Annotated in this window: 211 protein-coding genes, 1 tRNA gene and 10 pseudogenes (2 of these 222 running past the window's edge); 121 read left to right on the forward strand and 101 right to left on the reverse strand. The window is 61.0% G+C overall.

Annotation, left to right across the window (positions count from 1 at the left end; all coding sequences use genetic code 11):
• The 6 genes in view from bamA to lpxB are tightly spaced (at most 50 nt apart) and all read left to right on the forward strand, a layout consistent with a single transcriptional unit that may run on beyond the window.
• Window positions 1-1,563, forward strand: the 3' portion of a protein-coding gene (gene bamA / locus N1937_RS09185) for an outer membrane protein assembly factor BamA (protein WP_162118774.1). Its footprint begins 771 nt before the window's first position; only the last 1,563 of its 2,334 coding nucleotides appear in the window; its start codon lies beyond the left edge, outside the window; it ends in the stop codon at window positions 1,561-1,563.
• A gap of 50 nt (window positions 1,564-1,613) precedes the next feature.
• Window positions 1,614-2,678: a UDP-3-O-(3-hydroxymyristoyl)glucosamine N-acyltransferase gene (lpxD, locus tag N1937_RS09190; RefSeq protein ID WP_162118773.1), complete on the forward strand. Its 1,065-nt coding sequence runs from the start codon at window positions 1,614-1,616 to the stop codon at window positions 2,676-2,678.
• Complete coding sequence (gene fabZ / locus N1937_RS09195) at window positions 2,671-3,138, forward strand: 3-hydroxyacyl-ACP dehydratase FabZ (RefSeq protein ID WP_017964149.1); 468 nt, start codon at window positions 2,671-2,673, stop codon at window positions 3,136-3,138. Before lpxD ends, fabZ begins: the two co-directional genes overlap by 8 nt.
• Window positions 3,135-3,953, forward strand: coding sequence for an acyl-ACP--UDP-N-acetylglucosamine O-acyltransferase (lpxA, locus tag N1937_RS09200; protein ID WP_064250064.1), 819 nt, complete (start codon window positions 3,135-3,137; stop codon window positions 3,951-3,953). The genes fabZ and lpxA overlap by 4 nt, the downstream gene beginning before the upstream one ends.
• A gap of 3 nt (window positions 3,954-3,956) precedes the next feature.
• The gene (locus N1937_RS09205) at window positions 3,957-4,838 is read left to right on the forward strand and encodes an LpxI family protein (RefSeq protein ID WP_222290865.1); all 882 of its coding nucleotides are present in this window, start codon (window positions 3,957-3,959) and stop codon (window positions 4,836-4,838) included.
• Entirely contained in the window at window positions 4,835-6,013 is a 1,179-nt protein-coding gene (gene lpxB, locus N1937_RS09210) for a lipid-A-disaccharide synthase (RefSeq protein WP_222290868.1), read from the forward strand. Before N1937_RS09205 ends, lpxB begins: the two co-directional genes overlap by 4 nt.
• Before the next feature lie 36 nt (window positions 6,014-6,049).
• Here lpxB and gltA read toward each other — a convergent pair whose 3' ends face one another.
• Window positions 6,050-7,339, reverse strand: a complete 1,290-nt coding sequence (gene gltA, locus N1937_RS09215) for a citrate synthase (protein WP_017964153.1) — start codon at window positions 7,337-7,339, stop codon at window positions 6,050-6,052.
• Between the two features lie 290 nt (window positions 7,340-7,629).
• On the opposite strand from gltA, the gene N1937_RS09220 reads away from it, so the two are divergent.
• Window positions 7,630-10,062, forward strand: a complete 2,433-nt coding sequence (locus N1937_RS09220) for a ComEC/Rec2 family competence protein (protein WP_222290872.1) — start codon at window positions 7,630-7,632, stop codon at window positions 10,060-10,062.
• Here the strand turns inward: N1937_RS09220 and lexA are convergent.
• Window positions 10,043-10,762 carry a transcriptional repressor LexA gene (gene lexA / locus N1937_RS09225; protein WP_017964154.1) on the reverse strand — a complete coding sequence of 240 codons (720 nt, stop codon included), beginning with the start codon at window positions 10,760-10,762 and terminating at the stop codon, window positions 10,043-10,045. The genes N1937_RS09220 and lexA overlap by 20 nt on opposite strands.
• Window positions 10,763-10,959: 197 nt before the next feature.
• Between lexA and N1937_RS09230 the strand changes: the two genes are divergently transcribed.
• The 15 genes and pseudogenes from N1937_RS09230 (at window position 10,960) to N1937_RS09300 (ending at window position 24,093) form a co-directional block, all read left to right on the forward strand.
• Window positions 10,960-11,856 (forward strand): VOC family protein, encoded by an 897-nt coding sequence (locus N1937_RS09230; protein ID WP_162118768.1) that lies wholly within the window; start codon window positions 10,960-10,962, stop codon window positions 11,854-11,856.
• Window positions 11,853-12,698: a 3-deoxy-8-phosphooctulonate synthase gene (gene kdsA / locus N1937_RS09235; RefSeq protein ID WP_170258309.1), complete on the forward strand. Its 846-nt coding sequence runs from the start codon at window positions 11,853-11,855 to the stop codon at window positions 12,696-12,698. Before N1937_RS09230 ends, kdsA begins: the two co-directional genes overlap by 4 nt.
• Before the next feature lie 142 nt (window positions 12,699-12,840).
• Complete coding sequence (gene eno, locus N1937_RS09240; RefSeq protein WP_017964157.1) at window positions 12,841-14,115, forward strand: phosphopyruvate hydratase; 1,275 nt, start codon at window positions 12,841-12,843, stop codon at window positions 14,113-14,115.
• A gap of 188 nt (window positions 14,116-14,303) precedes the next feature.
• Window positions 14,304-14,624: an FtsB family cell division protein gene (locus tag N1937_RS09245; RefSeq protein WP_017964158.1), complete on the forward strand. Its 321-nt coding sequence runs from the start codon at window positions 14,304-14,306 to the stop codon at window positions 14,622-14,624.
• Between the two features lie 145 nt (window positions 14,625-14,769).
• Window positions 14,770-15,816, forward strand: coding sequence for a pyruvate dehydrogenase (acetyl-transferring) E1 component subunit alpha (pdhA, locus tag N1937_RS09250; protein ID WP_024320711.1), 1,047 nt, complete (start codon window positions 14,770-14,772; stop codon window positions 15,814-15,816).
• 15 nt (window positions 15,817-15,831) lie between these two features.
• A complete protein-coding gene (locus tag N1937_RS09255; RefSeq protein ID WP_170258311.1) occupies window positions 15,832-17,229 on the forward strand; it encodes a pyruvate dehydrogenase complex E1 component subunit beta in 1,398 nt (465 codons plus the stop codon).
• Between the two features lie 15 nt (window positions 17,230-17,244).
• Complete coding sequence (locus N1937_RS09260; protein ID WP_260058395.1) at window positions 17,245-18,594, forward strand: pyruvate dehydrogenase complex dihydrolipoamide acetyltransferase; 1,350 nt, start codon at window positions 17,245-17,247, stop codon at window positions 18,592-18,594.
• Between the two features lie 19 nt (window positions 18,595-18,613).
• On the forward strand, window positions 18,614-19,255 hold the full coding sequence (locus N1937_RS09265; protein ID WP_162118764.1) for an SGNH/GDSL hydrolase family protein: 642 nt from the start codon (window positions 18,614-18,616) through the stop codon (window positions 19,253-19,255).
• Between the two features lie 14 nt (window positions 19,256-19,269).
• A pseudogene (locus N1937_RS09270) lies at window positions 19,270-19,680 on the forward strand (GNAT family N-acetyltransferase); the annotation flags it as partial.
• Window positions 19,681-19,697: 17 nt separating this feature from the next.
• Window positions 19,698-21,146, forward strand: coding sequence for a dihydrolipoyl dehydrogenase (gene lpdA / locus N1937_RS09275; RefSeq protein ID WP_260058396.1), 1,449 nt, complete (start codon window positions 19,698-19,700; stop codon window positions 21,144-21,146).
• A gap of 74 nt (window positions 21,147-21,220) precedes the next feature.
• Window positions 21,221-21,475: a GlsB/YeaQ/YmgE family stress response membrane protein gene (locus N1937_RS09280; protein WP_003539329.1), complete on the forward strand. Its 255-nt coding sequence runs from the start codon at window positions 21,221-21,223 to the stop codon at window positions 21,473-21,475.
• Between the two features lie 24 nt (window positions 21,476-21,499).
• A complete protein-coding gene (locus tag N1937_RS09285) occupies window positions 21,500-21,748 on the forward strand; it encodes a GlsB/YeaQ/YmgE family stress response membrane protein (RefSeq protein WP_260058398.1) in 249 nt (82 codons plus the stop codon).
• Window positions 21,749-21,796: 48 nt separating this feature from the next.
• On the forward strand, window positions 21,797-22,768 hold the full coding sequence (gene lipA, locus N1937_RS09290; RefSeq protein WP_017964165.1) for a lipoyl synthase: 972 nt from the start codon (window positions 21,797-21,799) through the stop codon (window positions 22,766-22,768).
• 284 nt (window positions 22,769-23,052) lie between these two features.
• Window positions 23,053-23,631 (forward strand): AAA family ATPase, encoded by a 579-nt coding sequence (locus tag N1937_RS09295; protein WP_260058400.1) that lies wholly within the window; start codon window positions 23,053-23,055, stop codon window positions 23,629-23,631.
• 9 nt (window positions 23,632-23,640) lie between these two features.
• Window positions 23,641-24,093, forward strand: coding sequence for a type II toxin-antitoxin system RatA family toxin (locus tag N1937_RS09300; RefSeq protein WP_017964167.1), 453 nt, complete (start codon window positions 23,641-23,643; stop codon window positions 24,091-24,093).
• A 14-nt stretch (window positions 24,094-24,107) separates the two neighbouring features.
• On the opposite strand, the gene N1937_RS09305 is transcribed toward N1937_RS09300, so the two are convergent.
• A complete protein-coding gene (locus tag N1937_RS09305; protein ID WP_170280614.1) occupies window positions 24,108-24,608 on the reverse strand; it encodes a CinA family protein in 501 nt (166 codons plus the stop codon).
• Complete coding sequence (locus N1937_RS09310) at window positions 24,605-25,825, reverse strand: bifunctional 2-C-methyl-D-erythritol 4-phosphate cytidylyltransferase/2-C-methyl-D-erythritol 2,4-cyclodiphosphate synthase (protein ID WP_260058401.1); 1,221 nt, start codon at window positions 25,823-25,825, stop codon at window positions 24,605-24,607. The genes N1937_RS09305 and N1937_RS09310 overlap by 4 nt, the downstream gene beginning before the upstream one ends.
• Before the next feature lie 142 nt (window positions 25,826-25,967).
• On the opposite strand from N1937_RS09310, the gene dusB reads away from it, so the two are divergent.
• The 3 genes from dusB to ntrC are packed head-to-tail and all read left to right on the forward strand — an operon-like array spanning window position 25,968 to window position 29,586.
• Entirely contained in the window at window positions 25,968-26,987 is a 1,020-nt protein-coding gene (gene dusB / locus N1937_RS09315) for a tRNA dihydrouridine synthase DusB (protein WP_260059082.1), read from the forward strand.
• On the forward strand, window positions 26,984-28,138 hold the full coding sequence (locus N1937_RS09320) for a two-component system sensor histidine kinase NtrB (protein ID WP_017964171.1): 1,155 nt from the start codon (window positions 26,984-26,986) through the stop codon (window positions 28,136-28,138). The genes dusB and N1937_RS09320 overlap by 4 nt, the downstream gene beginning before the upstream one ends.
• A complete protein-coding gene (gene ntrC, locus N1937_RS09325) occupies window positions 28,135-29,586 on the forward strand; it encodes a nitrogen regulation protein NR(I) (RefSeq protein WP_017964172.1) in 1,452 nt (483 codons plus the stop codon). Before N1937_RS09320 ends, ntrC begins: the two co-directional genes overlap by 4 nt.
• Window positions 29,587-29,725: 139 nt before the next feature.
• Here ntrC and N1937_RS09330 read toward each other — a convergent pair.
• From N1937_RS09330 to N1937_RS09355, 6 genes and pseudogenes are all read right to left on the reverse strand, one after another.
• Window positions 29,726-29,906 (reverse strand): annotated as a pseudogene (locus N1937_RS09330) (hypothetical protein); the annotation flags it as partial.
• A 52-nt stretch (window positions 29,907-29,958) separates the two neighbouring features.
• A complete protein-coding gene (locus N1937_RS09335; RefSeq protein WP_260058403.1) occupies window positions 29,959-31,797 on the reverse strand; it encodes an adenylate cyclase in 1,839 nt (612 codons plus the stop codon).
• A gap of 263 nt (window positions 31,798-32,060) precedes the next feature.
• Entirely contained in the window at window positions 32,061-32,450 is a 390-nt protein-coding gene (locus N1937_RS09340) for a hypothetical protein (protein ID WP_260058405.1), read from the reverse strand.
• A gap of 84 nt (window positions 32,451-32,534) precedes the next feature.
• On the reverse strand, window positions 32,535-34,961 hold the full coding sequence (locus N1937_RS09345) for an arylsulfatase (RefSeq protein WP_260058406.1): 2,427 nt from the start codon (window positions 34,959-34,961) through the stop codon (window positions 32,535-32,537).
• A gap of 299 nt (window positions 34,962-35,260) precedes the next feature.
• Complete coding sequence (locus N1937_RS09350; protein WP_222383994.1) at window positions 35,261-35,437, reverse strand: hypothetical protein; 177 nt, start codon at window positions 35,435-35,437, stop codon at window positions 35,261-35,263.
• Between the two features lie 240 nt (window positions 35,438-35,677).
• Window positions 35,678-36,631 (reverse strand): formylglycine-generating enzyme family protein, encoded by a 954-nt coding sequence (locus tag N1937_RS09355; protein WP_260058408.1) that lies wholly within the window; start codon window positions 36,629-36,631, stop codon window positions 35,678-35,680.
• 960 nt (window positions 36,632-37,591) lie between these two features.
• Here N1937_RS09355 and N1937_RS09360 point away from each other — a divergent pair.
• The 5 genes from N1937_RS09360 to hflX all read left to right on the forward strand — a co-directional run bounded on the left by N1937_RS09360 (window position 37,592) and on the right by hflX (window position 43,899).
• The gene (locus tag N1937_RS09360; RefSeq protein ID WP_017964178.1) at window positions 37,592-39,859 is read left to right on the forward strand and encodes a sensor histidine kinase NtrY-like; all 2,268 of its coding nucleotides are present in this window, start codon (window positions 37,592-37,594) and stop codon (window positions 39,857-39,859) included.
• Window positions 39,849-41,213, forward strand: coding sequence for a nitrogen assimilation response regulator NtrX (gene ntrX / locus N1937_RS09365; RefSeq protein WP_017964179.1), 1,365 nt, complete (start codon window positions 39,849-39,851; stop codon window positions 41,211-41,213). Before N1937_RS09360 ends, ntrX begins: the two co-directional genes overlap by 11 nt.
• 63 nt (window positions 41,214-41,276) lie before the next feature.
• Entirely contained in the window at window positions 41,277-42,140 is an 864-nt protein-coding gene (locus N1937_RS09370; protein WP_260058410.1) for a D-amino-acid transaminase, read from the forward strand.
• Window positions 42,141-42,253: 113 nt separating this feature from the next.
• Window positions 42,254-42,496: an RNA chaperone Hfq gene (hfq, locus tag N1937_RS09375; protein WP_003539403.1), complete on the forward strand. Its 243-nt coding sequence runs from the start codon at window positions 42,254-42,256 to the stop codon at window positions 42,494-42,496.
• A 77-nt stretch (window positions 42,497-42,573) separates the two neighbouring features.
• Window positions 42,574-43,899: a GTPase HflX gene (gene hflX / locus N1937_RS09380; protein ID WP_260058411.1), complete on the forward strand. Its 1,326-nt coding sequence runs from the start codon at window positions 42,574-42,576 to the stop codon at window positions 43,897-43,899.
• Window positions 43,900-43,970: 71 nt separating this feature from the next.
• Here hflX and N1937_RS09385 read toward each other — a convergent pair whose 3' ends face one another.
• The 3 genes from N1937_RS09385 to N1937_RS09395 form a co-directional block, all read right to left on the reverse strand.
• Window positions 43,971-45,278 (reverse strand): IS4 family transposase, encoded by a 1,308-nt coding sequence (locus N1937_RS09385; RefSeq protein ID WP_017963437.1) that lies wholly within the window; start codon window positions 45,276-45,278, stop codon window positions 43,971-43,973.
• Window positions 45,279-45,610: 332 nt separating this feature from the next.
• Window positions 45,611-46,450 carry a nucleoside triphosphate pyrophosphohydrolase gene (mazG, locus tag N1937_RS09390; protein WP_260058412.1) on the reverse strand — a complete coding sequence of 280 codons (840 nt, stop codon included), beginning with the start codon at window positions 46,448-46,450 and terminating at the stop codon, window positions 45,611-45,613.
• Between the two features lie 51 nt (window positions 46,451-46,501).
• On the reverse strand, window positions 46,502-47,089 hold the full coding sequence (locus N1937_RS09395; protein ID WP_260058413.1) for a deaminase: 588 nt from the start codon (window positions 47,087-47,089) through the stop codon (window positions 46,502-46,504).
• Between the two features lie 269 nt (window positions 47,090-47,358).
• Here N1937_RS09395 and cysG point away from each other — a divergent pair, with 269 nt between their 5' ends.
• Genes cysG through N1937_RS09420 form a run of 5 tightly spaced genes read left to right on the forward strand, consistent with a single transcriptional unit; the run spans window position 47,359 to window position 52,565 of the window.
• Window positions 47,359-48,795 carry a siroheme synthase CysG gene (gene cysG / locus N1937_RS09400; protein ID WP_260058414.1) on the forward strand — a complete coding sequence of 479 codons (1,437 nt, stop codon included), beginning with the start codon at window positions 47,359-47,361 and terminating at the stop codon, window positions 48,793-48,795.
• Window positions 48,796-48,797: 2 nt separating this feature from the next.
• Window positions 48,798-49,112, forward strand: coding sequence for a DUF2849 domain-containing protein (locus N1937_RS09405; RefSeq protein WP_017964185.1), 315 nt, complete (start codon window positions 48,798-48,800; stop codon window positions 49,110-49,112).
• Window positions 49,113-49,120: 8 nt separating this feature from the next.
• Window positions 49,121-50,791 carry a nitrite/sulfite reductase gene (locus tag N1937_RS09410; protein WP_162119654.1) on the forward strand — a complete coding sequence of 557 codons (1,671 nt, stop codon included), beginning with the start codon at window positions 49,121-49,123 and terminating at the stop codon, window positions 50,789-50,791.
• Window positions 50,792-50,801: 10 nt separating this feature from the next.
• Window positions 50,802-51,314 (forward strand): DUF934 domain-containing protein, encoded by a 513-nt coding sequence (locus N1937_RS09415; protein ID WP_260058415.1) that lies wholly within the window; start codon window positions 50,802-50,804, stop codon window positions 51,312-51,314.
• A gap of 39 nt (window positions 51,315-51,353) precedes the next feature.
• Window positions 51,354-52,565: a UbiH/UbiF family hydroxylase gene (locus tag N1937_RS09420; protein WP_260058416.1), complete on the forward strand. Its 1,212-nt coding sequence runs from the start codon at window positions 51,354-51,356 to the stop codon at window positions 52,563-52,565.
• Here the strand turns inward: N1937_RS09420 and N1937_RS09425 are convergent.
• The 8 genes and pseudogenes from N1937_RS09425 to N1937_RS09460 all read right to left on the reverse strand — a co-directional run.
• Window positions 52,533-52,691: pseudogene (locus tag N1937_RS09425) on the reverse strand (AEC family transporter); the annotation flags it as partial. The gene N1937_RS09420 and the pseudogene N1937_RS09425 overlap by 33 nt on opposite strands.
• 239 nt (window positions 52,692-52,930) lie before the next feature.
• Window positions 52,931-53,866, reverse strand: coding sequence for an MBL fold metallo-hydrolase (locus N1937_RS09430; RefSeq protein ID WP_222290920.1), 936 nt, complete (start codon window positions 53,864-53,866; stop codon window positions 52,931-52,933).
• 208 nt (window positions 53,867-54,074) lie between these two features.
• Window positions 54,075-54,563 carry a cupin gene (locus N1937_RS09435; protein ID WP_222290923.1) on the reverse strand — a complete coding sequence of 163 codons (489 nt, stop codon included), beginning with the start codon at window positions 54,561-54,563 and terminating at the stop codon, window positions 54,075-54,077.
• 293 nt (window positions 54,564-54,856) lie between these two features.
• Window positions 54,857-55,648, reverse strand: a complete 792-nt coding sequence (locus N1937_RS09440) for an SDR family NAD(P)-dependent oxidoreductase (RefSeq protein ID WP_222290926.1) — start codon at window positions 55,646-55,648, stop codon at window positions 54,857-54,859.
• Between the two features lie 376 nt (window positions 55,649-56,024).
• Window positions 56,025-57,554, reverse strand: coding sequence for an aldehyde dehydrogenase (NADP(+)) (locus N1937_RS09445; RefSeq protein ID WP_222290929.1), 1,530 nt, complete (start codon window positions 57,552-57,554; stop codon window positions 56,025-56,027).
• Between the two features lie 472 nt (window positions 57,555-58,026).
• Window positions 58,027-59,064 carry an LLM class flavin-dependent oxidoreductase gene (locus tag N1937_RS09450; protein WP_222290932.1) on the reverse strand — a complete coding sequence of 346 codons (1,038 nt, stop codon included), beginning with the start codon at window positions 59,062-59,064 and terminating at the stop codon, window positions 58,027-58,029.
• Window positions 59,065-59,282: 218 nt separating this feature from the next.
• Window positions 59,283-59,463: pseudogene (locus N1937_RS09455) on the reverse strand (alpha/beta fold hydrolase); the annotation flags it as partial.
• A gap of 115 nt (window positions 59,464-59,578) precedes the next feature.
• A complete protein-coding gene (locus N1937_RS09460; protein ID WP_162118667.1) occupies window positions 59,579-60,328 on the reverse strand; it encodes a cytochrome c biogenesis CcdA family protein in 750 nt (249 codons plus the stop codon).
• Between the two features lie 230 nt (window positions 60,329-60,558).
• On the opposite strand from N1937_RS09460, the gene N1937_RS09465 reads away from it, so the two are divergent.
• Both N1937_RS09465 and N1937_RS09470 read left to right on the forward strand, forming a co-directional pair.
• A tRNA-Lys gene (locus N1937_RS09465) sits at window positions 60,559-60,634 on the forward strand.
• A gap of 102 nt (window positions 60,635-60,736) precedes the next feature.
• On the forward strand, window positions 60,737-61,495 hold the full coding sequence (locus N1937_RS09470; RefSeq protein ID WP_260058418.1) for a hypothetical protein: 759 nt from the start codon (window positions 60,737-60,739) through the stop codon (window positions 61,493-61,495).
• A gap of 11 nt (window positions 61,496-61,506) precedes the next feature.
• Here the strand turns inward: N1937_RS09470 and N1937_RS09475 are convergent, their stop codons facing one another.
• From N1937_RS09475 to N1937_RS09535, 13 genes are all read right to left on the reverse strand, one after another.
• Entirely contained in the window at window positions 61,507-61,833 is a 327-nt protein-coding gene (locus N1937_RS09475; RefSeq protein WP_260058420.1) for a hypothetical protein, read from the reverse strand.
• Window positions 61,834-62,040: 207 nt separating this feature from the next.
• Complete coding sequence (locus N1937_RS09480) at window positions 62,041-62,541, reverse strand: hypothetical protein (protein WP_260058421.1); 501 nt, start codon at window positions 62,539-62,541, stop codon at window positions 62,041-62,043.
• A gap of 10 nt (window positions 62,542-62,551) precedes the next feature.
• Window positions 62,552-63,274, reverse strand: coding sequence for a hypothetical protein (locus tag N1937_RS09485; protein ID WP_260058422.1), 723 nt, complete (start codon window positions 63,272-63,274; stop codon window positions 62,552-62,554).
• A gap of 11 nt (window positions 63,275-63,285) precedes the next feature.
• Window positions 63,286-63,948, reverse strand: coding sequence for a hypothetical protein (locus N1937_RS09490; RefSeq protein ID WP_260058423.1), 663 nt, complete (start codon window positions 63,946-63,948; stop codon window positions 63,286-63,288).
• A 59-nt stretch (window positions 63,949-64,007) separates the two neighbouring features.
• Window positions 64,008-64,754, reverse strand: coding sequence for a phage terminase large subunit (locus N1937_RS09495; RefSeq protein ID WP_260058424.1), 747 nt, complete (start codon window positions 64,752-64,754; stop codon window positions 64,008-64,010).
• A 187-nt stretch (window positions 64,755-64,941) separates the two neighbouring features.
• Window positions 64,942-65,541, reverse strand: coding sequence for a hypothetical protein (locus N1937_RS09500; RefSeq protein WP_260058425.1), 600 nt, complete (start codon window positions 65,539-65,541; stop codon window positions 64,942-64,944).
• 714 nt (window positions 65,542-66,255) lie between these two features.
• Entirely contained in the window at window positions 66,256-67,836 is a 1,581-nt protein-coding gene (locus N1937_RS09505) for a TOTE conflict system archaeo-eukaryotic primase domain-containing protein (protein WP_260058426.1), read from the reverse strand.
• Window positions 67,833-68,288 carry a hypothetical protein gene (locus tag N1937_RS09510; protein ID WP_260058428.1) on the reverse strand — a complete coding sequence of 152 codons (456 nt, stop codon included), beginning with the start codon at window positions 68,286-68,288 and terminating at the stop codon, window positions 67,833-67,835. Before N1937_RS09510 ends, N1937_RS09505 begins: the two co-directional genes overlap by 4 nt.
• Entirely contained in the window at window positions 68,278-68,490 is a 213-nt protein-coding gene (locus tag N1937_RS09515) for a helix-turn-helix transcriptional regulator (protein WP_260058429.1), read from the reverse strand. The genes N1937_RS09510 and N1937_RS09515 overlap by 11 nt, the downstream gene beginning before the upstream one ends.
• 123 nt (window positions 68,491-68,613) lie before the next feature.
• Complete coding sequence (locus tag N1937_RS09520; RefSeq protein WP_260058430.1) at window positions 68,614-69,246, reverse strand: hypothetical protein; 633 nt, start codon at window positions 69,244-69,246, stop codon at window positions 68,614-68,616.
• The gene (locus tag N1937_RS09525; protein WP_260058431.1) at window positions 69,243-70,580 is read right to left on the reverse strand and encodes a site-specific integrase; all 1,338 of its coding nucleotides are present in this window, start codon (window positions 70,578-70,580) and stop codon (window positions 69,243-69,245) included. Before N1937_RS09525 ends, N1937_RS09520 begins: the two co-directional genes overlap by 4 nt.
• A gap of 422 nt (window positions 70,581-71,002) precedes the next feature.
• The gene (locus N1937_RS09530) at window positions 71,003-71,818 is read right to left on the reverse strand and encodes an oxidoreductase (RefSeq protein WP_170263353.1); all 816 of its coding nucleotides are present in this window, start codon (window positions 71,816-71,818) and stop codon (window positions 71,003-71,005) included.
• Window positions 71,819-72,048: 230 nt separating this feature from the next.
• Window positions 72,049-72,642: a TetR/AcrR family transcriptional regulator gene (locus N1937_RS09535; protein WP_260058432.1), complete on the reverse strand. Its 594-nt coding sequence runs from the start codon at window positions 72,640-72,642 to the stop codon at window positions 72,049-72,051.
• Between the two features lie 99 nt (window positions 72,643-72,741).
• Between N1937_RS09535 and N1937_RS09540 the strand changes: the two genes are divergently transcribed.
• From N1937_RS09540 to N1937_RS09550, 3 genes are read left to right on the forward strand one after another with little or no spacing between them, the layout of a single operon-like run.
• A complete protein-coding gene (locus tag N1937_RS09540) occupies window positions 72,742-73,857 on the forward strand; it encodes an efflux RND transporter periplasmic adaptor subunit (RefSeq protein WP_222290938.1) in 1,116 nt (371 codons plus the stop codon).
• Window positions 73,857-76,967 carry an efflux RND transporter permease subunit gene (locus N1937_RS09545; RefSeq protein ID WP_260058433.1) on the forward strand — a complete coding sequence of 1,037 codons (3,111 nt, stop codon included), beginning with the start codon at window positions 73,857-73,859 and terminating at the stop codon, window positions 76,965-76,967. The genes N1937_RS09540 and N1937_RS09545 overlap by 1 nt, the downstream gene beginning before the upstream one ends.
• 8 nt (window positions 76,968-76,975) lie before the next feature.
• On the forward strand, window positions 76,976-77,599 hold the full coding sequence (locus N1937_RS09550; protein ID WP_260058434.1) for a TetR/AcrR family transcriptional regulator: 624 nt from the start codon (window positions 76,976-76,978) through the stop codon (window positions 77,597-77,599).
• 393 nt (window positions 77,600-77,992) lie between these two features.
• On the opposite strand, the gene N1937_RS09555 is transcribed toward N1937_RS09550, so the two are convergent.
• Together N1937_RS09555 and N1937_RS31415 are read right to left on the reverse strand one after the other, a co-directional pair.
• Window positions 77,993-78,193 (reverse strand): hypothetical protein, encoded by a 201-nt coding sequence (locus N1937_RS09555; protein WP_164579233.1) that lies wholly within the window; start codon window positions 78,191-78,193, stop codon window positions 77,993-77,995.
• Between the two features lie 91 nt (window positions 78,194-78,284).
• Window positions 78,285-78,520: pseudogene (locus N1937_RS31415) on the reverse strand (hypothetical protein).
• A gap of 103 nt (window positions 78,521-78,623) precedes the next feature.
• Here N1937_RS31415 and N1937_RS09565 point away from each other — a divergent pair.
• Window positions 78,624-78,851 carry a hypothetical protein gene (locus N1937_RS09565; RefSeq protein WP_222290943.1) on the forward strand — a complete coding sequence of 76 codons (228 nt, stop codon included), beginning with the start codon at window positions 78,624-78,626 and terminating at the stop codon, window positions 78,849-78,851.
• A gap of 416 nt (window positions 78,852-79,267) precedes the next feature.
• Here the strand turns inward: N1937_RS09565 and N1937_RS09570 are convergent, their stop codons facing one another.
• Both N1937_RS09570 and N1937_RS09575 read right to left on the reverse strand, forming a co-directional pair.
• A complete protein-coding gene (locus tag N1937_RS09570) occupies window positions 79,268-79,486 on the reverse strand; it encodes a hypothetical protein (RefSeq protein WP_017964206.1) in 219 nt (72 codons plus the stop codon).
• Between the two features lie 24 nt (window positions 79,487-79,510).
• Window positions 79,511-81,442: a hypothetical protein gene (locus N1937_RS09575; RefSeq protein ID WP_260058437.1), complete on the reverse strand. Its 1,932-nt coding sequence runs from the start codon at window positions 81,440-81,442 to the stop codon at window positions 79,511-79,513.
• A 685-nt stretch (window positions 81,443-82,127) separates the two neighbouring features.
• Here N1937_RS09575 and N1937_RS09580 point away from each other — a divergent pair.
• A complete protein-coding gene (locus N1937_RS09580) occupies window positions 82,128-82,331 on the forward strand; it encodes a CsbD family protein (RefSeq protein WP_026154138.1) in 204 nt (67 codons plus the stop codon).
• 74 nt (window positions 82,332-82,405) lie between these two features.
• Here N1937_RS09580 and N1937_RS09585 read toward each other — a convergent pair whose 3' ends face one another.
• Window positions 82,406-82,633, reverse strand: a complete 228-nt coding sequence (locus N1937_RS09585; RefSeq protein ID WP_017964209.1) for a hypothetical protein — start codon at window positions 82,631-82,633, stop codon at window positions 82,406-82,408.
• A gap of 658 nt (window positions 82,634-83,291) precedes the next feature.
• Here N1937_RS09585 and N1937_RS09590 point away from each other — a divergent pair.
• Window positions 83,292-84,785 carry an FAD-dependent monooxygenase gene (locus N1937_RS09590; protein ID WP_170258047.1) on the forward strand — a complete coding sequence of 498 codons (1,494 nt, stop codon included), beginning with the start codon at window positions 83,292-83,294 and terminating at the stop codon, window positions 84,783-84,785.
• 18 nt (window positions 84,786-84,803) lie between these two features.
• On the opposite strand, the gene N1937_RS09595 is transcribed toward N1937_RS09590, so the two are convergent.
• The gene (locus N1937_RS09595) at window positions 84,804-85,541 is read right to left on the reverse strand and encodes a hypothetical protein (protein ID WP_170258048.1); all 738 of its coding nucleotides are present in this window, start codon (window positions 85,539-85,541) and stop codon (window positions 84,804-84,806) included.
• Between the two features lie 275 nt (window positions 85,542-85,816).
• Here N1937_RS09595 and N1937_RS09600 point away from each other — a divergent pair, with 275 nt between their 5' ends.
• On the forward strand, window positions 85,817-86,296 hold the full coding sequence (locus tag N1937_RS09600) for a hypothetical protein (protein WP_222291208.1): 480 nt from the start codon (window positions 85,817-85,819) through the stop codon (window positions 86,294-86,296).
• Between the two features lie 148 nt (window positions 86,297-86,444).
• Here the strand turns inward: N1937_RS09600 and N1937_RS09605 are convergent, their stop codons facing one another.
• A complete protein-coding gene (locus tag N1937_RS09605; protein WP_260058440.1) occupies window positions 86,445-86,879 on the reverse strand; it encodes a hypothetical protein in 435 nt (144 codons plus the stop codon).
• A 276-nt stretch (window positions 86,880-87,155) separates the two neighbouring features.
• Here N1937_RS09605 and N1937_RS09610 point away from each other — a divergent pair, with 276 nt between their 5' ends.
• Window positions 87,156-87,446: a DUF982 domain-containing protein gene (locus N1937_RS09610; protein WP_017964215.1), complete on the forward strand. Its 291-nt coding sequence runs from the start codon at window positions 87,156-87,158 to the stop codon at window positions 87,444-87,446.
• A 282-nt stretch (window positions 87,447-87,728) separates the two neighbouring features.
• Here the strand turns inward: N1937_RS09610 and N1937_RS09615 are convergent, their stop codons facing one another.
• The gene (locus tag N1937_RS09615; RefSeq protein ID WP_162118661.1) at window positions 87,729-88,556 is read right to left on the reverse strand and encodes a nickel-binding protein; all 828 of its coding nucleotides are present in this window, start codon (window positions 88,554-88,556) and stop codon (window positions 87,729-87,731) included.
• A 440-nt stretch (window positions 88,557-88,996) separates the two neighbouring features.
• Here N1937_RS09615 and N1937_RS09620 point away from each other — a divergent pair, with 440 nt between their 5' ends.
• The 3 genes from N1937_RS09620 to N1937_RS09630 all read left to right on the forward strand — a co-directional run bounded on the left by N1937_RS09620 (window position 88,997) and on the right by N1937_RS09630 (window position 89,818).
• Complete coding sequence (locus tag N1937_RS09620) at window positions 88,997-89,254, forward strand: DUF982 domain-containing protein (RefSeq protein WP_017964218.1); 258 nt, start codon at window positions 88,997-88,999, stop codon at window positions 89,252-89,254.
• A 127-nt stretch (window positions 89,255-89,381) separates the two neighbouring features.
• Entirely contained in the window at window positions 89,382-89,552 is a 171-nt protein-coding gene (locus tag N1937_RS09625) for a hypothetical protein (protein WP_162039352.1), read from the forward strand.
• Window positions 89,552-89,818 carry a hypothetical protein gene (locus N1937_RS09630; RefSeq protein WP_260058443.1) on the forward strand — a complete coding sequence of 89 codons (267 nt, stop codon included), beginning with the start codon at window positions 89,552-89,554 and terminating at the stop codon, window positions 89,816-89,818. Before N1937_RS09625 ends, N1937_RS09630 begins: the two co-directional genes overlap by 1 nt.
• A gap of 97 nt (window positions 89,819-89,915) precedes the next feature.
• Here the strand turns inward: N1937_RS09630 and N1937_RS09635 are convergent.
• Window positions 89,916-90,250, reverse strand: a pseudogene (locus N1937_RS09635) (FAD-dependent monooxygenase); the annotation flags it as partial.
• On the opposite strand from N1937_RS09635, the pseudogene N1937_RS09640 reads away from it, so the two are divergent.
• The 3 genes and pseudogenes from N1937_RS09640 to N1937_RS09650 form a co-directional block, all read left to right on the forward strand.
• A pseudogene (locus N1937_RS09640) lies at window positions 90,239-90,328 on the forward strand (MarR family transcriptional regulator); the annotation flags it as partial. The pseudogenes N1937_RS09635 and N1937_RS09640 overlap by 12 nt on opposite strands.
• Before the next feature lie 135 nt (window positions 90,329-90,463).
• A complete protein-coding gene (locus N1937_RS09645) occupies window positions 90,464-90,940 on the forward strand; it encodes a DUF2938 domain-containing protein (RefSeq protein ID WP_260058445.1) in 477 nt (158 codons plus the stop codon).
• A gap of 216 nt (window positions 90,941-91,156) precedes the next feature.
• Window positions 91,157-92,464 (forward strand): IS4 family transposase, encoded by a 1,308-nt coding sequence (locus N1937_RS09650; RefSeq protein ID WP_222351084.1) that lies wholly within the window; start codon window positions 91,157-91,159, stop codon window positions 92,462-92,464.
• Between the two features lie 51 nt (window positions 92,465-92,515).
• On the opposite strand, the gene N1937_RS09655 is transcribed toward N1937_RS09650, so the two are convergent.
• The 6 genes from N1937_RS09655 to N1937_RS09680 form a co-directional block, all read right to left on the reverse strand.
• Window positions 92,516-93,464, reverse strand: a protein-coding gene (locus tag N1937_RS09655) for an IS630 family transposase (RefSeq protein WP_162115351.1) whose coding sequence is annotated in 2 segments (ribosomal slippage) — window positions 92,516-93,127 and window positions 93,129-93,464 — 948 coding nt in all. Because the reading frame shifts where the segments join, the coding sequence is not laid out codon by codon here.
• 409 nt (window positions 93,465-93,873) lie between these two features.
• Window positions 93,874-95,052 (reverse strand): IS91 family transposase, encoded by a 1,179-nt coding sequence (locus N1937_RS09660; RefSeq protein ID WP_260058446.1) that lies wholly within the window; start codon window positions 95,050-95,052, stop codon window positions 93,874-93,876.
• A gap of 13 nt (window positions 95,053-95,065) precedes the next feature.
• Window positions 95,066-95,926 carry a tyrosine-type recombinase/integrase gene (locus N1937_RS09665; protein ID WP_011654197.1) on the reverse strand — a complete coding sequence of 287 codons (861 nt, stop codon included), beginning with the start codon at window positions 95,924-95,926 and terminating at the stop codon, window positions 95,066-95,068.
• A gap of 255 nt (window positions 95,927-96,181) precedes the next feature.
• Window positions 96,182-96,823 (reverse strand): ThuA domain-containing protein, encoded by a 642-nt coding sequence (locus tag N1937_RS09670; protein WP_003539493.1) that lies wholly within the window; start codon window positions 96,821-96,823, stop codon window positions 96,182-96,184.
• An 18-nt stretch (window positions 96,824-96,841) separates the two neighbouring features.
• Window positions 96,842-97,942, reverse strand: a complete 1,101-nt coding sequence (locus N1937_RS09675) for a Gfo/Idh/MocA family protein (RefSeq protein ID WP_260058454.1) — start codon at window positions 97,940-97,942, stop codon at window positions 96,842-96,844.
• A gap of 33 nt (window positions 97,943-97,975) precedes the next feature.
• Window positions 97,976-99,175 (reverse strand): ROK family transcriptional regulator, encoded by a 1,200-nt coding sequence (locus tag N1937_RS09680; protein ID WP_260058456.1) that lies wholly within the window; start codon window positions 99,173-99,175, stop codon window positions 97,976-97,978.
• Between the two features lie 198 nt (window positions 99,176-99,373).
• On the opposite strand from N1937_RS09680, the gene N1937_RS09685 reads away from it, so the two are divergent.
• The 8 genes and pseudogenes from N1937_RS09685 to N1937_RS09720 all read left to right on the forward strand — a co-directional run bounded on the left by N1937_RS09685 (window position 99,374) and on the right by N1937_RS09720 (window position 106,759).
• Window positions 99,374-100,678 carry an ABC transporter substrate-binding protein gene (locus N1937_RS09685; protein WP_162118656.1) on the forward strand — a complete coding sequence of 435 codons (1,305 nt, stop codon included), beginning with the start codon at window positions 99,374-99,376 and terminating at the stop codon, window positions 100,676-100,678.
• 79 nt (window positions 100,679-100,757) lie between these two features.
• Window positions 100,758-101,696 (forward strand): carbohydrate ABC transporter permease, encoded by a 939-nt coding sequence (locus N1937_RS09690; protein WP_170263061.1) that lies wholly within the window; start codon window positions 100,758-100,760, stop codon window positions 101,694-101,696.
• A complete protein-coding gene (locus N1937_RS09695) occupies window positions 101,689-102,537 on the forward strand; it encodes a carbohydrate ABC transporter permease (RefSeq protein WP_003539503.1) in 849 nt (282 codons plus the stop codon). The genes N1937_RS09690 and N1937_RS09695 overlap by 8 nt, the downstream gene beginning before the upstream one ends.
• A 22-nt stretch (window positions 102,538-102,559) precedes the next feature.
• Complete coding sequence (locus N1937_RS09700) at window positions 102,560-103,633, forward strand: ABC transporter ATP-binding protein (protein WP_260058461.1); 1,074 nt, start codon at window positions 102,560-102,562, stop codon at window positions 103,631-103,633.
• 672 nt (window positions 103,634-104,305) lie between these two features.
• Window positions 104,306-104,683 carry a hypothetical protein gene (locus tag N1937_RS09705; protein ID WP_260058462.1) on the forward strand — a complete coding sequence of 126 codons (378 nt, stop codon included), beginning with the start codon at window positions 104,306-104,308 and terminating at the stop codon, window positions 104,681-104,683.
• A 156-nt stretch (window positions 104,684-104,839) separates the two neighbouring features.
• Window positions 104,840-105,435: pseudogene (locus N1937_RS09710) on the forward strand (hypothetical protein).
• Between the two features lie 85 nt (window positions 105,436-105,520).
• Entirely contained in the window at window positions 105,521-106,021 is a 501-nt protein-coding gene (locus tag N1937_RS09715) for a GFA family protein (RefSeq protein WP_260058464.1), read from the forward strand.
• A gap of 234 nt (window positions 106,022-106,255) precedes the next feature.
• On the forward strand, window positions 106,256-106,759 hold the full coding sequence (locus N1937_RS09720) for an AAA family ATPase (RefSeq protein WP_260058466.1): 504 nt from the start codon (window positions 106,256-106,258) through the stop codon (window positions 106,757-106,759).
• Window positions 106,760-106,959: 200 nt separating this feature from the next.
• On the opposite strand, the gene kdgD is transcribed toward N1937_RS09720, so the two are convergent.
• The 3 genes from kdgD to N1937_RS09735 all read right to left on the reverse strand — a co-directional run bounded on the left by kdgD (window position 106,960) and on the right by N1937_RS09735 (window position 109,669).
• Entirely contained in the window at window positions 106,960-107,886 is a 927-nt protein-coding gene (gene kdgD / locus N1937_RS09725; protein ID WP_260058467.1) for a 5-dehydro-4-deoxyglucarate dehydratase, read from the reverse strand.
• A gap of 32 nt (window positions 107,887-107,918) precedes the next feature.
• Entirely contained in the window at window positions 107,919-108,893 is a 975-nt protein-coding gene (locus tag N1937_RS09730) for a mannonate dehydratase (RefSeq protein WP_260058469.1), read from the reverse strand.
• A 65-nt stretch (window positions 108,894-108,958) separates the two neighbouring features.
• A complete protein-coding gene (locus tag N1937_RS09735; RefSeq protein WP_017964231.1) occupies window positions 108,959-109,669 on the reverse strand; it encodes a FadR/GntR family transcriptional regulator in 711 nt (236 codons plus the stop codon).
• Between the two features lie 134 nt (window positions 109,670-109,803).
• Here N1937_RS09735 and N1937_RS09740 point away from each other — a divergent pair, with 134 nt between their 5' ends.
• Genes N1937_RS09740 through N1937_RS09760 form a run of 5 tightly spaced genes read left to right on the forward strand, consistent with a single transcriptional unit; the run spans window position 109,804 to window position 114,919 of the window.
• The gene (locus N1937_RS09740; protein ID WP_260058471.1) at window positions 109,804-111,399 is read left to right on the forward strand and encodes an ABC transporter substrate-binding protein; all 1,596 of its coding nucleotides are present in this window, start codon (window positions 109,804-109,806) and stop codon (window positions 111,397-111,399) included.
• 20 nt (window positions 111,400-111,419) lie between these two features.
• Window positions 111,420-112,448 (forward strand): ABC transporter permease, encoded by a 1,029-nt coding sequence (locus tag N1937_RS09745; RefSeq protein WP_222330031.1) that lies wholly within the window; start codon window positions 111,420-111,422, stop codon window positions 112,446-112,448.
• Window positions 112,445-113,347, forward strand: a complete 903-nt coding sequence (locus tag N1937_RS09750; RefSeq protein ID WP_017964234.1) for an ABC transporter permease — start codon at window positions 112,445-112,447, stop codon at window positions 113,345-113,347. Before N1937_RS09745 ends, N1937_RS09750 begins: the two co-directional genes overlap by 4 nt.
• Entirely contained in the window at window positions 113,334-114,179 is an 846-nt protein-coding gene (locus tag N1937_RS09755) for an ABC transporter ATP-binding protein (RefSeq protein ID WP_260058473.1), read from the forward strand. Before N1937_RS09750 ends, N1937_RS09755 begins: the two co-directional genes overlap by 14 nt.
• Window positions 114,176-114,919 (forward strand): ABC transporter ATP-binding protein, encoded by a 744-nt coding sequence (locus tag N1937_RS09760; RefSeq protein ID WP_170258061.1) that lies wholly within the window; start codon window positions 114,176-114,178, stop codon window positions 114,917-114,919. Before N1937_RS09755 ends, N1937_RS09760 begins: the two co-directional genes overlap by 4 nt.
• Window positions 114,920-115,189: 270 nt before the next feature.
• Here N1937_RS09760 and N1937_RS09765 read toward each other — a convergent pair whose 3' ends face one another.
• A complete protein-coding gene (locus tag N1937_RS09765; RefSeq protein ID WP_170258062.1) occupies window positions 115,190-116,245 on the reverse strand; it encodes a LacI family DNA-binding transcriptional regulator in 1,056 nt (351 codons plus the stop codon).
• Window positions 116,246-116,431: 186 nt separating this feature from the next.
• Here N1937_RS09765 and N1937_RS09770 point away from each other — a divergent pair, with 186 nt between their 5' ends.
• The 5 genes from N1937_RS09770 to N1937_RS09790 all read left to right on the forward strand — a co-directional run bounded on the left by N1937_RS09770 (window position 116,432) and on the right by N1937_RS09790 (window position 123,504).
• Window positions 116,432-118,954 (forward strand): hypothetical protein, encoded by a 2,523-nt coding sequence (locus N1937_RS09770; protein ID WP_260058475.1) that lies wholly within the window; start codon window positions 116,432-116,434, stop codon window positions 118,952-118,954.
• A 65-nt stretch (window positions 118,955-119,019) separates the two neighbouring features.
• Entirely contained in the window at window positions 119,020-120,279 is a 1,260-nt protein-coding gene (locus tag N1937_RS09775) for an ABC transporter substrate-binding protein (protein ID WP_260058477.1), read from the forward strand.
• Between the two features lie 11 nt (window positions 120,280-120,290).
• Window positions 120,291-121,328, forward strand: a complete 1,038-nt coding sequence (locus N1937_RS09780; protein ID WP_170258064.1) for a carbohydrate ABC transporter permease — start codon at window positions 120,291-120,293, stop codon at window positions 121,326-121,328.
• A complete protein-coding gene (locus tag N1937_RS09785) occupies window positions 121,325-122,374 on the forward strand; it encodes a carbohydrate ABC transporter permease (RefSeq protein WP_260058478.1) in 1,050 nt (349 codons plus the stop codon). The genes N1937_RS09780 and N1937_RS09785 overlap by 4 nt, the downstream gene beginning before the upstream one ends.
• A gap of 50 nt (window positions 122,375-122,424) precedes the next feature.
• Entirely contained in the window at window positions 122,425-123,504 is a 1,080-nt protein-coding gene (locus N1937_RS09790; protein ID WP_260058479.1) for an ABC transporter ATP-binding protein, read from the forward strand.
• 115 nt (window positions 123,505-123,619) lie between these two features.
• Here the strand turns inward: N1937_RS09790 and N1937_RS09795 are convergent, their stop codons facing one another.
• A complete protein-coding gene (locus N1937_RS09795) occupies window positions 123,620-123,802 on the reverse strand; it encodes a hypothetical protein (protein WP_017964243.1) in 183 nt (60 codons plus the stop codon).
• A gap of 379 nt (window positions 123,803-124,181) precedes the next feature.
• Here N1937_RS09795 and N1937_RS09800 point away from each other — a divergent pair, with 379 nt between their 5' ends.
• The 5 genes from N1937_RS09800 to N1937_RS09820 all read left to right on the forward strand — a co-directional run bounded on the left by N1937_RS09800 (window position 124,182) and on the right by N1937_RS09820 (window position 128,173).
• Complete coding sequence (locus tag N1937_RS09800) at window positions 124,182-124,391, forward strand: hypothetical protein (RefSeq protein WP_017964244.1); 210 nt, start codon at window positions 124,182-124,184, stop codon at window positions 124,389-124,391.
• Between the two features lie 9 nt (window positions 124,392-124,400).
• On the forward strand, window positions 124,401-124,775 hold the full coding sequence (locus tag N1937_RS09805) for a GFA family protein (protein WP_260058480.1): 375 nt from the start codon (window positions 124,401-124,403) through the stop codon (window positions 124,773-124,775).
• Between the two features lie 184 nt (window positions 124,776-124,959).
• Complete coding sequence (locus N1937_RS09810) at window positions 124,960-126,252, forward strand: efflux RND transporter periplasmic adaptor subunit (protein ID WP_260058482.1); 1,293 nt, start codon at window positions 124,960-124,962, stop codon at window positions 126,250-126,252.
• A gap of 12 nt (window positions 126,253-126,264) precedes the next feature.
• On the forward strand, window positions 126,265-126,981 hold the full coding sequence (locus N1937_RS09815; RefSeq protein WP_260058485.1) for an ABC transporter ATP-binding protein: 717 nt from the start codon (window positions 126,265-126,267) through the stop codon (window positions 126,979-126,981).
• Window positions 126,971-128,173 (forward strand): ABC transporter permease, encoded by a 1,203-nt coding sequence (locus N1937_RS09820; RefSeq protein WP_260058486.1) that lies wholly within the window; start codon window positions 126,971-126,973, stop codon window positions 128,171-128,173. The genes N1937_RS09815 and N1937_RS09820 overlap by 11 nt, the downstream gene beginning before the upstream one ends.
• Window positions 128,174-128,188: 15 nt before the next feature.
• Here the strand turns inward: N1937_RS09820 and N1937_RS09825 are convergent, their stop codons facing one another.
• The 5 genes from N1937_RS09825 to N1937_RS09845 all read right to left on the reverse strand — a co-directional run bounded on the left by N1937_RS09825 (window position 128,189) and on the right by N1937_RS09845 (window position 134,068).
• Window positions 128,189-129,415, reverse strand: a complete 1,227-nt coding sequence (locus N1937_RS09825) for a MalY/PatB family protein (RefSeq protein ID WP_260058487.1) — start codon at window positions 129,413-129,415, stop codon at window positions 128,189-128,191.
• 143 nt (window positions 129,416-129,558) lie between these two features.
• Window positions 129,559-130,698: an amino acid ABC transporter permease gene (locus tag N1937_RS09830; protein ID WP_026154142.1), complete on the reverse strand. Its 1,140-nt coding sequence runs from the start codon at window positions 130,696-130,698 to the stop codon at window positions 129,559-129,561.
• Window position 130,699: 1 nt separating this feature from the next.
• Window positions 130,700-131,887 (reverse strand): amino acid ABC transporter permease, encoded by a 1,188-nt coding sequence (locus N1937_RS09835; protein ID WP_260058488.1) that lies wholly within the window; start codon window positions 131,885-131,887, stop codon window positions 130,700-130,702.
• A 50-nt stretch (window positions 131,888-131,937) separates the two neighbouring features.
• Window positions 131,938-132,951: an amino acid ABC transporter substrate-binding protein gene (locus N1937_RS09840; RefSeq protein ID WP_222383990.1), complete on the reverse strand. Its 1,014-nt coding sequence runs from the start codon at window positions 132,949-132,951 to the stop codon at window positions 131,938-131,940.
• A gap of 163 nt (window positions 132,952-133,114) precedes the next feature.
• Window positions 133,115-134,068, reverse strand: coding sequence for a LysR family transcriptional regulator (locus N1937_RS09845; RefSeq protein ID WP_260058489.1), 954 nt, complete (start codon window positions 134,066-134,068; stop codon window positions 133,115-133,117).
• 252 nt (window positions 134,069-134,320) lie between these two features.
• On the opposite strand from N1937_RS09845, the gene N1937_RS09850 reads away from it, so the two are divergent.
• Entirely contained in the window at window positions 134,321-134,935 is a 615-nt protein-coding gene (locus N1937_RS09850; RefSeq protein ID WP_260058491.1) for a GntR family transcriptional regulator, read from the forward strand.
• A 50-nt stretch (window positions 134,936-134,985) separates the two neighbouring features.
• Here N1937_RS09850 and N1937_RS09855 read toward each other — a convergent pair whose 3' ends face one another.
• Window positions 134,986-135,798, reverse strand: coding sequence for a ferredoxin--NADP reductase (locus tag N1937_RS09855; protein ID WP_017964255.1), 813 nt, complete (start codon window positions 135,796-135,798; stop codon window positions 134,986-134,988).
• A 355-nt stretch (window positions 135,799-136,153) separates the two neighbouring features.
• Here N1937_RS09855 and pcsA point away from each other — a divergent pair, with 355 nt between their 5' ends.
• From pcsA to N1937_RS09925, 14 genes are all read left to right on the forward strand, one after another.
• Complete coding sequence (gene pcsA / locus N1937_RS09860; protein ID WP_026154145.1) at window positions 136,154-136,882, forward strand: phosphatidylcholine synthase; 729 nt, start codon at window positions 136,154-136,156, stop codon at window positions 136,880-136,882.
• Between the two features lie 10 nt (window positions 136,883-136,892).
• On the forward strand, window positions 136,893-137,873 hold the full coding sequence (locus N1937_RS09865; RefSeq protein WP_017964257.1) for a quinone oxidoreductase family protein: 981 nt from the start codon (window positions 136,893-136,895) through the stop codon (window positions 137,871-137,873).
• A 39-nt stretch (window positions 137,874-137,912) separates the two neighbouring features.
• Window positions 137,913-139,481 (forward strand): ABC transporter ATP-binding protein, encoded by a 1,569-nt coding sequence (locus N1937_RS09870; RefSeq protein ID WP_260058493.1) that lies wholly within the window; start codon window positions 137,913-137,915, stop codon window positions 139,479-139,481.
• Window positions 139,471-140,556, forward strand: a complete 1,086-nt coding sequence (locus N1937_RS09875; protein WP_260058494.1) for an ABC transporter permease — start codon at window positions 139,471-139,473, stop codon at window positions 140,554-140,556. Before N1937_RS09870 ends, N1937_RS09875 begins: the two co-directional genes overlap by 11 nt.
• The gene (locus N1937_RS09880; RefSeq protein ID WP_017964260.1) at window positions 140,553-141,473 is read left to right on the forward strand and encodes an ABC transporter permease; all 921 of its coding nucleotides are present in this window, start codon (window positions 140,553-140,555) and stop codon (window positions 141,471-141,473) included. Before N1937_RS09875 ends, N1937_RS09880 begins: the two co-directional genes overlap by 4 nt.
• 52 nt (window positions 141,474-141,525) lie before the next feature.
• Window positions 141,526-142,602: a BMP family ABC transporter substrate-binding protein gene (locus N1937_RS09885; protein ID WP_222291050.1), complete on the forward strand. Its 1,077-nt coding sequence runs from the start codon at window positions 141,526-141,528 to the stop codon at window positions 142,600-142,602.
• Between the two features lie 145 nt (window positions 142,603-142,747).
• A complete protein-coding gene (gene ytfQ / locus N1937_RS09890) occupies window positions 142,748-143,710 on the forward strand; it encodes a galactofuranose ABC transporter, galactofuranose-binding protein YtfQ (protein WP_162118623.1) in 963 nt (320 codons plus the stop codon).
• Between the two features lie 218 nt (window positions 143,711-143,928).
• The gene (gene ytfR, locus N1937_RS09895) at window positions 143,929-145,452 is read left to right on the forward strand and encodes a galactofuranose ABC transporter, ATP-binding protein YtfR (RefSeq protein WP_260058497.1); all 1,524 of its coding nucleotides are present in this window, start codon (window positions 143,929-143,931) and stop codon (window positions 145,450-145,452) included.
• Window positions 145,449-146,453, forward strand: a complete 1,005-nt coding sequence (locus tag N1937_RS09900) for an ABC transporter permease (protein WP_260058499.1) — start codon at window positions 145,449-145,451, stop codon at window positions 146,451-146,453. Before ytfR ends, N1937_RS09900 begins: the two co-directional genes overlap by 4 nt.
• A gap of 5 nt (window positions 146,454-146,458) precedes the next feature.
• Complete coding sequence (gene yjfF / locus N1937_RS09905; protein WP_162118620.1) at window positions 146,459-147,427, forward strand: galactofuranose ABC transporter, permease protein YjfF; 969 nt, start codon at window positions 146,459-146,461, stop codon at window positions 147,425-147,427.
• Between the two features lie 16 nt (window positions 147,428-147,443).
• Window positions 147,444-148,229 carry a FadR/GntR family transcriptional regulator gene (locus N1937_RS09910; RefSeq protein WP_260058500.1) on the forward strand — a complete coding sequence of 262 codons (786 nt, stop codon included), beginning with the start codon at window positions 147,444-147,446 and terminating at the stop codon, window positions 148,227-148,229.
• A gap of 164 nt (window positions 148,230-148,393) precedes the next feature.
• Complete coding sequence (gene glmU, locus N1937_RS09915; protein WP_260058502.1) at window positions 148,394-149,755, forward strand: bifunctional UDP-N-acetylglucosamine diphosphorylase/glucosamine-1-phosphate N-acetyltransferase GlmU; 1,362 nt, start codon at window positions 148,394-148,396, stop codon at window positions 149,753-149,755.
• A gap of 109 nt (window positions 149,756-149,864) precedes the next feature.
• The gene (gene glmS, locus N1937_RS09920) at window positions 149,865-151,691 is read left to right on the forward strand and encodes a glutamine--fructose-6-phosphate transaminase (isomerizing) (protein ID WP_260058504.1); all 1,827 of its coding nucleotides are present in this window, start codon (window positions 149,865-149,867) and stop codon (window positions 151,689-151,691) included.
• A 135-nt stretch (window positions 151,692-151,826) separates the two neighbouring features.
• Window positions 151,827-152,534: a DUF502 domain-containing protein gene (locus N1937_RS09925; RefSeq protein WP_162118616.1), complete on the forward strand. Its 708-nt coding sequence runs from the start codon at window positions 151,827-151,829 to the stop codon at window positions 152,532-152,534.
• Between the two features lie 81 nt (window positions 152,535-152,615).
• Here N1937_RS09925 and recG read toward each other — a convergent pair whose 3' ends face one another.
• Entirely contained in the window at window positions 152,616-154,721 is a 2,106-nt protein-coding gene (gene recG / locus N1937_RS09930) for an ATP-dependent DNA helicase RecG (RefSeq protein ID WP_260058505.1), read from the reverse strand.
• A gap of 92 nt (window positions 154,722-154,813) precedes the next feature.
• Between recG and N1937_RS09935 the strand changes: the two genes are divergently transcribed.
• Genes N1937_RS09935 through N1937_RS09945 form a run of 3 tightly spaced genes read left to right on the forward strand, consistent with a single transcriptional unit; the run spans window position 154,814 to window position 159,134 of the window.
• The gene (locus N1937_RS09935) at window positions 154,814-155,119 is read left to right on the forward strand and encodes an FAD assembly factor SdhE (protein WP_012757428.1); all 306 of its coding nucleotides are present in this window, start codon (window positions 154,814-154,816) and stop codon (window positions 155,117-155,119) included.
• Complete coding sequence (mfd, locus tag N1937_RS09940) at window positions 155,116-158,616, forward strand: transcription-repair coupling factor (protein WP_260058509.1); 3,501 nt, start codon at window positions 155,116-155,118, stop codon at window positions 158,614-158,616. The genes N1937_RS09935 and mfd overlap by 4 nt, the downstream gene beginning before the upstream one ends.
• Window positions 158,617-158,666: 50 nt before the next feature.
• Complete coding sequence (locus N1937_RS09945; RefSeq protein WP_222291066.1) at window positions 158,667-159,134, forward strand: OsmC family protein; 468 nt, start codon at window positions 158,667-158,669, stop codon at window positions 159,132-159,134.
• 37 nt (window positions 159,135-159,171) lie between these two features.
• Here N1937_RS09945 and N1937_RS09950 read toward each other — a convergent pair whose 3' ends face one another.
• The 3 genes from N1937_RS09950 to N1937_RS09960 all read right to left on the reverse strand — a co-directional run bounded on the left by N1937_RS09950 (window position 159,172) and on the right by N1937_RS09960 (window position 162,281).
• On the reverse strand, window positions 159,172-159,729 hold the full coding sequence (locus N1937_RS09950) for a GrpB family protein (RefSeq protein ID WP_260058511.1): 558 nt from the start codon (window positions 159,727-159,729) through the stop codon (window positions 159,172-159,174).
• Between the two features lie 11 nt (window positions 159,730-159,740).
• On the reverse strand, window positions 159,741-160,412 hold the full coding sequence (locus N1937_RS09955) for a DsbA family oxidoreductase (RefSeq protein WP_260058513.1): 672 nt from the start codon (window positions 160,410-160,412) through the stop codon (window positions 159,741-159,743).
• 66 nt (window positions 160,413-160,478) lie between these two features.
• The gene (locus N1937_RS09960; protein WP_170282149.1) at window positions 160,479-162,281 is read right to left on the reverse strand and encodes an extracellular solute-binding protein; all 1,803 of its coding nucleotides are present in this window, start codon (window positions 162,279-162,281) and stop codon (window positions 160,479-160,481) included.
• A gap of 284 nt (window positions 162,282-162,565) precedes the next feature.
• Between N1937_RS09960 and N1937_RS09965 the strand changes: the two genes are divergently transcribed.
• Entirely contained in the window at window positions 162,566-163,228 is a 663-nt protein-coding gene (locus N1937_RS09965; RefSeq protein ID WP_017964275.1) for an invasion associated locus B family protein, read from the forward strand.
• Between the two features lie 377 nt (window positions 163,229-163,605).
• On the opposite strand, the gene hspQ is transcribed toward N1937_RS09965, so the two are convergent.
• The 3 genes from hspQ to N1937_RS09980 form a co-directional block, all read right to left on the reverse strand.
• Window positions 163,606-163,935 carry a heat shock protein HspQ gene (gene hspQ, locus N1937_RS09970; protein WP_003559363.1) on the reverse strand — a complete coding sequence of 110 codons (330 nt, stop codon included), beginning with the start codon at window positions 163,933-163,935 and terminating at the stop codon, window positions 163,606-163,608.
• Between the two features lie 159 nt (window positions 163,936-164,094).
• Complete coding sequence (gene glnA, locus N1937_RS09975) at window positions 164,095-165,504, reverse strand: type I glutamate--ammonia ligase (protein WP_017964276.1); 1,410 nt, start codon at window positions 165,502-165,504, stop codon at window positions 164,095-164,097.
• A gap of 78 nt (window positions 165,505-165,582) precedes the next feature.
• Window positions 165,583-165,921, reverse strand: a complete 339-nt coding sequence (locus tag N1937_RS09980; RefSeq protein ID WP_015339877.1) for a P-II family nitrogen regulator — start codon at window positions 165,919-165,921, stop codon at window positions 165,583-165,585.
• A 343-nt stretch (window positions 165,922-166,264) separates the two neighbouring features.
• Here N1937_RS09980 and N1937_RS09985 point away from each other — a divergent pair, with 343 nt between their 5' ends.
• A complete protein-coding gene (locus N1937_RS09985) occupies window positions 166,265-167,737 on the forward strand; it encodes an NAD(P)H-hydrate dehydratase (RefSeq protein ID WP_260058526.1) in 1,473 nt (490 codons plus the stop codon).
• 255 nt (window positions 167,738-167,992) lie between these two features.
• On the forward strand, window positions 167,993-169,012 hold the full coding sequence (locus tag N1937_RS09990) for a DUF808 domain-containing protein (protein ID WP_260058527.1): 1,020 nt from the start codon (window positions 167,993-167,995) through the stop codon (window positions 169,010-169,012).
• 30 nt (window positions 169,013-169,042) lie between these two features.
• Here N1937_RS09990 and N1937_RS09995 read toward each other — a convergent pair whose 3' ends face one another.
• Genes N1937_RS09995 through uvrA form a run of 3 tightly spaced genes read right to left on the reverse strand, consistent with a single transcriptional unit; the run spans window position 169,043 to window position 173,253 of the window.
• Entirely contained in the window at window positions 169,043-169,849 is an 807-nt protein-coding gene (locus N1937_RS09995) for a DUF72 domain-containing protein (RefSeq protein ID WP_162119250.1), read from the reverse strand.
• Between the two features lie 24 nt (window positions 169,850-169,873).
• Entirely contained in the window at window positions 169,874-170,335 is a 462-nt protein-coding gene (locus N1937_RS10000; RefSeq protein WP_222279545.1) for a GNAT family N-acetyltransferase, read from the reverse strand.
• Window positions 170,332-173,253, reverse strand: a complete 2,922-nt coding sequence (uvrA, locus tag N1937_RS10005; protein WP_162119252.1) for an excinuclease ABC subunit UvrA — start codon at window positions 173,251-173,253, stop codon at window positions 170,332-170,334. Before uvrA ends, N1937_RS10000 begins: the two co-directional genes overlap by 4 nt.
• Window positions 173,254-173,536: 283 nt before the next feature.
• On the opposite strand from uvrA, the gene N1937_RS10010 reads away from it, so the two are divergent.
• Window positions 173,537-174,046 (forward strand): single-stranded DNA-binding protein, encoded by a 510-nt coding sequence (locus N1937_RS10010; RefSeq protein ID WP_162119253.1) that lies wholly within the window; start codon window positions 173,537-173,539, stop codon window positions 174,044-174,046.
• Between the two features lie 121 nt (window positions 174,047-174,167).
• Here the strand turns inward: N1937_RS10010 and N1937_RS10015 are convergent, their stop codons facing one another.
• Window positions 174,168-174,815, reverse strand: coding sequence for a MarC family protein (locus N1937_RS10015; RefSeq protein WP_222335205.1), 648 nt, complete (start codon window positions 174,813-174,815; stop codon window positions 174,168-174,170).
• A 236-nt stretch (window positions 174,816-175,051) separates the two neighbouring features.
• Between N1937_RS10015 and gyrA the strand changes: the two genes are divergently transcribed.
• Entirely contained in the window at window positions 175,052-177,886 is a 2,835-nt protein-coding gene (gene gyrA, locus N1937_RS10020) for a DNA gyrase subunit A (RefSeq protein ID WP_170258090.1), read from the forward strand.
• Between the two features lie 183 nt (window positions 177,887-178,069).
• On the opposite strand, the gene N1937_RS10025 is transcribed toward gyrA, so the two are convergent.
• The 3 genes and pseudogenes from N1937_RS10025 to N1937_RS10035 all read right to left on the reverse strand — a co-directional run bounded on the left by N1937_RS10025 (window position 178,070) and on the right by N1937_RS10035 (window position 178,800).
• The gene (locus N1937_RS10025) at window positions 178,070-178,204 is read right to left on the reverse strand and encodes a hypothetical protein (protein WP_260059105.1); all 135 of its coding nucleotides are present in this window, start codon (window positions 178,202-178,204) and stop codon (window positions 178,070-178,072) included.
• A 36-nt stretch (window positions 178,205-178,240) separates the two neighbouring features.
• The gene (locus tag N1937_RS10030) at window positions 178,241-178,396 is read right to left on the reverse strand and encodes a hypothetical protein (protein WP_003539654.1); all 156 of its coding nucleotides are present in this window, start codon (window positions 178,394-178,396) and stop codon (window positions 178,241-178,243) included.
• Between the two features lie 123 nt (window positions 178,397-178,519).
• Window positions 178,520-178,800: pseudogene (locus N1937_RS10035) on the reverse strand (hypothetical protein).
• 90 nt (window positions 178,801-178,890) lie between these two features.
• On the opposite strand from N1937_RS10035, the gene coaD reads away from it, so the two are divergent.
• From coaD to tgt, 5 genes are all read left to right on the forward strand, one after another.
• Window positions 178,891-179,385: a pantetheine-phosphate adenylyltransferase gene (coaD, locus tag N1937_RS10040; protein WP_260058530.1), complete on the forward strand. Its 495-nt coding sequence runs from the start codon at window positions 178,891-178,893 to the stop codon at window positions 179,383-179,385.
• A gap of 47 nt (window positions 179,386-179,432) precedes the next feature.
• Entirely contained in the window at window positions 179,433-180,005 is a 573-nt protein-coding gene (locus N1937_RS10045) for a peptidylprolyl isomerase (protein WP_260058532.1), read from the forward strand.
• Between the two features lie 29 nt (window positions 180,006-180,034).
• Window positions 180,035-180,544: a peptidylprolyl isomerase gene (locus N1937_RS10050; RefSeq protein WP_003559389.1), complete on the forward strand. Its 510-nt coding sequence runs from the start codon at window positions 180,035-180,037 to the stop codon at window positions 180,542-180,544.
• A 75-nt stretch (window positions 180,545-180,619) separates the two neighbouring features.
• On the forward strand, window positions 180,620-181,702 hold the full coding sequence (gene queA / locus N1937_RS10055) for a tRNA preQ1(34) S-adenosylmethionine ribosyltransferase-isomerase QueA (protein ID WP_260058540.1): 1,083 nt from the start codon (window positions 180,620-180,622) through the stop codon (window positions 181,700-181,702).
• Window positions 181,703-182,833, forward strand: a complete 1,131-nt coding sequence (gene tgt, locus N1937_RS10060; RefSeq protein ID WP_260058542.1) for a tRNA guanosine(34) transglycosylase Tgt — start codon at window positions 181,703-181,705, stop codon at window positions 182,831-182,833.
• 2 nt (window positions 182,834-182,835) lie between these two features.
• Here tgt and N1937_RS10065 read toward each other — a convergent pair whose 3' ends face one another.
• The 6 genes from N1937_RS10065 to N1937_RS10090 form a co-directional block, all read right to left on the reverse strand.
• The gene (locus N1937_RS10065; protein ID WP_260058544.1) at window positions 182,836-183,921 is read right to left on the reverse strand and encodes an acyltransferase family protein; all 1,086 of its coding nucleotides are present in this window, start codon (window positions 183,919-183,921) and stop codon (window positions 182,836-182,838) included.
• A 109-nt stretch (window positions 183,922-184,030) separates the two neighbouring features.
• A complete protein-coding gene (locus N1937_RS10070) occupies window positions 184,031-184,459 on the reverse strand; it encodes a DUF4864 domain-containing protein (RefSeq protein ID WP_017964291.1) in 429 nt (142 codons plus the stop codon).
• An 82-nt stretch (window positions 184,460-184,541) separates the two neighbouring features.
• Window positions 184,542-185,807, reverse strand: coding sequence for a beta-ketoacyl-ACP synthase II (gene fabF, locus N1937_RS10075; protein ID WP_222291094.1), 1,266 nt, complete (start codon window positions 185,805-185,807; stop codon window positions 184,542-184,544).
• A gap of 13 nt (window positions 185,808-185,820) precedes the next feature.
• A complete protein-coding gene (locus N1937_RS10080; protein WP_260059085.1) occupies window positions 185,821-186,327 on the reverse strand; it encodes a winged helix-turn-helix transcriptional regulator in 507 nt (168 codons plus the stop codon).
• A gap of 104 nt (window positions 186,328-186,431) precedes the next feature.
• Window positions 186,432-186,734 (reverse strand): membrane protein, encoded by a 303-nt coding sequence (locus N1937_RS10085; protein ID WP_017964294.1) that lies wholly within the window; start codon window positions 186,732-186,734, stop codon window positions 186,432-186,434.
• 232 nt (window positions 186,735-186,966) lie between these two features.
• The gene (locus N1937_RS10090; protein ID WP_260058547.1) at window positions 186,967-189,093 is read right to left on the reverse strand and encodes a calcium-binding protein; all 2,127 of its coding nucleotides are present in this window, start codon (window positions 189,091-189,093) and stop codon (window positions 186,967-186,969) included.
• Between the two features lie 261 nt (window positions 189,094-189,354).
• Here N1937_RS10090 and N1937_RS10095 point away from each other — a divergent pair, with 261 nt between their 5' ends.
• On the forward strand, window positions 189,355-191,727 hold the full coding sequence (locus N1937_RS10095; RefSeq protein WP_311202844.1) for an alpha-amylase family glycosyl hydrolase: 2,373 nt from the start codon (window positions 189,355-189,357) through the stop codon (window positions 191,725-191,727).
• A gap of 21 nt (window positions 191,728-191,748) precedes the next feature.
• Here the strand turns inward: N1937_RS10095 and N1937_RS10100 are convergent, their stop codons facing one another.
• Window positions 191,749-191,937: a hypothetical protein gene (locus N1937_RS10100; RefSeq protein ID WP_260058551.1), complete on the reverse strand. Its 189-nt coding sequence runs from the start codon at window positions 191,935-191,937 to the stop codon at window positions 191,749-191,751.
• Window positions 191,938-192,093: 156 nt separating this feature from the next.
• Window positions 192,094-192,347, reverse strand: a pseudogene (locus N1937_RS10105) (hypothetical protein).
• 157 nt (window positions 192,348-192,504) lie between these two features.
• Between N1937_RS10105 and N1937_RS10110 the strand changes: the two are divergent.
• The 6 genes from N1937_RS10110 to N1937_RS10135 all read left to right on the forward strand — a co-directional run bounded on the left by N1937_RS10110 (window position 192,505) and on the right by N1937_RS10135 (window position 198,173).
• Window positions 192,505-192,900: a hypothetical protein gene (locus N1937_RS10110; RefSeq protein WP_017960454.1), complete on the forward strand. Its 396-nt coding sequence runs from the start codon at window positions 192,505-192,507 to the stop codon at window positions 192,898-192,900.
• A 220-nt stretch (window positions 192,901-193,120) separates the two neighbouring features.
• Entirely contained in the window at window positions 193,121-193,951 is an 831-nt protein-coding gene (locus N1937_RS10115; protein ID WP_260058553.1) for a metallophosphoesterase family protein, read from the forward strand.
• Window positions 193,948-195,132 (forward strand): ABC transporter ATP-binding protein, encoded by a 1,185-nt coding sequence (locus N1937_RS10120; protein ID WP_260058555.1) that lies wholly within the window; start codon window positions 193,948-193,950, stop codon window positions 195,130-195,132. Before N1937_RS10115 ends, N1937_RS10120 begins: the two co-directional genes overlap by 4 nt.
• On the forward strand, window positions 195,125-196,048 hold the full coding sequence (locus tag N1937_RS10125) for a carbohydrate ABC transporter permease (RefSeq protein WP_260058557.1): 924 nt from the start codon (window positions 195,125-195,127) through the stop codon (window positions 196,046-196,048). Before N1937_RS10120 ends, N1937_RS10125 begins: the two co-directional genes overlap by 8 nt.
• Window positions 196,045-196,881, forward strand: a complete 837-nt coding sequence (locus tag N1937_RS10130) for a carbohydrate ABC transporter permease (RefSeq protein WP_162119268.1) — start codon at window positions 196,045-196,047, stop codon at window positions 196,879-196,881. Before N1937_RS10125 ends, N1937_RS10130 begins: the two co-directional genes overlap by 4 nt.
• A gap of 26 nt (window positions 196,882-196,907) precedes the next feature.
• Window positions 196,908-198,173 carry an ABC transporter substrate-binding protein gene (locus tag N1937_RS10135; protein WP_018069549.1) on the forward strand — a complete coding sequence of 422 codons (1,266 nt, stop codon included), beginning with the start codon at window positions 196,908-196,910 and terminating at the stop codon, window positions 198,171-198,173.
• A gap of 69 nt (window positions 198,174-198,242) precedes the next feature.
• On the opposite strand, the gene N1937_RS10140 is transcribed toward N1937_RS10135, so the two are convergent.
• Window positions 198,243-199,223: a substrate-binding domain-containing protein gene (locus N1937_RS10140; RefSeq protein ID WP_260058560.1), complete on the reverse strand. Its 981-nt coding sequence runs from the start codon at window positions 199,221-199,223 to the stop codon at window positions 198,243-198,245.
• Between the two features lie 311 nt (window positions 199,224-199,534).
• Between N1937_RS10140 and N1937_RS10145 the strand changes: the two genes are divergently transcribed.
• On the forward strand, window positions 199,535-202,381 hold the full coding sequence (locus tag N1937_RS10145; RefSeq protein WP_260059086.1) for a M16 family metallopeptidase: 2,847 nt from the start codon (window positions 199,535-199,537) through the stop codon (window positions 202,379-202,381).
• Between the two features lie 14 nt (window positions 202,382-202,395).
• Here N1937_RS10145 and N1937_RS10150 read toward each other — a convergent pair whose 3' ends face one another.
• From N1937_RS10150 to N1937_RS10160, 3 genes are all read right to left on the reverse strand, one after another.
• Window positions 202,396-203,076 (reverse strand): GNAT family N-acetyltransferase, encoded by a 681-nt coding sequence (locus tag N1937_RS10150; protein WP_260059087.1) that lies wholly within the window; start codon window positions 203,074-203,076, stop codon window positions 202,396-202,398.
• Entirely contained in the window at window positions 203,076-203,564 is a 489-nt protein-coding gene (locus N1937_RS10155; protein ID WP_017964306.1) for a MarR family winged helix-turn-helix transcriptional regulator, read from the reverse strand. The genes N1937_RS10150 and N1937_RS10155 overlap by 1 nt, the downstream gene beginning before the upstream one ends.
• A 117-nt stretch (window positions 203,565-203,681) precedes the next feature.
• Window positions 203,682-204,848 carry an MFS transporter gene (locus N1937_RS10160; protein ID WP_260058564.1) on the reverse strand — a complete coding sequence of 389 codons (1,167 nt, stop codon included), beginning with the start codon at window positions 204,846-204,848 and terminating at the stop codon, window positions 203,682-203,684.
• A 216-nt stretch (window positions 204,849-205,064) separates the two neighbouring features.
• Here N1937_RS10160 and N1937_RS10165 point away from each other — a divergent pair, with 216 nt between their 5' ends.
• The gene (locus N1937_RS10165) at window positions 205,065-205,976 is read left to right on the forward strand and encodes an agmatinase (protein WP_260058566.1); all 912 of its coding nucleotides are present in this window, start codon (window positions 205,065-205,067) and stop codon (window positions 205,974-205,976) included.
• Between the two features lie 154 nt (window positions 205,977-206,130).
• Here N1937_RS10165 and plsY read toward each other — a convergent pair whose 3' ends face one another.
• On the reverse strand, window positions 206,131-206,790 hold the full coding sequence (plsY, locus tag N1937_RS10170) for a glycerol-3-phosphate 1-O-acyltransferase PlsY (protein WP_260058568.1): 660 nt from the start codon (window positions 206,788-206,790) through the stop codon (window positions 206,131-206,133).
• 158 nt (window positions 206,791-206,948) lie between these two features.
• Here plsY and N1937_RS10175 point away from each other — a divergent pair, with 158 nt between their 5' ends.
• Together N1937_RS10175 and N1937_RS10180 are read left to right on the forward strand one after the other, a co-directional pair.
• Window positions 206,949-208,457, forward strand: a complete 1,509-nt coding sequence (locus N1937_RS10175) for a winged helix-turn-helix domain-containing tetratricopeptide repeat protein (RefSeq protein WP_260058570.1) — start codon at window positions 206,949-206,951, stop codon at window positions 208,455-208,457.
• A gap of 135 nt (window positions 208,458-208,592) precedes the next feature.
• A complete protein-coding gene (locus tag N1937_RS10180) occupies window positions 208,593-208,961 on the forward strand; it encodes a hypothetical protein (RefSeq protein ID WP_162119658.1) in 369 nt (122 codons plus the stop codon).
• A gap of 31 nt (window positions 208,962-208,992) precedes the next feature.
• Here the strand turns inward: N1937_RS10180 and N1937_RS10185 are convergent, their stop codons facing one another.
• From N1937_RS10185 to N1937_RS10220, 8 genes are all read right to left on the reverse strand, one after another.
• Window positions 208,993-209,454, reverse strand: a complete 462-nt coding sequence (locus N1937_RS10185; RefSeq protein ID WP_260058572.1) for a DUF411 domain-containing protein — start codon at window positions 209,452-209,454, stop codon at window positions 208,993-208,995.
• A gap of 56 nt (window positions 209,455-209,510) precedes the next feature.
• On the reverse strand, window positions 209,511-209,798 hold the full coding sequence (locus tag N1937_RS10190; protein ID WP_162119660.1) for a copper-binding protein: 288 nt from the start codon (window positions 209,796-209,798) through the stop codon (window positions 209,511-209,513).
• A 23-nt stretch (window positions 209,799-209,821) separates the two neighbouring features.
• Window positions 209,822-210,301, reverse strand: a complete 480-nt coding sequence (locus N1937_RS10195) for a cupredoxin domain-containing protein (RefSeq protein ID WP_162119661.1) — start codon at window positions 210,299-210,301, stop codon at window positions 209,822-209,824.
• A gap of 35 nt (window positions 210,302-210,336) precedes the next feature.
• Entirely contained in the window at window positions 210,337-211,683 is a 1,347-nt protein-coding gene (locus N1937_RS10200; protein WP_222279522.1) for a multicopper oxidase family protein, read from the reverse strand.
• Window positions 211,684-211,696: 13 nt separating this feature from the next.
• On the reverse strand, window positions 211,697-213,163 hold the full coding sequence (locus N1937_RS10205; RefSeq protein ID WP_260058575.1) for a TolC family protein: 1,467 nt from the start codon (window positions 213,161-213,163) through the stop codon (window positions 211,697-211,699).
• On the reverse strand, window positions 213,160-213,387 hold the full coding sequence (locus N1937_RS10210; RefSeq protein WP_260058577.1) for a hypothetical protein: 228 nt from the start codon (window positions 213,385-213,387) through the stop codon (window positions 213,160-213,162). Before N1937_RS10210 ends, N1937_RS10205 begins: the two co-directional genes overlap by 4 nt.
• A gap of 94 nt (window positions 213,388-213,481) precedes the next feature.
• Entirely contained in the window at window positions 213,482-213,895 is a 414-nt protein-coding gene (locus N1937_RS10215) for a hypothetical protein (RefSeq protein WP_311202845.1), read from the reverse strand.
• 154 nt (window positions 213,896-214,049) lie between these two features.
• A complete protein-coding gene (locus tag N1937_RS10220; RefSeq protein WP_260058579.1) occupies window positions 214,050-214,553 on the reverse strand; it encodes a cytochrome b in 504 nt (167 codons plus the stop codon).
• Window positions 214,554-214,703: 150 nt separating this feature from the next.
• Between N1937_RS10220 and N1937_RS10225 the strand changes: the two genes are divergently transcribed.
• The 4 genes from N1937_RS10225 to N1937_RS10240 all read left to right on the forward strand — a co-directional run bounded on the left by N1937_RS10225 (window position 214,704) and on the right by N1937_RS10240 (window position 216,534).
• On the forward strand, window positions 214,704-215,030 hold the full coding sequence (locus tag N1937_RS10225) for a hypothetical protein (RefSeq protein WP_260058581.1): 327 nt from the start codon (window positions 214,704-214,706) through the stop codon (window positions 215,028-215,030).
• 39 nt (window positions 215,031-215,069) lie between these two features.
• Entirely contained in the window at window positions 215,070-215,504 is a 435-nt protein-coding gene (gene copM / locus N1937_RS10230; protein ID WP_260058582.1) for a CopM family metallochaperone, read from the forward strand.
• A gap of 11 nt (window positions 215,505-215,515) precedes the next feature.
• Window positions 215,516-215,848 (forward strand): four-helix bundle copper-binding protein, encoded by a 333-nt coding sequence (locus N1937_RS10235; RefSeq protein ID WP_260058583.1) that lies wholly within the window; start codon window positions 215,516-215,518, stop codon window positions 215,846-215,848.
• A gap of 113 nt (window positions 215,849-215,961) precedes the next feature.
• On the forward strand, window positions 215,962-216,534 hold the full coding sequence (locus N1937_RS10240) for a cytochrome c (protein ID WP_260058585.1): 573 nt from the start codon (window positions 215,962-215,964) through the stop codon (window positions 216,532-216,534).
• A 72-nt stretch (window positions 216,535-216,606) separates the two neighbouring features.
• Here the strand turns inward: N1937_RS10240 and N1937_RS10245 are convergent, their stop codons facing one another.
• From N1937_RS10245 to N1937_RS10270, 6 genes are all read right to left on the reverse strand, one after another.
• The gene (locus N1937_RS10245) at window positions 216,607-217,287 is read right to left on the reverse strand and encodes a peroxiredoxin-like family protein (RefSeq protein ID WP_222383978.1); all 681 of its coding nucleotides are present in this window, start codon (window positions 217,285-217,287) and stop codon (window positions 216,607-216,609) included.
• Window positions 217,288-217,360: 73 nt separating this feature from the next.
• Window positions 217,361-220,606: an adenylate/guanylate cyclase domain-containing protein gene (locus N1937_RS10250; RefSeq protein WP_222279510.1), complete on the reverse strand. Its 3,246-nt coding sequence runs from the start codon at window positions 220,604-220,606 to the stop codon at window positions 217,361-217,363.
• Window positions 220,607-220,757: 151 nt separating this feature from the next.
• Window positions 220,758-221,561 (reverse strand): ABC transporter ATP-binding protein, encoded by an 804-nt coding sequence (locus tag N1937_RS10255; protein WP_222279508.1) that lies wholly within the window; start codon window positions 221,559-221,561, stop codon window positions 220,758-220,760.
• A gap of 12 nt (window positions 221,562-221,573) precedes the next feature.
• On the reverse strand, window positions 221,574-222,275 hold the full coding sequence (locus tag N1937_RS10260) for an ABC transporter permease (RefSeq protein WP_222279506.1): 702 nt from the start codon (window positions 222,273-222,275) through the stop codon (window positions 221,574-221,576).
• A complete protein-coding gene (locus N1937_RS10265; protein ID WP_222279504.1) occupies window positions 222,272-222,997 on the reverse strand; it encodes an ABC transporter permease in 726 nt (241 codons plus the stop codon). Before N1937_RS10265 ends, N1937_RS10260 begins: the two co-directional genes overlap by 4 nt.
• A 32-nt stretch (window positions 222,998-223,029) precedes the next feature.
• Window positions 223,030-223,755 (reverse strand): GntR family transcriptional regulator, encoded by a 726-nt coding sequence (locus N1937_RS10270; RefSeq protein WP_260058588.1) that lies wholly within the window; start codon window positions 223,753-223,755, stop codon window positions 223,030-223,032.
• A 152-nt stretch (window positions 223,756-223,907) separates the two neighbouring features.
• Here N1937_RS10270 and speB point away from each other — a divergent pair, with 152 nt between their 5' ends.
• The 4 genes from speB to ggt form a co-directional block, all read left to right on the forward strand.
• The gene (speB, locus tag N1937_RS10275) at window positions 223,908-224,954 is read left to right on the forward strand and encodes an agmatinase (RefSeq protein WP_222279502.1); all 1,047 of its coding nucleotides are present in this window, start codon (window positions 223,908-223,910) and stop codon (window positions 224,952-224,954) included.
• A 79-nt stretch (window positions 224,955-225,033) separates the two neighbouring features.
• Window positions 225,034-225,876, forward strand: coding sequence for a lysine/arginine/ornithine ABC transporter substrate-binding protein (locus N1937_RS10280; protein ID WP_222279501.1), 843 nt, complete (start codon window positions 225,034-225,036; stop codon window positions 225,874-225,876).
• Window positions 225,877-226,001: 125 nt separating this feature from the next.
• Complete coding sequence (locus tag N1937_RS10285) at window positions 226,002-227,384, forward strand: aspartate aminotransferase family protein (RefSeq protein WP_260058590.1); 1,383 nt, start codon at window positions 226,002-226,004, stop codon at window positions 227,382-227,384.
• 17 nt (window positions 227,385-227,401) lie between these two features.
• A protein-coding gene (gene ggt / locus N1937_RS10290; RefSeq protein ID WP_222291162.1) for a gamma-glutamyltransferase crosses the window boundary here: on the forward strand, window positions 227,402-228,825 show its 5' portion. The gene runs 169 nt beyond the window's last position; the window shows 1,424 of its 1,593 coding nt (coding positions 1-1,424); it begins with the start codon at window positions 227,402-227,404; its stop codon lies off the right edge, out of view.

Raw genomic sequence — 228,825 nt, forward strand, 5'->3', positions numbered from 1 at the left:
ACGTTCGACGATGCGACCAACAAATACACGCTCACCTTCAACATCGAGGAAGGCCAGCGTTACGACTTCGGACCGGTGACCGTTCAGTCGACTGTCGAAGGCGTCGGCTCCGACCAGCTGCAGCCGCTCGTGCGCACTCGCGAAGGCCAGGTCTACAGCGCCAAGGAAGTGCAGAAGTCGATCGAGGCGATCTCCGATCAGGTGGCGTCTGCCGGTTATCCCTTTGCGCGTGTCACGCCGCGCGGTAACCGCGACCTTAACAACAACACGATCGGTGTTGAATATCTGGTCGACCAGGGCGAGCGCGCCTATGTCGAGCGCATCGAGATTCGCGGCAACAGCCGTACGCGCGACTACGTCATCCGCCGCGAATTCGACATGAGCGAAGGCGACGCCTTCAATCAGCAGATGATCACCAAGGCCAAGCGTCGTCTCGAAGCGCTCGGTTATTTCTCCTCGGTCAACATCTCCACCCAACCGGGCAGTTCCCCGGACCGTGTCGTGGTGGTCGTCGATGTGCAGGATCAGTCGACCGGTTCGTTCGGTGTCGGCGCGGGTTATGCCGCCGGCGGCGACGGCTTGCTGCTCGAAGCATCGATCGAGGAAAAGAACTTCCTCGGCCGCGGCCAGTACATCCGCATCTCGGCCGGTGGCGGCCAGGAAGGCTCGCGCGCTTACGGCGTCAGCTTCACCGAACCCTATTTCCTCGGCTACCGTCTGGCGGCAGGCTTCGACGTCAATCGCAGCGAAACGTCGAGCAACAGCAACTACGATTACGAGGAAACCAGCGTTGTCCTGCGCGTCACTGCGCCGATTACCGAAGATCTGGCGACGACCTTCCGCTATAACTACAAGCAGATGAAGTACGACGGCGATACCTCCGACCTGTCGGCGACCTACGCCAATCTGGTCGATGAGAGCCCGTGGACACGCTCTTCCGTCTCGCAGACGCTGACCTACAACACGCTTGACGACACCGTCCTGCCGCGTGAAGGCATCTATGCGACGGCGACGCAGGAAATTGCCGGCCTCGGCGGTGACTCGCAGTTCTACAAGATCTACGGCAAGGCCCGCTACTACCATCTGCTTGCCGACGATGCCGATATCATCGGCTCGGTCTCGGGTTCGGCTGGTTATGTCGTCCCCTTCGGCGACCATCTGAACGTCTTCGATCAGTTCACGCTGACCAACGGCGATATTCGCGGCTTCGAGAACAAGGGTATCGGCCCGCGCATCACCGGGGACCACGATGACCCGCTCGGTGGCACGACCTATTTCACGGCGTCTGCTGAAGCGACCTTCCCAATGCCGGGCTTCCCGCGTGACTTCAATCTGCGCGGCGCAGTCTTTGCCGATGCCGGCACGCTGTTTGGCAATGATGTCGAGCTTCTCGGGGCCGACCAGGCCGAGGGCACCAGCGCTTCGCTGCGTGCTTCCGTCGGTGTCGGTGTCGTCTGGCAGTCTCCCTTCGGTGCATTGCGTCTGGATTACGCGATCCCGGTCCTCAAGGAAGACTTCGACAAGACGCAGAACTTCAAGTTTGGCATCAACAACCAATTCTGATATCGGCAGTCCGGAACTGTAAGACTCAATTCCGTTCTGGAGCATTGCCGATGGAGCAAAACGTTTTTTTTCTGCCCCATGAAGGTCTGAGGCTCGCTGAGCTGGCAGAGTTTCTTGGGGCGGAGCTTGTCAATTCCGACCATGCCGATGTTATCGTCAGGTCCGTTGCCCCCATCAGCCGGGCACGGGCAGGCGATATCTGTTATATCCTGTCGCGCCGCAGCCGCGATGAACTGGCGACATGCGAAGCCTCGGCGGTGATCTGCGACAAGGCGCTCGCCGATCTCGTCCCTCAACATCTCCCTGTCATGCTGTCGTCCAATCCGCATGCGGCCTTCGCGATGGCAGGCGGCCTGTTCTATCCCACGGCATTGCGCCCGGTCGCCTTTTCCGGTGAAAGCGAGATCGCGCCAAGCGCGGTGATCAATCCGAGCGCCAAGCTTGAAAAGGGCGTGATCGTCGAGCCGATGGCCGTCATCGGGGCGCATGCCGAGATCGGCGAAGGGACGCGTATCGGCGCGCACAGTGTGATCGGCCCGAATGTCAAGATTGGCCGGGATTGTTCGATTGCGGCCGGCGCGAGCATTCTCTGCGCTCTGCTCGGCAACGGCGTCATTATCCACAACGGCGTCCGCATCGGCCAGGATGGTTTCGGTTATGCGCCGGGTCCGCGCGGCATGATCAAGATCGTCCAGATTGGCCGGGTGATCATCCAGGATAATGTCGAGATCGGCGCCAACACCACGATCGACCGTGGCGCCATGGACGATACGGTGATCGGTGAAGGCACCAAGATCGACAACCAGGTACAGATCGGCCACAACGTTCAGATCGGCCGCCATTGCGCCATTGTCGCGCAGGTCGGCATTGCCGGCAGCGCGAAGATCGGCAATGGCGTGCAGATCGGCGGCCAGGTCGGCATCAAGGGGCATGTGACGATCGGCGACGGCGTGCAGATCGCCGCCCAAAGCGGTATCATGACCGATCTTGCCGCCGGCGGACAATATGGTGGTACACCTGCGCGTCCGCTGAATGACTATCTGAGAGATGTTGCACAACTGATGTCCAAGACCAGGGTGCGCGGAAAGAAACCTGGAGGCGAGAAAAATGACTGAGGAAGCCACGACAACGCTTTCTTCGGCTGACATCATCGAGATCATGAAGCTGCTGCCGCATCGTTACCCGTTTCTCATGGTCGACAAGATCATCGAGATCGACGGCGATAACACGGCGATCGGCATCAAGAACGTCACAGTGAATGAACCGCATTTCACCGGCCATTTTCCGGAATCTCCAATCATGCCCGGCGTGCTCTTGATCGAGGGCATGGCTCAGACCGCGGGTGCGATCTGTGCCAAGAAGGATGGCCAGCCGGGCAACCTCGTCTATTTCATGACCATCGAGAATGCGCGCTTCCGCAAGCCCGTCGTGCCCGGCGATCGTGTTGAATTCCATGTCAGGAAGCAGAAGCAGCGTGGCAATATCTGGAAATTCCATTGCGATGCCAAGGTCGACGGCGCGCTTGTTGCCGAGGCCGATATCGGCGCGATGATCGTTCGTAAGGATCAGGCATGAGCACTATCGCCGAAAGCGCCCGCATCCATCCGATGGCTGTCGTTGAAGACGGCGCGACCATCGGTGAGGGCGTCAAGATCGGTCCCTTCTGCCATGTCGGCTCGCACGTCATCCTGCATGCGAACGTCGAGCTTTTGTCGCATGCGGTCGTGACCGGCCGCACCGTGATCGGCAAGGGCACGCGCATCTTCCCGATGGCGGTCGTCGGCGGCGATCCGCAGAGCGTGCATCATGGCGGCGAGGAGACGACGCTGACGGTGGGCGCCAACTGCACGATCCGCGAAGGCGTGACGATGAATACCGGCACGGCCGATTTTGGTGGCCAGACAATCGTCGGCGACAATAACCTCTTCCTTGCCAATTCGCATGTCGCGCACGACTGCCGGGTCGGCAATCATGTGATCATGTCGAACAACGTCATGCTCGCCGGCCATGTCGTCATCGAGGATCGCGTCATCCTGGGCGGCGGTTCGGCCGTTCACCAGTTCACCCGCGTCGGCCGTCAGGCCTTCGTCGGCGGGCTCTCGGCAGTGAGTTACGACGTCATTCCCTATGGCATGCTGAACGGCAATCCCGGGCTGCTGAGCGGCCTCAACGTCGTCGGCATGACGCGCGCCGGCGTCGACCGCGCCGTCATTCACAGGGTACGTCGCGCCTACAAGTCGATCTTCGAAGGAACGGGCTCCGTCCGTGAAAACGCCGCCGCCATCCGCGAAGAATATGCCGATTGCGAGCCGGTGGTCCACATCCTCGACTTCATCGCCGCCGACAGCGACCGTGCCTTATCCTCGCCGACCCGGGGGCAGAAGGGTTAGTCCGTGGCTTTATCAGGCGACACCGCTGCGGGCCGGCTGGCGATCATCGCCGGCGGCGGCCTTCTGCCTTCCTATGTCGCCGAAGCCGCGCGCGCGGCGGGCGAAAATCCCGTCATCGTCGCGCTGAAGGATGAAAGCGACCGGCGTTGGGAAGCGTATGACCATGCCGTCATCGGCATCGGCGATTTTGCAGCTCTCGAGGGCCTCTTGAACCGCTACGGCATCGGCCGTGTCGTCATGTCCGGCAGCGTGCGGCGCCGGCCGGAATGGCGCGAGGTGCGCCCGACGCTGCGCACTCTGATGAAGATGCCGGCCGTGATCCGCACCTTGCTTTCTGGCGGCGACGATAAGGTGCTGCAGATGGTGATCCGGCTGATCGAGGGAAACGGCAGGCGTGTCGTCGGTGCCCATGAGATCGCCCCCGACCTTCTTGCCGCCGTCGGCCCGCTCGGCACGGCGATACCGGGCGAAGAAGACCGGCGCGATATCAACCGTGCAGCGGAAGCCGCCGAGATGCTCGGCCGGCTCGATGTCGGCCAAGGCGCCGTCGCCATCGGCGGGCGCATCGTCGCGCTGGAGGGGCTGGAAGGCACGGACGAGATGCTGGAGCGTGTCGCCGGTCTGAGAGCCGCCGGACGCATCTCTCCACGCCGTCGCGGCGCGCTCGTCAAGCTCTGCAAGCCTCAGCAGGATATTCGCGCAGACCTGCCGGCAATCGGCGTTTCCACGGTCCTGAATGCAAAGAAGGCGGGGCTTGCCGGCGTGGCGGTCGAGGCAGGCCGTTCGCTGGTGCTCGATCGCGGCGCCGTCCTCAAGGCCGCCGATGAGGCCGGGCTTTTCGTCTGCGGCATCGATCGCGAGCTGCCGGCATGGGGGCTCGAATGACCGGGGCGCCGCTGAAGATCGCCGTCATCGCCGGCGAGGTGTCGGGCGACCTGCTCGGCGCCGATCTGGTTGCGGCCCTGAAGCGGATCCATGCCGGACCGATCGAACTCGTCGGTGTCGGCGGCGAGGGGCTTCAGGCCCAAGGTTTGAAATCGCTGTTCGATTTTTCCGAGCTGTCGATCATGGGCATCACCCAGGTGCTGAGCCGGCTGCCAAGGCTCTATACCCTGATCCGGAAGACAACGGCTGCCATCGTCGCCGCCAGGCCGGACATACTTCTCATTATCGATAGCCCAGACTTCACCCACCGAGTCGCTAAGCGTGTCCGGATCGCACTGCCCGATCTGCCGGTCGTCAATTATGTCTGTCCGAGCGTCTGGGCCTGGAAGGAATATCGCGCCACGCGCATGCTGCCCTATGTCGATCATGTGCTCGCCGTCCTGCCCTTCGAGCCGGCGACGATGCGTGCGCTCGGCGGGCCTGAGACCACCTATGTCGGCCATCGCCTGATCGCTGATCCGGCGCTGCTCGAAGCGCGGCGGCTGCGCGCCGGCAGCGCATCTGTCGGGGAAGCGGGCAAGACCATCCTGATGCTTCCGGGGTCAAGATCCTCCGAAATCGCCAAACTCCTGCCGTTCTTCGAGGATGCGGCCAATGAACTCGTCGCCCGCAACGGCCCGATGCGATTCCTGCTGCCGACCGTGCCGCACAACGAAGCGCTGGTGAAGGGTCTGGTTGCCGGCTGGGCCACGCCGCCGGAGGTGGCGGTCGGGCCGGCGCAGAAATGGAAGGCCTTTGCCGAAGCGGATGCGGCGATGGCAGCCTCCGGCACGGTGATCCTCGAACTCGCCCTTGCCGGCGTGCCGACGGTGTCCGTCTACAAGACGGATTGGATCATCCGCCTGCTCGCCCCGCGCATCAAGGTGTGGACGGGCGCATTGCCGAATATCATCGCCGATTATGCCGTCGTGCCGGAATATCTGAACGAGATCGTTCGCGGCGCCAGCCTGGCGCGCTGGATGGAGCGGCTGTCGGCCGACACGTTCCAACTGAAGGCGATGAACGAGGGTTATGATCTCGTCTGGCAACGCATGCAGACCGAAAAGCCACCCGGCGAGCACGCTGCCGAGATCCTTCTCGACGTCTTGAAAAAGAAAAAACCCGATCGTTTCTGAACTGACCGGGTTTTCTTTTGGGATCCTTTGAAGCGATCAGCGCTTTGAAACCGGGATGTAATCGCGCTTCGGTTCGCCGACATAGAGCTGGCGCGGACGGCCGATGCGCTGTTCCGGATCCTCGATCATCTCGTTCCACTGCGCAATCCAGCCGACGGTGCGGGCGAGCGCGAAGAGCACGGTGAACATGGTCGTGGGGAAGCCCAGCGCCTTCAGCGTGATTCCGGAATAGAAGTCGATGTTCGGATAGAGCTTCTTCTCGATGAAATATTCGTCGGTGAGCGCGATGCGCTCCAACTCCATGGCCACTTCGAGCAATGGATCGTCCTTGATGCCGAGTTCGCCGAGCACTTCATGCGTCGTTTTCTGCATGATCTTGGCGCGCGGATCATAGTTCTTGTAGACACGGTGACCGAAGCCCATCAGGCGGAACGGATCGTTCTTGTCCTTGGCGCGAGCGACATATTCCGGAATGTGGTCGACCGTGCCGATTTCCGTCAGCATGTTGAGCGCTGCTTCGTTGGCGCCGCCGTGGGCGGGGCCCCAGAGGCAGGCGATGCCGGCGGCGATGCAGGCGAACGGGTTGGCGCCCGACGAACCGGCGAGACGGACGGTCGAGGTCGAGGCGTTTTGCTCGTGATCGGCATGCAGGATGAAGATGCGGTCCATGGCGCGGGCAAGCACCGGATTGACCACATATTCCTCGCAAGGCACGGCAAAGCACATGCGCAGGAAGTTCGAGGCATAGTCGAGGTCGTTCTTCGGATAAACGAAGGGCTGGCCGATATGGTACTTGTAGGCCATGGCGGCAAGCGTCGGCATCTTGGCGATCATCCGCAGGCTGGCGACCATGCGCTGGTGCGGATCGGTGATGTCGGTGGAGTCGTGATAGAAGGCCGACAGCGCGCCGACGCAGCCGCACATGACGGCCATCGGATGCGCATCGCGGCGGAAGCCGGTGAAGAAGCGGCTCATCTGCTCGTGCACCATGGTGTGGTGCGTGACGCGATAATCGAAATCCTTCTTCTGCACGGTGGTCGGCAGTTCGCCGTAAAGCAGCAGGTAGCAGACCTCGAGGAAGTCGCCATGCTCGGCGAGCTGCTCGATCGGATAGCCGCGGTGCAACAGGACACCTTCGTCGCCGTCGATGTAAGTGATTTTCGATTCACAGGATGCCGTCGAGGTGAAACCCGGATCGTAGGTGAAGGAAGCCGTATTCTTGTAGAGGGCACCGATATCGATGACGCTCGGGCCGATCGTGCCGCTTTTGACAGCAAGGTCGACAGACTTGTCACCGATTTTTATTGTAGCGCTTTGATCCGTCATGCTGATCCTCCGAAATGGCGGTGGCGCCATAAAAGCGCCATAGGGGTTAAGCGTCCTCACCGATAGCTATATGATCGCGAAGCTAATGCCAAGTTACCGTGACGGCATTTTGTGCATTGCGGTATCACCTTTTAGGCACTGCAGCGATGAGCCGCACGCATATCGGAAGCCGATGATTCAACTCGTCTTTTGGCGCTTGCGATTTTCCCTCGTATTTCAATCGATTATGCTTGCCGGATTTGATCGGAGGTTGCATTCTGGCCGCCTTCGCAGCTGGGCTTGGGCGGCACATGCAGGAGTTGACCACAGTCGAATTGCGGCCGGAAGCAGGCGAAGGCCTCGCTGACTCCGCCGGTTTTTCTCCACCTGTCATGGTGACGCGCCCGACAAGAACGCAGTCGACGAGCCCCTTGCGGCACCGGCTGCCGGCAGCAGCCTCGCAATCGCTGCGTATCGGCATGCGCATGCTGAGCGAAGAGGCGGACCACGGCCGTCTGCTGCTGGTCTCGCCTGTCTTCCTCGGTGCCGGGTCAGCCTTCTGGTTTCTTGCGGCATCGGACTTTCCGCTCGTTGCATCGCTGCTCTGCCTGTTGCTGCTGATCGTCGCCGTTCTCATCGCCAGCCGCAGCCGGGCGGCATTGCGGGCAACCCTGCTGGCGCTTGCACTTGTGGCCTGCGGCATGGCCTCCGCGCAGCTCGAGAGCTGGCGGGCTTCGACCGTGATCCTCGATTCCGCCGTCACGACGACGGTGACCGGCCGTGTGGAACGGCGCGAAGGCGACGGTCGCGGCCGGTGGCGCTACATTCTTGCCGTCACCGGTACGGAGGCGCCGGAAGTGAAGCGGTCGCCCGAACGCATAACCGCGATCACCCGCGGCGCAGACGCGCCCTTCGAGATCGGTGATATCATAACCGGCAGGGCGCGGCTGACGCCGCCGGCAGGTCCAGCACTTCCTGAGCTCAACGACTTCTCCTTCGGTGCCTATTTCGATGGCATCGGCGCGAACGGCTTCTTCTACGGCGCGCCGTCGAAGGTCGACTGGCAGGCAGGTCCGCAGGCGGCAAGATCGACGTGGGAAGCTCTGCTCGAAGGGCTCTACCGGCTGCGCAGCGGCATTGGCGACCGCATAAGGTCGATCTTGCCCGGCGACACCGGCGCTTTCGCCGCTGCTCTGGTGACGGACGAGCGGCGCGCCATCTCGAATGAGACGACGGAAGCGCTGCGCCAGTCCGGCTTGGCTCATATCGTCGCCATCTCCGGCCTCAACATGGCGCTGTCGGCCGGTATCTTCTTCGTTGGGTTCCGGATGTTGCTCAGCCTCTTTCCCGGCGTCGCTGAGGCCTATCCGACGAAGAAGATCGCTGCCGCCGGCGCGCTCATCGCCGTGACCGCCTATTTCCTGATCTCGGGCTTTGGGGTCTCTGCCGAACGCGCCTTCATCATGATGGCCATCATGTTGATTGCCGTCTTCTTCGACCGGCCGTCGATCAGCCTGCGCAATGTCGCGCTCTCCGCGCTCGTCATCATCGCCATTTCGCCGTCCGAGGTCTTGGGTCCGAGCTTCCAGATGTCCTTTGCCGCGACATTGGCGCTGGTCTCGGGCTATCAGCTGTGGAAGGACCGGCGCGTCCGCGAAAACGCCTTCTTCAAGCTGCCGATCATCAGGCCGGTCGTTACGGTTGCGGGTTTCTTCGGCGGCGTCTTCCTGACGTCGCTGATCGGCGGCTTTTCAACCGCGCTGTTTTCGATCGAGCATTTTCATCGCCTGACCGCCTATGGCCTGCCGGCAAACCTCGCGACGATGCCGATCATCTCCTTTATCGTCATGCCGGCCGGGCTGCTGGCGATGCTGCTCATGCCTTTCGGTCTGGATGTTTGGGCCTGGAAGGTCGTCGGATTCGGCCTCGATCTGGTGATCGCGGTCGCAAAGACGGTATCCGGCTGGGGCGGCAATATCGACGTTGGCCGCTTGCCCGGCTGGTATTTCGCGGTCGCCGTGGCAGGCTTTCTTCTGCTGACGCTGCTCCGGACGCGACTGCGCCATTCCGGCACATCGATCATCGCAGTCTCGACGCTCATCCTGTTGCTTCTACCGGTTCCCCGGCCGCCGGATCTGGTGATTTCGGAGGATGGCAATCTCGTCGCGGTCGTCGAGGCGGCAGCAATGGCGTCCAACCGTGAACGACCGCCGGATTTCATCTTCGACCAATGGCAGAGAGCGCTGGTCCTGCCGACGCATGATCCGCCGAAGATGCTGGATGGTCCTGCTATCCCGCCGGAGGGAGAAGACCGCCGCGTCAGGCTTTCCCGCGATCAGCAGAACGAGGCGAGGACCGCGATGCGAGCGGCCGCAGCGGCCGGCGACACAAACCGCTTTTCCTGCGTCAAGAAGGCCTGGTGCGCATCAAGGCTTGGCAATGGCCATGTCGTGGCCGTCATCGACAATGCCGCCTATCTCGGCCCGGCATGCGACGCCGCCGATATCGTCGTGACGTCGGTCCGCCTGCGCTTCAACAGCTGCCGCTCAGGTGCGACGCTCTTCACCGGTGAAACGCTGCGCAGGACCGGTTCCGTCGAGTTGCGTTTCACGGGCGCCGGCCTGGAGGTCGCAACCGCATTCGATGCATTGTCGCGGCCATGGATGCGCCATCGCGCCTATGACTGGCGCAGCAATAGTTTTACCGAGCCCGGTCTAGCCAAGGTCAGTGATAGCGGCGAATAAGACCGACGAGCTTGCCCTGAACCTTGACACGGTCCGGCCCGAAAATCCGGGTCTCGTAAGCCGGGTTGGCGGCTTCGAGCGCGATCGAGGCGCCCTTGCGGCGGAAGCGTTTGAGTGTCGCTTCCTCGTCGTCGACGAGAGCAACGACGATGTCGCCAGGACTTGCGGTGCTGCCGTTGCGGATGATCACGGTGTCACCGTCAAAGATGCCGGCATCGATCATCGAATCGCCCTTGACCTCCAGCGCATAATGTTCACCGGAACCGAGCATGTCGGCCGGAACGACGATGTCGTGGGTGTTGTTCTGGATCGCCGAGATCGGAACACCGGCGGCGATGCGGCCCATGACCGGCACGGAGACTGAGTTGCCGTTGTCGGCGACGGGTTTTGCAGGGGCAGGAGCGGCGACCGGCTGTGGCTTGCCGAGGCTGCCCTCGATGACGCTCGGCGAAAAGCCACGCCGCGGTTGGATGCTGGGGCTGTAGGCCTCCGGAAGCTTGATGACCTCGATCGCGCGGGCCCGGTTCGGTAGGCGGCGAATGAAGCCACGTTCCTCGAGCGCTGTAATCAAGCGATGAATCCCGGACTTCGAAGCGAGGTCCAGGGCATCCTTCATTTCGTCGAAAGATGGCGGAACGCCGGATTCCTTCATGCGCTCATGAATGAAAAGGAGAAGCTCCTGTTGTTTGCGCGTGAGCATCGACGTTGTGACCTCGTGATTGAAACAAATCCAGAACAGACACTATATGTTCCATATGTGTTCCGCAAGTAGCTAAATTTCCGTAAAACTTGGCACCAACTCGTCGAGATTCTTATTTTCATTCGCCGGATTGGACACATGTCTTGCATTGAGGGTGGCGCTGTCGCACATCTCTTGCCGATTTGAGGAGGGATATGATGAACACGCATTCCACCAAACCGTACCCGCTGGATCATGTCGTGCTGCCGGTCGTCGACATCGATCTGGCGCGCGAAAGGCTCGGCAAGCTCGGCTTCACCGTTGCCGCCGATGCGCGCCACCCCTTCGGGACGGAGAATGCCTGCGTCTTCTTTGCCGACAAGACCTATCTGGAGCCGCTCGGGATCGCGAGCGTCGAGGAGAGCGAGGCATCGGCGCGACGAGGCAATGTCTTCACCGCTCGCAACCGGGCTTTCCGCTTCCGTTGCGGCGCGGAGGGGCTTTCGGCGGTGGCCTTCGGCAGCAAGGATGCCGGCATCGATCATCAGGATTTCGTCGGCAACGGGTCGAGCGCCGGGGAGATGCTGCAGTTCACCCGGCCGATGACGATGCCGGACGGCTCCGAGACGATTGCCGGCTTCAAGCTGGCTTTTGCCGGCGACCTGCGCGCGCCTGATCTCTTGCTCTTCACCGTCGAGCGTATCAATCCGCTGCCGGCCGACCGCGCCGCGCTGGAGACGCATGCCAATGGCGTGACCGGCATAACGGAGATCGCGCTTTGCGCGCCGGAACCGGCCGCATTCGCTGCCTTCGTCGGCCTTGCAGCGGCGCAATCGGCAGTCGAGAAAACCGGTTTCGGCGTCAATGTCGCGGCGTCGAATGCGAAAATCGGTCTGATGACGCCAGAAGGGCTGGAGGCCTATTTCGACATCGCCGGCTCATCCGCAGATCGCGGCCTGCGCGGCCGGGCAATCCTCTTTGCTGTTGCCGATCTTGCCGTGACAGAAGCGCATTTGGCTGCTAACGGGGTGACATACACGCGCAAGAACAATCGCATTCTGGTGAAGCCCGCGCCCGGGCAGGGCACGCTCTTCGCCTTCGAGGAAACACGATGAGCACTGATACGAATTCCGACGTCAGGGTCGGCGAAGGCCAAGGCCAGGTCACCTTTTCCAATACCGGCCGCCTGTCGCTGATTGCCGGTCCCTGCCAGATGGAGAGCCGCGACCACGCCTTCATGGTTGCCGGCACGCTGAAGGAGCTTTGCGGAAGGCTCGGCATCGGCCTCGTCTACAAGAGTTCCTTCGACAAGGCGAACCGGACCTCGCTCTCGGCCGAACGCGGTATCGGGATCGAAAAGGGCATGGAGGTCTTTGCCGACCTCAAGAAGGAATTCGGCTTTCCCGTCCTGGCCGACGTTCATACCGCCGAACAATGCGCCGAGGTGGCAAAGATCGTCGACGTCCTGCAGATCCCGGCCTTCCTTTGCCGCCAGACCGACCTTCTTATTGCCGCGGCCAAGACCGGCCGCGTCGTCAACGTCAAGAAGGGCCAGTTCCTCGCTCCCTGGGATATGAAGAACGTCCTGAAGAAGCTCAATGCCAGTGGCAATCCGAACGTGCTGCTGTGCGAGCGCGGCGCCTCTTTCGGTTACAACACGCTGGTTTCCGACATGCGTTCGCTGCCGATCATGGCGGCGATGGGCGCCCCCGTTATCTTCGATGCGACCCATTCCGTGGCGCAGCCGGGCGGGCAGGGCGAATCCTCCGGCGGTCAGCGGGAATTCGTGGAAACGCTGGCGCGCGCAGCGGTGGCTACCGGTATCGCCGGCGTGTTCGTCGAAACCCACCAGGACCCCGACAATGCACCTTCCGACGGCCCCAACATGGTCTATCTCAAGGACATGCCGCGGCTGCTTGAAAAGCTACTCGCCTTCGATGCGGTCGCCAAGGCTTGACGTTCAACAGCCTGACATGATCGTGCTATAGGCGAGATCCGAACACGGTCCGAAGGGCTGGAAATTGCAGCATTGTAATTTGCACGCCTTCGACTAAGACAGGTTTCGAACCGACTTATCACCCACCGAGCAGGAAGAACCCATGACTGCAATCACCGATATCATCGCCCGCGAGATTCTCGATAGCCGTGGCAACCCCACCGTCGAAGTCGATGTCTATCTCGAAGATGGCAGCATGGGCCGCGCGGCCGTTCCCTCGGGTGCCTCGACGGGCGCGCATGAGGCGGTCGAACTGCGCGACGGCGGCAAGCGCTACCTGGGCAAGGGCGTCGAAAAGGCGGTCGAAGCCGCCAACACCGAGATCTTCGACGCGATCGGCGGCATCGACGCCGAAAACCAGATCCAGATCGACAACATCATGATCGAGCTGGACGGCACGCCGAACAAGTCGCGCCTGGGCGCCAACGCCATCCTCGGCGTGTCGCTCGCCGTCGCCAAGGCTGCCGCCCAGGCGTCCGGCCTGCCGCTCTACCGCTACGTCGGCGGTGCTTCCGCCAGCCTGCTGCCGGTGCCGATGATGAACATCATCAACGGCGGCGCCCACGCGGACAACCCGATCGATTTCCAGGAGTTCATGATCCTGCCGGTCGGCGCCGATTCGATCGCCGAAGCCGTGCGCATGGGTTCGGAAGTCTTCCATACGCTGCGCAAGGAGCTTGCTAGCCAGGGCCACAACACCAATGTTGGCGACGAAGGCGGTTTCGCACCGGGTCTGAAGAGCGCGCCGGAAGCCCTCGACTTCATCATGAAGTCGATCGAGAAAGCCGGCTACAAGCCGGGCGACGACATGTGCCTCGGCCTCGACTGCGCCTCGACCGAATTCTTCAAGGACGGCAAATACGTTCTCGAAGGTGAAGGCCGCACGCTGGAATCGGGCGCCATGGCCGAATATCTGGCCGAGCTCGCCGGCAAGTATCCGATCATCTCGATCGAGGACGGCATGGCCGAAGACGATTGGGACGGCTGGAAGACGCTGACCGACCTGGCTGGCAAAAAGACCCAGCTCGTCGGCGACGATCTCTTCGTCACCAACTCCGCCCGTCTTCGCGACGGCATCCGCATGGGCGTCGCCAACTCGATCCTCGTCAAGGTCAACCAGATCGGCACGCTGACGGAGACGCTCGACGCCGTCAACACGGCGCACAAGGCGGCCTATACCGCCGTCATGTCGCACCGCTCCGGCGAAACCGAAGATTCGACCATCGCCGATCTCGCGGTCGCCACCAACTGCGGTCAGATCAAGACCGGCTCGCTGTCGCGCTCCGACCGCCTTGCCAAGTACAACCAGCTGATCCGCATCGAAGAGGGCCTCGGCCCGCAGGCCCAGTATGCCGGCCGCTCGATCATTCGCGGCTGATCGGATCTGATTTCCAATGGCTTGACCCGCGCCTTCCCGTGAACTGACCCCCGAAGGTTGGATGTCCAACTTTCGGGGGTCAGTTCACCGGCGCGGGTTTTTTATTGCGCGGTTTTTAGAGTCAACGAACGGTTAATCTCTGCGCGTTAGATTGAACGAATTGGTAATGCGTTCAAGAGCATGCGTGTATGTGGACAAAGCATCATAAGAAGAGAAAGATCGGTCGCTTCGTCATTCCGGCCATGACGGTCGCCTTCCTTTCCTATTTCGGTTATCATTGCATCCATGGCGATTACGGCCTGCGCGCGACGGAGACGTTCGAGCATCAGCGTGTCGCGCGTGAAAAAGAGCTTGCAGTCTTGAAGGCGAAGCGCGAACATCTGGAAAATCAGGTCGCGCTGCTGAGTGACGGTTCGCTCGACAAGGATATGCTGGACGAAAAAGCGCGTTATCAGCTCAACATGTCGCGTGCGGACGAGATCGTCGTCTTCAACCATTACTCCAATTAACCGAAAACAGGTTAATTGGAATTTCCGTTGTTTTTCCAATAATTTAGAGCGGAATATGAGCCATGCAATTATGGCATTGCTGTGGTCATGTTTCTTCCCTATGGTACGCGCCACCAAGAAACGACAAACCCATAGGGAGGGTTGAATGGCGCCGCGAAAGACCGCGACCGTTTCCAGCCGCAAAACTGCAGCAAAACCGGCAGCCAAAGCATCGAATGGCGGCCCGGTAGCCGACTTCGATCGCAATGAAGAGCTGAAGGCCTATCGCGAGATGCTGCTGATCCGCCGCTTCGAGGAGAAGGCCGGTCAGCTTTACGGCATGGGCTTCATCGGCGGCTTTTGTCACCTCTACATCGGTCAGGAAGCTGTCGTCGTCGGCATGCAGATGGCGCAGAAGGAAGGCGACCAGGTCATCACCGCCTATCGCGACCACGGCCATATGCTGGCAACCGGCATGGAAGCGCGCGGCGTCATGGCGGAACTGACCGGGCGTCGCAGCGGCTATTCCCACGGCAAGGGCGGCTCGATGCACATGTTCTCGAAAGAGAAGCATTTCTACGGCGGTCACGGCATCGTCGGCGCCCAGGTCTCGCTCGGAACGGGTCTTGCCTTCGCAAACCGCTACCGCGGCAACGACAATGTTTCCATTGCCTATTTCGGCGACGGCGCTGCCAACCAGGGCCAGGTCTACGAGAGCTTCAACATGGCGGCTCTCTGGAAGCTGCCGATCGTCTATATCGTCGAGAACAACCGTTACGCCATGGGCACCTCGACCGCCCGCGCCACCGCGCAGTCGAACTATTCGCTTCGCGGATCCGGCTTCGGCATCCCCGGCATTCAGGTCGACGGCATGGACGTCCGCGCCGTCAAGGCGGCCGCCGACGAAGCGCTCGAACATTGCCGTTCCGGCAAGGGCCCGATCATTCTCGAAATGCTGACCTATCGTTATCGCGGTCACTCCATGTCCGACCCGGCGAAGTATCGCTCCAAGGACGAGGTGCAGAAGATGCGCTCCGAGCATGACCCGATCGAACAGGTGAAGGCACGCCTCGTCGAAAAGGGCTGGGCTTCCGAAGACGATCTGAAGGCGATCGACAAGGATGTCCGCGACATCGTCGCCGACAGCGCCGACTTCGCCCAGGCCGATCCGGAGCCGGATGTATCCGAGCTCTATACCGACATTCTGCTCTAATCGGGGAGGGAACCCATGCCTATCGATATCCTCATGCCCGCCCTCTCTCCGACCATGGAAGAAGGCACACTGTCCAAATGGCTGAAGCAGGAAGGTGACAAGGTCACCTCAGGCGACGTGATCGCCGAAATCGAAACCGACAAGGCGACGATGGAAGTCGAAGCCGTCGACGAAGGCGTCATCGGCAAGCTTCTGGTTCCTGCCGGAACCGAAGGCGTCAAGGTGAACGCCAAGATCGCCGTTCTCCTGCAGGACGGTGAATCCGCATCCGACATGTCTGCGTCCGCTCCGGCAGCAGCGCCGGCTCCTGCTGCTGCACCGCAGGCCGCGCAAGAGGAAAAGCCGGCTGCCGCAACTCCGGCATCCGCACCCGTTCCGGCCGAGCCGAAAGCCCAGGTGCAGAACGATCCGGAAATCCCGGCCGGCACCGAAATGGTGTCGACGACCGTGCGCGAAGCGCTGCGCGACGCCATGGCCGAGGAAATGCGCGCCGACGAAAACGTCTTCGTCATGGGCGAAGAAGTCGCCGAATACCAGGGCGCCTACAAGGTCACGCAAGGGCTGCTGCAGGAATTTGGCCCCCGCCGCGTCGTCGATACGCCGATTACCGAGCATGGCTTTGCCGGCGTCGGCGTCGGTGCAGCCATGGCCGGCCTTCGGCCGATCGTCGAGTTCATGACCTTCAACTTCGCCATGCAGGCGATCGACCAGATCATCAACTCCGCCGCCAAGACGCTTTATATGTCCGGCGGCCAGATGGGCGCTCCGATCGTCTTCCGCGGCCCGAATGGTGCAGCCGCTCGCGTCGGCGCCCAGCACAGCCAGGATTATGCTGCCTGGTATAGCGCCATTCCCGGCCTGAAAGTCGTCATGCCCTATACGGCATCCGACGCCAAGGGCCTGCTGAAGGCTGCAATCCGCGATCCGAACCCGGTCATCTTCCTCGAAAATGAAATTCTCTACGGTCAGCACTTCGACGTGCCGAAGCTCGACAATTTCGTGCTGCCGATCGGCAAGGCCCGCATCCATCGTCCGGGCAAGGACGTCACGGTCGTCTCCTTCGGCATCGGCATGAGCTATGCCACCAAGGCTGTCGCCGAACTCGAGAAGATCGGCATCGACGTCGAACTGATCGACCTTCGCACCATCCGCCCGATGGACCTGCCGACTGTCATCGAATCGGTGAAGAAGACCGGCCGTCTGGTCACCGTCGAGGAGGGTTATCCCCAGTCCTCCGTCGGCACCGAAATCGCCACCCGCGTCATGCAGCAGGCCTTCGACTATCTCGATGCGCCGATCCTGACGATCGCAGGCAAGGACGTTCCGATGCCTTACGCCGCCAATCTCGAAAAACTCGCCCTTCCGAACGTCGGCGAAGTGGTCGATGCGGTGAAGGCTGTTTGCTACAAATAAGGGGAGGGTGTTTCGATGCCGATCAATATCACGATGCCCGCCCTCTCTCCGACCATGGAGGAAGGCAATCTTTCCAAATGGCTGGTCAAGGAAGGCGACAAGGTCAAGTCTGGCGATGTGATCGCCGAGATCGAGACCGACAAGGCGACGATGGAAGTCGAAGCCGTCGATGAAGGCACGGTCGCCAAGCTCGTCGTTGCCGCCGGCACCGAAGGCGTCAAGGTCAATGCGCTGATCGCGGTTCTCGCCGCCGATGGCGAGGATGTCTCCGCTGCCGCAAGCAGTGCGGGTTCCGCCGCTCCGGCACCGAAAACCGACGGTGCAGCCGCGCCGAAAGCCGAGGCTGCACCGGCTCCGGCCCAGTCTGCTCCGGCTGCTGCACCTGTAACCACCGCCGCGCCCGCCTCGGTTTCGTCTCATGGCAACCGCACCTTCTCTTCGCCGCTCGCTCGCAGGCTGGCCAAGGAAGCGGGTATCGACCTTTCGGCGGTCGCAGGCTCCGGCCCGCACGGCCGCGTGGTCAAGAGCGACATCGAAACCGCCGTTGCCGGTGGTGGCGCCAAGGCCGCTGCCGCGCCTGTATCCGCGACCGCCGCGCCGGCTCCGGCCGCCGCTGCACCGAAGGGCGCCTCCGAAGAGGCCGTGCTCAAGCTCTTCGAACCTGGCTCCTACGAGCTCGTGCCGCATGACGGCATGCGCAAGACGATCGCCAGGCGCCTGGTCGAATCCAAGCAGACGATCCCGCATTTCTACGTCAGCCTCGATTGCGAGCTCGATGCACTGCTGGCGCTACGCGCCCAGCTGAACGATGCGGCCCCGCGCAAGGACAACGCTCCGGCCTACAAGCTCTCGGTCAACGACATGGTGATCAAGGCCATGGCGCTGGCGTTGCGCGACGTTCCGGATGCCAATGTTTCCTGGACCGACAGCAACATGGTCAAGCACAAGCATGCCGATGTCGGCGTCGCGGTCTCGATCCCCGGCGGCCTGATCACGCCGATCATTCGCAAGGCCGAGGAAAAGACCCTGTCGACGATCTCCAACGAGATGCGCGATCTCGGCAAGCGGGCCAAGGACCGCAAGCTGAAGCCTGAGGAATATCAGGGCGGCACCAGCTCGGTCTCCAACATGGGCATGATGGGCGTGAAGAACTTCGCGGCCGTCGTCAACCCGCCGCATGCGACGATCCTCGCGGTCGGTGCCGGCGAACAGCGGGTCGTCGTCAAGAACGGCGAAATGGCGATCGCCACCGTGATGTCAGTCACGCTCTCGACCGACCATCGCTGCGTCGACGGCGCGCTCGGCGCCGAACTGCTCCAGGCCTTCAAGGGCTACATCGAGAACCCGATGGGCATGCTTGTCTGATAGCGGCGCGGAGGCGGAAATGACCAAGACCGTTCTTTGCTATGGCGACTCGCTGACCTGGGGTTATGACGCCGAGACGATCGGCCGTCATGATTACAAGAATCGCTGGCCGAGCGTGCTTCAAGCCGCGCTCGGCAGTGAGGCGCGCGTCATCGCCGAAGGCCTGAACGGTCGCACGACCGCTTTCGACGACCACCTGGCCGATTGCGACCGCAACGGTGCGCGCATCCTGCCGACGGTCCTGCAGACGCATGCGCCGCTCGACCTCGTTGTCCTTCTGCTCGGCACCAACGATATGAAGCCGGTTGTGGCGGGTTCGGCCTTTGCCGCATGCCAGGGCATCAGCCGGCTCGTGCGGCTGATCCGCAATCACGCCTGGCCCTTCGAATTCGATGGGCCGGAGATTCTGATCGTGGCGCCGCCGGCGATCCGTGCGACGGGCAATGTGCCCTTCGCCGCGTCGTTTCCCGGCGGCATCGAGGAATCGGCAAAGCTTGCAACGCTTTATCGTGATCTTGCCGACGAACTCGGTTGTGGCTTCTTCGACGGCAATTCCGTCGCCAAGACCACACCGATCGATGGCATCCATCTCGATGCGGAGAATACGCGTGCGCTCGGCCGCGGGCTGGAATCAATCGTGCGGATGATGCTGGGGATCTGAGCATGACCTCCTTCATGAGCGAGGACGAAGCCGTCGGCAGCTGGCGGAATGCTGTCATTGGCGAGGTCGCGGGTGTGGCGATCGGCCAAGCGCTGGATGAGGGGATAGGCGATATCGAGGCGACGATTCCGGCGAGCGCACCAATGCTCGCCTTGCAGAAAACAGTTGTGGGAAGCTGGTTCATCGGCAGTCTCGGCGTCTATCGCCATCTGCGTGGCATCGGCATCGGACGCAGGCTGCTGGACGATCAGATCGTAAGGGCGGATCGGCGGCCGGTCAGTCTCATTACCGCAAGTGATAACGAAGCGGCTTTGTCGCTTTATGCAAGAAACGGATTCCTGGAGGCTGCGCGCGCCGATGCCGTGCCGCTCTTCGAAAACAGCAAGAGACACGCGTGGGTGCTCATGACCCGCAGCGCAGCGTAACAAAGGGCAGGAAACACATGGCTGAATCCTACGACGTCATCATCATCGGCTCGGGTCCCGGCGGCTATGTCGCCGCCATCCGTGCCAGCCAGCTCGGACTCAAGACCGCGATCGTCGAGCGCGAGCATATGGGCGGCATCTGCCTGAACTGGGGCTGCATACCCACAAAGGCGCTGCTGCGCTCGGCCGAGGTGCTCGACCATGCCAATCATTTCAAGGATTACGGCCTCGTTCTCGAAGGCACGGTCAAGCCGGATGCCAAGGCCGTCGTCGGCCGCTCGCGCGCCGTTTCCGCCCGTCTGAATGCCGGTGTCGGCTTCCTGATGAAGAAGAACAAGATCGACATCATCTGGGGCGAGGCGAAGATCACCAAGCCAGGTGAGATCGTCGTCGGCAAGCCGTCGAAGCCGGTCGTCGAGCCACAGCATCCGCTGCCGAAGAACGTCAAGAGCGGCGAGGGCACCTATAGCGCAAAGCACATCATCATCGCCACCGGCGCCCGCCCACGTGCGCTGCCCGGCATCGAGGCGGATGGCAAGCTGGTCTGGACCTATTTCGAGGCGCTGAAGCCGGATGTGCTGCCGAAGTCGCTGATCGTCATGGGCTCTGGCGCGATCGGCATCGAATTCGCCAGCTTCTATCGCTCGATGGGCGTCGAGGTGACGGTCGTCGAAGTCATGCCGACCATCATGCCGGTCGAGGATGCCGAGATCACCGCGATCGCCCGTAAGCAGCTTGAAAAGCGCGGGCTCAAGATCTTCACCAGCTCCAAGGTCACCAAGGTCGAGAAGGCGGCCGACAGCGTTACCGCTCACGTCGAGAACGCTGATGGCAAGGTGCAACAGATCACCGCGGACCGGTTGATTTCGGCCGTCGGCGTTCAGGGCAATATCGAAAATCTCGGTCTCGAGGCGCTCGGCGTCAAGACAGACCGCGGCTGCGTCGTCATCGATGGCTACGGCAAGACCAATGTCGCCGGCATTTATGCGATCGGCGATGTCGCCGGCCCACCGATGCTGGCCCACAAGGCAGAGCATGAGGGCGTCGTCTGCGTCGAAAAGATCGCCGGCCTCCCGAACGTTCATCCCACAGACAAGGACAAGGTGCCGGGCTGCACCTATTGCCAGCCGCAGGTCGCCTCCGTCGGTGTCACCGAAGCAAAAGCCAAGGAACTGGGCCGCGACATCCGCGTCGGCCGCTTCCCCTTCTCTGCAAACGGCAAGGCGATCGCGCTGGGCGAGGATCAGGGCCTCTGCAAGGTGATCTTCGACAAGAAGACCGGCGAGCTGCTCGGCGCCCACATGGTCGGCGCCGAAGTCACCGAGCTCATCCAAGGCTTCGTCGTTGCGATGAATCTCGAGACCACCGAGGAAGAACTGATGCACACGATCTTCCCGCATCCGACCGTGTCGGAATCGATGAAGGAAGCGGTGCTCGATGCTTACGGCCGCGTCCTGAACGCTTGATAATTTCCGATCCCGCCCTCTATGTCCGGAGGGGAAAGCCACTCCGAGGGTGGAAAAAACGAAAGGAAATCATCATGTCTATGGAGACGCAGGCGTTGCTGGTATTTTTGCTGATCGGCCTGGTTGCAGGCTTCCTCGCAAGCCTGGTCGTCGGTGGCGGTGGGCTGATAAGATGCCTGCTGAGCGGCATCATCGGCGCCTTCGTCGGCGGCTATCTGTTCAGCGCACTCGGCATTTCGCTGGGCATTGAAAACGCACTGGTGGTGCAGATCATCCACGCCACGGTCGGTGCCATTATAGTGGTTCTGATCGCAAGAGCGGTCGCTTAAGGGTCAAAAGAGGGCGGGGCAGGAATGGAAAGCGTCGGCTGGATTTCGGCAATCATCATCGGCGGGCTTGCGGGCTGGCTCGCCGGCAAGCTGATGGAAGCGCGATACGGGATTTTCCTGAATATCGTGCTCGGCATCGTCGGCTCGGTCATCGCAAGCGCCATCCTCGCGCAGTTTCATCTCGAGGTGGTCGGCGGGCGGCTCGGCTATTTCGTGACGGGTTTCCTCGGCGCCTGCTTGTTGATATTCCTTGCGCGGCTGGTGCGGCGCTAGATCCGAGTGAGATTTGCCGCATAGGGGCGATAGAAAGCTGAAACTGCAATGGTGACCATCCTCGATACGATCAATCCCGACGCCAAGCGCGTGCGGCATCCGGAGAAGGCGCATCGGCCGGACACGGAAGTCATGCGCAAGCCGGACTGGATTCGCGTCAAGGCGCCGACCTCCAAGGGTTATGCCGAGACGCGCGCGATCGTGAAGGAGCACAAGCTCGTCACCGTCTGCGAGGAGGCCGGCTGCCCGAATATCGGCGAGTGCTGGGACAAGAAGCATGCGACGTTCATGATCATGGGCGAGATCTGTACCCGCGCCTGTGCCTTCTGCAACGTCGCCACCGGCAAGCCGAATGCGCTCGACATGGCTGAGCCCGAGAATGTCGCCAAGGCGGTCAAGCAGATGGGCCTCAGCCACGTCGTCATCACCTCGGTCGACCGTGACGACCTGGAGGACGGCGGCGCCGAGCACTTCGAAAAAGTGATCTGGGCAATCCGTGCCGCCTCGCCGATGACGACGATCGAGATCCTGACGCCCGATTTCCTGAAGAAGCCGGGTGCGCTGGAGCGCGTCGTCGCCGCCAAGCCCGACGTCTTCAACCACAATATGGAAACGGTGCCCGGCAACTATCTGACGGTTCGCCCTGGCGCCCGTTACTTCCATTCCGTTCGCCTGCTGCAGCGGGTGAAGGAACTCGATCCCACCATGTTCACCAAATCGGGCATCATGGTTGGTCTCGGCGAAGAGCGAAACGAAGTCCTCCAGCTGATGGATGATCTACGCACAGCCGATGTCGATTTCCTGACGATCGGCCAGTACCTGCAGCCGACCCGCAAGCACCACAAGGTCGAAAGCTTCGTCACCCCCGACGAGTTCAAGTCCTACGAGACCGTTGCCTACAGCAAGGGCTTCCTGATGGTCGCCTCCAGCCCGCTGACCCGCTCTTCCCACCATGCCGGCGACGACTTCGCCCGGCTGCGGGCGGCGCGCGAAAAGAAGCTGCTGATCGCCGCCGAGTAAGATCCGGCACTTGCTTTATCAGACTGCTGATAAAGTCGACCAACCATGCTTCGGCTGATCGAGCTGGTGCCACGGTTGCCCTGTTCGCGCCAATGGCTGCCCCTCACCCCAACCCTCTCCCCGTAAACGGGGCGAGGGGACGTGGCCTGCGAGAAGTGGGCGGGGGACGGAGAGGTCGCGGCATATTCCCTTCGCCCCGCAAGCGGGGAGAAGGTGCCGGCAGGCGGATGAGGGGCCGGCCTCGCCGTTCTCCTCGGCCGAGGTGTCGTATCTTGAGGGCGACGATGAAGGTCAAATTCGGTTTGAAGTCGACGCTGATCGAAGCCGACCGCATCCTGGTGATTGGCTGCCCCGGTAGCGGCAAGAGCACGCTCGCAAAGCGGCTTTCGCGAGCGCTCGGCCTTGGCTATATCTCCATGGACCGCGACTTTTACTGGCTGCCGGGCTGGAGAAAGAGGCCGCGCGACGAGATCGACCGCCTGATCGCCAAGGCCGTGGCGGAAGAGCGCTGGATCATGGATGGAACCGGGCTGAACTCCTTCGATCTTCGCCTGCCCCGCGCCGACGCCGTCATTTGGCTTCGGCTGCCGAGATATGCATGCCTTTACGGCGCCATATCGCGAGCGTTCCGTTATTTCGGGCGCAACCGCCCGGAACTGCCTGCCGGCTGCCCTGAACATCTGTCGCTGGGCGCGCTTGCCTATATCTGGAATTTCGAGCGCGAGGCCGCCCCCTTGATCGAAGCAGCACTTCGGGATCATGTCGCCGGCATCGCCGAGCACGGCTCTGACGTGCCGGTTCTTCAGCTAAAATCCCGCCGCCAGATGCGCGAGCTTCTTGATCTTCTCGGCCGGCCCGCTTAATTGCCGACTATGCCGCAATTCGAAACACACCGTCCCGTCCCGCATTCGCCCGAGCAGATGTTCGACCTCGTCGCCGACGTCGAGCGCTATCCGGAATTCCTGCCGCTTTGCGAAGCGCTCGCCATCAGGAGCCGCAAGGAGCGCGACGGCAAGATCCTGCTCGTCGCCGACATGACGGTCGGCTATAAGGCGATCCGCGAGACCTTCACGACCCAGGTGCTGCTGAACCGGGCCGAGCACGTCATTGAGGTCAAATATATCGATGGCCCGTTCAAATATCTCGACAATCGCTGGCATTTCGCCGAGACGCCGTCCGGCGGCTGCACCGTCGATTTCTTCATCGATTACGAGTTCAAGAGCCGTATTCTCGGCGCGTTGATGGGCTCGATGTTCGACCGCGCCTTCCGCATGTTCACCGAAGCCTTCGAGACCAGGGCAAACAGGATCTACACACCGGCTTGATGAGCGAACCGGCCTCAGGCAGCAAGAAGCGAGCGCACCATCTCCAGCGCCGTCCTGATCGTCGCTAGCCGAACCTCGCTGCGGCCGATATCGCCATAGTGCATTTTCCGATGGATGAGCGCGCCGGCGCGCGATTTGGCGGCGAGGTGCACGAGGCCGACCGGCTTTTCGGCGGATCCGCCGCCGGGGCCGGCAATGCCTGTGACGGCGACGGCGATCTCGGCGCGTGAGCGGAAGAGGGCGCCATGCACCATCTGTCGCGCCGTTTCCTCCGAGACCGCGCCGAAGCGCGAGAGCGTTTCCGCCTGCACGCCGAGCATCTCGATCTTTGCGCTATTCGTATAGGTGACGAAGCCGCGGTCGACGACGGCGGACGAACCCGAAATCTCCGTCAGCGCCCCGGCGATCAGGCCGCCGGTGCAGGATTCGGCGGTCGAGACCATCAGCCCTGCAGCCGTGAAGTCACGGATGATCGCCTCCGCCGTGGAAATTATATCTTGAGGAAAAAGGCTCATCCTTTCCTCCCGCGATAGACGACGGTGGCAGTCGCGATCGCCGCGATGCCTTCGCGTCGGCCGACGAAGCCGATCGTCTCGTTGGTCGTCGCCTTGACCGAGCAGCGCTCGATATCGATTCCGAGATAGTCCGACAGTTTCGCCCGCATGGCGTCTCGATGCGGGCCGACTTTCGGCGCCTCGGCGATCAGCGAGACGTCGGCACTCATGATCGTGCCGCCGCGCTCGCGCACGATCCGGGCGGCATATTCGATGAATATCCGCGAGGCTGCCCCCTTCCATTGCGGGTCGGACGGCGGAAAATGATCGCCGATATCGCCGGCGCCGCAGGTGGCGAGCAGCGCGTCCGTCAGCGCATGCAGCGCAACGTCGGCATCGGAGTGTCCTTTCAGCTTCTGGTCATGCGGAATGAACACGCCGCAGAGCGTCACGCCATCGCCGGCGACGAGCTGGTGCACGTCGTAGCCGTTGCCGGTGCGCACGTCCGGAAGCAGCGACGTCGACAGCTTGTCGTCGGCCATGGCAATATCGTTCTTGACCGTCAGCTTGACGTTGTCGGCCGTGCCCTCGACGATTGTCACCGGAATGCCCAGCCATTCGGCGATCGAGGCGTCGTCGGTGAAATCGCCTCGACCGCTCGCGGCTGCCTTCTCATGCGCCTCGAGGATCGTTTCGAAGGCGAAGGATTGCGGCGTCTGCGCCGCGTAGAGATGCTCGCGGGACACCGTGGTCAGCACGGTGCCGGCATTATCGGCGCGTTTCAGCGTGTCGGTGACCGGGATCGCCGGCAGGACCGCCTGGGCTCCGGCGCGAAGGCTCGCGGCAATGCGATCGAGCAGCACATGGTCGAAGAAAGGTCGCACGGCATCATGGATCAGCACGTGACTGATGTGCTTGTCCTTGAGGTATCTGAGGCCTGCCAGGACGGATTGTTGCCTCGTTGCACCCCCATGCACCGTTTCGATGGGCGTTGCCGAGATGATGTGGCGGAAGGCTCTCGCAAACAGCGCCTCGTCATCTGGATGAATGACCACGACGATCTCAGTTGCCGCTTCCCATGTCATGAAGTTTTCAAGCGTATGCACGATAACCGGTTTGCCGCCGATCATGCGATACTGCTTGGGGCCTTCCTTGGAGGATCCTGCGCGCTCGCCGCGGCCGGCGGCAACGATGACAATTCCAGCCGATATCGGTTGCTTAGAAGGCATTTGCAGCATAAATCCCCTAAATTATGCGGAATTGACCGGAGTGCTCTAACGTCTTGCTTGGGCCTTTTCCAGCATCTGCCCGAAAAATATCAATTCCGGTGCCAGCCCCCTTGGCAAGCCAGGGAATAGTGGCTAAAAATAATGCAGTTCTATTGTATGCCCGAAAGATAATCATTTGATTTCCCAGGACCTCGCAGCGCCTTTCCGAATCGGACCCGTGTCTGTGCGGAACCGCGTTGTGCTGGCGCCGATGTCCGGCGTCACCGACATGCCCTATCGAGAGCTTGCCTGGCGCTTCGGCGCCGGCCTCGTCGTCACAGAAATGGTGGCGAGCCGTGAACTGGTCAACGACACCGCCGAATCCTGGTCGCGGCTCAGCGCTGCCGGCTTCCGGCCGCATATGGTGCAGCTTGCCGGGCGCGAGGCGCACTGGATGGCGGAGGCGGCCAAGATCGCCGCCGATCACGGCGCCGATATCATCGACATCAACATGGGTTGCCCGGCAAAGAAGGTGATCGGCGGTTATTCCGGCTCGGCGCTGATGCGCGACCCCGATCACGCGCTCGGCCTCATCGAGGCGACGGTCAAGGCTGTCGACATTCCGGTAACGCTGAAGATGCGCCTCGGCTGGGATGAGAATTCCATCAACGCGCCTGATATCGCCCGTCGCGCCGAAGCCGCCGGCATCCAGCTTGTGACCATTCATGGGCGCACCCGCATGCAATTCTATGAAGGTCGCGCCGATTGGGATGCTATCCGCGCCGTACGCGAGGTGATCTCCATTCCGCTGATCGCCAATGGCGATGTCGAAACTGCTGGCGACGCGCAGGAAATATTGCGTCGCTCCGGCGCCGATGCCGTGATGATTGGCAGGGGCTGTCAGGGCAGACCGTGGCATGCCGGCGTCCTTGCCGGTGCGCCCGAGCCGCGACGCCAGGAGATCGCCGATATCGCCGTCGAACATTACCGGATGATGCTGGATTTCTACGGCGAAGCGGTGGCGATCCGCCACGCCCGCAAGCACCTTGGCTGGTATCTCCAGCGTTTCGCCCCGGCTCTGTCAGGCGCTGAAAAGGCGGAGATCATGACCTCGCGCGATCCGCGCGAGGTGGCCGCGCGCCTTTATGATGCGCTGGCTGTGAATATTGTCGACAGCCGGGAGGCGGCATGACGAAGGATATGATATCTCCGTCCGATCACGCCGGCGGGACCGTCGCCATGGCCGTACTGAACGCCATCCAGAACCCGGTCATCATGGTCGACGAATCCGGGTTCGTCGTTTTCGCCAATTGGGAGGCGGAGGCCTTCTTCGGTGCCAGCGCCTCGCATCTGGCGCGTTACCGCATCTCGACCTTCATCCCTTTCGGCAGCCCGCTGCTTGCCCTCATCGACCAGGTGCGCGAGCGCAAGGCGCCGGTCAACGAATATCGCGTCGACCTGAGTTCGCCCCGCCTCGGACAGGACAAGCTCGTCGATCTCTACGTCGCCCCGGTGCTCAGCGAGCCCGGCGCCGTCGTCATCGTCTTTCAGGAACGCTCGATGGCCGACAAGATCGACCGGCAGCTGACGCATCGCGCCGCCGCCCGCTCGGTGACCGGCCTTGCCTCGATGCTGGCGCATGAGATCAAGAACCCGCTCTCTGGTATACGCGGCGCTGCCCAGCTGCTCGAACAGTCTGCGGTCGACGAGGATCGGGCGCTGACCCGGCTGATCTGCGACGAGACCGATCGCATTGTGTCGCTGGTCGACCGTATGGAAGTCTTTTCCGACGAACGTCCTGTCGACCGCATGCCGGTCAATATCCATTCCGTGCTCGATCATGTGAAGGCGGTCGCCAAGGCAGGTTTTGCCCGCAACATCCGGGTCACCGAGAGTTACGACCCGTCGCTGCCGGCCGTCTATGCCAATCGCGACCAGCTCGTCCAGGTCTTCCTCAATCTGGTGAAGAACGCCGCCGAAGCGGTCGGCGATCGGCCGGACGGCGAGATCATGCTGACGACCGCCTATCGCCCGGGCATCCGTCTTTCGGTCGCCGGCACGCGCGAGAAGATCTCGCTGCCGCTGGAATTCTGCGTCCACGACAACGGCCCCGGCGTTCCCCTCGATCTGTTGCCGCATCTCTTCGATCCCTTCATCACCACCAAGCCGAACGGCAGCGGCCTCGGCCTGGCGCTGGTCGCCAAGATCATCGGTGATCACGGCGGCATCATCGAATGCGACAGCCAGAACAGCCGCACGACATTCCGCGTTCTCATGCCGGCGTCGAAGGACGCCTCGCTTGAAGACGCTTCTATAGCAAGCTCGACAGGACCTTCTCGATGACAGCCACGATCCTCGTTGCAGATGATGATGCGGCCATCCGGACCGTGCTCAACCAGGCTTTGAGCCGCGCCGGCTATGACGTTCGCATCACCTCCAACGCCGCTACCCTCTGGCGCTGGATTTCCGCGGGCGAGGGCGATCTGGTCGTCACCGATGTGGTGATGCCCGACGAAAACGCCTTCGACCTGCTGCCGCGCATCAAGAAGGCGCGGCCCGACCTGCCCGTCCTGGTCATGAGCGCCCAGAACACCTTCATGACCGCCATCAAGGCCTCGGAAAAAGGCGCCTACGACTATCTGCCGAAGCCCTTCGACCTCACCGAGCTGATCGGCATCATCGGCCGGGCGCTGGCGGAACCGAAGCGCAAGCCCGCCAAGCTCGAAGACGACATGCAGGACGGCATGCCGCTCGTCGGCCGGTCGGCGGCAATGCAGGAAATCTACCGCGTGCTCGCCCGGCTGATGCAGACGGACCTGACGCTGATGATCACCGGCGAATCCGGCACCGGCAAGGAACTCGTCGCCCGCGCGCTGCACGACTACGGCAAGCGCCGCAACGGCCCGTTTGTTGCAATCAACATGGCGGCGATCCCGCGCGACCTGATCGAATCCGAACTTTTCGGCCATGAGAAGGGCGCCTTTACCGGCGCGCAGACCCGCTCGACCGGCCGTTTCGAACAGGCCGAAGGCGGCACGCTCTTCCTCGACGAGATCGGCGACATGCCGATGGACGCCCAGACACGGCTCTTACGCGTCCTGCAGCAGGGCGAATACACCACCGTCGGCGGCCGCACGCCGATCCGCACCGACGTGCGCATCGTTGCCGCCACCAACAAGGACCTGAAGCAGGCGATCAACCAAGGTCTCTTCCGCGAGGACCTCTATTACCGCCTCAATGTCGTGCCGCTGCGCCTGCCGCCGCTGCGCGATCGCGCCGAGGACATTCCCGATCTGGTGCGCCATTTCATCCAGCAGGCCGAAAAGGAAGGCCTCGGCTCCAAGCGCTTCGATCAGGAAGCGCTCGAACTGATGAAGGCCTATGCCTGGCCGGGCAACGTCCGCGAACTGGAAAACCTCATCCGCCGTCTGATGGCGCTCTATCCGCAGGATGTCATCACCCGCGAGATCATCGACGCCGAACTTCGTTCCGACGTGCCTGACAGCCCGATCGACAAGGGGCCGATCCGCAGCGGCTCGATGACGATCGCACAGGCGGTCGAGGAGAACATGCGCAGCTACTTCGCAGGCTTCGGGGACAATCTGCCGCCGCCCGGCCTCTATGATCGCGTGTTGACCGAAATGGAATATCCGCTGATCCTTGCCGCCCTGACGGCGACGCGCGGCAACCAGATCAAGGCCGCCGATCTTCTCGGTCTCAACCGCAACACCTTGCGCAAAAAGATCAGGGAACTTGGCGTTTCGGTCTACAGGAGTTCCCGCACTGCCTGAGTGTGTTCGCGCTCGCATCGGGCCGGCATGCGGCCTGATGCCAGAGTTGGCGCCGCGGCGGGCTGTATGAGTCGAGAAGTCGTGGGTTTCATGGACGACTTCATCGTTCAAACCCAGTCTGCTATTCCAGACGTCGTACTCAGAAGTGGATAACGACGCCGAGGATCGGACCCCTGCTGGACGACGTCGAAGACAAAGCCGTCATTGTCGTAGTCGACGCCGAGTGCGCGGTATCCTGCAACGGCCGAGATCGTATCGGTGAACTTGTACCCGACCGCGAGCGCCACATCCCAGTCGAGATCCGCGCCGCCGGCACCGACGTTTGTCGAATGCGTTCGTCGGGTTTCTGTGGCAGTTGTCCTGACGGTAGCGCTACCGCGGCTGAAGGGCCTTGGAGCCGTCGATCGGCAGCGACATGGTCGCCAGCACCTCGTCCCTCACAAGCAGCCCGGCCGTTTGCAGATCGGCAATCATCCGTGACCGGTCCTGTGGCTGGAAATTGCGCACCTTGAGTTCGGCCACGATGTTCGGAATGAAGTCGGGTCTCATTTCTTTGAACCGCGCGGCCTCTCTGCGGGCGTCCTCGATCATTCCAGCGTCGACGTAGATGACGGCAGCCACCGCATGGAATAGCGGGAACTTCTGCAGGTCCGCCTGCCTGATCTCGGTGACTGCGGTCTTATCGTCGTGCAACATGTAGGCTGCGAGTGCGCGCGTTCCGCGATAGTAGCCGCCGCCGGCAGGGTTGAGATCAATGGCACGATCCAGCAGCGCTGCCCCGCGCTGCCACTCCCCGCTCATCGCCACCCGGGTACCAAATTCTGCCAGCAATTCGGTGTCGTTCGGATTGGTCGCCAGTGCCCGTTCGCCGATCTGAAGTGCCTCCGAAACCCGCTGGCTGAAAAACAACGCCGTCATCAGCGCCTGAAGGGCGCGGGTGTTGCCGGGATCCAGTTGCACGGCACGGCGGGCGGCTTGAAAGCTGCGATCTATCGGCGTGGACGAAATGGGCTTCCGGTTGAACCTGAAACGATCCTCGTCAAGATAGATTATCGACAACATCGCCCAGGCGGTCGCAAAGGATGGATAGCGGGCGACAGCACTTTCGAGGCAGTTTCGAACCTCTCCGTGCCGCTCGCTGCTTAACTCGGCACGGTAAGCATAAAAGCTAAGCGTGCAGCCGTAGATGCCGAGATCATCGGGCGGCGGATTGGAAACATCGGCCTGGGCCATGATGCCATAGGGCTGCGCCACAGCGGTCGCAACCTTGTTTGCAACGTCGGACTGGATGGTGAACAGGTCGCGGACGCCGATGTCGTCGTCGTAGGTCTGCGACCAGAGGATCTCATCGGTCTGCGTGTCGAGCAGACGTGCCGTCACACGCAATCGGCTTCCGGAGACGCGAACACCGCCTGCCAGCAGGAAGCGTGCGCCAAGTTCCCCGCGAATCCGCGATGTCTCCACTTCTGGCGGCAACGATTTGGACGTCTCGCGACCGAAGACCTTGATCTCCTTGAAGCGGGGAAGGGCAGTGAGGAGTTCCTCGGTCAGGCCCGTGGTGTAGAGTTCCGCCTGAGGACCATCACCGAGATTGGCAAATGGAGCGATCACCAATGTCGGTCCGTCAGATCCCGTTATGTGAGCAGTCGCAAACGGCCAGATCGAGCCAAATCGAATGGAGGTCAAGCCAGCCAGGGCTGCAGCGCAGCCCGCGATCACGATCAATCCAACGACCACTGCCCATCTATATCCTCGTAAGCCGGGAAAGAGGGAATAGGCGCGCTCCGGTGGCAGACTTTGGTCTTCAGCATCGGGATTGTCATCGCTCGGGCAAGTCCGGGCAAAGGTCGGCACGTAACCGCCTTTCGGAATGTCTATTCGGATCGGATCGTGTTGACCTGCTGTAAAATAATAGCGCTCGAGCACCCGCCTGAGCCTTCCGGCCTCGATCCGCACAACCGGATCATCCTGTGTGAAGCCGTTGGAGCGCTTGAAGACTTCGACGGCGATGGAGTAACCCTTGATCCGGTCTGCGCGGCCTGCAAGCGTCTCCTCCACGGCATAGGTGAGAAATGCCGCACTCCGGCCGACATGCGGAAATTGCGGGCTGGTGATGATTCGCTCAAGCTGAGCCCGAACATCATCGTGGGTCGGTAGTGGTCGCGTCGAAACCGGCGCGAGATCGCGCCTTGATGGCAATGAATCCTGCACGACTTGCTCCTCACCCGCTCTTGAGGGACGCGACTACCAGAGATTTTATTAACTATCCCTTTTGTAACCTACCGCAGAAACCGATCCTCGTCCATCAAAGGCGGCGCATCGAGCCCGTTCGACGACTACGCAGATCGAGGGAAGGGGACTCCGGGCGCGTGAACCGCGGAAGCGGACATCGCGTCTTCGCCGCCTCGTAGCAGTTCGCGACCCGAAGCGGCCAAAGCCGTAAATGACCACCCAAGGAGCCACGACGACTCAGTCTAACGCGCCCGCCAGATAGCGAGCAAGCACCACAGGGACGTCGCCGCGTGATAGAGGATCGCGGGCCACAACAGGATGCCGATCATCTCCGGAACGAGAGCGGAATAGGTCAGGACCGCCGTGGTCAGGAAATTATAGAGCGCCACGCCGACGAGGAGCCCCAGCGTGCCTCGCCTGTCTTCGGCGTCACGCCCACCCCAGCTTGCTGCGGCAAGAGCGAGCAGCGCCGCACCGCAGATCCGCGCGATCAGTGGTGCCTCCGAAGCGACCGGCCTTGCCTCAAACAGCAGAACAAAGAGGATCGATGGCGCCACGACAAGCCCCAGTCCCGTCGCACCTTCGGCGATAGCGAACAGGGTCAGAAGCGTGTGTCGATGAGCTGTGTTCATGGCGCAGAATCCCCGTGCCCAGGTCAACGTCACGTTCGGCACGGGCCGCCTTGGCGACGGGCGCTCTGCGCAGAACCTCTTGCATCAAGGTTGCGGCTGAAGTTCTATCCTCAAGCTGCTCAGCTTGCCGTCGAAGGCGAACGGTGCCTGGTAGTCGTTATCGTCGACACCGGTTCCCGTGTCGGAGCCGATATCAAAGGTTTCACTCGCCTCGAGAGCAAAGGGAATGGTGTTTGGGAAGATCCCGCTTGCCGCCTCGGCGCCGTCGATCGTGATTGTCCCCTTGCCACCCTTGCCGAGGCCGGGCCCATCGGACGTAAAGGAGAAGCCGAGATTGTGCTTTCCAGGCGTCAATGCCGCCGCGCCCTCCACCCTCGGCCGGGCGAGATCCAATAGGTCATAGACAAAGATTGGCTTCCCTTTGAGCAGGTAGAAGCCCCATCCCCCGAAGCGCCCGCCTGCAGTCACAAGCATGCCGTTGCCGCCGCCCGCGGGGACATCGATATCGGCCGTGATCGTGAAGGACTTGTTGAGGATGCTCGGTGCCGTCCCAAGGGGCACGCCGACGATGGGTTTCGTGTAGATGAAGTCATTACGTCCGGCGACGATGCTCGGTCGTGGTAGAATGAAGCGCGTCAAGGCCGAGGCGTCCAACGGCAGAACCTGGTACTTCGCGGCCTCGATCCAGAACAAATCCTGCAACTCCTTCAGCTTGCCGGGATTGGTGGCCGCCAGATCGTTGTTTTGCGTCCAGTCCTTGGACAGGTCGAACAACTCCCAGGTCACGCCGTTGACGATGTCCTTCGGGATCGGAGCCGTTCCGTTCCAAGGTTCCCGATAGGGCAACGTGGAGGCAATCCACCCATCGTGATAGATCGCGCGATTGCCGAACATCTCGAAATATTGGGTCGAATGTTTCGATGGCGCATCGGCGTTTGCCTTGTCGAATGTGTAGGCCAGGCTCACGCCTTCGATCGGCGTCTGGGTGATCCCATTGACTGCATCAGGAGCACGGATGCCCGTCACTTCCAAGATCGTCGGGACGATGTCGATGACATGGTGGAACTGGTTGCGCACCCCACCCGGATCTTTGATGTGGCCCGGCCACGCAATGGCCATACCGTTACGAATACCCCCAAAATAGGAAGCGACCTGCTTGGTCCACTTGAAGGGCGTATCGAAAGCCCAAGCCCAGCCGACCGAATAATGCGGATAGGTCAACGCCGACCCCCAGGCGTCGTAGAATTTGAGCTGGTCCTGGACGGGCACGTCGACGCCGTTGAAGAACGTCATCTCGTTTGGCGTTCCAGCCGGGGAGCCTTCCGCGCTCGCGCCATTGTCGCCGCTGATAAAGATAATCAGCGTGTCATCGAGCTTGCCCATGTCCTCGACCGCTTTGACGACCCGGCCGATTTCATTGTCGGTATAGGCGAGGTAGGCTCCGTAGACGTCGGCCTGGTGGATGAAGAGCTTCTTCTCGTCAGCCGAAAGGACGTCCCACGGCTTGATGAGCTTATCCGGCCAGGGTGTCAGTTGCGCATCCTGAGGGATAACACCCAGCCTCTTCTGGTTGGCGAAGATTTGGTCGCGCAGCGCATTCCATCCCTTGTCGAACAGATGCAAGTCGCTGATCTTTTTGATCCAATCGGGGGTCGGGTGATGAGGCGCGTGAGTCCCGCCCGGTGCATAGTAAAGGAAGAATGGCTTCTTGGGATCGAGCTGATTGAGTTGGTTGAGATAGTTGATGGCGTCGTCCGCCATATCTGTCGTCAGGTTGTAGGTAGGATTGTTCAGATAGGGATAGACACGCGTGGTATTGCGGTAGAGGTCCGGTTGCCACTGGTTGGTCTCGCCGCTGACAAAGCCATAGAAATATTCAAATCCCATTCCGATGGGCCATTGATCGAAGGGACCCGCCTGGCTGGTTTGGAAAGATGGCGTGTTGTGATTCTTGCCGAACCACGATGTTGCATAACCATTCGCCTTGAGGATCGTGCCGATCGTATCCTTGTCCGCGGTAATGACGCTGTCGTAGCCCGGATAACCGGTCGACGCCTCGCTGATCACACCGAAGCCGACTGAATGATGATTGCGGCCCGTGATCAGAGCGGCGCGTGTCGGTGAACACAGCGATGTCGTTTGGAAGTTCGTGTAGCGCAGGCCTATGTTGGCAATCCGGTCGAGCGTTGGCGTCGGAATGACCCCGCCGAAGGTGCTCGGGGCCGCAAATCCGACGTCATCTGTCAAGATCAGCAAGACGTTGGGCGCACTCTTGGGCGGCACAACCTGCGGCTGCCAATATGGCGTCGACTGAAGCGCGTCGAGATTTGTCGTGCCGCCAAACTGCCCTGGCGGTGGCGGGATCTGTCGGCCGTCGATTGTGATCGTTGCGCTCGGCGTGCCGGGTGTTCCATTGATGACTTGAGCTGACGCACTCGTCCCGCCAATGGAAAAAAATGTAAGCGCAGTGCCGCCTAATAGGGCAGCCAAAGTCAGGATACTGCTTTTCATCTCGATTCCCCCCGGCAATCGATCCCGCGTGATGTGGACCGTTTTATTCGGGGAGGGTATGGCGAGTACCGCGAGCGCGCCAGTAACATACAGTATGCGCTGTTGATCCGCGTTCGCTCCGACAGTCACACGCGAGAACACGTTGCGGACCTTATTTCCGGGCAACGGCCGAAGGAGTGATCGTCCCGCTGCAACTGCGCCGATTGACAGATACTACCGTATGATACGGGCAAACCTCTCTTCGAGCGAATATTGTTGCGGACGGGCGCTGGTCACACCGAAGCCGAGCGCGAATTTGCTTATGAAGGAAGTTCAGCATCGGCCAGCTCGACCAGGGCTTGGACGAAGCACAGGCTCACGCGTGGACTATTGTCGGCACAGAGTTCGCGGAAGTTATCGTCACGGGCGGCCAGTGAATCGATGGTTTTGGCGCTGGCTGGAAAGACGCGCTTGGCGAACCGTGTGTCGTAATCCACCCATCCTACCTCCAGGCGGCCTCTGCAAGTGCGGCTGCCGCATCGGATTATAAGTTGTGCATTATGATCCGGAATAGGGTGGAAGCAACGTAGTTTACAGTAAGGAACGGGAACGAAATCGGAAACCGCAATCCACGGGAGTACGCCCATAACCTGCGGACCACGAAGGACACGTGATGAAAGGTCTTGTCACCATCGGTGGCTTATTCCGCCGACGCGACATGTGGCCATGACGTCGCCTCACGCGCGCTTGACACATCTGAAGCCGACATGACTCGTGGACGTGTCCTCAGGCTCGGCATGTCTGGCGGCCGGACGATAGCGCCTGCAGTAGTTCGGCGCGCAAAGGTGGGACCCGCCCTTGAGGACGCGCCGCGGGATCCTGATGTCAGGCAGCCGCGGATCGTAGCTGGCGTCGGCGTCGCCTCCGCGTGGATTGCTGGGGATGCAGCATGAATGGCTGGCGGGCTCGGGATGGCGTGTCGACCAGAAGTCGGAGGTCCATTCCCAGACATTGCCGATCATGTCATAGATGCCGTAGCCGTTTGATGGAAAGGATCCGACCGGCGACGTTCTGTCCGCACCGGCTGGTTTTGTGCTCAGCGTAGGGAAGGTACCCTGCCAGATATTGGCCATGAGCTTTCCTTCCGGGTTCAACGCGTCGCCCCAGGCAAATTCCGCTTCATCAAGGCCGCCGCGCGCAGCCAGCTCCCACTCGGCCTCGGTCGGCAGATCTTTTCCCGCCCAAGCCGCATAGGCCTTGGCGTCGCTATAGGCGATATGAACGACGGGATGATCGAGCTTGCCGCGGATGTCGGTGCGACCGCCGTAAGGGTGTCGCCAGTCCGCGCCGAACTTGAACGACCACCACTGGGCAATGTCGGGGCCGACGACGGCTTTCGGCGGCGCGAACACCAGAGATCCGGCTCGCAGCATTTTGGGAAGCGCTCCAGGATAGTCCTCGGCACGGGGAGCCATTTCGGCGATGGTCACATGTCCGGTGGCGTTGACGAATGAGGCGAACTGCCGGTTGGTGACAGGGGTGGCGTCGATCCAGAAGCCGTCGACCGTCACAGGATGGGCAGGGGCCTCCTCCACATAATGCTCGTTCGATCCCATGGTGAAGGTACGGCCGGCTACCCGGACCAGACCCTGAAATCCCGCGTCGTCCACCGCGCGCCGGTCAGGCATCATTTTCATCACCCTCGCAGCTTATCGCTGTTTATCCAACAGTGCATGTTCCCGATCTGCCATCAAGATGACTATCCCTCAGAGCCGCGTTCTTGAAGTAGGTTACAGTAAAATACGCGACCCCGCCGAAGTCTATCGAGCGAAATAGAAGTCGCGGAGATGATATCGCGTCAGCACGGATGTCGCCTTTCACGCTATGGGCGGTTTTGCCCATAGGTTACGGTAAGATACCTGCTCTCGTTATATTCGCATGTCTTATGTATGCGTCCAGGCAAGCCGAGAGGCGGATATCCCAGAGAATTCGAGAACCTCATCGGACCGTATCCAGCAGTCGATTGCAGCGTTGAGATTTGCACTGCCAAGCTCGCCCCCCGATCAGGAACAAGCCGGCGTCTGCCAAATGAAATACCCGCCGCGGGAACGCCGAAGAAGCTTGAAATTGCGATAGAGGATGGGCATCGGACTCAAAGCTTAAGGGCAGGGCGTTATCCTTTCTAACGCCAAATTCGCCCGAAGATCACCCCCAAAGCGCCCACGACCGCGACTTACGATCGGAGCGCGACGAAATCGACGCGCGGTATTGACGTCTGCTTGGAGGCGACGGCTAGATGGTAGTCTGCAAGCCGAGTTGCACCACTCGCCCGGAAGGCAGCCCGAAATAGTCTGCGTTGCTGGCGTTCCGGGAGTGCGATGAACAGCCGATCCTGCCAGCTTCATCGCCGGACCAGTGCTTGCCGAACCGGCCTTCGAACTGAAGGCGCTCATTGTGGCGGACGAGGTCAGCGCAGCTTGACAATGTCCGAGATGCGTTGCATTTTCGCCACAATGCGTTGCTTAAAGGTCACGCAAGGGTTTAGACATTCGCTCCCGATCGAGTCGTTGCAACGCTGGCTTCTTTAAGCCGGCGTTTCCTTGGTTTCGATCGGATGGCGAGGCGGCAAGTGCCGTCTGAAGAGAGGCCGAATGACGCAGGATGGGGTATCGCCGGCGGCGGCGGGCGAGACGGTGACGACGGTGACCGATCGCCGCGCCCTTTTTGCCGTGCCCGGCCTCGTGCTCGCCGGCGGCGCGCTTCTCTGCGCCACGGCCACACTTTTCGTGCTGCTCGGTCTGACGCCGATCGCGCCGACGTCACATGTCGTCATCACCTCGGTGATCGTCAATTCCTTCTTTGTGCTGACGCTGCTGGCCTTGATCGCTCGCGAGGTGGCAAGGCTGCTGAAAGCCCGCACCCGCGGCCGTGCGGCAGCCCGCCTGCATATCCGCATCGTCGTGCTTTTTTCGATCGTCGCCATTACGCCGGCGATCCTCGTCGCCATCTTCGCCAGCATCACGCTGAATGCCGGTCTCGATCGCTGGTTTGCCCTGCGCACCCAGTCGATCGTCAGCTCGTCGCGGAATATCGGTCAGGCCTACATGATGGAGAATGCCAGCTATCTGCAGGGGCAGACGGTCTCCATGGCCAACGACCTGGAGCGCAACCGCGCGCTCTACAGTCTCGACAGGACGGGTTTTGCCGACCTGATGACCCGCCAGGCGAGGGGCCGCGGCCTGCTCGGCGCCTTCCTCGTCGAGCGCGACGGCTCGGTGATCGTCCAGGCCGATATCGCCACTGAAAAGCCGCTGCCGGCCATTCCACAGGACGCGCTGGAAAAGGCGGCTGCCGGCCAGCCGACACTGATCCCGCCCGGCGTCACCAATCTCGTCGGCGCCATTATCAAGCTCGATGCCATCCAGGGCACCTTCCTTTACACGGTGCGCGCCGTCGATCCCAAGGTCATGGGCGCCATGCGCATGATGGAGGAGAACGCCACCGAATACCGCTCGATGGAGGCCAACCGCTTCTCGCTGCAGGTCGCCTTCGCCGTGCTCTATATTGGCTTCGCGCTGATCGTGCTCTTGGCGGCGATCTGGACCGCGATCGCGGTCGCCGACCGCATCGTCCGGCCGATCCGCCTGCTGATCACGGCGGCCGACAGTGTTGCATCGGGCAATATGGACATCGTCGTGCCGGTGCATGCCGTTGACGGCGATGTCGCCAATCTCTCGCGCACCTTCAACAAGATGATCTCGGAAATCCGCACCCAGCGCGACGAGATCCTTGAGGCCAAGGACGAGGTCGACGACCGCCGCCGCTTCATCGAAGCGGTGCTGTCGGGCGTCACCGCCGCCGTCATCGGCGTAGAGCAGGACCGCCGCATCGCCATCGTCAACAGTTCGGCCGAGACGCTGATGTCGCTATCGGCGGGCGAGATGCTCGGAAAGCAGCTGGTCGACATTGCGCCGGAGGTCGATCACGTGCTGACCGAGGCGGCGGTGCGTTATCGCGGCGATTTCCGCAAGCAGATCGCGCTGGTACGCGGCGGCACCGTGAGGACATTGAGTGTGCAGGTCACTCGCGAAGAAGTGCGCGACATGAGCGAATCCTACGTGATTACGCTCGACGACATCACCGACCTCGTCATCGCCCAGCGCTCGACCGCCTGGGGCGACGTGGCCAGGCGCATCGCCCATGAGATCAAGAACCCGCTGACGCCGATCCAGCTGTCCGCCGAGCGCATCCAGCGCCGCTACGGCAAGCAGATCGACCAGGGCGACCGAACCGTCTTCGACCAGTGCACGGATACGATCATCCGCCAGGTCGGCGATATCGGTCGCATGGTCGACGAATTCTCCGCCTTTGCCCGCATGCCGAAGCCGACCAAGGAGCCGAGCGATCTGCGCAATATCCTGCGCGACGCGATCTTCCTGCGTGAGATGGGCAACCATCACGTCACCTTCGAGCAGGATTTCGGCGACCAGCCTCTGGAGGGCCTGTTCGACAGTCGCATGCTCGGCCAGGCTTTTGGAAATCTCATCAAGAATGCCGTCGAATCGATCGAGGCCGTTCCGAGCGACGAGCGGGACGAACGCAAGGTTCTCGTCCGCGCCGCCCTCGATACCGGCCGCGACCGCTTCACCGTCGACGTGATCGACAATGGCCGCGGCCTGCCGGTGGAGAACCGCCATAGCATTCTGGAACCTTATATGACGATGCGTGAGAAGGGCACCGGCCTCGGCCTCGCCATCGTCAAGAAGATCATCGAGGAACATGGCGGGCAGCTGGAACTGCATGATGCGCCCGCCGATTTTGACCGGGGAAGAGGGGCCATGATCCGCGTGCATCTGCCACGCCTGGATCCGACGCCTGCTCCCGCAGCCAATGACAAGGAAAGCGTTTATGGCCTCTGATATTCTCGTCGTCGACGATGAGCACGATATTCGCGAGATCGTTTCCGGCATTCTCTCCGACGAGGGACACGAGACGCGCACGGCCCATGACAGCGACAGCGCGCTGGCGGCGATTTCCGATCGCGTACCGCGGCTGATCTTCCTCGATATATGGATGCAGGGCAGCAAGCTCGATGGCCTGTCGCTGCTTGACGAGATCAAGACGCGCCACCCGGAACTGCCGATTGTGATGATCTCCGGCCACGGCAACATCGAGACCGCTGTCTCGGCGATCAAGCGCGGCGCCTTCGATTTCATCGAGAAACCTTTCAAGGCCGACCGGCTGATCCTGATCGCCGAACGGGCGCTGGAGAATTCCAAACTGAAGCGCGAGGTTTCCGACCTTAAGCGCCGCACCGGCGATGCGCTGGAGTTGATCGGCACCTCGGTTGCCGTTTCGCAGCTGCGCCAGACGATCGAGAAGGTTGCACCGACCAACAGCCGCATCATGATCCTCGGCGCCTCCGGCTCCGGCAAGGAATTGGTGGCGCGGATGATCCACAAGAAGTCGGCCCGCGCCAACGGCCCCTTCGTCGCGATCAACGCCGCCAACATCACGCCCGAACGCATGGAAGTGGCGCTGTTCGGCACCGAGGGCACGCCCGGCCAGGCGCGAAAGATCGGCGCGCTCGAAGAAGCCCATCGTGGCATCCTCTATCTCGACGAAGTCGGCGAAATGCCGCGCGAGACGCAGAACAAGATCCTGCGCGTGCTGGTCGATCAGCAGTTCGAGCGGGTTGGTGGTTCCAAGCGAGTCAAGGTCGATGTCCGCATCATCTCCTCGACCGCCTATAATCTTGAGAGCCGCATCGCTGAAGGATGGTTCCGCGAGGATCTCTATCATCGCCTCGCTGTCGTGCCGGTGCGTGTGCCGGCCCTTGCCGAGCGACGCGAGGACATTCCCTTCCTCGTCGACCAGCTGATGCGCCAGATATCCGAGCAGGCCGGCATCCGTCCGCGCCGCATCGGTGATGACGCCATGGCCGTGCTGCAGGCGCATGATTGGCCCGGCAACATCCGCCAGCTGCGCAACAACATCGAGCGGCTGATGATCCTTGCCCGCACCGACGGCCCGGATGCGCCGATCACCGCCGACATGCTGCCGACCGATCTCGGCGACATGCTGCCGAAGGTTTCCGCCAAGAACGACTATCACATCATGACGCTGCCGCTGCGCGAAGCCCGCGAGATGTTCGAGAAGGATTACCTGATCGCCCAGATCAACCGCTTCGGCGGCAATATCTCGCGCACCGCGGAATTCGTCGGCATGGAGCGTTCGGCGCTGCATCGCAAGCTGAAGTCGCTCGGCGTCTGATCCTTTCCGGCGCGGCCGACGCTGCGCCGCGCTCATATTGCTTTCCGGAAGACCAGGTTTCCCATGCCGAGAATTGCCTATGTGAATGGCCGTTACGTCAAGCATTCCGATGCCAGCGTGCATATCGAGGATCGCGGCTACCAGTTCGCCGATGGCGTCTACGAGGTCTGCGAAGTGCGCCACGGCTATATCGTCGATCTCACACGCCATCTGAACCGTCTCGACCGTTCGCTCGGTGAGTTGCGCATCGCCTGGCCGATGGGCCGGGCGGCGCTGACGCAGGTCATTCGCGAGACGCTGCGCCGCAACCATGTCCGCAACGGGCTTTTCTACATGCAGGTGACACGCGGCGTCGCCCGCCGCGATCATGTTTTTCCGGCCGAGGGAACGCCGCCATCGCTTGTCATCACCGCCAAGAGCACCGATGCCAAGACCATCGCCGCCAAGAACGCCAACGGCATCAAGGCGATCACCCTTATCGACAACCGCTGGGACCGTGTCGACATCAAGTCCGTCGGCCTGCTGCCGAATGCCATGGCCCGCCAGCAGGCCAAGGAGGCCGGCGCCCAGGAAGCGATCTATGTCGACGGCGACGGCATGGTGAAGGAAGGGGCGGCGACCAATGTCTGGATCGTCGATCCGGACGGAACGCTGGTGACGCGCCCGGCCGAACACGGAATCCTGCGCGGCATTACCCGCACCACCTTGATGGATGTCGGTGCCAAGCTGGGGTTGACGATCACTGAGCGGAACTTCTCCGTTTCGGAGATGCTCGCAGCCCGCGAGGTCTTCCTCACTGCTGCCACAAGCATTTGTTTTCCGGTCGTTTCCGTCGATGGCCAGGCCATTGCCAACGGTCATCCAGGCAGCGTTTCGCAGAAAGTCCGCGAGGCCTTTTTCGACGTTGCGGAAAAGATTGCGATTTGATACCAAGATTTGCTGGACAGGCGGAATGAGGATGCCGCCGGGTCTTCGTATGGTGAGGTTGATTGATATTCTACCGGCCAGATCAGGTCGGCAATAAAGAAAGAAGCGGCGCGATGGCGGAACGTTCTCAGAATCTTCAGGACTTATTTCTCAATACTGTTCGCAAGCAAAAGATTTCCCTGACAATCTTTCTGATCAACGGCGTGAAACTCACGGGCGTTGTTACGTCTTTTGACAATTTCTGTGTTCTTCTTCGCCGTGACGGCCACTCGCAGCTCGTGTATAAGCATGCGATATCGACGATCATGCCGGGCCAGCCCATGCAGATGTTCGAGAGCGAAGAAGCCGCGTCCTAACAGGATCAGCCGTCATTTCGACACGCGATACCAAGAACGATTCGATCATCCCTGAGGCCGCCAAGCACAGGGACGACATGCGCGCGACTGTCGTCGTGCCGGTTCTGAAATCGCGCAGTCGCGGCGGCCAGAGCGAATCGGCATCGACCCGCACGCCGGAAAGCCGGCTCGAAGAGGCGACCGGTCTTGCCCAGGCGATCGATCTCGATGTCGTCAACGGCTCGATCGTCCCGGTCAATGATCCGAGACCGGCCACACTGCTCGGCACCGGCAAGATCGAGGAGATCAAGGCGCTGCTCGATGAGCGCGATTCCGGTCTCGTCATCGTCGATCATCCGTTGACGCCGGTGCAGCAGCGCAATCTCGAAAAGGAATGGAACGCCAAGGTCATCGACCGGACGGGCCTCATCCTCGAAATCTTCGGCCGCCGCGCCTCCACCAAGGAAGGCACGCTGCAGGTCGATCTCGCCCATCTGAATTATCAGAAGGGCCGACTGGTCCGAAGCTGGACCCACCTTGAACGCCAGCGCGGCGGCGGCGGCTTCATGGGCGGCCCCGGCGAAACCCAGATCGAAGCCGACCGGCGGATGCTGCAGGACCGCATCATCAAGCTCGAGCGCGAGTTGGAGCAGGTCGTGCGCACCCGCCAGCTCCACCGCGCCAAGCGCCGCAAGGTGCCGCACCCGATCGTAGCACTCGTCGGCTACACCAATGCCGGCAAATCGACGCTGTTCAACCGTATCACCGGCGCCGGTGTGCTGGCCGAAGACATGCTGTTTGCCACGCTCGACCCGACCCTTCGGCGCATGAAGCTGCCGCACGGCCGCACCGTCATCCTGTCCGACACCGTCGGCTTCATCTCCGACCTGCCGACCCATCTGGTCGCCGCCTTCCGGGCGACGCTGGAAGAGGTGCTGGAAGCCGATCTCATCCTGCATGTCCGCGACATGTCCGATGCCGACAACCAGGCGCAGAGTTCCGACGTGATGCGCATCTTGAACGATCTCGGCATCGACGAGGCCGAAGCCGACAAGCGTTTGATCGAAGTATGGAACAAGATCGACCGGCTGGAGCCCGAAGTGCACGATGCTATGGTGCAGAAATCGGCCGGCGCCAGCAACGTGGTGGCTGTTTCGGCCGTCAGCGGCGAGGGCGTCGACACGCTGATGGAAGAGATCAGCCGCAGACTGTCCGGCGTGATGACTGTGGCGACGATCCGCCTTCCGGTCGACAAGCTGGCACTGCTACCCTGGCTTTACGACCACGCGATCGTCGACGGCCGCGAGGACAATGAAGACGGCTCGATCACGCTCGATCTGCGCCTCTCCGAAACCGAAGCCACCGAACTCGAGCGCCGCATCGGCAACGGACCGAAGTCTTCAAAGGAAGATTGGGAGCGGTAAGGCGCGCGCCTGGCGCAGTCGGGTTCGCGCTAATGGCTGCCCCTCACCCTAACCCTCTCCCCGCAAAAACGCTAGGGCATATACATATCTCGCAAAGCCCATCCATCGGCGACGGCTCGAAAGTATTTGAGGCCGTTGAAGAAGGTGATTGGGCCCGGCGGCTTGGCCGAGGCGTAGCCGTTCCAGCCGCCGAGCTTGGCGATGATCCAGGCGGCCCAAGCCAGCGAGGCCTTAGAGTGGGGATTGGACTGCAGCTTGGTTGTGCCCTTGAAACGGCTTTCGAGGGCGGCGAGGGTATCGATCTCGGCTGCCGTGAAGGTCAGGCTTGCCGGCTGGTGATCGCCGCCGCTGCGGGCTTGGACGAGCTGGAGGACGATTGCTGCGGCCTTGGCGGCGATGGCGACGAGCTTTTCCAGCCGTGCCGCCAGATGCAACTGGCTGTCCTCGATCTTGAAGCCTTGGTTCTTCATCACCCGAAAGAACTGCTCGATCATCCAGCGCTGCTTGTACCAGGCGACGATCTGCCAGGCATCGGCCGGGCTGCTGAGCCAATGGGTGGTCAGGAGCAGCCAGTGCAAGGGCTCGACACCGTCGGGGGCGGCCGGTTCAACGATCTCGACCCAGCTCAGCCTGACGCCATCGGGCAGGCCGGCCTCGCGCAGGTTTTGCGGCCGCCGGATCGTCGCTTCGCCGAAGCGCAGGCACACCGTCGCCTGCCGCGCCGGACGGTCGGCGCGCTCGCGCAGATCAATCGTCTGAGTATCGCAAAACGCCACCGTTTCGACCGCGCGGCGCAGTTTGGAACCGTCGATGAGCGCATGGTCATGCATGACGCGCGACAAAAGATCGAAGCGCCGATCGGGCAGGCGCGCCCACATGATGAAGAAGTCACCCTCCCGGTCGGCGATCGCCGTGACCCGGGCCGCACGCGAAAGCACCAGTTTGGCCGCCTCTGCCGTCTCCACCCAGCGCCGCGATTCCTTTTCGTTCAACGGCCGCTCGGCATGCGGCGTAAGCTCTTCGCTACCCCGCGTCCAGACCCGGCCGCCCACCAGGCCAAGGCAGCTGCCGGTGTCGGCATCGAGCGCCAGCATCGGATGCAGCAAAAGGCCAAAGCAATTGCCTTTTTTGATCTTGCCCAATTCCCGCCGGCTGTCCGGCGTCGTCGCAAACTTGATCTCGCTGGTGTCCTGCAGCGCCAGCACGTGGCGACCCTCAACCGCAGACCGGGTCTCCTGGCTCCAGCCGGCAATGATCTCTTCCACGCTCACCGCACTGTTGTTGAGAAAACGCCCGAACCGGATCTCCTGCGAATGGTTGCCCTCGGCCAACTGGCGAAGGCAAACCGTCTCGCGCAGCACAATGCGACGGAGCAGCACCGCCCCCCTTTATCGAGACGACGATCTCCAAACCGGCCCAACGAAAAATCATGCCCTACATCCATCGGCGACGCTCCCAAATCAAAACGTCGCCAAAACAATCATACAGCCCGCAGTAAAGGAATCCGACCCCCGCAAACCGAGTCAATCCGTCGCACCGACTTATGTATATGCCCTAGCGCAAAAACGGGGCGAGGGGACGTGCCCTGCGAAAGGTTGGTGGGGCACGGTGAGGCTGCGGCATATCCCCTTCTTCCCGCAGGCGGGGAGAAGGTGGCGGCAGCCGGATGAGGGGCTGGCTTCGACGATCAATAGAAATCGCCGGCGATAACTCACTCCGCCACGATCGCTCTTTCAATCGCCTTCGCCGCCTGCCAGATTTCCTCCATCCGCTCCAGCGTCGCGTCTTCCAGCGTCTCGCCTTCTGCTTCAAGAACTTGTTCTATATGACGGAAACGACGCCGGAATTTCGTATTCGTTCCGCGCACGGCCTGCTCCGGATCGGCCTTGACATGCCGGCCGATATTGACGACCGCGAAGATCAGGTCGCCGAGTTCGTCGCTGACCTTTGCCTGATCGCCCTCCCGAAGGGCTGCCCGCAATTCACCGATCTCTTCCTCGATCTTGTCGAGGATCGGCTCGGGTGCCGCCCAGTCGAAGCCGACCTTGGCGGCGCGTTCCTGCAGCTTCAGGGCTTCCGTCAAAGCTGGAAAGCTGCGCTGCACGGAGCCGAGGAAGCCGCTGTTGAAATCGTCGGTGATGCCGCGCCGTGACCGTCGCTCAGTGCGCTCGCGTTTCTCCGCCTGCTTGATCTCGTCCCATTGTCTCTTCACCGCGTCCGGCGTATCTGCCGGCGAGCGGGCAAAGACGTGCGGATGGCGGCGGATCATCTTGGCGGTGATGGCGTTGACCACGTCGCCGAAGGAAAATTCGCCGGCCTCCTCGGCCATGCGGGCGTGGAAGACCACCTGCAGCAGCAGGTCGCCCAACTCGTCGCAGAGATCGTCCATATCGCCGCGCTCGATCGCGTCGGAGACCTCATAGGCCTCCTCGATGGTATAGGGCTTGATCGTCTCGAAGTTCTGCACGATGTCCCAGGGGCAGCCCGTTTCGGGATGGCGCAGCGCCGCCATGATCTCGATCAGCCGCGAAATGTCTTTGGAAGGTTCCATGTTGCCTCGGTTCAGCAGACTTCAGTTCAGAGGCCCTCAGTTCAGGGGCCCTCAGTTCAATGGAATGTCGTTGGCGCTCTTCGACGACTGGTAGCTGGTCGACAGGGCGTCGTAGCGCGCCTTGATGCGGGCGGTCTGCGCCTTCAGCGCGTTTTTCAGCGTAGCCTCTTCGGTCTCGATGATATCGGCGATAGCAAAGCTGTTCCAGAAGGCGTTTTGCCTGCGGTAGCCGCCGGGTTCAAGCCCGAAGACTTCCTTGAGGATCTTCAAATCATGCGGAATGGCGAAGGCGTCGCGGGAATCCTCATGGCTGAAGAAATAGTAGAAATTGTCGAAGCCCGCCCAGGTGATCGCCGACATGCACATGGTGCAGGGCTCGTGCGTCGACAGGAAGATCAGATCCTTGGTCGGCGGCTTGTCGCCAAGCTCGTAGAAGCGCTTCAGCGTATGTACCTCACCGTGCCAGAGCGGATTCTCCAGCTCGTTATTGGTCTCGGCGACGACGAGCGAAAGATCGGTTTTCCTTAAGATCGCTGCACCGAACACCTTGTTGCCAAGCGAAACGCCACGCTCCGTCAGCGGCAGGATATCCTCCTCCAGGACCGAAAGCAGGCGGGAGGCAATAGTCTTATCAGGCATGACGGCCCTCCAGTTTTCTTCAGTCTATCGCCTTGGCGGCGCGGATGAAATGCGTCAGGCGCCGGTGGACGTCTTTTGCCACAGGCTTTATACTGCGCTGCACCAAGCGGGCTGAGAAATATGCGGCTTTTTGGCAGCACGGGTGACTTTTCTCAAATCACTGACGGCACGAGCAAAAGAATACCCGCTTGCCTGGGCTTTCGAATTTCTGTTCCTTCAATCCCTTGTCGATCAAGGGCATATTCCGGCAACTTCGAAGTGGATTGATGATGCCTTCCAAGACAGAACAGCTTTCGGTATTTCCCGCCTTCTTTCGCGTGGAAGGCCAGAAGACGGCTGTCTTCGGCAATGGCGACGAAGCGTTCGCCAAGGTGCGGCTGCTGCTGAACACGAAGGCGCGGATTGTCGCCTATGCCGATCGGCCGGAAGCCGATTACCACGCCTTCCTGATCGCCAGCCGGATCGAGACCGTGCGCGCTGCCTTCTCAGCCGAACAGGTCGAGGGTTCGGCGCTCGTCTTCGCCGCAACCGGCAATGAAGCCGACGACCGCAGCATCGTCGATGCCGCCCGTGCGGCCAGAATTCCGGCCAATGCCGTCGATCAGCCCGATTACTGCGATTTCTTTACGCCGGCGCTGGTCAACCGCGCGCCCGTCGCCGTTGCGATCGGCACCGAAGGGGCAGGGCCGGTTCTGGCGCAGATGATCCGCGCGCAGATCGATCAGCTTCTTTCGCCCTCGCTCGGCCGCCTTGCCGGGCTGGCGACGAGCTACCGCAAGGCCGTCGAACAACTGATTCCGAGAGGCGTCTCCCGCCGGGTCTTCTGGCGCCGCTTCTTCTCCGGTGCCGTTGCCGGTGCGGTCGCCAACGGCAACCTGCCGCAGGCTCGCCAAGCCGCCGATCGGCTGCTGCACGCGATGGACAAGGTCGCCGGCCACGTCTGGCTGGTCGGCGCCGGTCCGGGTGCCGAGGATCTGCTGACGTTGCGCGCCCAGCGCGTGATGATGGAAGCCGACGTCATCGTCTATGACGCGCTCGTGCCGCAGGCGATCGTCGATATTGGCCGCCGCGATGCCGAGCGGCTTTCCGTCGGCAAACGCAAGGGCTGCCATTCGAAATCCCAGGAAGAGATCAACGAACTGCTGGTCGATCTCGGCCGCCAGGGCAAGCGTGTCGTCCGCCTGAAATCCGGCGATCCGCTGGTCTATGGCCGGGCAGGGGAAGAGATGGCGGCACTGCGCGCTGCCGGCATCACCTATGAGGTCGTGCCCGGTATCACCTCGGCTTTCGCCGCCGCTGCCGATTTCGAGCTGCCGCTGACGCTGCGCGGCGTCGCCTCCTCGCTGGTCTTCACGACAGGCCATGATCTCACCGGCGACGTGCTGCCCGATTGGGCAAGCCTTGCCGTCTCCGGCGCGACGATCGCCGTCTATATGGGCCGCACTGTTGCCGCCTCCGTCGCCGAGCGGCTGATGCAGGCGGGCATTCCGTCTGAGACCACCGTCGCCGTCATCGAAAATGCCAGCCGCGCCGAACGCCGCCTGCTGCATGGCACGCTTGCCGATCTGCCCGATCTGCAGCACCGCGACGAATTGACCGGGCCTGTCATGGTCATCATCGGCGATGCGGTCGCCGGCGCCAATTTCGAACTGTCCGAGCCCCTGGTGCGCGCAAACGCCCGGCTCGAGGAACTTGCAAGGAGCTGAATATGGGTGACAGGGTTCTGACCGCCAACCGGCTGACGGACGGCATTGCCGTCTGGCTGGATGCGAATGGGAAGTGGTCGACCTCGCTGCAGGAGGCGCTCGTTGCCCGTCATGCCGAGGCCGTTGCGGCGCTTGAGGCGATCGGCAAGAAATCCTACGCCGACAACGAGGTCGTTGACGTCGCCGTCGTTGACGTTCAGGAAACCAACGGCATTCTCTGGCCGCTTCGCCTTCGCGAGCGCATCCGCGCACAAGGCCCGACCATGGAATATGCCCCGGGCTACGCTCCTGCCGATCCCGAATTCATTGCAGTCTGAGGAAGACGATGTACCGTTACGACGAATTTGACCATGCCTTTGTTACCGAGCGCGTCGAGCAGTTTCGCGACCAGGTTCAGCGCCGCCTTTCCGGCGAGCTCGCCGAGGACGCGTTCAAGCCGCTGCGCCTGATGAACGGCGTCTACCTGCAGCTCCACGCCTACATGCTGCGCATCGCCATTCCCTATGGCACGCTGAGCGCGCGCCAGCTGCGCATGCTCGCCCATATCGCCCGCACCTATGACCGCGGCTATGGCCACTTCACCACGCGCCAGAACCTGCAGTTCAACTGGCCGAAACTGTCCGACATTCCCGATGCGCTGGCCGACCTGGCCAGCGTCGAGATGCATGCGCTGCAGACCTCGGGCAACTGCATCAGAAACGTCACCGCCGATCACTTCGCCGGTGCCGCCGCCGATGAGATCGCCGATCCCAGGCCTTACGCCGAAATCCTGCGCCAGTGGTCGTCGGTCCACCCGGAATTCTCCTTCCTGCCGCGCAAGTTCAAGATCGCCGTCACCGGCGCCGAGCGTGACCGCGCCGCAATCCAGGTCCATGATATCGGCCTGCACGTGAAGAAGAACGACAAGGGCGAAATCGGCTTTGCCGTCTATGTCGGCGGCGGCCAGGGCCGTACGCCGATGATCGCCAAGCTGATCCGCGACTTCCTGCCCGAGGAAGACCTGCTTTCCTACACCACGGCCATTGTGCGTGTGTACAATCTGCACGGCCGCCGCGACAACAAATACAAGGCTCGCATCAAGATCCTGGTGCACGAAACTGGCACCGAGGAGCTGACGCGCCAGGTGGAGGCCGAATTCGCTGCGCTGAAGGATACCGAGCTCAAGCTGCCGGAAAAGGACGTCCAGGCGATCGCTGCCTATTTCGCGCCGCCTGAGCTGCCCGAGCGCGCCGAAGGCTGGGAAAACCTCGCCCGCTGGAAGAAGGCCGATTCAGGTTTCTCCCGCTGGGTGCAGCAGAACGTGCAGCCGCACAAGAACCCCGACTACGGCATGGTGACGATCTCGCTGAAGCCGATCGGCGGCATTCCGGGCGATGCCTCGGATGCGCAGATGGATGCGATCGCCGATCTCGCCGAGGAATATGCCTTCGACGAAATCCGCGTCAGCCATGAGCAGAACCTGATCCTGCCGCATGTGGCGCTTGCCGATCTCGAAGCCGTCTATCGCGGCCTCGTCGCCATCAAGCTGGCGGAAGCCAATGCCGGCCTGATCACCGATATCATTGCCTGTCCCGGCCTCGACTACTGCGCGCTCGCCAATGCGCGCTCGATTCCGCTGGCGCAGGAAATCTCCCGGCGTTTCGGCAATGCCGAACGCCAGGCAGAGATCGGCGAGCTGAAGATCAAGATCTCCGGCTGCATCAATGCCTGCGGCCATCACCATGTCGGCCATATCGGCCTGCTCGGTGTGGAAAAGAAGGGCGCCGAACTCTACCAGATCACGCTCGGCGGCTCGGGCGACGAACATACCTCGATCGGCGAAATCATCGGCCGCGGCTTCGAGCCGGACCGGGTGACGGATGCGATCGAGACGATCGTCGACACCTATCTCGGCCTGCGCCTCGATCAATCCGAGAACTTCCTTGCCGCCTATCGCCGTGTCGGACCGCAGCCTTTCAAGACTGCGCTCTACGGCTCGGCCGCCGAAGCGGCATAAGGAGGGGATGATGACGAAGATCTGGAGAGAAACCGGTTTTGTCGAAAACGATCCCTGGGTGATCGAAACCGAGGAGGTGAAGGCGACCGAGGAGCAGAAGCCGCTGCTTAGTCTCGACGAACTGATCGCCAAGGCCGACGAAAGCAACGATGTCGGCCTCGGCGTGCTGATCAGGCCGGCCGACGATGTGCGCCGGCTGGCGCCCTATCTCGATCGCCTGGAAATCGTCGCTGTCGCCTTTCCGGCTTTCAACGACGGCCGCGCCTTCAGCCATGCTTCGCTGCTGCGCCAGCGGCTCGGCTACACCAACGAGCTGCGCGCCGTCGGCGACGTGCTGATCGATCAGGTGCCGCTTATGCTGCGCGTCGGCATCGACAGCTTTTCCGTCAGCAACGCCACGGCGCTGAAGCGGCTGAGCGAAAACCGTCTTCCCGCCATTCCCCATCATTATCAGCCGGCGGTGCGTGACGCCGAAGCCGGCAAGGGCTATAGTTGGCGCCGACAGGCGAAGCCGGCCGCATAAGCGGTCGCTCCGTCCTTATTACGATGGCGGAACGATAGCATGAAGACATTCGAAGTGGCTGTGATCGGTGGCGGTCTCAGCGGCATGATCGCCGCAATCGCGCTGGCGCGCGGCGGTCGCAACGTCGCGTTGGTAGCGCCTCTCGCTTCGAAAGAAGACCGGCGCACCACGGCGCTGATGGATCAGTCGATCCGCTTCCTCGACCGCCTGGCGCTCTGGGAAAAGCTCCGCCCCGCAGCCGCCCCTCTCTCCAGCATGCGCATCGTCGACGGCACCGACAGGCTGCTGCGCGCGCCGACCACCACCTTCCGCGCGGCCGATGTCGGCCTGGATGCCTTCGGCTACAATTTCCCCAACAGGGCGCTGATCGATATCCTCGAAGAGGCCGCTGCCGGCGAGGGCAATATCACCCGTTTCACCGATATGGCCGAATCGATCGACATATCAGCCGAAGTGGTCTCGATCACGCTTGCCGGCGGCGAGATGCTGTCGGCCGATTTTGCCGTCGGCGCCGATGGCCGCGGCTCGAAGCTGCGCGAAACATCAGGCATTACCGTGCGCAACTGGTCCTATCCGCAATCGGCCATGGTGCTGAATTTCGCCCATTCGCTGCCGCACCAGAACATCTCGACCGAGTTTCACACCAAACACGGTCCCTTCACCCAGGTGCCGCTGCCGGGAAGCCGCTCCAGCCTCGTCTGGGTGCAGGATCCCGCTGAGGCGACGAGCCGGATGGAATTGCCGCTTGCCGAGCTCGGCGCTCTTGTCGAGGCACGCATGCAGTCCATGCTCGGTAAGGTTGATGTCGAGGAGGGTGTCCAGGTCTGGGCGTTGTCCGGCATGATGGCGCATCGTTTCGGCAAGGGGCGCGTCGCGCTGATCGGCGAGGCCGCCCATGTCTTCCCGCCGATCGGCGCGCAGGGGCTGAACCTCAGCCTGCGCGATATCATGGCGCTTGCCGATATCCTTTGCGACAGGGCGGAATTGCCGGTGCCGGCCGATGCCGGCGAAAGCTTCGACCGCAGGCGCCGCGCCGATATCATGACGCGCACGGCCAGTGTCGATCTTCTCAACCGCTCGCTGCTCTCGGATTTCCTGCCCGTGCAGATGCTGCGCGCTGCCGGCCTGCATATCCTCTCGGCGATACCGCCGCTGCGCAACATCGTCATGCGCGAGGGCATCGAGCCCGGCCGCGGCTTCCGCGATATTCCGGATGCGCTACGGGAAAAGCTGAAGCGGAAGAAGGCCTGATCGGATCACGATCAGCCAGAGCGGAACCGTCACCACCGAAAGCAGCATCGTGATCAGGATCGTCGCTGAGGCGCGCTCCTGCCAGACGCCGTATTGCTGGCCGATGACGAAGACATTAGTCGCTGACGATTTCGGCCAAGAGATCTTCCAGGAAGCGAGGATGATCGGTGGGTCAGGATCTGACTTAAGCAATTCCAGCAAAAGTGTGTCGCGGTTTTGCGTCCGGAATTGCGCAGAAACAAGAGCAATTCCAGCAAAAGTGTGTAGCGGTTTTTGCGTTCGGAATTGCTCAAAAAACAAACCAGTAGAGCGTGGACTCATTCACGCGATGAGTACACGCTCTAAGATCCCAACCCAACGATCGATCAGTAGTCCCAGAAGGCCGCTACCCAGCGAAAGGCGTCGCCGTCGACCGCTACCCGGCCGACTGACGGGAACGGCAGGTGAGTGGCCACCAGTTGCTCGCCGGTATCCGCCAGTTCCCGCAACAGACGGAGGCGAACGCGCGCCGCCTCCTCGGGGTCGTGTTCGAAGCCGTTGAACCAGTCGGGGTGTTCGAACCCGACCGCGAATACGGCGTCGCCGGCAAACATCAGCCGGTCGCCGCCGGATGTCAGGCGGATCACGCTGTGCCCCGGGGTGTGGCCGCCGGTGCGATGGACGACCACGCCCGGCGCCACCTCGTACTCGTCATCGAACAGCCTGAAATGGCTGCGATACTCTTCGGCGAACCGCTTGGCGGTCGCCCGAAGCGCGTCTGGAAAGCCCGGCGGCATGGAGACCCGGGAGAAATCGGGTGCCTCCCAGAACTTGACCTCGGCGGCCGCCACGTGGATCCGCAGGTCAGGACGCAACTGGTCCTTCACCCCATCGACGAGCAGCCCGCCAATATGGTCCATGTGCATGTGGGTCAGCACCACGTCGGTCACCGACGCAAGATCGATGCCGGCGGCTTCCAGTCGCTTCATCAACTGCCCGGCCCGCGGCAGATGCAAGTCCGGGTCGATCCCCAGCCCGGCGTCGAGGAGTATGGTCTGGTCGCCGCTGCGCACCACGACCACGTTCAGCGCCCAGTCGAAAGCATCCGCTGGCAGGAACATCTCTTTCAGCCAAGCCGCTCGGACGGTGGGATCGGCGTTGTGTCCCAGCATCGCGGTTGGGAGCGGTAGCACTCCATCGCTGACCACCAGCACCTCAATCTCGCCGATCTGCACCGCGTAGCGCGACGGAACCAATTCGTCGAGCCGAGGTCTGCCGGGGTGTGCGGTGTTTTCCAGGCTCATCTTTGTCTCAAGGTTCATGTTCGTCTCCTTCTGACCGCCGCCTTAAACACGGCATCGACGACGCTATATGGAGCTGAGTTTGCGATCGATTGGTCGAGGGATAAGGACGAGTGGGGCCGAGGGACAGGGCAAGCCATACCACGGCATAGGTGCAGGCCTCGCTTTTTGCTGCCGGCGGCGTGCTGATGGGGCGGCGTCGATCAGATCGGCGAACGCGGCGAGCCTGCTACCGCCATTTCTCAATGAGAAATCCCGATGGTCCTTGAACGGGATCGGTGTGGGGTAGGGGAACTGACGAGATTTTCGTCAGCGTCTCGCTTGAAGCAGCCGAAGTCTGAATGTCGGCATGCTGTCCCTTAGGATAAGCGCCGATGACCTGGAAGTCCGACGTGCAATCGAGATTTCGGTGCCCTGTCCCGGCTGGAAGCACCAGACAGTCTCCGGCCGCCACCGCTATTGCTTGACCGCCGGGACCACCAATCAGCAGCGTGGCGCTACCACGTGCAATTCCCAGCACTTCATGGGCACCGGAATGGTAGTGCTGGTAATCGAAGACACCGTTTGTCCAGATGCCTGTCCAACCGTTTGCCGCGAAGCGACGCTCGAAATCGATCGGTCCGCCGTCGGCAAACAGCCCTCTGTAAAGCAATACAGGAAAATGCGGGTTGTTTGGGACCCAGTCGCTCGGCCCGAAAATGATCGTCTCGGTGTTCATGCTGAATTCCCAAGCTAGTCGTCGATTGCCTCGACGCAACGGCCATCGAGCCGTCGACGTTGTTCGCCCAAGTCTTTCGCCGCGTTCTCCATTGAATCATCTGCGCTGATGTTCTCGTGGCTAAACCTTGGCGGTGGCCAGCGGTTCCTTGACGTGCCGTCTTTTCGACAAGTTACCGGTCTGCGAAAGGGTCAGAATTGGAAGGCTTTGGAAGGGCCGCCAGCCCGCCACCGCAGCGCATCGCGGAGACAACTTCCGGCGAAGACGGTGCAGTGGCCAGTCGGTGGCGTCCGTCAGAGCGTGTCGATCAGGCCTCCGTCCACGCGCATCGAAGCTCCAGTCGTTGCGGACGCCAAAGGGGAGGCCAGATAGGTGACGAGATTGGCAATTTCCTCGACGCTCGCGGCGCGTTGGATGATCGAACCGGCGCGGTGCTTCTTGACGAAGTCCGCTGCCACCTCCTCGATCGGTTTCCCCGTCTTCGCACGTTCCTCTGCGAGCATCGCCTCGACGCCCTCCGACAGCGTGGGGCCGGGAAGGACTGAGTTCACGGTGACGCCGGTGCCAGCCATGCGCTTGGCAAGGCCGCGGGCGACCGCGATGTCCGCGGTCTTGCTGACACCGTAGTGGATCATTTCGACCGGTATGTTAAAGCCGGATTCAGACGCGATGAAGATGACGCGGCCCCAATCGAGCTTCTGCATGCCCGGAAGATATGCGCGCGAAAGCCTGACGGCGGACATGACGTTCACCTGCCAGTGGCGGTCCCATACCTCGTCGTCCGCATCGAAGAAGTCTAGCGGCTGGAAGATGCCCGCGTTGTTGATGAGGATGTCGACGTGAGGAACTTGGGCGACAAGAGCGTCACATCCGGCAGCGGTGGCGAGATCCGCTGCCGCCGCGGTCACGCTTCCCTTGGCGCCTTCGCCTTTCAGGCGACCGGCGGCCTTCGCGGTCTTTTCCTCGGACCGGCCGTTGACCACCACGTCCGCGCCCGCCCTCGCGAGCTGGCGGGCGATTGCGTATCCAATGCCTTCAGTGGATCCGGTAACCAGAGCGGTCTTGGCTGTGAGGTCGATCTGCATCTTCTGCTCCTGTGAGGTTGGATGAGAGAACGTATGAACTGGCGACCGATCGCGCAACAGCCTATGATGCGGATAATCCTTTCCCTTCCATTGGGGCGGCCGGGGCCTAGAACCGAAGTAGCTCTCGCCAGGTTTATCGAAGTCGCCGATCCGGCCCGCCTGGAAGACAATGATCGCACCTTCTTCACTACGGCGGGCTTTTTTGGCGCTTCACGACGGGAATGCCAGCCAACCCCTGGTCACAAACATCGCGCAGATCATCGCGGGTGGTGGCGGGCAAAAAGCTACGATGGTCGCCAGAACAGCGGTATTCTGACCTGCGTCGTGGATGCATCGATCGCATCCACGACGTTCTGTTGCCCGAGGCTAGACGCGCTTAGAATGGTTTGAGCGGCTCGGGAAGCAGATCTATCGGAAAGTCCTGATAGGAGACCGGGCGTAGGAAGCGATGGATCGCCAAGGTCCCGACCGAGGTCGATCGTCCGTCCGATGTGGCTGGATAGGGTCCGCCATGGACCATCGCCGGGGATACCTCGACCCCGGTTCCGAAGCCGTTGACGAGAAGTCGGCCGGCCAGAAGCTCCAACTGCGAGATCATCGGCGAGGCGGCCCCGATGTCTCCGGCGTCCGCGTGCAGGGCGATGGTCAACTGACCTTCCAGGGATCCCACGACCCTTCGCAACTCCTCATCGTCACGGCAGCGGACGATCAGTCCTGAGGCGCCGAAAACCTCTTGTTGAAGTTCCGGATTCGCGAGGAACGCAGCCGCGGTCGTCTCGAAGAGCGCCGCCGCGGCCTGATGGGGCGTCCCCTCCTTCCCAACGGCCACTTGCGAAACGGAAGACGATGACGACAGCCTTGCGACGCCATTGCGATATGCATCACAGATGCCACCAGTGAGCATTGTTTGAGCCTGCGATTCCGAAAGCGCTGCGGCGGCACTCCCGATGAAGGCATCGAGGCCCGCACCCTCGACGGCGATGATCAGGCCAGGATTGGTGCAGAACTGGCCAGCGCCGAGGATCAGAGAGGAGACGAACGATTTTCCGATCTCCGCTCCTCTGCTGCGAAGTGCATTGGGATAGAGGATGACAGGGTTGATGCTGCTCATTTCGGCGTAGACAGGTATCGGCTGCTTCCGCTCCGAGGCAATCTTCATCAGCGCGGTGCCGCCACGGCGCGAGCCCGTGAAGCCGACGGCGCGTATGCGGTGGTCGGCGACCAGAGCCTGGCCCACCTCGAATCCCGCGTCGAACAAAAGCCCAAACGTCCCCCGCGGAAGGCCGCATGCTGCGACCGCGTCCGCGACGGCTCTGCCGACCAGCTCGGACGTGCCGGGATGGGCGGAGTGCGCCTTGACGATAACCGGGCAGCCGGCGGCGAGGGCGGAGGCGGTGTCACCGCCAGCGACAGAGAAGGCGAGGGGAAAATTCGATGCCCCGAACACCGCGACAGGGCCGAGAGCAACGTTTCGCAGGCGAAGGTCCGGCTTTGCAACTGGCCTGCGCTCCGTATCAGCCGGATCAAAGCGAAGTTCCTGAAACCTGCCGTCGCGAATCTCCTTGGCGAACAGGCGAAGCTGGCCGACGGTCCTGGCGCGCTCTCCCTCGATACGACCGCGTGGCAGGCCAGTCTCGTCAATCGCTCGCAGGACGAGATCGTCGCCGATTGCGACGATGCCTTCGGCGATTGCTTCCAGGAACCGAGCTCGATCGTCGAGCGACGTCTCCTTGTAGATCGGGAAGGCGTCCCACGCCAAACTCGTGGCCGCTTCCACCTGCTCCTTCGTCGCGCCGGCGAAGCGCGGTTCCATCGGGTTGCCGTTGGCGGGATTGATTGCGGAGAATGCCGCGGCCGCGCCGCGCACGTTTGCGCCGCCGATAATCAGGTCGCCGGAGAGTGTCATCGTGGATCCTTTCAAAATGAGAAGCCATGGCCGCCCTCGCATTCTGAATGGAGGCTTTGCGTAACCGTCTGAGTATGGCTGTCGAACTCACATAGGCATCCACGGCCGGTATGCCAAGCCTTCGCTCATCAAAAGTATTACTTTTCAAGCCGTGCTAGATGCGGCGCGCCCATTGCGACCGCCGGATGCTGATGATCCTTGATCACGGTTTTGAGCACGCTCATGCCTGCCTCCGTTTAGGCGGGTAGCCCTTGTTCGCCTTGCGGCGCGCGCTCCCTTCGGTTTCCGATTGATGCGTTGGCTCGGCTCGTGCGCGAGTTCGGGCCCATCTCGGAAGGCGTTCCTGCATTTCCAACTCGCTCCTATCAGAGCGAGGGCGGAGGCGGCTTCGCGCGACGATTTCACGAACCTGCGGCCGGGACGGGCCGTGAAATTCGCTTCGAGGACCGGCGAGGAAACGCTGACTCGTGAGCTAGTCGAGACGGTGTCCGCGAATGATCGGTGCGACATCGGTGCCAAGGAGTTCGATCGACCGGCGCATTGCTTCGGTCTCCAAGGCGGCGGTGCTCATCTGGAAGGTGAGGCGAGAAACTCCACCCAATGTCCTGTTAACATGCTCAATCTTTGCCGCAACTGTCTGCGGGCTGCCAACCAGAAACGCCCCGTTCGGGCCGCACATGAAGTCGAATTGCGCCTGCGTTGGCGGTGGCCAGCCCCGTTCCCGTCCAGCGTCCGTGAACATCTGGAACCAGCCGGGGAAGAACGCTTCCCTGGCTGCTTTGTCAGTCTCCCCGACAAAGCCGAGAGCGTGCACGCCGACCCTCTGCTCCTCTCTGGGATGGCCCGCGGCAAGCCATGCACGTCGATAGAGTTCGACCAACGGCAGAAAACGCTCGAAACTGCCGCCGATGATCGCGACCATCAAAGGCAAGCCAAGCGTTCCGGCGCGGATGAAGGATTCGGGCGTCCCGCCGACACCCAGCCAGATTGGCAAGGTTGGCTGGTGCGGACGGGGAAAGACACCCTGGCCGCCGATGGGCGGTCGAAAGCGCCCTTGCCACTCGATCCTGGGCTTTTCCCTGATCTTCAGCAACAGGTCCAGCTTCTCCGCGAAGAGGGCATCGTAGTCCCGAAGGTCGAATCCGAACAGGGGATAGGCCTCAACGGACGAGCCGCGGCCAACTACGATTTCCGCTCGTCCGCGCGATATCAGATCCAATGTGGCGAATTCCTGAAAGAGCCGCACGGGGTCGGCGGCGCTGAGGACAGCGACAGCGCTTGTCAGCCTGATCGACTTCGTGCGCGCCGCAGCGGCCGCAAGGATAACGGCTGGCGCTGAATCAAGCGCGTTCTCTCGATGATGTTCGCCCATGCCAAAGACATCGAGGCCGACTTGATCGGCCAGTTCGACCTCTGCAAGTACGCTCTCCATGCGATCGATGGCTGACTGCAGTCGTCCCGTAGCGGGGTCGTTCAGCAGCATCGCAAAACTATCGATACCGATTTCCAACGAAGGATCCTTTCGAGGCGCTGTTGCCACCCAACCACGGTGGTCGCTGTTTCGGCGCTTCCAGCTTCTCATGACTCGCCCCGGATGGAGCGGACACGTCTATCTGGCAGAAGCGCCTCCCGCTTCATCACACGATGACAGGCGCCCTACTACCCGTCATATTCTGATGGATACTATCCAAATATCCGATAGGGGAGTTCGCTTGCCCTCCGTCAGTCCGAGCCGATGAGATAATCGTAGACGGAGACCAAGCCCTTGCATCGTTCCGGCCAGAGCGCGGCGACAATGTCAGCGGTCCGCGCGCCAGTCGAAAGCCGCGACAGTGGTTTGCTCGATGTTCAGAGAGTCCATCAGTTTGATGGCATCGACTGCCAGCGCCGATTGTTGGCCGTTGCGCATCTACCGCTGGCGGCATGCTGATGAGCGGATGATCGAGCAATCGATCAGATGCAGCGCATGCGGCGAGCCGCTGCCATCGCCTCGAAAATCTGCGACCGGTAGTTGGGTGGGGAATCTAGCCGATCTGCATCAGGATCGGAAAGGTCTGCTGGAACCAGATCGCCACATTGCTGACCCATCCGAACAGGAAGGCGAGGCCGGTCAGCACGAGGAAGAGACCCATCACCTTTTCAACCGTGCCGAGATGGCGGCGGAAGCGCGACAGGAAGCGCATGAAGGCGCCGGAAAAGCCGGCGGCGATCCAGAAGGGGATGGCAAGGCCAAGCGAATAGACGGCGAGCAGTTCGGCGCCGGAGCCGACCGTCTCGCGCGAGGCGGCAACGCCGAGGATGGCGCCGAGCACGGGACCGATGCAGGGCGTCCAGCCGAAGGCGAAGGCAAGCCCCATGACATAGGCGCCCGTCAGCGTCCCCGGCTTGCCGCCGTCCTGGAAGCGAGCCTCGCGGGTCAGCAGTCCGATTCGGAAGAGGCCGAGGAAATTCAGCCCCATGACGATGATGATCAGCCCGCCGATCTTCGACAGGAGGTCGAGATGCTGGCGAAGCGCCATGCCGATGCTGGAAGCACCGGCGCCGAGCGCCACAAAGACGGTGGCAAAGCCGAGCGTGAAGAAGAGGGCAGAGAGGAAGACGCCGCGCCTGATACCGGGCGCGACCGCAATCGCACCGCCGCCGCGGAACTGCTCGACTGAGATTCCGGCCATATAGCAGAGGTAGGGCGGGACGAGGGGAAGCACGCAGGGCGACAGAAACGAAAGCGCTCCGGCAATCAGCGCGCTCCACAGGGAAATATCGGCAATCGACACGCATTCTCTCCGGCTGCAATTTGCGTGATGTTCCTAGCTTTGCAGGCAAGCGATTGCCAATCACCTTTTTGCGCGCGCAGGAAATCTGTCTTTGCACGCGAGACATCTGCTTGCGCTTGGCAAGAAATGTGCCGGCCGCTGGAAAAAGGCAAATTTTTCGGTTGACCGCAATGAGTCGCCTGCCTATGTTCCGCCCACTTCCAGCCGGGGTGGGCACACCCGCGGAGAGGGAGAGCGTAGCTCAGCTGGTAGAGCAACTGACTTTTAATCAGTAGGTCTCGGGTTCGAACCCCGACGCTCTCACCATATTTCCCTTTAAAATAAGCTAGTTACGGAGCATACTAATATTATGTTAGCTGGCTTCCGAGTCGGGCTAACGCGAAGCTAACGATTCGAACGGAGCGGCGGGTGGATCAGGTTTGGGTCTGGGTGTTTTGGGCTTGGGACTGGGTCAAGCCTGTCGCGGCCTTCATTGCTACGTTCGGGCTGACTTTGGCAACCGTTGTCGCGGCTGCGTGGGCCGCTTTTCAATGGTTCGGCCAGAAGTGGATCGAGAACAAATTCGCTAAAGGTCTCGAGGAATACAAAGCTGGACAAGCCCAAGAACTCGAAAAGCTGAAACACAAAATAAATTCAGCTTTTGACCGTATCACCCGTCTCCATAATCGAGAATTTGATGTCTTGCCTGACCTCTGGGGCAAGCTTGTCGAAGCCAAACTGTGGGCTAACGCATACACCTCTTCGATGCAAAGCTATGCTCACGTGGAGTACCTTGGTGACGATGCACTGCGCCAGTTCCTAGATGGGACCAGCTTCGCTGAATGGCAGAAGCGGGAAATCATGGAAGCCCGCAACAAACAAGATCAGTACGTAAAAACACACAACCGATACAGATCTGCCGAGGTCCTAGGCAAGCTGAGAGACTTCGATCTAAGCTTTACCAAAAACGGAATTTTTCTCCAATCAGAACTCAAAGGCATGATGCGTAAGATGCTGGACATCATCCATCATGCCCTCATTGAGCATAACGTGAACGAGCAGGAGAATGTTCGTCCTCGTGTACGTGATGCCTCTAAGACCTTCGAGAATGAAGGTGAAACTCTGTTTTTGAAGATTGAAAAAGCCGTGAGCGATAGGCTCTGGGAATCGGCAAACAAGGAAATCTGATCCGGTCACATTTAGATCAGCCGCCTGACGACATCCCCAGCCTTGTCCCACACGCGGCGCAGCGCGGCGGCGTGGTCATCCTGCATGGAGAAGAAGGCACGGTGGGGTAGCGCCTCAGCGATAGCCTTCCAGTTCATGCCTGCCGCCCGGCGCACGACTACCTCCTTAAGCGGCGGCAATAGCGCATTCACCACGGCGACAATCTCCTCAGCGGCATCTTCCATGTGGCGGCGCTCCACCCGGCGGGCGTTTGCGTCGGTCTTGTCAGCATCGCGAACTAGGTCCATCCAGGCCTCACCGAGTTCGGCCGCGAGTTGCTGAAATACCGCATGGTTCAAGACGAACTGCCTCTGCCAGCTTGCCCGCGCCATTCCGGGACCGACAATGCGCTCGCTGTGCATCCGGGGGAGGACGACGCCGTAGACCAGCCGCAGCGCCTTGTCTGTGCGGCGGAGTGGATCGTCAGGCGCGGCTCTAGGTGGGCGGTCGGGGTCGCGGTCCGCCCTTATGCGACTTGGAGGGCGAGCCCTCTGCGTGACCATCGGTCAGTTCAGATGCTTCAGGCGGGCAACCTCGGCGGCGAAGCCCCCGGCCTCGGGGCGCTGCGGTGCGGCGTAGGCTTCGCCGTCCTCGGCAATCCAGTTGATGGCCGCCATCTCGGCTTCCTCGCGTCCGCGCCGCCCTACGATGACGATCTTGCCATCCTTAATGCCGAACTTGTGCTGCGAGATAAACAGAGCCACAGCACCTGGCATAAGCTCTGGTTTGACGAACCGGGCTAGCTGCTCCCGCACCGTCTCGACCACCCGCCGCCGGTTGCTCTCGTCCTTCAGATGAGCGTTTTCGCCGCGCAGCTTGTTATCCTCCACCGCCCTGGAGACGTTGGCCACCAGCGCGTCACGCTGGGCGTGGTCCAGCTTTAGGCGGTCACCGTTCTGCCTATAGAAGTCCCGCAGACCCTCGGGAACGTCTTCGATCGAGGTAATTTCCTCTGGCATTTCCTGCGCGCTCGTCAGCACGCCTTCAAGATCGATGTCAACCTTCATTGCTCTGCTCCTACTCTTGTGCGATTGCGGCTGCGATGGCTTGCTCGGCTGCCTGTGCGTTGGCGGCTGCCTCGGCGATTTGGGTGGCCGAGCCGGTCGTCGCGGTGGCGATGTAATCGATGAAAGAGCGCCCGCTGCGCTCCGTGGCTTCGAGCGCGGCAGTGAGCCGCTTGAGCCGCGCCTCCTCGTCGGGGTGGAATGTGATCCGGTAGCGGCGGCGGACGATGTCATGGCGGGTTTGGCTCATACCGACCAGCAGCGCCGGGCCGCGTAGGATGGCGGCGATAATGTTCGTGTCCATTTCGGCAAATGCCTTGCCGATAGCCTCATCGCGGGCCTTTTCCTGCATGCCGGCCAGCCGCGCCCGAATCTCGGCTTCCAGCCCAGCGGAGAGTTGATCGCGCGGGGCAGGGGGTGTGCTGGTGCGAGCGCTGATCTCCGCAATTTCTTGCTGCACCAGCGCCTTGGCTTCGTCCAGCTTCTTCGCGGTGGCTTCGGCCAGCTTAAGGGCATTCTCCCTCAACTTGAGCCGGGCGGCATCCGATGATAACAACCGGTCTTTGGCAATGGTATCGGCATAGCCTGCAAGGGACTCGCTATTGATCCGCGTGGTGCGCACGGCGGTAGCGAGCGAGGCAATCGCCGCGTCTTTCTCCACCTCGCCGCTGGGCGCGCGGGCATAGTGCTGCTCGACGGCGGCCTCGTGAATTTCTTGCGGTGGTCTGAGCTTCATCGTCTTCTCCTTCAGAAAAAGCCAGAAATGGCAGCTTGGCCTCCACCTGTCCGGGGGCGTGAGGCCCACCAGAGAGCGATGGCGATACTGAGAATGAGGTCGTCGTGCTTGCCTTCGCGGGCGTTGAAGCTAGCGCGGCCTGCGGCGCTGACCGTGCGGCGGAAATCCTTCAGCTCTTCGGCCAGTGCCCCGGCGTCGGTCAGTTCAGCGGCAAAGCGAAGCTCGCCAACGTGCAGCCGGGCATCCACGGTGCTGATGAGATGCGCCTTGGGCACGTGCCAGCGGCGGTTCTCGGGATTGGTGATCTCGTTGCCGGCGGTGATGGCGACCCGCTGCGGTCGCATGCCCGCTGACTCGAATATGTCGGATACGGCCCGGCCGACACCCGTCTCATCAACGACAAGGTCGCAGCCCTCGCGCAGCGGCGGGCGGTCAAGCAGTTCGCCGACGCGCGCCACCACCTGCGGATAGGGAGTGCCCAGCGGCACGCGCTCCAGGGCGCGTACAGCGAACCGGGTCTCACTGCGTTCGCGGGTCACGTTGGGCCTGACGTGGTCGCCATAGCTGATGATCCAGTCCCCGGTCGGTGACACTGTATGATGGACGACGGATATGGCGGTTGGATCGTTCGATTGACCGAGGTCCACTCCCATGATGAAGCGGCTAACCGGCACGACAGGTATGCGCTGCCATGGTCCTCTGCCGCCCCGGCCTATCGGGTGTCTGGAGTGTGCTACCATAGCGCTCTAACCTCCTGCGTGAATGCGGCCTCTATGATGGCAAGCGGAAAAACGGCTTCGAGGGGATCGTGGAATTCCAGCCCGTACTCCTCACTGAACTTGATTGCGCCGAGGGCTTTCAGTTCCTCGTCCAGAAACTCCTGCGTGATCCGGGGGCAGGCGCTCGCCGGAACCCTCACGCGCTCCCATGAGGGATCGTCACCGACCCACGCCTCGTAGAACCACCCGCGCTTGCCCGCTGGTGTCGTTAGGGCGACTAGGCGGGCGTCTGGCTTCGTAGCAAGCATTGGGCGCACCGCCGTTAGCAGTTCGTCCTCCACGCGCGCGGCCTCGTCCATGACGACGAGGTCCACCCCGGCAATTCCGCGGATGGTCTTTTCGGTGCCGGGTAGCGAGAGAATGCGCGCACCGTTCGAAAGCTCCGTCCCCTGCTTACTTTCGGCGGTGGGGCGGGGCGCACCCGGCAGCCTTCCAAGGAAGCCGATGATGGTGCGGAACAGCTCGTTGGACTGGCGCTGCGTCGGGCTGACGACGACGATCTGCGCGGAAGGGACAAAGAGGGCGGTCTGGATGACGAGGATGGCCGCGACGGTTGACTTGCCTGATTGGCGCGAACAGAGCAGCAGGGAGCGCCGGGGATTGGCGCGGAGTAGGCTCGCCTGCCATGGGTCGGGTTCTATGCCGCATTCATTGGCCGTGATGACGGGGTCCAGTGCGCGGGCAAGGTCGCGGGCTAACATTGGCGCGGCCCCCGCGAGCGGGGAAAGAAGGCAGACCGGCGCGCGTCGGGCAAACACAAAGGAGGAGGCCCGAAACGACGCTCAGGGAAACCAGCCGTCAACCTGGGCGTCGGCGCTGCCGGTCTGCCTGCACCCAGCGAGCGGCGGGGCTGCGCTGGTACTCGGAAGTGGAGCCTTCCGAGGTTCTTCATGAGCCACGACCCTCGTTGCTCGGTACGGGGCCGCTGGCGTAGGAGTGGTCGATCACCATCCCCTCGGCGAACCGCGTTTCCAGCCCCTGGAGCACCAGTGCCACGGCCTGCCGCGCGTCGGGAAAGCCCCGTAGCGCCTTGACCAGTTCCGTGCGCATCTCGATGTAGACCGGGGATACGAGAACGTTGTTGTTGATGGTGGTGCCGGTGTTCAGGTCACCGAGTAGCTTGCCCGTCAGTTCGAAGTTGCGGTGCAGTTGGCCCGCGACCCGCTGCGCCGCCGCTGTGTCCATGACCTCTTCGGCGGCGTCCATCATGGCAAAGAGCCGGTGTCGAAGTGCCACGATGTTGGACAGCAGCGACTGGGACTCTGTCTCTCGCAGCCGGTCGATGTCCATAGGCATCTCAGGCCCGGCCAGAAGCTGAGCGCGGAGTTGAGGCGGCATGTGGTTCTTGGCGTGGCGACGGATGCTATCCGAGCCGAGCTTGTATCGCTTGGCGAGCACGGCGAACGGCACATTGCGAGCCAGTGCAAGGTCGATGGCCGCCCGCTCACGGTGCCTGCAAACTGAACATTCTGGGCCTCGTTTGGCCATGGGCGGCGGAACTCGCTAAAAGGGTCGGCGGGTTACTTTTGATTAGCTGCACGTTAGCTGAAGCAACCCTAGGTTGTATATTAGCGTGCTAAGGCTCTGATTTAAAGGCTTTTATTATGGGCTGACCTACTAACCCTTGATAGGGAGGTCGCATTCGCGGAGAGTGAAAGCGCCTAGCGCAAAGGGCGACGACGCGGGAAGAGGGACGGCGAAAGGTTATAACGGTTCGGTGCGACGAGGCTGAGCCCGTTACCGGGGATTCCACAGCGCCAACACCTACCCGCACCTACCCGCATCAGATTAAGATCATAAGGGTACGCTAACCACCGGAAAAAGCTCCTTAAAGTGCGCATGTACCCGTATTACCCTTATTAACCTCTCACGACGCGGGCGCGCTTATATACGGGCATGCACGTGATAAGGTGGGGCTATAGGTTTAGTGACCCCCCGGCATTAATAGTCCTCGGCCCACTTTCCACGCCGCCTTAACCGCGCCCGTTACCACGCGGCACGACCGCCGCCCACCCTGGCACGACCGCCCGTTCTCGCGGCGGGGTCGGCCACTAGGGTAGGGTCGGCCGGAAGCGGGCGCTCTCCAGCGGCCTCCTACGGAGTTCTCTAAATCGCACCGGCCATCATCATAAAAAGTCGATGATGCGGCCAGATTCATGATCCATACCGCACCGTCATTACCCTTATACAAACGGGGTTCCGTCAAATTGGCGGCTTCTCCACCTTCGGCAGCGGAAGCTCTGGCGTAGGATCAACGATTTCAGCCGGCACGTAATAGACCTTAATGGCCTTGCCCTTGATCATCTTCTTGGTCTCGATCAGATTTTCCTTACCGATTGCTCTTCTCACCCAACGACCGGCGACATTTGGTTTCAGCTTGCCGAAGCTGGAATCCATGCGCAGCAGAAACTTCTGAAATTTGAATTGGAAGTACCGCCGTCCTTCGTCCTCATCTAGGTACGGCTTGCCAAGTAAGATCTCGTCTAAGGTGTCGGCCCTGTACTTGTCGGTCAAGAAAACCCGCAACAGCTCGCGCATCTCGTATTCAGGCGTTTCGGCCTCCGGTATCTGCTCGAATGTTGCCTGATCCCGTGCATCGCGCAGTTTTTGATACCACGCGTCCTGCTTCATCTGGTCGAAGATCGCGCCCAGCCGGGCCGCGCATTTCACATTGAAGGTATAGAAGTGCATGACTTCCCGGACAGGTAGCGTGATGTCGCCCCAGCCCCTAAGCGTCAGCCGCCATTCGTCCTCCTCGCCGCCGACCAGAACGACGATCCCGTCGATGTCAGGAAATCGACCTCCGCCACCGTCGCCATCGCACAGGCGCGGCGGATTGCCTTTCTTCTCGCCCCATTCGACGTTGTGCTTCCATTGCTGGTCGAATTCCTGATCGTTTTTGCCGAGCTTACGCCAGACCACGCGCGCCTGCCACTCCGCCGCTGGCTTGTCGATGGCGATGACGCTTGAGCATCTGCCGACGTCGCGCGCGACCTGCATCAGAATATCGTCGCGTTTGCCGTGGGGCGCTCCTGCAAGCTCGCGCAGCCATCGCGCCAACATCTTTTCGAACTCATCTGACGTTACATCACCCCCGGCATGAGCCGAGCTCGGCCGATCCGGGGATGCCTTGAGCGTCATGAACTGCTCGGGCGTCATGGCCGAACGTTCGGCCAGATCGAGGAACTCGGCGACAGACAGGGCCAGCCCCGTCTCCTTGACCGCATGTCTATCCGTCCCGTCGCCGCCAAAATACGGTAGGTTCAGCCATCCGCCGGTCTTGTCGATGTCGGCATTGCGCGTCTGCTTCGGGAAGACCTCAGTCTCGGGCGGATAACCAAGGCTGGTGGCGATCTCGCGCAGCTTCCCTTGAAGATCGGCGGCGGGCATCGGAGATGAGAGGAAGAAGTATAGATGGGCACCGCCTGACTTACTGCGACACACGATCGCAGAAAGCCCTGCAGCCCTGACCCGCCTAACCAGAGCGGCATGATCTACCTTCCGGTCGTCATCATCGATACAGCCCCAGAGGCAGGTGTCGTCAGGTCTGAGCGGGCAGATGCCAAGCGGCGCTGCTCCTTCCAGATGACGGCCATACAATTCCAGCGTTGGCTCCTTGCGGATTGTTCTTGCCGAGCCCCTTATACTTATCTTCTCGCCGGGCTCGACCAACGTGGGCTCGTGCCGATACGTGCCATGATGGGCAATGGCACCGGCGAATAGGAAGTGAAGGCGCTCCGCAGCGGAGCGCCCCTTGAAGTTGTCGATCGGCTGGAGGGTCATTCATCACCCTCTTTTGCCTGTGCCTCTAGCAGCAGAGCCGCTTCGTACTGGCGCTTGAGGTAGCGTAAGTGCGCCCCGGACCAGTTGCAACGGCAACAGTCGTACAGCCCCAATTCGCCCTCCTTCTCTCTCGTGAACCGGCGCACACGCAACGTTGGCTCGACGGCCAACGCACTGTTGAGCAGCCAGTGTTCGTCCTCCGGGTTCAACTGGCAACCTTCGCTGGTGGCGCGCTCCATCTTCTGGTCGGCTTCTTCCATGCACGGAGGGCACATGAACCACACCTCCGCTATGTCGCTATCGAAGCGTTTGTCCAGTATCTCCTCGATCCGTGGATCGAACAGGGCGGGGTCGGGTTTACCGGCATCGCGCGGCACGCTATTATTCGAACCATTGTGAGTAAGGTGGTTACTGGGCGGGGCGGCAACCCCGCCCTTATTATTATCTGGCATTGGCAGCCTCCTGCGTCTCGGTGAGGCCCTGCGCGATGAAGGCGTCGAGATCACTCTTGCGGTAAGCCACCTTCCGCGTCCCGATCCGAACGAACCGGGGGCCAACCCTCTTATAGCGCCACCATCTCAAAGTATCGTACGGCACGCCTCCAAGGTATTCTCCAGCTTTATTTGGCGGGAATAGTTCATTTTCTGCTGTCATTGCGTTCTCCTATAGTAAGACCGTTACCGGTCGTAGTAACGGCCTAACTATAGGGCTGGTTGGCGCGTGGACGTAGCGGCGTTTTTAAAAGCGCCTACAAACTTGTCGGGAGCGACAACTCGGTCATCGCGCGTGGTCGTACCAGACTGAATAGACGATCTCGTACAACTCATCCTTCTCGCGATTATTGTGTCTCCGGTTGAAATCAGTGATCAGCTTTTTCACCTCCTTGTAGCGCTGGGTGTGAAGCTTGCTGTCCAGTGTGCCCCACTCGGCCTTATCGGAAAGCACGACGGTCAGCCATTTCGCGTGGTTGTCGAAGGATTTCGCGTTGGAATAGTCTCGTTGCAGAATGCTGCGCACGGACTGATACAGCTCGAATACGCGTACCCTCCTGCGAAATTCCTGACCCAGCTCCGGACGAGTGTGAAAGCCATTGTATTCGATCAACCCGGCGACGATCACGACGAACCGAGGTGATTTTTCTGGCGACAGCAGGTGCGCAGCGACGGCGCTCCAGCGTCGTCCGCAGTTATCCTTCTTCTCGAAAGCATCGAGCAGCATCTGCCTCTCATGCTTCGTCAGCCATATCTCGTCATCCGCCGCCCCCTCGGGAATCGGGTTGCGCTCTTCGCGCAACTCCGAGAGCTTCTGACCCTCCTCTGCGAGGTGGTTTTCCACCCAATTCGCCAGCAAACTGAGGCGCGTATAGTCCTGCCGTCCATGAGGCCACTCTGGCGGCTTTTCCTCGCTCACTCTTTCTCTCCTCTGATCGGCACCACCTTGCCCTTCGCCGCTGCCGCTTCTACGGTGCGCTCGCGCCGCGCCGCCGCCGACCGCCCCGCCTCGGCCAGCACCTCACGGCTGACGTGGGTGTAGCGCATAGCCGTAGCGACCGACTTGTGCCCAACGACCGCCATTCCCACCGCCATAGGCAGGTCGGAGTCCGTGTAGGTTTTTGTGCTGAACCAATGTCGAATGGTGTGCGAGCTAATCCCGTAACCCCCGGTCACTTCCGCCTCCTTCATAACGCGCTTGAAAGCAGAGCCCAAAACGTCCACGCGCAGCGGCAGCTCCGGGTCCGTGGCCGGGCAGACCCACGGCGAACCGACGAACCGGGGGGCAGCCTTCAGCAACCGCTCCACTTCGGGCGTGACGGGTTTCTCCAACTGTCCGGTCTTGGTCTTGGGCCAAATTATTAGCCCGGCCTCGCGATCGATGTAGCTCCACTGCAATTTGCACACTTCGCCCGCCCGCGCCCCGAGCGCGAAGATGAGCCGGATGGCTAGCGCCGTCGAAGGCTGTAGGCGACCCTCCGCCGCCATCGTGTCCGTCGCCGCCATAAGGCGCGCAACCTCGTTCTCCGTGAAGAGCCTCGTCCGCCGGTTCGTCCCCTTCAGCCCAAGCTCCTTGAAATCCAGCGGCGGCGGCAGTGCGTTGCCGTAGAGCGTGGCCTTCTTCTTGCTGCGGGACCAGTTGAGCGCGGCCCGAAGCATTCGCATAGCGCCCTCGGCTTGAGCCTTGGCCGGGGGCAGGGGCTTGGCATTCGGACTGGGCTTTTTGCTGCGACGCTGGCGCGGGCGCTTGCTGAGCCTGTCGAAGAGCGAATGTACGTCCTCCATCGTCAGCGCCGCCAGCTTGATCTTGCCAATCTCAGGTTTGAGGATCTTGTTCGCCGTCCGCTCGTACTCGTCCGCAGTCTTCTCAGCCAACTGGCCCTTCGCGTGCTCGGCGACGAACAGGTCGAGCATGGAGCCTACCGTGGCGGCATTGCTCTTCCGGTTGGCCTCACGCTGCGCCTCCTCTCGCTCAGCAACCGGGTCCTTCCCCCGGTGGTACTGATTGGCCATCTCCTGCGCTTGCGCGAAGGCATCGTCGGCGGTTGTCGCCTTAATGGTCGCCCACTTTGGCTTGCCGTTGGCGCGGTAGACGTAGACAAACGTCTTAGCGCCGCTCGGTCGGATACGCAGACCGAAACCCGTTAGGCGGCTGTCCCAGATTACTCGGGTAGTTTTTCCATCCTCGTGGGGCTGGGCGTTCTCCAACACGGCGCGGGTGATTTTCTTCTTCGGCTCTGTCTGCTTGCTCACGGCTAGCCTCCGGGCTATCTTGCAGCTAACGCGCTCTCCGGCGTTAGCCCGCGCACTCCAGCTCTAAACTAACGTGAGTTTTCCAGAAAAGCTAGTATCTTCAATTAAATACCAGCGTACGCCAGCTCCAGGCTAACGCCACCGGCTCCCGTACCTGCCTACTTTTAATCAGTAGGTCTCGGGTTCGAACCCCGACGCTCTCACCAAGTGTCATCCGGGAGGCAGGCGTAGGTTTGTAGGCATCCGCGCGACGGATACTTGAAGAAGTTCACTGGACAGACGTCGCCCTTGCCCCGCCGATGGCGCCGCGGCAAGCGTTCGCGCCAACAGGGCGGCATGTTTCCTGCGTCGATGCTGCCATTGTCATCTTCTGAAATGCGCCCAGACGCCTGTTCATCAAGCGGAACAGGATGTCGTCGGTTTCAGACCGGCAGCCCGAGTTGTTTTCGGAGGCTCTTGTCGAATGCGAATGCAGGGACGAAGCGGCGCAGAAAACTGACCTGTCGTGCCATTTTTCCGGCCGTATAACGCCTCTTTGGAGCGGGATCAGTCGCAGCGGCAATAATTGCCTTTGCCACCACGTCGGGCGCGTCGCCTATTTCCATTGCTTTCTGCACGACTACATTCATGCCAGCGCGCGCAGAGTCATATATATCGAGCACCTGATCCGGCTTGGCGAGATTGTCTTCGAACGACGTCCGGGTGTAGGCTGGCTCGACCAGCGAAACGCGAATGCCGAAGGCGCGCAATTCGTGATCGAGCGATTCGGAATAACCCTCGATGGCATGTTTGGTCGACGAGTAGAGCGCGAAATAGGGAGCGGGGATGAACCCCTGTACCGAGCTCAAATTCACGATTCTGCCCTTCCCTTGGCGTCGCATAACCGGCAACACCGCGTTGGTCACACGGAAAACGCCGAAGACGTTCACGTCGAACAACGACTTGGCCTGGGCCATTGAGGACTCCTCCGCGCCACCAAGCAGCCCCATGCCAGCATTATTGACAAGAAGATCGATGCGGCCGGCCTCTGCTAGCACGTCATCAACCAGTTTCGCCACCGACGCGTCGTCGGTCACGTCGCATGTCAGCATGGATACACCGTCGCTCCTCTGGGTTGCGGGGCGGCGGCTGGTTCCGAACACGCGAAAGCCCGCGTTCTGCAGGGCTGCGGCCGTTGCATACCCGATGCCGGTGGATGCCCCAGTCACCAAGGCTACGCCAAGATTGTTCTTGTTCATGGAAATCACTTCTTTCTGTGTGATGAGCTGCTGCTTCTAAAACTCGGGTAGGCTTTCTGCGACTTACAAGCAAAAAGGGAGGTCTCCGACGATGTCGTCAGGCAGTCGACGGATACCGCTTTGGCCTGTTCCCTAAATATGCGGCTTATGCAGGAGCCTTAGGACACACTCACCTTGCCGGGCGGGAGCTAAACTTCGGCACTTTTCGGCGCCAGGTCATTGAACCCGGCTTAGCCTTCAGCGACGTCGCCGCCGCGCGCAATGCGCCTGACTTCGCCAGCCGCTGCGTTAAGGATGCCTCGTGAAAGGTCCTCGTCTTCCATGATCCGCGACAGCGTAACGGCGCCCACCATGAGAGACAGTATGGCCATCGCCCCGCCGCTGGGACTAGAGCTCGTGTCGCTGGCCATCAGTTCATCCAGAACCTCGAAGTGAGCCCGGATCCCGTCTTCAAATGGGCGCCTGACCTCTTTGCTCTGGCGAGCCGCGTCCGATCCCAGCGCCACAAGTGGGCAGCCTTCTGACTTTTCACCTCTGTGGTCCGATGAAAGATAGAACGCCATGACTGCCTCAAGGGGATCGGAGCTACTTGCCGCCGCTGCAGACCATCTCCGTGTGGCGCTTTCCATCGCACGCCGCGATGCTAGTGCGGCGAGGTCGTCCTTCGACGCGAACTGCTTGTAGAAACCTCCCTGGGTAAGGCCGGCCCCTTTCATCAGATCCTTTAGCCCAATTCCATCGAAGCCATGTTCTCGGAACAGACGGCTTGCGACGTTGATCACCGTTTCGCGGTTCTCCTCAGCCTGTGCCCGGCTCACTCTCATATCGACCTCCGATTAGATTTTGTTTGACATCTATAACAAAAATAGATTTAGGTCGCAATCTAAATTATCCATGTCGCCCGTCAAGAAGAGAAACTCAAAATGAAACGCAAACTTGTCCTGACTTTCGTAGGTCTCGTGGCAGCGGCCGGCGCAGCCGGGGCCTTTTTCGTGGTTTTTGAACCCAGCAAGCAGGAAGCGGTGGCCGCTGATCCGAGAACAGCGTCACCACTCGTAAGAGTGGTGGAGGCAACGACCACCGGTGCGGCTGAGCGCTCTTTCACAGGCACTGTCGCTTCCCGGGTGCAAAGCAACCTTGGTTTTCGTGTTCCCGGCAAAATCGTCGAGCGGATGGTCGACGTCGGGCAGCAGGTGAGGCAAGGCCAGGCGCTGATGCGCATTGACGAGACCGATCTCCAACTCGCGCTGACAGCAAAGCGTAATACCGTTACCGCAGCACGTGCTGTCTTGGTTCAGGCGCAAGCAGACGAAAAGCGCTATGCGGCGTTGGTAAAAAATGGCTTGGCAGCTACTCCGCAGCGTTATGAACAGGCAAAAGCAGCACTCGACACAGCCTCTGCTCAGCTTGCTGCGGCAGAAGCCGACGCCAAGGTGGCCGAAAATGGGACTGCATACACGCTTCTTGTTGCCGACGCTGATGGAACCATAACCCTGACCCTTGGAGATCCGGGACAAGTCGTGGCAGCGGGCCAGACGGTCGTCCAACTGGCGCAGGCGGGCCCGCGCGAGGCTGTTATCTGGCTTCCGGAGACCCTGCGGCCCAAGATTGGCTCCGAAGCGCAGACCAGCGTCTATGCAGGCGGAAGTTTAAGCGGAAAGGCCAAACTTCGGCAGATCTCGGATTCCGCCGATCCGCAAACCCGTACCTACGAGGCGCGTTATGTTCTCGAAGGCGATGCGGCTTCCGCCCCGCTTGGCTCGACAGTGACGATTGGAATTCTCGATGCTGACCGCCAGTCGGAGGTTGCTATACCAGTGGGCGCAATTCTGGATGACGGTAGTCGCACTGGAGTGTGGGTCGTCAACGGCACAACATCAACGGTGAAGTTCACTCCGGTCAAAGTTCAGCAGATTGGCGAGGAGATGGCATTCGTCAGGGGAATTGGAACTGGAGAGCAAGTTGTCGCACTGGGCGCGCATCTCCTCGCCGACGGCGCGGTTATCAGGATTGCCGCGCAGCAAGAGGTAAAAAAGTAATGAACTTCAATCTGTCGGCCATCGCCGTTCGCGAACGTGCCATCACCCTGTTCTTTATTGTGCTGCTGGCCGCCGCTGGCGCCTACGCCTTCGTCAAGCTGGGGCGCGCCGAAGATCCGTCTTTCACAATCAAGACCCTAACTGTTACTTCGGTCTGGCCAGGTGCCACTGCCCGTGAAATGCAGGACCTTGTCGCCGAGCCGCTTGAAAAGCGCATTCAGGAACTCACATGGTACGACCGCGTCGAGACGACAACTCGACCGGGCTACGCTTTCCTGACGGTCACCCTCAAGGATAACACCCCGGCAAGTGCCGTGGCAGAAGAATTCTATCAGGCGCGCAAGAAGCTTAGTGACGAAGCCCGCAATCTCCCTCCGGGCGTCATCGGGCCATTTGTCAACGATGAATACTCCGATGTGAGTTTCGGTCTCTATGCATTGAAGGCAAAGGGACTGCCAATGCGCGATCTCGTGCGGCAGGCAGAGGTCATCCGGCAGGACCTGCTGCATGTTCCTGGTATCAAGAAAATCAACATCGTCGGGGAACGTCCCGAACAGATTTTCGTCGAGTTCTCCTACGCGAAGCTCGCGACACTCGGCATATCGGCGCAAGACATCGCTGCTGCTTTGCAGCGACAGAACACGGTCACACCCGCCGGGTCGATCGACACCAGGGGGCCACAGGTATTCATCCGGTTCGACGGAGCTTACAACAGTGTGCAGGCCGTTGCCGACACGCCGATCGTGGCCGCTGGCCGTACTTTGAAACTCTCCGATATCGCGGATGTACGGCGCGGTTATCAAGATCCTGCCACCTACCTTATCCGCCATGAAGGCGAGCCGACAATCATGTTGGGTGCCGTAATGCAGGCGGGATGGAACGGACTCGATCTCGGAAAAGCGCTTGAGGCTCGATCCGCCACGATCGCGGAGACACTGCCGCTGGGGATGACGCTCACCAAGGTCAGCGATCAGGCTGTCAACATCGAGGAGGCCGTCGGCGAGTTCATGCTCAAGTTCGCCATGGCGCTTGGCGTCGTGCTGTTCGTAAGTCTAGTCGCACTCGGCTGGCGCGTTGGCATTGTCGTCGCGCTTGCCGTGCCGCTCACACTTGCCGTGGTCTTTCTCATCATGCTGGAAACCGGGCGCTTCTTCGACCGCATCACGCTCGGCGCTTTGATCCTTGCGCTGGGCCTTCTTGTGGACGATGCCATCATCGCCATTGAGGTGATGGTCGTGAAGATGGAAGAGGGCATGGACCGCATCAAGGCGGCCGCCTATGCCTGGAGCCATACTGCGGCGCCAATGCTGTCGGGCACGCTGGTGACGATCATCGGGCTGATGCCCGTGGGGTTCGCAAAATCAACGGCCGGCGAGTATGCCGGTAACATCTTCTGGGTCGTCGGTTTTGCCCTGATCGTATCCTGGATCGTGGCTGTTACCTTCACGCCCTACCTTGGCATCAAGATGCTGCCGAACATCAAGCCGGTCGAGGGCGGTCATCACGCCATCTACGACACGCCGAACTACCGTCGTCTGCGTTCCGGCATCGAGTTCGCTGTCCGCCATAAGTTCATGGTCTGCGCCGTGGTAGGCATCACCATGGCCGTTTCGGTTGTTGGGATGGGCGGCGTGAAGCAGCAATTCTTCCCGACATCGGATCGCCCGGAGGTCCTGGTTGAAGTGCGCATGCCCGAGGGCACCAGCATCGAGGCGACGACATCCGCGGTGAAGAAGGTTGAAGACTGGCTACAGACCCAGCCCGAGACCAATATCGTCACAAGTTACGTAGGGCAGGGCGCACCCCGGTTCTTCTTTGCTATGGCACCGGAATTGCCGGATCCCGCCTTCGCCAAGGTCGTCGTTCTCACGCCCGACGCCCATGCGCGCGAAGAACTGAAACACCGCCTTCGTGCCGCTATTTCGGAGGGTCTTGTTCCCGAAGCTTCTGTGCGCGTCACTCAACTCGTGTTTGGTCCGTACACGCCGTTCCCGGTCGAGTTCCGGATCATGGGGCCTGATCAGGATGAACTCTATAAGATTTCCGAGCAGGCTCTGGCGATCATGAAGACCGTTCCCGATGTCCGCCAAGCCAACCGTGACTGGGGCAACCGAACACCTGTTCTGCGATTTGTCCCCGACCAGGAGAGGCTCAATTTGATTGGTCTTTCTCCGTCGGAGGCTGCCCAGCAGATGCAGATGCTGCTCACCGGCATCCCTGTCACGCAGGTGCGCGACAACATCCGCAACGTGCCTGTCGTTGCTCGAAGTGCTGGCGAAAACCGCCTCGACCCGTCACGACTTGCCGACTTTTCGCTGATGAGCCGGGATGGCCGCCAGGTTCCCCTCGATCAAATCGGGCATTCCGAGATCAGGTTCGAAGAGCCGATCTTGAAGCGTCGTGACCGGACCCCGGTCATCACTATAAGGTCTGATATCAACGAGGCGACGCAGCCACCGGAGGTGTCGCAACAGGTAATGAAGGCCCTCCAGCCGCTGATCGCATCGCTTCCCGTTGGATACCGTATCGAGATGGGCGGCAACATCGAGGAGTCATTGAAAGCCAATGTTGCGCTTGCGCAGGTTTTCCCGCTGATGATTGCTGCCATGTTGATCATCATCATCCTGCAGGTTCGCAGTCTCTCGACAATGACAATGGTGATGCTGACCGCACCGCTTGGTCTTGCCGGGGTGGTTCCGACCTTGCTGCTGTTCAATCAACCCTTCGGTTTCAACGCCATCCTCGGCTTGATCGGGCTCGCAGGCATACTGATGCGAAACACGCTTATCCTGACAGAGCAGATCAAGGAGAACCAGGCTGCAGGGCTCGACGACTACCATGCCGTGATCGAAGCGACCGTCCAGCGAACAAGACCTGTTATCCTGACTGCACTCGCGGCGATCCTGGCATTCATACCTCTAACCCACTCAGTGTTCTGGGGGTCGATGGCCTATACCCTGATCGGCGGAACGGCGGCAGGCACCGTGATGATCCTGCTCTTCCTTCCGGCCCTCTATGCTGTGTGGTTTCGGATCAAACCACCCAAAGCAGTTGAGAAAGAGGAAGCGGCCGAACATCAGGCGCGGCCGATAGCGCTGGCGGCAGAATAGGGGCGTCCGTGCCACGTATCGTGATCCCACAGGGCCGCTCGGGCACTGAAGTCGAAATGTGGCGCGAGCGTATCCTCGATGTGGCGGAAGAGCATTTTCGCCGCATCGGTTACCAGAAGACATCTGTCGCAGATATCTCATCTTGCCTCGGGATGAGCAGTGCCAACATCTACCGGTTCTTCCCGTCGAGGGCAGCGATCAACAAGTCGATCTGCGGCCGGTTCATCGAGAAAGCTGCTCGGTTGGCGGATGCAGTCGCCCGGCAAGAGGCGCCGGCTCACGAGAAGCTCGAAAGTCTTTTCAAGCTGCTCCATGAGGAGAGAAGAAAGAACTTCGTTGAAGAGAAGCCGGTCCATGACTTGATCGTCGCTGCAACGGTGGAGAACTGGCCAGTTATTAGCGCCCATAGCGCTCGTCTTGTGGCGATCATCGAAAATATTATCGAAGAAGGGGCAGACGCCGGCAATTTTAATGTCATCGATGCAGCCATAGCTGCCCGAAGTGCGATGAATGCGTTCGTGCCTTTTTACCACCCGGTCCTCGTCGAGGAGCGGGTTCGAAACGCCGGGAATGCTGAAGAGGGCCTTGGTGAACAGATCTCGTTTATCCTGCAAGCACTTTGGTGGGAATGACGAAAGTCGCTGCTCGCGCGACCAACAAAGGCGACCTACATGCGCAGCATCGCACGAGGAATACGTCGCTCAGGCGATGTGCCTGGTGGGACTGCACACCTCGATTGAAGCAATCGCCAATGGCGAACGCATCACCTTGAATACACCTGCCACTGGCGATATCGAGCACCCCACGACCAAGCCGAGGCATCCGCGGTCAAGTCGAGAGTATGAACCGAACCATCAAGGCCTCACCCCTACGAGTTCATTTGCAAAGCACGGGCTTCACGACTCCAGCGCTTCACCTTCGATCCGCGCCATCAAATGCCGGGACACTAAACATCTAGGAAATTTTTTGGGGTTCGAACCCCGACGCTTCCACCTTTTCTAGTCATCAAGATAGTTGCCGCAATCTCAGATTAACAGTCGTAGCAACGCGCCCTCGTCCTTCACCCCATGCTGGTACGAATGGATCACCCGCCGAGCCAGATCTTCGCGCTCGGTATCCGTTGTGATTTGTCGCACCGAGCTGATGTGGTCAAATACTCTCTGGCAGAGGGCTACTTCTTCGTCGCTCAACACGGTTTGTGCGTCGGCTATCTGGGATCGGATCATGATCGCTCTCACTTCTTTCGGAACGATAATGGGATGGAACATCTCCTTTTAAAGGGCATGAAGGGAGACACAAGCTCGTGAGGTCTCATCTCTATTTTCCGGATAGGTCTTTGTTCCCATCCGACAACCAGTGTTCGTTCGGGCCGCTCCACACATATGCAGAAGCCGGCTTTCTCCAGGCATTCCAGATCACTTCGTATCCATCATTTCAAGCGAGAGTAACGCGCCAAGGCCTTCTTCATCTGACAGGCTCCGCAGAGAAACGTTGAGCGGGTCCAGGCCGTGGGTATTTTTGACGTGGGCAGCGGCCTTGCGTCTTTGCCGCAGCAATTGAGCTTCCCTCTGTCCTATACCGCACATTGAAGTCTCCGGAAGTTGGCATAAAATCAGTTCGTTGTTACGTGTCACGTCAGCATCTGGGAGGATTGCGATGTTTCAAGGTATGCACGGCTCCAAGTCGGCGCTGGGTCCAGAAGACCTCGCAATAATCGAGGACATCTATGACGAATGGTGCGCCGCACGCTGCTGCCCCAAGGATAGCCTAAGTGCGATCAAAGCAGCTCAACAGTTGATCTCCATGTTCGAACATGGAGTACGATCAAAAGATGATCTCCGCATTATGGTCGGCACCATAGGTACCCATTTGCTCAAACACTGAAGTGGAGGAGGCTGAAAGGCATCTCAGGGGAAGACCAGTGAAGGATCGATGATCAGTCACACCAGTTGTCCCGCTGCTTCGGAAGGCCCTCGGAAGAGATTGAAGCCGCCGGCGATCAGCCGCTGGCGAGCGCTTGCGAGCGTGGCCTGGAATGTCGTTTACGTGCGTCGGTGCAGGATAACGCGACGCTTGATGAAGTCGGCTAAGACACAGGAACCAACTTCCACGTGGCAATGCCTGAACAAAAACCCGGTGAAAGCCGGGTTTTTGTTGTCGAAGAAACTAAGGCGCTTCCAGCCACCTCGGGTGCTCCTGGTACGGCCAAGCGCCGTCGGATGCCATGAATATCGACCACTTGAAGCCTCGTTCCAGCGTGCTGCCGCCTTCCAGCCTCACGCCGCTAAGGTTATCGGCGTTCAGCCATCATAATGGCCCGAAAGTGCTGCCTCCGCAGATTTGACAACCACGGCGATATTCACGCCCTTCGTCAAGGTTGTCCCGGTCGCGCGAAGATCGGTCACCACTTTCAGGCCGCCTGATTTGGGCTCCGGGAGCGGCACGACGGTGCCGTTGTCCAGATCAGCGATCCAGAGTTCGTCTCGGCCGTCAACACTAATAATAACAACTGTAGCCATGGTTTTCCCTCCAACGATTGATGTTTAAAATCCAGCTTTCTTCAGGCCTTCACGATAAAGATCTTTATGCCACTGCTCTTTACTTGGAACAGCAGACAACCACTTGTCCACATCGAAGGCCGGGTTGCCTTCGCGAAACCTCCTGACGAAGACCCGCGCTTTGTCCTGACGGCCCAGCATAGCCCAGCTTGCGGCAGATAGCCTATCCGCGAGACTCGGATCGGCCATCTGCCCGATGTAATCCAGGGACTCTTCAAAAGCTCCGAGGGCGTAGTTCGCTCCCGCGGCGGTCCAAAAATAAGTGTCGGGAGCAAGCGGGTTCAGCTCGATTGCCCGCTCGATCTTTCGCAAGGCCATCGCGGGGAGCGAACAATGAACCAAGGTGTCTGCATAGTCGGCAATCACGTCGGCGTAGTGTGGAGCAAGGCTCTCGGCCACTTCCATTGCCTCGGCGCTTTCGTCAAATGCCCCCTGTAACAGTTTGGCGACCCCGAACTCGCGATATCCATCGGCGAAGTCCGGACGCGTCTCGGTGGCCTGCTTTGCCAAAATCTCCGCCGATTGCAAAAGATCGGCATCACCCCTGGCCGTCAACAACCATTCCTTCGAGTAGGTCCGGGCCATCGAACTCAGCGCCGGCGCGAAATCGGGGCTGACGCTGAGTGCGGCTTTCATTTCCTTGCGCGCACGCCGCAGATTCGGAAGCGTCAATCGCGCCAGGTGCCGCCTGCCGACAAGATATCGATGGTAAGCGATCGGGTTCAGATCTTCGCGCAACGTCTCATGGCGCTCGATTTCACTGGACACCGAGAGAGCGATCCGTCGGGCGACAGTTCTCCGATCTTTGACGAGATCCATATGATCAAGGCTGAATCTTTCCGCCCAAACTATTTGATTTTGGTCGAAAAAGATCAGTTGGGCGAACAGGGTGACGTCATCGTCCGTGTTGCTGATCCGGGTATCGAGAATATAATTGACGCGATGCCGTTCAAAGAAGGCTTTCTGCGTCTCCATGTGGTGGCCGATTTGAACCGCCGAATAGGGGGCTATGACCTCCAGGCTGTTGAAGGCGCAAAATCCGATTGTGATATCTTCCACCAAAGATGCGGCTAAAAAACCGGCTTGGGGTCGCGCGGATTGGTTCTTGGGCGGAAGCAGCACCAGGCGGGGAATTGCAATCCGGATATCTTCGGGCTCAACGGGAAGAGCGGCCTCGAGTTTCGGCTTTGCAGGCGCTGATGTCGGACGGAGGGATTTTGCGTCATCGTCATCGGATCTGGCGCGCGCGGCGATTCCCCGCAAAATCGAACTCCGCCGCTGTTCAAAATGATTCCGAAGGGACGCAACTTCCTCTTCCGCCTGGAATATCTGTATGAGCATTTGCAGCGTATCGGGATCCTTCGGCTCCGTCCGAAAGAGGATAACTGCAGCCTTCCTCAGGAGTTCGGATTCCTTCTGCGACCGCGGCAGTCGGAACGCCGTTCTCAATGTATTACCGAGAAGCTCGATATGGCAAATTTCTCGCTCGGCGAGCCACCGTTGAAACTGACGGCTATGACTGTGAACCGGCCCCAGAAAAGGCTGGTTCATGAGCTTCACGAGATGCTTAAGCCGGGAGAACGGTTCAACCTCTTCCTCTGTCCCGGATAGCAGAATGTCGGAAGACAGAGACTCCCGGTCGAGGGTGACCATGTTGCCCTGGGATGAAAGGATATTTATCCCGAGTTCAATTTGACGGGCCTTCATTCTCGAAATCAACTTACGCAAAGTCGCAAGCGTATCGTCCCTGTCGGCGTCGCCCCACAGAAAGCTCACCAATGTTGTTCGATCCGCCGAACCTTGGTCGGTCGTGAGCAAATAGGCGAGAAGCAGCAGGCCTTTCTCCGGAAACGCGACCCCATTCCCGTCCTCGTCAACGAGCTGCAACCTACCGAAGGTCTTCAGAACAAGCGCCATTTTGCCCTTCAAGTCATCACATCTCTGCGTCTGCACGAAAGCGTAGTGTGCGTATTGCACCAGCAGAAGTCGCACTCGCGGCGGACTTTTTCCCAATGCGCCATGAAATTCAATAGTACCTGGAAAACGTATGCTACGTTTTCCAAGTTAACGGCAGAAACGAATTTCGCAATCGGCTTGGCCAAATTATCTTTAAAGAGAATTCCATATAAGATGATGATTATAGATGCACTCACTGGCACCGCGATGGCTAGAAAACGCGAATCGGAGGGCTCCTGCGCTGGGCCCCTGGATTGCCCAATGGCGGGTCAAAGCGACAGCCTGAGCCGAGGGACTTTCTTGCCTGCTACGGCTTTCGCCGCCGCGGTCAAAAGATGATCTCCGCATTAGAGTCGGCACGATAGGTCCCATTTGCTCAAACGCCGAAATGCAACAGGCTAAAAGGCGTCGCAGGGCGGCGGCAAGTGAAGGATCTATAATCAGTTAGGCAGTCGTCCCGCTGCTTCGGGAGGCTCTCGGAATAGATTGAGGCCGATGGCGATCAACTGTTGGCGAGCATGGCCTTGGATGTCGTCTACGAGCGTCGATGCAGATAGCGCGATGGTTTATGAAATCGACTATGACACAGGAACCAAATTCCGCTGCGCTCCGTTTTCTCCTCATCAACAGACAGGAGAAATCGACCATGGATTGGAATCGTGTCGAGGGAAACTGGAAGCAGGCGAAGGGCAAGATCAAGGAGCAGTGGGGCAAACTCACTGACGATGATCTCGACCAGATCGCGGGCAAGCGCGAGCAGCTGGAAGGCAAGATCCAGGAGCGGTATGGCCTCCAAAAGGATCGTGTCAGACGCGACATCGATGACTGGACCAGTCGCCAGACTTGGTAGTGCCTGAACAAAAACCCGGTGAAAGCCGGGTTTTTGCTGTGGAAGGAGCTAGTGCCGTCAAGGGTTGTCGGATGTCATGAATATCCGCCAAAAGCCAGAAGAAGTGCGCCGATCGCGATTATGGCCAGCGCTGGCCAGTTTTGCGACACGCCGAGGAATCTGAGGCCCTGGCGTCGTGGTTCCAGCGTGGTGCCGCCTTGCGGCATTTGATGCGGATTACTCGGTCTTCGACCAAGCGCCGACGTAAAGAGAAAAAGAAGTCCGCCGATGATGAGTGCGGCTCCGGTCAGGATTGCCCACATGATGGCCTCCGCTAGCGATGAGCATATTGGTTAAACCAGATCCGGACCTGATCGTTCCGTGAGTGGCTACTCACCTGAACAACCTCCACCTCGGAACCAACAGCGCCCGCATTGAATTTGACCGTTGAGTAATCCTGGAGATCCCCAATGGACGAGACACCAAAGACGGCAATCCGTAGCATGATGTTGTACGTAGCCGCGCTCCTCCTTTTGGGGGTGCTGGCGGGGGCCGTGTACACAATCTATGGCCATCCCGCTGATCCGTCTGAGCGACCAGCGGCCGATACGATTCCGCAAAAAGCTCCGGCTCCGCAGTAAGATACGTCGTTCCGCAATTGATTGATCCCCTTCGAGAGGAACGACCCCGGGTGGGCGCCTGCCAGATCCGGCGCCCACCCGGTCAGGTCGTATTGAAAAGCTCAAGCTCCACAGCAAGAGACCTGCAAGTGGCAAAGAACATGGCTTTAGAGAGCAAGCCAGGAATCCTGTCGCAAGTCCTTCCAACCAGTATGAGGTTTATAATTATAGGTAGAACAACCTGCGACAGAGAAAATGGCCAGCTGCGCAGGACCGATGAGATCGGGGCGGTGCAGTGAGACGAGGTCTCATTAGACCCTGAGAGATCGCATTGGAACAATTGAAATAAGGGAGTCTGCGGATGAGGGAACATGCAGTCGTGGTATCAGGGGCAGGGCCGACGGGCCTGATGCTGGCAGGCGAGCTTGCCTTGGCAGGCGTCGACGTCGCCATTGTCGAGCGCCGACCCAACCAGGAGCTTGCCGGTACGCGTGCCGGCGGTCTGAGTGCGCGCACGCTCGAGGTTCTCGATCAGCGTGGCGTTGTCGACCGGTTCCTTGCGGAAGGGCAGATAGCCCAGGTCACGGGGTTCGCGGTCACACGTCTGGACATCAGCGATTTTCCGACCCGGCACAATTACGGGCTGGCGTTGAGGCAGAAGCATATCGAGCGCATTCTGGCCGGCTGGGTCGGCGAGCTCGAGGTGCCGATCCATCGCGGCCTTGAGGTAACGGGTTTTGCGCAGCACGACACCAGCGTCACCATTGAGCTATCCAATGGCGCTTCGCTCAAGGCACGCTATCTCGTCGGCTGCGATGGCGGCCGCAGTCTGGTTCGCAAGGCTGCAGGCATTGCGTTTGAAGGATGGGATCCGACGACCAGCAACATTCTCGCCGAAGTGGAGATGGAAGAGGAGCCGCCATTGGGCATCCATCGCACGGCCCTTGGCATTTATGCCTTTGGCAGGGAGGAGTATGAAATCCACGACGGCAAGATCGTCTTTGCCAAGGAAGGTCCGGTCGGCGTAATGGTGCCGGAGAAGAATGCCGGCGCCAGGACCGAGCCGACCCTCGGGGATCTCAGGGACGCACTTATCGCCGCCTTCGGAACGGATTACGGACTCCATCGCGTCAACTGGATTTCCAGGTTCACCGACATGTCCAGGCAGGCAACGGCCTACCGCAAGGGCCGGGTACTCCTCGCCGGCGATGCCGCCCATGTGCATTCTCCGGTCGGCGGACAAGGCCTGAATACCGGTGTGCAGGATGCCGTCAATCTCGGTTGGAAGTTGGCCCAGGTGGTAAAAGGCACGTCGCCCGAAGCCTTGCTCGACACCTATCACGCCGAGCGGCATCCGGTTGCCGCCCGCGTGTTGCGCACCACGATGGCGCAGGTCGCGTTGCAGCGGACCGACGATCGCACCGAAGCCTTGCGAGACATCGTGACGGAGCTGCTTGGCATGGAGGAACCGCGCAAACGGATCGCGGCCGAAATGTCGGGACTTGGTATCCATTACGACCTCGGTGAGGGGCATCCGCTGCTCGGCCGCCGCATGCCTGACCTTGACCTCACCACACCTGATGGTCCTCTGCGTCTCTTTACGCTGCTCCAAGATGCGCGGCCTGTGTTCTTGAACCTCGACGCGCCCGGCAGCTTCGACATCGCGCCGTGGTCTGACCGCATCACGCTGGTCGACGCCGGATATGACGGTGCATGGGAGCTGCCTGCGCTGGGTGCGGTCTCCGCGCCCACCGCAGTGTTGATCCGGCCCGATGGATATGTGGCGTGGGCGGGTAACGGGATGCAGGATGGTTTGCAAGAGGCTGTGAATAGCTGGTTCGGACCACCCTGCTAAAGGCCGAGAAGCTCCGACCTAGGCGGCGAGCGAGATCGAACCGCAATCCGATATCGTCGCGGGATCCGGCATCGGTTTGCCGCGACGTTCCCACGTCCGGCGGCTGATGCCGAAAGCCTCCCAGGGGCGCGCTGCACTCAAAGAATGGGCGAGATAATCGGCTCTGGAACGCGCGCCGACGGCACGGCGCTGCTCCTCTTTCCGGCTTCGGTCTCGCTGCCGCCGCTTTTCCTTTTGCAATTTTTCTCGCTTCCGCTTCGGCACATCGAAGGCACCGATGGTGCGGATATTGAGGGCGCTCCGTTCTACGTAGCTTAGGTGCAGAGCATGACCGAGAGCGTCGGCGGACAACGGGGAAAAGCGCACCTTTGTCCGCTCGTAGATGACCTCCTCAATGTCGCCTTTCCCAGCCCAGGGAAGCCATCGCGCCGCCCAGCCGAGCACCACTTCGACGAACTCTTTCTTGAATTCGACCAGGGCGAGGCTGGCGATCACCTCGACATAGATCAATGCGTCGTCGGCCTCGGGCACAATGTCTCCGTGACGATGCCTGATCAGTTTTTCGATCTCGCGCATCCGGCCGCGGAAATGGTTCCAACGGCTGGCCCGCATGCGGCGCTGGACGGCCTTGTAACCCAGCAGACAGTCGCCGATCTTGATGGCCGCAACATCCCGCGCCAAGCCCTCCGGCCGATCCGCTTTCTCAGCCCGCTTCTCCGATTGCGTCGCTTCATCAGTGCCAACAAGGCGATCCATCGATTTTCCTTCACGATCTGCCTTGGGAGGCCGAAACCACTAATGATAAAGGAAGGCCGAGGGGGTGATCATCTACTTTTGGCGCTGTTTGCACGTCATTCTGTGGATTTTCGACATGGCGGTTCATCGCGGCTGGTGCCGGCCGTGTCGGTCAATTTGCCAAGTCTGTCGGGTGTGTCGCGGCGACCGGCATTGCTTTGCCGACAGCTTGTTCCACGCTTATGATGCCGGGCGTCCGCGGACTGCTCATCGGACTATACGGAACGGAGAAAGAGATGCGTAATTGGCTGGGCCTGCTTGCGGCAGGTGCTCTTGTCTTGCAACCGCTCACCTTCTCACAAGCGCAAGCAGCGAATGCGCTGGAGCGGGCCATCGCAGACGCGCAACCTTGCAGGTCGCTCAAGGCGAAGGTCTCGAGTTTTGGGATTACCGTGCAGGTCGGCGTCGACAAGCTCGATTCCGTGAAGATCGAAAACCTCCAGGTGTCGGTGAATGGCGACGCTGCGGAGGCCAGTGCCCGAGGCACGCTGGCCTGCAAGACATCGGACGAAGCTCTCGTCAAAGGCGGGTTCTCGGCGACCGCGGAAGTCCATCTGCGGGTCGACCTTGCGACTTGCAAGACCGCCGAGAGTTCGATCGAGATCGTGCAGACTGGCGGTCGCTTCGGCGATGTTGTCAATGGACTCCAGACCGAGATTTCCGAGGCGCTGCGGCGAAGCCTCGAGAAGAACCTCGCGAAGCTTTGCGAGAGGTGATTGACGGCTTTGACGCCGCTCAAGGCTTCCGCGGTTTGAGGCGCTCCCACTCCCTATCGATCATCGGCGCGGAGGAATTCGTCCTCCATCCGATCGCCGGGAAGGGAAGGCGCGGTTCAGTCGCCACATTCCATCAGCACGTCTGCAATCAGCGGAATCCGAAGAAACTCAAAATCGCGAGCACGATAACGACAGCGCCGACGAGCCAGATCAAATTGTTCATGGGAAACCGTTCTCCTGTTTGAGATCGGGCCAACTGTGGCCCGATCACATAACGGTGAAGCAGGTTAGGAGTTCCCGAACGGCCCATTGCTGTCGCGTGCCGCCCCTGGTGCAAAACCAATTTCGGTTCTAAATCTTTCAATAGCTGCACGAGCGAGCATTGCCGGGTCTGAACCCATCCGCGCATGCCGGGTTTACCGATGTATTCCGCTGATATTGATAATCCTGGTGATCCTGCCTTGCAGGCGACGTACAGGAAGACGTGATCGCGGATACGCCGATCAGCACTCCCGCTACCAACGTAAAAAATTGGTTCATCTGAACGTCTCCTTGCAAGGTTGTCATGGTGGCAATCTACCATGCCAACACGAGCCTATGCGAAAACTTCTGAGGCGCTAGACGCACGCTCAGCTGAGCCGAAACATTCGTATGATTGATCAACCAATCTCAAATCGTGATGCGTCGAACCTCAGCCGATGATCAACTTCGCTTCAGTCTAGTCTGATCGGGCTATTCTGCCGTTATGGAAGTAGTTGCATGGCCGTTAATAGTCAGGCGAATTTGATTTTGACTTGAATAAATCGGGGTTCTTCAGTAGAATTACGCCATAAAATAGTAATATAAATGGGAGGATACTATGTCGTCAACTCGGTTTGATCCGATTCTGCTGCATCGTCAACATTTCATCGATGAGGTCACGTGCCTCGATGAAATCTTCGATGTTCTGGAGGAGTGGCCGGAGGACAAACGGGGTTTGGCATATGAAACGCTGTTGAAGGCGTGCAGAGATACCGCCAACGGGCGTTTCCCGCTGAGCGCTGCACGCGAGAATTTCCGTCGGTTCCTCAAGATGTCGGGCGTGCTGGCGAAGGTCGAGGGTGGCCCAAAATTCGAGCGGCTGATGAACGAGCATATGGGCAATGCTTAGCAAGACAGGCTTTTGACGAGGCTATCCGATAGCAGACGAGAACGCGCCGCCACTTTGCGGTGCGTTCTCGTCTCAACGTCTGCTGGCCTGAAGTGGTCGCAAACTCCAGATTCGCTCTTCGTCTTCAGCTCTTTGTTTTCACGCATGTCGCTGTCGCAAAATCGCGGCACAGTTTTGCGCCCTATGCTTTGATGATCGCCTATTTCTTCGCCACCAAGCGCGCGGCGCGGCAAGCCCTGCCAAGAGGCAGATGCCTGTTCGGGTGTTGGATCTCGACAAATCTTAGCCAAGGCCGGCGCTGGCCCAATCGCATCGGAAGACCAGCATGGGCTTCGAAAACCCCTTGAACCGTCGGCGCGCTACGTGAGCGAAGAGATCGGCGGCGCCGTATTCGCGAAAAATGTTCTCCGAGACGAGGATCTGGTCGCTGGAGGCTGCCGCACAGAGACGCGCGGCAAGTTGCACGGTCGAGCCGAAGAGGTCGTTGCTGTCCTCGACCGGTTCGCCGCAGTCCAGTCCAATGCGGATGTGGATCGGTTCGGTGTTACCGCCGTTGTAACGCTTGAATTCCCGCTGGATCGCCATTGCGCATTCGACGGCTGCTGTTGTCGCGGCGAAGGCCGCCATGATGCCGTCGCCGGTGTGTTTCACTTCGCGGCCCGAATTCTGGCTGAGGCATCGGCGCACGATGGCATCATGGGCTCTGACCATTTCGGTCGCAATCCGGTCGCCGAGGCGCGATGTCATCGCTGTCGATCCGACGATGTCGGTAAAGAGGATTGCTCGGTGGCCGGGATCGACGTCGCTGGACGACTGACCGGGTGCCGGCTCAGGATCGTGAATTCGGCCGAGAAAAGCCTCGACCGCCGACAAGGCAACCTCGACGATCTCGGCGGCGACGAAGCCGTGCGCTTCGCGATGCACACATTGCGCGGTTTCGGCATCCGGTGCATCCACGAGGCAAAAGGCGGTCCCGCGCCGCTGATCGAACCAGTAGGTCAGGAATTTGACGCCGTACTTGTCCTGGATATCGAGATCCATGCGATGCGCCCTGGCAACGTCGGCGGCTGACGTTCCTTCAAGAAAGTGCCGGTCCATGAAGATAGGCATCGCGCGCTCCTCCCAGATCCGCCGCGTGCAGGATAGATGGCATTGTACGACCCGGATGAAACTCCGTCCACCTCTGGGACAATCCATGAATGATTATAGGGGTTTTTGCTTCCGGCAATGCATATGAGTTGCTGTAATCCTTGTAGAGTATAAAAGGAAAGACTGAGTTTTAATCAGCAGGCCTGGGAGGGGAAGCCCGATATTTACCATAATCAGTCGCTTAATGACTGATCGCAGGATCCCAGTTCAGGCTCCATGTTCTCGAAAGCAGCGGCTGCAGGGGATCTGGAGGGGACGAAAGGAACGCCTACACTGCGAGCATCGCTGACCAAGATCAAATCCCGTGAAGCCACCCTTCGGCTGGTGACGCGGCCTACCAACGGCACGCAACTTGCATCGTACCCATGAGCTCCACTGAAATTGGGAAAAGCTGTAGCAAAGTGAGACAGACGGCACATTTTCGACCGGTTGGCTTGGCCTCAATGGGGATCGGCCATTATGCCGTTATTAACTCCGTGTGGGACGCCGCGCGCACGCTGCTGCGCGACTGGCCGGTAGACGACGGTGAAGAGTATTTCGAGGCCGTCAAGTCGTGCCTGGATGCGATCATCGGCGATCTCCCACCGGAACACGTGCGGGCGGCCTTCATCAGGGCAGCACAGGAGGCCGGCATCGCCGTCATAGAAGCGGCCGACTGAGTATCTGGCTCGCCTCGACCCCAGCCTCCGCCTGACCACACCCGTCCTCAAAGCCATATCATCCAAACGCTTGACTTTTCCTGCCGAAGTTCTAACGTAGAACAAAACAGGAACATTGGAGATGATCATGACGCACACGGAACAGGTGATCGCCAACGCCCTCGCGCTCGTCGAAGCGTCCCGCGCAGCCCGCGAGCGGGATCAACAGCGGCGCGCCGCCTGGCAGAGAAAGGTCGAACTCAGCCGGCCGCTGCCGCCATTGCCGCGCCCTGTGCAATTGCCGTTGGCGCTGAACTGATGCAGCCGGCAAAAGTCTTGGAACCCAATCGGCCTCGACCCGAACAAACTGGACCTGATCAAACCTGGCCCGATCAAGCCTGGCCAGATCAAGCTTGGGAAGTCGAAGCCGTGCTTGCCTGGCATGACGACAATGCCAAGGCGGCGATACGCTCGCTGCTCGATGACTGCAAACATCTCCGCCAGCAATTGGCGCTGGCGGAAAGCGTGATGAGCCGCGGGATGGCCCGCGGATGGGCGCCGCGATACGAGCGGGATGCCCTCTAAAGATCCGTGTGCCCCGTTTATAGCGCGGCACCTCTAATGCTCCTCATCCTTATACGTTGCCCATCGGGCGGAGCCTCGAAGGATCTGCCGCAACGCTTTCGAACGGACGCGTCGGCTGGCCGGCGACAGCTTTGAGCGGCGCATCGGGCGCACGGTCGCCCGCAAGCAGGCCGGCGTTCCGCTCCGGCTTTTCCAGCGCGAGGGAGGAATTGGGATAGCCGATATCGAGTTGATGCACATCACGGCCGCGCCCGCATATTGCCGCGCTTCATGGCGTCGAGAAGATTGGTCGCCAGACCGAGCACGGCGGCGGCGCTCTTCCTCATAGCTGTCGAGCAGCGCGTCAGGGGGGCTGGCAGCAACCGCCGCCAGTTTCCATCCGAGATTATAGGCGTCCTGAACGCTGGTATTCAGGCCCTGTCCGCCGACCGCCGCGTGCGCGAGGCGGTCATCAGCCCGAAGGGCAAGGCAATGACCGATCGCATCGATATCGCCCGCGAGCGGATGGGCGAGGGCGAACCGCAGGCGGATTAGCCTCTGAATCACTCCGGAATGTGGCCTTTGAATTCATCGGAGCCATTGCGCCGGCGCGTCGGCGATGATCTTGTAGCGTCGTGCAATCGCAACGTTTTCCGGTGATTCCCAATGTTCGACATTCTGTGGCGCGGCCTGGTGATCGGCGCCGGCGCAACCATCCTGATGGACCTCTGGGCGATCCTGCTCACCCGGTTCGGCCAGGCGGCGCCCAACTGGGCACCTGTGGGACGCTGGTTCTGGCACCTTGGCCGCGGCAAGGTCTTTCACGAGAGCATTGCCGATGCCGAGCCCTATGGCAGTGAATTGGCGCTCGGCTGGACCGGCCACTACGCCGTCGGCATCCTCTATGGGGTGATCTTCGCCATCATCATGGGCTCGGCCTGGCTGGCGACTCCGGCATTTCTACCCGCCTGGATCTTCGGCATCATCACCGTCGGGGCAGGGTGGTTCCTATTGCAGCCGGGCCTCGGCATCGGCTGGGCCGCTTCCAAACATCCGACCCCGAACAAGGTCCGGTGCTTCAATCTGCTGGCTCACACTGTTTTCGCGCTGGGGCTTTATGGGACGGCGTTGATCATCGGCTGAGATCAGCCAAAACCCCTCCCCAACCCCTCCCCACAAGCTAGGGCATATACATAAGTCGGTGCGACGGATTGACTCGGTTTGCGGGGGTCGGATTCCTTTACTGCGGGCTGTATGATTGTTTTGGCGACGTTTTGATTTGGGAGCGTCGCCGATGGATGTAGGGCATGATTTTTCGTTGGGCCGGTTTGGAGATCGTCGTCTCGATAAAGGGGGGCGGTGCTGCTCCGTCGCATTGTGCTGCGCGAGACGGTTTGCCTTCGCCAGTTGGCCGAGGGCAACCATTCGCAGGAGATCCGGTTCGGGCGTTTTCTCAACAACAGTGCGGTGAGCGTGGAAGAGATCATTGCCGGCTGGAGCCAGGAGACCCGGTCTGCGGTTGAGGGTCGCCACGTGCTGGCGCTGCAGGACACCAGCGAGATCAAGTTTGCGACGACGCCGGACAGCCGGCGGGAATTGGGCAAGATCAAAAAAGGCAATTGCTTTGGCCTTTTGCTGCATCCGATGCTGGCGCTCGATGCCGACACCGGCAGCTGCCTTGGCCTGGTGGGCGGCCGGGTCTGGACGCGGGGTAGCAAAGAGCTTACGCCGCATGCCGAGCGGCCGTTGAACGAAAAGGAATCGCGGCGCTGGGTGGAGACGGCAGAGGCGGCCAAACTGGTGCTTTCGCGTGCGGCCCGGGTCACGGCGATCGCCGACCGGGAGGGTGACTTCTTCATCATGTGGGCGCGCCTGCCCGATCGGCGCTTCGATCTTTTGTCGCGCGTCATGCATGACCATGCGCTCATCGACGGTTCCAAACTGCGCCGCGCGGTCGAAACGGTGGCGTTTTGCGATACTCAGACGATTGATCTGCGCGAGCGCGCCGACCGTCCGGCGCGGCAGGCGACGGTGTGCCTGCGCTTCGGCGAAGCGACGATCCGGCGGCCGCAAAACCTGCGCGAGGCCGGCCTGCCCGATGGCGTCAGGCTGAGCTGGGTCGAGATCGTTGAACCGGCCGCCCCCGACGGTGTCGAGCCCTTGCACTGGCTGCTCCTGACCACCCATTGGCTCAGCAGCCCGGCCGATGCCTGGCAGATCGTCGCCTGGTACAAGCAGCGCTGGATGATCGAGCAGTTCTTTCGGGTGATGAAGAACCAAGGCTTCAAGATCGAGGACAGCCAGTTGCATCTGGCGGCACGGCTGGAAAAGCTCGTCGCCATCGCCGCCAAGGCCGCAGCAATCGTCCTCCAGCTCGTCCAAGCCCGCAGCGGCGGCGATCACCAGCCGGCAAGCCTGACCTTCACGGCAGCCGAGATCGATACCCTCGCCGCCCTCGAAAGCCGTTTCAAGGGCACAACCAAGCTGCAGTCCAATCCCCACTCTAAGGCCTCGCTGGCTTGGGCCGCCTGGATCATCGCCAAGCTCGGCGGCTGGAACGGCTACGCCTCGGCCAAGCCGCCGGGCCCAATCACCTTCTTCAACGGCCTCAAATACTTTCGAGCCGTCGCCGATGGATGGGCTTTGCGAGATATGTATATGCCCTAGCTCCCCACAAGGGGGAGGGGCTAAGATGCCGCACCCGCTTTCTAGAGCGTTTCAGGTTTTGACGGAAGCGTATCCGGCATTGTCGAAGTAGTTGCTGCATTCGCTGGGCTCGATGGTTGTGACGAGGTGTCCGATGTGGCGCCAGGTGTCATCGATGGTTCGCTTCTGAGCCAGGCGCATCCAGTGCTTGATTTTGGCGAAAGCCTGTTCGATCGGATTGAGGTCGGGGGAGTATGGCGGCAAGTACCAGAGCCGAGCACCAGCGTTGCGGATCATCTGACGGATGGCGACCGACTTGTGGGAGCCGAGATTATCCATCACGACGATGTCGCCGGGTTTGAGCACCGGTACGAGTTGCTGCTCGACATAGGCGCGAAAGCACTCACCGTTGATCGGTCCATCGAAGACACAGGGTGCGGTAAGCCGATCGCAGCGCAACGCGCCGAGGAAAGTCAGGGTGCGCCAATGTCCGTGCGGCGCGAAGCTGCGCAGGCGTTTGCCCTTCGGCCCCCACCCTCGAAGCGGCGCCATGTTGGTCTTGATCCAGGTTTCATCGATGAAGACCAGCCGTCTTGGATCGAGGCCAGCCTGCCAGGATCGCCAGCGCTGTCGCCGTCGCGCGACGTCAGCGCGCGCCTGCTCAAGGGCGAACAGTGTTTTTTTTGAACCGCAATCCCTCACGCCGCAGGAACTGCCATACCGTATCGTGGGATACCTTCACCCCTCGCGCGGCCAGCTCTTCCTTCAACCTGTGCAGTGACACATGCGGCGTCTGGTTGATCCGCTCCACGATAAACGCCCGATGCGGCTCCAGAACCCGCTTGCGGTGGCCGCCCATCTTCCCAGGCGCGACAGATCCGCTCGAACGATAACGCTGCGACCACTTTACCGCTGAAGACACGGCAATACCGAACCGCGCCGCAACCGACCGGCAGCTCTCACCGGCTTCGATTGCAGCAACAACACGCTCACGAAGATCATTGGAAAGAGGTCGCGTCATTCGATGCTGGCCTCCACTCCAGCCAGCATCTTGAATCACAAAACACACAAAAACGGAATCTGGAGGGTTCTGTGAGGTCCGGGCGCTGGGCATGCGGCATTCACTGATCGGACCTCATTGAAGCCGGATTGAGCGAAGGCGCGGGTTGTTTGGCACTATGGGGATTTAGCCGAAGCGGTGGATGGCATTTGGCAGGATCGAGTCCTGCCGGAACGCGTGGACAGGTCTGGAAGGAGATTGTTAGCGGTCATTGCGGTGTCGTTGACGAGCCTGTTGGTCGGTTTGCATCGACCGAACCCTTGGGGCCGTTGCGTCTCATGTCGCGTCGGCACATTTAGCCAAAGCACTCCCCTCGCGGTCCTTCGACATGCCGACGCTGATCGTTGCAATGATGCTGCGTCTGATATGATCATGAACTGTCGTTCCATGCTGACCGGCAGGTTGGTTGATGCGGCTTCCAGGTGCCGAGGATGCTCATCCTTCCGCCACAACAGGGGCAGCGGTGCGCCACAGGTGGTGGCTTTGCGTCCGGCTGTTCGAGCGGCTGCTCCTGCGTTGGGACGTTGAGCAGGCTGCGGCACAAGTCCAGCTTCAATTGCCGATGGCCATTGGCAAGCAGACCATAATGACGAATGCGATGAAAGCCGTCCGGAACCGTGTGAAGCAGGAAACGGCGGATGAACTCGTGAGCATCGAGCGTCATCACCTTCTGCTTGCCGCCCGTTCGATAATCCTTCCATCGGAAGGTGACCTTGTTTCCATCGATGCTGACGAGGCGGGAATTGGAGATAGCAATGCGATGGGTGTAACGGCCGAGATAGGCCAGCACCTGTTCGGGCCCGGCAAAGGGCGGCTTGGCGTAGACGATCCAGTTGACACGCCGCGCTTCTTTGACAGTGCGATTGAATGCGGCTGGATCGGCCAAGCTTGGCGATGTCGCCGAAGAACCGAAGTTGGCCCAGTTCTCGTAGGCCTGCTTCAGCTCGTCGAGAAACAGCCGCCGGAACAGGCGTGACAGAACCCGCACGGGCAGGAAGAAGCTTGCCCGGCAAGCAACCCAGCGGGACTGGTCGAATGACAACCCACCGCCCGGCACGATGCAATGGATATGCGGGTGATAATGGAGGTTCTGTCCCCAGGAGTGCAGCACCGCGATGAAGCCGATCTCCGCACCCAGATGTCTGGGATCCGCAGCAAGCTTGCGCAGCGTTTCGGCGACGGCGCGAAACAGGATCGTGTAAACGGCATTCTTGTTCTGGAAGGCGATTGCGGCGATCTGCTGCGGTAGGGTGAAGACGACGTGGAAATAGCCGACCGGCAGAAGGTCGGCCTGCCGCGCGGCAAGCCAGTCACGGCTCGCCTGTCCCTGGCACTTCGGGCAATGCCGGTTGCGGCAGGAATTGTAGGCGATGCGGAGCGTCGCGCAGTCCTGACATTGCTGGACATGCCCGCCCAGGCGAGCGGTCCGGCACATCTCGACCGCACTCATGACCCGGCGTTCGACACGCCCGAGATGAGCGTCGTGTGTTTGACGATATCTTTCCCCGTGGCGGCGAAAAATGTCCGCCACCTCCAGTCCCGCCGCCATGGCGAAGCTATACTCAGCCTGGCGGCACCACCTCCAACGTCAGCCGGTCGAGCGGGCTGGTCGTGCTGCGGATCAGGGTATTGGAAACCTTCGTGTAGCGTGCCGTGGTGGACAGATTGTTGTGGCCGAGCAAGACCTGGATGATGCGGATGTCGGTTCCGCTTTCCAGAAGATGGGTGGCAAAGCTGTGACGCAGCGTATGGACCGTCACCCTTTTATCGATGCCGGCAGCAGTGCACGCCGAACGGCAGGCAGAATACAGAACCTGGACGTCTATGGGCTTGGTCTCGTCCCGGCCTGGAAACAGCCAGACCTCGGGTCTCGCCAGCCGCCAATAGACCCGCAGGATCGCGAGCAACTGCGCTGACAGCATGACGTTGCGATCCTTTCCGCCCTTGCCATGCTCGACACGGATGATGCCGCGTTCGCCATCAATGTCGCGGACCTTGAGATGGACAGCTTCCGAGGCGCGCAGCCCCGCTGCATAAGCTGTCGTCAGTGCGGTGCGGGTTCTCAGGCTCGGAACTGCTTCCAGAAACCGCACGATCTCGTCGCCGTTTAGGATCGTCGGAAGCTTGGCGGGTGTCCGGGCATAGGCAATGCGCTCCGGTATCTCGCCATGACCGAGCGTGACGCCAAAGAAGAACCGCAGGGCACAAACTGTCTGGTTCAAGGCCGGCCACGATAGGCCCGATGATACCAGATGCACCTGAAACGCGCGCACGTCTTCCAGTCCAAGACGGTCTGGCGATCGCCCGAAATAACGCGAGAACTTGGTCACCGCATGCAAATACGATCGTTGCGTCGCTGGCGAAAGATTGCGGATCGTCATGTCATCGATCATGCGCCGGCGCAGCGGGCTTATCTCTGTCATCGTCATCTCCTGTTCAAAGGTTGGCTAAAACAGCCCAATCCTTCAAATCAGAAGCGCATCATGCAAATCCCGCACTCCAAGTGCCGCGAAAGCGGCTTCGTTCAATCCCTTCCGATTCAACTAAATCCGGATACGCTCTAGATCTGCGACGTTTCAAGAAGAACGAGGTGGGCGCTCCGGGTTAGTCCCTCCCCCTTGTGGGGAGGGGTTGGGGAGGGGCCTTTCTTGGATACCCACGAACCGAACAGCCTCGCCTCACCGCGCCGCCCAGTTGGCGCCGCGGCGGAAGATGGTCTTCATCTGGGGAACGTCGAATTCCTTGGCCTGATGGCCGAGCGAGGAATAGAAGACCCGGCCCTTGCCGTATTTCCGTTTCCAGACGACGGGCATGACGACGCCGTCGATCCAGTAGGCGTGTTCGCCGGTGAACTTCGTCGTCGCCAGAACCTCGTTCGAGGGGTCGACATGCATGTAATATTGCTCTGACGTATAGGGGAAATCGGCGATGCCCTCCATCAGCGGATCGTCAGGCCGTGTGATGTTGACGGTATAGTCGATGATGTTGCCGGGGTGAGCCACCCACTGGCCGCCGATGATGAACTGGTAGTCGACGGAATCGCGGAAGGCATCGCCCGCGCCGCCGTGATAGCCGGCGATGCCGACGCCGCTTTCGATCGCCGTGGCGAGGTTCTTGACCTCCTCCTTCTCGATCTTCGACATCGTCATGATCGGCACGACGAGGCTGAGATCATGGACGGAAGGGTCGGCAAGCGCCTCGGTGCCGTGTTCGAGATAGACCTTGAAACCGTCTTCCTCGAGCATGGTCTTGATGATTTCGGCGCACTCCTGCGGCTCATGCCCGCTCCAGCCGCCCCAGACGATCAGTGCTTCACGCATAGTCTTTCCTCCTGAAACTTATTTCGCCAGCCGTCCGTCGACGATGGATTGGGACAAGGGGGCAGGGCGCTCCACTGCCGTTGATATCGCCACTGTCCGGCCGGTCGCAGCGGCGGTGTGGAAGGCTTCCATGACTTCGAGCACATGCAGCGCCAGGTCGCCATTGGCGCGGTGCGGCCGGTTGGAGCGGATCGCATGCGCCATGTCGGCAACGCCGAGCGAGCGGTAGTTGCCGTCGGCATAGGGCGCGGTGACCGGTTGGTCCTCGAACGGCCCACCCTTCTTCAGATATTCCACCGGGCCGGCGAACTTGTTGGGATCGGGAACGATCAGCGTGCCTTCGGTGCCGTAGACCTCAAGCGGCACATGCTTGTGGCCGGCGACATCGAAGCTCATGGCGATCTGGACGACGGCGCCGTTGGCAAAGGCCATCATGCCGGTGACATGGGTCGGCACATGCACGGGAATGCGCTCGCCATTGCGCGGTTCGCTGGTGATCAGCCGTTCGGCGCGCGGCGTCGTCGCAAAACCCGCAACTTGCGAAACCGGTCCGAGAAGATTGACGAGATCGGTGATGTAATAGGGACCCATGTCGAGCATCGGCCCGCCGCCGACTTCGTAATAGAAGTCCGGGTTCGGATGCCAGCGCTCATGGCCCGGGCACATGAAGCTCGCCGAGCCGCCGACCGGCTGGCCGATGACGCCCTGGTCGATCAGCGCGCGGGCCGTCTGGTGGCCACCGCCGAGGAAGGTGTCGGGGGCAGCACCAATGCGCAGATTCCTCGCCTTGGCGGCATCCGCCAATTTTTTCCCTTCCGCGAAATTAATCCCGAGCGGCTTTTCCGAATAGGTATGTTTGCCGGCCTCGAGCGCCTGCAGCGCGACCGCGACATGGGCTTTCGGGATCGTCAGATTGACGATGATCTCGACCTTCGGATCGGCGAAAAGCTCTTCGATCGATCGGGCGGGAACGTTGAATTCCTTAGCCTTCGCCTCGGCCAACTCCCGATTGAGATCGGCAACGCCGCGAATGTCGAGAATGGGAAAGGATGCCATCGCCGTGAGATAGGCGCCTGAAATATTGCCGCATCCGATGATGCCGATACCGACTCTCTCCATGAATTCCTCCATTGATTGTGATTGTGGCGCCCGTCAGAGCGCCGGCCCGGTCGTGCTCCAGGGCGATTCGTAAAGCTCGTAGAGCGCCACGGCAGCCGCGCCCTGCGCCCAGAAATCATCGCTCGAATCGTCGAAGACGAGTTCGCTCACCCCCTTCAGCGAGGGCGGAATGGCGAGCGCATAGGCATCGCGCAGGCTGTTCAGAAAGGGTTCGCCAAGCGCCAGGCTCGAGCCCACAAGGATGACGCGGGGCGGCGCAAACAGCGTGACGATGTTGGCGATGGTCAATCCCACCGCTTCGCCGGCGCGGATGGCGGCGCTTATCAGCCGGTCGTCATCGGCCTTGATCAGCGCCTGCGCATGGTTCATGCCGCGGCCGAGCCGGATCGCTTCGGCAAAACGCCCGTCGGCTGGTTGTTCGCCGAGGATGGCGCTTTCGCCGGCCTGGCTGAAAAGCCGGATGACGCCGTTCGGCCCCATGCCGAGCACGAGGTCGCCGAGATTGTGGCTGAGGCCGCCGGCGCCGCGAAACAGGCTGTTGCCGTGCAGCACGCCGAGCCCCAACGTTTGTTCCAGCGAAATCAATACCATATCCTCGAGATCACGCGCCTTTCCGAACCAGTGATGGCCAAGCGTGATGGCGTGCGCATCACTTTCGACGATGGTCGGCGTTGCCAGCCGCGTCGACATCTCGGCGGCGAAATCGACGTTGGTGTCGCGAAAGATCGGGCTGCTTCTGATATAGCCGGTGCGGTGCTCGATGACGCCGGGAAAGCCGAGGCAGACGCTGTCGACATCCTCGAGCGACAGCCCGGCATCGACGACGCAACGCCTGACGCCGTCCTCGACGAGATCGGCGATGACGCCGATCGGCTGCCGGTCGATGCGGATCGGCAAGGCGAGCTTCGACAGCACGTCGCCGCGGAAATTGGTGACGATGAAGACCATCCTGTTGGCGGCGATCTTGGCGCCCACCACGCGGGCGGCATCCGGATTGAGCTCCAGCGCCACGCGCGGCCTGCCGCGCACCGCCTCGTTGCGGATGTCGCCTTCATGGCGCGGCAGGATCAGCCCGTCGTCGAGCAGCGACGCGGTGATGGCGGAAACGGTGGTGGTGGAAAGCTCGGTGCGTTCGCTGATCTCGATGCGCGAGATCGGACCATGGCGCCGGATGGTATCGAGCACGTTCAAGCGATTGATCGCGCGCATCAATTCTGGATCTGCGGTCTTCATAAAAAATAGCCGGCATCGTTTGTTGGGCGGAACCCAATATTTTTAACGGGTTACGAAATAAATAGCAGGCAATCCCGTGGGCCTGTCAAGCGTGTTTGGTAAAAATAGCAGCGATTGGGTTGACATCCGGGCAAAGCTCCGTTGAATTAATCCGCATAGGGGAAAAATTGTGAGGATAGACCCCTGGGAGGAAAATCAATGAATTTTATGCTGAAGAACGCCGCTTTCGGCGGCAGGCGCATTGTATCCATGGCTGCGGCAGCCGGCCTGTTGTTGGCGGGAGCGGGCGCCGCCTCGGCGACGACGGTGGTGAAATGGCTGCATCTCGAGCTCGACCCGAAAAACGTCGCGGCCTGGGAAGACATCGTCAAGAAATACGAAGCCCAGCATCCCGACGTCGACATCCAGATGCAGTTCCTCGAAAACGAGGCCTTCAAGGCCAAGCTTCCGACATTGCTCCAGTCCGACGACGTGCCGGATTTCTTTTTCAGCTGGGGCGGCGGCGTGTTGAAGCAGCAGTCCGAAACCGGCGCGCTCCAGGATGTGACGGCAGCGCTTGATGGCGATGGCGGCAAGCTGCGCAGCGCCTATACCCCGGCTTCGGTCGATGGCCTGACTTTCGACGGCAAGACCTGGGCCATTCCCTACAAGGTCGGTCTCGTCAGCTTCTTCTACAACAAGACGCTGTTTGCCAAGGCGGGCGTCAAAGCCGAAGACATCAAGACCTGGAGCGATTTTCTCGCCACGGTTCAGAAGATCAAGGCGGCCGGCATCGTGCCGATCGCCGGCGGCGGTGGTGAGAAATGGCCTATCCATTTCTACTGGAGCTATCTCGTCATGCGCGAGGGCGGCCAGAAGGTGTTCGAAGCGGCCAAGAACGGCGAGGGCGAAGGTTTCCTTGATCCCGCTATCATCAAGGCCGGCGACGACCTCGCCGAACTCGGCAAGCTCGAGCCGTTCCAGCCCGGCTATCTCGGTGCGACCTGGCCGCAGACGCTCGGCGTTTTCGGCGACGGCAAGGCTGCGATGATCCTCGGCTTTGAAGCGACCGAGGCCAACCAGCGCAAGAATGCCGGCGACGGCAAGGGGCTTTCATCAGACAATATCGGCCGTTTCGTCTTCCCGACGGTCGAAGGCGGCGCCGGTAAACCGACCGATACGCTTGGCGGCCTGAACGGCTGGGCCGTCACCAAGAAGGCCTCCAAGGAAGCGCTCGATTTCCTCGCCTTCCTCACCAATGCGGAAAACGAGCGGGCGATGGCCAAGGCCGGCATGTTGCTTCCCGTTGCCGTCGGCGCCGATGACGGCGTCGTCAATCCGCTGCTCGCCGAATCGGCAAAACAGCTTGCCGGTTCGACCTGGCATCAGAACTTCTTCGACCAGGATCTCGGCGCGGCCGTCGGCCGTGTCGTCAACGACGTCTCCGTGGAAATCGTCTCCGGCCAGATGAATTCCAAGGACGGTGCCCAGATGATCCAGGACGCTTTCGAGCTGGAACAATAACCAGCGCCCGCAGAGCCTTCCCGGCGCTCGCGATCAAGTGGAGCGCCGGCATTGCTGCCGACGAACGAAAGCAGGACCCATGGCCAATATTTCAGTACCCTCGATGACATCGGCCGCAAGGCCGGCAAGACGGGCCGCAAACCGGAAAAGCTCGGTCGCCCACGACCGGCTGACGGTGCTGCTCATCTTTCTGCCGCCGGCGCTGCTGCTCTTCACGCTCTTCGTCATAATGCCGATGGGCGAGGCGGCCTGGTACAGCCTCTACAAGTGGAACGGCTATGGCACGCCGACCGAGTTCATCGCGCTGCGCAATTTCCAGGTTCTGTTTCGAAATGCGGCCTTCACGCAGGCGCTGGTCAATAACGGCCTGATCATCGTCATCTCGATCAGCATTCAGGTGCCGCTCGCCATCTGGCTGGCCACCATGTTGGCGCACCGCATTCCGGGTGTCGTCGGCTACCGCCTCATCTTCTTCCTGCCCTATGTGTTGGCGGACGTTGCCGCGGGCCTCATCTGGCGCTTCGTCTATGATGGCGACTATGGCCTGTTTGCCGCCGTTTCCAATTTCTTCGGCTTCGCCAATCCTTACGTGCTCGCCGACAAGGACGTGGCGATCTATGCCGTGCTCGGGGTGATCGTCTGGAAATATTTCGGCTTCCACATGATGCTGTTCATCGCCGGCCTGCAATCCGTCGACAAGAGCGTGCTGGAGGCAGCCGAAATCGACGGCGCCACCGGCTGGCAGAAGTTCCGTTACGTGACGCTGCCGCTGCTCGGCTCGACCTTGCGTCTTTCCATCTTCTTTGCCGTCGTCGGCTCGCTGCAGCTCTTCGACATGATCATGCCGCTGACCGGCGGCGGGCCGTCCAACTCCACCCAGACGATGGTCACCTTCCTCTACACCTACGGCGTCATGCGCATGCAGGTCGGCCTCGGCAGCGCCGTCGGCGTGGTGCTCTTCATCATCTGCGTGACGCTCGCTTTCGGTTACAAAAGGATATTCATGCGCCATGACTGATATGAGCTCCTCCATCCGCATGAGCACGTCCACGCGCGTCTATCTCTACGTGTCGCTGAGCCTGATTGCCGCGATCGTGCTCGTGCCGCTGCTGACGACGGCGCTCGGCGGCTTCAAGACGCTGGGCGACCTGCGCACCAATCCCTTCGGCCTGCCGACGGAGTGGCAATGGGCGAATTACACCGATATCCTCTTCGGTGAACGCTACTGGCTGCAGATCGGCAATTCGCTGGTGATCGCGTCGCTCACCGTCCTCCTGACGCTGATCGTCTCGTCGATGGCGGCTTTCGCCTTTGCCCATGTCCGCTTTTTCGGATCGTCCTTCCTGCTGAATTATTTCCTACTCGGCCTGATGTTTCCGGCGGCGACCGCGATCCTGCCGCTGTTCATTCGCATCCGCGATCTCGGCCTGCTCGATACCTATTGGGGCGTGGTGCTGCCGCAGGTGGCTTTCGGTCTCGGCATGAGCATCCTGCTGTTTCGAAACTATTTCCGCAATCTTCCGGAAGAATTGTTTCAGGCGGCCTTCGTCGACGGCTGCGGTTATCTCCGCTTCTTCTGGCATATCTCGCTGCCGCTCTCCCGCCCGATCGTCGCCACCGTCAGCATCATTTCCTTCGTCGGCAGCTGGAACAGCTACATCCTGCCGCTGATCATGCTGAACTCGGAATCGAAATATCCCTGGCCGCTCGGCATCATGGTCTATCGCGGCGAGTACGGCACGGAATGGCAGCTGGTGCTGGCCTTCATCACGCTGACCATCCTTCCCACCATCATCGTCTTTTTCGTCGCCCAGAGACACATCATCGCCGGTCTGACCGCCGGCGCCGTGAAGTCCTGAGCCGAACCGTTGGAGTGCAATCATGGCATCCGTTGAACTCACCGATATCAGCAAGACCTATGGCGCCATCGACGTTATTCACGGCATCTCGCTTCATATTGAGGATGGCGAATTCGTCGCCCTCGTCGGGCCGTCCGGTTGCGGAAAATCGACGCTGCTGCGGATGATCGCCGGCCTCGAGGAGATCACCGATGGTGAGATCGCCATCGGCGGCAAGGTCGTCAACGCCATGACGCCGCGCGAACGCAACATCGCCATGGTCTTCCAATCCTACGCACTCTATCCGCACATGACGGTTGCTGAAAACATGGGCTTCAATCTGAAGCTCGCCGGCGTTGCCAAACCGCAGATCGAAGCCCGGGTGGCCGAAGCCGCCCGCATGCTGGATCTCGGCAATCTGCTCGACCGCAAGCCGGCCCAGCTTTCCGGCGGCCAGCGCCAGCGCGTCGCCATGGGCCGTGCCGTCGTGCGCAATCCCGCCGTCTTCCTGTTCGACGAGCCGCTGTCCAACCTCGATGCCAAGCTGCGCGTGCAGATGCGCTCGGAGATCAAGACGCTGCACCAGAAGGTCAGGACAACCTCGATCTATGTCACTCACGACCAGATCGAAGCGATGACGCTTGCCGACCGCATCGTCGTGCTCAATCAGGGCAGGGTGGAACAGCAGGGGACACCGCTCGAACTCTACAGGAAGCCTGCCAATCTCTTCGTCGCCGCCTTCATCGGATCGCCGGCGATGAATATGCTCGAAGGCACGGTCGACGGCGAAAACGGTGAACCCGCCGCCCGCCTCAGCGACGGCACGGCGATCCGCATCGCGCCCGACCGAAAGGTCAAGGCCGGCCAGGCCGTCACCATCGGCCTGCGCCCCGAACATCTCATTCCAGGTGTTGCCGCCGGCACGCCGCTCGCCGGCCGGACGATGCTGGTGGAACCGACAGGCGCCCAGACCCATGTCGTCTTCGACCTCGCCGGACAGCAGGTGACCGCCATCGTCGACGGCGAATACCCCGCCCGCTACGGCGCCGTCTTCGAGGCAAGTATTACGAGTGATCAGGTGCACGTCTTCGACCGAGGTACTGGCGTGGCGCTCTAGGAGCGGCAGCCTTGGGGCATGCGAATCCTCGGCCCCGGAGATTGCCGAAACCAGCCGCTCATCCGGCTGCCGGCACCTTTGCCGGGGCGAGACCTGTGGCTCTACCCCGGTAAGGTTAGGGTGAAGGACAGCTATTCACGCGTTCCGGCGGCGAGACTAAGGTCTCTGCTCCCTAGACCATAAACTGCCATTGGTGGTATTTGCCACATAACTCCGGAAATCTTCAGCTCATTGCATGCATCAGCGACGATCGCCTGGAGTGGTTCGAGATCGTCAGCATGAACTGTGGCGGCCGAAATTACCTGAATGATCCGGCGATTTCGCCGCTAGGCGCTCTCTAAGGTATACGTTCCGCATGGAAGAAGAGACTTCATTGGACGGCGGCGGGCGTACCCGCGTTTCGCGACGCAGCAGCGTGGTCTTTCGCGCATCAGGTCCATGGTCTCATACGGTCATCAGTCTTCTGCAGCATCTTGAGCGCTCCGGTTTTTCTGAAGCACCGCGGGTGATAGGCCGAGGTTTCGACGAGCAAGGACGCGAAACTTTATCATTCATTGAGGGTGAAATTCTTCATCCCGGGCCTTGGGCCGACGACGCACTTCCCCGGTTGGGGGATATGCTCAGACGACTGCACGACGCCACCAGTTCATTTTCAGTTCCGAAGGATGCCGTTTGGCGACCGTGGTTTGGCTTGATTGGGAAGTTGCCGGTCCAGTGCGCCAGGATATCGAACTGGTGCAGGCATGCTGGTTGAACGCTCAGCTCTATGATGATGACATCGCGGAAAAGGTGGGCCTCGGTTCGGCAACAGCGAGGGCACGACAAGTCCGCATGCTGCTCGACGGATATGGCCTGGCACGGAATGCTCGAAGCGGGTTCATCGACCAGTTGATCGAATTCGCAGTGCTCGATGCAGCGGCACAGGCAATCGAATCCAGCGTCACGGCGGAAAGTACGAACCCTGAGCCACTCTGGGCAATAACGTGGAGAACAAAGAGTGCGGCCTGGATACTCCGCAATCGCCGCATGTTGGAGGCTGTTCTTGTTTGACGACGCGGCCATCCCCAGACGCACACCGAAGACTGTCAGTTGGCTCCGCATGCATGGCAAACGCCACCGGCCGTGGAGCGCTATGGCAGCTAGTCGAGATTGGTCATTCACTGCGAATATTAGTTGCCAATTGATCGCGATATTGGAGGTCAGAGAATGCAGCAACACCACTTGGGGATTTTGATCGGAGGCAGTTCGCATGTTGGAAAATCCACACTGGCGAAGAGCTTGGCTGTCTCGCTTGGTAGGGAACTCATTTCCACCGACAAACTGGGCCGCCACCCCGGTAGACCGTGGCCGACGCTCCGTCCCCAGGTAGCTGAATATTATTCACGTCTCTCTGACGATACAGTGCATTGGTTTTTGAAGGTTCATCACGAGAATATGTGGCCGTACATATGTCAGATCATCGAAAACCAGAGGCGGCTTTTGAAGCCCTTCATACTTGAAGGGTCGGCACTGCGGCCAGAGTATATGACGAAACTCGATCCAAACCTCGTCAGAACCGTGTTTCTGTACGCAGAAGACGACTTCTTACGTGCCCGCATGATGGAAGAAGCCGGCTACAAGGACGCCACTCAATCGGCGGCTTTGATCATCGAGAAATTTGTCGAGCTTCGATCCGCGACAAGAGGGAAATGTTAGAGACAGCGCGAGACGCCAAACTTCAGTGTGTTGACGTAGCTTACCCGGAAGCCCTTGAAGCTTTGGTGAAGGAACTCGCTGCTGCCTACTCGGTGGCCAATGAATAGGGAGGATAACCGGCTCCCACTTGCTCAAAAGACGAAAACATAAAAGAGATAAAGCCCAAACCCGCCTCTTGAAGGAGGAGAAAAAATGAAACGCATCGAGATGGAGGTGAGCGGCGGCTGCCAGTGCGGTGCCGTGCGCTACCACGCAACCGCTATGCTTGACAATTCGCATCTCTGCCATTGCCGCATGTGCCAGAAAGCCTCGGGCAACGTCTTTGCCGCGCTCGTCGCCGCGCCCGATGATGCGCTCACCTGGACGCGCGGCAAGCCGAGCGTCTGGAAGAGCTCGGAGCTTGTCGAGCGCGGCTTCTGCGCCAATTGCGGCACACCATTGTTCTTCCACCACCTCGAAAACGGTCGCACCAATCTGATGATCGGTTCGCTTGACGATCCGCACGCCTTCTCGCCGCTTGCCAATACCTGCACCGAGAATATGGTGGCATGGTTCGATACGATCACGGGCATAGAAAATACCGGTGCGACCGAAAACAACGGCGCCGACTGGGCCGCGGCGATCAAGGAGAGCAGCAACCAGCACCCCGATCACGACACCACCTCATGGGCGGTGAGGGGGCGTGACGGCTGAGTCCTATTCCGGCGGTTTCCGGTGCGGCGCTGTCCGTTGCCGCTATTTCCGAGCAGCCCGTCAGCTTCCGGCCCGGCTCCCGCTCCGTCTTGACCCCCGAGCAGAGCGGTCCTACAAGATAGCTATGGCAACACACCTCTGATTGGCCGCGCCTTGCGGCTTTGAGCGAAGCGCAGTCCTGCACGACACCGCGGGGCCACTTCCACTTGCCAAGCCAAAATCAGAGATTTTCCAATGCCCACGCTCTACCTCACTTGCGGTCTTCCCGGTTCGGGGAAGACGTCGCTCGCCAAGACAATCGAACATGAAGCATCTGCCCTCCGTTTGACTGGAGACGAGTGGATGCACAAGCTTTACCCCGGCATCTCTACCCTGGAAGCCGAAACTGGTCCGTGCCGAGGTAGAGTCGAGAGCCTACAATGGCAGATCGCGCTGCGTGCCATCGGGCTTCAGTGCAACGTTGTCGTGGATTGGGGAGTGTGGTCACGGGCAGAACGCAACACCTGCCGGGAGGAAGCTCGCGCAGCTGGTGCCCGCGTCGTCCTCTGCTTCCTCGACGTTCCCTTTGATGAGCTTTGGGACCGGGTCTCCCGGCGAAATGCCGAGCTTCCAGTCGGCACGTTCGACATCTCGCGGGCGGACTTGCTTAGGTGGTCGAAACTGTTCGAGCCGCCAACCGCCGAGGAATTGGCGTTTTACGATCGGCAAACCCATCCAGCCATCGCCGCCCTTACATGAAACGCCACAGCGCCAGGGTGTTCTCAGTCTGCGTAGTAAGCGGGTCCGGACCAGCTCGTTGATTTCGCGTAAGGCGACAGCGCAACAGACGCGCCGCTTCCGGCCCCATAGCGGTCGTCTATCCAAGCCGAGCCGATGTCCGTTGTTCGTGCGAACGGGACCGCCGCCGGGCCATCCCGGCGGCCGACTGCCGCGATATATTATTCCGCCGCGATCCGTGTGACGCCGTTGGCCTGGACGATCTTTTCCAGCAGCGCCAGCTCGTCCTGGGAAAGATCCGTCAAAGGCGGGCGTACGGGGCCGGGATTCTGCCCGAGGACGCGAAGGCCGGCCTTGATGATCGAGACGGCGTATCCCTTCTTGCGGTTGCGCAAGGCGACGAAGGGGAAGAAGAAGCCTTTGAGGATCTCGTCGACGGTTGCCTGGTCGCCGGTGCGCAAGGCGCCGTAAAAGCGCTGGGCAAGCGCGGGCACGAAGTTGAAGACGGCCGATGAATAGGTCGTCACGCCTGCCGCGAAATAGGCCTGGGCATAAACCTCATGGGTCGGCATGCCGCCGACATAGACGAGACGGTCGCCGAGCAGGGTGGTGATCTCGATCACCTTGTCGACATCGCCGACGCCGTCCTTGAAGCCGATCAGGTTCGGGCATTCCTCTGCCAGGCGCGCGATGCTGTCGGCGGTCAGAATGGCGTTGTCGCGATTATAGACGATGACGCCGATGCCGACCGATTGGCAGACCGCCTTGACATGGGCGATGAGACCCGCCTGCTCGGCAAACATCAGATAGGGCGGCAGCAGCAGCAGCCCGTCCGCGCCGGCCTTCTCGGCCGCGACTGCGATCTCGATGGCGAGCGACGTGCCGTAGCCGGTTCCCGAAATGATCGGCGTCTTGCCCGCCGACGCCTTGGCCGCCCGGATCACCTGCGGAATCTCGGCCGGATTAAGCGAGAAGAATTCACCGGTGCCGCCGGCGGCAAACAGTGCAGCAGCGTCATAACCGGAAAGCCACTCGACATGACGGCGGTACTTCGCTTCGTCAAATTTCAGTTGGTCGTCGAAATGCGTAACGGGGAACGACAGGAGACCACTACCGACGGCCTTCTTCAATTCAATCGGGTTCATCATGAAGTCCTATTCTTGACGTGTTGAAAACCGGCTCACTCGCTGTCGAGCACTTGCAGAAGTGCCGCGATATAGCCGTAGCAGAAGGCAAATGCGGTGGCGGTTGGGTCCTTGCCGCTGACTGTCGGCACATGGTCGGGCATCAGCATGTATTTGAAGCCCACCTCCTTGTAGATCCTGGCCGAGCGGACCATGTCCATGTCGCCTTCTTCGGGGAAGGTCTCCATGAAGGACAGCTTGCCGCCGCGAATATTGCGGAAGTGAACATTGAAGATCTTGCCGCGCTGGCCGAACCAGCGGATGACATCGTCGATTTCCTTGCCGGGATTTTCCAGCATCTCGCCGATCGAACCCTGGCAGAAATTGAGGCCGTGATACGGGTTTTCACGCATCAGCACGAATTTCTTCAGACCTTCCACCGTACCCAGCACCCGCGTGACGCCGCGATAACCCGGCGGCGTATAAGGATCGTGCGGATGGCAGGCGAGCCGGACGCGGTTGCTTGCAGCAACAGGAACGACGCGCTCCAGGAAATAGTCGATCCGTTCCCAGTTCTCGTCCTCGGAAAGCACGCCGGCAAGGCCGGGCTCGGCCTGCTGATCCGTTTTGTCCCAGCGGAAACTCGCATTCAGCGATCCGCCGCGTCCGGGTTCATCCGGCGTGCGGGGAATGCCGATCAGGTTGAGATTGTACTTCACCGCAGGAATGCCGGCGGCCGCAACGTTCTCGATCAGCTTGCAGACGGCGTCGATCTGTCTGTCGCGCTCGGCGCCGGCAAGCAGGATATCGGGATAGGAAGCCTTCTCGATCGGCTGCGAGGGCAGCGGCAATTGAATCATGTCGAGGATCAGGCCGAAGCTTTCGACCTTGTCGCGATGGCGCTCGAGATCGGACAGCGTCCAGCTGCTCGGCTTTCCCGGCGGGTCGGCGTTGATATGCTTCACACCCAGTTGCGCGAAGATACGATAATCGTCGTCATCCCGCGCTGCGACCTGTGTTCCCAGATACATTTGAGTCTCTTTCGAAATTACACAATGTCATATGACATAATATGAATTTTGAAGGGTGTCGAGCCCTATTGCTGCTCGGCGAGCATGCGGTAGCGGCGTTGGCTGGCCAGCATATGGGCGCGCATCGCCTGGCGGGCGCGTTCGGGATCCTGATCGGCGATTGCCGAGAGGATTTCGACATGTTCGGCATAAACCTTCTGAAGATAGTCGCGGTCATTGGCTTCCGGCAGCGTCGGAAATTGGCCGCGGGGGATGGCTCTGGGGCCGAAATGGCGCAGGACATCGACATAGAAACGGTTGTTCGTGGCGGCGGCAATCGCCATGTGGAAGGCGTAATCCGCTTCCACCGTTTGCTGTCCGGTTTCGATCAGGTTCGCCATCCTGCGGTTGGCGTCGCGGATTGCCGCCTCTTGCTCGGCGGTGCGGCGATAAGCGGCGATCGCCGCCGCTTCACCCTCGGCGGCCATCCGAAACTCCAGCAATTCCAGGGTTTCCGGAATGCTTTTGATTTCCACCGGCGTCAGCGACAGGACCGAATGCGCCTTCGGATCCGCGACAAAGACGCCTTTGCCCTGGATCGGCTTGACGAAGCCTGCCGATCTCAGATCGGCAATGGCCTCGCGCACCACGGTGCGGCTGACGCCGAATGTCGCTTCAAGCTGCGGCTCGGTCGGCAGCTGGTCGCCGACGCGCAGCTTCCCCGTTTCGATTTGCGCCCGCAGCTGATCGATAACCTGTTGCGCCAGTCTTTGCCGGCCACGGCTGAGTGTCGTCATTTCGGCTTCCCCAATCCCTTCGCACCAAGTCTCTGCCGCCCGGGTCTTGTCAATCCTATCAGACTTCGTTAAATCATAATACGACATACGGGCGACATAATATGTTTCCTATAGTAATCCAGGGAGGAGTGACAATGAAGCATTTTTCTAAGAGCTTGTTCGTCGGTGCCGTCATCGGCGCCCTGACGATCGCTGCACCGCAGATGCAGGCCGCCACGCCGCAGGACCAGCTGGTGATTGGCACTTCGCTGGCGCAGGTTCTGTCGCTCGATCCGCAGCAGGCGACTGAAGGCAAGGCGGTCGAGATCATGTCGAATCTGTACGATCGGCTGGTCGCCAGTACGGCTGATGGTAAGATCCTTCCGCAGCTGGCGGAAAGCTGGAAGGTGGACGACAAGGGCATCACCTTTACGCTGCGCAAGGCCAATTTCGCCTCCGGCAACCCGGTCACCTCGAAGGATGTCGTCTACTCGCTGGCGCGGCTCCTGAAGATGGACCAGGCGGCCGCCGCTAACCTCAAGCGCGTCGGCTACGACAAGGACAATGTCGAAAAGCTCGTCAAGGCCGTCGACGACCAGACGGTGCGGATCGATCTCTCCGACCAGGTGACGGCGGAGCTTCTGCTCTACCGGCTGACGACGACGACCACCAGCGTGGTCGACAGCGTCGAGGTCGAGAGCCATGCCGTCGACAACGACTACGGAAATGCCTGGATGCGAACGCATTCTGCCGGCTCCGGTCCGTTCACCCTCAATCGCTGGTCTCCGAACGAACTGGTGATCCTCGACGCCAACAAGGACTATATGGCCGGCGTGCCGAAGATGCGCCGCGTCATCGTCCGGCATGTGCCTGAAAGCCAGGTCGAGCGGCTGATGCTCGAACGCGGCGATATCGATATTGCCAGCGCCTTGACCGCCTCGGATCTCGCGACGTTCCAGAACAAGAAGGGCTTTGCCATCCAGCGTATTCCGACGGGCGGTTTCTACGTTCTGTCGATGAATGCCGGCAACAAATACCTCGCCAATCCGAAGGTTCGCGAAGCCATCGCCTACGGCATCGACTACAAGGGCATCGAAAAGACCATCATGGGCCCTTACGGCCGGGCGAGAAACGTTCCCGTTCCGGAGAATTTCGAATATGCCATCCCCAACCCCGATTGGCATCTCGATGTCGAAAAGTCCAAGCAGCTGCTGAGCGAGGCAGGCTTCAAGGACGGCTTTTCGCTGACGCTGAAGACCATCGCGCAAACGCCGCGCATCGATCTGGCTACCGCCATCCAGGCATCGCTGGCCCAGATCGGCATCAAGATCGACATCCAGCAGGGCAACGGTTCGGAAATCATCGCCGCCCATCGCGCCAGGGATTTCGATCTGCTGATTCCGCAGACCAGCGCCTACATGCCGAACGTGCTCGGCTCGATGGAGCAGTTTTCCTCCAATCCCGACAACTCGAAGGAAGCCAACAATGCCGGCAATTTTGTCTGGCGCTCGGCCTGGGACATCCCGGAACTCACGGCCCTGACGGCCAAAGCATCGATGGAGCCGGACGCCAAGAAGCGTGGCGAACTCTATGTTCAGATGCAGAAGATGTTCGTCGAACAGAAGCCGGCGGTGCTTCCGCTCTTCGAGCGCTTTGAGCCGATCGTCCTCAACGGCAAGGTCGAGGGATATGTGGGGCATCCGTCTCAGCTGACGCGTCTCGAGAACGTGACCAAGGTCGAAACCCAGTAATACTCCCAGGACAGCCGATCATGAAGGAACTCTCCGTAGCCGAATTTGGCCGACGCCTGGCGCATTTGCTGGTCAGCCTGTTCATCCTCTTATGTGTGACCTTCGTGATCGGCCGCGTCTTGCCCACCGATCCGGTCGGCGCAATCGTCGGCGAGCTCGCCGATCCCGCTGCCTATGCGGCGATGCGGGCGCGCCTGGGGCTCGATCTGCCGATCTATCAGCAGTTTTTCCTCTACTTGAACGGCTTGGCGCATGGCGATTTCGGCACGGCCGTCCTCACCGGCAATCCCGTCTCTTCGGATCTTGCCCAGGCGTTTCCGGCGACATTCGAACTGGCAACGCTGGCGGTGATCATTTCGACCTTCGTCGGTGTCCCGCTGGGGCTGGTCGCAGCACTCTTTCGCGACAGCTTCATCGACAAGACGGCGCGCGTGGTCGCGCTCGTCGGTCATTCGATCCCGGTTTTCTGGTTCGGCATCGTCGGCCTCGTCATCTTCTACGCCGGCCTCAATTGGGTCGGTGGGCCGGGTCGGATCGATGTCTTTTACGAAGGCCTCGTCACGCCACAAACCGGGCTGTTGTTGATCGACAGCCTGCTGCAGGGCGAGACGGAAATCTTCTGGAATGCGCTCGGCCATATCATTCTGCCAGCCGTCATCCTTGCCTATGCGGCGATGGCCTACATCACCCGCATGACGCGCAGCTTCACCCTGGAGCAGTTGAGCCAGGATTATGTCATCGCGGCCCGAGCCAAGGGTGTGAGCCCGCTCGGCACGATCTGGCGCCATGTGCTACCGAACATTGCGGTGCAGCTGATCACCATTCTCGCCATTTCCTATGGCGGTCTGCTCGAAGGCGCTGTCGTGACCGAGATCGTTTTCTCCTGGCCGGGCATTGGCCAGTACATGACCAACGCGCTGATGATCGGCGACATGAACGCCATCGTCGCCGGCACCATCATTGTGGGATTCATTTTCATGTTGTTGAACTTCCTGGCCGACGTCGCTTACGCCGTCTTTGATCCGCGCATGCGGGAGGCCGCCCGATGAGCGATGTTATCCGCAGCGAAATTCAGATCCGCCCTCCAAGTATGTCGACCCGTGTCGCGGCGTCGTTTGCGCGCGCCGGCCGCAAATTGGCGGCCGAGCCGCTTGGTCTTGGAGGGTTTGTCATCCTCGGTCTGCTTTGCTTGATCGCGATCTTCGCGCCGCTGCTGGCGCCTTACGATCCGGCGATACAGGCGCTTGGCGATGCGTTGCAGCCGCCGAGCCTCGCGCACTTGGCAGGCACGGACGAATTCGGCCGCGACATCTTGAGCCGGCTCATCTTCGGCACGCGCATCACCATCCAGACCGTGCTGTCGATCTCGTTGATCGTTGGGCCGATCGGCCTGTTGATCGGCGTTGTCGCCGGCTTCTTCGGCGGGCGCACCGATGCGCTGCTGATGCGCGCCACCGATATCGTTCTGTCGTTCCCGTCACTGATCCTGGCTCTGGCTTTTGCTGCGGCACTCGGCGCCGGATTGACCACCGCAATCATCGCGATCTCGCTGACCGCATGGCCGCCGATTGCCAGACTCGCGCGCGCCGAGGCGCTTGTCGTCAGAAACGCCGATTATGTGGTCGCCGCCCGCCTTTATGGCGCCTCGCCGATGCGCATTCTTCTCCTCTATATCGCCCCGATGTGCGTCCCGTCCGTCATCGTTCGCCTGACGCTCAACATGGCGGGTATCATTCTGACGGCCGCTTCGCTTGGCTTTCTCGGGCTTGGCGCCCAGCCGCCGGCGCCGGAATGGGGCGCGATGATCTCCAGCGGCCGCAAGTTCATGCTCGATTATTGGTGGGTTGCCGTGATGCCGGGTATCGCCATCCTCCTCACCAGCCTTGCCTTCAACATCGCCGGAGATGCTCTGCGCGACATTCTGGATCCTCGCCATGCAAGATCGTGATCTGCAGCCCGTTCTTTCCGTCGAAGGTTTGAGCGTCCGTTTCGGCCGAGGCGCCGTGCCCGCCGTCTCCAATGTCAGTTTCGACGTCGGGCGCGAACGTGTCGGGATCGTCGGAGAATCCGGTTCCGGCAAATCGACGACCGGTCGCGCCATCATGCGCCTTCTGCCGCCGGCTGCAGTGGTCTCGGCCGAGCGTCTGGATCTCGCCGGCAGTTCGTTGCTTGCAAAGAGCGAGCGTCAGATGGGAGCGCTTCGCGGCAAGGACATCGCGCTGATCATGCAGGATCCGCGCTATTCGCTGAATCCGGTGCTCTCGATCGGTAAGCAGATCGCCGAAGCCGCCCGCCTTCACCTCGGTCTTCACAAGAAACAGGCGCATGAGGCGGCCCGCGCCATGCTGGAGCGCGTGCGCATCAGCGATCCGGATCGGGTCATGGCGCTTTATCCGCATCAGATCTCGGGCGGCATGGGCCAGCGCGTGATGATCGCCATGATGCTGCTGGCGCGGCCGAAGCTTGTCATCGCCGACGAGCCGACCTCGGCGCTTGATGTCAGCGTCCGCAAGGACGTGCTGCTGTTGCTCGATGAACTGGTCCGCGAGAACAATTCCGGGCTGCTGTTGATCAGCCATGACATACGCATGGTGGCAGCCTTTTGCGAGCGCATCATCGTCATGTATGCCGGCCGGATCGTGGAAACGCTGACCAGTCTCGAGGACGCCAGTCATCCCTATACCCGTGGGCTGATCGCTGCGCTGCCCGACCCAAGGAATCCGGTTCGCCGGCTCGCGGTCCTCGACAGGACGAAACTCGATCTGGAGATGGCGCAATGATCAATGTGCGTGACCTCGATGTCGTCTTTGCCTCCGGCAAATCAAGCAACCATGTCGTCAGGGGCATCACTTTTCAGGTTGGCCAGGGGGAGACCCTTGGCATTGTCGGTGAATCCGGATGCGGCAAATCGACGGTGCTGCGTTGCCTTGCCGGCATGGAGGCCGGTTGGACCGGTCACATCGAGCTTGGCGGCAAACCGATCGGCAAGAAGCGCTCCCGCGAGGAGCTGAAATTCGCGCAGATGGTGTTTCAGGACCCTTACGGATCCCTGCATCCGCGCCATCGTATCGGCACCGCCCTGGCGGAACCGCTGCGCGCCATGCGCCATTCCGAGATCTGGTCCAAGGTCGAAAAGGCATTGATCCAGGTCGGTTTGCCGGCGAGCTTCGCAAACCGTTTTCCGCACGAGCTTTCCGGCGGCCAGCGGCAGCGGGTGGCAATCGCCCGGGCCCTGATCCTGTCGCCGCCCATCCTGTTGCTCGACGAGCCGACATCGGCGCTCGATGTCTCGGTCCAGGCCGAAATCCTCAACCTGCTGGCCGATCAACGCGAGGAAAAGGGCCTGACCTATCTGCTTGTCAGCCACGACCTCGCAGTCATCGCCCATATGTGCGACCGGGTGCTGATCATGAAGAACGGTTGCTTTGTGGATGAGCTCACCAAAGCGGATCTGCAGGCCGGCACCACGCATGATGCCTATGCGCGCGAACTGTTCGAAGCGAGCTTTATCGAGGCTTGATATCCTCGATCGCGGTGGCGTGGAATTGCCCGCTTTGCGCTAATGGTTGCCCCTCACCCTAACCTTAGCGGGGTCGAGCCACTGGTCTCGACCCGTCCTGCGGACCCCCGTAAAAACGGGGCGAGGGGACGTGCCCTGCGAGAGCGAGGAGGGAGCGGAGAGGTCGCGGCATGGTCCCTTCGCCCCGTTTACGGGGAGAAGGTGGCGGCAGCCGGATGAGGGGCTGACATCGACAATCTCCAGAGCAGACTATCCTCCGGCATAGAATCCTCAGCGCTCTTCCGTCACGGCACCGACACGCCTGACAGACGCGACGCTGCCCCTTTCGACAAGATGGCAGGCAAGCTCGACCCGCCGCCGTGGGGCCGCAAGGCCGAGCATCATGTCGCGCAGCAGATCGAGCGCGGTGGCGCCGAGTTCGCGCATCGGAATATGCACCGTCGATAGCGGCGGATTGAGAAAGGCCGACTGTGGCAGGTCGTCTATGCCCATCACCGAGATGTCCTGCGGCACGGCATAACCCATCGCCTGCAATCCGCGCACCGCGCCGTTGGCCAGACTGTCGCCAGCCGTCAGGATGGCGGTGAAGGAGAGGCCTTTCTCGCGGATAAGACGGGTGACCGCTTCGGCGCCGAGTTCCGGCAGCCAGTCTTCAACCTCGAGCACCAGATCGGCATCGGCGGCCAGCCCATGATGCTGCAGGGCATCGCGCCAGCCTTCGAGGCGCCGCTCGATCGTCCGCCGTCCCGGCCTCAGCATGAACAGGATGCGTTCATGCCCGGCCTTGATCAGCCGCTCGGCGGCGATGAAGGCGGCCGAGCGATTGCAGGGCGTCACACTCGAAAGCCGCATATAGGGATCGTCGCTGTTGACTAGCACGACGGGCTTTCCGAGATCAGCGGCCGCCGCCAGCATGTCCTCTTCGTCGACGGTCAGGATCAGCATGCCGCCGAAGCTGGGATCATCCCGCATCTCGGCGAGGACGCGGACCTCATCCCCGTTGTCGGCGACCGGCCGTATCGCCAGTTCGACGCCGAGGACGGCGGCACGCGCGTTCAATCCTTCGAGCACATAGAGCGTGAACTGGTTGCGGACATAGTCGATCATTGCCGCGCCGGAGGCGACGAGCATGACCTTCTTGCCGGCAACGCTCGCCGGCAGCGCGTAGCTGACGGCGCTTGCCGTTTCCAGCACCAGCTTGCGGATCTCCGGCCTGACGCCCTTTTCGCCGGCCAGCGCACGAGACACCGTGCTGATCGAGACGCCGCATCTGGCAGCAATGTCGTCGAGGCGTGTCCGCCTGCCTTTTTTCTCTTCCGCCGCCATGTCGTCTCCTCGCTCCCAGCTACTATGCAAAAATCTTTCAGATTGCGCAAATGGAATGCCTATGCACAATTGTCCTTGAGGAGTCCGCGACAAGCGGCAGAGCAGGGAGGCTTTGAAATGTGGCTAGACGGCCAGTCCAAGCGTCGGTGTTTTACCCGGCGTTCCAAGGCTTGAGCGGGCTGAAGCATGACCGCTGAGCAGCAATCCCATCTCCGCCGTTCAACGGCGAAGGCCAGCCCGATCGTCTACTGGCAGCTCGCCCATCTGTGGCAGCAGCGCTACGACGTCGCCGATCGTCCGATGGAAGGCAGCATGGATCCGTTCTTCTTCGTCACCAAGACGAAGAATTTCATCCCGCATGAATATCCCTGCCGCACCGAATTCAAAAAATCCTTCTCCGGCCGACGGCCGCAGCCGACTGCCGAATTCGAGGCCGTCCGCTGGTGGCTTCCTTTTGCCTCCCCGCGCGTCGATCTTTCCGGCTTCTGGTTTCGCCCGACACGCATCGGCTGCTGGGCGCGCACCTTCCTCGATGCCCGCTCGGCGGGGTCTGCCACGCTTCGCCTGTCGACCTGCGGCGGCGCGATCCTCTTCGTCAATGGCCGCGAGCAAGGCTTCATGGCACCTTACCAGCGCAATCTCGAAACCCAGCAAGACTTCGAGGTCGAACTCACGGCCGGCCTGAACGAGATCCGCGTCTATTTCGACGATCTCGCCGAGCGCGACGCCCGTTTCTATTTCCAGCTGGATTATGTCGAAGGGCCGGAAGTTGAAACTGCCCTGCCTGTTCCCATCGCCGCAAGTAATGCGGATGCGCTGGAGGCGATCCTCGAAGGCATGCGCTTCGACCGCACCGCCTATCTCGGCGAAGACGTGACCATCCTTTTTCCAGCGCCGCTGCCGGTGGCGCTGAGCTGCCATGTCGAGATCGAAGGCGATTTCATGTCGATCGAGCGGTTCGATTATGATTTCGAGCTGGAAGCGGGAGCGACGAAACTGGTGCTCGGCACCTCGGCTGATATGCCCGCCGATTTCCGCCATTTCCGCATCACCTTCACAACAGGCGCGCTTTCGCTCAGCCGTACGCTCGGGGTCGAGATCTGTCATCCCCAGCGACAGGGGGAGGCACCCGCCGCCCTTGAGGATCGCGTCGCCGAGGCGCTGGCCGAAGTCGCCGCCCATTCCGAACCCGACACGGTCTGTGCTTTCGCGCGTCTCGCGCTGGGGCAGGGCGGCGAGGAAACCGAGGCGATGATCTCGGCGATGTTGCCGGTCATCGAGGATTGCCACGACTGCGCCGATTTCGTGCTGGTGCCGCTGCTCTTTGCCTATACGCGCTGGAGCGATCTGCTATCACCGGCGCTGCGCGACAGGATCGAGCACGCCGTCCTCAATTACCGCTACTGGGTGGACGAGCCCGGCAACGACGTTCAGTGGTATTTCTCGGAAAACCACGCGCTTCTCTTCCATACCGCCGCCTATCTCGGCGGCAGGCTGTTCCCCGATGCCGTTTTCGTCCGCTCCGGCCGCACCGGCACCGAGCAGATGCGGGTCGGCGAAGAGCGTGTCCGCGCCTGGCTCGATCATTTCGAGCGCTGGGAAATGGCCGAGTGGAATTCCGTTCCCTATTTCCCGATCGACCTCAAGGGGCTGACGGCGCTCGCCGCCTGCGCGCCGGATGAGGAGATCCGCAGCCGGGCGAGTGCCAGCATCGTCCGCCTGATGGAGATCGTTGCCCGCTCGGCCCATCACGGCATGCTGACCGGCAGCCAGGGCCGTTCCTACGAACATACGCTGCGCCCCGGCCGATCGGTCGAACTCTCCGCCATCGCCCGGCTGCTCTGGGGTCGCGGCTGGTACGGCCGGCGTGTCCACGCTTTGCCGCAGCTGGCCGTCTGCATTCGCGATCATGGCCTGCGCTTTCCAGAAGCGCTGGCCGAAATCGCCGCGCACCAGTCGGACGATGCGCAGGAATGGACCTTTTCCCAGGGCGAGAACCGTTTCGCCGCCCTCTACCATTATAAGACCCGTGACACCGCGCTCGGCACCATCGCCCATTATCGTCCCGGCGCCTGGGGCTACCAGGAGACGGTGCTGCATCTGCGTCTGGGAACCCGGCCGGAAGCGCAGATCTGGATTAATCATCCCGGCGAAACCATCCAGTTCGGTTATGGCCGGCCGAGCTTCTGGGGCGGCTGTGGAACGCTGCCGCGCGTGCATCAGTATCGCGATCTGGCGATCCTCGATTTCGAGATCCATGAGGGCCAGCCGGATTTCACCCATGCCTGGTTCCCGCTCGAGGCTTTCGACGACACGGTGGTCGACGGCAATCTGGCGCTTGCGCGCTCCGGCAACGGGATCGCGATGCTGATCGGCAACGGCGCGCTGGAGCCGGTAAGGCAAGGGCCGACGACGGATATCGAGCTGCGGCTGGCCGGCCGCAAGGGCCGCTGGATCGTCCGTCTCTCCGATCTCGGGCGCGAGGCTGATCTTGACGGCATGCAGGCGCGTTTCGCCACGCTTTCGACCCGGCGCGACGACGAGGGCGCCTTGATCGTCGACGATCCGGATTATGGCCGGGTCGTCTTCGAAGAGAACGGCACCGTGCGCGCCGAAGGCCGCATTCTTCGCCCGACGGACTGGTCGGTGCGGGGAGAAGCGGTACATCTGAAGATACCGGGCAGGCAGCCTCGGCGCGCGGCCTCGTAGACGACGTGTCCGGCAGGTGGAGGACCGGCCGGACACTGGAATTCATCGGTCAAGTGGAGGAGAAAATGACCAGAATGAAATCGATCGGCGCGGCTTTTGCTGCAATTCTCTTGAGTTCCGTTGCCGCCCATGCCGGCGACGTGCGCATCATGTGGTATTCCGACGGCGGCGAAGGCGAGGTGATCAAGGATCTGCTTTCGCGCTTCTCGAAGGCCAACCCCGACGTCAACGTCATCCTCGACGAGGTCTCCTACAATGTCGTCAAGGAACAGCTGCCGGTGCAGCTTGAAGCCGGGCAGGGGCCGGATATCGCCCGTGTCACCAACCTGAAGGCGCCGGCGCAGCACTGGCTCGATCTGCGCCCCTACCTCACCGACGCGAAATATTGGGACGATAATTTCGGCGCCCAAGCTGACTGGATGCGTCCCGATGGCTCAAATGCCATTACCGGCTTCATGACACAGCTGACGCTGACCGGGGGCTTCGCCAACAAGACACTGTTCGAGCAGGCCGGCGTCGAAATTCCCGGTCCGAAGGCCACCTGGGACGACTGGGCGGCAGCAGCCAAGAAGGTCGCCGACAGCCAGAAGGTCTTCGCCATGGCGATCGACCGCTCCGGCCACCGCGTCTCCGGCCCGAACATCTCCTACGGCGCCAACTACATCGCCGCCGACGGCAAGCCCGCGCCGCTCGATCAGGGCGCCAAGGACTTCCTCAGCCGCTTCGTCAAGTGGAACGAGGAGGGCACCATCAACAAGGACGTCTGGGTGAGTGCTGCCGGCTCAACCTACCGCTCTGCTGCCGAGGACTTCATCAACGGTGGCCTCGCCTATCTTTATTCCGGCAGCTGGCAGGTTTCGGGCTTCGCCCAGAAGATCGGCGATAATTTCGACTGGGTCGTGACGGGAAGCCCCTGCGGCCCGGTGGCATGCTCCGGCATGCAGGGTGGTGCGGGTCTGGTGGCCGTCAAGTACACGAAGAACCCGAAAGATGTCGCCAAGGTGATGGATTACCTGGCAAGCGCCGATGTGCAGAAGGAATTTGCCGAGCGCAGCCTGTTCATCCCGGCGCACAAAGGCGTCGCCGCCGGCCAGTTGGACTTCAAGACCGACAATCCGCATGTGCAGGCGGCGCTGAAGGCCTTCGTGGAATCTGCCGGCCAGACGGCGGCACCGGCCATGAAGCTGCCGGGCTGGAAGTGGTCGGATGCCTATTACAGCGCCATCGTCGCACGCATCAGCCAGGTGATCGCCGGTGAAATGAAGCTCGACGACGCCTATGCCCGCATCGACGAAGACATCAAGGCCAAGGTCGCCGGCAACTGACGGAAAAGCAGATGACGGCGAAGACGGTTTCTTCCGAACCACCGGTGAAAACCGGTCTACAGCAGGCACTCTCGGCGTCTGTCCGGCTTGTCATGGGGCTCATCGACATTCCCATGCGCGCCTGGCAGAAGCTGACGGGGCCGAATGGCATGGCGGGCGTCTTTTTGGCGCCCAACATGCTGATCTTTTCTGTTTTCGTGCTCTTGCCGCTGGTCATCAACTTCATCTATTCGACGACGAGCGGCAGCGCCATCTTCCTGCCGAACAGGACCTATGTCGGCGCCGACCAGTACCGCATTCTCTTCGATTGCCGTTCGTATCTCGATCCCTCGACCTGCGCGGCCGACACTTTCTGGGCGGCCGTGCGCAACACCGCCGTCTTCGTCGTTTTCCAGGTGACAGCGATGCTGATTGCGGCGCTCGCCACAGCTTTGATTCTCAACCGCGAGCTTTCCAATCGCGGCTTCTGGCGCGCCGTCTTCTTCTTCCCGGTGCTGCTGTCGCCCGTCGTCGTCGGCCTGATCTGGAAATGGATCCTGCAGCGCGAGGGCCTGTTGAACTATGCGTTGAGCCCCTTCGGCTTCGAACCCATCTCCTGGCTCAGCGATCGTTTCTGGGCCTTCTTCTTCGCCGTCTTCGTCTCGGTCTGGGCGCATATGGGTTTTTATGCGCTGATCCTGCTCGCCGGCCTGCAGGCAATTCCGCGGGACCTCTACGAAGCGGCGGCAATGGACAAGGCGAGCCCCACCCGCATCTTCCGGCGGATCACCCTGCCGCTGCTGATGCCGAACCTCATCGTCGTCCTGGTGCTGGCGCTGATCCGCGCCGTGCAGATCTTCGACGAGGTCTTCGTGTTGACCGGCGGCGGGCCGGGCACCAGCACCATGTACATCACCCAATATATCTACGAGACCGGCTTTGCGAGTTCGCTGCGCAATCCGGGACTGGCTTCTGCCGCCTCGATCCTGATGGGCATCGTGCTCGTCATCCTGACGCTGGTTCAGCTCGGCGTCAGTAGCCGCAACGAGAAGAAGGGAGCACGCCAATGAGCGCTGTCTCTGCATTTCTGCTCCGCCGCCGCGGCCGAGGCTGGCATTGGACCGATGTCGTCACCTGGATCTGGCTGGTCTCAGGCGTCTTCCTGATGTTCGGGCCCGCCGTTTGGCTGGTCTTCTCTTCCTTCAAGACGCCGGCCGCCCTTGCCGAGTTCCCGCCGTCCTTCCTGCCCTACGTCACCGAACAGGCGGTGGTGCCGGGCCACGACAAGCCGTTGCCGCTCTACAATGTCGCAATGCCGGATGGCAGCACGCGTGTGCTCGCCGAAGTGCGCCGCATCGGCATCATCGGCCAGATGGTCGATCCGAAACAGCCGGGCGAAATCGTCAAGGTCAATATCAAGGACCGCACGCCGGTGCGACAGGTCGAATTCGCCGGCGGCAACTACACCGAACCTTTCCAGCGCTTCGATTTCTTCCTGTTCCTGCGCAACTCCGTCTTCGTCACCGTCATGGCGACGGCGATTACGCTGCTCGTCAATTCCATGGCCGCCTTCGCGCTGTCGAAATATCAGTTCCCCGGCCGCACCGCCGTCATGCTGATGATCCTGGCAACGCTGATGGTGCCACTCTCGGTCATCGTCGTACCGCTCTATTCCGTCATCGGCACGCTGAACCTCTTCGACAGCCTCTGGGGCGTCATCCTGCCGACAGTCGCCACCCCGACGGGCGTCTTCCTGCTCAGGCAATACATGCTGACCATCCCCGACGAATTGCTCGACGCTGCGCGCATGGACAAGGCCAGCGAATGGCAGATCTACTGGCGCATCATCCTGCCACTGTCCGCGCCGGCTCTCGCCGTGCTGGCGATCTTCTCCGTCGTCTGGCGCTGGAACGACTTCCTCTGGCCGCTGATCGTGCTCTCGCGCAAGGAACTCTATACGCTGCAGGTCGGCCTCAACGTCTATGCCGGCGAACTCAACGTCCAATGGCACTATATCCTCGCCATGACCGTCGTCTCGATGATCCCGGTCGTGCTGATCTTCGTCTTCCTGCAGCGCTTCATCACCACGGGCATTGCCGGCTCGGGGCTCAAATAGGCCAGCTATAATTTGAAAGAGGCCAGCTTCCATATGAAACAGGAGAATGCATGAGCGGGCTCGAGCTCAGGAACATCGTCAAGAATTTCGGCGCCGTCGAGGTCATTCGCGATGTCTCGCTTGAGGTCAACGACGGCGAGTTCGTCGCTTTCGTCGGCCCTTCCGGCTGCGGGAAATCGACGCTGCTGCGCCTGATAGCCGGCCTCGACAAGCCCACAGGCGGCAGCATCGCCATTGACGGCAAGGATGTTACCGCTATCAGCGCCGCCGATCGCGGCTTGGCCATGGTCTTCCAGTCCTATGCGCTCTATCCGCATATGAGCGTCAGGGAAAACCTCGCCTTCGGTCTCGAAAACACCAAGGTGGCGAAAGCCGAGATCGAAGCGCGTATTACCGACGCCGCGCGCATGCTGGAGATCGAGCCTTTCCTGCAGCGCCGCCCGGGCCAGCTCTCCGGCGGCCAGCGCCAGCGCGTCGCCATCGGCCGTGCCATCGTGCGGCGGCCGGATGCCTTCCTGCTCGACGAGCCGTTGTCCAATCTCGACGCCGAACTCAGGGTCAGCATGCGCGCTGAGCTGGCCGCCCTTCACGCCCGCCTGAAGGCGACGATGATCTACGTCACCCATGATCAGGTCGAGGCAATGACGCTGGCCGACCGCATCGTCGTGTTGAGAAGCGGCAAGATCGAGCAGGTAGGAACACCGCTGGAACTGTACAATAGGCCGGCCAACCGCTTCGTCGCCGGCTTCATCGGCGCGCCGCACATGAATTTCCTCGAAGGCGCGGTTGTCGGTCACGAGGACGGTTTGGCCGAGGTCGAAACCGTCGGCGGCCATCGACTTTCCGTCGTTGCCAAGGAGGCACGCCCGGCGGGCGAAAGGGTCAGCATCGGCATCCGCCCGCAGCATATCACCCTTGCCGATGCGGCCTCAGCAAGCAGGCTGGATACAAGCGTCACTCTTGTCGAGGAACTGGGCTCGGAGACCGTCGTCCATGCCGACGCAGGCGGGAAAAAGTTGATTGCGGTCTTTGCCGGCCAGCAGCGGATGAAATCGGGCGACAGCCTGCCGCTGCATCTCGACCCCGAGGTACTCCACCTCTTCGGCGAGGACGGCAGGCGTTTGTCCTAAAGCATGGCGCGCAAAAGTGTGCAGCGGTTATGCGATAACGACATGCGTGGAACAATGAGCCGGACAAACAAAGGCCCGCGCCGCAGCGCGGGCCGAATTTCATATCAGCACAACGTTATTGGCTGTTCTTATGGCTTTGTTGACCAGCCTTTACATGCTGCTCATGGCTGCCGCCGCGGGTTCCGCTGGACTGCGCGTCGCGGCCGCTTGAAGAGGCGCTGCGGGTATTGGAGTCATTCTTGTGACTCTGCTGTCCAGCCTTGACGTGCTGTTCGTGGGTTCCACCTTGGTTTGCCATTTGGTTTCTCCTTGGATTTTGAACTGAGGCCACGTCGACCTCGGGTGGACAACCTCGCTCTGGTACATGCGTTCCGCATTTTAACATTTCGTGATCGCAGCTCGAGCCGAGGAGCGAGGAAGCAGGCCGGGCGGGCAGGGAGCTCGCCTGCCATTTCGTTGGCCATCGGGAGAAAGCGGAAAAATCCCGATGTTCTCCAGCACCGCCGCGTCCGCTTGGCGCGGCCCGCAACCTCGATTTGAAAATGCGCATATCGACGAAAAGGTTCCAGGAAAACAACCGCATCCACCCGCGCCGGAAGCTTCGATGCGGCTCGCCGGCTCTTTTCAAATCGACAGCTCGCTCTACCTTAAAAGGGACGTGACGAAAGGAGAAAACCATGACCGACGCACCGAATACGGCGACCCCGGCGCGAAGAGTGTTGCGTGGCCGCCCCTACAGCATCGGCGAATTTGCCAGGAAATACCGGTTGGATGACAAGGAGGCAAGGCGCCTCTACGACAAGTTCGGCCCGTCGGCTACCGAACTCGACCTGTTGATGGCGGCAAAGCGGCGCCCGCCGGGCCTGCCGACCAATCTCGACGCCTGACGGTCCGACATGAAGATCCGAACCGGAAGCTGCCTTTGCGGGGCGGTGGCCTACAGGGTGGAAGGCGAACCGCTTCGCACGGGCCTTTGCCACTGCGCCGATTGCCGCAAATCGAGTGGCTCCGCCTTCACCTTCTTCGCGGTCTGGCCGCGCCAGGCTTTCTCCCACAGCGGCGAGATCGCCACTTTCTCCGGCCGCAGCTTCTGCCCCGTCTGCGGCAGCAGGCTTTTCTGCCTTAGGGATGACGAGGCGGAAATCCGTCTGGGCTCGCTTGACAGCCCGCCGACGGATCTTGCGCCTGGCTATGAAGTCTGGATCAAGCGGCGCGAACTGTGGCTGCATCCCTTGCCCGGCGCGGGCCAATTTGCCGAGGATGCGAACTGACGGGCGCTAAAGCGCGTCGCCATCGAGATCAAACGCACCGAAACTTGACTTTCCTTACCAATATTTCATTTCACCCATCTGCAATTCCGTGCCAGTTCGGCGGCAACGCTAATCGCCGGTTCATCTGCGCTATGATTATTTCGCCGCAGAGGCCGCAAGCGGTCACTGACGGATCGAGGACGACATGAACAAAATCGTAAGCGGCAGCGAGACCGGAGCAAAGACAGGCGCAGCGTCCGATCTCGCCGCGGTCCTTGCCGCATCGGGACGGCAGGGCAGGCGCAGCCGCTGGCGCGGACGCCTGATCATCCTGCTGATCCTCATCGCTGCCGCAGCGGTTGCTGCCTATTTCTATGTGGGCCGCGGGCAAAGCGAAGTGAACTATGCTACCCAGCCGGCAAGACGCGGCGATCTGACGGTGCTTGTCACCGCCACCGGTTCCGTGCAGCCGACCGAGCAGGTGGATATATCGAGCGAGCTGTCCGGCACGGTCCGCGACGTCAACGTCGATTACAACAGCACGGTCAAGTCAGGCGAAGTGCTCGCCCTTCTCGATACGAACAAGCTCGAGGCAGATGTGAAGAGCTCGCGCGCCAAGCTCAATTCGGCCAAGGCGAACGTCGTCAAGGCCGATGCCGATATGCAATCGGCAAGCACCTCGCTCGAGCGGTTGAAGAGCCTGGTCAGGAGCAACGTCTCCACCCAGCAGAGCCTCGATGATGCCAGCTACAAATATGATTCCGCCGTCGCCGCCAAACAGATCAACGAGGCCGAGGTCCTCGCCTCGGAGGCCGACCTGCAGCTTGCCGAAGTCAATCTCGCCAAGGCGAAGATCATCTCGCCGATCGACGGCGTCATCCTCACCCGCTCCGTCAATCCGGGCGCCACGGTCGCAGCCTCGCTTTCGGCACCGATCCTTTTCACCATCGCCGGCGACCTGAAGAAGATGGAACTGCAGGTGGATGTCGACGAGGCCGATGTCGGCCAGATCGCCGTCGGCCAGAAGGCGAAGTTCACGGTCGACGCCTATCCCGACCGGACATTTCCCGCCGAGATCGAGCAGATCCGCTTCGCCTCCGAAGTGGTCAACAATGTCGTGACCTATAAGGCGGTCCTGTCGGTCGACAATGCCGATCTGCTGCTGCGTCCCGGCATGACGGCGACGGCCGACGTCACCGTCGAGGCTGTCAAGGATACTCTGATGGTGCCGAACGCCGCGCTACGCTATGCGCCTGCGCAGGCGGAAAGGCGCGGCCGCGGCATTTTCGGTATCTTCGGCCCGCCGCGCCAGCGGAACAACAATGCCGGTTCGGCGCTGACGGGCACGCAGCGCCGCGTCTGGGTGCTGCGCAACGGCCGCCCGGTGCCTGTTGTCATCCAGGTCGGCTCATCCGACGGCCAGTTCACTCAGGTCGTCTCCGGCGACATCAAGCAAGACGACGCTTTGGTGATCGACGCCACGGCGCGTGCGAACTAGCCGGAGAGACGGATGGCAAGCCCGCCGCTCATCGAATTCAGACAGGTCTCGAAAGTCTATGGCGAGGGCGAGGCGGCGATCCGCGCGCTCGACCACGTCGATCTCGCGATCAACGCCCATGAATTCGTCGCGATCATGGGCCCATCAGGCTCCGGCAAGTCGACGGCGATGAACATTCTCGGCTGTCTCGACGTGCCGAGCGCCGGCGACTATATCTTCGAGGGCATTCCGACCAGCGGCTTCGACCGCAGCCAGCTGACGCTGCTGCGCCGCCACATGCTCGGCTTCGTTTTCCAAGGCTTCAACCTCCTGTCGCGCACCTCGGCCGTCGAGAATGTCGAACTGCCGCTGATCTATCGCGGCATGGCGGTGCGCGAGCGGCGCGAAAGGGCCCGCGAAGCCCTGGCGCTGGTCGGGCTGTCCGGTCGCGAACATCACAAGACGCAGGAGCTGTCAGGCGGCCAGCAGCAGCGCGTCGCCATTGCCCGCGCCATCGTCACCGAGCCGGCACTACTCTTGGCCGATGAGCCCACCGGCAATCTCGACACGAAAACCAGCGTCGAAATAATGGATCTGATGACGCGGCTGAACCGCGAGCAAGGCATCACCATCGTCATGGTCACCCACGAGCCCGATATTGCCGCCTATGCGCAGCGGCTGTTGCGCTTCGTCGACGGCAAGCTGGAGACTGAGGTCGAGCATCGGAGGAGGGCGGATCATGTTCCTTGAGACGCTGAAGCTGGCGCTGCGGGCCATCAGCCGCAACATGCTGCGCTCGTTCCTGACCGTGCTCGGCGTCGTCATCGGCGTTGCCGCCGTCATCGCGCTGGTGACGATCGGCAACGGCACAACCGCACAGGTTTCGACCGAACTGTCGCGACTCGGCACCAACATGCTGTTCGTCCGTCCCGGCCAGTTCGGCCCCGGCCGGGCAAGCTCCGAGGCCAAGCGCTTCAGCATCAAGGACGTCGCGGCGATCCGCGACCAGATCACCGGCCTCAGGGCGGTGGCGCCGCTCAACCAGTCGACGGCGACGGTGATCTTCGGCGGCCAGAATCATTCCACAAGCGTCTCCGGCACCACCAATGATTATTTCATCGCGCAGGACTGGAACCTCGCGCTCGGACGCAATTTCACCCCTGCCGAGGAACGCGGGCAGGCGCGCTGCATCATCGGCGAAACGGTGCGGTCGCAGCTCTTCGGCAGCGCCGACCCCACCGGCCAGCAGATCCGCGTCGGCAAGGTCTCATGCCCCGTCATCGGCGTGCTGGCCAAGCGCGGCCAGTCCGGCATGGGCAACGACCAGGATGATGTCGTCATCATGCCGGTCAAGGTGTTTCAGCGGCGTATCAGCGGCAACAGCAACGTGCCGCAGATCATCATCTCGGCGCGCGACGGCGTCTCCACAGCCAAGGTGCAGTCCGATGTCGAAAATCTCCTGCGCGAGCGCCGCAAGATCGTGCCCGGCCGCCAGGACGATTTCAACGTCAACGACATGACCCAGATCGCCGAGGCGATGACCGGCACGACGACGCTGCTGACCGGCCTGCTCGGCGCCGTCGCCGCGATCAGCCTGCTCGTCGGCGGCATCGGCATCATGAACATCATGCTGGTTTCCGTCACCGAGCGGACCCGCGAAATCGGCATCCGCCTGGCAATCGGCGCGCTCGAAAACCAGGTGCTCACCCAGTTCCTGGTCGAGGCGGTGGCACTGTCGCTGTTCGGCGGCATCACCGGCATCGTGCTTGGCTTGAGCCTCGGCTTCGGCGCCGTGACGCTGCTGAAAGTACCCTTCGTCTTCAGCCCCCTGATGGTCGCCGTCGCCTTCCTCTTCTCCGCGGCGATCGGCATGATCTTCGGCTATTTCCCGGCGAGAAGGGCAGCGCAGTTGAACCCCATCGAGGCGCTGCGGCACGAGTAAGAGACGCCGCAAGCGCTATAGCGCTGCGAGGGCGCGTGCCATGCGCCCGAGCGCTTCCTTGAGGACTGAGCGCGGACAACCGACGTTTAGGCGGATGAATCCTTCTCCACCCGGCCCATAGACGCGCCCATCGTAGAGGTTGACCCCGGCCCGTTCGACGAAGAATCGATGGATTCCTTCCACCTTTTCGTCCAACTCTCGCGCGTCGAGCCAGACCAGATATGACGCGTCGGGTCGCATCGGTGTGATACCCGGAAGATTGTTGCCCGCTACGCCCGAGACGAGATCGACGTTCTCGCGAACATAAGGTGTAAGGCTGTCGAGCCATTGATCGCCCGAGCTATATGCGACTTCAAGAGCCAGCCGTCCGAAATAATGAGCGTTCAGCATGAACGATGCTTGCATGACCTGGAACAGCTCCTCGCGACGTTTCCGGTCAGCGACGGAAACTGTAGCCGCAGGTACACCGGCCAAATTAAATGTCTTGGTCGGTGCTGTGCAGATGAAGGATTTTGCCGCCGCGGCGTCACCGAGAGAGGAGAATACGATATGAGGGCGATCGCTTAGTCGAATGTCGCAGTGAATGTCGTCGGAGATGACCAGGATGCCGTAGTGCTCACATATGGCGTCAAGGCTCTTCAGCTCCTCACGTGTCCAGGCCTTTCCGGCAGGGTTGTGCGGATTGCACAATAAAAACGCGCGGGCGCCGTTCGCAGCTTGCCGTTCGAAATCCTCCAGATCGAGCTCGTAGGCACCGTTCGCAAGTCTCAGGCGGTTGATCAGGAGCTTCCTGCCATTCTCGCGGACGACTTGGAAATATGGAGAATAGACTGGTGCCTGGACGATGACGCCGTCACCGGCTTGGGTAAAGGTCCGCAAGATAGCTGCGACGGAGGGCATGATTGCCGGAGCAGGAAGCAGCGTCTCGACATCCACATTCCAGCCGTGGCGGCGCTTGAACCAGGACTTTATGATTTCGTAATGGTGCGGATCGCGCTTGGTATAGCCATAGATGCCGTGATCAACGGCCTCGCGCAGGCGTGCAATCACCGGTTCCGGCGCACGAAAATCCATGTCGGCCGTCCAGAGCGATATCAATCCGTCGCCCTGGACGCGGGGAGAGAATTCGTCCCACTGATTGGCCCATTTCGCCGAACCGAATTGGCTGCGGTCATGAACAACGTCAAAATTCGTCTCCTCGGCGCCCAGTTTCCTGGTCGCCGGTGCATGGGACTGTGTCATCGTTTGAGTCCTAGTATTTGTGTGCGCAAGCCGCGCATTGAAAGAGCGGGACAATCACCTCAGGATTTGTCGCAGGAACTGCCCGGCGGCGGCTGTGATGTCGCCAGCGGCGTTTACTTCGGATTGTTCAACATCCGCACTTCCTATGATTTGTGAGCGCGCGCGAGATGACTTTCCACGGACATGGAATAGCGAGACATCCCGAAACAGAAGATCCAGTAGATAACCGCCGCAAAAAGATAACCGGTTGACGAGATAGTCGGTCCCGCCCAGTTCGGATCGATACGGGCGGTTTCGACTGCTCGCAGAAAGTCTGCTATGCCGACGATCGCGACGAGCGTCGTGTCCTTGAAAAGTCCAATGAACGTCGAAACAATGCCGGGAATGACGATCGCGAGCGCTTGAGGCAGGATGACGAGCCTCATGCTCGTGAAGTACCCGACGCCCAGGGCCTGAGCCCCTTCATATTGGCCGTTGGGGATAGCCTGCAGCCCGGCACGAATTACTTCCGCCATGTAAGCCGCCGAGAAGAGGGCAGTGCCAATCATTGGGCGCAAAAGTCTATCGGGCGTTAGTGCCTCAGGCACAAACAGAGGCATCATGAAGTTCGCCATGAAGAGCACGGTGATAAAGGGTACGCCTCGGACAATCTCGATATAGAAGACACAGACGGCCTTGACGATTGGAAGCTCAGAACGTCTGCCGAGTGCGAGGATGATCCCAAGCGGCAGCGAAAACACGATCCCTACAACGGACATCAAGAGCGTGATCATCATTCCGCCCCATAGCGTTGTGTCTATGACCGGCAGACCAATCGTTTCCACACCACGAAGCAGCGCAAACGCCACAATGGGATAAATTCCGAAGAACAGCAGTGCTGCGATGTTGCGACATGGGGCGCTCCGCCATAGGAGCCACCCGACCAAGGCAGCACCAATCAGCTGCGTTACGTCGACCCGCCAGCGCTCGGTTGCCGGATATGCGCCGTACCGTAGATAGTTCAGTTTAGCGGCGACAAACGACCAGCATGCGCCGTCTGGATTGGCACGGCAGGTTTCGCTGTCACCGCTCCACACGGCATTTATCAAGGCAAAGCTCAGGAATTGCCAAACGAGCCAAACCGCCAGCCCGGTGAAACACACGGTTAAAAGGCATGAGAAGGGACTGGAGAACAGGTTCTTCTGTGCCCAAGTCATAGGGCCGGGCTGGATTCCGGGCGGCGGAGCGACAGCAGGAATGTATTCATATCGATATGCAGCCGGCACATGAAGAGTTTCATTCATCTTATCGCTCCACGAGCGCAAAACGTTGGTTGAAGCCGTTCATGGCGGCCGATGTGCTCAAGGAGATGACGAGATAGACCCCGAGCGTTATGGCCATCACCTGCACCGCCGCCCCCGTTTGGTTGAGTACGGAGCCGGCAAAGACCTGAACGAGATCGGGATAACCAATGAAAACGGCAAGCGACGAGTTTTTGATCAAGTTCAGATATTGACTGGTCAAAGGCGGGATGATGATCCGCAAAGCCTGCGGGATGACAATCAGTCGCAATGTTTTGCCCTGTGGGAGACCGAGCGCGTGGGCCGCTTCTGTCTGTCCTTTGGAAACGGCTTGAATGCCACCGCGAACGATTTCCGCGATAAATGACGCCGTGTAGACAGAAAGGCCGATGAGCAGGGCCGCGAACTCAGGGTAGATCTGCTGGCCCCCACGGAAGTTGAAACCCCTCAGCTCCGGATAGGTGAAGGTCCAGGGGCTGCCCGCGGCTACACAAGCAAGCAGTGGCGGCCCGACGAGAGCGAGTATCGTGACAAGGAGGACCGGAAGCTGCTTGCCTGTTCGCTTCTGGAACGTCAGCGCGTAGGCTCCGAACGCAATCGCGACAGCCACCCCGGCGACGATTGCCACACCTACCCAGCCGGCGCCCGCCTGAAGCTCAACCGTGGGCATTATGATCCCACGATTGTTGAGGTAGATTCCCCCGGGAAGGGAGATCGATGCCTTTGGCGCAGGCAGCGGCTTCAAGACTGCGTTGTACCAGAACAGAAGCTGAAGCAGCAGCGGGATATTTCGAATGACTTCGACATAGGAGGTCGCGACCTTGGCTGCTATCCAGTTTCTGGAAAGGCGTGAAATGCCGATCAGGAAACCAATGATTGTGGCAAGTACGATTCCCACTACGCTGACCAGGAGTGTGTTTGCCACGCCAACCCAAAAGGCCTGTCCATAGGTGGACAGGGTGTCGTAGGGGATCAGCGTCTGATTGATCTGGAAGCCTGCAGTCTGTTTCCAGAAGTCGAAGCTAAGAGGAATGCCGCGCCGTTTCATGTTCGAAACAGTTTGGGTTGTAATCGCCGCGAGGACCACCGCCAAGCTTACAGCCAAGGCAGCTTGATAGACGATTCCGCGAACCTTTTTGTCATAGATCGAGAAGGTGCTACGCACATGCATAGACAGAGAAATGTCAACCATTGGTTCCTCCCAACTAGGAAGAGGCCGCCGATTCTCCTGGCGGCCTCGTATCAACGGATGGGAGGTGCGTATTGAAGGCCGCCGGCATTCCAGAGCGCATTCACACCACGTTCTATCTTCAAGGGAGATTCCTTGCCGATCGAACGCTCGAAAACGTCGGAATAATTGCCAACCTGCTTGATGATGTCCTGAGACCAGGTCTCTCCGAGCCCGACGTCTTTGCCGAAGCTTCCTTCGACGCCCAGGAGGCGGCGAATATTCGGATCGGCGGAATTTTTCTTCTCGTCGACGTTTTTCGAGGTGATGCCGAACTCTTCTGCGGCAAGCATGACATTGAGAGTCCACTTGGCGATGTTCAGCCACTGGTCGTCACCTTGGCGGACGGCGGGCCCCAGCGGCTCCTTCGAAATGATTTCCGGGAGCACGACGTTCTCGTCGGGCTTCGCCATACGGATACGCGCAGCGTTCAGGCTCGAAGTGTCTGCGGAGAAAACGTCACAACGTCCTTCCTCATAAGCCTTGATGACAGCCTCTTCATCAGCAAAACCGACGGCACTATAGGTCATGCCGTTGATGCGGAAATAGTCGGCCAGATTCAATTCGGCGGTAGTCCCCTGCGAGACGCAAATTGATGCGCCGTCCAGACCCTTAGCGGACTGAATATTCTCCGACTTGCGAACCATGAAGCCCTGGCCATCATAAAAATAAGTGCCAGCGAAGATGATGCCGAGGGAAGTGTCTCGCGAGGACGTCCACGTCGCATTATGGGCCAGGATGTCGATCTCACCGGATTGGAGCGCGGTAAACCGATCCTTGGCGTTGAGCGGGATAAACTTGACCTTCGTTGCATCGCCGAGAACGCCAGCGGCCACGGCGCGGCAGTAGTCGACGACGAAGCCTGTCCACTTCCCATCGTTGTCAGGAACGCTGAAACCCGCCGTTGCCGGATTCGTTCCGCATGTGAGGAAGCCCTTTGCTTTGACATCGTCCAAGGTTCCCGCCCAAACGGGATATGCAGAAGCGGCAATTGCCGCGCCGAGAATACCGGCGATTAAATTTCGCATTGGAGGATCCCCTTTTTTGAATTCTGCCAAAGAGGGTGACTGGCTGAAGGCCAATCTGTCAAATTGATTGTCGACATCCCATTTATGAATGAAATTCATACAATATCAGAGCACTGAACCCGGATGAATGCGTCAAAACTGATCGCCTAGTTGGCATTCCTCGTCACGCGACTACGTTGGTTGCCAATATGGCTTCATTTTTGCTGATTTGAGCCGCGTGATACAGTTCAGTTATAAGGCGACGCAACCAAAGGATTCCCTGATCGGCAGCCATCTGCCGGTGAACCACGAGACTTGCGCTGACGGAAGGAATGGGTATGGGCGGCGAGAGAAGTGTAATCTGGTTTGCTTCGTCAAGAATCTGAAAAATGCCGTCGCCACAATGCGTGATCAGGTCCGTCCCCCTGAGCGCCAACGGCATCACTAAGTAGTTTGAAATGGTTGCGACGACCTTTCGCCTAAGCCCACGCTCTTTAAGTGCACCATCTGCCAAACCCTCAGATAGACCATCGGCGGAAATTTGAAGGTGAGATGCCGAAAGATACTGCTCCAAACCTAATGGAGACCTGGCGATCTGGCTACCACTCCAAACAGCGCACAGGATTCTGTCCTGTCCGAGCTCGGTTTTAGTCAGGTTGGGGTCGTCCTTCAGACTCGCGCCCGTCAAAGTGCAGTCGACTTGGCGGAAGTAGTCTGCGCTTTCAGCTTCAGCCCGGTTGGCGGGTATGACATTCAGCGTCGCATATGGCGCCTGTCTGGAGAATTCTCGAATAAGACCCGGGACGAAGATCATCGCATGATAGTCAGTGAGCCCCACGCGAAACTTTCGTTCTGTCGTTGCAGGGTCGAAGACATTGTACCGCCCAATCACACCGCGAATTTTTCCGAGAGAGTCAGATAGGTCCCCGATAAGCTCCAATGCGCGAGGCGTGGGCCTCATCAATCCGCCGTCGCGTGTGAACAGCTCGTCCTTAAATATGATGCGCAACTTCGAGAGCGAGTGACTGACCGCGGATTGGGTCCGGCCCAATTGATCGGCAGCGCGCGTAACGCTCCTTTCCCGCATCAGCACATCCAAGACGCGCAGGAGATTAAGGTCAACGTTGTCGGGAGACATTGCGAGCTCCATGAAACCGGTTCATGAGGAGCATCGAAGCATTTCGCCAGGCGCATGACAACCGTAAGGTGACAAGGGGTCAAATTCTGTTCGAGATTCAATGGCGCGGACCGCCGGTCCGCTCTGCCACGAAGAACACCTCTTCCTCGGAGCACTCAATCTTGAGACCCTCCATTCATTTATCAGTACGGCTTGCCGTGCGGTTTCCAGCATGCCAGGATTTGATATATCAGTGGGGGAGCGGTTGTTTGCATGCAGACGTCACAGAGCCATCTTGCCTATCTGGCGCTGGAGCATCTGATCGTGACGCTGGCGTTGAAGCCCGGCGCGCTGGTCACTGAGAAGCAGCTGATCGATATGGCGGGCCATGGGCGTACGCCGGTGCGCGAGGCGATCCAAAAGCTCGCTTGGCAGGGGCTGATCCTGGTCAAGCCGCGCGTCGGGCTGCAGGTGGCCGAGATCGCGCCTGAGGATCATCGCAATGTCATGCAGGTGCGCCGCGAGTTGGAGCCGATCGCGGCAAGACTCGTCGCCGAACATGCGAGCAACGAGCAGCGCGCGCGCCTCCTCGACTGCGCCCGCGCGATGGAGGAATGCGCTGTCAGCGCCGATCTCGCCGGCTTCTTTGCCGCCGACAAGGCCTTCGACGAAGTCCTCGAAGATGCCTGCCCGAACGGCTTCATCACGGCAGCGCTCGGCCCGGTGCAGACGCATTCGCGTCGCCTCTGGTACTCCAAGGCAAGCCCGGAGCGCATGGATCGTGCCATCGCGCTGCATGTCGCCGTCATTCGCGCCATCCATCAGGGCAGGCCGGATGAGGCGCGCGCTACCACGGCGCTGCTGATCGATTATCTCAGCCACGCGTAGAAACGGCTCCGTTTCCGGAGCCGTTGACAGATCAGATTGTTAGAAATGCTTTAGCCGACGAAAGCGCGCTCGATGACGAATTCGGCGGGCTTGCTGTTGGCGCCTTCATTGAGGCCGGCCTTCTCGAGCAGCTCCTTGGTGTCCTTCAGCATGGCCGAGGAGCCGCAGATCATGCCGCGGTCGATCGCCGGGTCGAGCGGCGGCACGCCGAGATCGGTGAACAGCTTGCCGGAAGAGATCAGATCGGTGATGCGGCCGCGATATTCGAAATCCTCGCGCGTGACGGTCGCATAGTGGCGCAGCTTGTCGCCGACGACTTCCTTCAGCAACTCGTCGTTCTGGATCTCGTGCACAAGGTCAAAGCCGTATTTCAGCTCGGCGACATCACGCGTCGTATGGGTTAAGATCACTTCCTCGAACTTCTCATAGGTCTCGGGATCGCGGATCAGACTGGCGAAAGGCGCAATGCCCGTTCCCGTCGAGAACATGTAGAGACGACGGCCAGGCGTTAGCGCATCGAGCACCAGCGTGCCCGTCGGCTTCTTGCGCATCAGCACCTGGTCGCCCGGCTTGATCGCCTGCAGATGGGAGGTGAGCGGACCGTCCGGCACCTTGATCGAGAAGAATTCAAGCTCTTCGGCCCAGGCGGGGCTGGCGATCGAATAGGCGCGGAACACCGGCTTGCCTTCGACCATCAGGCCGATCATCGCGAATTCGCCGGAACGGAAACGGAAGCCCTGCGGCCGGGTCATCGTGAAGCGGAAGAGCCGGTCGGTATAGTGCGTGACATCGAGCACCGTCTCGGCATAGACGCCGGCGGGGATGGACGAGGCGAAGTCTTCGGTCTTTGCAGGCGCGTTCATTTCGGTAGCGGATCCCGTTTCGTCGGATGAACTTTCGAATGCGAGCGAGATATTACAAATCCGGCCGGAATTAAAGGCATTCCATTCCACGCGACGCTTCTAAAGGGAAATATGCATGTCATGGTCAGGATTCAATGGCCGACCGGAGGCGGGCGGAGAATGTCGTATTTCCCGCTGGCGAAGCCCGGCAAAGGATGCATATTAGAGCAGCACGCCGGAAACGGATGCCGGTTTTCGGCAAAAATGGTGCGACAACAAAGACCTACGACGTCGAACCCGATTCAGCAACAGGGTCCGGCGATGGTGGTGAAAAAAGATGCTTGCCGGGGCGAGCGCGATAGGGCGGTCGGGGAATATGAAGATTTTCAACTACAAGCGTGTTCCTTATGCGGAGATGCGCGCCTTTTCCGTCCATATTCTGACGGCCTCCGGCTCCTTCCTTGCCTTTCTCGGCGTCGTTGCCGCCGCCGAGCACCGCTTCATCGACATGTTCTGGTGGTTGGGTCTCGCCCTTCTCGTCGACGGCATAGACGGGCCGATCGCCCGCAAGGTGCGTGTCAAGGAAGTGCTGCCGAACTGGTCGGGCGATACGCTCGACAATATCATCGATTACGTCACCTATGTGCTTCTGCCGGCCTTCGCGCTCTATCAGAGCGGCATGATCGGCGAGCCCTGGTCCTTCGCCGCCGCCGGCATGATCGTCGTCTCCAGCGCCATCTACTATGCCGATATGGGCATGAAGACGGATGAGTATTTCTTCTCCGGCTTCCCCGTCGTCTGGAACATGATCGTCTTCACGCTGTTCGTCATCGATGCCAGCGCCACCACGGCGCTCACCGTTGTCATCGTCTCGGTGGTGCTGACCTTCCTGCCGATCAATTTCCTTCACCCGGTCCGGGTCAAAAGGCTGCGCCCGCTCAATCTTGGCGTCTTTTTCCTGTGGTCTGCGCTCGGCATTTTTTCGCTGCTGATGCATTTCGACACGCCCGAATGGGCGCTCATTCTCTTTATCGTGACCGGAGCCTATCTTTACGTCATCGGCGCGGTGCTGCAATTCTTCCCCGCCCTTGGACGCGAAGCATAGGACAGGCAAGATGACCAAAACGCAGGCTGTTTCATTTTCGAAGACGGGCGGGCCGGAGGTTTTCGACTATGTCGAGATCGACCTTCCGCCGCCGTCGGCGGGCGAAGTGCAGATCAGACAGGCGGCGGTCGGGCTTAATTTCATCGACGTCTATTTCCGCAACGGCACCTACAATACCCCGCATCTGCCCTTCGTCACCGGCAAGGAGGGCGCCGGCACCGTGACATCGGTCGGCCCCGGCGTCGAGGATTTCAAGGTTGGCGACCGTGTCGCCTATGCCAGCGCCGACGGTGCCTACAGCGCTGAACGCAATATCGAGGCGCGTCATCTGGTGCATGTGCCTGACGGCATAGAAATCGAAACGGCGGCGGCGATGATGCTGAAGGGCATGACCGCCGAATATCTTCTGAACCGCACTTTCAAGGTCGGCCCTGAGACGGTCCTGCTGTTCCATGCGGCTGCCGGCGGGGTCGGCTTGATCGCCGGCCAGTGGGCAAAGGCGCTCGGCGCCACCGTCATCGGCACGGCAGGCTCTGAAGACAAGATCGAGCTGGCGCTCGCCCATGGCTACGACCATGTGATCAACTACAAGAGCGACAGCTTCGTCGACCGTGTTCGTGAGATCACCGGCGGCAAGGGCGTCGATGTCGTCTACGATTCGATCGGCCGGGATACTTTTCCACAGTCGCTCGATTGTCTGAAGCCGCGCGGCCTTTTTGCCTCCTTCGGCCAATCCTCCGGCCCGATCGAGAATTTCACCCTGGCGATGTTGGCGCAGAGGGGTTCGCTCTTTGCGACGCGGCCGACACTCTTTACCTACATCGCCGCGCGCAGGGAGCTGATCGACAGTGCGAAAGCGCTATTTGATATTGTGCAAAGCAACAAAGTGCGTATCAATATCAATCAAACCTATCCGCTGCGTGACGTTGGGCAGGCTCACGCGGATCTGGAAACAAGAAAAACAACAGGAACGACGCTGCTGATTCCATGAGATCCGAACGGACCGGTTGGCAGAAGAAATGAGGGGAACGTGTCGCCATTGAATGTGCCGGATTCCGGTGCGTTATTATCGGTTCAGAAGCTGACGAAGTTCTTCGGTGGCTTTGCCGCCTGCAATGAAATCGATCTCGATATCGCGCCGGGCGAAATTCATGCGCTTCTCGGCGAAAATGGTGCGGGCAAATCCACCCTGGTGAAGATGCTGTTCGGCGTTCTCGAGCCGACGGACGGGCATATCCTCTGGCAGGGCCAATCGGTGGCGATCACGTCGCCTGGGGAAGCCCGCAAGCTCGGCATCGGCATGGTCTTCCAGCATTTCTCGCTGTTTGAGGCGCTGACGGTTGCCGAAAACATCGCCCTATCGCTCGATGACGCCATCCCGATCGACAAAATCGCCGAGGAGGCGAGGGCGCTGTCGGTCGCCTACGGCCTGCCTCTCGATCCGCATGCCCATGTCGCCGATCTCTCGGTCGGCGAGCGCCAGCGTATCGAGATCGTCCGTGCACTGCTGCAGAACCCGAAGCTCATCATCCTCGACGAGCCGACCTCGGTGCTGACGCCGCAGGAGGCCGACAAGCTGTTCGAGACGCTGTTCAAGCTGCGCGCCGAGGGGCGTTCGGTTCTTTATATCAGCCACCGCTTGGAAGAAGTGCAGCGTATCTGCGATCGCGCCACCGTGCTGCGCCATGGCCGCGTGACCGGCGCCTGCGATCCCAAACATGAAACGCCGGCCTCGCTCGCTCGCATGATGGTCGGCAGCGAGGTGGCGACCGTCACGCATCCGGAGCGCAGCGACAAAGGCGAGGTGCAGCTTGCCGTCGCCAACCTTTCCGTCGCGCCGCGCACCCCCTTCGCCATGCCGCTGCGCGATGTGTCGATGGCGGTCCGCTCCGGCGAAATCCTCGCCATAGCAGGTGTCGCCGGCAACGGGCAGAGCGAGCTTTTCGACGCATTGTCCGGCGAATATCCGGTCGCCTCGGCCGAGGCGATCGTCATCCGCAAGAAGCACGTGGGCAATCAGGGCATTACCGCCCGCCGTCTTCTCGGCGCCGGCTTCGTGCCGGAGGAGCGCCATGGCCATGCCGCCGTCTCTACCATGAAACTGTCGGACAATCTCGTCCTTGCCCGCAACCAGTCGGACCGCAAGGCATTTCTGGGCCTGCTCGGCATCATCCGCCACGCTGCGGTGAAATCCGCCGCAAGGCGCATTTCCGAGGCCATGGATGTCCGCAAGAGCGGCGATGACCCGGCCGCCGGCTCCTTGTCCGGCGGCAACCTGCAGAAGTTCATCGTCGGCCGCGAGCTCGATCGCCAGCCGGCGGTGCTCGTCGTCAACCAGCCGACCTGGGGCGTCGATGCCGGGGCGGCAAGCCGCATCCGCCAGGCGCTTGTCGATCTCGCAAGAGCCGGTTCGGCCGTCGTCGTCATCAGCCAGGATCTCGACGAGATCTTCGAGGTGGCGACCGATATTGCCGTCATCTGCGAAGGCCGTCTTTCCCGCCCGTTCCCGGCGGGCGAACTGACACGGGAAAGGATCGGCCTACTGATGGGCGGCCTGCACGAGAGCAGCTCTGCTCCGGAGGCGCCCCATGCGCATTGAACTCGAAAAACGCCCCGACGTCTCGAAGCTCTTCGCTTTCGTCTCGCCGCTCTTGGCCCTTGTCCTGACGCTGGTGTTCGGCGCCATCATGTTCGCCATGCTCGGCAAGGACCCGATCGCCGCACTCGACGCCTTCTTCGTCGAGCCGCTGCTCGAGGTCTGGTCGCTGCACGAACTGGCGATCAAGGCCGCTCCGCTGATCCTGATCGCCGTCGGCCTGGCCATCTGTTATCGCTCGAACAATTGGAATATCGGCGCCGAAGGCCAGTTCACCATCGGCGCCATCACCGGCTCCTATCTGCCGATCGTCTTCTACGACTGGCATTCGCCGCTCGTGCTGCCGCTGATGCTGATACTGGGCGCGCTTGGCGGTGCACTTTTCGCCGCCATTCCGGCGCTGCTGAAGGCGCATTTCAACACCAACGAGATCCTGACGTCCCTGATGCTGGTCTATATCGCCCAGCTCTTCCTCGACTGGCTGATTCGCGGCGCCTGGCGCGATCCGAAGGGCTTCAACTTTCCGGTTTCCCGTGATTTCGCACCGGAGGCCGTGCTGCCGGCGATCTGGGAAGAGTCCGGCCGCGCCCATTGGGCCTTCATCTTCGCCATTATCGCCGCAATCGGTGTCTGGTTCATGATGCGCTATACGCTGAAAGGCTTCGAGATCGTCGTGCTCGGTCAATCGGAGCGGGCAGGGCGCTTTGCCGGCTTTTCGTCGAAGAAGATGATCTGGTTCAGCTTTCTCTTCTCGGGCGCTCTTGCCGGTTTTGCCGGGATAGCCGAGGTCTCCGGCTCGATCGGCCATTTGCAGCCGGCGATCTCGCCGGGCTACGGCTTCACCGCCATCATCGTCGCCTTCCTCGGCCGCCTCAATCCGCTCGGCATCATCGCATCAGGCCTGGTGCTGGCGCTGACCTATCTCGGTGGCGAAGCGGCCCAGCTTTCGCTCGGCGTTTCCGACAAGGTCACCCGCGTCTTCCAGGGCCTGCTGCTCTTCTTCGTGCTCTCCTGCGATACGCTGATCTATTACAAAATCCGCATTGTCTGGTCGCGGCTAAGGGGCAGGGTGGCATGAGCATCTTCGAAGCCATTCTGCTGACTGTCATCACCGCCTCGACGCCGCTCGTCATCGCCGCACTCGGTGAACTCGTGGCCGAGCGTTCCGGCGTTCTCAATCTAGGTGTCGAGGGCATGATGATCATGGGCGCGGTTGCCGCCTTTGCCGGCGCGCAGATCTCGGGCTCGCCCTATGTAGGCATCGTCTGCGGCATTGCGGCAGGCGCGCTTTTCTCTCTTCTGTTTGCCTTCCTGACGCTGACCCTGGTGGCGAACCAGGTGGCGACCGGTCTGGCGCTCACCCTTCTCGGCCTCGGCGCCTCAGGCATGCTTGGCGAAGCCTATGTCGGCATGCCCGGTATCCGGCTGGGAGAGATCGTCATTCCGGTCCTGTCGGATCTTCCGGTCGTTGGCCATGTTCTCTTCAGGCAGGACCTGATCTTCTACCTGTCGATCGCGCTCGTGGTCGGCGTCAGTTGGTTTCTGTTTCGCAGCCGGACCGGGCTGAAGCTCAGGGCGATCGGCGACAATCACGGTTCGGCCCACGCACTCGGCATTCATGTCATCCGCACGCGATATCTGGCGGTGATGTTCGGCGGCGCCTGCGCCGGTCTTGCCGGCGCGCAGCTTTCGCTCGTCTACACCCCGCAATGGGCCGAGAACATGTCAGCCGGCCGCGGCTGGATCACGCTGGCGCTGGTGGTCTTCGCCTCCTGGCGGCCGTGGCGGGTCTTTGCCGGCGGCTATCTCTTCGGCGCAGTCACCATCCTGCAGCTTCACGCGCAGGCCTTCGGTCTCGGCATTCCCTCGCAGTTTCTTTCGATGCTGCCCTACGCCGCGACTATTGTGGTTCTCATCATCATTTCCCATAATCGCCGCACGACGTTGATCAATACGCCAGCGTCGCTCGGAAAAGCCTTCGTGCCGGAGCGATAAAGCAACAACAAAGACGGGTTTCCGCAATAACTTCAAACCAACAGGGGTTCCCATGAAGAAGTTAGCATTCACACTTGCCGCCTCGGCCGCCGCCGTGATCGGCATCTCTTCCGCCGCTCACGCCGCGGACAAGACGAAGGTCTGCTTCGTCTATGTCGGTTCGCATACTGACGGCGGTTATTCGCAGGCGCACGATCTCGGCCGCCAGCAGGTCCAGGCCGAGTTCGGCGACAAGATCGATACGCCTTATCTCGAAAACGTGCCGGAAGGCCCGGATGCCGAGCGCGCCATCGAGCGCCTTGCCCGTTCCGGCTGCAAGCTGATCTTCACGACGTCCTTCGGCTTCATGGATGCGACGGTGAAGGTCGCCGCCAAGTTCCCGAAGGTCAAGTTCGAACATGGCACCGGTTACAAGACCGGCCCTAACCTCGCGACCTATAATTCGCGCTTCTATGAAGGTCGCTACATCCTCGGCCAGATCGCCGCGAAAACCTCGAAGAATCACGGCGCAGCCTATATCGCGTCCTTCCCGATTCCCGAAGTCGTCATGGGCATCAACTCCTTCGAGCAGGGCGCCAAGTCGGTCGATCCGAACTTCAAGCTGAAGGTCATCTGGGTCAACACCTGGTTCGACCCCGGCAAGGAAGCCGACGCCGCCAAAGCGATGGTCGACCAGGGCGTCGACGTCTTGACGCAGCACACCGACACGACCGCGCCGATGCAGGTTGCCGAAGAACGCGGCATCCACGCCTTCGGCCAGGCGTCCGACATGATCGCAGCAGGCCCGAAGGCTCAGCTGACGGCAATCGTCGACACTTGGGGGGCCTACTACTCCAAGCGCGTTCACGCTCTTCTGGATGGCACCTGGAAGTCCGAGCAGAGCTGGGACGGCCTGAAGGACGGCATCCTGAAGATGGCGCCCTATACCAACATGCCCGATGACGTGAAGAAGATGGCCGAGGAAACCGAAGCCAAGATCAAATCAGGCGAACTGCATCCCTTCACCGGACCGATCAACAAGCAGGACGGAACGCCCTGGCTGAAGGCCGGCGAGAAGGCCGATGACGGCACCCTGCTCGGCATGAACTTTTATGTCGAAGGCGTCGACGATAAGCTGCCGGGTAAATAGTCCCGTAGCCATCTCGCAAATGCGAAGAGCGCCCTCGTGGGCGCTCTTTTTTTTGCTGCAATGCATCCCAAGATTCCGATTTACAAAAGTAATACTATATGATTTTTTGACCCTGCGCCGCGAGATGCGGCATTGGGAGGAAATCATGAAATTGAAGACTGCACTTTTGAGTGCCACGATTCTGGCTGCCTGCATGTTCGGTTCGGCTTCGGCCGGTGGTTTGACTGTCGGCTTCTCGCAGATCGGCTCGGAATCGGGCTGGCGTGCGGCTGAAACGACCGTGACCAAGGAGCAGGCCAAGAAGCGCGGCATCGATCTGAAGTTTGCCGATGCGCAGCAGAAGCAGGAAAACCAGATCAAGGCTTTGCGCTCCTTCATTGCTCAGGGCGTCGATGCCATTCTCATTGCTCCGGTCGTCGAAACCGGCTGGGACGACGTTCTCAAGGAAGCCAAGGAAGCCAAGATTCCGGTCATCCTTCTCGACCGTACCATCAAGGCTCCCGACGATCTCTACCTGACGGCTGTTACGTCGGATCTGGTCCATGAAGGCAAGGTCGCAGGCGACTTCCTGGTCAAGACCGTCGGCGACAAGAAGTGCAATGTCGTTGAACTTCAGGGCACCACCGGTTCATCGCCGGCCATCGCCCGCAAGAAGGGCTTCGAAGAGGCCCTTGCCGGCCACGACAACCTCAAGATCGTTCGCAGCCAGACCGGTGACTTCACCCGCACCAAGGGCAAGGAAGTCATGGAAAGCTTCCTAAAGGCCGAGAATGGCGGCAAGGATATCTGCGCTCTCTACGCCCATAACGACGACATGGCCGTCGGCGCCATCCAGGCGATCAAGGAAGCCGGCCTGAAGCCCGGCAAGGATATCCTCGTCGTCTCCATCGACGCCGTGCCCGATATCTTCAAAGCCATGTCCGAAGGCGAGTCCAATGCCACGGTCGAGCTGACGCCGAATATGGCAGGTCCGGCCTTCGATGCGCTCGAAGCCTATCTGAAGGACAAGAAGGCTCCGGCCAAGTGGATCCAGACCGAGTCGAAGCTCTACACGCCTGCCGACGACCCGATGAAGGTCTACGAAGAGAAGAAGGGCCAGGGCTACTGATCTGATTTGACACTGCATAATTCCTGAGGTCTGAATCGATTTCAGGATAGATCATGCAGCAATTCAAAGCGCTACAGCGTCGGTGTCTGAAAAGACGAGGGGCGCTGTAGAACCGCACCGGCCCGTCATGGACCGGTGCGGAACTGCCTCGCCGCCTTGGGACATCATGTCCGGCCGCGGCGCGGCTTTTGCCGTCAATATCAGGAAAACTGACCCTTATGACTCACGATTTCGAGAACGTTCTCGCGGCCTCCGGAATATCGAAATTCTTTCCCGGCGCGGTGGCGCTGGATAAGGTCGATTTCACGCTCCGCAGAGGCGAGGTGCACGCATTGCTGGGCGAGAACGGCGCCGGCAAGTCGACGCTGATCAAGTGCATCACCGGCGCCTATCATCGTGACGAGGGCAGCCTGGCGCTCGACGGCCAGGAAATCAATCCGGCCAATACGCTCGCCGCCCAGAAGCTCGGCATCGGCACCGTCTACCAGGAGGTCAACCTGCTGGCCAATTTAAGCGTCGCCGAAAATCTCTTTCTCGGACGCCAGCCAAGACGGTTCGGCATGACCGACATGCGCGCGATGAACCGCCAGGCGCGCGATCTGCTCACCGGTTACGGCATCGATATCGACGTTACCGCCGAACTTGGCCGTTTTTCCGTCGCCGTCCAGCAGGTGGTTGCCATCGCCCGCGCCGTCGATCTCTCAGGCAAGGTGCTGATCCTCGACGAGCCCACGGCAAGTCTCGACAACCAGGAGGTCGCGCTGCTCTTCCGCATCATCGAAGACCTGAAGAAGCGCGGCCTGGGCATCGTCTTCATCACCCATTTTCTTGAGCAGGTCTATGCGATCAGCGACCGCATTACCGTGCTGCGCAACGGCAAGCTCGTCGGCACCCGTGATGCCGCCGATCTGCCGCGCCAGGGCCTGATCGCCATGATGCTCGGCCGGGAACTCGCGCATGTCGAGGAGACTGTGCGCGAGCATAGCCTTGCCGCCGGTGAGGTCCGGTACCGCTTCGCAGGCTACGGTAAGCGTGGCAAGGTCAAGCCCTTCGATCTCGATGTACGCGCCGGCGAGGTAGTCGGCATTGCCGGACTGCTCGGCTCCGGCCGTACCGAAACCGCCGAACTGCTCTTCGGCGTTGAACACGCCGACAGCGGCAGCGCCACGATCGACGGCCGGCCGGTGACGCTCTCCAGCCCGCGCGCCGCGATTGGAAAGGGCTTCGGCTTCTGCCCCGAGGACCGCAAGACCGATGGCATCATCGGCGACCTGTCGATCAGGGAAAACATCGCCCTTGCCCTGCAGGCGCGCCGCGGCTGGACCCGGCCGCTCTCGCGCGCCGAGCAGAATGCGCTCGCCGACCGCTACATCAAGGCGCTCGATATCCGCACCACCGACCGCGAAAAGCCGATCCGGCTGCTCTCCGGCGGCAACCAGCAGAAGGCGATCCTTGCCCGCTGGCTGGCGACCAATCCCAAGTTTCTGATCCTCGACGAGCCGACCCGTGGCATCGATGTCGGCGCCCATGCAGAGATCATCCGGCTCATCGAACAGCTCTGCGCCGAAGGCATGTCATTGATCGTAATTTCATCGGAACTTGAAGAGCTTGTCGCCTATAGCTCACGTGTCATCGTGCTTCGCGACCGGCAGCATATCGCCGAATTGACGGGCGAACGTATCACCGCCGCCGGCATCGTCGATGCCATCGCTGCCGCCGAGCACAAGACGGAGGAAGCATGAGGTCCTCCCGGAATGCGCTGGCCTATCGCCTGGCGCCGCAATTGATCGCGCTCGTTGTCATTCTCTTGTTGAATTTCATAACGTCGCCGCAGTTTTTTAATGTCGTGGTTCAAAACGGGCGCCTCTATGGCAGCCTCATCGACGTGCTGAATCGCGGCGCGCCGGTGGCGCTGCTGGCGATCGGCATGACGCTGGTCATTGCCACCAAGGGCATCGACCTGTCCGTCGGGGCGGTCGTGGCTATCTGCGGCGCCGTCGCTGCATCGTCGATTGTTTCAGGAAATTCAGTGGCCTACACCATTATCCTGACACTTGCGATTGGGCTTGCCTGCGGCGTCTGGAACGGCTTCCTGGTGGCAGTCCTCAATATCCAGCCGATCATCGCCACGCTGGTGCTGATGGTCGCCGGCCGCGGCATCGCCCAGCTGATCACCGAGGGCGCTATCCTGACCTTCAACGATGATGGGCTGACCTTCTTCGGCAGCGGTTCCATGGCCCTGCTGCCGATGCCTGTCGTCATCTGGTTTCTCGTCGGCCTGCTCGTCATCCTGCTCGTCCGCCGCACCGCACTCGGCATGCTGATCGAAGCCGTCGGCATCAATCGCCGCGCCAGCACGCTGTCCGGAATTCAAACGCCGGTGCTGCTGATGGCCGTCTATATGCTGAGCGGGCTGTGTGCCGCGATCGCGGGCATCATCGTCGCCGCCGACATCAAGGGCGCCGATGCCAACAATGCCGGTCTCTGGCTGGAACTCGACGCGATCCTCGCCGTCGTCGTTGGCGGCAATTCGCTGCTCGGCGGCCGCTTCAGCATTCTCGGATCGCTGATCGGCGCAATGATCATCCAGGCTGTGAATACCGGCATCCTGTCTTCCGGTTTCCCGCCTGAATTCAACCTGATCATCAAGGCGGTCATCATTATCGTCATCCTCGTCATCCAGTCGCCGGCGGTGCAATCGCTGGCCATCTTCGCCAGCCGCCGGCAGGGCGGAAGGGAGTAGCCGAAATGAACTCCAAATACCTGCCGCTGCTGGCGACCGTCGTCATCTTCGTGCTCGCCTATGCCGGCTGCACGCTGCAATATCCGAACATGCTGTCGACCCGCGTCATCGGCAATCTTCTGACCGACAATGCCTTTCTCGGCATTGCCGCCGTCGGCATGACCTTCGTCATCATCTCCGGCGGTATCGATCTGTCGATCGGATCGGTCATTGCCTTCACCGGCGTCTTCCTCGCGGTCATCCTGCAGAAGACCTCGATCCATCCGCTGCTTGCCTTTACGATTGTGCTCGTCATCACCACCGCCTTCGGCGCGGTCATGGGCGCAATCATCCACTATCTCGAAATGCCGGCCTTCATCGTCACACTCGCCGGCATGTTCCTGGCGCGCGGCATGGCCTTCGTGCTCTCGATCGACAGCATCCCGATCGATCACGAATATTATTCGACGTTGACGAGCCTCTATTGGCGTCTGCCCGGCGGCGGGCGGCTGACGCTGATCGGCGGCATCATGCTTCTGGTCTTTGCGGTCGGCATCTTCATCGCCCAGCGCACCCGCTTCGGCACCAACGTCTATGCACTCGGCGGCGGCGCGCAGACGGCGCGGCTGATGGGTGTGCCGGTCGGCCGCACGACAATCCAGATCTATGCGCTGTCGGGATTTCTTGCAGGCCTATCCGGGATCGTTTTTTCGCTGTACACCTCTGCTGGATATTCTCTTGCAGCAGTCGGCGTCGAACTCGATGCTATCGCGGCGGTGGTCATCGGAGGGACGCTGCTGACCGGAGGAGCGGGATTCGTGGCGGGAACCTTGATCGGTATCCTGATCCAAGGGCTCATTCAGACCTACATCACCTTTGACGGCACGCTGTCGAGCTGGTGGACCAAGATCCTGATTGGCCTTCTGCTGTTTGCATTCATCCTGATGCAGAAAGCCATCCTGTTCGTTTCCAGTCTGAACAAGAGGTACGCCTGAGGGGGAGACGGATCGCTTGCGCTACAAATTGGACGAGACACGCAAGACGGGGCGCAGAACCCGGACGAGCCACGCCCAGGTCGTCGACGAACTCGGCAAGGCGATCGTCGCCGGCACCTATCCCATTGGCTCGATTCTGCCGGGCGATACGGAACTGGCGCAGCGTTTTAAAGTGTCGCGCACCGTCTTGCGTGAGACGATGAAGACGCTTGCCGCCAAGGGCATGGTCGTCGCCAAGGCGCGGGTCGGCACGCGTGTGACCGAGAAGAACCTCTGGAACATGTTCGACAGCGAGATCATCGCCTGGCACTTCGACAACGGCGTGACGGAAGAGTTTCTGCTGCAGCTCTACGATATTCGTCTCGCCTTCGAACCCTTCGCCGCCGGTCTCGTCGCCGAGCGGGCGAATGCCGAGGATATCGAGATGCTGCGCGGGCTGGCGCTCGAGATGGCGGCGGCTGGTCATACGGCCGACAGCCTGGCACTCGCCGACCTTCGTTTTCACCTGGCGATCGCCGAAGCCTCGCATAATCCCTTCATGCGGACACTGGGCAGCCTCATCGAAGCAGCCCTCGTCGGCATGTTCCGGATGAGCACGCCACCAACCGAAAACGGCTTCGCCAATATCGCCGACACTCATATGCGCATCGTAGATGCGATCGTGTCCGGCGATAGCAGTGCTGCGCGCCGCGCGATGGAAGACGTCATCCTGGACGGCCGCCATCATGTGCATGAAGCCTTCGCGGCCCGCGGTTCCGACGCCGTCACAGGGTCGATTTCGAGCGCAATTTCACCTTTGTGAAGGCTGTTCTTGTCTGCAGCGCCGCGCATCTTTTCGAGAGGCGCAAAGGACGCTGCAGCGCTTCGAATGGCTGCATAATTTATCCTTAAATCGATTCCGATTTAGGGAATTATGCAGTATGAGGCGATAAAGCCGCCTCGTGGCGCGGATTCGCGGAGCAAATCATGGAACGCACTTGTCTTGCCGTCATCCTTGCCGCCGGTGACAGCACGCGGATGAAATCCTCGAAATCAAAGGTGCTGCATCCGGTCGCCGGACGGCCGATGATCGCCCACGTGGTCGAGGCGGTCGCCTCTGCCGGCATCTCGTCCGTCGCCCTTGTCGTCGGCCGTGACGCCGAGGACGTGGCAAAGGCGGCAAGCATCGCCGGCATCAGCATCGAATCCTGTCTGCAGAAGGAACGCCTCGGTACCGGCCACGCGGTGCTGGCGGCGCGCGAAGCGATCGCCAAGGGCTATGACGATATCCTCGTCACCTATGGCGACGTGCCGCTGCAGACCGACGCACCGCTCAAGGCCGCCCGCCAGGGCCTTGCCGACGGCAGCGACGTCGTCGTCATCGGCTTCCACACCGACCGCCCGACCGGCTACGGCCGCCTGCTCGTCAAGGACGGCGAACTCATTGCCATCCGCGAGGAAAAGGACGCGACCGATGCCGAGCGCACCGTCACCTGGTGTAACAGCGGGCTGATGGCGATTAGCGGTAGCAAGGCGCTCGATCTTCTCTCGCGCATCGGCAATGCCAATGCCAAGGGTGAATTCTATCTGACCGACCTCGTCGAGATTGCCCGTTCGCTCGGCGGACGCGTCACCGCGGTCGATGCTCCTGAGATCGAGATGACCGGCTGCAACACCCGTGCCGAACTCGCCGTCATCGAGCGTTTCTGGCAGGAGCGCCGCCGCCACCAGATGATGCTTTCAGGCGTCACCATGATCGCACCGGAAACGGTTTTTCTCGCCTACGATACCGCCATCGGCCAGGATGCGCTGATCGAGCCGAACGTCGTCTTCGGGCCTGGTGCTGTGATCGACAGCGGCGCCGTCATTCATGCTTTCTCACATATCGAAGGCGCTCATGTCAGCCAGGGCGCGACCGTCGGTCCCTTCGCGCGGCTGCGGCCGGGCGCCGATCTCGGTACCGGTTCGAAGGTCGGCAATTTCTGCGAGGTCAAGAACGGCAGGCTCGGCGAGGGCGCCAAGGTCAACCACCTGACTTATATCGGCGATGCCGTCATCGGCGCCGGCAGCAATATCGGCGCCGGCACGATCACCTGCAATTATGACGGCGTCAACAAGAGCGAGACGGTGATCGGCGAAAACGCCTTCATCGGTTCCAATTCCTCGCTGGTCGCGCCGGTGACGATCGGCGACGGCGCCTATATCGCCTCCGGCAGCGTCATCACCGTCGATGTTCCGGCCGACGCGCTGGCGCTCGGCCGCGCTCGGCAAGAGATCAAGCCCGGCCGTGCGACGCTGCTGCGCGAGCGTGCGCTTGCCATCAAGGCGGCGAAGAAGGCGAAAGCCTGACCGGCCTTGCGTAACCGGCGGAAATTGAAAGTGACCGCCGAGGTGATTGAGAAATAAGCAGGAATCGTTAGGACTGGCCTCGTCATCGAAGCCTTCATGGGGATACTATATGTGCGGCATTGTGGGGATCGTCGGAACTGCGCCTGTTGCCGGGCGCCTGGTCGATGCGCTGAAGCGTCTCGAATATCGTGGTTACGATTCCGCCGGTGTCGCCACCATCCATGACGGCGTGATGGATCGCCGCCGCGCCGAGGGCAAGCTGTTCAATCTGGAAAAGCGCCTCGACAGCGAACCGCTGCCCGGCACCGTCGGCATCGCCCACACGCGCTGGGCGACCCATGGCGTTCCGAACGAGACCAATGCCCATCCGCATTTCGTCGAGGGCGTCGCGGTCGTCCATAACGGCATCATCGAGAACTTCTCCGAGCTTCGCGACGAACTGACGGAAGAGGGCTCGGTCTTCGAAACCCAGACCGATACCGAAGTGGTCGCCCATCTGATGGCGAAATACCTGCGCGAAGGCCTGGAGCCGCGCGCCGCCATGCTGAAGATGCTGAACCGGGTAACCGGCGCCTATGCATTGGCCATCATGCTCAAGGCCGATCCCGGTACGATCATGGCCGCCCGTTCCGGTCCGCCGCTTGCCGTCGGCTATGGCCGCGGCGAGATGTTCCTCGGCTCGGATGCGATCGCGCTCTCGCCCTTCACCAACGAGATCACCTATCTGGTCGACGGCGATTGCGCTGTCCTCACCCGCGATGGTGTCTCGGTGCTCGATTTTGCCGGCAAGCCGGTCAACCGCGCCCGGCAGACCTCGCAGGCGACCGCCTATGTCGTCGACAAGGGCAACCACCGCCACTTCATGGAAAAGGAAATCTACGAGCAGCCGGAGGTGATCTCTCACGCGCTCAGTCACTATGTCGATTTCGCCGAGAACACCATCGGCGCCAACGCCGCCGCGATCGACTTCAAGGCGGCGACCGGCCTTGCCATCTCTGCCTGCGGTACTGCCTATCTCGCCGGCCTCGTCGGCAAATACTGGTTCGAGCGTTATGCCCGCCTGCCGGTCGAGATCGACGTCGCTTCCGAATTCCGCTACCGCGAAATGCCGCTGTCGCCGTCGCAGGCTGCGCTCTTCATCTCGCAGTCCGGCGAGACCGCCGATACGCTGGCATGCTTGCGCTATTGCCGCGAAAACGGCTTGAAGATCGGCGCCGTCGTCAATGTCCGCGAATCGACGATCGCGCGTGAATCCGACGCCGTCTTCCCGATCATGGCCGGCCCCGAAATCGGCGTCGCCTCGACCAAGGCATTCACCTGCCAGCTTGCCGTGCTGGCAGCGCTGGCGATCGGCGCCGGCAAGGCGCGCGGCACGGTGAGTGCCGACGAGGAGAGGGCGCTGGTGCGCCATCTCGCCGAAATGCCGCGCATCATGAGCCGCGTGCTGAACCTCATCCAGCCGCAAATGGAAAGTCTGTCGCGCGAATTGTCGAAGTGCAAGGACGTGCTCTATCTCGGCCGCGGCACCAGCTTCCCCCTCGCCATGGAAGGCGCGCTGAAGCTCAAGGAAATTTCCTATATCCACGCCGAAGGTTACGCCGCCGGCGAATTGAAGCACGGACCGATCGCGCTGATCGACGAGAACATGCCCGTCATCGTCATCGCCCCCTACGACCGTTTTTTCGAAAAGACCGTCTCGAACATGCAGGAGGTCGCAGCCCGCGGCGGCCGCATCATCTTCATCACCGACGAGGCCGGTGCGGCTGCCTCGAAACTGCCGACCATGGCGACGATCGCCCTGCCTGTCGTCGACGAAATCATCGCGCCGATGATCTTCTCGCTGCCGATCCAGCTGCTCGCCTATCACACCGCCGTCTTCATGGGCACCGATGTCGATCAGCCGCGCAACCTGGCGAAATCGGTGACTGTGGAATAAGCCTGTAACGCCGCGACCGTGCCGCCGAAACATATTGTGCGACGCCCAGAATTCTGGCAGTTTTGGTCTGCGGACAAGGGGGAAGGGCCGGCGTTCCGGCCTGTCCAGGACTGAGATGGAGTTCATCTGGAAACGATGGCCGACAACGCCCCCAGAATGCCGGTCGCGACCCGGCTGAGGAATAATTTTCTCGCAGGTTTGATCATCTGCGCCCCGATCGCGATCACCATCTGGCTGACCTGGACCTTCATCCACTGGTCGGACAGTTGGGTCCGGCCCTATATTCCGGCACGTTGGAATCCGGAAAGCTATCTCAATTTCGCTATTCCCGGTTTCGGTCTGCTGACAGCCGTTATCCTGATCACCGTCGTCGGCTTTCTCGGCAAGAACCTCATCGGCCAGAGCATCGTCGGTTTCGGCGAATCCGTCGTCCAGCGCATGCCGCTCGTACGGACGATCTACAGAAGCGTGAAGCAGATTTTCGAAACCGTGCTGAAGGAGCAGTCGAACTCCTTCAAGAAAGTCGGCCTCATCGAATATCCAAGTCCCGGTCTCTGGGCGCTGGTTTTCGTCGCCACCGACGCCAAAGGCGAAATCGCTTCGAAGTTCAATGCGATGGGCCAGGATATGGTCGCGGTCTTCCTGCCGCCGACGCCGGTGCCGACGGCCGGTTTCCTCGTCTTCGTACCGCGTGAGAAGATCGTCGTGCTCGACATGTCGCCGGAGGATGCCGCCAAGTTCCTGATTTCGGGCGGTCTCGTGGCTCCTGAGATCCCCCAGCCGGAGCCGAAGCAGAAGCACTTGCCGCGGCCGAAGCCGGTGGCAGTTTCCAAGGCCGAATGATGCATGTCGCCCAAAAGTGTTCAGCGGTTTTGGGATAACGACATGCATGGAAGGACGACTTAAAGCGCGCCGCGGCGCGCTTTATCCCGCTCTAAGAAAACGGATCGCCTCGTCGCGGCGGAAAAGATAGAGCAGCGTGCGAATCGCCGTGCCTCTCTCGGTGGTCAATTCCGGATCGCGCTCGATGAGGTAAGCCGCATCCTTGCGGGCAATCTCCAGCAGGTCGGCATGCGCCTCGAGGCTGGCGATGCGGAAACCCGGCGTGCCGGATTGCCTTGTGCCGAGCAATTCGCCTTCACCGCGCAGCTTCAGGTCCTCCTCGGCAATGCGGAAGCCGTCCTCCGTCTCCCGCATGATCGAAAGCCTGGCATGGCCGGTCTCGCCGAGCGGTCCCTTGTAGAGCAGGATGCAGGTTGAGGCCTCGTCGCCGCGCCCGACGCGGCCGCGCAGCTGATGCAATTGCGCCAGGCCGAAACGCTCGGCATGCTCGATCACCATGATCGTCGCATCCGGCACGTCGACACCGACCTCGACGACGGTGGTGGCGACGAGCAGCCGGGTCTCGCCGTTCTTGAACGCCATCATCGCCGCGTCCTTCTCCGGTCCGCTCATGCGGCCGTGGATCAGGCCGACATCAGGGCCAAGCGCTGAGACCAGCGTCGCATGCCGCTCCTCGGCCGACATCAGGTCGAGCTCTTCGGACTCCTCGACCAGCGGGCAGATCCAGTAGGCCTTCTTGCCCTCGGCAATCGCGCTTTGCAGCCGCCCGACGATTTCGCCGGTCCGCTCCATCGGCACGGTGATCGTCTGGATCGGCTTGCGACCGGCCGGTTTTTCGGTGAGCTTGGAGACGTCCATGTCGCCGAAGGCGGCGAGCACCAGCGTGCGCGGGATCGGCGTCGCCGTCATGACAAGCATGTGCGGCGAGAGGCCCTTGGCGGTCAGCCGCAGGCGCTGATGCACGCCGAAACGGTGCTGCTCGTCGACGACGGCAAGCATCAGATTGGCGTAGGCGACGCTATCCTGGAACAGCGCATGCGTGCCGATGATGATCTGGGCAGCACCCGAGCCGATGCGCTCCAGGATTTCCTCCCTTTCGCGTCCCTTGGTGCGCCCGGTCAGCACCTCGATGCCGAGCCCGGCGCCTGCGGTGAATTTCGAGATCGTCGCGTGATGTTGCCGCGCCAGGATTTCGGTCGGCGCCATCAGCACGGCCTGGCCGCCGCTCTCGATCACCGCTGCCATCGCCATCAGCGCCACCAGCGTCTTGCCGGAACCGACATCGCCCTGCAGCAGCCGCAGCATGCGCTCGTTGCCGGCCATATCCTTCAAAACCTCGGTGATTGCCTCGTTCTGGCTTGATGTGAGCGAGAAGGGCAAAGTCTTCAGGATCTTGCTGCTGATGGCGCCGGTGGCATGCACCGGCTGGCCCGCCACCTTGCGCAGCCTCTGCCGCACCAGGCTCAGCGACAGCTGGCCGGCGAGGAATTCGTCATAGGCAAGCCGCCGCCGGGCAGGGGCCTGCGGGTCGATATCGGTGGGATCGCGCGGCTCGTGCAGCATGTGGAAGCTGTCGCGGATCGACGGCAGGCCCTGTCTCTCTGTCAACGCCAGGTCGATCCATTCCGGCAGCTCGGGAAAACGCGGCAGGCCGGCGTCGATGATCTTGCGCAGCGTCTTCGGTGAAAGTCCTGCCGTCAGCGGATAGATCGGCTCGACCAGCGGCAGGCTCTCCGTCTCGTCGGCCCTGACGATATAGTCGGGATGCACCATCGAGGCGCGGCCGTTGAACCAGTCGATCTTGCCGCTGACGGTCACCTCCGCGTCAACGGGCAGCTGCTTTTCCAGCCAGGCCGCCTGTCCGCGGAAAAACACCAGCGTCAGCTCGCCGGTCTCATCATGCAGGAAGACGCGGTAAGGGATATTGCTTTTGCCGCGCGGCGGCACTTGGTGCCGGTCGACGCGCGCCGTGATCGTTACGATCGCACCCTGTGGCGCGCGGGCGATGCCCGGCTGGTTGCGCCGGTCGATCAGCGAGAAGGGCGCGTGGAAAAGCAGATCGATGACCCGGCAATCCTCCAGCGTCTCGCGCCCGAGCAGCTTGACCAGCAGGTCGGCGATCTTCGGTCCGACGCCCGGAAGGCCCGAAATAGGGGAGAACAGCGGATCGAGAATGGCGGGGCGCATGCGGCCAAAATGCGATGAACAATGCGGCCTTGGCAAGGCTGACAAGCCGCTTTCCAGGGTCTATAGAGGCGCATCAACAGGAAGGTAATGCCATGACAGGTGTCACGCTCACCAGTGCCGGTCTCGACCCGCGCCGCCGCCGGATCCTTTTCCGCTGCTGGCATCGCGGCATCCGCGAGATGGATCTGGTCTTCGGCCAATTCGCCGAAGCCGAGGTCGCCAGACTGTCGGAAGCCGAGCTCGACGAGTTCGAGACGATCATGGCGGAAGAGGACAATGATCTCGTCCGCTGGATCATGGGAACATGGCCGGTGCCTGAGCGTTTCCAGACCCCGATGTTTGCCCGCATCGCCGCCTACAAGCCCGATTTTGACAAGCCCCTCAGGACGCCGGAATGATCCCTGGTTTCGATGCGAAGAAGCTTGCGGCCATTGCCGAGCCGCTGACGATCGGCAATGTGCCGGCAGGCCTTGAAACGCTGCTGCTCGCCGAGCTCGCGCGAACGGGAGAGCCGGTCGCCTATGTCATGTCCGACGGCCACCGCATGGCCGATCTCGAACAGATGCTGGGCTTCGTCGCCCCCGACATTCCGGTTCTCACCTTGCCGGCCTGGGACTGTCTGCCATATGACCGCGTCTCGCCGAGCGCCGATACCTCGGCTCGCCGGCTGGCCGCACTCGGCGGCCTCATCGCCCATCGCAAGAAGCCGCATGCGGCAATCGTGCTCGTCACCGCCAATGCCATGCTGCAGAAGGTGGCGCCGCAGGATGTCATCGAAAGCCTGAGTTTTTCGGCCCGACCCGGTAACCAGCTGCGCATGGACGATCTCGCCGGCCGCCTGGAGCGCAACGGCTTCGAGCGCGTCGCCACCGTTCGCGAAGTCGGCGAATATGCCGTGCGCGGCGGCATTCTCGACGTCTTCGTGCCGGGTTCCGAAGAGCCGGTCCGCCTCGATTTCTTCGGCGACACGCTGGAAAGCATCCGCAGCTTCGATCCGGCCAGCCAGCGCACGATCGGGCAGGTGCGCTCCCTCGATCTCAACCCGATGAGCGAGGTGACGCTGACCCCGGATACGATCAGCCGTTTTCGCAAGAATTACCTCTCTGCTTTCGGTGCGACCACGCGTGACGACGCGCTGTATCTCGCCGTCTCCGAAGGCCGCCGTTACCCCGGCATGGAGCACTGGCTGCCGCTTTTCTACGAGAAGCTCGATACCGTCTTTGATTATTTGAGCGGCTTCCGGTTCGTCATCGATCATACGGTCCGCGAAGCAGCCGAAGAGCGCTCCAAGCTCGTTTTTGACTATTACGACGCCCGCCTGAATTCCGGCCAGCCGGTCAAGGGGATGACGCAGGGCACGCCTTACAAGCCGGTGACGCCGGGCCAGCTCTATCTCGACAGCAAGCTTTTCGTCAAAACCCTCGATGCGCTCGGCGCGATCCGCATCAGCCCCTTTAACGAGCACGAGGGCGAGGCGCGGCGGGTCGTCAACATCGACGCCCGCCAGGGCCAGCGCTGGGCTCGTTCGAATGCCGAAGGCGGCGGCGATGCCGAACGCATCAATATCTTCGACGTCGTCGTCAAGCATATTGCCGATCGCCGCGCCGCCGGCGCGAAAGTGCTCGTCACCGCCTGGACCGAAGGCTCGCTGGAACGCCTGCTGCAGGTGCTGAACGAACATGGCCTGGAAAAGGTCAAGTCGATCGAGGCGCTGAAGGATGTCGGCTCGCTGGCGAGAGGTGAGGCGGCTGCTGCCGTGCTCAGCCTCGAAGCCGGCTTCGAGGCCGGCGACCTCGTCGTCATCGGCGAGCAGGATATATTAGGCGACCGCATGGTGCGCCGCTCCAAGCGCCGCAAGCGCGCCGCCGATTTCATCTCGGAAGTCGCGGGCCTCGACGAAGGCTCGATCGTCGTCCATGCCGAACATGGTATCGGCCGCTTCATCGGGCTCAGGACCATCGAGGCCGCAGGCGCGCCGCATGCCTGCCTCGAGCTGCAGTATGCCGACGAGGCCAAGCTCTTCCTGCCGGTCGAAAACATCGATCTTCTCTCCCGTTACGGCGGCGAGGGCACCGAAGCCCAGCTCGACAAGCTCGGCGGCGGCGCCTGGCAGATGCGCAAGGCCAAGCTCAAGAAGCGCCTGCTCGATATGGCCGATGCGCTGATCCGCATCGCCGCCGAGCGCCTGACGCGCCATGCGCCGATGCTGACGACGCCGGAAGGCCTTTACGACGAATTCGCCGCCCGCTTCCCCTATGACGAGACCGAGGACCAGGAAAACGCCATCGAGGCGGTGCGCTCCGATCTCGGCGCCGGCCGGCCGATGGATCGCCTCGTCTGCGGCGACGTCGGCTTCGGCAAGACCGAAGTGGCGTTGCGCGCCGCCTTCGTCGCAGCGATGAACGGCGCCCAGGTCGCCATCGTCGTGCCGACGACGCTGCTGTCCCGCCAGCATTTCAAAACCTTTTCCGATCGTTTCCGCGGTCTGCCGGTGCGCATCCAGCAGGCCTCGCGCCTCGTCGGCGCCAAGGAACTGGCGCTGACCAAGAAGGAGGTGGCGGAAGGCAAGACCGATATCGTCGTCGGCACCCATGCGCTGCTCGGCGCCGGCATTAAATTCGCCAATCTCGGCCTGCTCGTCATCGACGAGGAGCAGCATTTCGGCGTCAAGCACAAGGAGCGGCTGAAGGAGCTGAAGAGCGACGTGCACGTGCTGACGCTGTCGGCAACGCCGATCCCGCGCACGCTGCAGCTTGCCATGACCGGCGTGCGCGAACTGTCGCTGATCACCACGCCGCCGGTCGACCGCATGGCGGTGCGCACCTTCATCTCGCCCTTCGACAGCCTGGTCATCCGCGAGACGCTGATGCGCGAGCATTATCGCGGCGGCCAGAGCTTCTATGTTTGCCCCAGGCTTGCCGACCTCGAGGATGTGCATGCCTTCCTGCAGTCGGATGTGCCGGAGCTGAAGGTCGCCGTCGCCCATGGCCAGATGCCGGCCGGCGAACTCGAAGACATCATGAACGCCTTTTATGAAGGCCGCTACGACGTGCTGTTGTCCACAACCATCGTCGAATCCGGCCTCGACGTGCCTACAGCCAACACGCTGATCGTCCACCGCGCCGACATGTTCGGCCTTGCCCAGCTCTATCAGCTGCGTGGCCGCGTCGGCCGCTCGAAGGTGCGCGCTTTCGCGCTCTTCACCCTGCCGGTCAACAAGGTGCTGACGGCCACCGCCGAACGCCGGTTGAAGGTGCTGCAGTCGCTGGATACGCTCGGTGCCGGCTTCCAGCTGGCAAGCCACGACCTCGATATCCGCGGCGCCGGCAACCTGCTCGGCGAGGAGCAGTCCGGCCACATCAAGGAGGTCGGTTTCGAGCTTTACCAGCAGATGCTGGAAGAGGCGGTCGCCGAGGTGAAGGGTGTCGACGAGATCCACGACACCGGCTGGTCGCCGCAGATCTCCGTCGGCACGACGGTAATGATCCCGGAAGGATACGTGCCCGACCTGCATCTGCGCATGGCGCTCTACCGCCGTCTCGGCGAAATCACCGAACTCAAGGAGATCGACGGCTTCGGCGCCGAGATGATCGACCGCTTCGGCCCGATGCCGATCGAAGTCCAGCATCTGCTGAAGATCGTCTACATCAAGTCGCTCTGCCGCACCGCCAATGTCGAAAAACTCGATGCCGGCCCGAAGGGTGTCGTCGTGCAGTTCCGCAACAAGGAATTCGCCAATCCGGCCAACCTCGTCGGTTATATCGGCAAACAGGGCACGATGGCGAAGATCCGTCCCGACCACAGCCTGTTCCTGACCCGAGACCTGCCGACGCCGGAAAAACGCCTGCAGGGGGCAGCGGTCATCATGACGCAACTGGCCGAACTCGCGAAATAGAGCAATTCGAGTAAAAGCGTCCGGAACTGCGTGGAAAAGGGAGATTGAGAATGGCGACATACGGCGCAACGATCGCCTGGCAGCGGAACGGCGAGACCTTCACCGACAACCGCTACAGCCGCGCCCACCGCTGGAGTTTCGATGGCGGCATCGAGGTGAGGGCGTCCTCGTCGGCGCATGTCGTCCCGCTGCCCTATTCCGCCGAGGATGCCGTCGATCCGGAAGAGGCTTTCGTCGCTTCGCTCTCCAGCTGCCACATGCTCTGGTTCCTGTCGCTCGCCGCCAAACAGCGATTCTGCGTCGACAGCTACACCGATGCCGCCGAAGGCGTGATGGAAAAGAATGCCGAGGGCCGCCTTGCCATGACCGTCGTGACGCTCCGTCCGCATGTCGTCTTCAGCGGCGAGAAGCAGCCCTCGTTAAGCGAGTTCGAAGCCCTGCACCATCGCGCCCACGACGAATGCTTCATCGCCAATTCGGTGAAGACCGAGGTGCGCTGCTTTCCGGTTCTGGGCTGAGCTGCCGCAATAATTACGCGCACCAGATTTGGCGGCTTCAATCGCCCGGCGGTTCTGACCAGCCGATCAGCTTTGCCCAGTCATTGGCGCCGTCCATGATGATGTCGAACACCGGATCCTTAATGTCGTAGTAGAAATCGACGTCGTCGGGAAACCGTTGGGCAAGCCGCTGCTTGATCAGAGCGTAGGCGTTTCCCGCTATCGGATGGGCGCGCAGGAAGTCGCGGCAAAGGAGAGAGTAGCGTTGATTGAAACGGCCTTTCTCGCGGATGTGCAAATTCGCCGGACGCCCGTTGCTGCGATAGAAGGCCTTGCGCAGTTCGCCTTCCGCCAGATCAACTCCCGGAGGGCAGTGATCGATGACGATTGGTCTGCGCTCGAAGCCTGCCTCTTCGAATGCGTCAGCATCGACGTCGGCGAGATCGTGCACCGTTAGTTGAATATCGATGATATTCTTGGCGGGAAGCCCGGGAACGGCGGTCGAGCCGATATGATGCAGATATGCCCCGGCGGGTGCTGCGCTCATGATTGCGGATTTGAGGGTCGCAAAATCCTCGACCCAGCTTTGCCGTGGCTCCTCAATTTCGATCCGCATGACCGGTAGCGTCAGTTGAGGCCGGATCGCGCCTCGGCTTTCGCCTTGGCGATATCGCGCAATGCATTCGCGAGCACATCAGGCGTCTGGGCGCCGCTGACGGCATATTGCTGGTCGAAGATGAAGAACGGCACGCCGTTGACGCCCATCTCCTGGGCCGCCTTGATCTCGGCGACGATCAGATCGCGGTCGGCATCGGAGGCAAGCAGCGAGGCGATGACCGAGCGGTCGAGGCCGGACTTTTCGGCGATATCGAGCAGCACCGCATGGTCGCCGACATTGCGGCCTTCCTCGAAATTCGCCTTGAACAGCGCGTCAACGACCTTGTCCTGCTTCTCCCGGCCTTCGATCATCGCCCAGTGGATCAGTCGATGCGCATCGAGCGTGTTCGGGCCGATCTTGATCGCCTCGAAATTAAAGGCAATGCCGACCTCGCGGCCATAATCGGTGAGCATCTTGTGAGCCTGGGCGACGCGCTCCTCACCGCCGAGCTTCTCGGCCAGCGCCTTCTTCTGGTCGACGCCTTCCTTGGGATAGTCGGGATTGAGCCGGTACGGCCGCCAGTTGATGTCAACGCCGATTTGGTCCTGCACCTCGGCGATGGCGAGCTCCAGCCGCGCCTTGCCGAGATAGCACCAGGGGCAGACGACATCCGAGACGACGTCGATGGTGATACGCTCCATGATGATTTTCCTTATTCTGTGCGTCTCCCAAGAGAGACATTCAAGCCGGGGCGGTCCGGCCGTTTCTTATTGGGCGCTCGTATCCCACCAGAGCGGCAGCTGGTAGCCATAGAGTGGCACCGTGTTGGGATGGCCGATGCGTTTGCTGCGCGCCACCCATTGCTGATCCATATGATAAAGCGGCAGCACGTAATGGCTGGACAGCAGCAGCCGGTCGTATGAGCGCACCGCTGCGGTGAAATCCTCGGCCGAGCGCGCCCGGAGCAGGTGATCGATCAACGCATCGAGGTCGGGGTCGTCAGCGCCTGCGAAACTGTCGCTGCCCTCGCGGGTCTTCGCTGCCGAAGACCAGCGGCCGAGCTGTTCGTTTCCGGGGGAAAGGGAGGACGTGTAGGACTTCATGATCATGTCGTAGTCAAAACTGTTCGTCCGGCTCTGATACTGCGAATCATCGACCGTGCGAATCGAAGCGGCGATGCCGATGGTCTGCAGCGAACGCTGGTAGGCGACGGCGAGCTTCTCCTGGTCGGCATTCTGCGTCATGATCTCGAAGGCGAGCTGGCGGCCGGAGGCATCGAGCATCTTGCCGCCCTGAATCGTATAGCCGCCCTGTTTCAGCAACTCGACGCCCTGTTTCAGCACATTGCGGTCGCGGCCGGAGCCGTCGGTGACTGGCAGCTTGTAGGTGCCGTCGAGAATCTCCGGGGCAATTTTGTCCTTGATCGGCCCGAGCAGGGCAAGCTCGGCCGCATTGGCGGGGACGCCAAAACTCGACAGCTCGGAATTCTGCCAGAAACTCTGCGTGCGCTTGTAGGCGCCGGAATAGAGGTTCTTGTTCGCCCATTCGAAATCGAACACCAGCGACAGGCCTTCGCGCACCTTGAGATCGGCAAAGATCGGTCGGCGCGTATTGAACACGAAGCCGAGCATGCCGCTCGGCAATTTCGGCGTGAACACGTCCTTGACCACGGCCCCCGAGGTGGCGGCGGGGAAATTATAGGCATTGGCCCAATGGCCGGGATTGCCATCCGGATAGATGTCGACATCGCCCTTCTTGAAGGCCTCGAACAGCGTCGTATCCTGCAGGAAATACTGGACGGTGATCTGGTCGTAATTGTCGGTGCCGACCTTGGCGGGAATGTCCTTGCCCCAGTAGTTGGGGTCGCGCTCATAGGTGATGCTCTCGCCGGGCTTCACCGTCTTCACCTTGTAGGGACCGGACCCGACCGGCGGCGTCAGCGATGAACGGTCGAAGGTTGCCGGATCGATCGCATGTTTCGGCAGCACCGGAAACAGACCGAAAATCAACGGCGTCTCGCGGTCGGCCTTGTCGTTGAAGGTGAAGCGCACGCTGTGCTCGCCGACCTTCTCCATCTTGGCGACGACGTTGAGGCGGTTGGCGAAGGGCACGCGGCCCTTGTCGCGCATCAGCTCGAAGGTGAACATCACGTCTTCCGGCGTCACCGGCTGGCCATCGGCCCATCTCGCCTTCGGATTGAGGTTGAACTGAATGAAGCTCCGATCGTCGTCCCATTCGACCGTCTCGGCAAGCAGGCCGTAGAGGGTGAAAGGCTCGTCCCTGGAGCGCTGCATCAGCGATTCGTAGACGAGATTGCCATAGTCCGGATCCCACATGCCGCGCGCCGTCGTGCGCATGCTCTTCAGGATGAACGGGTTGAGGCTGTCGAAGGTGCCGACCACGCCATAGGTGATCTTGCCACCCTTTTTGACGTCGGGATTGACGTAAGGGAAGTGCTTGTAATCAGCCGGCAGGGCAGGCTCGCCGTGCATCGCGATGCCGTGCAGCGGCTCGGCGGCGACCGTGCCGCACAGCAGCGAGAGGACGAGGGGGACGACGATACGGAGCATTCGGCAATCCTTGATCCGTGAAAACGGGGCATGATTCACGCCAAGATTATCATGGGGTCGACCGATTCCAACACGGAGCGGCGATTTCTTTGGCATCGCGACGAAATGCGCGTCAAATTGCCAAAGAAGTGCTGGATATCTTGCACGCTGCGATGTAACAGGTGAACCCGAAGTTTAGGGGTCATGCATTTGCCTTATTTTTTTAAGAGGTGGAGTGCCGAACGACCCGATGGTTGGGGCGGCAAGACGTTGCCCCGAACGGATATCAGGAGACGGAATTCGTTATGATGTTCAAGTCTGAAAAGAAAATGCGGGCAGCACTGTCCGTTCTGGCAGTGGTGTTCGGCGCTTCGGCTCCGGTCTCCTCCTTCGCACAGGATGCGGCGACACAGGCTCCGGCCGATGCCCCGGCACAGGCCGCAGGAGCGCCGAAGCTCGGCTGGTACAAGACCTGCAGCAAGCAGGAAGACAACGACATCTGTGTTGTCCAGAACCTGATCCTCGCCAATGGCGGCCAGCTCGTCACGGCCGTCGGCCTGATCTCGGTTTCCGGCAAGATCAACCGCAAGCTCCTGCAGGTCTCGGTTCCCACTGCACGCCTCGTCCCTCCCGGCGTTCTCATGCAGATCGACGGCGGCAAAGGCCAAAAGCTCGACTACGCCGTCTGCCTGCCGGACAAGTGCACCGCTGAAATCCCGCTGACCGACGCGATGATCGCCAGCCTCAAGAAGGGCAGCGACGTGATCTTCACCTCGATCAACTTCCGCCGCGCCCCGAACCCGATCAAGATTTCGCTTGAAGGCTTCACCGGTGCTTATGACGGCGAACCGGTTTCCGAATCCAAGCTCGCTGAAAGCCAGCGCAGCCTGCAGGACAGCATGCAGAAGAAGGCCGAAGAAGCCCGCAAGAAGCTGGAAGACGCGCAGAAGGCAGCTAAGGCGCAGTAATCCTGTCACCTTCTTTGAAACAGAAACCCGGCTTCACGCCGGGTTTTTTGTTGGTAGATTTCGATCTCTGCAGCTTGTGCCACCGTGGTCCGGTTCGTGCCAATGGCTGCCCCTCACCCTCTCCCCGTAAAAACGGGGAGAGGGGACGTGCCCTGCGAGAGAGATGGGAACGGAGAGGTCGCGGCATGTCCCCTTCGCCCCGCGCGCGGGGGTCCGAAGGACGGGTCGAGACCCGTGGCTCGACCCCGGTCGGCGCCGGCAGGCGGATGAGGGGCATTCCGGTCAGCAGCTTACGCCGACATGCGGGGTATCGTACCAAAAGAACAAGGCCTCGCCGGGATTGCGAGGCCTTGTTTCATGCGGTCGGTCAGCCTGACTTAGTGGGCGAAGCTCATCTTGGGTTTGAACTGCCCTGACGGGGCCTGATCGAAAATCTGGTAGATCTGCGGGTTGCGAAGCGGCGTGCCGCTTTCGTCGTTCATCAGGTTTTGCTCGGAGACATAAGCGACATATTCGCTTTCGTCATTCTCGGCAAGCAGGTGATAGAACGGCTGGTCCCTGCTCGGGCGCACCTCGGCGGGAATGGAATTCCACCATTCCTCCGTATTCGCGAACTCAGGATCAACGTCGAAGATGACGCCACGAAACGGAAAAACCTTGTGCCGAACCACTTCGCCGATACTGAACTTTGCTATTCTTTCTTTCATGGTACGACTTCCTTTCATCACCAAATTTGGTGATTGGTGCCGCGCAAATCAAGATTTTTGCGCGTGTTCGTCACATGAACGTCATATCCTCCTACTGGCGTCCATGACCCGGGGAGGTGAAAGCCCCGGCGAACCGGGGCTTTCGGTCTTCGCGGCCGATCAGGCCGAATAGTACATGTCGTATTCGACCGGATGCGGCGTCATTTCGAAACGCATCACCTCAGCCATCTTCAGCTCGATGAAGGCATCGATCTGATCGTCGTCGAAGACGCCGCCGGCCGTCAGGAACTTGCGGTCCTTGTCGAGGCTTTCAAGCGCTTCGCGCAGGCTGCCGCAGACGGTCGGGATCTTCTTCAATTCCTTCGGCGGCAGGTCGTAAAGATCCTTGTCCATGGCCTTGCCGGGATGGATCTTGTTCTTGATGCCGTCGAGGCCGGCCATCAGCATGGCGGCGAAGGCGAGATAGGGGTTGGCGGTCGGATCCGGGAAGCGGACTTCGACGCGTTTGGCCTTCGGGTTGGATCCGAACGGAATGCGGCAGGAAGCCGAGCGGTTGCGGGCCGAGTAGGCAAGCAACACAGGGGCTTCGTAACCCGGGACGAGACGCTTGTAAGAGTTCGTCGACGGATTGGTGAAGGCGTTGATCGCCTTGGCATGCTTGATGATGCCGCCGATATAAAACAGGCAGCTCTCGGAAAGGCCGGCATATTCGTCGCCGGCAAAGGTCGGCTTGCCGCCCTTCCAGATCGATTGGTGCACGTGCATGCCCGAGCCGTTGTCGCCGAAGATCGGCTTCGGCATGAAGGTCGCCGTCTTGCCGTAGGCGTTGGCCACCTGGTGGACGACATATTTGTAGATCTGCATCTTGTCGGCGTTGCGCACCAGCGTATCGAACTTGATACCGAGTTCGTGCTGGGCGGCGGCGACTTCATGGTGATGCTTTTCGACGACGACGCCCATCTCGGAGAGCACAGTCAGCATTTCCGAACGCATGTCCTGGGCGCTGTCGACGGGGGGAACCGGGAAATAACCGCCCTTGATGCGCGGGCGATGGCCGAGGTTGCCGGTCTCGTAATCGGTGTCGTCGTTCGACGGCAGTTCGGTTGAATCGAGCTTGAAGCCGGTATTGTAAGGATCGGCCTTGTACTTGACGTCGTCGAAGACGAAGAATTCGGCTTCCGGGCCGACAAAAACCGTATCGCCGATGCCGGATGCCTTGAGGTAGGCTTCGGCCTTCTTGGCGGTGCCGCGCGGATCGCGGTTATAGGCCTCGCCGGAGACCGGATCGAGGATGTCGCAGACGATGACCATGGTCGACTGGGCGAAGAAAGGGTCCATATGCACCGTTTCGGTGTCGGGCATCAGCACCATGTCGGACTCGTTGATGGCCTTCCAGCCGCCGATCGAGGAGCCGTCGAACATCACGCCGTCAGCGAACATGTCTTCATCGACGCAGACGACGTCCATCGTCACATGCTGCAGCTTGCCCTTCGGGTCGGTGAAACGCAGATCGACGAACTTAACGTCGTTCTCCTTGATCTGCTTCAGAATTTCGCTTGCGGTCGCCATTAAGTAGTTTCCTCCGATTTGCGATGACGGTGTGGCTCGGCGATGACGGTAACGGACTTTGCGCGATTGGCAAAGTGGTCAGATGGCATCAATGCCGGTCTCGCCGGTGCGGATGCGGATAACCTCTTCGACGTTGGAAACGAAGATCTTTCCGTCGCCGATGCGGCCGGTCTGCGCCGCCTTGCGGATCGCTTCGATGACAGCTTCCGCGTTCTCGTCGGCCAGTACAACCTCGACTTTTACCTTCGGCAGGAAATCGACGACGTACTCGGCTCCGCGGTAGAGTTCCGTGTGGCCCTTCTGACGGCCGAAACCCTTGGCTTCCGTGACCGTGATACCCTGCAGGCCAACTTCCTGAAGGGCTTCCTTCACTTCGTCCAGCTTGAAAGGCTTAATGATCGCTTCGATCTTTTTCATGAGAAAATGTCTCTCCGCTTCTCCTGTTATGGCAGGAATTTTCCCGCTCGCCGAATATGATGCAGATATCGTGCCAGTTTGAAATCCATCTTATCGAAAAAAGACGTCGATTCTGTCAAAACCGGCGCGTTTGCGGGGAATTCTATGTGGTTTTGGTGGCAGAACGGATGAAAAAACATTGTCTCCGATCAAAATCACATCCGAAACGGAAAAAGTCAGGTATTTTCGCAACTGCGAATACACCTCTCGAGATGATGAAAAGATAGGCAAATGCTTAAATGTCGGTCTTCTCTTTGGTATTTCAGGCGGTTGTTTTTTAGGCGTTTTTTGATTGAATAGGGTGATGATCAAAAACCTGTCCGACCTTCTTCTCACGCCGGCCGAAATGGCCGCCGTCGATACGGCCGCAGCCGCATCCGGCATCGATTCCTTCGCCCTGATGGAAAGGGCAGGCGCCGCGGTTGCCGCCGCGGCTCTGTGCCTTCATCCCGGAGCGCTGCGCTTCGTCGCGCTTTGCGGGCCCGGCAACAATGGCGGCGACGCCTATGTCGCAGCACGTCATCTGCAGCAGAGCGGGGCGAGGGTGGCGCTCTTCCACCTCGGTGATCCCGTGAGGCTGAAGGGCGACGCCGCCCGCGCCCGCAGGAGCTGCGCATTGGAGGGACAAGGACTCGACCTCTATCGGCCCGAAACCGGCGACGTCGTCATCGATGGCCTGTTCGGGGCGGGGCTTGGTCGCGCGGTGTCGGCCGATGTGCGCGCGCTGATCGGCCGCGTCACGCAGGCCGCTATTCCCGTGCTCGCCATCGATCTGCCCTCCGGCCTCGATGGCCGCACCGGCAAGGTGCTGGGTGCTGCCTTCCGGGCCTGCAACACCATCACCTTCATGACCCGCAAGCCCGGCCATCTGCTGATGCCGGGCAGGGAGCTTTGCGGTGAATTGGAGGTCTTCGACATCGGTATCCCCGCTCGTATCGTCAGGGCTGAAGCGGGGGGTGCCATCGCCGAGAACACGCCGGATGCCTGGAAGCGCGTGTTGCCGGCCGAGCAGTTGGAAACCCACAAATACAAGCGCGGTCATCTGGTCGTCTTCTCAGGCGAGGCCGACAAGACGGGTGCCGCGCGCATGTCGGCGATCTCGGGTCTGAAGGCCGGCGCCGGCCTGGTGACGATCGCCGCCCCCCGCGCGGCGATGGCCGCCAATGCGGCGCATCTCACCGCCGTCATGCTGCATGCCATCGACGACGAGGCCGACCTCGGCGACTGGCTCTCCGACAAGCGGCTGCAGACCTTCGTCCTCGGCCCCGGTTTCGGCATCGGCGCCAGGGCGCGCGGCTTCGTCTCGGCCCTTGCCGATCGCCATCTGGTGCTTGATGCCGACGGCATCTCTTCGTTCAAGGACGATCCGCAACAGCTGTTTGATCTTTTCGAGGGTGAGCCGCGGCTGGTGCTGACGCCGCACGAAGGCGAATTCGCGCGGCTCTTTCCCGATATCGGCGGCGACGAAGCGCTCGGCAAGGTGGACAAGGCCTTGGCCGCTGCCCGCCGCGCCAATGCCGCGATTATCTACAAAGGCGCCGATACCGTCATCGCCGCGCCAGACGGCCGTGCGCTCATCAACACCAACGCTCCCGTCTGGCTTGCCACCGCCGGTTCCGGCGACGTACTTGCCGGCATCATCGGCGGATTGCTCGCCCAGGGCCTGCCGGCCTTCGAGGCCGCGGCTGCCGGCGTCTGGCTGCATGGAGAGGCAGGTCAACGCGCCGGCAAAGGGCTGACGGCAGAGGAGCTTGCTGCCGAAGTATTGCCGTTTTAAAGCGTCGCTGCGCGTCCTTTGGGAGGGCGGATGCCGCCATCCGGCGGCGGATCTGCCCGCTGCTGGTCTTCTGCACCTTGAACGCAGAATCTGGACCGTCATCCGACATGTCTGACTGTGGCGCAGTCTGAAGGCCGGCTGAATGACGGCCATTGTCGTCGCGCTCCTTGCATGGCATCTTCCGGCCGGGATTCCGCGTCTCGTTGACGGGCTTTCCATTTTTTTGCGTAAGTCTGTCTTTCGACGGAGGCTCGAATGAGTATTGGCCTGATCGCCCTACTTGATGATATCGCGGCATTGGCCAAGGTGGCTGCGGCGTCGCTCGACGATATTGCCGGCCAGGCTGCCAAGGCGGGCGCGAAAGCGGCTGGCGTCGTCATTGATGATGCGGCCGTCACACCCCGCTACGTCACCGGATTTTCGGCAGCACGCGAATTGCCGATCATCGGCAAGATCACGCTCGGCTCGCTGAAGAACAAGCTTCTGATCCTGCTTCCGGCAGCACTGATCCTGAGCCTTGTCGCACCGCAGGCGATCACGCCGCTGCTGATGATTGGCGGGCTTTATCTCTGCTACGAGGGTGTGGAAAAAGTCTACGAACTGGTGCTGCCGCATGCAGCCCATGCCCATGAATCGGCACTCGAGACGACAAGCCTCGATGCCAAATCGCTAGAAGACGAGAAGGTTGCTGGCGCAATCAAGACGGATTTCATCCTGTCGGCCGAAATCATGGCGATTACGCTCGCCGCGGTGCCCTCAGGCAGCATGTTCACGCAAGCCGTCATCCTTGCCGTTGTTGGACTGGGTATCACGATCATGGTCTATGGCGGCGTGGCGCTTATCGTGAAAGCCGATGATCTGGGTCTGATGCTGGCGCGTGTGCGGACGGCATCTCCGATGGGTGCCGCCTTGCGTTCGATCGGGGAGGGGCTTGTCACAGGCATGCCTTATTTTCTGAAAGTGCTCGGCATCGTCGGAACGGCCGCCATGATCTGGGTCGGCGGCGGCATCATCGTTCATGGCCTCGAAGCCTATGGCATCAGTGGCCTTGCGCATCTGATCCACGAGGCCGGCGAGGCGACTGCGCATGCGGTTCCCGTTCTGGCATCGGTGCTGCGCTGGGTCGTCGAGGCCGCAGGCGCGGGTATCGTCGGTAGCGTCGCCGGCTTGATCGCAATTCCGGTCACAGGCTACGCCGTCTCGCCGATATGGCGGTACCTCAAATCGCTCCTGCCGCGCCGGCGGAAAGAGGCGCTGGCGAACGGGAAGAAATGAAGCTTGCGGCTATCGGCGGGCAAGCCCTGCTTATTTCGCCAGCGCCTGCTGCAGGGCGATTGCTCCATGTGGCGCATTGACCTTGCCCTCATGGATCATGAAGGCGAAGACGTCGCGCGGCTCGACCTTCACCTCGCGATCTCTATCGATCAGCGGCAGGTCATCAGGAATCTTGCCCTCGGCCCAGGTCTCCAGCCGGTCTGCCCAGGCCTTCAGGTCCTTTTCCGGATAGCAGGTCGGGATATCGTCCGATCCCTTCTGCAGCCTGGCATAGACGAAATCGGCCGTGACGTCGGCGATCATCGGATATTCGAAATGTTCGGCGCAAACAGGCGCCACGCCGTATTTCGCCAGCAGCGCGACGAACTCCGGCACCTTGAAGGAATCGTGCCGCACCTCGACCACGTGGCGGAGCGTCAGCCCGTCCTGTTTTGCCGGCAGCAGCTTCAGGAAGGCTTCGAAATCGTCTGCATCGAACCTCTTCGTCGGCGCGAACTGCCAGAGCAGCGGCCCGAGATGATCGCCGAGTTCGCTGATGCCCGATGACAGAAACCGCTCCATCGATTCACCGGCTTCGGCAAGCACCCGCCGATTGGTGACGAAACGTGTCGCCTTCAGCGAAAAGATGAAACCGTCGGGCACGTCAGCCGCCCATTTGGCAAAGACCGCGGGCTTCTGCGTGCTGTAATAGGTGCCGTTGACCTCGATAACCTTCAGCTGGCGGCTGGCATAATTCAGCTCGTCCTTCTGCTTCAGGCTCTCGGGAAAGAAATGCCCGCGCCAGGGCTCGAAGGTCCAGCCGCCGATGCCGGTGCGGATAGTGCCGGATTTCGTCATGTCGTCCTCCCCATTCGCAGCCGCTCAGGCCGCATTGATCTCTTTCGTCATGTAGACGAGCGTCCATCCTGGCCGATAAGGGTTCGGTCGGCGACCCGTTTCCTGAAATCCGAAGGCGCTGTAGAGCGCGATATTCGGCTCCATCCGCGCATTCGTGTAGAGCCGGATCTCCGGCACGGCCAATTCCCGCGCCTTGCCCTCCAGCCAATGCAGCATCGCCAGCCCGTGTCCGGCACCCTGAAAGGCCGGCGAGACCGCGATGCTGAACAGCATGAGGTGATCGGAATGCCGTTCGACGACCACCAGGCCGGCCGTTTGCCCGCCGATCTCGCAGAGCCAGACCTCGCCGCATTCGATCCGCGGCGCGTAATCCTCCGTCACCGGGATCGGCGGAGCACCGAAGAGTTCGGTATAGGGCCGATAGGCGGCTGTTGTCAGCGTCACGATCGTTTCCAGATCATCGGGCGACGCTGGCCTCATCGTCATTCCGCCGCAACCGCCTTCTTCACCGGGCGCCGTTCCAGCAATTCCTTCAGGAACTGTCCGGTATAGGACCGCTTTTCCTTGACGATTGCTTCCGGCGTGCCGGTCGCGACGATCTCACCGCCACCATCGCCGCCTTCGGGGCCGAAATCGAGCACCCAGTCGGCCGTCTTGATGACTTCGAGATTGTGTTCGATCACCACCACCGAATTGCCCTGGTTGACCAGTTCGTGCAGCATTTCGAGCAGCTTGGCGACGTCGTGGAAATGCAGGCCGGTTGTCGGTTCGTCGAGAATGTAGAGCGTGCGACCCGTCGAGCGTTTCGACAGTTCCTTGGCAAGCTTGACGCGCTGCGCCTCGCCGCCCGAAAGCGTATTCGCTTGCTGGCCGACCTTGATATAACCGAGGCCGACATCCTTCAGCGATTGCAGCTTGTCGCGCACGGCAGGCACCGCTGCGAAGAAATCGACGCCTTCCTCCACCGTCATGTCGAGCACGTCGGCGATAGACCTCTGTTTGAATGTGACGTCGAGTGTCTCGCGATTGTAGCGCTTGCCGTGGCAGACGTCGCAGGTGACGTAGACATCGGGCAGGAAGTGCATCTCGATCTTGATGACGCCGTCTCCCTGGCAGGCCTCGCAGCGTCCGCCCTTGACGTTGAAGGAGAAGCGGCCCGGCTGGTAGCCGCGGGCCTTTGCCTCCGGCAGACCGGCGAACCAATCTCGGATCGGCGTGAAGGCGCCGGTATAGGTCGCCGGGTTCGAGCGCGGGGTGCGGCCGATCGGCGATTGGTCGATATCGATCACCTTGTCGATATGCTCGAAACCGTCGATGCGGTCGTGATCGGCTGGGTTTTCACGCGCGCCCATGACGCGCCTTGCCGCCGATTTATAGAGCGTTTCGACCAGGAAGGTGGATTTGCCGCCGCCGGAAACGCCGGTTACCGCCGTAAACACCCCGAGCGGGATCGACGCCGTGACGTTCTTGAGATTGTTGCCACGCGCCCCGACTACCTTGATCTCGCGGCCCTTCTTCGGCTTGCGGCGCTCATTGGGAACCGGAACGCCGAGCTCGCCCGACAGATATTTGCCGGTCAGCGAGTTTGGATTGTCCATGATATCCTGCGGCGTGCCGTGGGCGATCACCTGGCCGCCGTGAATGCCGGCTGCCGGGCCGATATCGACCACGTCGTCGGCCGACAGGATCGCATCCTCGTCATGTTCGACGACGATGACGGTATTGCCGATGTCGCGCAGGTGCTTCAGCGTGTCGAGCAGCCGGGCGTTGTCGCGCTGATGCAGGCCGATCGACGGCTCGTCGAGCACGTAAAGCACGCCTGTCAGTCCCGAGCCGATCTGCGAGGCAAGCCGGATGCGCTGGCTTTCGCCGCCCGACAGCGTGCCGGAATTGCGCGACAGGCTGAGATATTCCAGGCCGACGTCATTGAGGAAGCGCAGCCGGTCGCGGATTTCCTTGAGGATGCGCACGGCGATCTCGTTCTGCTTGGCGTTGAAGCTTGCCGGCAGCGTCTCGAACCAGTCACGGGCGACGCGGATCGACATCGCGGTCACTTCGCCGATATGCAGCGTGTCGATCTTCACCGCCAACGCCTCCGGCTTCAGGCGGAATCCGTTGCAGGAAGGGCAGGGGGCGGCCGACATGAAGCGTTCGATATCCTCGCGCGCCCAGGCGGAATCGGTCTCCTTCCAGCGGCGCTCGAGGTTGGTGATGATGCCTTCGAAATTCTTCTGCGTCGTATAGGAGCGGGCGCCATCGGCATAATGGAATTCGATCTTGTCGTTGGTGCCGTTGAGGATGACGTCCTTGGCCTCGTCGGAGAGATCGTTCCAGCGGGTGCCGAGCTTGAAGCCGTAATGTTTGCCAAGTGCTTCCAGCGTCTGGTTGTAATAGGGCGAGGTCGACTTGGCCCAGGGCGCGATCGCCCCGTCGCGCAGCGTCCGTTCGGGCTCGGGCACGATCAGATCCGCATCGATCTTCTGCTGGGCGCCGAGGCCGTCGCAGGTCGGGCAGGCGCCGAACGGGTTGTTGAAGGAGAAGAGCCTGGGTTCGATCTCGGGAATCGTGAAGCCGGAGACCGGGCAGGCGAACTTCTCCGAAAACAGCACGCGCTCATGCGTCTCGTTCAGCGACTTGTTGGCCGAACCGCCGGCCGACGTCTCTTCCGGCGGCAGCGGCTTGTCGGCGAATTCGGCAACCGCCAGCCCGTCGGCGAGCTTCAGGCAGGTCTCCAGACTGTCCGCCAGGCGTGCCGAGACATCCGAGCGCACGACGATGCGGTCGACCACCACGTCGATGTCGTGTTTGTATTTCTTGTCGAGCACCGGCGCTTCGGCGATCTCGTAGAACTGGCCGTCGACCTTAACGCGCTGGAAGCCTTTCTTCATCAACTCCGCCAGTTCCTTCTTGTATTCGCCCTTGCGCCCGCGCACGAGCGGCGCAAGGATATAAAGACGGGTACCCTCGCCGAAATCGAGGATGCGGTCGACCATCTGGCTGACGGTCTGGCTCTCGATCGGCAGGCCGGTTGCCGGCGAATAGGGAACGCCGACGCGGGCAAAGAGCAGGCGCATATAGTCGTAGATCTCGGTGACGGTCCCGACCGTCGAGCGCGGGTTGCGCGAGGTGGTCTTCTGCTCGATCGAGATCGCCGGCGACAGCCCGTCGATCTGGTCGACATCGGGCTTCTGCATCATCTCGAGGAACTGCCGGGCATAGGCCGACAGGCTCTCGACATAGCGCCGTTGGCCCTCGGCATAGATCGTGTCGAAAGCAAGCGAGGATTTGCCGGAACCCGAAAGCCCTGTCATGACGATCAGCTTGTTACGCGGCAGATCGAGATCGATGCTCTTGAGATTATGCTCGCGCGCGCCGCGGATGGAGATCGTCTTCAGTTCGCTCATCGTCTCTGCTTTGGTTTTCTGGATAACAGCCCTTATTTAGTGATGCCGACGGGCGAGTCGAGGCTGAATATCCGCAAGGGCTCAAGGTTTTCGATTCTGTTGACAGGATCATACGGATAACCTAGAACAAATAAAGAACAAAATTCCTGATGGATGCATGCGGCGTTCTGATGGATAAACATGTGGATTAAATGCCGCCCATGCGCATCGGCGGTCCGTGATGGTTTAAGGTGCGCCGATCGATTAAACGCCGCCGGGCAGGGCGGCAGGCAGGGTGAGAAGCATGGCTGGTAGTGTGAATAAGGTAATTCTGATTGGAAACGTCGGCGCGGACCCGGAAATCCGCCGCACTCAGGATGGCCGGCCGATCGCCAATATCCGTCTTGCAACCTCGGAGACCTGGCGCGACCGCAATTCCGGCGAGCGCCGCGAAAAGACCGAATGGCACACGATCGTCGTCTTCAACGAAGGCCTCTGCAAGGTCGTCGAGCAATATGTGAAGAAGGGCGCCAAGCTCTATATCGAAGGCCAGCTGCAGACCCGCAAATGGCAGGACCAGCAGGGCCAGGACCGTTACAGCACGGAAGTGGTGCTGCAGGGTTTCGGTTCGACGCTGACGATGCTCGACGGCCGCGGCGAAGGCGGCGGTGCGAGCGGCGGCCGTGGCAGCGCCGGTGGCGGCAACGATTATGGCGACGACTACGGCGCCCCGGCTCCCTCCTCATCACCCAGCCGCGGCGGTGGCGGCGGCGGCAACTTCTCGCGGGATCTCGACGACGACATCCCGTTCTGATCGTTAGGCTTTCGCAGTTTTGTGAAAGACTGGAGAGCATGGCGTCCATAACGGCGTCATGCTCTTCTTTGTTCTCGCGGCAGATCGTTCAGACCGCGGCCTCAATCGTCTACGGCCGCTTTCAGTGCGGCGTCGCGCTGATCAGATTGAACGCCGACTTAGCCCCGTCGACGACGAATTGTGCGGCGAGCGCTGCGAGGATGACGCCGAGGAGCCGTGTCAGGATCGCCCGGCCGGTGACGCCGAGAAAACGGTCCAGCCTTTCGGCAATGAGCAGCGTGACGAAAGTCAGCAGCAGATTGGCGGCAATGACGCCGATCAGTTGCGCTTTCCCGATCGAGGTGGCCAGCGTGCCGGCAAGCAGGATCGTCGCCGAGATCGCGCCCGGGCCTGATATCAGCGGCAAGGCGAGGGGGAAGACGGCGATATTCTCGATATGATCCTTGGTGATCGCCGCTTCGGTCGCCTTCTCCTTGCGCTCCTGCCGCCTCTCGAACACCATCTCGAAGGCGATCCAGAACAGCAGCAGGCCGCCGGCGATGCGGAAGGCGCCGATCGAAATCCCGAGCACGCCGAGCACGCCGGCGCCAAACAGCGCGAAGACGGCAAGGATGATGAAGGCGATGACCGAGCCGCGCAGCGCCACCTGCTTGCGCTCGGTTCGGCTCATGCCTGTCGTCAGGCCCAGAAAGATCGGCGCAAGCCCCGGCGGATCGATGGTGACGAGCAGCGTCGTGAAGGCGTTGATCAATTGGTCGGCGCTTGCCATCGGCTCTCCGGAACCCCATATGGGTGCGTGGTTCTAATGATTGTGAAGCGGGGATTTCGATTTGGCAAATATCCCGCGGCGGCCCGCGGCGGATTTGTCCGGTCCGGCCGCGAAACTTGCATGTTTTACCCTCTTTAAGCCGCAAAAGCCTGTTCAAAACGCGCTGTGAAATTGGCGCGGCAACAGGCTTTCCGCTATAAATCTTCCAGTGATTCTAGAAGAGATCGTGATCTGTTTTGACTGAGCAAACACCCCCCGGCGGCGGGAAGCTCCCGCCAGGCATCGAGCCCATCTCCATCATGGAGGAAATGCAGCGGTCGTATCTCGATTACGCCATGAGCGTCATCGTTAGCCGCGCGTTGCCCGACGTGCGCGACGGCCTGAAGCCCGTGCACCGGCGCATCCTCTACGGCATGTCCGAGCTCGGCATCGACTGGAACAAGAAATACGTCAAATGCGCCCGCGTCACCGGTGACGTGATGGGTAAATTCCATCCGCACGGCAACTCCGCGATCTATGATGCGCTCGCCCGCATGGCGCAGCCCTGGTCGCTGCGGCTGCCGCTGATCGACGGTCAGGGCAATTTCGGCTCGGTCGATGGTGATCCGCCAGCGGCCGAACGTTACACCGAATGCCGCCTCGAAAAGGCTGCTCATTCGCTGCTCGACGATCTCGACAAGGAAACCGTCGATTTCCGCGACAACTACGACGGCACGCTGTCCGAACCGGTCGTGGTCCCTGCCAAGTTCCCGAACCTGCTCGTCAACGGCGCCGGCGGCATCGCCGTCGGCATGGCGACCAACATCCCGCCGCACAATCTCTCCGAGGTCATCGACGGCTGCGTCGCGCTGATCGACGATCCGGCCATCGAACTGCCGGAACTGATGCAGATCATTCCCGGCCCCGATTTCCCCACAGGTGCGAAGATCCTCGGCCGTGCCGGCATCCGCTCTGCCTATGAGACCGGCCGCGGATCCGTCATCATGCGCGGCGTCGCCGCTATCGAGCCGATGCGCGGTGACCGCGAGCAAATCATCATCACCGAGATTCCCTATCAGGTGAACAAGGCAACGATGATCGAGAAGATGGCCGAGCTGGTGCGCGACAAGCGCATCGAAGGCATCTCCGACCTGCGTGACGAATCCGACCGCCAGGGTTATCGCGTCGTCGTCGAGCTGAAGCGCGATGCCAATGCCGAGGTCATCCTCAACCAGCTTTATCGTTATACGCCGCTGCAGACGTCCTTCGGCTGCAACATGGTGGCGCTGAACGGCGGCAAGCCCGAACAGTTGACCCTGCTCGACATGCTGCGCGCCTTCGTCTCCTTCCGCGAAGAAGTCGTTAGCCGGAGAACGAAATTCCTGCTGCGCAAGGCGCGTGACCGCGCCCATGTGTTGGTTGGTCTCGCCATTGCGGTCGCCAATATCGACGAGGTCATCCGCGTCATCCGCCAGGCGCCCGATCCGCAGTCGGCTCGTGAAGAGCTGATGACCCGCCGCTGGCCGGCGGAAGATGTCGAAAGCCTGATCCGTCTGATCGACGATCCGCGCCATCGCATTAACGAGGATCTCACCTACAACCTCTCGGAAGAGCAGGCCCGGGCCATCCTCGAACTGCGCCTTGCCCGCCTGACGGCCCTTGGCCGCGACGAAATCGGCGACGAACTCAACAAGATCGGCGAGGAAATCAAGGATTACCTCGATATCCTCTCCTCGCGCGTCCGTATCCAGACTATCGTCAAGGATGAACTCATCGCCGTCCGCGACGAGTTCGGCACACCGCGCCGCACCGAGATCGTCGATGGCGGTCTCGAAATGGACGACGAGGATCTGATCGCCCGCGAAGACATGGTCGTCACCGTCTCGCATCTCGGTTACATCAAGCGCGTGCCGCTGACCACCTACCGCGCCCAGCGCCGCGGCGGCAAGGGCCGCTCCGGCATGACGACCCGCGACGAGGATTTTGTTAGCCGGCTATTCGTCGTCAACACCCATACGCCGGTGCTGTTCTTCTCGTCGCGTGGCATCGTCTACAAGGAGAAGGTCTGGCGCCTGCCGATCGGCACGCCGACCTCACGCGGCAAGGCGCTGATCAACATGCTGCCGCTCGCACCCGGCGAACGCATTACCACCATTCTGCCATTGCCCGAGGACGAGGCGAGCTGGGACAATCTCGACGTCATGTTCTCGACGACGCGCGGCACGGTCCGCCGCAACAAGCTGTCGGACTTCGTCCAGGTCAACCGCAACGGCAAGATCGCCATGAAGCTCGAGGAGGAGGGCGACGAAATCCTCTCCGTCGAGACCTGCACCGAACATGACGACGTGCTGCTGACGACCGCACTCGGTCAGTGTATCCGCTTCTCCGTCGACGATGTCCGGGTCTTTGCCGGCCGCAACTCGATCGGCGTGCGCGGCATCAATCTCGGCGATCGCGACCGCATCATCTCCATGACGATCGTTGGTCATGTCGATGCCGAGCCGTGGGAGCGCGCTGCCTATCTCAAGCGTTCCGCCACTGAACGCCGGGCGACGGGCGTGGATGAAGAGGATATTGCGCTGGTCGGTGAAGAAGTCACCGAGGAGGGACAGCTCTCCGACGAGCGCTATGAAGAGCTGAGAGCACGCGAACAATTCGTGCTCACCGTCTCCGAAAAGGGCTTCGGCAAGCGTTCGTCCTCCTACGACTTCCGTATCTCCGGCCGCGGCGGCAAGGGCATCCGCGCCACCGATACGTCCAAGACCGCCGAGATCGGCGAGCTGGTCGCGGCCTTCCCGGTCGATGACGGCGACCAGATCATGCTGGTCTCCGATGGCGGCCAGCTGATCCGTGTGCCGGTCGGCGGCATCCGCATCGCCAGCCGCGCCACCAAGGGCGTCACCATCTTCTCGACGGCCAAGGACGAGAAGGTCGTCTCGGTCGAGCGCATCAGCGAGCCGGAGGAGGAGGAGACGGAGGAGGCTGTCGAGGTCGCCGAAGGCGCCCCTGCTACCGACGAAGGTGCTGCCGAAAGTGGCGGCGGCGAGGCGCCGATTGCCGATGGCGATCCGGCCGGGCCTGCCGAGGAATGATCAAGTGAACGGGGCGGCTTCGAGCCGCCCTTTTCTTTTCACGCGGCCCATCTTCTTTTCAAGTCGGATAGTGGTTCAGGACTACGCCCCAAGAAAAAGCCGGACGCTGGGTGGCATCCGGCTTTGAATGGCCCTGGCGACGGAAGGGTGCGCTCAAGGGTGGAAGAAGGAGAGAAAGGAACGTCAGAACGCTTTATGTTTTTCGTTCAGAGCCTTCACCTCTTCGCCTTCGCGCTGGAGCGCTGAAATCGTCGAGGCCACAGACACGATAAACATGACGCTGATAAGGGCCGTGAGCATTGTCAAGATCGTGAACATAGGCATTCCTTTCCTGGGGAGTTGCGTTCTCGCCCCTCAGTACTGGCCCAGCACAGCCGTACGGGCCGAAGCATAGGGACCATAAACCTTGGACGTATCAACCTTCTGATCATAGAGAGCGACAGTTGCGGTCAACATGCCCGTGACCATTACCATCCAGAGCACGTTAATCATCGTAATCTTGCCGGGCATTTTTATTCCTTCCGCGCCGCATCTATGTATCGGTTGAATGAACGCATCCGTCTGTAAATGGTTCCGCCGGATGTTGATCGGGTGTTTACCAATGGCGATCTGAAGCGACCTTGAATGTCTCGTTCATCTGGCGTTCAGATTCGAAGCTCCGCGCAGCCGGCCCTGGGCGCGCACGATCGCCGCATGCTCGGCGAGCTCCGGCCGTACCCAGCTCACCTCGTAGCGATCGGCGAAATAGCCATAGGCCATCTCGGCGGCGAGAGAGAAGACGACGGTAAGTGCAACGAGCACGATGAGCATGGACTTGGTCTTTCGGGGAGTGCCGGATGCCGGAATGGCAGCGGCTGCCTTGATGATCCAAGTTGGCAGATCCCGTCTGAAACCGCCTTGAACGGCACATTCATCCGCCGTTCAGCCGCCCGGAACGACTGGCCAAATCACTTGCGGCAAGCCGGCATCCGTGACAAAAGGCGTCAAACCAACGGCCGGACCAAATGACGACAGCTTTTTATCCGGGGTCCTTCGACCCGATCACCAATGGGCATGTGGATGTTCTGGTCCAGGCGCTGAACGTCGCCGAAAAGGTGATCGTCGCGATTGGCATCCATCCCGGCAAGGCGCCGCTCTTCTCCTTCGAAGAGAGAGCCGAGCTGATCCGGCGTTCGCTGGCCGAAGCGCTGCCTCGCAAGACCGGCGACATCGCCGTCGTCGCCTTCGACAATCTGGTCGTCGATGCCGCCCGCGCCCATGGCGCGACGCTGTTGATCCGCGGCCTTCGCGACGGCACCGATCTTGATTATGAAATGCAGATGGCCGGCATGAACCGGACGATGGCGCCCGATATCCAGACCATCTTTTTGCCGGCGGGCACGGCCTCGCGGCCCATTACCGCCACATTGGTCCGCCAGATCGCCGCCATGGGCGGCGATGTCAGCGCTTTCGTTCCGGCCGCCGTCTTGCAGGCCCTCACATCCAAGCGCTCAAACTAGTAAGAACAAAGCAAAGACTAGGCGGAACCCGCCGCAATGGAGCTCACATGAAACTCTTTTATCTCGCATTTGCCGGCGTGTTGTATCTCGCCTCCTTCGCGGGGGATGCTTTTGCCCAGTCGACCGATCACTATCTCACCATCCAGCTGAAGAACGGCCCTGTCGTCATCCAGCTCATGCCTGAGGTGGCGCCGAAGCATGTCGCCCAGATCGAGGCGCTGGCCAAGAAGGGCGAATATGACAACGTCGCCTTCCACCGCGTCATCGACGGCTTCATGGCTCAGACAGGCGACGTCAAATACGGCAATATGGAAAAGGGCTTCGATGCGAGCCTCGCCGGCACCGGCTCCTCGGATATGCCCGATATCCCGGCCGAATTCTCCAAGACCCCGTTCGTGCGCGGCACGGTCGGCATGGCCCGCTCGCAGGATCCGAATTCCGCCAATTCGCAGTTCTTCATCATGTTCGCCGACGGTTCCTTCCTGAACGGCCAGTACACCGTCGTCGGCAAGGTCGTCTCCGGCATGGAAAACGTCGACAAGATCAAGAAGGGCGAAGGCCAGAACGGCGAAGTCAAAAGCCCAGACCGGATGATCAAGGTCACTCTGGGCAAGAAGTAAGTTACGAGAGAAACAAGAGGAGAAGGCAAATGGCCGAGATCAAGGATCCCGAAAACACCGTCATTCTGGAAACCACCAAGGGCAAGGTTGTCATTCAGCTTTTGCCACAGGTCGCCCCGGAACATGTCGCCCGCATCAAGGAACTCGCCCGCGAGAAGGCCTATGACGGCGTCGTCTTCCACCGCGTCATCCAGGATTTCATGGCCCAGACGGGAGATGTCGAATTCGGCAAAAAGGGCTCGGAAACCTTCAATCCCGGCCGCGCCGGCATGGGCGGCTCTTCGAAGCCGGACCTGAAGGCTGAATTCTCGGCGACCACGCATACGCGCGGCACCTGCTCGATGGCCCGTTCGCAGAACCCGAACTCGGCCAATTCGCAGTTCTTCATCTGCTTCACCGACGCGCCCTGGCTGAACAAGCAGTATTCGGTCTGGGGCCAGGTCATCGAAGGTATGGACAACGTCGACAAGATCAAGCGCGGCGAGCCGGTTTCCGATCCGGACTCGATCGTCTCCATGCGGGTTGCCGCCGACGTCTGATTGTGATTTCTGCTGAAACCCGCCCTTGCGCATTGCTGCGCGGGGGCGGGTTTCGCTTTGCCTGAAAGTGCCGTGATGCGCGTAGACCTTTTCGATTTCGACCTGCCCGATGAACGCATCGCGTTGAGGCCCGCTGAGCCGCGCGACAGCGCGCGCCTGCTCGTCGTTGATCCGAATGCAGAAAGCCGCCTGTCGGATCATCGCGTCGGCGATCTCACGTCATTCCTGCGGGCTGGCGACGCGCTGGTCTTCAACGATACCAAGGTCATCCCCGCCCAACTCGAGGGCATCCGCCATCGCGACGGCGCGGGCGGCCAGCAGATGTCTGCCACGCTGCACATGCGGGTGGGCACCAGCCGCTGGAAGGCCTTCGCGAGGCCGGGCAAGCGCATCAAGGAGGGTGATCGCATCTCCTTCGGCCATTCCGGCGAAAGCTGTTTCCTGGGTTCGCTGGATGCCACCGTCGAGGAAAAGGGTGAGGCCGGCGAGGTGACGCTGCTGTTCGACCTCTCAGGCCCGGCGCTCGACGAGGCGATCGCCGCCGTCGGCCACATTCCGCTGCCGCCCTATATCGCCGCCAAGCGCCCCGAGGACGAGCGTGACCGCGAGGACTACCAGACGATCTATGCCCGTGAGGAAGGCGCCGTCGCCGCGCCGACGGCCGGCCTGCATTTCACGCCCAGGCTGTTCGATGCGCTCGATAGCGCCGGTATCGAACGCCATTTCGTCACGCTGCATGTCGGCGCAGGCACCTTCCTGCCCGTCAAGGCCGACGATACCGCCGATCATAGGATGCATCTCGAAAGCGGCTATGTCAGCGCCGAGATCGCTGCCCGGCTGAATGCTGTGCGGGAAAGAGGCGGGCGCGTCGTCTGTGTCGGCACGACCTCATTGCGGCTCATCGAGAGTGCCGCCGAGGAAAGCGGAGAGATCATGCCCTGGGCCGGCGCTACCGGCATCTTCATCACGCCGGGTTACCGCTTCAAGGCGGTCGACATGCTGATGACCAATTTCCACCTGCCGCGCTCGACGCTCTTCATGCTGGTCTCGGCCTTTTCGGGCCTCGATACGATGCGTGCCGCCTATGACCACGCCATTCAGACGGGCTACCGCTTCTATTCCTATGGCGATGCCAGCCTTCTCTTCCGGAAAGACTAGATGACCGACACCTTCCAATTCACGCTTGACAAGACCGATGCCGGCGCACGCCTCGGCCAGATCTCCATGCCACGCGGCGAGATCCGCACGCCGGCCTTCATGCCGGTCGGCACCGTCGGCACGGTTAAGGCCATGTATCTCGACCAGGTGCGCGAGACCGGCGCCGATATCATCCTCGGCAATACCTATCACCTGATGCTGCGCCCGACGGCCGAGCGTGTCGCCCGTCTCGGCGGCCTGCATAAGCTCATTCGCTGGGAGCATCCGATCCTGACAGATTCGGGCGGTTTCCAGGTGATGTCGCTATCCGGCTTGCGCAAGCTCGACGAGCAGGGCGTCACCTTCAAGTCGCATGTCGACGGCAGCCTGTACCATATGTCGCCGGAGCGCTCCATCGAAATCCAGGGGCTGCTCGGCTCCGACATCCAGATGCAGCTCGATGAATGCGTGGCGCTGCCGGCCGAGCCGAAGGAGATCGAGCGCGCCATGGAAATGTCGCTGCGCTGGGCCGAGCGCTGCCGGGTCGCCTTCGGCGAGCAGCCCGGCAAGGCGATGTTCGGCATCGTCCAGGGCGGCGATATCCCGGCGCTGCGCATCCGCTCGGCCGAGGCGTTGAGCCAGCTTGACCTCAAGGGTTATGCGATCGGCGGCCTGGCGGTCGGCGAACCGCAGGACGTCATGCTGGAGATGCTGGAAACGACACTGCCGGTACTTCCTCTGGAAAAGCCGCGTTACCTCATGGGTGTCGGCACGCCGGACGATATCCTGAAATCGGTCGCTCGCGGCATCGACATGTTCGACTGCGTCATGCCGACCCGCTCCGGCCGTCACGGTCTGGCTTTTACCCGCCGCGGCAAGGTCAATATCCGCAATGCCCGCCATGCCGAAGATATGCGCCCGCTCGACGAACAGTCGAACTGCCCGGCCTCGCACGATTATTCGCGTGCCTATCTGCACCATCTCGTCCGCTCCAACGAGGCGCTCGGCGGCATGCTGCTCTCCTGGCACAATCTCGCTTATTACCAGGAACTGATGCAGGGCATCCGCAAGGCGATCGCCGAAGGCCGCTTCACCGATTTCATGGCGGAAACACAGGAGGAATGGGCGAGGGGTGATCTCGAACCGGTGTAAGGTTACTCCGCTCCCGCGTTGCTTGCCGAGGGGACCGCAGACGCCGGGTTTGGTGCAACCATCGTCTTGAGCTTTTTGCGCGCTGGCTCGTCGAAGCGAATGGCAACGATCCCAGCCGCAATGAAAATCGCTATCACGACGACCATACCTGATGCCGGAGAGGCCGGAAGGTCAAAGCCCTTTTGCCGCAGTGACTGCAGCAGGCTGAAGATTGGCCCGTGTAGAATATAAATCGGATAGGAAAGCCTCCCCAGCCAACGGAATAGCAGCTCGACCAAACCGGTCTGCCTTGTGCGCATCGCGAGCCAGACAATGGCCGGAAAGACCACGAGGCATATTGAGAAATCAAAATACGGGAAACCGAAGAACGTGCTGGCCGATATGCCTGTGATGAAGATCAGACATCCACACAGACAAAGGCCGACAATGTTGCCGTTATTGGCCGTAGTCGGGTTCTGGATATCATAGAGCCTGTAGAGGCAGATCCCGAGCGAGAACGAGAACAGCACCCTTGAAAAGCCAAATATGAAGTAGCCAGGCTGGTGGCCGATGTCGAGGTTGCCTCCGACCAATGCCCCGCACATGGTGATGCCCGCAGTCCCCAGGGCGATGGCGAGCAAGCTACTAAGTGATAGTCGTGTCAGAAGGACGGAGAACAACATCCCCGCCCAGAGCTCGAAGAAGAGCGACCAGCTAGGCCCATTGAAAGGAAAGAGACTTTCAAGATTTGTGCTTGGAACGAACAGGATCGCCTTCAGCAGAAGGCCTGCCAGGGTGAAGTAGTCCAACCCGTTTTGAAGTGCATAGTTGAAAAGGCCAATCGGAAGCGAAAGAAGATAAAGGGGATAAAGCCGAATGATACGCTGCAGCAGAAATCCGGCGGGCGAAATCTGTCCCGCTGTCAGCTGCCTCTCATATGAATTTGCAAGAACGACGCCGCTCAATAGAAAGAAGAGGTCAACGGCAAGGTAACCGATATTCGCCGGCATCGGACCCAGCGTGCCACCGGTATGAAGGAACATGACCACGACGGCCGCAATTCCTCGCAACGCCTCAAGAGCTGTGAAAAATTGTTTGCCAGCGTTCAATATAACAACCCTCCGTTAGTAATTTGTTACTCCAGGAGGGATTTCTAAATCGTTAGCGCAACGAGGCCGTGTAATCAATTGGGTTCCATCGAAGAGAGGAGACAGCGCGTCAGATACCCTTGCTGTCCGAGTCCGGCATGATCTGCACGCCATTGATCCTGTAGCTGCCGTCCGGCTGGCGCATGATCTGGTAGATCGCCGTCCAGTCCTTGCCGTCGCGGCCAGAAATCAGCACCTCGTGATAGATCAGCGCGCCGTTGTCGATCGAGCGGCTGCGCCCGAAGGCATAATTGCCTGGGTGATAGACCGGCTCGTAGCTCTTCTTCACCATGGCGAAGAACAGGTTCTTATCGGGATACATCGCCCTGATGCCGGGCGCGGCGAAGGAATAGGCGGTCTCGGCATCGTCCTTGAGGAAGGCCTTGATCTGTTCCTCGATCATCGTCCGCGTCGTGTCGATCGGATCTTCGGCGCGGGCCGATACGAAGGAGAGGGCGGATGCGGCACACAGGATGAGAACTGCGAAGAAGGCGCGCATGGATTGATCTCCGGCTCTGTCAGGGAAACGATCCCCCGACAGGCAGAAGTGTAGGCGATTTCTGGCGCAAGAAAAGCGGACTTTACGACCAGCGCCGGAAGAGGGCACTGGCATTCACCCCGCCGAAGCCGAAACCGTTGGTGATCGCATAGTCCATTGCCAGCGGCCGCGCCGTCTTGCCGACGATATCGATGCCGTCGGCGGCCGGATCGGCCTGATCCAGGTTGCGGGTCGGCGGCGCGATCTGGTCGCGCAGCGCAAGGATGGTGAAGATCGCCTCCAGCCCGCCGGCGGCACCGAGCAGATGCCCCGTCGCCGATTTGGTCGCGCTGACGGCAATGCCGCCATTGCGGCCGAAGATTGTGCCGATCGCCGCGATCTCGCCTCTGTCACCGACCGGCGTCGAGGTCGCATGCGCGTTGAGATGCTTGACCTCGGAGGCGGGGATCTTTGCCTGCCGCAGTGCCGCGTCAATCGCCCGGCGGGCGCCGTCGCCATCTTCAGGTCCTGAGGTCATGTGGTAGGCGTCTGCCGCCGTGCCGTAGCCGACGAGCTCGGCGAGTGGTGTGGCGCCGCGGGCAAGCGCGTGCTCGAGCGTCTCGATGACCAGGATGCCGGCGCCTTCGCCCATGACGAAACCGTCGCGGGCCGTGTCGAAGGGCCGTGACGCCAGCTCCGGCGTCTCGTTGAAGCCGGTGGAAAGGGCACGTGCAGCGGCAAAGCCGCCGAGGCTCACCTTGTCGATGCAGGCCTCGGCACCGCCGCAGATCGCCACATCCGCTTCGCCGGAGCGGATCAGCCGCGCCGCGTCGCCGATTGCCTGGACGCTGGCCGCACACGCCGTCACCGGGGCCCCGAGCGGCCCCTTGAAGCCGTAGCGGATGCTGACCTGGCCGGCGGCGAGGTTGACGAGGAAGGCGGGCACGGTGAAGGGCGACAGCCGCCGCACGCCGCGCGTTTCGCCGATCCGCACCGCTTCGGCGATCGCCGGAAAGCCGCCAACCCCCGACGCGATTATCGTTGCCGTGCGCTGGCGCTCTCCTTCGCCGGTCGGCATCCAGCCGGCCTGTTTTACTGCTTCCTCCGTCGCCGCCATGGCGAAGTGGATGAAACGGTCCATCTTCTTTTGGTCTTTCGGCGGGATGTAACGATCGGGATCGAAGCCGGCCTCAGCATCTTCCGCGATACCGGGAACGATGCCGCCGACCTTGGCCGAGAGCTCGCCGACGATATCCTCCGCCAGCACCCTCAGCCCCGAACCGCCGTCGAGAAGGCGCTTCCAGGCGGGATCGACGCCGGTGCCGAGTGGCGAGACAAGTCCCATTCCGGTGACAACGATACGATCCATTTCCTTTTCCTTTCTATGCGTCGATGCCGAGATACCAGGCGCGCATGCGGGCGATCCGCTCATGCACCTCATCGTCGGCGGCAGGGCCTGCAAGCAGGCTGGTGTTTTCGGGTGTCACCTGTTCGCCGGTCCGCGCATCGACCAGCACCGTCCGACGCTCTTTACCGGAGGCGGCATCGCCCAAGAGAAAGGCAAGGTCTTCCTCAGGAATGTGCCGGTTTCCCCAGGAAAACAGGGTCATCAGAACAGGAAAGAAATCACGGCCCTTGTCCGTCAGCATATATTCGTAGCGGGCAGGGCGCTGATGGTAGAGCCGCCGTTCGAACAGCCCCTTTTCCGTCAGGTGTTTCAGCCGCCGTGTCAGGATATTCGGCGCCACGCCGAGGCTTTTCTGGAATTCGTCGAAGCGCGAAAGCCCCTGGAAGGCGTCGCGCAGGATCAGCATGCTCCACCAGTCGCCGACGCTGTCGAGCGCGCGCGCCGCCGGGCATTTGAAGTCACTGAAGCTCGTCCGTTGCATGGCTGATGTCACTATAGTAGTGACTATCATCATGCAAGTTACTTCTGGCAGTGTAGCAAAAATGCGCAGCGGCTTTGCGTCCGGAATGCGTATCAAGAAATGCGCTAAACGGCGTCGCTCTCGAAAATCCGGGCGAGCAGAATGCCGGTGACGAGCATGCCGATTGCCATGAAGATCGTATCGCCCGGCGTGCCGATATAGAGCGGCCCGACATTGGCAAACAGCAGGAAGGCGATGACGAAATTCGCCCAGCCCCAAACGACATTGGCTGTCGGCGAGCCAAGCTTTGCCCCTTGCGCGAATGGGATGCGGAAGCGCCGGCCGCTCACTCCGTTGACGAAATGCGGGATGCCGTTGGTCAGAAACGCGGCGGCGATAAAATGGGCGATATAGGCGATCCAGGGCAAAGGCTTCTCCGTTGCGGCACGAGTGGCGTCAACGGAGAATGTGGCCGGGATTTTCATGCCGGCAAGAGGAGGCTAAAGCATGTCGCGCAAAAGCGTGCAGCGGTTTTGCGGCAACGATATGCGTAAAAACAAAGAGTTAAAGCGAAAGGAGCGAATCTGAAAGATCGTGACGCGCTTTAGAAACGCACGTGGTGCGGCAGCCCGCTGCTGAATAGCGACGGGCCTGGCCGGGTCAGATCAGCACGAAATCCTTGAAGTGAAGCGCCGGAGAATTGTCGAGATCGGCGACATGGATTGCCGCACCCGCGGCACTTCCATCCGCATCAAAGGATAGAATGCCGCTGGCCTGGTCGTAGATCAGTCTATCGTCAGCTTCGAGCGCTTTCGTACCGACAACGAAATTCTCATCCGAAAATCCGGATAGGCTGAGTGCGGCGAAAATCGAATGGTCGAGCAGCATCTTGTCGCCGGCCGCCGAGGAGAAATCCCGGATCTTGTCGATGCTCACATTGTCGGGCTTAACGTCGAAAACGAAGGAATCGGCCCCTCCGCCGCCGGTCAGGATGTCGGCGCCGGCTTTGCCGATCAGCTTGTCGTTGCCGAGCCCGCCGCTCAACTGGTCGGCGCCCTTGCCGCCATTGAGACTGTTGCTGCCGTCGTTGCCGGTCAGCACGTTGGACGTGTTGTTGCCCGTCGCGCTGAGATTGGCCGTTCCGGTCAAGGCAAGGTTCTCGATCGTTCCGGCCGTGCGCTTCAGATCGGCCAGGCTGAAGGAAGTCGAAGCCTTGACGGTGTCCTTGCCGGATCCGGCTGTTTCATCGGCAAAATCGCCGGCATTGTCGACCACGTAGGTATCGTTGCCGGCGCGCCCCGCCATGTGGTCGGCGCCGGTGCTTCCATCGAGGATATTGTTGCCGGAATTGCCGACGAGAACATTCACCAGGCCATTTCCGGTGCCGTTAAGATTGGCGGTGCCGGTCAACGTCAGATTCTCGACGTTTCCGATCGTATGTGCCGTATCCTTGAGGCTGAAGCTGATCGACGACATGACGGTATCCGTTCCGCCGCCCCGGCTTTCGTCGACGATTTGATTCGCATTGGTCACGGTGAAGGTGTCGTTGCCGGTGCCGCCGTAAAGATGGTTGGTGGCCGGCGGCGGTGTGCTGGCGCCGGTGCCTGCTACCTCGACGATAACGGGATGGTCGACGACATCGAGCGTCAGCGATGAGACGTTGCTGAGGCTTTTGATCGCCGTCGTTCCGGTCAGCGGGTCGAAGACCTTCACGGAGCCGAACGAGGCGCCGAGATTGACTTTGACGGCCGTGTCCGCAGCCTGAATGGCGGTATCAGTGGACTGGTTCCAGATATCGGGCTCATTCCAGATGGTGATCTGGTAGCTTCCGTCCGATTTTTCCGTCAGCAGGCTGCGGGCCGAGGACGGCAGACCGTCGATCGAATAATTGAGGGTCCCCGTGCTGAAGCTCGCCTTCGCAGCGCCTTCGTCCGCAAGGATTTCGGTCAGATTGTGGACCGCCGTCGCAGCCGGCTTGGCGGAATAGTCGAGATGAAAAAGGCCGAAATGCTTTTCCTGATTGGTGCCCTGCGGATCGGAATAGGCGTCCAGCAGCTCGTAGATGAATGTCTGCTTCGAGCCGAGGGCGGCGCCGTCCATCAGCGTATTGAGCAGGAGTTTTGCCTGCGTCGCTTCACTGACGCCTTCCCAGCCGCCATTGGTATCGGCGGTGAGCGAGGTGTGGTAACCGGTCTCGGTGATCGCCAGCGGCTTGCCCGGATCGGCAGCGCGCTGAACGCCGGATTCCCGGGAAAGCCATGAATATGGCTGGTCGCCATCCTTCGCATAGGTGTGGATCGTCGTGTAGTCGGAGGCCGACGCGACCGTATATCCGGTAAAGCCGAGAACGGGGATATTCTTCAGCAAGGGATCGGCGTTGACCGCGGCAGACAGGTCCTTCTGATAGGCGACCGCTGCGGCCTGGCCGCTCAGGCCCTGATAGCTGACCGGCCAGTTGTTGACTTCGTTCGGGCCTTCGATGCCGACGACCGATCCGGGATGGGCCTGCACGAAATCGTGCAGCCGCTGGGTGACGGTAGCGGGGTCGACTTCCCGCTGGGCGCTGAAGACGAATTGCACGCCGGCTTCGGCGGCATCGCCGAGATGCGTTTGGCCGTTAGGATCGGAGGCGGAGTTGGGGGCGTGATCGCGAACTGTATCAAGGCCAAGATAGTCGAGAGCCTTAACAACTTCTCCGACGTTGGAATATTTTCCGTCGGTGTAGTCGATATGCGTGTCAATTCCAAAGGAACGAATAATATCGTTTATTCTAACGGCTTGAGCCATAAGTTTTTCTCCCGGTTTACGAGGGAATTGGCAATGGGAATGAATCCCCATTTGTTGCCACCAATTCGATTTAATACACGAGGAGGATCGTGCGGAGCTGCCTCGTTAACCATGGTATATTGTTCCGAATGTGGCCCGTTTCGGATTGCATTTATTATGAAATCTGCGCTTGCATTTTTTCGTCCGGCCGGTTGATCATGCCCAAATGGGACGGCTCATAGGCAGAGTCCGGCGAAATCCGGCATGGTTTTGGAGGGTCCGATGACCGTCAATGTTCAATTCCGGTTTCGTAGCGGCTTGCCCTCGATGGCGTTCGACAATGTCCGTCTCCGGGGCAGTTGGGACGAACAAGGCCGCCCCTCGAACGAGTGGACATCTGTTCCAATGCAACGCTCTCGTGACGAGGATGGCTATGATGTCTTTGTCATCCGGGTTCCCTTTCCCGATGACGAGATCGGCACGCATTTTCGCTGGGGGATCGAGTTGGATCGACCCGGCGCTTCAAGTCTTTGGGCGATCGCCGCCGAAATGGACGACGAGGCCTCGACGGGTCGCGAACGCTGCTTCGATCTCCAGCAGGCGATGGCGCCGCAGACCTATTATCTGACATGGATCGGCCGTCTGGGGGCGAATCGGGTTAAAAGGCGCGACGGTGCAGACGGCATTCGTTTTTCGGTCTGGGCGCCGAACGCCAGGGCCGTTTCGCTCGTGCTTGCCGATCCCGCCGTCGGTTACATCGCCGATGACGGCACCGGAACGGTCGCAACCATCAGGATGCGAAGGACCGTCGACGGCTTCTGGAGCGTTGAAACCGGCGAGGACCACGGTCTTTCCGATTTCGACAGCATGGTCGGCACGCCCTATATGTACCGCGTCACGCGGGATGATGGATCGCTCGCCTACCGCACCGATATCTGGTCCCTCATGCAGATCGGCGCGGGAGACTTCGATCCCGATGGAGCGATCTATCACGGATCGCCGGCGGCATTGGACGGACCGCAAAGCTGTTCGGTGGTCTGCGACCCGAAGCGGGTGGTGCTCCCGTCAGGGGAGGAGCTTGCCGCCGAGGCGTTCTGGGCCGACGAATTCGCCGGCGGTCGAAAGCTTCCGGATCGGCTCGAGGATCTGGTGATCTATGAACTGCACGTCGGTGCCCTCGGTTTCGGCAAGGCTGCGCCCGGCACGCTTGATGATGCCATCGCTTTTGTCGAGCATCTCTCAGCGCTCGGCGTCAACGCCGTGGAACTGCTGCCGATTGCGGAATTCGAGACGCGGGCCAACTGGGGTTACGGCACGTCGCATTTCTTTGCCGCCGATCAGGGGGCTGGCGGTACCGATCGGCTGAAGATGTTCGTCAAGGTCTGCCACCAGCGCGGCATCGCCGTCATCCTCGATGTCTGCTACAACCACTTCGATCCGGATGGCGAGCGGGCGCAATGGGCCTACGATTCCAACGATCACACCCGCAATATCTATTATTGGTACGAGGGACGCCCCGGCGATTACGCCGACCCGACAGGCGGCTATATCGACAACATCTCCACGGGATGGGCGCCCCGCTTCGACGAGGAAGCCGTGCGCCAGCTTCTCATTTCGAGCGCGGCATTTCTCGTCTCCGTCTGCCATATCGATGGTTTCCGGCTCGATCAGACAAGTTCGATCCATCAATATCCGGTGCTGCATGCCGATGGCCGGCGCGCCGATCGCGCCGCTGCCTTCGGGGCCAAGTTTCTGAAGCAGTGGACCCGCACGATTCGGCTGATCAAGCCGCAGCTTTTCCTGACGGCCGAGGATTATTCGGACTGGTCGGCGATGACGGAGCCAAGCCTGACCGGCAACGGGCTCGGCTTCGATGCGACCTGGTACGGTGATTTTCATCACAACCTCGTCGAATATCACGGCGGCGCACAGGCGCAGCTGTTGAAGAATGCCGGTTTCGGGGACAAGCGGGCGCTGACCATGTCGTCTCTTGCCGGCGCATTGCAGACGAGCGCGCGATCCAAGGTGGTCTACAATCAGTCGCATGACGATTGCGGCAATCGTGAAGGATCGGCACGGACCGCTGTTATCGCCGTCAATTTCGCGCCTGTTGTCGGCGAGACCAGGGCGTGGGCAGAGGCGAGATCCCGTTTCGCGGCTGCGATGACGCTGCTATCACCGGGGACGCCGATGTTTTTCATGGGCGAGGAAATCGGAGCCCAGAAGCCCTATCGCTACAATGATTTCCTCGAGAACCGGGAGAATATTCTCGGCGAAGCTGATGGCAGTGGGGCAGGGATGCTCAGCTGTTATCGCGATCTGATCGCGCTCAGCATCCGCCAGAATGCCATTCGCTCCCGCAACATCTCCATTCCCCTGGTTCATGATGAAAATCGCGTGATCGCGTTTCATCGATGGAATGACGGCGAGGATTTCCTTGTCGTGGGGTCGCTGAACGACGCTCCCTTCGAACACGGCTATCGGTTGCACAGCGAACGGCTGGGGGACGACCTCTGGGAGGAGATCTTCAACAGCGATTCCCGCAAATATGGCGGCTGGAACATCGGTAACGGCGGCGGAAGAATCAGAGCCACGGCCGGAGTGCTGAATGCCGTGCTGCCGGCATCGGGTGTTCTGGTCTTTCGCAGGCTCTGACGCTTCCGACGTCCGGTATGGTCAGGCAAAGCCGAGCGGCAGGTTTTCCACTTTCCTGTCATTGCCGTAGTCGCGCTCATGCGGCGAGCGACTGCGGCCGTCGCGGCGAGCGGAAAGATCGATCCGGTTTTCGGCAAAGATCCCATCTGGATAGGTGCCGGTGTCATGGTAATCGGCCTCGATCTTGGGTGCAAGGATTTTCAGGATCATCGGGGTTCCTCCACGGCGCAGCATCAACAGTTGGAAAGATTGTCTGGTTCCATTCATAATCCCGCAATTATTAATAAATTAACCATAAATGCCGGTCTTCGGCAAAGGAGATCGCCATTCGCCTATCCGGACAGCCGCGATCGTTCTCAGGACCATTCAATGGACGTTTGACGACGAGGACATCGACGCCAGCATTCCTCGGTCGCGCGGAACAGCCGCGCTGTGTGCGCCAGCACTTCGGCGCCGGCCTCTGTCTCGGCAATCGTGGTTGCCATGCTCTCCAATCCGTCCGCCACCTCAATCAGCGCTGGCAGCATGTCGGCCCGTCCGATCGCTTCGGCCGATCTGGCGAGTTTGCGCAACGCCTCCGAATAGCTCGATATCAATGCGGGTTTCCGATCTGCCGGAATATCGCAGAACGAGCGTTATTCAGCAGGCGACAGAACGAGCTCGCATCCGCATTATTTCTTCCCGAGCCGGTCAATCGTCGCGAGGGCCGGCCGCTTGCATTGAAATGGAACTCCGGACCTGGGTGGCCGTTGAGGTGCATGAACACAGGAGGTTTCCATGCAGCTGATCGATACTCGGGTGACACAAGCCGGCGACATCTTCACCGTCGAATTCCTGGGCGAGGGAGGAGAATCGATTTCTGTCAAAATCGACAACTCCCATGGCGAGCTCGACGACACGACGGCGGTCGACCACGCCAAGGTCATGATGGTTCAGCTGACCGCCTTTGCCGGCGGCGAAGCAGACGGCAGCATCAACCGTTACGATGCCTTGAGCAACGGCAATTTCGACGAAGGCAGCAAGGGCCTGATCGGCCAGCCGAGCGCGCGTTCGGCCGGCGACAGGCAAACGCTGGAAGAGGAACTCGATGAAGGCCTCGAGGACAGTTTTCCCGCAAGCGACCCTGTATCGGCAACGGTATCGTCCATTCCCGCAAACGCGCCACGGCACTGATTGCAACGCAATGTTGCAAGCGCCCGCATGTTCTTAATTCCAAACACGGCCAAGGCTGCTCCGGTTTTCACGAGCTGTCTTGGTCTGCATGACAGATTGATGTCAAAACTGAGAAACAGCTGAAAACCTCAGCTGTGTGATTGACATGGGAGCCTTCTAGAGAGGGCACGAGAAGGGAGCGCCCGTGACGCGCTGCCGAGGTCTCGGAGACGCGCGCCCCATGAAAATCATTCAGATCACCGACACCCATTTCAGTCCCGGCAAGCCGCATTTCAACGGCAACTGGGCACCGCTTCTGACCTGGATCGAAGAGACCGGCGCAGACCTGATCGTTCATACCGGCGATCTCACCGTCGACGGCGCCGACAAAGATGCAGACATCACCTTTTCGATGGATCTGATGCGCCAGGTGTCGATCCCGATGCTGATCGTCCCCGGCAATCACGATGTCGGCCACCTCAAGGGATCGGATCAGCCCGTCAATGCCGAGAGGCTGTCCCGCTGGCGCAGCCTTGCCGGCGACGACCGCTGGCTGGAGGATGCGGCCGGCTGGCGCTTCATCGGGTTGAATTCGCTGCTTCTCGGTCATGAGGATGACGAGGAGGACGCCCAGTTCGAATGGCTCTGCCAGGCGCTTTCCGACAGGGAAGGGCGACGCGTTGCGCTTTTTGCGCACAAGCCGCTATTCGTAGACGCGCCAGATGAAGGCGATACCGGATATTGGAGTGTTCGCCCGTCTGAGCGCCGGCGGCTCTACGATCTGATCGCTGCCCATGACGTGGCGCTGTTTGCAAGCGGCCATCTCCACTGGGCCTGGCAGGGTCGCTTCGACAATACCCAGCTGACATGGGGTCCGTCGGCCGCCTTCATCATCGACAAGATGGAGCGCGAAATGCCGGGCGAGCGCCTGATCGGTGCCGTTGTCCACGAGTTCGATACTGCTGTCGAAAGCACGATCATCGCCGTTCCCGGCATGACTGCGCATGTACTCGACGATGTCGTGCACGAGGTCTATCCCCAGGCGCTCAAGCAGCGGGAACCCGCCGAATGAGCGCGCTCTCGCTTCGCGGCATCAGCAAGGCTTTCGGCAGCAACCAGATCCTTGATGGCGTCAGCCTGGATGTCGGCGCCGGCGAATTCATCGCGCTGGTCGGCCCCTCCGGCTGCGGCAAGAGCACGCTGCTGCGCGTCCTTGCCGGCCTCGACCATGCCGACCAGGGCGAAATCCTGATCGGCGGGCTGGGTATGTCCGGCGTTGCGGCTGCCGACCGCAACATCGCCATGGTCTTTCAGTCCTACGCGCTTTATCCGCACCTGACGGCCTCTGAAAATATCGCCGTGCCGCTGGCGATGCGCCGGCTGTCGAGGATGCAGCGGCTGCCCTTCATCGGGTCGCTGATGCCGGGTCAACGCGCCACCCGCGCGGCGATTGCCCGCGACGTCAAGGATATGGCGGCATCGCTGAAGATCGACCACCTGCTTGACCGCAAGCCCGGTCAGATGTCGGGCGGCCAGCGTCAGCGCGTGGCGCTGGCCCGCGCCATGGTGCGCCAGCCGAGCATCTTCCTGATGGACGAACCGCTCTCCAATCTCGATGCCAATCTGCGCGTTCACGCCCGCGGCGAGATCGTCGACCTGCATCGCCGCGCCGGCGTGCCGACGCTCTATGTCACCCACGACCAGGCGGAAGCGCTTTCCATGGCCGATCGTGTCGCCGTGATGATGGGCGGAAAGCTGCTGCAGATCGCCAGCCCCGAGGTCATCTACGATGACCCCGCCCATATCGAGGTCGCTCGCTTCATCGGCCAGCCGCGCATCAATCTGCTGCCGGCCTTTGCCGAAGGCGGCGTCATTTTCTGCGGCGGCCTGCGCCTGATGCTTGAAAACGCAGCCGACGGGAAGACGCCGGTCACGCTCGCTATTCGCCCGGAATTCGTTTTTCTCTCCAAGAGCCGGCATGACGGCCTTGCCGCCCGGATTGAACGCGTCGAATTCCTGGGCTCCGAGGTCATTCTCCATTGCCGGCTCGACGCGATCGGCGAGACTATCGTCGCCAAGGTTCAGCCCTCCGAAGCCTCGGGCCTCGCGGCCGGCGATCCGGTCGGGCTGCGGCTTTCGCCCGGTCGCACGCTGATCTTTGCCGAGGACGGCAGCCGGCTGGCCGGCAGCGTTGCAACAGGCGATGCCGGGCTGATTGCGGGCGACTCTCAACGGGAGAGGGCGCATGGCTAGTATCGTCTCCATGGCCGTGGGGTACGATGCCGCCGTTGCGCATCGGCGCAGCGAGGCCCGTATCGCCTGGATGCTGGTGATGCCGGCGATGATCCTGCTGTCTCTCTTCGTGCTTTTGCCGGTTGTATCAGTCATCGTGCTCGGCTTTACCGATTTCGAACTCGGCTACAGCAAGTTTCGTTTCGTCGGCTTCGAGAATTACGCGCACTTGATCACCGACCGCACGTTTCGCAAGTCGCTGTGGAATACGACGGTCTATACGGCGATCGTCGCACCAATTTCGATCCTTCTCGGCCTTGCCATCGCCATGCTGATCGAGAGCGAGACGAAGGCGCGCAGCTTCTTCCGCACTGCCTATTTCCTCCCGGTCGCCTCGCTGATCGTCGCCATGGCGACCGTCTGGCAATACATGTTCCACCCCACAATCGGGCCGCTCAACGCACTGCTCGCCCTCGTCGGGATTCCCGGCCCGAACTGGCTCGGCAGCTCCGGCACGGTGCTTTACAGCCTGTCGATCATCGGCGTCTGGCAATCGGCCGGCTTCAACATGGTGCTGTTCCTGGCCGGGCTGACGGCGATCCCGCGCGAGCTCTATGCGGCCGCCGAGGTGGACGGCGCCAGATCCGCCCTCGACCGTTTTCTGCTGGTGACCTGGCCGATGCTCGGACCGACGACGCTCTTCGTCATCACCATCAGCATCACCAATTCAGTCAAGGTCTTCGAGACTGTGAAGACGCTGACTGAGGGCGGCCCGAACAAGGCGTCGGAGGTGCTGCTCTTCACGATCTACCAGGAAGGCTTCGTCTATCTGCGCGTCGGTTATGCCTCGGCGATGACGGTGGTCTTTTTGCTGATCCTGGTGGTGCTGATGTTCCTGCAGTACCGCATTCTCGATCGCCGGGTGCATTACACATGATGACGAGCGCTTTTTCCCTCGGCAGGATCATCCGCCTGACCCTGCTTTCGCTCGGCGCGATCATCTTCCTGTCGCCCTACGTTTTCATGATCTCGACGGCTGGCAAGGCCCAAAGCGACATTTTCACCTCGTCGCTGTCGCTGATCCCGGCGCATCTCACCTATGCCGAGAATTTCGCCAAGGCCTTGAGCCGGGTGCCGATGGCGCGGCTCTTGTGGAACGGCGTCGTCGTCTGCGGGCTGATCTTCTTCTTCCAGGTGCTGGTGGCGATCCCTTGCGCCTACGCCATGGCAAAGCTGCGCTTCGGCGCCGCCCGCGCCATGATGGTGCTGGTCATGCTCGGCCTTCTGGTGCCGATCCATGCGACCGCGCTGCCGCTCTATGTTGCCTTCGACCGCGCCGCGCTGCTCAACAGCTATGCCGCCCTTGTCGCGCCCTTCACCATTTCGGTCTTTGCGATCTTCATGTTCCTGCAGTTCTTCCGCGCCATGCCTGATGATCTGATCCATGCCGCGCGTCTCGACGGCATGTCGGAACTCGGCATCGTCGCCCGCGTCATCGTGCCGAATGCCTGGCCGGCGGTTACCGCCTTCGCCATCTTCTCGGTCGTCGCGCACTGGAACGATCTCTACTGGCCGCTGATCGTCATCAGCAAGCAGGACTATGCCACACCACCGCTGGGCCTGATGTATTTCCGCGCCGCCGAGGCCGGCGACGACTACGGCGCGCTGATGGCGGCGACCCTCATCATTACCCTTCCCCTCGTCATCGCCTTCCTGCTTGCGCAGAAGCGCTTCGTCGAGGGCATCACCATGACCGGTCTCAAAGGCTGACCGGTTTCAACCCAGGAGAACGAGCGATGAAACATATCACCCAGCTTCTCGCCGCAGCGGCCGTCTCGATGGCAATCGCGCTTCCCGCGCACGCCGAGACGACGTTGACGGTTCACTACCCGATGCCGGGCTTCTTCAAGGACGTGATGGACACGATCTCGAAGAAGTTCATGGAAGAAAATCCTGACATCAAGATCCAGTTTGCCAGCCCGTCGGCCACCTATGAAGAAGGCATCCAGACGATCCTTCGCCAGGTCGGCACCAGCGAAATGCCCGATATCACCTTCATCGGCCTCAACCGCCTGCGCATGCTCGATGAGCGCGACGTCGCCGTCGATCTCGGCCCGCTCGTCCAGAAGGATGGCAACATGGCCGAGCAGGGCTTTTCCGACACGATCCTCAAGCTCGCCCAGGTCAAGGGCAAGCAGGTGGGCCTCGCTTTCGCGACCTCCAACCCGATCATGTATTACAACGCCGATCTCGTGAAGGCGGCCGGCGGCGACCCTGAAAATCCGCCGAAGACCTGGGACGAGGTCATCGCGCTCGGCGGCAAGATCAAGGCGCTCGGCAACGGTGTCGACGGCATCGATTTCCGCTGGCAGGGCGACGACTGGATGTTTTCGGCACTGCTCTTCGGCGCCGGCGGCAAGATGCTGAGCGACGACGAAAGCAAGGTCGCCTTCAACGGTCCGGAAGGCCAGAAGGCCGTCGAGGTCCTGCATCGCCTGGTCACCGAAGGCGGCATGCCTGTGTTCACCAAGGCCGCCGGCGAGCAGGCTTTCGCAGCCGGCAAGGTCGGCTTCGAGTTCCAGACGACAGGCGCGCTGCGCAATACGATCAAGAATGTCGGCAACAAGTTCGATCTGCGCACCGCCAAGATCCCGCTGATCGATCCGGCGAACGGACATCTGCCGACCGGCGGCAATGCCGTCGTCATCCTGACGCATGACGCCGCCAAGCAGGATGCCGCCTGGAAGTTCGCCAAATTCGCCGCCGGTCCCTATGGCGCTTCCGTCGTCGTGCCCGGCACCGGCTATGTCCCGAACAACGAGCTTGCCGCAAAGTCGGCCGATTATCTCGGCGACTTCTACAAGCAGAACCCGCTATTCCAGGCAGGCCTCAGCCAGATGCCGGTGATGATCCCGTGGTATGCCTTCCCCGGCTCGAACGGCGTCAAGGTCACGCAGACGATCGTCGACAATCTCTCGCGCATCGTCGACCAGTCGGCCGAACCGAAGGAAGCGCTCGATGACGCAGCCGCTGACGTCGAGGACATGCTGCCGCGCAGCTAAGCGCCTCATCGGGCAATAGGTTAGGGGCCGCCACGCCGCGCGTGTGGCGGCCTTCCTGCTTCGCAAGCTTTAGATGGCACACACCGTGCCGCCGCGGCGCAACGTATGGGCGACATCGAGATGGCGGGCGGGGGCGGCGTTCTCGGCCATGTCGAGAAGCAGCGAGGCAGCGGTCGCGCCCATGCTGGCATCCGGCATTTCGATGGTCGTCAGCGGCGGATCGATCAGCCTGCCGATGGCGATGCCGTCGAAGCCGGCGACCGAGACATCCCCAGGCACCGACAGCCCCTCGCGCTTCAGCGCGCCGATGACGCCGAGTGCTAGCAGATCGTTGGAGGCGATGATCGCCGTCGGTGCAAGCGCGCTCATCGTGACGCCAAGATCGAGCTGGTCATAGCCGCTGACGAAGGGGATCTGCACGGCATCGAGCGGCGCGAGCCCGCTTTCCGCCATGGCGTCGAGATAACCCCGGTGGCGAAGCCGCGCGCGGTCGGAGGCGGCGAAATTGCCGGAGAGAAACAGAATGCGGCGATGGCCCTTGCTGATCAGGAATGTCGTGATCACGCGGCCGGCGCCGCGGTTATCCGCGGTGACGGCCGCCGGAAACTGCGCTGTCGGCAGGTTGTTGAGCAGCACGGTCGGCGGCAGCTTCGCAAGCAGCGCCTCGCTGGTCGATGGATCGCAGACCGTGAGGATCAGCCCGGTCGGCCGGTCGTTCAACAATGCGGCGACGGCATCGGCCTCGCGCGCCGGATCGTAATTCGACTGGGCGATCAAGACGCCATGGCCGGCCACCAGCATGCGGTTCTGGATACTCGACAGCGAGGAGGCGAAGACCGGATTGGTGATGCTGGGGATCAGAACGCCGACCACGGGCCTGCGTCCGAGCCGACCGGTGGACAGGCCGGCCGGGCGATAGCCGAGTTCCGCAGCCGCACGGCGCACCTTGCGAACCATCAGATCGCTGGCCGGGCCGTTGCGGTTGAGAACACGGCTTGCGGTCGCCAGCGAGCATCCTGCCCGGAATGCGACCTGCTCCAACGTCGCCATCGAAAGCGCCTCCTGGTGACAGCATCGAGGCGCAATCCTTTAGGCGGGTTCGATGACATTGGTCTGACACTCAGAGCATGATGCCGAAAAGTGTGAGCGGTTTTCGGACGACATCATGCTCTAACTCTTTAATTGAGAACAGGATTCAGATTTTAGGCCGACCGGGCCTAAAATCATCCTGTTCTAAGCAGAGTTATCTACTTCTTATTCATTTCATTCATTCATTCACATGGAAGTTGCTGGGGAATGCAACCTGTGGAATAGTCAAGTTGACGCTATCTACCCTCTTCATTCTCATCACCTGGACAAGAATGTCTCACAAAAAAATGGAATGCTCCACGGCGTGGTGGTTTTTTGCGACGGCCTCGCTCGTTGCAAACTTCGCGTTGCCAGCCTATGCGGACACCCCGTCCGTGCCCTGGCCACAAACGCAAAGCGACATCCAAGCCGAGTCCGATGTGCATTTCGGCACGCTCGCCAACGGTATGCGGTTTGCGATCACGCGCAATGCCACGCCGCCCGGACAGGCAGCTATCCGCTTTCGCATTGGCTCCGGTTCGCTCGACGAAAACGAAGACCAGCAGGGCCTGGCGCATGTTCTCGAGCACATGGCCTTCAAGGGTTCGACACATGTCGCCGAAGGGGAGATGATCCGTATCTTGCAGCGCAAGGGCTTGGCCTTTGGACCGGACACCAACGCCCATACCTCTTATGACGAGACCGTCTATGCGCTCGATCTGCCCGAGGTCGATGCAGACACGATTTCGACGGGCCTGATGCTGATGCGAGAAACGGCGAGCGAGCTGACCCTCGATGCCAGCGCTTTTGATCGCGAACGCGGCGTCATTCTGTCGGAGGAGCGGCTGCGCGACACGCCGCAGTATCGCGCGTCACTCGGAATCATGAATTCGCTGCTCGCCGGCCAGCGCGCGACCATACGCGCGCCGATCGGTAAAGCCGACATCATCAGCAATGCGCCCGTGGACCTCGTCCGTGATTATTACCGGGCCAATTACCGACCCGACCGGGCAACGCTGATAGTGGTGGGCGATATCGACCCCGCTGCCATGGAAGTCGAAATCCGGCAGCGCTTCGGCGACTGGAAGGCCGTGGGTCCGGCGCCGACAAAAGCGGATCTTGGCGCGCTGGTGACGAAGGGCGAAAGCGCCGAGGTCATCGTCGTTCCCGGCGGCATGACCAGCATACAGATCGCCTGGACGCGTCCCTATGACGCCGCGCCTGACACCTTCGCCAAGCGCCGCGCTGGGCTTATTGAGGATCTCGGTTTTCTGGTGCTCAAACGTCGGGTGAGCGCCGTGGCCAGCAAGGCGGATGCCCCTTTCATCAGTGCGGACGTCGGCTCCCAGGATCTCCTCGATTCCGCCCATATCGTCCTGATCGCGGCGAATTCGGAGCCGGACAAATGGCAGGCGGCGCTCACGGCCATTGACCAGGAACAGCGCCGAATCCAGGAGTTCGGCGTTGCGCAGGCGGAGATCGATCGCGAAATCCGCGAATATCGCTCGGCCCTGCAGGCTGCTGCGGCCGGAGCCGCGACGCGGATGACCACCGACATTGCTTCCATGTTGGCTCGCAGCGTCGATGACGATCAAGTCTTCACCTCGCCCGCCGAAGACCTCTCAATGTTCGAGACCATGACGAGCGGCGTCACGGCGGACGAGGTCAATCGGGCCTTGCAGCCTGCTTTCTCCGGCAACGGTCCGCAGGTCGTGCTACAGACCGACCAATCACCTAAGGGCGGGGCCGAAACGGTTCGGCAAGTCTATGACGCTTCAAATGCCATTGCCGTCTCGGCACCATCCGGTGCAACTGACGTCGCCTGGCCCTACACCCATTTCGGCGAACCGGGCGCTGTGGTCGAACGCCGTGCGGTTGAAGATCTCGGCTTGACCATGGTGCGCTTTTCCAACGGCGCACGGCTTACCGTCAAGCCAACCAGGCTGCGTGCCAACGAAGTGCTGGTGCGCGAAGATATCGGCCGCGGCCGACTGGACCTGCCGCGCGACCGTTCCGCCGCGATCTGGGCATCTCCGGCCGTCGTGCTGTCTGGCGTAAAGGCCATGGATTACCAGGATATACAGAAAGCGCTGACGGCCAACATTGTCGGCGTCGACTTCTCGGTTGGCGACAGTTCCTTCCGGTTCGACGGTCGTACACGGACTGAAGATCTTGCGACGCAGCTGCAGCTGATGAGCGCATATACCTCCGATCCCGCCTATCGCCCCGAGGCGTTCAAGCGTGTGCAGCAGGCCTATTTGAGCGGCCTCGATCAGTATGACGCGTCGCCTGGCGGCGTTTTCAGCCGCGATTTCGCAGGTCTCGTGCATTCCGGCGACCCGCGCTGGACCTTCCCCGACCGCGCGCAGTTGTCCGCCGCCAAGCCAGACGAATTCGAGGCGCTCTTCCGGCCTATGGTTTCCAATGGTCCCATCGACATCACCATCGTTGGCGACGTGACGGTGGACGACGCAATCCGGCTGACGGCTGAAACCTTTGGCGCTTTGCCGCCGCGCCCGGAGACGGGGTCGAGCAACGCTCGGGACGACGTGCATTTTCCGGCAACGACCGAGAAACCCGTTTTACAGACCCATAGCGGCAGGGCAGATAATGCCGCCGCCGCCGTAGGGGCTTCCATCGGCGATTTGCTCTCCGATCTGCCGCGATCCTTCACCGCCAATATTGCCACCCAGATTTTCCAAAACAGATTGATCGACCAGTTTCGCATTGCGGAAGGGGCAAGCTATGCCCTGCAGGGCGATGTTGAACTTTCAAGAGAAGTTCCCGGCTACGGCTACGCATATTTCTACGTCGAGACCGACCCGGCAAAGGTTGCGCGCTTCTATGCACTTGTCGACGAGACCGCCAATGATCTGCGGTCGCATGATGTGTCCGAAGACGAGCTCGCGCGCGCCCGGGAACCCATCATCGAGACATTGAAGCATCAGCAGCAGAGCAACGAATATTGGATCGCATATCTGCACCACGCCCAGACGGACTCGCGTCGTTTGGACCGGATACGCGATAGTCTCAGCGGCTACGGCAAGGTCACCGCCGGGGATATCCGCGCGTTTGCCGCGGCCTTTTTCAGCCCGGAAAAATTCTGGAAATTCGAAGTGCTGCCGGTGGCTGTACGATAGGTGGTGAACACCGCTCAGGACCGGCGTTTGACCACACGCATGTTCATCTCCGAGCGAAGCGCGAAGCCGTGTGTCTTGTAAAGCGAAATGGCGGATGTGTTCGCCGCATAGGCATGCAGATAGGCCGTGTCGCCGCTGGATGCGATTTCGCTGGCGACGAAACGGAAGAGCAGGGTGCCGAGGCCGCACCCCTGGAAATCGGGATGGGTGCAAAGCCCGCTGAGCTCGATGAAGCCAGTCTGCCGCATCCGCTGCCCGGCCATCGCCACCAGGCGGCCCTCGCTTCTGATCCCCCAGAAGCTGCCGAGGCTCTGGGCTCGCAGGGTGAACGGCCCGGGTTTGGTCAGTGTCGCCAAATCAAGCATGTCGGCGGCATCGGTCTCCGTCAGGGGCTCGATGCGGGGATCTGAAATCCTCTCATGGGGCCGCTCGGCTACCATCTGGACCACCGATGCTTCCGTGACGACGGCAAGACCCGGTGGAATAGCGATCGGACCTGATTCGACGAGGATCATGCTCTCCGCCCGCGAAGGCAGGTTCTCCAGGGCGTCGAGGCTCTCCGGCGTGTCGTCGGCGGACGCCGCGAAGGGGACGATGGACGGGGGGTAGCGCCGCGCGGACTTGCCGCCTTCGGCAAGATCGGTATGGGCGGTCTCCAGCGCGCTCCAGATCGGCCGGTCGAGAATATGTTTCATCATGTTTCCTCCTTGACAGGGCTGCGGCGCGCAAGCGGTGCCACCGCAAGCCCGTCCTCGATAGCGGCCAGCTGTTCGAGGATCGGTCCATCGAGATCGCCGCAGAGATCGGCAACGGCGGCGGCGATGCGCGGCCAGATCACCTTCTTTGAATGATCGATGAGGTCCTGTCCCTTGTCGGTCAGCGAGACCAGTCTGCGACGCTGATCATCCGGTGCCGGCTGCATGTCGACGTAACCGAGTTCCAGAAGCTGGCCGATGGTTCGGGTTGCGCCGGGCTGGGTGATGCCCACCGCCTGCGCAAGCTCGCCGATCGTCAGCGGCCCGGCCCGGTCGATCGCCGCAAGGAACGGATACTGGCCCGCTTGGATGCTCAGACCGGCCTCGTCGATGACCTGCTGCGTATCGGCCTGCAACCTCTCACCGATGCGCCGCAGCCGGCTGCCCATGCACAGAAACCCAAGCGTTCGGACCACATCCTCGACCATGCCGATCTCCATTTGTATGGGATGTTATATAACATGTTATGGATTAAATCGCAATTCTTCTGCGGAAGGGGCCGGCATATGAAGCCGGGGGCAGGGCGGCACGAACAAGTGCCTCGATCAGCCTCGCCATCTCCTAGCCATCAGCAGCACCACCAGCACACAGCTGAGCAGGCCAAGGGATAATGGCAGGCCCTGATGTCCGATCAGTTGCATCGCCAGGCCTGTTGCCGGCGAGCCGACGATGCCGCCGATACCCCATACCAAGGCGAAGGCCGCGTTACCGGCGATCAGAGCTTGGCCGGTGAACCGCTCGCCGAGTTGGATCAGCGACAGGGTGTAGATCCCGAACGAGACTCCGCCCCAGGCGAAAACCAGCGGCCAGATCAGCCAGGTGGTGAAGACCGGCGGCAGCAGCAGGCAGCCGGTGAGACAAGCCAGGACGCAGAATAGCATCGTCCGCGTCGAGCCGAACCGTTCGGCGATGCGCCCGAGCAAAATCTGCAGCACGGCATTACCGGCGATGAAGCAGGTGATGAGCGACGCGATGCGCTCTTCGGCGCTGCCGAGCGCTGCGCCATAGACCGCGAACAGGGAAAGCAGGATCTGCTCGAAGGCGGCAGCCGTGAAAACCGCAAACAACATCAGCGGCGCCAGTGGGAAGAAACCGCCGACCGATGTTGCCTCGCCTTCATCAGGCATGCCGGGCAGACGAGGGGCGACCGCAAGCACGATCAGGCCGCAGAGGAGGAAGGCCGTTATACCAATCATGAAGGGTGGCCAACCCTCGGCGCCGGTAAGGCCGAGCGACAGTGGGCCGATGGCGAATCCAGCCGAAACGATCGATGAATAGAGGCCCATGATACGGCCCCGGCGTGGCGCCGGCGTGAGCGAGATCAGCCAAGTCTCGCTGATCACGTAAAGCGGATTGGCGAAGAAGCCGAGCAGGAAGCGCAGCAGCATCCAGGCCCATACGTGCTGCATCCAAGCAATTGCAAACAGGGTGAGGGCGGCCAGGATCGAACACAGGATCGCAAGCCGTCCTCCGCCGGCACGCCGCGAAAGCGCCGGAATGAACGACGCTGATATAATGAAACCCAGCGGCGTCATCGCCGCCGACAAGCCGATCAGGCCGGATGTCGTTCCTTGCCGCTCTAGGATGAAACTCAGCAGCGGATAGGTCAGCCCCTGTGCCACGGCGAACACCGTGACGGTCGCGATGATACCCGCCATAGCGGCCCAGGGGATCCGATCCCTGCGTGGTGATGTGATGCTTTCGGCAGTCAAGCAGATGTCCTCGTCAGACCGTATGGTTGAAGGTCCGGGTAAGCCTCAAGGTCAATGAGGATGAATTCTGCAAGGAGGCGGGGAGCGTCGTACTTAAGTTTTTCCAAAAAGTTCTCAAAAACGTCCAAAGGGACTAAACAGGTCAGCATCAAATTTTGCCCCGACCGCAAGCCATCACCACCAAAATTCCGCCGGACATCATCAGGACCATCTGGAATGATCGCTTCACCTTCCTTTCTCGGCTTTCCCGATCTCCTTGCCGATGGGCGTTTGCCCCGTGTGGTGATCTTCGCAGCCGCTCACGGCAGCACCTATCCCGGCAAGGACAGCAGCGGCTACGCCCTGGCCGCTCATGCGATCCGCGCTGCGAGCCAGGACGATGCCCCGCTCGTCGAGCACTGGGATTTCGATCTCGGAGGGCCGCTGTTCGACGGTGGGCCGGTCTCATGCATCGACGCCGGCGACATCCGGACCACCGTGCACGATAATGCTGGCAACCGGGCCCGGATCGAGGCGAAGACGCGCGAGGTGCTGGAATTGCCGGCTATCCCGATCCTGCTCGGCGGCGACTGTTCCGTGACCTTTCCCTTCCTCACTGGCTTTGCGGATCAAGGCCCGGTCTGGGTCCTGCAGATCGACGCCCATATCGACTGGCTCGATGAGGTGCATGGCGAGCGCTACGGCTATTCAAGTCCGATGCGTAGGGCGAGCGAGATGCCGCATGTCGCCGGCATGGTGCAAGTCGGTCTTCGTAGTGTCGGCAGCGCGCGCGCCACCGACGTCGAGGCGGCTCGGCACTATGGCAGCCGCTTCGTGACCGCTCGTGAGGTTCACGCTGAGGGCGTCGAAGCTGCCCTCCAGCATATTCCGGAAGGAGCCCAGGTCGTCGTCACCCTCGATTGCGACAGCATCGATCCCAGCATCATGCCGGGCGTGGCGGCGCGTACTCCTGGCGGTCTCACCTACACTGAGGTGATCGACCTGATCGCGGGCCTCGGCAGGCGGGCCAGGATTGCAGGATTCGACCTTGTCGAGCTCTATCCTCCCGCCGACATAGACGGCCTGTCGGCGCTGACCGCCGCGCGCATTCTCGTCAATGCGGTCGGCGCCATCGTCCGGCAAGATTGAAACCCTGCTTCCTCTGGCAGCAAGCAGTGCATGGTGCTGTGCATTTTCGCTTCCAGAGCAATTCCAGGAAAAGTGCGAAGCGGTTTTCCATCCGGAATTGCGTAAAAACAAAAAGCCAGAGCGGCCCTGCGCTTCCATCAAAAGCTGAACCGCTCTAGGCGACCTTGCCCAGACGCGGCTCCGTCCCAGACAGGAGTCGGCGAATGTTAGCGCGATGTCGTGCAATCACGTAAATGCCGCCTGCGATCACCAGCAGCCGATACGGCAGCGGCTGCTCCAGGCCGCAGACGAGAGCGATTGCCGTCAACGCCGCCAGCATCGAGCTCAGGGAAACAATCCTGGAGATAGCCAGCGCAACGCCGAAAACCATCACAGCACCTAAACCTACGGGCCATGACATCGCCAGCAGCACGCCGAGCCCCGTCGCAACCGACTTGCCGCCCGTAAAGTTGACCCAGACCGAACGGCCATGCCCCAACAACACGGGAAGTCCCGCCAGGCAAACAGCCCAAGGCGCCGAGCTTTGCAGATCAAGCGCCGTCGGTGGCGTGGTTGATGAGACTGTCGAGAACCAGGGATAAAACCAGCGGGCAAAGATGACTGCTCCCACACCTTTCAGCACATCGACCAGCAGAACCGCCAATGCGGGCCATTTGCCCAGCGTTCGCAATACATTCGTTGCTCCGGTGGATTTGGAGCCATGCTCCCGGATATCGATGCCCTTGAGCAGCTTGCCTGCCAGATAGCCCGTGGGTGTGGAACCGAGGAGATAGGCGATCGCCAATCCAACTGCACCCGCTAACCAGAAAACCATGGGAGTCACCTCGACGCTCTATTTTCAGGCAGTCATTGTTTAGTCGTTACCGCCATCAGCCACTGGAACACGATTTATACTGCGCGCACCCTCGATACCACGCGGCCTAAGCGGACGAACAGTTCCATCCAAGCTTTAAAGACTCTAGGATGCGCCCTATGCAGGGGTCACGCTTTGCCTTTGGTCCGTTTGTGCTTGATCCGGGGGCTGGAACGCTCCTTCGGAACGATGAACCCGTTGCCGTTGGCCATCGCGGGGTAAAGCTGCTTACAGCACTCGTCGCGCGGCCCGGCGAAATCCTCGGCAAGGCCGAGTTGATGGATGCGGCCTGGCCGGGCAGGATCGTCGAGGAAGGCAACCTCACGGTCCAGATCGCGCAGCTGCGCAAGCTGCTTGGTCCGGCTACCGATGGCGGTGAATGGATCTCCACGGTGCCGCGCGTCGGCTACCGCTTCATAGGCGCCATCAATCAGCTCGGCGGCTTGAAGCGAAAAGCTTTGCCGCTGCCCGACAAACCATCGATATCAGTGCTGCCCTTCCTCAATATCAGCAACGATCCCGAACAGGAATCCTTCGCCGATGGGCTGACCGAAGACCTGATCACAGACCTCTCCAGGATACCGGGCCTGTTCGTCATCGCCCGTAACTCGGCCTTCGCCTACAAGGGAAAGGCGATGGATGTGCGCGAGATCGCCGAGGAGCTTGGCGTGCGCTACCTGCTGCAGGGCAGCGCAAGACGCGTCGAGGCGCGCGTGCGCATCAATGCTCAGCTGGTCGATGCGGCAAGTGGCGATCATCTATGGGCGGAACGCTTCGATCGCAGCCTGGACGATGTCTTTGCCGTTCAGGACGAGGTGACGGCCAAGATCGTCGAGGCGCTGCTCGGCCGGCTGCGCGCACCGCCGCCGCGCAACCGGCCTAAAAATATCGAGGCTTACGATCTCTGCGTGCGGGCGCGCAGGCTGATGGATGACACGCCGCTTGCGGCGCGGGAAGCGCATCTGATGCTGACGCGCGCGATTTCGCTCGATCCCGACTATGCCGAGGCCTATCGCTGGCTTGCCATGAACCACTGGATGGGAGAGGTGCATTCCGCCGGACCAACGCAACCCACCCGAAGCCTTGCTTTGGAGCTGGCGCGCAAGGCCGTCGCGATCGACCCCAATGACGCCGGCTGTCGCTGGGTCCTGGCTTATCTGCTCGCCTATGAGCGCAGCTTTGCCGAGGCTGATGCGGGATTCGCCAAGGCGATCGAACTCGACCCGAACGAGGCCGACACCTTTGCGGCATTATCCGACATCACGGTCCTGGCTGGGCGGGTCGGGGAGGGCCTTGAGCATATCGCCAAGGCTTTCCGGCTAAACCCGTTTCCGGCAAGTTGGTACTATCTGGCGCTCGGCCAGGCGCAATATGCCGCCGGCCAATACCAAGCCGCTGTCGAGACGCTGCGCAGCGACGAGACCTATCGCACGAGCTCACGCCGTTTCCTGGCAGCAAGCCTTGCCCAGCTCGGCCGGCTCGACGAGGCGCGCGCCGAGGTCGAACTGTTCCTCGTCGCCAACCCGCGTTTTTCAATCCGCCACTGGGCTGCGACCGAGCCATTTCGCGACGCTCGGACGCTTGCGCATTTCATCAATGGCTACCGCAAGGCAGGTCTTCCCGAGTAACACCGGCGCGTCTCAAAGACGGCCGGCCGGCCGTCTCCCGCGTCATCGATAAAGACCTGTCCGCGAGGCTCTGCATCGTCGCAGAGCCTCCGCGGATATGATAGGATCGGGATGCGTTGACCACGGGAGGGGAAAATGCGCCGAGTCCTTCTGTCTCTGATCCTTTGCGCGCAGTCCGCATCGATGTCGGCGGCGTCTGGGCCTGTCGTCTTCCACACCGCTTCGTTCGGTAGCAGCCGCTCGGTCAGTCTCGGTCTGGCCGGGGGCGGGCCTGCCCGCGATCCCGCCTTTGATTTCGACGTCGTCATCACACTCTCGGAATTCGACGGTGGCGGGACAGTGATCTATCGGGACGGAGGAAGACACGAGGCGAGCGTGCGCTGCGTTTCGCCCGCCATGGTGCGGATCAATTCCGCCGACTATACGGTTGACGTGTCGGCGCGGTCGGGAACCGACTGGAAGCATGATCTCTGGGCAGCGCTCTGCGCCGCTCCAGTTTCCTGAGCGGCATCTCGGCCTTGATTGACCGAGGGCATCAGGCCTTCCGGGGACGAACCTCCATGAACACGTATGGCGCGCCGGTTCCCGAGGGGACCGCATACACCGCATAAGACGCCTGCGGATCGTCGCCCATTCCCAAGGAGCCAGGTGGCATGCCCGGCACGGCCAGCCCTCGGACTGGCGGCCGCTCGTGCAACAGCCGTTGGACGGCCTCGATCGGCACGTGTCCCTCGAGGTAGTATTTCTCGATGACGGCGGTGTGGCACCCCTGCACCTCGACCGGTACGCCCAACTGCGCCTTCAGCGCTGCAAGGTCGTCGGTGTCGCGGGCGACAACCGAAAATCCCGCTGCCGCCATTGCCTTCGACCATTCATGGCAGCAGCCGCAGCTGGGATCCTTGTAGACCGTCATCGTCGCCGGCGCGGCGGCATATGCCCATCTGCCAAAGAACGCCAGGGCGGATGCCGCCATTGCAATGAAGCTTCTCCTGTACATCGTCTCCACTCCGTGATGTCCTGCCGCCCGGATCGAGGCCGGGCGGCAGGCGCCCACTATTTTACTTCGGTGACGGTCAGCTTGCCATTCACGCGTTCGGCGACGAACTCGATGTTCGAGCCTTCCTTCAGTCTTTCCAGCAGGGCCGGGTCTTCGACCCGGAAGACCATCGTCATCGCAGGCATGTCGAGGTTCTTCAGATCCTCATGCTTGATGGTGACCTTCTTCGCCTTGGTGTCTACCTTGTTGACGACACCCTTGGTGAATTCCTGGGCGAACGCGCCGAAGGCCGCGCTGGCAGAGAGCAGGGCGGCCAGGCTGATTTTGATCATGGCAGTTTTCATGTTCTTGGCTCCTTTTTTGCGGATTATTTCCCAGCGACGGTGACGTCGCCGTGCATGCCGGCTTCGTAGTGGCCAGGGATCAGGCAGGCGAACTTGAACTCGCCGTCGGTGGTGAACTTCCAGACGATCTCGCCGGATTGACCGGCCGGAAGGCGGATGGAATTGGCGTCTGCATGTTCCATCTCCGGAAACTTCTCCATGACCTTCTTGTGCTCCAGAATCTTATCTTCCTGATCGAGTACGAATTCGTGGTCGACGGTTCCGGCATTCTTGATTGCGATCTTGACCGTCTGCCCTTTGCGGACGTTGAACACAGCGGGGGTGAACAGCATTTTCCCGTCGTCGGTTTCCTTCATCGTGACGCGGATCGTCTGCGTTGCTTTGGCTTTATCGCCAGGTTCGCCAATGGCCATTTTTTCACCGTGACCGCCAGCGTGATTGCCGGAGGCGAGGGCAGGCGATGCGAGGGCGACCAGCGCCAGTGCCAATACACAATTCTTCATGCGTAAATCCTTTTTTTGGATGTGGGAGGTTGGCCTCAGCCGTTTTTCGGTTTCGGCGTGATTTGCGTTTTCGCGTCTTTGGCCTTGGTCGCGTCCGGCAATTCGCCAGTCCATTCCCAAGCCTGGGTCCCGGGTGGATTTTCGTACCAACCCGGATCTGAGTAATCGTCCGCCGAGATGCCCTCGCGGACCTTCACGACCGAGAACATGCCGCCCATTTCGATGGGGCCGTGCGGCCCCCAGCCGGTCATCATGGGAACGGTGTTCTCGGGGATGGGCATTTCCATTTCGCCCATGTCGGCCATGCCCTTGGTGCCCATGGGCATGTATTCCGGCTGCAGCTTCCTGATCTTCTCGGCGACCTTCGATTTATCCGCACCGATGAAGGTCGGGATGTCGTGACCCATGGCGTTCATCGTGTGGTGCGACTTGTGGCAATGGATCGCCCAGTCGCCGAGATACTTGGCGTCGAACTCGTAAGCACGCATCGCGCCGACCGGGATGTCGATGCTGACCTCCGGCCACCGCGCTTCCGGCCGTACCCAGCCGCCGTCGGTACAGGTTACCTCGAAATCGTAGCCGTGCATGTGGATCGGATGGTTCGTCATGGTGAGGTTGCCGACCCGCACCCGCACCCTGTCGTTCTTCGACACGACGAGAGGGCTGATGTCCGGAAACAAGCGGCTGTTCCAGCACCACATGTTGAAGTCGGTCATCTCCATGATCCGCGGCACATAGGAGCCGGGATCGATGTCGTAGGCGTTGAGCAGGAAGACGAAGTCGCGATCGACGCGCATGAACGTCGGATCCTTGGGATGGACGACGAAGAAGCCCATCATGCCCATGGCCATCTGCACCATCTCGTCGGAATGCGGGTGGTACATGAAGGTGCCGGATTTCACGAGGTCGAACTCGTAGACGTAGGTCTTGCCGACCGGAATGTGCGGCTGCGTCAGCCCGCCGACGCCGTCCATGCCCGATGGCACGAGCATCCCGTGCCAGTGGATCGTCGTGTGCTCCGGCAGCTTGTTCGTCACGAAGATGCGGACGCGGTCGCCTTCGACCGCCTCGATGGTCGGCCCCGGAGACTGTCCGTTGTAGCCCCAGAGATAGGCGGTCATGCCGTCGGCCATCTCGCGCTCGACTGGTTCGGCGACGAGGTGAAACTCCTTGACGCCGTTGTTCATCCTGTGGGGCAGGGTCCAGCCATTGAGGGTGACCACCGGCTGATAGTCCGGACCTGAGGCCGGGTGGAGTGGCGGCTGCATGTCCGCCGATTCCATTGTCGGTGCGTCGGGCAGCCCCATCGCCGACGTCTTCGTCCAGGCGGCTGCGGTGAGCAGAGTGGCGCTGGCTCCAAAAAGTTGTCGTCTGTTGAACATGATGTGTCCCTTCTTAATGACCGCCGCCAGCGCTGCCTTCGGAAGCAGCGGCGACCTCGGTCTCTGCCGACACCTTCGTCGCGCCGCCGCCGTAGATCGCAGGCGCGAGGTTGGCTTCGGCCAGCCAGAAGTCGCGCTTCGCGTTGACGGAGAGCAGGATGGAGTTGATCTTGTCACGGGTGTCGGTGAGCAGCTCGAACGTGTTCGAGATCATGCCGTTGTAGGTCAGCAGGGATTCTTCCTCGACCTTGGTGCGAAGCGGTACGACGTCGTTTTGGTAGTGCCGCGCGATATCGTAGTTCGAGCGGTAGGCTTCGTATGCCGATCTCGCCTCCGACCGGACATTGACGGCCTTCTCCGCCAGCAGATTCGCCGCCCGCATATATGCCACTTCAGCCTTGCGCATCCGGGCCTTGCCCGTATCGAAGATCGGGATTGCGAACTCCAGTTCGACCTGAGCGGTCGTCCTGGTCTTCTTCTCGTCGTCCTCGATTTCCCGTTCCGTTTCGAAGCCCGTCAGGATTTCGAGGTCGGTGACATAGCGCGTTGCTTCGGTCAGGCCATACGACCTGGCAGTGGCTTCGAGTTCGAGCTTTGCGACCTGGAGGTCTATCCGATTTCGGAGTGCTTCCGCCTCGATGGTGTCTCGCCTGGCGACGGACTTGGGTAGCGGGGGCAGGCCGTTGGGAACCTGGTAGTCGAGGTCAGTGCCCCAGAGGCCCATCAGCCGCGTCAACTCCTCCTTGGCGAGACGGGCCGCCAGCCGGGCCTTCGCTGTCTCTCCGGCGAGTTCAGCAACAAACACATGTTCGCGGGCCTGGGCGCCCTTGGTCATCGCACCGGTCTCGCCCAGCTTCTCCGCGAGCTCGGAAGCGGCGTCCGCCGCCGCCTGCGCACGCTGGAGCTGCGCGACGTTCTCCCAGGCCGCGACCGCGCCGATCCAGGCCCGCCGGGTGTCGGCAGCGACCTGAAGCGTCTTCACGGCCGCGGTCAGTTGCGACTGCCGAAAGCGAGTGTCGGCGATCGCGATATCCCTGTTCCTCGTGGCGAGCGCCAGGATGTTCGTCGTGATCATTCCCTCGATCGTCTTGAACGCCCCCAGCTCCGGCGTCCCCATGCCGGTCGTGCCGATGGAGACGGTTGGGTTGAGGAACATCGTCGACTGCCAGGCGTCGGCGGCGCTGTCGCCAAGATCGGCGTAGGCGGCCTGCAGACCCTTGTTGTTGAGCAGCGCGATCTGGACGGACGTTTCGACGTCGAGGGTCTTCCTTCGCGCGACCAGACTTCTGACCTGCGCGGCCGCCGACCGGGCTTGGTTCTGGTTCTGGATCCAGACGGTCTCTTTCGCCGTGACAGTGGCGGTCTTGTTGAAAACGGCGGTGAAGCCCGCTTCCTTGCTGGAATACTCGGCGTCTGTGGCGCAGCCGCTCAACACCAGCGGGAATATCAGCGCCACCATTGTTCTTCTTGGCTCGATCATGAGGCGTCTCCATTCGCTGGAGAATGCAGATCGTTCTGTCTACGCCAGGGCTTGGGATCGACGGTCTGCCTGGTGACGTAGCCCGAGATCGGCGACCGGTATGCGGCCGGGCGCGCGGACGGCTGTTCGACCGCTGCGGGGGACGCCACCACGTCGGGAGGAAGCGTGGATGCGCAGCCGCCGACAAGAAGCGGCAGCCCCACCACGAAGAGCGAGGGTTTCATTATGAAATTTCCGAATAAGAGATAACCTACGGTGCGCCCGCCCGAATGCGGGGCAGGCGACCGACTGGACCCGATTGAGCGGGCGCGTCTCTATTCAGATATTGGGGGGACGGTGGAGAGTCGGAAGTTCCCCAAGTGTCGTCCGGTCGTCAATAAATTCCCGGATGGAATTCACGATGGGTCCGCCGACGTCGGGACCTTCACAAATGATGCCAAGCCCGCCGCAGAAATCCTTGCAGCATTCCTGCTTGACCAGCTTCGATACGCCATCTGCATCATCACCGACGTCGCCCTGCGAATGGTCATGAGCAGCCATCTTCGTCATGTCATGGCCATCGTGATGCTGCATTGCATCGGACTCGGACAGTACCGCTGCCACCTCGGGGAAGGAGGAGCCATGCATCGCGGCGCTGGTGTTCGACAGCGAGTACCCTGCCAGTGATACGACGATCACCAGCCGCATCATCACGAGCAGCCTGCTCATTGCGATTCGGTACATCCTGCCCATGCTCCTCGAACTACATGCAAAGCAGATCGATTTCAATTGCGACTCATCTGTCGTCGATGTTCGCGTCCTTTATGTGGCACGGAACCGCCCGTCCCGTTCAGTCCTGGTGTTCTCAGCCATGAGCGGCCGCTGCGTCGTGCTGATATTCGCCACGTTACAGATCCTCGGCGGACCGCTTCCGGCGCGGGAACACCATCCGGTCGACTGTCTCGTCACGGACGACGAGCGTGTGCCAGATCGCCGCGGCGAGATGCAGCGCCACCATCGCCAGGATGATCTTCGACCCGACGACGTGGTACGGCGCGATCTCGAACCAGAAGTAGCTCGCGACAAATCCCGTGCAGGCCTGTCCGATGATTGCGGCGTAGAAGGCGTGATGAAGCGTCGCGGCGGCTCGCCCGGTCCATGTGCCGGGCGCGCCGGTCTCGGGCGGGTGAAGGACACGAAGAGCCAGCCGCAGGCCCATCAGCAGGCCAATCGCCATTCCCGCGTAGTTGTGGAGCTGGTGCTGGACGACGTCCCAAGGCGATGGCGTCATCCCCATGTGGACGGCGTGGTGGGTTCTCTCGATGCTGCCGCCCGTCAGATACTGGACCGGCACCAGGAGGGCGATCAGCCAGTGAAGTCCTATCTGGGCTAGCGAATAACCAGGTTTCATCGATTTTTCCGAGCGCGAGGCGCAGACTAGCCGGCGATCGTTAATGCTTCCTCATCGGCCGTTGCCAAAACGCAAGGCCGCCACAGATCACTGGTACTGTGGAACAATGCCGCTGCTGCACAGTTCGGCGCCGGAAGGGAACCCAGCCGAATGAGACTTGGAAGCATCTTCCTGTACGCTCAGCTTTTGGTCGTCGCTCTCCTGGTGACGGCGAATCCTTTCGGCATGGCCACGGCGCGAAGCGTTCCAAGCCAGCACTGTGCCGTCGTGGGGGAGCGTGATCACCATGTGCGGCACGCCCACGGCATGCAGGCCGGGTGCTGTTCGGCGATGCACTGCTGTCCGATCCTTCCGGAACTTGCCAAGGTCGCGGCTCCGCGCTTTGAACCGGGGAAGCATGAAGCGACGCAGTCCGTCGACAGGCCGCTCCTGCTGATCCGTGCGATCGATCCGCCGCCCCGGTTTCAGGCGGGCTGACACGGACCAAACAATCAACCAGATTTCGGAGATCGAAACATGAAGACGTTCACCAAGCTTGCCTTGTGCTCGGCAGTCGCCGCCTCCTTCGCAATCCTGCCGTCGGGCGCTTCCGCCAAGTCGACGATGGCCTATCCGGAGAAATGCAAGTCCGAAAGCATGAAGACCGACATGTCGAAGATGGACATGTCGGGCGGCATGCCGATGGGCGACATGACCGAGTACCAGAAGGCGTCGATGGACGGCATGAAGGACATGCACATGAACATGATGCAGGGGATGATGAAGAAGGACGCCGACGTTTCCTTCGTCTGCGGCATGATCGCCCACCATATGGGCGCCATCAGCATGTCGGAGGTCGAACTCAAGTACGGCGACAATGAAGAGGCCAAGCAGATGGCCCAAAAGGTCATCGAAGCCCAGAAAAAGGAGATCGAAGAGATGTCCAAGTGGGTGGACAAGGAAGCCAAATAGGAGATTGAGCCATGCATCGCATGTCGACCGAGATGAAAGCCTGCATCGACAACTGCCTCGCCTGCTACAGCGAATGCCTGTCGATGGCCATGGGCCACTGCCTGGAACTGGGCGGCGAACATACCAAGCCTTCGCACTTCAAGCTGATGATGGCCTGCGCGGAGATCTGCCGGACCTCTGCGCACTTCATGCTGATCGGCTCGGAGCACCACAAGCATGTCTGCCGGGAATGCGCAGAAATCTGCGGCCAGTGCGCCGAAGACTGCGAGCGGGTGGGCGACATGCAAAGCTGCGTCGACGCCTGCCGCCGCTGCGCCGATAGCTGCAGCAAGATGGCAGCGTGATCGGGGAGGGCGGTCTCCGTCCGCCCTCTTCCTGCCCAGATGAGAACGGATATCCGGTGAAGCCACGGATATCCGAAAGCAATTGGCATGGCTCGGTTTGGAACGCAGCGTTTATGAAACAGACCGCTTACATGAAGAAGGTTGGACTGCTCTCCATCGTGGGAGCAGTCCTGATGGCGGGGGTTCCGTCGCCAGCCGCGGAGGACCTCGTCTCCCGTCGACAGGCGGACATGAAGGCCATGGCCGCCGCGGCGAAGACAATCTCCGGCATGTTCAAGGATCCGGCGGCCTATAAGGCCAGCGAGTTCAAATGGGCGGCCGACACCATCCGTGACAAGTCCGGGAGCGTTCTCTCCGCACATTTCGCCTCCGAGGCCGCCAATCTGCAGTCGAAGACCGGGCCGCAGTCGAAGGCCAGGCCGAACATCCTCGCAGAGCGCGACCGGTTCGACCGCATCGCCAACGATCTGCGCGACTACGCCATCGCACTGGATGCCGCCGCGCAGAACAACCCCGGGCCGATGACTGCCAGCATGCGCATGAAGCCCGGAGAGGCCATGGGCGGCGGTCCTTTCGGCACTCATGTTCACAACGAGCAGGAACTGCTGGCAATGCCGGCGGAACACGCGTTCCACCTCATGCTTCAGACCTGCACGACCTGCCACGCCAGGTTCAGGATGGAATAAGGGCGATCATGCGGACCGGGAATGGCTCGCCTTGTTCAAGCGCCCGACCTTTCAAGCACGGCCTCATTCGCTTCAAACAGCCATGTTCGACGCTGCCGACATCACTTCCCGAGGGGCGGGACCGCCGAACATATGGCGGCCATCCTCCTCGACTTCCGTGAAACACCAGCGCACGACGCCATCTCGATCGAGCAGGAATTCGCCGACGAGTTGGCCGTGGCCGGTGGCGATCATCTGCTTGTCATCCTCGGTAAACTCATAGCCGTCCGCCTTGTCGAGGAATTCCGACGCCGCCATCGGGTCCATAGGCGCTGGAAGCTCGCCCGGCATGTCGATGCGCATCGACATCACCGTGTTCATGCTGACTTTGCGCGGCCACTCATTCTCATCTTCGGTGAACTGCAGATTCGGCAGGCCGAAGGCCCTGTGCGATACCCGTTCCGGGTCCGAGGCCGCCAGCAGATTGGGAAGCGGATGGTAGCGGAAATAAAGGCGGGCGCGCTCGATCGGCGTGTTGACGACGGTCAGGCTATCGATGCCCTTCTCCTGCAATGCGCCGGTGAGTTCGGCCATGGCGGCGATTTGCCGGCGGCAGAAGGGGCAATGCAATCCGCGGAACAACCCGACGAGCACCGGCTTCTGGCCGCGAAAATCGTCGATGGCGACCTTGCCCTGGCGGGTGATCGCATCCAGCACCACGTTCGGCGCGCGATCTCCCGGCTGCAATGGTCTTGCGGCGTGGTTCTCCTGCATGTTTCGTTCCTCCCTTTATGTTTTTGAATCGATTTGCCAAATCGATCTCCGCGATCACTGCAACGAGGACAGGTCAGTCGAGAAACGGCAAGACGACGAGCGTGCCTGGATCGAGGTTGTGGCGGATGCACACATCCTGCGCCAGCGTGAAATACCGTTCCGCCTCGTCCATATCGTCATGCTCAAGGCTGAGTGTCGCCAAGCCATCATAGCACGGAAAGAGCAGTTGCGGTTCATCAATTTCCTTCGCAACCTCAAGGGCTTCCTCGTAATACTTATGAGCTAGCTTCGGCTGCCCATGGCACTGATGAATCTGGCCCAGCACGATCAGCGGCACGGAGAGATGGTCGCGTTGATCAAGCGCCCGGTCGATTTCGACGGCCTTCTCCGCCGCCGGTACACCCTCGGCGGCGCAGCGATCGGTGAAGGTACAGCATGCAACCGCGAGGTTGGCGAGAAGGCGCGCCTGGAAGCTGAGATCGCCGATACGGGTCGCAACCTCCAGACCGCGCCGGCAGATTCTGATGGCGTTGGCGGGATCGACAATCGTGTAGAGAACACCGAGATTGGAATAGGCGCGACAGGCGGCACTTTGCAGATCGGCCTTTTCGGCAACCGAGAGGCTGCGCTCCACTTCCTGTACGGCCTCGCGGCGACGTCCGAGTCGCGCAAAGGCCGCACCCTTGGTATTCAGCGCCTCCGCCATCGCTCGCGCTGTCTCCCGTCCGGCCTCGGTCGTCCCGTCGATCGGCAGCGTCTGCAGGCATTGCAGCGCCTGCGTCGCCCACTCGGCGGCAGCGGCCTGATCCCCCATGCGGAAAGCCAGATGGCCGCGCTCCTGCAGGACATGGGCACGTTCGACCGGCGCATCGATCGTTGCGATCATCACTTCGGCTTCGGCCAAATGTGTCTCCGCTAGATCGCGGCGTCCTGCATCGAGATGCAAACGGCCGATCTTGCGCAATATCCTCGCCGCGGCGATAGGATCGTCTTTGGTGCGGTGGATCGCCAGCGCTCGCTGATAATGGTTCAAGGCGGCGTCGCGCAGGCCCGCTGGGCCGCAGAGATCGGCAAGACGCTCCAACAGCGCCAATTGCTCCGATGTCACCTCCGCCTCGTTTGCGAAGGCCGCAAGGGCCTGACGGTAGAGGCGCATTGCGTCGTCATTGGCGTAGGCCTTGCGCGCCAGATCGCCCGCCGCCATCAGATAGGTAGCGCCCTTGGCCTTTTCGGTGGTCATGCTGAAGTGATGGCCGAGCTGCGCCAGATGCTCGGGCCGGTCGGGCGCTGCACCATATTGACGTTCCAGAACCCGGCCGATCCGTTGATGAAGCTCCATGCGCCGTTGCAGCAGGAGATTGTGATAGATGACGTCATGCATCAGCGTCTGGCTGAAGCGATAGCCCGGCGGCCCGTCGGCATCCGGCCCACGCAATTCCTCTATGATATTGGCATCGCAGAGATGATCCAATGCGGCATCGATGGCGGCTGGGTCGGTGGCGATGGTGCGGAGCAGGGCGGTATCGAATTTCGGGCCGACCACCGCCGCCTCTTGCGCCAGCCGTCTGATCTCCTGTGGCAGACGATCGACGCGGGCAAGCAACAGGGCTTGCAGGTTCACCGGTATATCGACATCCGTGTCTTCCGCTGCGACATGCCAGCGCTGGCCGTCATTGTGCAACGTGCCCATGTCGATCAGCACCCGAAGGATTTCTTCGATGAAAAGCGGATTGCCGCCGGCGCGGTCGAGGATGCGCTTGCGCATCGTCGCCGGCAACTTGGCATAGCTCTCGCCAAAAAACGCAGCAAGCAGCTTCTGCCCGTCGGCCGCAAAGAGTGGGGCAAGACGCTGCACGGTGACGCTGACACGATTGGAGTCCAGTGGGTCGGTCTGCGATGTCGGCCGGTAGATCGCAAGCAGCATCAACCGGCTGCGCTCAAGCCGGTCCATCATGAAGCGAAGCACTTCCAGCGAGGCAGCGTCCGCCCAGTGCAGATCCTCGATGACAAGCAGCAGGGGACCTTGCGCCAGCCGCCGCTCGAAGACGGTGCGGACGGCATAGAAGATCTGCCGCCGCAGCTGCTCCGGCTCGATGTGCCGCAACGCGCCATCGGGATCGCCGAGGCCGAGGACATGCAGAAAGAGCGGCAAAAGTCCCTCGACCTCCTCCTGCGTCAGATCGAGCGCGCGGAACCCCATTGCCAGCAATTGCCGCGCCCTGTCGAGATCGTCTCGCTCGCCGATGCCATAGGCGCTGCGCACGACCGCGCCGAGCGTTCCATAGGATTGTTCGCCGAGGGGAGAGCAAGTCGCTTTGCGGATGGCGAGGCCCTGGAAACGAGCGGCATTGCTGGCTATCGCGACGAATTCGTTGACCAGCCGCGACTTGCCGATGCCCGCTTCGCCGATCAGGCGGACAAGCTGCGCAGCACCACCGCAGGCAAGATCGAGGCATGTCAGCAACCGCGACATTTCCGTATCCCGTCCGATCATCGGCGCCTGAAGGCCGAAACTCTCGAGCCCGCGCGCCGTATGCGGCGCTTCCGACAGCCCTGTCAGCCGATGGACAAGGACGTTTCCGCTTTTGCCGCGCAACGCCTGCGCACCGAGACTCTCGAAGGCAAAGGCATGGCGGGTGAGGCGATAGGTCAACGGCCCGACAAGGATATCGTTTTCGCCGGCCATGGATTGCAGGCGTTGGGCGGTATTTACCGTGTCGCCGGTCACCGAATAGGATTTTGTGCTGACCGCACCGAAGCCGCCGGTAACGACAGGGCCGCTATTGATGCCGATATGCAGACGCAGCGGCACGCCGGCGCGGGCGTGCCAGCGCTCGCCGACCTGCGTCGCCCGACCGATCATATCGAGTGCGGCACCCAGCGCCCGGACCGGATCGTCCTCATGAGCGACCGGCGCGCCGAACAGCGCCAGCAGCGCATCGCCGACGAACTTGTCGACGAAGCCGCCATAGGCCTCGACCGCCTGGGTCATCTCTTCGAACAATTCGTTCTGCAGCACCCGCATGACTTCGGGGTCGATCTGCTCGCTCAGCGTCGTGAAGCCGCAGAGATCGGCGAAGAGAACGGTTACCGGCCGCCGGTCGGCGTCGCCATCCGATTTAGACGGTGCCGTCTCGATCTTAGGCTTCGTTGCGGGTTGGACTTTACCGGAAATCGGTGCGCCACATTGGGGGCAGAAGGCAAAATCGGGCTGACACGGATTGCCGCAGGCGGCGCAGGAAAGCGGCTGCCTTGCGCCGCATCGCGGACAGAAAGCAAAACCGCTCTGAATATCGAAACCGCAGCCGGCGCACTCCATCGCATGCGTCTCACGAAAGCCCAAACTGTTACGGCTATTTCAGCCGCAACCAGCGGGCCTCAAAACAGGAACAAGCATGAACCTGCTGCCCCAGGCCCGCAAGCGCTAAACAAGCGCTGCCGGCGAGATCCGCTCCGGACGTCAGGCGACGTCACCTCGTTCCCGCAAGAAACTGTCGAAATCGTTCAGACTTCGGCTGCGTAAAAAGCTCAGCAGGCGCGCCGGTTTCTTCGATGACACCCTTGTGGAGAAACACCACCTTATTGGATACATCGCGCGCGAAGGCCATCTCATGCGTCACGACCAGCATGGTCCGGCCTTCCTCAGCGAGGGAACGCATCACCTTGAGCACTTCGCCGACGAGTTCGGGATCGAGCGCAGAGGTCGGTTCATCAAACAGCATGACCTTCGGCCGCTGCGCGAGTGCGCGCGCGATCGCAGCCCGTTGTTGCTGCCCTCCGGACAAGTGCGCGGGATAAAAATTTCGCTTGTCGGCAATACCGACCCGTTCGAGCAGGGCTTCGGCCTCCGCGATGCATTCCGCACGGTTACGCTTCTGCACGTGCACCGGCGCTTCGATCACGTTCTCCAGGATCGTCATGTGCGACCAGAGGTTGAAGCTTTGAAACACCATGCCGACGTGCTCGCGCATCCGATCGACTTGCCGGCGGTCAGCCGGCTCGGTTCTACGCCCGGCTTTCTTCAAAGCATACATCTCCCCGCCGATACGGATTTCCCCGCTGTCGGGGACTTCGAGCATATTGAGACATCTGAGCATCGTTGATTTACCGGAGCCCGATGAACCTAGAATGGAAATCACATCGCCTTCATGTGCTTCCAGCGAGACTCCCTTCAGGACCTCCAATGGCCCAAAGCATTTCCGAAGATCCTTAACCGAAACGGCAGCGCTTTTGTCGCTATTGTCGCTAGCCAAAACTGTTCCCCTGCCAGGCATGCATACTCCCGTTTAAGATTGCAGCCGCATGCGCATGTGAGGCGAAAGCCAAAATTCGACCAACATGAGAATGCGCGTAACGACGAAATTGATCGCAAGGTAGATCGCTCCTGCGACGACGAAAATCTCGAAAGCGCGAAAGCTGTCGGCGATCAACTTTCCGGCCAGGCCGGTGACTTCCATGATCGTGATGACAGACGCAAGTGCTGTTGCTTTGAGCATCAGGATGATTTCGTTGCCGTAGGCCGGCAGCGCATGTCTGATGGCAATCGGCAGGATGATCCGTCTGAACAGGAGAACGCCCGACATGCCGCAAGCGCGTGCCGCCTCGATTTCCTGGCTGGAGACGGCCCGAAGGCCGCCGCGGAAAATTTCGCTGCAGTAGGCGGCAGTGTTGAGAGTGAGTGCTAGCACCGCGCACCAATAGGGCTCGCGAAAAAACCACCAGAGCCCGAGGTCCTGCAGCCCGTGCCGAAACTGGCCGAGGCCATAATAGATCAGGAACATTTGGACGAGGAGAGGTGAACCTCTGAAGACGAAGACATAGGCGCCGGCTATGGACCGTCCCATTGCACCGCCGGTCACGGCCAGCAGCGAGAGTGCAAGCGCCAAGGCGCTTCCTGCCAGGATGGACGTGATCGCAAGCTCGAGGGTGAGCGGCACACCGCTCAGAAGCGTGAGAAACGTATCCCACATGAAACCGATATTCGTCATAACGCCCTCCTGACACCCTGGGTCGTTCGAGCTTCCATTCGCCTGAATACAATCGAGGAGAACCAGGTGACGATGAGATAGAGAACGACCGCCGACAGGTAGAACTCGAACGGGCGGCGTGTCGATCCGGCGGCGATCTGCGATTGGCGCAGCAGTTCAACGAGCCCCGTGACGGAGATCAATGCCGATTCCTTCAACACAAGTTGCCACGTGTTTCCGAGACCGGGAATGGCGTAACGCAGGACGAGCGGCGCGACGATGCGCCTGAATTTAGGCCATGGCCGCATGCCGACGGCGCTGGCGGCTTCGAGTTCGCCGCGTGCCACCGATCTGTAGGCACCGCGAAATACTTCGGCCTGATAGGCTGCCGAAACCACGCCGAGCGCCAGCGTTCCCGTCAAGAAGGCCGGCATTCCAATGAACTCTTGATAGCCGAACAAGCCACCCACGGATCCAAGGAACGCGCTGCCGCCAAAATAGAAGAGATAGATGACGAGAAGGTCCGGCACGCCGCGCAGGACCGTCGTGTAACAATCCGCAAGCCACCGGACGGCCATGTGGCGGGACAACTGCATGAAGGTGACAATCGAGCCGATCACCGTTCCAGCCAGAAAACCGCAGACGGATACACCGATTGTCATGGCGGCCGCGGTCAGAAGTAACCAACCCCAACCCGTCGGTCCGAAGCCAACGAGTGTCAGGTAACTGTCGATAGGTGCCATGCGTGACCTCTTGGTGAAAGATCAGGTTTGCGTCAGTCGGCTGCCCGGCGATGCGCCCAAATGCGCTGGAGCTTCGACATGTTTTTGAGCGAGCTTTGAACATGCGCCCGCGCTGCACCGGCGGCCGCTTCCCGGTCGCGTGCACAGATGGCATCGGCGATTGCCCGGTGCTCGTCGAGATCCGTGTGCTCCAGATCAACCCAAAGGACTTCGAGCCATAGTGCCAGGCGAAGCTGCTGGTAAATTTGATCCGTCGCCCTCACGAGGGCCTCGTTTCGGGTCGATTCAACGATGACGCGATGGATGTGCAGTCCAAGGTCGAGATTCCGCGCCGCGTCCGACGGCGTCTCGTTGGTCGTTTCCTTGAGTTCCACCATCTGGGCGATGACGCCGCGAAGCCGATCGAGGTCTTCCTCGGTCGCGATCTCGCAGGCGAGTTGTGCCGCGCAAACATCGAGCGCTTCGCGAACAACCAGCAGATTGCAGAATTTGGTGACGTCGAGATCGGTCACAGTGTAGCCAAAATTGCGCTGCCCAACGATAAGCCCTTCCTCTTCAAGCTTCATCAGCGCTTCACGCAACGGCGTGCGGCTGACGCCGAAGCGCTTGGCAAGCGCAACTTCCGAAAGGCGCTCCGAGGGGCGAAGTTGGCCGCTGAGGATCAGGTCCTTCAATTGGGCGTATGTGCTCTCACGCAATGACCCTCGCTGTTCCGTCTTGGTCGCTACCAATCGATTCCCCTTCCATCTCTGGTTCATTCACCGCGCCCGGCGAGCGTCACCATAACTTTTTCCCTCTTGCTTGATCAAGAAGAATACGATTATGTATACAATGTTGCCGACAACATGCAATGGCTCCTCATTCGCTTTTTGAGTGCGGCTTGGATTGCTTCAGAACACATGGAGGCCAGATGCCGGAGATTCTCAGCCTGGACGATTTGCGCAAGCGTTTTTCGAACGCTTCGGGCGGCGAAGTATTCGATCCGGTGTTTCGAACGGTTGCCGAGCTGGTCTTCGGTGAGGGAGACAGTCGTGAGGCGCCCTATTGCGGTGTTCCGACATTGCTGAAGGCACCGTATCGTCCCGACGCATCACCCAATTTTACGGATATAGACATAGCGCTTTTCGGAATTCCGATGGATCTCGGGGTGACGAACCGATCAGGCGCGCGATTCGGGCCGAGGGCCGTCCGCAATGTCGATCGGGTCGGTCCCTACGATCATGTCTTGCGAGCCGTCCCGACTGCCCATGCACGCATTGCCGACGTGGGCGATGTTCCGTTCAAAAGCCGCTTTGATCTTGCTGCATCCCATGAAGATATCGAACGATTTGTCCGCAGGTTGATAGAAGCCGGCGTTGTGCCGCTGGCAGTCGGCGGTGACCATTCGATCAGCCTTCCAATTCTCAAGGCGCTTGGCGAGCATCAGCCCGTCGGGATGATCCACATCGATGCACATTGCGACACGGGTGGTTCATTCGAGGGGTGCAAATTCCATCATGGCGGACCGTTCCGCCAAGCGGTTCTGGACGGTGTGCTTGATCCCAGGCGGACGATCCAGATCGGAATTCGAGGGAATTCCGAGTATCTGTGGGAATTTTCCTACGCGTCCGGCATGACCGTCATCCATGCGGAAGACGTTGGCGACCTCGGCATAAAGGCCGTCATCGCCAAAGCGAGAGAAATCGCCGGATCAGGCCCAACCTACATCAGCTTCGACGTCGATTCTCTTGATCCGGCATTTGCGCCTGGCACGGGGACGCCTGAGGTCGGTGGGCTGACGTCTGCCCAGGCACTCGGAATTCTGCGCGGTCTTGCCGGTTTGAACATCGTCGGCGGCGACGTCGTCGAGATCGCTCCGCAATACGACCCAACGTCGAACACGGCGCAAATTGCCGCTCAGGTCTTATTCGAACTCCTCTGCCTGACGGCCGAGGCAATCAAGGTTCGCGCATCCTAGCAAACGGGCTGGATGTCGCGGAGTCTGCAACAGCCTTGCCTTGGGAAAAGGGCAGGGTCCAAAAAAAGGGGAATGCAAAATGCAAATATCGAAACTCTTGTTGACGTCCGCTCTGCTCGGCGTCGTCTCTGTCGGCGCTGCTGCCGCTGAGACAAAACCAACCGAGATCACCATTGCGACCGAGGGCGCATACGAACCTTGGAATTTTACCGGTCCTGACGGCAAGCTTGCAGGGTTCGAGATCGATCTTGCCAACGACCTTTGCGCTCGCATGAAGGTCAAATGCACCATCGTCGCCCAGGACTGGGATGGACTGATTCCGTCGCTCACTGCGAAGAAGTTCGACGCCATCATGGCTTCGATGATCGTTACCGAAAAGCGCCTTGCCGTCATCTCGTTCAGCAAGCCCTATGCCCCGACAGCGGCCGCTTTCATGGTCGAAAAAACCGGTCCTCTCGCAGATCTGCCGGGAACCGGCACGACGGTGGACCTCGCTGGCGACAAGGCGAAGGTCGAGCAGGAATTGCAGCCGCTTCGAGACGCCCTGAAGGGCAAGGCCGTCGGCGCCCAGGTTTCGACGGCCAACACTGCGTTTCTCGATACCTATTTCAAGGGCGTCGTCGATCCCAGGGAATACAAGACCGTCGAACAGCATGATCTGGACCTCCAGGCCGGTCGGATCGATGCCGTCGTTGCCCAGAAAACCTCATTGACTGCAACGCTCGGCAAGGACGACTTCAAAGACTACAAGATCGCGGGTCCGACCTTCAAAGGCGGGGTCTTCGGACAAGGCATCGCGGCGGGCCTTCGCAAGGACGATACGGTCTTGAAGTCGATGTTCGATGCGGCGATCGACGCGGCCGAAGCCGACGGCACGATCAACAAGCTCGCAGAAAAGTGGATAAAAACAACTCTTGATTGATTAAGCGATAAGGCTCCTATTCCAGCAGCAATCGGCAGCCGTTGCACCGAGAGGTCGCACCGGCTGACTGACGGAGCTTTGCCAAGCGCCGCAATCGAAACAAAGTTATTATTTGGAGAACCTCTGTGACCATCCTTCTCAACTCCCTTGAATCCCGCGACGCCGCGTTCGTTCTTCATCCCTATACCAACGCCTCGCAGCATTTGAAGGACGGCCCGCTGGTCATCGCCAGGGGTGAGGGGATCTACATCATCGACAGCGACGGCAATAAATACATCGAGGGTCTTGGCGGGCTGTTTTGTGCCTCGCTGGGTTTCAGCGAACAACGGCTGGTAGACGCAGCAACCCGCCAGATGAAGGAATTGCCCTTCTATCACAGCTTCGGCGGCAAGACGCATGAGACCGCGATCGAGCTTGCCGACCGGCTCATTCAGCTTTCGCCGGTCCCGATGTCGAAAGTGTTCTTTGCCAATTCGGGTTCCGAGGCCAACGACACGGCCATGAAGCTTGTCTGGTATTATCACAATGCCATCGGCAAGCCGGAAAAGAAGAAAATCATATCGCGGATGCGGGCCTACCACGGCGTGACCATCGCTTCGGCGAGCCTGACGGGGCTTCCGAACAACCACCGCGATTTCGATCTGCCTATTGATCGGGTGCTGCATACGGATTGCCCCGAATTTTATCGCTACGGCCGCCCGGGCGAAACTGAGGAAGAATTTGCGACGCGCTGTGCCGATTCGCTTGAACAGATGATCCTCGCCGAGGGACCGGAAACCATCGGTGCGTTTTTCGCTGAGCCATTGATGGCATCCGGAGGCTGCATCGTTCCGCCGCCGACCTATTACGAGAAGATCCAGGCAATCCTCAAGAAATACGACGTGCTGCTGATCGCCGATGAAGTCATCTGCGGCTTCGGCAGGCTCGGCACGATGTTCGGCTCCGAAAGCTTCGGGCTTCAGCCGGATATGATCGTCATGGCAAAGCAGCTTTCGGCGGCCTATCAACCGATATCCGCCCTGATGATCAACGAAAAAGTCCATTCCGCGGTCGTTGCCGAAAGCGAGAAAATCGGAACATTCGCTCATGGTTTCACCTATAGCGGCCATCCTGTTGCGACCGCCGTCGCTTTGGAAACCCTGAAAATTTATGAGGAGCGCAACATTGTCGGCCATGTCAGGGACGTCGCGACGGTGTTCCAGCGACGGTTGAACGAACTTGGCGACCATCCGCTTGTGGGCAACGCCCGCGGTCGTGGCCTCATCGGCACACTCGAACTGGTTCGCAACAAGGAAACCAAAGAGCAGTTCAAGCCAGCGGACGGCATTGCCATTCACGCCGGCAAGCAGGCCCAGGTCCATGGCGTCATCACGCGCGCTCTTGGCGACAACTACTCGCTTTGCCCGCCGCTTATCATCACCGAAGCACAGATCAATGAATTGTTCGACCGCTCCACCCGGGCATTGGACGACACCTACACCTGGGCCAGGGCGACCGGCCTCTACTGAGCGAAAGAACCGACGATATGCGAAACTTCGAAATGCCGGGAAGATCGATAGCTGTCGGCCGCAACGGGATGGCAGCAACATCGCACCCCATGGCGACTTTGACCGCGATCGAGATCCTCAAAGCTGGCGGCAGGGCGATCGATGCTGCGGTGAGTGCCTGTGCCGTACAATGCGTGGTCGAGGCTGGATCCACCGGCATAGGCGGCGATTGCTTTGCGCTGCTGACATCAAACGGAAATGACGATGTCGTTGCGTATAATGGCTCGGGACGCACGCCGGCGGCGGCGCATTTTGATTGGTTCAGGGAAAACGGCATCACTTCGATCGAGCGATCGTCGCCGCATGCGGTGACCGTTCCCGGCGCGGTGGACGCATGGACGCGTCTCGTTGCCGATCATGGAAGGATGTCGCTGACTGAAATCCTTGCTCCCGCAATAGCGCTGGCGCGCGACGGCTATGGGATCACGCCACGCGTTGCCGCCGATATCTCGAACCAACGTGATTTGTTGCTGCGTGATCCTTCGACACGCCGTATTTTCTTGATCGACGATCAGGCCCCTCCTGTCGGATCGGTTCAACGTCAGCCGGAACTGGCACAGACACTGGAAGCGATCGCGGTTTCCGGACGTGACGCCTTTTATCGCGGTCCCGTGGCGGACGACATGGTGACACGGCTGAATTCGCTTAGCGGTCTCCATACGCTTGCAGATTTTGCATCTGCCGCCGGCGAATATGTGAAGCCCGCCAGCGCGACATATCGAGGATGGACGGTGCATGAATGCCCGCCAAACGGGCAGGGGATCATTGCTCTGATGATCCTGAAGATCTTGGAGCGTTTCGAACGCAAAGGCGATCCGCTGGGCGTCGACAATCTGCACGTCGAAATCGAAGCCACTCGGCTGGCTTACGCCGCCCGTGATCGATGGGTCGCCGACGCGGCAGTATCAGATGTTCCGGTCGACTTCCTGTTGTCCGACGAACTCGCCGACAGTCTTGCCGCCAAGATCGATAAGACCACAGCCGCCAACGCCACGGCGGTTCTCGACGGCGTCGAGCATTCGGACACGGTTTATATTTCGGTTGTCGACAAGGACCGAAATGTTGCGAGCTTCATCAACTCGGTCTTCCATCCCTACGGAAGCGGCTTGATGGCGCCAAACTCCGGCGTCCTGTTCCACAATCGGGGGCAAAGCTTCGCTATGAAGCCGGGCCATCCGAACGCGATAGGGCCGCGCAAGAGGCCCATGCACACGATCATCCCAGGGCTGGTGACACGCCATGGCAAAACTGTTTTGTCGTTCGGCGTCATGGGGGGACACTATCAGGCGATGGGCCACGCCCACCTCCTCTCCAAGCTGTTCGACTTCAATTTGGACATTCAGAGCGCAATCGATTTACCTCGGCTCTTTCCGCTTCCCGGCACGGCGACGATCGAAGCCGA

It is taken from the genome of Rhizobium sp. WSM4643 (assembly GCF_025152745.1).
Classification (GTDB): domain Bacteria; phylum Pseudomonadota; class Alphaproteobacteria; order Rhizobiales; family Rhizobiaceae; genus Rhizobium; species Rhizobium leguminosarum_I.

Bases quoted from the DNA above. Each gene is read 5' to 3' on its own strand.
- N1937_RS09565 (WP_222290943.1), top strand. From the start codon at position 78,624: ATGTTTCAAGGTATGCACGGCTCCAAGTCGGCGCTGGGTCCAGAAGAC.
- N1937_RS09595 (WP_170258048.1), bottom strand. From the start codon at position 85,541: ATGGATCGCCTTGTTGGCACTGATGAAGCGACGCAATCGGAGAAGCGG.
- N1937_RS10165 (WP_260058566.1), top strand. From the start codon at position 205,065: ATGATCGCTTCACCTTCCTTTCTCGGCTTTCCCGATCTCCTTGCCGAT.
- N1937_RS10015 (WP_222335205.1), bottom strand. From the start codon at position 174,815: ATGGCAAGCGCCGACCAATTGATCAACGCCTTCACGACGCTGCTCGTC.
- lpxA (WP_064250064.1), top strand. From the start codon at position 3,135: ATGAGCACTATCGCCGAAAGCGCCCGCATCCATCCGATGGCTGTCGTT.
- N1937_RS09735 (WP_017964231.1), bottom strand. From the start codon at position 109,669: ATGACGACACTCAGCCGTGGCCGGCAAAGACTGGCGCAACAGGTTATC.
- N1937_RS09990 (WP_260058527.1), top strand. From the start codon at position 167,993: ATGAGTATTGGCCTGATCGCCCTACTTGATGATATCGCGGCATTGGCC.
- kdgD (WP_260058467.1), bottom strand. From the start codon at position 107,886: ATGATGAACCCGATTGAATTGAAGAAGGCCGTCGGTAGTGGTCTCCTG.
- N1937_RS09700 (WP_260058461.1), top strand. From the start codon at position 102,560: ATGGCATCCGTTGAACTCACCGATATCAGCAAGACCTATGGCGCCATC.
- N1937_RS10265 (WP_222279504.1), bottom strand. From the start codon at position 222,997: ATGGCACCTATCGACAGTTACCTGACACTCGTTGGCTTCGGACCGACG.
- N1937_RS09345 (WP_260058406.1), bottom strand. From the start codon at position 34,961: ATGAAAAGCAGTATCCTGACTTTGGCTGCCCTATTAGGCGGCACTGCG.
- N1937_RS09580 (WP_026154138.1), top strand. From the start codon at position 82,128: ATGGATTGGAATCGTGTCGAGGGAAACTGGAAGCAGGCGAAGGGCAAG.
- N1937_RS09230 (WP_162118768.1), top strand. From the start codon at position 10,960: ATGAACACGCATTCCACCAAACCGTACCCGCTGGATCATGTCGTGCTG.
- N1937_RS09750 (WP_017964234.1), top strand. From the start codon at position 112,445: ATGAGCGATGTTATCCGCAGCGAAATTCAGATCCGCCCTCCAAGTATG.
- N1937_RS10175 (WP_260058570.1), top strand. From the start codon at position 206,949: ATGCAGGGGTCACGCTTTGCCTTTGGTCCGTTTGTGCTTGATCCGGGG.
- N1937_RS09285 (WP_260058398.1), top strand. From the start codon at position 21,500: ATGGAAAGCGTCGGCTGGATTTCGGCAATCATCATCGGCGGGCTTGCG.
- N1937_RS09245 (WP_017964158.1), top strand. From the start codon at position 14,304: ATGTGGACAAAGCATCATAAGAAGAGAAAGATCGGTCGCTTCGTCATT.
- N1937_RS09555 (WP_164579233.1), bottom strand. From the start codon at position 78,193: ATGATCCGATCCCAGATAGCCGACGCACAAACCGTGTTGAGCGACGAA.
- N1937_RS09220 (WP_222290872.1), top strand. From the start codon at position 7,630: ATGCAGGAGTTGACCACAGTCGAATTGCGGCCGGAAGCAGGCGAAGGC.
- glmU (WP_260058502.1), top strand. From the start codon at position 148,394: ATGGAACGCACTTGTCTTGCCGTCATCCTTGCCGCCGGTGACAGCACG.
- N1937_RS09415 (WP_260058415.1), top strand. From the start codon at position 50,802: ATGACGAAGATCTGGAGAGAAACCGGTTTTGTCGAAAACGATCCCTGG.
- N1937_RS10010 (WP_162119253.1), top strand. From the start codon at position 173,537: ATGGCTGGTAGTGTGAATAAGGTAATTCTGATTGGAAACGTCGGCGCG.
- N1937_RS09795 (WP_017964243.1), bottom strand. From the start codon at position 123,802: ATGGCAAACCAAGGTGGAACCCACGAACAGCACGTCAAGGCTGGACAG.
- glnA (WP_017964276.1), bottom strand. From the start codon at position 165,504: ATGGCGACCGCAAGCGAAATTCTGAAGCAGATCAAGGAGAACGACGTT.
- N1937_RS10270 (WP_260058588.1), bottom strand. From the start codon at position 223,755: ATGAACCAGAGATGGAAGGGGAATCGATTGGTAGCGACCAAGACGGAA.
- N1937_RS09950 (WP_260058511.1), bottom strand. From the start codon at position 159,729: ATGCGGATCGAAATTGAGGAGCCACGGCAAAGCTGGGTCGAGGATTTT.
- N1937_RS09665 (WP_011654197.1), bottom strand. From the start codon at position 95,926: ATGACAGAGATAAGCCCGCTGCGCCGGCGCATGATCGATGACATGACG.
- hspQ (WP_003559363.1), bottom strand. From the start codon at position 163,935: ATGAAAGAAAGAATAGCAAAGTTCAGTATCGGCGAAGTGGTTCGGCAC.
- N1937_RS09770 (WP_260058475.1), top strand. From the start codon at position 116,432: ATGACCGCTGAGCAGCAATCCCATCTCCGCCGTTCAACGGCGAAGGCC.
- N1937_RS09785 (WP_260058478.1), top strand. From the start codon at position 121,325: ATGAGCGCTGTCTCTGCATTTCTGCTCCGCCGCCGCGGCCGAGGCTGG.
- N1937_RS09570 (WP_017964206.1), bottom strand. From the start codon at position 79,486: ATGGCTACAGTTGTTATTATTAGTGTTGACGGCCGAGACGAACTCTGG.
- N1937_RS09545 (WP_260058433.1), top strand. From the start codon at position 73,857: ATGAACTTCAATCTGTCGGCCATCGCCGTTCGCGAACGTGCCATCACC.
- N1937_RS09960 (WP_170282149.1), bottom strand. From the start codon at position 162,281: ATGCTCCGTATCGTCGTCCCCCTCGTCCTCTCGCTGCTGTGCGGCACG.
- N1937_RS09885 (WP_222291050.1), top strand. From the start codon at position 141,526: ATGAAGAAGTTAGCATTCACACTTGCCGCCTCGGCCGCCGCCGTGATC.
- N1937_RS09935 (WP_012757428.1), top strand. From the start codon at position 154,814: ATGACAGGTGTCACGCTCACCAGTGCCGGTCTCGACCCGCGCCGCCGC.
- N1937_RS10100 (WP_260058551.1), bottom strand. From the start codon at position 191,937: ATGATCCTGAAAATCCTTGCACCCAAGATCGAGGCCGATTACCATGAC.
- N1937_RS09745 (WP_222330031.1), top strand. From the start codon at position 111,420: ATGAAGGAACTCTCCGTAGCCGAATTTGGCCGACGCCTGGCGCATTTG.
- N1937_RS10235 (WP_260058583.1), top strand. From the start codon at position 215,516: ATGCATCGCATGTCGACCGAGATGAAAGCCTGCATCGACAACTGCCTC.
- fabZ (WP_017964149.1), top strand. From the start codon at position 2,671: ATGACTGAGGAAGCCACGACAACGCTTTCTTCGGCTGACATCATCGAG.
- N1937_RS09615 (WP_162118661.1), bottom strand. From the start codon at position 88,556: ATGCCTATCTTCATGGACCGGCACTTTCTTGAAGGAACGTCAGCCGCC.
- uvrA (WP_162119252.1), bottom strand. From the start codon at position 173,253: ATGAGCGAACTGAAGACGATCTCCATCCGCGGCGCGCGCGAGCATAAT.
- N1937_RS09830 (WP_026154142.1), bottom strand. From the start codon at position 130,698: ATGAATGAAACTCTTCATGTGCCGGCTGCATATCGATATGAATACATT.
- N1937_RS09495 (WP_260058424.1), bottom strand. From the start codon at position 64,754: ATGTTAGCCCGCGACCTTGCCCGCGCACTGGACCCCGTCATCACGGCC.
- N1937_RS09485 (WP_260058422.1), bottom strand. From the start codon at position 63,274: ATGAAGCTCAGACCACCGCAAGAAATTCACGAGGCCGCCGTCGAGCAG.
- eno (WP_017964157.1), top strand. From the start codon at position 12,841: ATGACTGCAATCACCGATATCATCGCCCGCGAGATTCTCGATAGCCGT.
- lpdA (WP_260058396.1), top strand. From the start codon at position 19,698: ATGGCTGAATCCTACGACGTCATCATCATCGGCTCGGGTCCCGGCGGC.
- N1937_RS09755 (WP_260058473.1), top strand. From the start codon at position 113,334: ATGCAAGATCGTGATCTGCAGCCCGTTCTTTCCGTCGAAGGTTTGAGC.
- N1937_RS09685 (WP_162118656.1), top strand. From the start codon at position 99,374: ATGAATTTTATGCTGAAGAACGCCGCTTTCGGCGGCAGGCGCATTGTA.
- coaD (WP_260058530.1), top strand. From the start codon at position 178,891: ATGACGACAGCTTTTTATCCGGGGTCCTTCGACCCGATCACCAATGGG.
- N1937_RS09980 (WP_015339877.1), bottom strand. From the start codon at position 165,921: ATGAAAAAGATCGAAGCGATCATTAAGCCTTTCAAGCTGGACGAAGTG.
- N1937_RS10130 (WP_162119268.1), top strand. From the start codon at position 196,045: ATGATGACGAGCGCTTTTTCCCTCGGCAGGATCATCCGCCTGACCCTG.
- N1937_RS09800 (WP_017964244.1), top strand. From the start codon at position 124,182: ATGACCGACGCACCGAATACGGCGACCCCGGCGCGAAGAGTGTTGCGT.
- N1937_RS09510 (WP_260058428.1), bottom strand. From the start codon at position 68,288: ATGCCAGATAATAATAAGGGCGGGGTTGCCGCCCCGCCCAGTAACCAC.
- N1937_RS10250 (WP_222279510.1), bottom strand. From the start codon at position 220,606: ATGGAGTGCGCCGGCTGCGGTTTCGATATTCAGAGCGGTTTTGCTTTC.
- N1937_RS10135 (WP_018069549.1), top strand. From the start codon at position 196,908: ATGAAACATATCACCCAGCTTCTCGCCGCAGCGGCCGTCTCGATGGCA.
- hflX (WP_260058411.1), top strand. From the start codon at position 42,574: ATGCGCGCGACTGTCGTCGTGCCGGTTCTGAAATCGCGCAGTCGCGGC.
- N1937_RS09435 (WP_222290923.1), bottom strand. From the start codon at position 54,563: ATGAACACCGAGACGATCATTTTCGGGCCGAGCGACTGGGTCCCAAAC.
- lipA (WP_017964165.1), top strand. From the start codon at position 21,797: ATGGTGACCATCCTCGATACGATCAATCCCGACGCCAAGCGCGTGCGG.
- N1937_RS09760 (WP_170258061.1), top strand. From the start codon at position 114,176: ATGATCAATGTGCGTGACCTCGATGTCGTCTTTGCCTCCGGCAAATCA.
- N1937_RS09300 (WP_017964167.1), top strand. From the start codon at position 23,641: ATGCCGCAATTCGAAACACACCGTCCCGTCCCGCATTCGCCCGAGCAG.
- pcsA (WP_026154145.1), top strand. From the start codon at position 136,154: ATGAAGATTTTCAACTACAAGCGTGTTCCTTATGCGGAGATGCGCGCC.
- N1937_RS09575 (WP_260058437.1), bottom strand. From the start codon at position 81,442: ATGGCGCTTGTTCTGAAGACCTTCGGTAGGTTGCAGCTCGTTGACGAG.
- N1937_RS09695 (WP_003539503.1), top strand. From the start codon at position 101,689: ATGACTGATATGAGCTCCTCCATCCGCATGAGCACGTCCACGCGCGTC.
- N1937_RS10050 (WP_003559389.1), top strand. From the start codon at position 180,035: ATGGCCGAGATCAAGGATCCCGAAAACACCGTCATTCTGGAAACCACC.
- N1937_RS10090 (WP_260058547.1), bottom strand. From the start codon at position 189,093: ATGGCTCAAGCCGTTAGAATAAACGATATTATTCGTTCCTTTGGAATT.
- N1937_RS09410 (WP_162119654.1), top strand. From the start codon at position 49,121: ATGTACCGTTACGACGAATTTGACCATGCCTTTGTTACCGAGCGCGTC.
- ytfR (WP_260058497.1), top strand. From the start codon at position 143,929: ATGACTCACGATTTCGAGAACGTTCTCGCGGCCTCCGGAATATCGAAA.
- N1937_RS10070 (WP_017964291.1), bottom strand. From the start codon at position 184,459: ATGCGCGCCTTCTTCGCAGTTCTCATCCTGTGTGCCGCATCCGCCCTC.
- copM (WP_260058582.1), top strand. From the start codon at position 215,070: ATGAAGACGTTCACCAAGCTTGCCTTGTGCTCGGCAGTCGCCGCCTCC.
- mfd (WP_260058509.1), top strand. From the start codon at position 155,116: ATGATCCCTGGTTTCGATGCGAAGAAGCTTGCGGCCATTGCCGAGCCG.
- N1937_RS09645 (WP_260058445.1), top strand. From the start codon at position 90,464: ATGTTCGACATTCTGTGGCGCGGCCTGGTGATCGGCGCCGGCGCAACC.
- N1937_RS09535 (WP_260058432.1), bottom strand. From the start codon at position 72,642: ATGAGAGTGAGCCGGGCACAGGCTGAGGAGAACCGCGAAACGGTGATC.
- N1937_RS09500 (WP_260058425.1), bottom strand. From the start codon at position 65,541: ATGGCCAAACGAGGCCCAGAATGTTCAGTTTGCAGGCACCGTGAGCGG.
- N1937_RS09945 (WP_222291066.1), top strand. From the start codon at position 158,667: ATGGCGACATACGGCGCAACGATCGCCTGGCAGCGGAACGGCGAGACC.
- N1937_RS09955 (WP_260058513.1), bottom strand. From the start codon at position 160,412: ATGGAGCGTATCACCATCGACGTCGTCTCGGATGTCGTCTGCCCCTGG.
- N1937_RS09875 (WP_260058494.1), top strand. From the start codon at position 139,471: ATGCGCATTGAACTCGAAAAACGCCCCGACGTCTCGAAGCTCTTCGCT.
- N1937_RS09835 (WP_260058488.1), bottom strand. From the start codon at position 131,887: ATGGTTGACATTTCTCTGTCTATGCATGTGCGTAGCACCTTCTCGATC.
- hfq (WP_003539403.1), top strand. From the start codon at position 42,254: ATGGCGGAACGTTCTCAGAATCTTCAGGACTTATTTCTCAATACTGTT.
- N1937_RS09600 (WP_222291208.1), top strand. From the start codon at position 85,817: ATGCGTAATTGGCTGGGCCTGCTTGCGGCAGGTGCTCTTGTCTTGCAA.
- N1937_RS09660 (WP_260058446.1), bottom strand. From the start codon at position 95,052: ATGGCGGCGGGACTGGAGGTGGCGGACATTTTTCGCCGCCACGGGGAA.
- gltA (WP_017964153.1), bottom strand. From the start codon at position 7,339: ATGACGGATCAAAGCGCTACAATAAAAATCGGTGACAAGTCTGTCGAC.
- N1937_RS10025 (WP_260059105.1), bottom strand. From the start codon at position 178,204: ATGTTCACGATCTTGACAATGCTCACGGCCCTTATCAGCGTCATGTTT.
- N1937_RS09720 (WP_260058466.1), top strand. From the start codon at position 106,256: ATGCCCACGCTCTACCTCACTTGCGGTCTTCCCGGTTCGGGGAAGACG.
- N1937_RS09515 (WP_260058429.1), bottom strand. From the start codon at position 68,490: ATGACAGCAGAAAATGAACTATTCCCGCCAAATAAAGCTGGAGAATAC.
- N1937_RS09765 (WP_170258062.1), bottom strand. From the start codon at position 116,245: ATGGCGGCGGAAGAGAAAAAAGGCAGGCGGACACGCCTCGACGACATT.
- N1937_RS10045 (WP_260058532.1), top strand. From the start codon at position 179,433: ATGAAACTCTTTTATCTCGCATTTGCCGGCGTGTTGTATCTCGCCTCC.
- N1937_RS09840 (WP_222383990.1), bottom strand. From the start codon at position 132,951: ATGCGAAATTTAATCGCCGGTATTCTCGGCGCGGCAATTGCCGCTTCT.
- N1937_RS09320 (WP_017964171.1), top strand. From the start codon at position 26,984: ATGACGAAGGATATGATATCTCCGTCCGATCACGCCGGCGGGACCGTC.
- N1937_RS10095 (WP_311202844.1), top strand. From the start codon at position 189,355: ATGACCGTCAATGTTCAATTCCGGTTTCGTAGCGGCTTGCCCTCGATG.
- N1937_RS09845 (WP_260058489.1), bottom strand. From the start codon at position 134,068: ATGTCTCCCGACAACGTTGACCTTAATCTCCTGCGCGTCTTGGATGTG.
- N1937_RS09370 (WP_260058410.1), top strand. From the start codon at position 41,277: ATGCCGAGAATTGCCTATGTGAATGGCCGTTACGTCAAGCATTCCGAT.
- N1937_RS09340 (WP_260058405.1), bottom strand. From the start codon at position 32,450: ATGAACACAGCTCATCGACACACGCTTCTGACCCTGTTCGCTATCGCC.
- kdsA (WP_170258309.1), top strand. From the start codon at position 11,853: ATGAGCACTGATACGAATTCCGACGTCAGGGTCGGCGAAGGCCAAGGC.
- N1937_RS09445 (WP_222290929.1), bottom strand. From the start codon at position 57,554: ATGACACTCTCCGGCGACCTGATTATCGGCGGCGCAAACGTGCGCGGC.
- N1937_RS09625 (WP_162039352.1), top strand. From the start codon at position 89,382: ATGACGCACACGGAACAGGTGATCGCCAACGCCCTCGCGCTCGTCGAA.
- N1937_RS09430 (WP_222290920.1), bottom strand. From the start codon at position 53,866: ATGAACCTTGAGACAAAGATGAGCCTGGAAAACACCGCACACCCCGGC.
- lpxB (WP_222290868.1), top strand. From the start codon at position 4,835: ATGACCGGGGCGCCGCTGAAGATCGCCGTCATCGCCGGCGAGGTGTCG.
- lpxD (WP_162118773.1), top strand. From the start codon at position 1,614: ATGGAGCAAAACGTTTTTTTTCTGCCCCATGAAGGTCTGAGGCTCGCT.
- N1937_RS09790 (WP_260058479.1), top strand. From the start codon at position 122,425: ATGAGCGGGCTCGAGCTCAGGAACATCGTCAAGAATTTCGGCGCCGTC.
- lexA (WP_017964154.1), bottom strand. From the start codon at position 10,762: ATGCTCACGCGCAAACAACAGGAGCTTCTCCTTTTCATTCATGAGCGC.
- N1937_RS10125 (WP_260058557.1), top strand. From the start codon at position 195,125: ATGGCTAGTATCGTCTCCATGGCCGTGGGGTACGATGCCGCCGTTGCG.
- tgt (WP_260058542.1), top strand. From the start codon at position 181,703: ATGACCGACACCTTCCAATTCACGCTTGACAAGACCGATGCCGGCGCA.
- N1937_RS09605 (WP_260058440.1), bottom strand. From the start codon at position 86,879: ATGGTAGATTGCCACCATGACAACCTTGCAAGGAGACGTTCAGATGAA.
- N1937_RS09590 (WP_170258047.1), top strand. From the start codon at position 83,292: ATGAGGGAACATGCAGTCGTGGTATCAGGGGCAGGGCCGACGGGCCTG.
- N1937_RS09865 (WP_017964257.1), top strand. From the start codon at position 136,893: ATGACCAAAACGCAGGCTGTTTCATTTTCGAAGACGGGCGGGCCGGAG.
- N1937_RS10215 (WP_311202845.1), bottom strand. From the start codon at position 213,895: ATGGGCAGGATGTACCGAATCGCAATGAGCAGGCTGCTCGTGATGATG.
- N1937_RS10255 (WP_222279508.1), bottom strand. From the start codon at position 221,561: ATGCCTGGCAGGGGAACAGTTTTGGCTAGCGACAATAGCGACAAAAGC.
- N1937_RS09805 (WP_260058480.1), top strand. From the start codon at position 124,401: ATGAAGATCCGAACCGGAAGCTGCCTTTGCGGGGCGGTGGCCTACAGG.
- N1937_RS09740 (WP_260058471.1), top strand. From the start codon at position 109,804: ATGAAGCATTTTTCTAAGAGCTTGTTCGTCGGTGCCGTCATCGGCGCC.
- N1937_RS09440 (WP_222290926.1), bottom strand. From the start codon at position 55,648: ATGCAGATCGACCTCACAGCCAAGACCGCTCTGGTTACCGGATCCACT.
- N1937_RS09855 (WP_017964255.1), bottom strand. From the start codon at position 135,798: ATGAACGCGCCTGCAAAGACCGAAGACTTCGCCTCGTCCATCCCCGCC.
- N1937_RS10225 (WP_260058581.1), top strand. From the start codon at position 214,704: ATGAGACTTGGAAGCATCTTCCTGTACGCTCAGCTTTTGGTCGTCGCT.
- N1937_RS09775 (WP_260058477.1), top strand. From the start codon at position 119,020: ATGACCAGAATGAAATCGATCGGCGCGGCTTTTGCTGCAATTCTCTTG.
- N1937_RS10155 (WP_017964306.1), bottom strand. From the start codon at position 203,564: ATGGTCGAGGATGTGGTCCGAACGCTTGGGTTTCTGTGCATGGGCAGC.
- N1937_RS10280 (WP_222279501.1), top strand. From the start codon at position 225,034: ATGCAAATATCGAAACTCTTGTTGACGTCCGCTCTGCTCGGCGTCGTC.
- N1937_RS10115 (WP_260058553.1), top strand. From the start codon at position 193,121: ATGAAAATCATTCAGATCACCGACACCCATTTCAGTCCCGGCAAGCCG.
- N1937_RS09780 (WP_170258064.1), top strand. From the start codon at position 120,291: ATGACGGCGAAGACGGTTTCTTCCGAACCACCGGTGAAAACCGGTCTA.
- N1937_RS09480 (WP_260058421.1), bottom strand. From the start codon at position 62,541: ATGAAGGTTGACATCGATCTTGAAGGCGTGCTGACGAGCGCGCAGGAA.
- N1937_RS10190 (WP_162119660.1), bottom strand. From the start codon at position 209,798: ATGAAAACTGCCATGATCAAAATCAGCCTGGCCGCCCTGCTCTCTGCC.
- N1937_RS09295 (WP_260058400.1), top strand. From the start codon at position 23,053: ATGAAGGTCAAATTCGGTTTGAAGTCGACGCTGATCGAAGCCGACCGC.
- glmS (WP_260058504.1), top strand. From the start codon at position 149,865: ATGTGCGGCATTGTGGGGATCGTCGGAACTGCGCCTGTTGCCGGGCGC.
- N1937_RS10030 (WP_003539654.1), bottom strand. From the start codon at position 178,396: ATGCCCGGCAAGATTACGATGATTAACGTGCTCTGGATGGTAATGGTC.
- N1937_RS10220 (WP_260058579.1), bottom strand. From the start codon at position 214,553: ATGAAACCTGGTTATTCGCTAGCCCAGATAGGACTTCACTGGCTGATC.
- N1937_RS09630 (WP_260058443.1), top strand. From the start codon at position 89,552: ATGCAGCCGGCAAAAGTCTTGGAACCCAATCGGCCTCGACCCGAACAA.
- N1937_RS09395 (WP_260058413.1), bottom strand. From the start codon at position 47,089: ATGCCTGATAAGACTATTGCCTCCCGCCTGCTTTCGGTCCTGGAGGAG.
- N1937_RS09265 (WP_162118764.1), top strand. From the start codon at position 18,614: ATGACCAAGACCGTTCTTTGCTATGGCGACTCGCTGACCTGGGGTTAT.
- cysG (WP_260058414.1), top strand. From the start codon at position 47,359: ATGCCTTCCAAGACAGAACAGCTTTCGGTATTTCCCGCCTTCTTTCGC.
- N1937_RS09825 (WP_260058487.1), bottom strand. From the start codon at position 129,415: ATGACACAGTCCCATGCACCGGCGACCAGGAAACTGGGCGCCGAGGAG.
- pdhA (WP_024320711.1), top strand. From the start codon at position 14,770: ATGGCGCCGCGAAAGACCGCGACCGTTTCCAGCCGCAAAACTGCAGCA.
- plsY (WP_260058568.1), bottom strand. From the start codon at position 206,790: ATGGTTTTCTGGTTAGCGGGTGCAGTTGGATTGGCGATCGCCTATCTC.
- N1937_RS10120 (WP_260058555.1), top strand. From the start codon at position 193,948: ATGAGCGCGCTCTCGCTTCGCGGCATCAGCAAGGCTTTCGGCAGCAAC.
- N1937_RS10185 (WP_260058572.1), bottom strand. From the start codon at position 209,454: ATGTACAGGAGAAGCTTCATTGCAATGGCGGCATCCGCCCTGGCGTTC.
- yjfF (WP_162118620.1), top strand. From the start codon at position 146,459: ATGAACTCCAAATACCTGCCGCTGCTGGCGACCGTCGTCATCTTCGTG.
- N1937_RS09310 (WP_260058401.1), bottom strand. From the start codon at position 25,825: ATGCTGCAAATGCCTTCTAAGCAACCGATATCGGCTGGAATTGTCATC.
- N1937_RS09585 (WP_017964209.1), bottom strand. From the start codon at position 82,633: ATGTGGGCAATCCTGACCGGAGCCGCACTCATCATCGGCGGACTTCTT.
- N1937_RS09505 (WP_260058426.1), bottom strand. From the start codon at position 67,836: ATGACCCTCCAGCCGATCGACAACTTCAAGGGGCGCTCCGCTGCGGAG.
- N1937_RS09260 (WP_260058395.1), top strand. From the start codon at position 17,245: ATGCCGATCAATATCACGATGCCCGCCCTCTCTCCGACCATGGAGGAA.
- N1937_RS09730 (WP_260058469.1), bottom strand. From the start codon at position 108,893: ATGTATCTGGGAACACAGGTCGCAGCGCGGGATGACGACGATTATCGT.
- N1937_RS09690 (WP_170263061.1), top strand. From the start codon at position 100,758: ATGGCCAATATTTCAGTACCCTCGATGACATCGGCCGCAAGGCCGGCA.
- N1937_RS10245 (WP_222383978.1), bottom strand. From the start codon at position 217,287: ATGCAGGAGAACCACGCCGCAAGACCATTGCAGCCGGGAGATCGCGCG.
- ntrX (WP_017964179.1), top strand. From the start codon at position 39,849: ATGGCCTCTGATATTCTCGTCGTCGACGATGAGCACGATATTCGCGAG.
- N1937_RS10140 (WP_260058560.1), bottom strand. From the start codon at position 199,223: ATGGCGACGTTGGAGCAGGTCGCATTCCGGGCAGGATGCTCGCTGGCG.
- N1937_RS09680 (WP_260058456.1), bottom strand. From the start codon at position 99,175: ATGAAGACCGCAGATCCAGAATTGATGCGCGCGATCAATCGCTTGAAC.
- N1937_RS10240 (WP_260058585.1), top strand. From the start codon at position 215,962: ATGAAACAGACCGCTTACATGAAGAAGGTTGGACTGCTCTCCATCGTG.
- N1937_RS09610 (WP_017964215.1), top strand. From the start codon at position 87,156: ATGTCGTCAACTCGGTTTGATCCGATTCTGCTGCATCGTCAACATTTC.
- N1937_RS10145 (WP_260059086.1), top strand. From the start codon at position 199,535: ATGTCTCACAAAAAAATGGAATGCTCCACGGCGTGGTGGTTTTTTGCG.
- N1937_RS09405 (WP_017964185.1), top strand. From the start codon at position 48,798: ATGGGTGACAGGGTTCTGACCGCCAACCGGCTGACGGACGGCATTGCC.
- queA (WP_260058540.1), top strand. From the start codon at position 180,620: ATGCGCGTAGACCTTTTCGATTTCGACCTGCCCGATGAACGCATCGCG.
- N1937_RS09360 (WP_017964178.1), top strand. From the start codon at position 37,592: ATGACGCAGGATGGGGTATCGCCGGCGGCGGCGGGCGAGACGGTGACG.
- N1937_RS10200 (WP_222279522.1), bottom strand. From the start codon at position 211,683: ATGTTCAACAGACGACAACTTTTTGGAGCCAGCGCCACTCTGCTCACC.
- N1937_RS09900 (WP_260058499.1), top strand. From the start codon at position 145,449: ATGAGGTCCTCCCGGAATGCGCTGGCCTATCGCCTGGCGCCGCAATTG.
- N1937_RS10110 (WP_017960454.1), top strand. From the start codon at position 192,505: ATGCAGCTGATCGATACTCGGGTGACACAAGCCGGCGACATCTTCACC.
- speB (WP_222279502.1), top strand. From the start codon at position 223,908: ATGCCGGAGATTCTCAGCCTGGACGATTTGCGCAAGCGTTTTTCGAAC.
- N1937_RS09255 (WP_170258311.1), top strand. From the start codon at position 15,832: ATGCCTATCGATATCCTCATGCCCGCCCTCTCTCCGACCATGGAAGAA.
- N1937_RS10260 (WP_222279506.1), bottom strand. From the start codon at position 222,275: ATGACGAATATCGGTTTCATGTGGGATACGTTTCTCACGCTTCTGAGC.
- N1937_RS09925 (WP_162118616.1), top strand. From the start codon at position 151,827: ATGGCCGACAACGCCCCCAGAATGCCGGTCGCGACCCGGCTGAGGAAT.
- N1937_RS09985 (WP_260058526.1), top strand. From the start codon at position 166,265: ATGATCAAAAACCTGTCCGACCTTCTTCTCACGCCGGCCGAAATGGCC.
- N1937_RS10000 (WP_222279545.1), bottom strand. From the start codon at position 170,335: ATGACGATGAGGCCAGCGTCGCCCGATGATCTGGAAACGATCGTGACG.
- N1937_RS10080 (WP_260059085.1), bottom strand. From the start codon at position 186,327: ATGCAACGGACGAGCTTCAGTGACTTCAAATGCCCGGCGGCGCGCGCG.
- N1937_RS09850 (WP_260058491.1), top strand. From the start codon at position 134,321: ATGCAGACGTCACAGAGCCATCTTGCCTATCTGGCGCTGGAGCATCTG.
- N1937_RS10150 (WP_260059087.1), bottom strand. From the start codon at position 203,076: ATGAAACATATTCTCGACCGGCCGATCTGGAGCGCGCTGGAGACCGCC.
- N1937_RS09420 (WP_260058416.1), top strand. From the start codon at position 51,354: ATGAAGACATTCGAAGTGGCTGTGATCGGTGGCGGTCTCAGCGGCATG.
- N1937_RS10205 (WP_260058575.1), bottom strand. From the start codon at position 213,163: ATGATCGAGCCAAGAAGAACAATGGTGGCGCTGATATTCCCGCTGGTG.
- N1937_RS09540 (WP_222290938.1), top strand. From the start codon at position 72,742: ATGAAACGCAAACTTGTCCTGACTTTCGTAGGTCTCGTGGCAGCGGCC.
- N1937_RS09530 (WP_170263353.1), bottom strand. From the start codon at position 71,818: ATGAACAAGAACAATCTTGGCGTAGCCTTGGTGACTGGGGCATCCACC.
- N1937_RS09355 (WP_260058408.1), bottom strand. From the start codon at position 36,631: ATGATGCCTGACCGGCGCGCGGTGGACGACGCGGGATTTCAGGGTCTG.
- N1937_RS09280 (WP_003539329.1), top strand. From the start codon at position 21,221: ATGTCTATGGAGACGCAGGCGTTGCTGGTATTTTTGCTGATCGGCCTG.
- N1937_RS10210 (WP_260058577.1), bottom strand. From the start codon at position 213,387: ATGAAACCCTCGCTCTTCGTGGTGGGGCTGCCGCTTCTTGTCGGCGGC.
- N1937_RS09305 (WP_170280614.1), bottom strand. From the start codon at position 24,608: ATGAGCCTTTTTCCTCAAGATATAATTTCCACGGCGGAGGCGATCATC.
- N1937_RS09820 (WP_260058486.1), top strand. From the start codon at position 126,971: ATGTTCCTTGAGACGCTGAAGCTGGCGCTGCGGGCCATCAGCCGCAAC.
- N1937_RS09815 (WP_260058485.1), top strand. From the start codon at position 126,265: ATGGCAAGCCCGCCGCTCATCGAATTCAGACAGGTCTCGAAAGTCTAT.
- ntrC (WP_017964172.1), top strand. From the start codon at position 28,135: ATGACAGCCACGATCCTCGTTGCAGATGATGATGCGGCCATCCGGACC.
- fabF (WP_222291094.1), bottom strand. From the start codon at position 185,807: ATGGATCGTATCGTTGTCACCGGAATGGGACTTGTCTCGCCACTCGGC.
- ytfQ (WP_162118623.1), top strand. From the start codon at position 142,748: ATGAAATTGAAGACTGCACTTTTGAGTGCCACGATTCTGGCTGCCTGC.
- N1937_RS09670 (WP_003539493.1), bottom strand. From the start codon at position 96,823: ATGCGTGAAGCACTGATCGTCTGGGGCGGCTGGAGCGGGCATGAGCCG.
- N1937_RS09965 (WP_017964275.1), top strand. From the start codon at position 162,566: ATGATGTTCAAGTCTGAAAAGAAAATGCGGGCAGCACTGTCCGTTCTG.
- recG (WP_260058505.1), bottom strand. From the start codon at position 154,721: ATGCGCCCCGCCATTCTCGATCCGCTGTTCTCCCCTATTTCGGGCCTT.
- N1937_RS09715 (WP_260058464.1), top strand. From the start codon at position 105,521: ATGAAACGCATCGAGATGGAGGTGAGCGGCGGCTGCCAGTGCGGTGCC.
- mazG (WP_260058412.1), bottom strand. From the start codon at position 46,450: ATGGAACCTTCCAAAGACATTTCGCGGCTGATCGAGATCATGGCGGCG.
- N1937_RS10180 (WP_162119658.1), top strand. From the start codon at position 208,593: ATGCGCCGAGTCCTTCTGTCTCTGATCCTTTGCGCGCAGTCCGCATCG.
- N1937_RS09810 (WP_260058482.1), top strand. From the start codon at position 124,960: ATGAACAAAATCGTAAGCGGCAGCGAGACCGGAGCAAAGACAGGCGCA.
- N1937_RS09880 (WP_017964260.1), top strand. From the start codon at position 140,553: ATGAGCATCTTCGAAGCCATTCTGCTGACTGTCATCACCGCCTCGACG.
- N1937_RS09675 (WP_260058454.1), bottom strand. From the start codon at position 97,942: ATGGAGAGAGTCGGTATCGGCATCATCGGATGCGGCAATATTTCAGGC.
- N1937_RS09995 (WP_162119250.1), bottom strand. From the start codon at position 169,849: ATGACGAAATCCGGCACTATCCGCACCGGCATCGGCGGCTGGACCTTC.
- N1937_RS10195 (WP_162119661.1), bottom strand. From the start codon at position 210,301: ATGAAGAATTGTGTATTGGCACTGGCGCTGGTCGCCCTCGCATCGCCT.